Origin of the sequence: Algibacter pacificus, assembly GCF_008033385.1 — a bacterium.
Lineage (GTDB): Bacteria > Bacteroidota > Bacteroidia > Flavobacteriales > Flavobacteriaceae > Algibacter > Algibacter pacificus.
In genome coordinates this window covers 57672-288357 of the sequence record NZ_VOGY01000004.1, presented here as the reverse complement: position 1 = coordinate 288357, position 230686 = coordinate 57672, and the positions used below count along the sequence as shown (strand labels likewise).

Genomic DNA, 230686 nt, shown 5'->3' with positions numbered 1-230686 from the left:
GGGTTTCAATTTATGGAAGAGTATGGGAAAATTAAATCTCAACTCGGTAAAAAAACAGTAATATATATGGTGTCTTCATCTGTAGACCCAATAGATATTGAAAGAGCTAAAAGAATAAGTGATGTTTCCGATTATATTATAAAACCTATAGAACCAGGTAAGTTAAAAAGTGTTATGGAGAAATTAATTAATATTAATTAAAATGAGTAGATTGAGTTTCTAATGTAAAATAAATAGGCTCTATAATGGATGATATATGACCAAAGTCATTAAAAAAAATAACAGGCTAAGCTATATTTGATAATCTAAAACATAAAATATGACAGTAAATTTTGAATACGTAGGTGTAGATGCAAGTGATACTTTATCAACTTTCACAGAAGAAAAATTAGAAAAATTATTTAATCGATATGAATTTTTAATCAGTGCAACCATTAGGTTTAAGCAAGACGAAAAATCTCATGATACTGGGAAAATTTGTAATATTGAATTAAGTTTACCAGGACCAAGAATATTTGCAACATCAAATGAACGCAATTTCGAAGTCTCGGTGCGAGAAACGATTAGCGACTTAGAACGTCAATTAAAAAAACGAAAAGAAGTCTACAAAACACATTAAGTGATTTTTGCAGAGGCAAGACTAAAAAATGGCTAAAATTATATTTTAGCTATTTTTTTTTACAATAAACTAAAAACTAAAAACTAAAAACTAAAAACTGAGACTGAGACTGAGACTGAATACCCTTAACGGTGGTGATAAGGCTCATTGCGCAAAATAGTAAAACCACGGTATAATTGTTCAATAAAAAATAAACGAATCATTTGATGAGAAAAAGTCATTTTTGATAAAGATATTTTTCCTTTGGCTGTTTTGTAAATCTCGTCAGAAAAACCGTAAGGGCCGCCAATAACAAAAACCAATTGTTTAATGCCTGAATTCATGTGTTTCTGTAGATAGTTAGAAAAATCTACAGAATTAAACTGTTTTCCATTTTCATCTAGCAAAATTAAAACATCGGTGTTGGTAATTTTTTTTAAAATAAGTTCACCTTCCTTTTGTTTTTGTAAGTCTTCGCTTAAGTTTTTGGCATTTTTTATATCTGGAATAATTTCTATTGAAAATTTAATATAAAACCCTAAACGCTTCTGGTAGTCCGTCATTAACTGTAAAAGTTGCTTGTTGTCCGTCTTTCCAATGGCAATAAGTTTGATAGTCATATAAGCAAAATTGTTGATTAGTATTTATGAATAATGTATTTAAATAATAAAAAATCTTAAATTTCGTAAAAGTAAAATTTATTTTCGTAATTCAATTTCTTACATTTGTTGCAAACCAAAAAAATATGATTACACAGGAGCAATTTGATACAGAAGTAAAGATGATAATAGCCAATGCTATTCGTGAAGATGTTGGCGATGGAGATCATAGTTCTTTAGCTTGTATTCCTGACAATGCAAGAGGCAAAGCTAAACTTTTAGTAAAAGATAAAGGTATTATTGGTGGCGTTAATTTTGCGAAAAAAGTTTTTGCTTACGTTGATAAAAATTTAAAGTTAGATGTACGTATTGAAGATGGAACCGAAGTTACCTATGGTGATATTGTTATGTATGTTGAAGGATCCTCTCAATCTATTTTAAAAGCAGAACGTACGGTTTTAAATGCGATGCAACGTATGAGTGCTATAGCTACTAAAACAAGAATGTTTGTAGATTTGGTAGAAGGGACTAAAACAAAAATTTTAGATACTAGAAAAACAACCCCTGGAATTCGTGTGCTAGAAAAATGGGCTGTGAAAATTGGAGGAGGAGAAAATCATAGATTTGCACTTTATGATATGATTATGCTTAAAGATAATCATATTGACTTTGCTGGAGGTATTACCAAAGCCATTACAATGGCTAAAGAATATTTGCAGGAAACGGGTAGAGATTTGCAAATTATGGTAGAAGCGCGTGATTTAAGTGAAGTTAAAGAAATCTTAGAATCCGATGGGGTTTACCGTATTCTAATTGATAACTTCGATTATGAAGATACCAGAAAAGCAGTAGAACTTATAGGTAATACATGTTTAACAGAATCATCGGGTAATATAAACGAAGCCACTATTCGTCACTACGCAGAATGTGGTGTTAATTATATTTCTTGTGGCGCATTAACACACTCGGTACATAATATGGATTTAAGTTTAAAAGCCATGAAGTAAATTTAATTTTATAAAATATTTAAAAGAGACTGCCGGAAAAGGGAGTCTTTTTTTATACCTTGCTTTCAGTAAATACTTTGCTAACTTTGTATTTTATCTTAATTTTAGTAATTAATGACAAAACCCATAGAAGACAAGCTAGATAAAATTCCTGTAATTAATCTCTTGGTGCGGTTTTTAAAGAAAATAAAATTACCAGGACTCGAGGGACTTTCGTTTTACGACTTGTTAGAACTTTACGTTATTGGGATAGCCAAAGGCGCTTTAACTACAAGAGCTAGTGCCATTGCCTTTAGTTTTTTTATGGCCATATTTCCATTCTTATTGTTCGTTTTAATTATTATTCCGTACGTCCCTATAGACGATTTTAAAATAGAATTCTTAGTATTTCTAGAATCGTTTTTACCACCAAATACGTCCGATTTTTTCTTTCAAAATATTTTTGAAAATATAGATCAATCACAACGTGGTGGGTTGTTATCATCTGTGTTTGTACTGTCTATTGGTTTAATGGCGAACGGTGTAAACGCTGTGTTTTCTGGTTTTGAAAACTCTTATCACGAGCAACTTACACGTAATGTGTTTAAGCAATATTTATATGCCTTGGGTATTGCGCTAATATTGGCTTTTTTACTTATTATAACCATTGTTGTTTTAGGGTATTTTCAACTTTATGTAGTTCAAGGGTTATTCGATGCTTTAGAACATCGCGGTTATGAAGTTGCCAGTCAGGGTATTTTTTGGACCGATGTGGTTAAGTACTTATTTTTTGTAATAATGGTGTATTTAGCAACCGCAACCTTGTATTACTTTGGAACAAAAGAAGGAAAATATTCTAACTTTTTTTCTGTAGGAGCTCTATTTACCACCTTACTTATTATATTAACATCGTACTTATTTGGTATCTATATTGAAAATTTTGGGCAATACAATAAACTATATGGGTCTATTGGTGCGTTATTAATATTAATGTTCTACTTATGGCTAAATTCTAATATTTTATTATTAGGTTACGAGTTGAATGCCTCATTAAATAAACTTAGAAAAAGCTTTTAGTTATGAAAAATTACATATGGATAATTACAATTTTTATGATATCGTTTACAGTCCAATCTCAAGACATTTTTGGAAAATGGAAAACGGTGGACGATGAAACTGGTGCTAATAAATCTATTGTAGAAATTTATGAAAAAGAAGGAAAAGTCTTTGGTAAAGTAATAGAAATATTAGAACCATTTGATAAACACACCCTGTGTAAAGATTGCACGGGAGAAAAAAAAGACCAACCTATATTGAATATGGTTATTATTAATGATCTTGAAAAACACGGCGACCAATATAAAAACGGGACAATTTTTGATGCAGAAAACGGTAAAGAGTATAAGTGTAAATTAATGCTAGATAAAGCAACCGGAAAACTTCAGGTTCGCGGTTATATAGCCTTTTTTTATCTTACACAATATTGGATCCGACATAATTAATTATAAACCGTTCCATCTCGGTTATTTCATAAACAAGAAAACATTACCAATTTGTATTTTATAGACGTTATCATTCCTATTCCGCTTCAAAAGTTATTCACCTATAGTATAACGGCTTCGGAGTTTAATTTTTTAAAAGCAGGTATGCGAGTTGCTGTACCTTTTGGAAAAACAAAAATTTATACAGGTATTGTGTTTCGTGTTCATAATGATGCACCTATAGCTTACGAAGCAAAAGAAATTCAACAAATTTTAGATGAAACACCTGTTGTAAATGATAAGCAATTAAAATTATGGGAGTGGATTGCTAAATATTATATGTGTACGTTGGGGGACGTTATGAGAGCCTCACTTCCTAATGCTTTTATTTTAGAAAGTGAAACCGTAGTTTCGAAAAACATAAAAGCATCCATAGACGAATCTACTTTAAAAGATGATGAGTTTTTGATTTTTGATGCGCTCAACCATCAATCGTCCTTAAAAATACAAGATATATCTAATATTTTAGATAAAAAGAGTGTCCTTTCAGTAATTAAAAGATTAATTGAAAAGGAGGTTATTTCTGTTGAAGAAGAAGTTTATGAAAAGTACAAACCCAAATTAGTACGCTATGTTAAACTTCATACATTCTATTCTACAGAAAAGGAATTTCACGAGTTAATGAATGAATTAAGTCGGGCGCCAAAACAGCGCGAGGTGGTCATGACCTTATTTTCTATTTCTGCTAAAACACGAAAACCTGTAAAAGTATCCGATTTATCTGCCGAAAGTGGCGCTTCATCTTCCATTATAAAAACTTTAATTGATAAAGGAATTCTTGAAGAATATTTTATCCAGACTGATCGCGTTCAATATTCTGGAGAAGAAAATGAAGATACAAAAAAATTAAACGCTTATCAAGAAACAGCTTTAGCTGAAATAAAATCGACGTTTGAAAAACATCAAGTTACCTTATTACATGGGGTAACTTCTTCTGGAAAAACAGAGGTTTATGTAAAGTTGATAGAAGATGTTATCAGCTCTGGTAAGCAAGTATTGTATTTGTTACCAGAAATAGCTTTAACAACCCAGTTGGTAAATCGACTTCAAAATTATTTTGGAGATCAAGTAGCGGTATTTCATTCTAAATATTCGTCTCATGAGCGTGTTGAGGTTTGGAAGCAAGTTTTAGAATTTTCCGCGAAAGCGAAAATAGTACTTGGGGCGCGTTCATCGGTATTTTTACCTTTCGATAATTTAGGATTAATAATAGTGGATGAAGAGCATGAGCAATCGTTTAAACAATTCGATCCTGCACCACGTTATCATGCCCGAGATACGGCTGTGGTTTTGGCACATATCCATCATTCTAAAGTGCTTTTAGGGTCGGCAACCCCTAGTTTAGAGAGTTATTTTAATGCACAACAAAATAAATATGGGTTTGTGGAACTCATGCATCGATTTAATGATGTGCTGATGCCAGATATAGAATTGGTGGATATAAAAGAACAGCAGAAGAAAAAACGAATGAAAGGCCATTTTAGCGATAGACTTATTGCAGAAATGACAGAAACTTTGGCTGACGGGCATCAAATTATTTTGTTTCAAAACCGACGTGGGTATTCGCCTATTGTCGAGTGTAGTAGTTGTGGGGAATCGCCACAATGCCCAAATTGTGATGTGAGTTTAACTTATCATCGTTATCGAGATCAATTACGCTGTCATTATTGTGGTTACACTATTGCTATGCTTAAAAAATGCGCTGCTTGTGGGAGTCCAGAATTAGATAATAAAGGCTTTGGTACCGAGCAAATTGAAACCGAAGTAAAGCTGTTGTTTCCAGAGCATAAAGTCGCTAGAATGGATTTGGATACCACGCGTGGTAAATATGGTTATGAGAAAATTATAACAGCCTTGGAACAGCAGGAAATCGATATTTTGGTGGGTACACAAATGCTAACCAAAGGATTAGATTTTAGAAACGTAAAATTGGTGGGGATTATGAATGCTGATAGTATGTTAAATTTTCCCGATTTTAGGGCGCACGAACGGAGTTTTCAGCTCATGTTACAAGTATCGGGTAGGGCAGGGCGAACCGAAGAACGCGGGAAAGTGATTATACAAACGTATAATCCCTTTCATAATATTTTGCAGCAGGTTTCTACAAATAATTATATCGATATGTTTAAAGAACAAATGAATGAGCGGTATAATTTTAAATATCCACCTATTTATAAGCAAATAAAAATTACGCTAAAACATAAAGATTATAATCGTGTAGAAACTGGGGCAGATTGGTATGCAACATCGTTAAGACAAGTGTTTAAAGATCATGTATTGGGACCAGAGTTTCCACCGGTGTCAAGGATTAGAAATCAATACCACAAAAATATTTTGGTAAAAATTCCGAAGCAGCAGTCTTTAGGGAAAACAAAAGAAGCTATTATTAAAATTAACAATAGCTTCTTGAATATAAAAGATTTTCGTTCGATTCGGGTTATACTTAATGTGGATAATTATTAAAACATTTTTTAGAAAAAGGGAAATGTTTTAATGCAATAGTCGTTAGTATAAAAACCAGAACAATGTATTAAGACATGTTGCTTAAAGCCTCGGCAAGTAAGGTTTTTTTGTTTCTACTTAAAGGGATTTGGTTGTTGTCTATTTCAACATTTTTACTGTTAAACTTATCTATTTTGTCTAGATTAACAATATAAGATTTATGAATTCTTAAAAACTTACCTTCGGGTAATTCTTTTTCAAAAGCCTTCATAGTGGATAAAACAACTAAGCTACTGTCTTCGGTAATTAATTTAATATAATCGCCAAGAGCTTCTATCCATTTAATGCTTTTAATGTATACTTTTCGTTTCTTTAAATTGCTTTTTACAAAAATGTGTTCGGCATCTTCTTCATTAAAAGCTATCGTTAATTTATGTTGTTCAAGTGCTTTGTCTACAGATGTATTAAAACGTTCTTTGGTTATGGGTTTTTGTAAAAAATCGGTAGCATCATAATTAAATGCTTTAAATGCATATTCCGTTTTACCAGTAACAAATATAATTTGGGGCTTGTTGTTTAAAACATCCAAAAGTTCGAAACCATTTAAAACAGGCATTTCAATATCTAAAAAAATTAAATCTATTTGGTGGGTGTTTAAGCCATTTTTTGTTTCTAAAGCACTGCTGTATTCTGCTATCAAATTTAATGATGGATGATTTTCCACCAGTTTAATAATAGCTAGACGTTGTATGGCTGAATCATCAACTACTACACAGTTTAATATCATACTCAATAAAATTATGGTTAAGTGCGAACAATATTACGAAAACTTAAGCTAAAAACCTAAGGAGCAAGCCCGATTTAAATTTATTAAATTTTTGAGTATTTAAATAGGAAATGGATGATTAGTTTCATTTTATATTGAATTAAAGTTGTGTAGTATGTATAAATAGGTTAATTTTGCAGCCAATTTTTAACAATAAAATAGATTTTTATGAATCATTATGAAACTGTTTTCATCTTAAATCCCGTTTTATCTGAAGATCAGATAAAGGAAACAGTAAAGAAATACGAAGATTTTCTTGTTTCTAACGGCGCTAAGATGGTATCAAAAGAAAATTGGGGGCTTAAAAAATTAGCTTATCCAATTCAAAACAAAAAAAGTGGTTTTTATCACTTATTTGAGTATCAAGTAGCCGGAGAGGTTATCAACTCTTTAGAAATAGAGTTTAGACGTGACGAGCGTTTTATGCGTTATTTAACAGTAGCGTTAGATAAGCACGCTGTTGCTTGGGCAGAAAGAAGAAGAGAAAAACTTAAACAAAAAGCTTAATTATGTCATCAATAGAACAACAATCTAAAGGAAAAAAAGACGGCGAAATTAGATATTTAACGCCTCTAAATATTGAAACTAATAAGCAAAAGAAATATTGTCGTTTCAAAAAATCTGGTATCAAGTATGTTGATTATAAAGATGCAGACTGGTTATTAAGATTTGTAAACGAGCAAGGTAAAATTTTACCTCGTCGTTTAACAGGAACTTCTTTAAAGTATCAAAGAAAAGTGTCTGTTGCTGTAAAAAGAGCACGTCACTTAGCTTTAATGCCTTACGTAGCTGATTTATTAAAATAAAATACCGATAACAATGGAACTTATATTAAAACAAGACGTTGAAAATTTAGGATTTAAAGACGATGTTGTAACAGTTAAGAACGGTTATGGTAGAAACTTTTTAATTCCTCAAAAACAAGCCGTTTTAGCAACTGCTTCGGCTAAAAAAGTATTAGCTGAAAATTTAAAGCAACGTGCTTTTAAAGAAAAGAAAATCGTTGATGATGCTAACGTAATTGCTGAAACTTTAAAAACATTAGAAATTAAAATACCAGCAAAAGTTGGAACAGGAGACAAATTATTTGGATCTGTAAACAACATTGACTTAGCTGCTGCTTTAGAAAAAGAAGGTCAAGCAATTGATAAAAAATTCATCACAGTAACTACTGTTAAACGTTTAGGTAAGTATACTGCCGCTATACGTTTACACAGAGATGTAAATGTTGATTTAGAATTTGAAGTTATTGCTCAAGCTAACTAGTTTGTTAACATAAAGTTAATAAATCTTTAGAATATATTGAACCACTCCTTTGGAGTGGTTTTTTTTTGCTTTATTTTTACTTGCAGTTATGCGTGCATAACAAATCTAACTAAAAACTTTAACTCAATCCTCAACAAATGAAAAAGACTACATTTTTAATTTTCTTTTTATTTATGGGCGTGATGGCTTTAGCGCAAGTCACGACATCAAATATAAAAGGACTCGTTTTAGATCAAGGCTCGGTTCCGTTACCAGGCGCAAATGTTCTTGCAATCCATACCCCAACAGGCACTAAGTATGGCGCAGCAACCAATTTTGATGGTCGGTTTAACTTATTAAACTTAAGAGTTGGTGGGCCATATAAGGTTACCATTAGCTATATTGGTTACAAAGAACAAATTTTTGAAAATGTATATTTAACCTTAGGGAAAACACAAAATCTAGATGTTACTTTATCAGATGATGGAGAACAATTAGATGCTGTTGTAATTAAAGGTACCGGTGGTACTGGAACTTTTGGAAGTGATAGAACGGGCGCAGAAACTAGTGTTGGCAGTAGAGAATTAACCCGTTTACCAACGATTTCAAGATCTCAATCGGATTTTACAAGATTAGAACCAACAGCTAGCGGAGGTTCTTTTGGAGGTAGAAACGATCAGTTTAACAATTTCTCATTAGATGGAGCTATTTTTAATAATCCTTTTGGGTTAGATGCTGCAACGCCAGGTGGGCAAACAGGATCTCAACCGGTTTCTTTAGATGCTATTGAGCAAATTCAAGTTTCTACAGCACCTTATGATGTGACACAATCTGGGTTTACAGGAGCTTCTGTAAACGCAGTAACTAAAAGTGGTACAAACGATTTTCATGGAACTGTTTATGGATTTTACAGAGATGAAACCATGACCGGGAAGAAAATAAAAGGTGAAGATGTTGCACGACCAGATTTAAACCAAGCTCAATATGGAGTAAGTATTGGTGGCCCAATTATTAAAGATAAATTATTCTTTTTCGCTAATTTTGAAAAAGATGAGCGTGACGATTTAGGAACTAACGGCTGGACTCCAAATACAGGTACAGGTGGTATTACCGAATCTAGAGTTTTAGAAAGTGATTTAATCGCTGTGCAAACGGCTTTAAGAGCTCAAGGTTATGATCCTGGTGCTTACCAAGGTTTTACACATGCTTCAGAATCTACTAAGGGTATTTTTAAAATTGATTGGAATATTAATGATAATAACCGTTTGGCCGTTATTTATAATTTCTTAAATGCCTCTCAAGAAAAGCCTGCGCATCCTTCGGCTATTAATCTAAGAGGACCAGATGCTTCAACATTACAATTTCAAAATTCGGGTTACGAGATTAATAACAATTTAAAATCTATACAACTAGAATTAAATTCAACTTTATCAGAGACTTCAACCAATAAGTTACAAGTTGGTTATACACATTTTGATGATTTTAGAACGCCGTTCTCTACACCGTCACCGGTTATAAATATTTATAAAGATGGCTCTCCTTATATTATTGCAGGTCACGAACCTTTTTCAATTAATAATAAATTAGATCAGAAGGTATTTCAGTTTACCGATAATTTAAATTTCTTTCAAGGGGATCACACATTCACGATAGGAATATCTTTCGAGAAATTCGAGTTTGATAATTCTTTTAACTTAAAAGGTTATGGTTTTGATGTATTTGGGAGAGTCGATATTGCTAAATTTAATGCTGCTAATTACGATTTTTCAGGAGCGCAAGCTACGTTTGCTTCTAAAAACGGATTGCCTGATGGCGCAGATGGCGGTTGGTTATTAGCTGAAACTAATGTTGGACAGTTAGCATTTTATGCACAAGATGAATGGAATTTATCAGAAAATTTCAAATTAACATATGGTATCCGTTTTGATAAGCCATTGTTTTTTGATACGGCAGATAATGCTCAAAATTTTATTGATACAGATAATGGTGAAATTTATTTACCAGAAACAGAATATATTAATCCTAACACCGGAGAAGCATTGTTGATAGATTCTACGCAAATGCCAAGTACAGATTGGTTAGTATCACCTAGAGTTGGATTTAATTATGATGCTAATGGTGATAGTTCTTTTCAATTAAGAGGTGGTACGGGTTTATTTACCGGTCGTTTTCCTTTTGTTTGGGTAGGAAATCAAGTGAGTGGAGTTGATGTGTTTTTCTATCAGGCGGTAGATCCAGATTTTAAATTTCCACAAGTTTGGAGAACAAATTTAGGTCTAGATAGAAAACTTGAAAATGGCGTTATTTTAACAGCAGATGTATCTTATACCAAAGATGTAAATGGTGTTCACGTTCAAAATTGGGGATTAGACAAACCAACAGGTCAATTGCAAGGTGTAGATAATAGAGCAGTTTATGTAGCCGGAGATCATGCAACAGCAACATTACCGTGGGGTGAGGTTACTAATGCAAATGCTTTTGTTATGACAAACTCCAATAAAGGTCGTATTTGGAACGCGTCATTAAAAGCTCAAAAAACATTTGCTAACGGTATTTATTCTATGCTAGCTTATAGTTATTTAGATGCGAAAGATGTAAACTCTATTGAAGCAGAAATCACAGGAGATGCTTTTAATGGTAACCCAGCAAGGGGTGATGTAAATAACGATGTGCTTTCAAACTCTAAATATGGTGATAAGCACCGCTTTATTGGTGTAGCTAGTAAAAAATGGGATTATGGTAACGACAAATGGTCTACTACAATTTCTACATTTTTTGAATATGCACAAGGCGCTCGTTTTAACTATATTTATGGTGGAGATATTAATGGTGACGGATCTGGAATTAACGATTTAATTTATATTCCAACAGCTAGCGAAATTGGACAAATGCAATTTGCTGGTACAGGAGATGCTGCTGCTTTAGAGGCATACATTGTTCAAGACGATTACTTAAGTGATAATAGAGGTGATTATGCAGAGCGTTACGGAGCATTAGCGCCTTGGAGAGGTAAATGGGATGTTAAATTTTTACAAGATTATAGAATAAAAGTATCGGAAGATAAAACTAATACTATTCAATTTAGTCTCGATATTTTAAACTTTGGTAATTTACTAAATTCAGATTGGGGAATTATTCAGCAACCCAATAATGTGCAACCAATAGGGGTGACTTTTGATGATACTACTGGCACGCCTATTTATTCTTTTAACAGCAATCAAACAAAAACTTTTGGTTTCGATTCTAGTTTAGCTTCTAGATGGCAAGCTCAAGTAGGTTTACGTTATATTTTCTAAGATAATAACATATATATTCTTAAATTTGCGCTCCTTAACTAAGGGGCGCTTTTTTTATGTTTAATATGAAATATATAGTTATGCTTTGTCTTTTTTTAGCGAGTTTCTCGTGTAAAGAAAAGACTAAAAAAGAGGAGCAATCTTCAAAATCAATTTTACTTGAGCGATTCGCTTATCAGTCTAAGAGTACGCCTATTATTAGTGTGCACAGAGGTGGTAAGTCCATAGCGTATTACCCAGAAAATTGTTTGGAAACCATCATGTTTATAAACGATAGTATTCCCGCTGTTTATGAAATTGATATCGCTAAAACTAAAGATAATGTTTTGGTATTAATGCATGATAATACCTTAAATAGAACCTCTACAGGCGAAGGCGATATTACCAATTATACTTATAACGAATTATTACAATACAATTTGGAAGACGATTTTGGAAACGAAACCACTTTTAAAATTCCATTGTTTAAAGACGTGCTCCTTTGGGCAAAAACAAATAATGTGATATTAACTATTGATATAAAAAAGAGCGTTGCTGTAGACCAAGTTGTGGCTATGGTGGAAGAGGTTGGAGCAGAAGATGTTTCTGTAATTATTACTTATGATATGAAACAAGCCAGCGCGGCGTATAAAGCTTCGCCAAATTTATTATTATCCGTTTCGGCAAGAAATGAAGAAGAATTGGATTGGTTATTACACTCCGAAATTCCAACAGAAAACATGATTGCTTTTACTGGAACACGATTGTCATCGGAAGCATTTTATAAAAAATTGCACGATTTAGGAATGACCTGTATGTTAGGAACCCTAGGGAACTTAGATAAACAAGCCGAAGCTAAAGGAGATACCCTGTATCAAAAATGGGTAGATTTAGGTATCGATGTTATTGCAACCGATAGACCTTTTGCGGCGGCAGCAAGTTTAAATATTAAAAAATAAAAATAGAATTCTCGATTGTGCGAGAATAAAAAGATTATCATGAAATATTCAAGATTAACAAAAGAACAGTTCGAAGAATTACACCAAGAATTTATAAACTTTTTGGCAACACAATCTATAACTGCCGATGAGTGGACAAACTTAAAAGCGAATAAACCCGATTTAGCTGAAATGGAATTGGATGTGTTTAGTGATTTAATTTGGGAAGGCGCTTTAAATAAAGCAGAATATCTTGAGCATTTTGCACCACAACACATGTATTTATTTCATTTAAAAGAAGATAAAATGCATGCTATTGTTGTCAATCTAAAAAATGATGTTGATATCACCACACAAGAAGGTTACAACTGGCTTCGTGGTAATTTAATGGACGAAAATGTCGAGTTTTTACAAGCCGATAAAGCATACTCTGATGATAAAAACTTAGATAAATTTAAAATGATTGAGCAAGGCGCTTCTATAACTAAAGGCGAATTGTATAACTATTTTTATAAGTTGATAAATTAATTTTTGTCATTCCTGCGAAGGCAGGAATCTGTTTCAATTTAAACTATTATTTTTGTCATTCCTCATCATACAAATTACCTTAGTGGTGGTAAGATGCGGATTCTAATATTAAGCATTTAGTAATCATTAAAAAGATACCTGCTTTCGCAGGCATAAATATGGCTCAAAAACCAAGCATTCCAAAAGGAACCAGAGATTTTAACCCAGAACAAGTTGCAAAACGAAACTATATTTTTAATAGTATTCGTGGTGCGTTTCAAACCTTCGGGTTTCAACCTATAGAAACACCTAGTTTTGAAAATTCCGATACCTTAATGGGGAAATACGGCGAAGAAGGGGATCGATTGATTTTTAAAATTTTGAATTCTGGCGATTTTTTGAAGAAAGCTAATGACCAAGCTTACGCTGAAAAAAATTCGACGAAATTAACGTCAAGTATTTCAGAAAAAGCCCTCCGTTACGATTTAACCGTACCATTCGCGCGTTATGTAGTACAACACCAAAATGAGATAGAATTCCCTTTTAAACGCTATCAAATTCAGCCTGTTTGGCGTGCCGATAGACCACAAAAAGGACGTTTTAGAGAGTTTTTTCAGTGTGATGCCGATGTAGTCGGGTCTAAATCGCTTTGGCAAGAAGTGGAGTTTATTCAGCTTTACGATACGGTGTTTTCAGCTTTAAAATTAGAAGGTGTTACTATCAAAATTAATAACCGAAAAATACTGTCTGGTATTGCGGAAGTTATTGGAGCTAGTGATAAATTAATCGATTTTACAGTTGCATTAGATAAACTTGATAAAATAGGCGAGGAGAAGGTAAAGGAAGAAATGCGTTCTAAAGGTATTTCAGAAGAAGGGATCACTAAACTTCAACCTTTATTTACACTTTCAGGGGATTTCGAATCTCAAATTGAAAGTTTAAAATCTATTTTAGATACTTCCGAAGAAGGAAAAAAAGGGATTGAAGAATTGGCATTTATTAACCAAGCTATTTCAGAATTAGGTTTAAAAATCGCAGCCTTACAGCTCGATGTTACTTTAGCACGAGGTTTAAATTATTACACCGGAGCAATTTTTGAAGTGGCTGCACCAAAAACCGTAAGTATGGGTTCTATTGGTGGTGGTGGCCGTTATGACGATTTAACGGGCATTTTCGGAATGAAAGATGTCAGTGGTGTAGGGATTAGTTTTGGACTGGACCGTATTTATTTAGTACTTGAAGAATTAGGATTATTTCCAGAAACGGTAGCAAAAAACATCGAAGTGTTATTTATCAATTTTGGAGATAAAGAGGCTTTATTCAGTTTAAAAGCTATTAAAGCATTACGTGAAGCTGGTGTTAATGCCGAGCTTTACCCCGATGCTGCCAAGATGAAAAAACAAATGAATCACGCCAACAAACGTGCTATTCCTTTTGTAGTTTTAGTAGGCGATCAGGAAATGGAATCGAATACGTATACATTGAAAAATATGATTTCTGGTGAGCAAGATAAAGTCGCTTTAGAGATTTTAATAGCGAAAATTAAAAGTTAAATTGAATTATGAATTCCAGAGAAAATCAATTAAAAGCATTCGATAGATTACTAACCATTATGGACGAGTTGCGTGCGCAATGTCCGTGGGACAAAAAGCAAACTATGGAAACGCTAAGGCATTTAACCATAGAGGAAACTTACGAGTTGGGCGATGCTATTTTGGATAATGACCTGGAAGAAGTTAAAAAAGAATTGGGCGATGTGCTTTTGCATATTGTGTTTTACTCCAAAATAGGAAGCGAAACTAATGATTTTGATATTGCTGATGTTTGCAATGGCATTTGTGAAAAATTAATTCACAGGCACCCACATATTTATGGCGATGTTAAAGTTGAAAATGAAGCTGATGTTAAGCGTAATTGGGAAAATTTAAAGCTTAAAGAAGGTAAAACAAGTGTTTTGGAAGGGGTTCCAAAAAGTTTACCGGCTTTAGTGAAAGCAAATCGTATTCAGGAAAAAGTAGCTGGTGTTGGTTTCGATTGGGAAGAACCAAATCAAGTTTGGGAAAAAGTAGAAGAAGAAATCAACGAGTTTAAAGCAGAAGTGGAAGCCAATAATGAAGACGCTATGGAAAGTGAGTTTGGCGACGTGCTTTTTTCGTTAGTGAACTATGCCCGTTTTAAAAATATAAACCCAGAAAATGCTTTGGAACGCACAAATAAAAAGTTTTCTAAACGTTTTCAGTATTTGGAATCTAAAGCAAAAAGTTTGAATAAACCTTTATCAGAAATGACACTTGCAGAAATGGATGTGTTTTGGGAAGAAGCTAAACTATTGTAATTAATATTTTTATATATGAAACGGCCTGAAAGTAATATGCTTTTCAGGCCGTTTTTGTTTTATAAAGTTTAGAGTAAATCCTTCAACATGTTTACAGCACTTTCAGCTGTAATATCACGTTGAGGCGATCCAAACATTTCGTAACCTACCATAAACTTTTTAACGGTGGCACTACGTAATAATGGTGGATAGAAACTCATGTGCCAATGCCAATGTGTATTAGCTTCGCCGTCTGTTGGCGCTTGATGAATGCCACTAGAATATGGAAAAGAGGTGTTAAACAACTTATCGTAAGCTTTTGTTATTACCGAAATCGCTTCCGCGTAAAGCAAGGTGTCTTTTCCAGATAATTCTAAAATATTTTTTTGATGTTTTTTAGGAACAATCATGGTTTCGAATGGCCAAACGGCCCAAAATGGAATCAGCACAACAAAGGCATCGTTTTCAAAAATAATACGTTCTTGATTTTCTAATTCTTGAGCTAAATAATCGCCTAAAAGACTGCTTTTGTTTTTATTAAAGTAGTTTAATTGATGCGTGTTTTTCTTGTCAACTTCATTAGGTAAAGTGGTTTGACTCCAAATTTGTCCATGCGGATGCGGGTTGCTACAGCCCATAACTGCGCCTTTATTTTCAAAAATTTGAACATAATTTATTAAATCATATTCTGCAAGTGCTTTGTATTCTCTTTGCCAAGCTAGTACCACTTTTATAATGTCAACTGGTGCCATATCTGCTAAACTTTTAGAATGGTCTGGACTAAAACATATCACTTTACAAATGCCTTGTTCGCTTTGCGCTTTTAGTAGCCCGTCTTCAACTTTAAATGCTTTAGAATCGGTTTGTAAAGCGGCAAAATCGTTTGTAAATACAAAAACGTCTTTATAATCAGGATTTTTTTCACCATTAATTCTGGTGTTTCCTGCGCATAAATAGCAGTTTTCATCATGAGATGGACGGACTTCGTTATTTACCGTTTCGTTTTGGCCTTGCCAAGGTCGTTTAGCACGGTGTGGAGAAACTAAAACCCACTCGCCAGTTAATATATTGTAACGCTTATGAGAGTAATCTTGTAAATCGGTTGTCATTTTAATGTCTTTAAATATTGAATTATTTTATAAGATGCGTGCCATCGGAAAGTTCTACAGAATAAATAGAGCAGTCTTTACCAAACTCGTTTTTATAAGCTTTTGATACCGTAGTTTTAAAATCTTCAACAGCATCTTTGGCTATTAAATTTATGGTACAACCGCCAAAACCTCCACCCATCATGCGGGCACCTAAAATGGCTTTATTTTCTTTGGTACGGTCTACAAGGAAATCCAACTCATCACAACTTACTTTATATTGATGTTGTAACCCATTGTGTGAGCCATAAATTAGAGCACCTAATGTTTCTAAATCGCCATTTTCCATAGCTATAGAGGCTTGTTCTGCGCGCGTGTTTTCTTGTATTACGAATAGTGCTTTTTGATAATTCTCGGGAGTTACTTTATCTTTTACTTGCTGTAAATCACTCTCGGTAGCATCTCTCAAAGCTTTTATATTTAGCATTTCGGAAATACTTTCGCATACCGATCGGCGGTCGTTATAAGCACTATCGGATAGGCTATGCTTTACGTTGGTATTGATGAGCATCAGCTCGTAATTTTCGAAATTAATTTCGAAAGGTTTCGCTTCAATCGAACGACAGTCTAAAAGTAAAGCATGGTTTTTAATACCAAACATACTGGCGTATTGGTCCATAATTCCGCAATTAACACCAACATAATGATGTTCCGCTTTTTGCGATATTAATATCATTTCGGCTTTACTTAGCGCTAAGTTAAATAATTCATTTAGTCCAAAAACAACACTGTTTTCTAATGCAGCAGAAGAAGACATGCCAGAACCAGATGGAATATCGCCACCAAAAACCATATTAAAATTACCGATCGTTTTCCCTAGTTTCTGAATTTCAGCAATAACACCCAATACATAATTTCCCCAACTCTCTTTGGCCATTGGGGCTATGGTATCTACTGAAAACATAATGGTGTCATCTAAATCATTGGCACAAACTATTGATGTTTCTGCTGTGGTTTTATTAATAGCAGCAATAATTCCTTTGTTTACGGCGGCAGGAAATACAAAACCATCGTTGTAATCGGTGTGCTCTCCAATAATGTTGATTCTTCCGGGAGAAAATATCATTAAAGGATTTTGGTTGAATTTTTTTAGAAATTGTTGCTTTATTGTTTGTACTAATGTAGTATTCATAATATTGTAGTAGCGTTTTAGTTTAGTCTAAGGTTCCAGGTTACTTTATAAGTTTCATTAGGTTCCAGCGTTTTTAAGCCTATTTTATTATTAAAACTATCTGAAATACCGGTTGTAGGTTCTATAGCAATCACGTTATTAAGCGGTGGGGTATAGGCCTGTAAAAAGCTGTTTTTTTCAGTAGAATTGATACTCAAGTTGTAATTTGGTGTCGAGAAAAGAACTTCTGTCTGGTCTAATTCCCAACAATCATCCAGTTGTTTGTTTTCTATTTTCAGCTCAGAATCATCTGGATTATCAATGGTATCAATGGTAATCATTTGGTCGTTAAAAACCATTTTTTTAGAACTTTGAAAAGATAAGGTGCTTTGCGGTAAATCTTGACTTAAAAAATACGGATGCCAACCTAAGGTAAAAGGAAAATCTTTGGTGTCTGTATTGGTAACGGTAATTTTTAAATCCAAATTGATTGCCGTTAAAATATAATCCAGCGTAATTTTATATGTAAAAGGAAAACCTATAGAGGGTTGTTGTTCATCATAAACAAGTGTTACCGATGCGCTGTCTTTTGTAGCAACCTCGTTTGTAACTTTAAATGTTTTGTTAAAAATTAAACCGTGAATAGCATTGTTATTGGCTTCTTCATTAATTGGGAATTTGTAACGTGCGCCTTTATAATCATAAACGCCATTGTTTATTCTATTTGCGAAAGGGAATAAAATGGACGAGGCATAAGTGTTTTTGTATTCTAACGGACTTAGATCTTGTATTAATGAGTGGCCAGAAAGTTTTAATTCTTTTAGACTAGCACCATCTTCTAAACATACTTTAGCAAAAACGCTTTGGTTAGAATTAGTGAGTTCTAGAGTGCTTTTAGTGTGGTTTATTGTGTACAAAATGTTTAGTTTAAAATAATTTGTTTTACAAATATAGGAACTGAATTTTGAAAAACAGTTGTTTTATTGAAATTAAATGTATTTTTTACATTTAAAATAATCTCGTCACTTTTACATTTGGCGATTGGGAAGTCGATACGCGATATTGAAGGATAATAAAATAAAAAAGAAGCCCTATTTTACAAAATGTAAAAGCCATATCAATGACGTATTTAACCTCCTTTGATATGGCTTTTTTTGAAATAGTTTTTTTGTTTTCTTGAATTTAGTATTGCTACTAAGCCGATTTGAAGATACATCAAAATCTATTCAATTCCAATTTACTATTTCAATTGACATATTACTATAATTTTCAAAATGTATTGACCTATTATATTAATATATCAGGGTAACTGTTTTTCTCGATACTCATGGTTTTTCTATGCTTTCACATATATCTTACCAAGCGTAAAACTTTTAAAACGGACATAAATTTTCGTTTATGTGCCTTTTTATAAGCTGTCTATTGTTAAGCTATCTTGCTTTTAGCATTTTAGGCTTTCCAACGACTGTTTTTGTAACTCACGCATACACCTGAAGTCACAAAATCTTAAAAAACAATATCTATAAGAACCTGGTCTTATTTAGAATATCATGTAAATTCAGTTTTTAAGTGAAACCAACTAGTGTTGTCATTATTTCTATTGCTAATATACAACCACAATCTCTGTTTTTAAAACGCTTAAGGTTTTAGTTGTCAACAACTTACGAACTTAGGTTATTAACTTTTGTTAATAAAAAAAGCCTTAAGAGATATCTTAAGGCTTTTAACTTACTGTAAAACAGTGTTTTGTAATTAACGTCTACGCTCAGTAATTCTGGCTTTTTTACCAGTTAAACCTCTAAAGTAGAAGATTCTAGCTCTACGTACTTTACCACGTTTGTTAACTTCTATTTTTTGTAATGCCGGTAAATTAACAGGGAAAATACGTTCCACACCAATAGTACCAGACATTTTTCTAATTGTAAAAGTCTCAGTTGAACCTGAACCTCTTCTTTGAATTACTACACCTCTAAAAAACTGAGTACGTGTTTTAGCACCCTCTTTAATTTCGTAAAACACAGTAATTGTGTCTCCAGCTCCAAACTCTGGAAAATCCTTTTTTGTTACAAACTCGTCTTGAACAAATTTTATTAAAGATTGCATATCTTTATAGTTATTTAATTATTAATTCAGAACAACATTCACGATTTTCGCCAGAGGTTAACCCGAAATTGGCTGCAAATATACTCAATAATTTAATACATCCAATTAAAAATTTATTTTTTATGGTGTTCCCCTACGGGTCAGGCTATTCGCTATATCTTTTTGTGAAGTGTTTCGTTTGTTTTTCTGTGTTTAGAGATCGTTAAAAAGGTTTCTGTATTTATAAAAAGTTTTTTTTTAGCTTCACAAAAAGGATGCCGCTGCTATCCTTAACACAGCTATCTGCCAACATTTATCTACAGGAAAGGTGTAATACCATCTATATAGACATGACATCTATTCTTGTTCAAAAATAATATTTCTTTCGGTATTTTTCTTGTACTTGTTTTTAGGAATAATTGCTCCATTCTTAGAAGAACAATAGTTTTTATTATTTGGGTTTAGCATATATTCGAGTTGATGCTCAATCATTTTTTCAAAAGGAATAAGGAAGTTTTTCGTGTCGCATTGTTCTAAGTTACTTCCCTTAAGTAAATTTAATACCGTATAAACAGATTCAATCGTACTAAGGCAAAGCGACTCTGGCTGTTGTTTAATAATAAATTTCGATTTAATTTTATTATCAAAACTCACTCGTTTTAGTTGTTGCAAGTTCTTACTTAGTTTAAGCATTTTACGGGCGCAAGGCCATGTGCCATCGATAAGGAATATATGTGAATTGTTACCTATATAAGAATTGATTTCAGAATTTTTTCTTGTGGATAAGTTGAAATTATCCTTCCCGGGATAAAGTAAGAAAGAAGCACTGTTTTCTTTAGCTAGTATTTCATTTACACGATTATTATTGGTGAAATCGACACCAACTATAATTTCCGAATTTTCAAGTTGAAGATGAGTTATATGTCCCGTTCCGCTTTTTTCTTTTTTGTATTCCTTGGGGTGCATAAGAATAATAAAGCGTGTTTTAGTCTGTAAAGGACTAATGTGTTCACAAATACAAGTGCTGGAGGGTCGCATACATTTGTAACAGGTCGTTCTTGGGGTTTTCTTTGCAAGACCATCTGCTAATATTTTAACCGCTCCAATGTCAAGAATATCTTTTCCAATATTAGTTAAATCAGAATTTGAAATGGTTTCAACTAATGAATTTGATAATTCTTGATACGCTTCTTTTTCTTTGCTCAATTTTGTTTTTTTCTATTGTTAAGACAGCTTAAGGTGCATCTGCAATATTTTATTCATCCAATAAATCAGGACGTTTATCTTTAGTACGTTGGTAAGCCTGTTCTTCACGCCATTTTTCAATTTCGGGTAAATTTCCGCTAAACAGAAGTTCTGGAACCTTCCAGCCTTTATATTCTCTAGGTTTGGTGTAAATAGGTGGGGCTAATAAATTATCTTGAAATGAATCGGTTAAAGCCGATGTTTCATTTCCCAAAACACCAGGAATTAACCTAATAACAGCATCACAAAGTACGGCAGCTCCCAATTCTCCGCCAGATAGCACATAATCTCCAATAGAAATTTCACGAGTAATAAACTGGTCCCGCACCCGTTGATCCACACCTTTATAATGTCCGCACAAAATTATAATATTTTCGTGTAACGATAATTGGTTTGCGATACCTTGTTTTAAGGTTTCCCCATCGGGAGTCATGTAAATTACCTCGTCGTAATCACGTTGGGTTTTCAATGCCGAAATACATTTATCAATAGGTTCTATCATCATGACCATGCCAGCACCGCCACCAAATTGCGTATCGTCGATAGATTTGTAATTATCGGTGGTGTAATCGCGTAAATTATGAAAATGCACCTCTACCAAACCGGCTTCAATAGCACGTTTTAAAATGGAAGCTTCAAACGGACTTTTAAGTAATTCGGGTAAAACGGTAATAATATCTATGCGCATAACTTGTTTTTATCTGGCACAAAGATAAATGAATTGTTTGGTATTTTATGTGGGGATTTTTGGAAGGATTTTTAAAGTATTTCTTTAGTATAATGCAAAAAAAAACAGCAATTTTTAAATTGCCGCTTTTTAAAATATAATAGATGTAGCTTTTAAGCTTTTCTTTGCTTGTTAATTTCGTCTTGTAATTGGCGACGCACTTTTTGTTCGCGTTCTAAAGCTGTTTTTCGGTGTTCCTCAAATTCTTCTTCGGTGTCGGCTAAGTTTTTTCTTGCTTCTTTAGTAATGGCATTACTATTATTAAATTTGTAAATAAAGAAAAGTAATAGTACTAATAAGCCTCCAATAATAGACCACATAAGCACATTGTAATTCGATTTGCTCATTTGTAAACCAAATAAGGCCATATTGTTTTTTTCTATATTGGTTTGGTCTAAATCGGTTTGGGTATTCGTTAAATTTAGCTTTAAATCGGCTATTTCTTTTTCTTGATTTTTAACAACTATTTGTGTGTCGGCAAGTTCTTTATGTACGGCTTTTAAAGTGTCTAAAGTATGGGCTTTAAGCGTGTAAAGCCACGTCTTTTTTACAGTTTTATAATCTTGCCAGCTGTTCGAGCGTCGGATAACAAATTCAAATTGGTTATCTATAGAGCCACTGTTTAGTGATAATTTGTCTGTTTCTTCAGTACTATTGGTTTGGGAAAAAGAGGATAGCGTTAATAAAAACGTACAAGCAAGGAAAAACAGTTGTTTTGTAAAACTCATTTCTAAAAAAATATTTAATCGTTTGAATTCAAACTGCGAAGTTATGAAAATATGATTGTAATTAATTAAATAGCCGTATTAAAATTAGACTAACTTATATACGGAGCTGGTATTGTTTTAGATGTTTTACTTTTTTAATCAAGTGTGGTTTTTATGAAATGTTGGGCATCACAATTTAAAACAAATAAAAAAAACACCCTTTAAAGTATGAAACTAAATAGGGTGTTTACTAAAACAAATTTAAAAATTACTATTTGAAAAGCACTTCTTTTTTCTCTTTTCGGGTGTTTATGTATTCTAATTTTTTAATATGGTCTAAAACATCGTCACCATATGCTTCTTTAAATTTTGAAATATCAGAGATACTTTCAATTTTATTATCGTTGATTCCTGTGATAATATAGCCTTCAGAAATACCTAAATTTGAATACAACCAACGGTTTTCTGTTTTCTTAACCATGACACCATAGCTAATATCATACTTTTCTTTAAAAGAATCTGATAAATCCTGTAATTCCATTTTCATGAAATTAACAGTAAATATTTCTGTTTTAGTCAATGTCACCGAAACCGATTTTATATCATTATCTCTTAATAATTCTACAGTCACTGTATCATTTGGACGTTTAGTTTTTATGTATCCACTTAAATCTTCAAATTTTGATATTTCTATATTGTCCAATTTTTTAATAACATCCCCTTTTTTAATACCCGCTTTTTCGGCACCTGAGTTTTTAACAACATCAGCTACATAAACGCCTTCGGTATAATTTACGCCCATTTCTTCCGCAACAGCGCTATTAAAAGTACCACCTTGGATTCCTAAAACGCCATTTTGTACATTACCAAATTCCATAATATCTTCAATAACTTTTCGGGCAATATTACTTGGTACAGCAAAAGAGTACCCAACATAAGATCCGGTTTGAGAGGATATCGCGGTGTTAATTCCAATAAGTTCGCCATTGGTGTTTACTAAAGCGCCTCCCGAGTTTCCAGGGTTTACAGCAGCGTCGGTTTGTAAAAAGGACTGAGAACTTTGTCCTGTTAAATCTCTAGATTTTGCACTTATAATTCCAGCAGTTACCGTAGAGGTTAAGTTGAATGGATTACCAACGGCTAAAACCCATTCGCCAATTTTCACATTATCAGAATCTCCAAAAGTAATATAAGGTAAATCTTCATCGGCGTCAATTTTTAATAAAGCGATATCTGTTTTTGGGTCGGTTCCAACTACTTGAGCAGTATAGGTTTTGTTGTTATTTAAGGTTACCGAAAGTTCACTTGCATTTTGAATAACGTGGTTGTTGGTTACAATATAACCATCGGCGTTAACAATAACTCCAGAACCCGTGCCCATTTGAGCGCGTTGTGGGCTTCTTCCCGAAAAAAAATCTTGAAGAGTCATATGTCCGGAACTAATAGTTACGTTTTTTACGTGAACAACAGCATGCACGGCATTATCTGCAGCTGTAGTAAAATTGGTGTTTTCAGCAGCATTTAGCGCCATATTTAAGTTTGTTGTAGGTAGAAACGCAGGTTTTTCTGGGGTGGTTGTAACCATTACCGTGTTGTCTTTTTCTAAAAAGAGTTTGTATGCACCAAGTGTTACAACACCACCTAATACAGATACCATGACTAAGGTTAAAATCTTCTTCATATTATTTACTATTTTGAATATTAATTTTTTTGTTCCATTTATTGAACGATTAAAATTAAAAATTTATTGAATAGCAAATTTACTTTTAACGATTTTTAACGCGGGTTTTAACGCCTGTTTAACAAAGGGATAAACGATTATCTTTAATAAATATACATAAGAATAATTGGCGAGCTACATTTTTTTTAGACCATTAAAAAGTTATGGGAACTCTATAATTTTTCTGCTTAAATTTATGTTTTTCTAAATTATTTCATGAATTTGTGAGCAGAAAATAACATTCTTTATTCATATATTTGTCGTTTATTATGCAACAGACTTTTTATAAATATCAAGGAACAGGTAACGATTTTGTCATGGTTGATAACCGTGAGCAAACGTTCAACAAGAGAGACACAAAACGCATTGCTTTTTTATGCGATAGACGTTTTGGAATAGGAGCAGATGGACTTATTCTACTGGAAAATCATGATACATTAGATTTTAAAATGGTGTATTTTAATGCCGATGGAAATGAAAGTACCATGTGTGGAAACGGTGGGCGCTGTTTAGTGGCTTTTGCCAAACAATTGGGCGTTATTGAAGATAAAGCTGTTTTTGAAGCTATTGATGGTTTGCATCATGCTGAAATTGAAGGTGATGGCGATATTGTAAAGCTTCAGATGTTGGATGTTGATAAAGTTGAAAAGTTTGACGATCACGTATTTTTAAATACTGGATCGCCACACCATGTGCAATTTGAAGATGCTATCGAATATTTTGATATAAAAGAGAAAGGTGCTAAAATTAGAAATGGAGCACCTTATTTTAATGAAGGAACAAACGTTAATTTCGTTAAAAAAGTTACTGATGAAGTTTTTAGAATGCGAACCTACGAACGAGGAGTGGAAGATGAAACCTTATCTTGTGGAACAGGAGCAACGGCAGTGGCTATTGCTATGCATGCTATTAATGAAACCAACGCAACATTGATAAAATTAAATGTTCAAGGTGGAAAACTAAGAGTAAGTTTTGATGTCGATAATGGCGTTTACAAAAATGTTTGGCTTATAGGACCAGCAAAATTGGTGTTTAAAGGCAAAATATGATAACTTTAAAAGGCGAAAATATTTATTTACGTGCTTTAGAGCCAGAAGATTTGGAGTTTATTCATGCCATTGAAAATGATGAAGCTGTTTGGGAAATTAGCAACACACAAACACCATATTCTAGGTTTTTAATTAAACAATATTTAGAGGAAGCCCACCGAGATATTTACGATGTTAAACAACTCCGACTGGTGATTTCTAATTATCAAAAAGAAGCTATTGGGCTAATAGATTTGTTCGATTTCGATTTTAAAAGTAAACGCGCGGGTATTGGGATTTTGGTAAAAGATGAAGTTAATAGAGGGAAAGGAGCTGGTAAAGAAGCCTTGTCTTTATTAATAAATTATAGTTTTACGCATTTAGATTTACATCAACTTTATTGTAATATTTCCGAAGAAAATATTAGGAGTCTTAAACTGTTTAAAAATCAAGGTTTTAAACAGGTTGGACTTAAAAAAGACTGGAACTACGTGAATGGTTCATATAAAAACGAATATTTATTTCAGCTTATTAATAATTAAATGTACATAAAAAAAATACTTATCGCCATTGCCGTTATTGGGTTAATTGTAGCTGCTTTTTTTGCAAATTTTGTTTATAAAGCCATGCTGAAACCTAACACGGCTTTTAATAATGATGTCGCTTATGTATACATTCCATCTAGCGCAAGTTATGAAGAGGTGCGGAGTCAGTTAGAGCCGTTATTGAAAGATATTAATTCTTTTGATGATTTGGCCGAACAGAAAAAATACACCACAAATATTAAAGCTGGGAAATATGCTATTAAAAAAGGGATGACAAATAATGATATTATCAATTCAATCAGGATTGGTAATTTACCGATTAAAGTATCTTTTAATAACCAATCTTCTTTAGAAAAGTTGGCTGGCCGTATTTCTAGAGATATTGAAGCGGATAGTGTATCGTTATTAAAAGCAATGAAAGATTCGGAATTTTTAGCTAAAAATAATTTTAATCAAGCTACTGCTTTAGGGATGTATTTGCCAAATAGTTATGAGTTTTTCTGGAATACCGATGCTGAAGGTTTTAGAGCTAGAATGCTTAAAGAATACAAGCGGTTTTGGAATGCTGAAAGAACTAAAAAAGCAGAAGCCATAGGATTGTCTCCAAATGAAGTAATTGCCTTAGCGTCTATTGTATACGAAGAATCGAAAGAAGCCACCGAGCAACCAACAATAGCGGGTGTTTATATGAATAGATTGAGAATAGGCATGCCATTGCAGGCGGATCCTACTTTAAAATTTGCGGCTTATCAACTTCCAAAATATAAAAACACCATTATAAAGCGTGTTTTAAATGTCCATAAAGCTATTGAATCGCCTTATAATACTTATAAAAATCAGGGGTTACCACCAGGTTTAATTGCTATGCCAGATATTTCGGCTATCGATGCGGTTTTAAATTATGAAAAACATCAATATCTGTATTTTGCCGCGAATGCTAAAAAGTTCGGGTTTCATAAATTTGCAAAAACTTTATCGCAGCATAATGTAAATGCTCGCGAATATCAACGTTATCTTTCGGCCCAAGGGATTCATAAATAGTGGGGCTTTTTCGGTTGAAATATACGTTGTTTCTATTGTTAGTTTCATCATTAACTTTTTCGCAAACAGAATTCAATTCATTTTTTAAAGCTTCTGATTCTTTAAATAAATCCCGACGCAATACGGTTTTAATTTCTGAAGCCGCTATCGCTGGAATAACTTTAGTTGGTTTAAATCAGTTATGGTATGCCGATTATAAGCGTTCTAAATTCCATACTATAAACGATACTCATGAATGGTTGCAAATGGATAAATTTGGCCATGCTTTTTCTGCATATCAAATGGGGAAATATGGTGCACAGCTTTTAAATTGGAGTGGGGAAAGTAAAAAAAATCAACTCATTTATGGAGGTACTTTAGGATTAGGTTTTTTAACGGCTGTTGAAGTTTTAGATGGATTTTCTGATGAATGGGGCTTTTCTTGGGGGGATATTTTGGCAAATGCTTCTGGTTCGAGTTTATATATTGGACAAGAATTGTTGTGGAAAGAACAGCGAGTTTCGTTAAAATTCAGCTTTCATCAAACAAAATTTGCTAAACAAAACCCAGATAAGCTTGGTGATGGTTTGTTTGAAGAGATTTTAAAAGACTATAACGGACAAACCTATTGGTTAAATTTTAATTTACATTCCTTTTTTAAAGAAAGTAAAATTCCAAAATGGTTAGATTTTTCTATCGGATATGGTGGTGAAGCTATGTTGAATGGCGTGCAAAATCCTAATAATCAGTTGTTAAAATCTGATGATAGATACAGGCAGTATTATTTAAGTTTTGATGTTAATTTAAGTAAGATTAAAACAAAATCACCGGTTATAAACTCCGTTTTTGATATACTAAATATTATAAAAATTCCATTTCCTACCTTAGAAATCAATAAAAACAAGGTTATTCCTCATCTATTCTTCAATTAAAATATTTAATTAGTATATAAATTTTGTTGGTTTCATAAAAAGACGTACATTTGCACGCTCAAAATTTCAGGTGATTTTAAAATGTATTTTCACTGAAGAATTTAGAAGTTATGACAAAGAATATTGCAAGTTACTTAGTCTTGGTACTTATCACTGTAATTATGTTAAGTGTGTCGTTTTCATCAAATGATTCGACTGTAGATTTAAGTAAATATTCAACAGAAGGCTTAGAGTTAAATTATACTGTAAGTCTTGACGAGGGTGTCAATGAAGATGCCTTAGTGTCAAATGACGAGGATGCAATGTTTTCTCCATTTTTAGGGAAATCATTTGTAGGCTTTAGAGAAGCTATAGGTTTTAAAGAATCAAGAGGAAATTACAAATCTGTTAATACTTTTGGTTATTTAGGCAAATATCAGTTTGGGAAAGAAACTTTAAAAATGATTGGTATTAATAATCCAGCTCAATTTTTAAAAAGTCCTAAACTTCAGGAGAAAGCATTTATTGCTAATGCGGCTAGAAATAAATGGATATTGCGTCGCGACATTAAGAACTTTGTAGGACGTCGTATTAATGGGGTTTTGGTAACAGAATCTGGTATTTTGGCAGCTGCGCATTTGGCAGGACCAGGAAGTGTTAAAACCTATTTAAGAAGTTACGGTTTAGATAATTTTTCTGATGGTTTTGGAACGACAGTTCAATATTATATGAAACGTTTTTCTGGGTACGACACATCGTTTGTTAAGCCAAACAAAGAAGCAAAAGCCATTTAAATTAGCTTTTATGTATAATGAATAGCGTTGGTCTTTTATGAAGGTCAACGCTATTTTTTTTCCATGCTTGAGCACTTTTGGTTTTTATAAATTCTGTGTCCAAAGTAATATCACAAGCCACACAGATATCCGTGTTGTTTTCTAAAACGTTGCTTAAATCTTCAAGCATTTTATTATTTCTGTATGGTGTTTCAATAAAGAGTTGCGATTGGTCATGCTCAAAAGAAAGACGTTCCAAACGTTTTATTTCTGCTTTTCGTTCGCCTTTATCAATGGGTAAATAGCCATTAAAGGCAAAGCTTTGCCCGTTCATTCCGGAACTCATCATGGCCATTAAAATAGACGAGGGGCCAACCAAAGGAATAACTTTTATGTTTTGTTGATGGGCTATTTTTACAACATCGGCTCCGGGATCGGCTACTCCAGGACAGCCTGCTTCGGATAATAATCCCACATTAATACCAGCTAAACATGGTGCTAAAAAACTTGGAAGTTCACTGTTTTCAGTTCGTTTGTTTAGTGTGAATAATTTTAATGAGGGTTGTGGTTTTTCAGGACAAATCTTTTTTATGAATCGGCGAGCGGTTTTTTCATTTTCAACTATAAAAACATCAATTTTATCAATGGTGTTTTTTACGGTAATCGGTAAAACATCAAGCGGATTATTGTCACCTAAAGTGGTTGGTATTAAATAAAGTTGGCCTTTAGCTGATGTCATTTTGTTCTGAAGTTAAATTATTTGCAATAATGGTACATGCTTCGTTTAGCATGTTGTAGATGTTTTCAAAACCTTCGTTACCGCCATAATAGGGGTCTGGCACATCGAAATTTTCATTCGGGTAAACTTCGTTTAAAATAAAGTTTACTTTGGAAAGATCGTTTTCGTTTCTGGCAAGTTTGGTAACGTTTTGGTAATTGGAACTGTCCATGACATAAATACGATCAAACCTATCAAAATCCGAAACGGTAAATTGTCTGCCTTTTAAATTTGAAATATTTAAACCATATTTTTTTGCAACAGCAACAGACCGTTGGTCGGGAGCGCTTCCTGTATGGTAATTGGCTGTTCCAGCCGAGTCTACCATAAAGTTGCTAGATAATTTAGCTTTTAAAATACCTTCGGCAAGTGGAGAACGACAAATGTTTCCCAAACATACCATCAGAATTTTAGTCATTGTATTACAGTTTTAAACAGAAAGTTTTTTAGTAATATCTTCAACATATTTTTTAAATTGTTTATCTGTTGAAGATAGGTTATCTACCGTTTTGCAAGCGTGTAAAACCGTAGCATGATCGCGTTTCCCAATTTGAGAACCAATACTCGCTAAGGATGCTTTTGTAAGCTTTTTAGCAAAAAACATAGCGAGTTGTCTCGCTTGTACAATATGGCGTTTTCTTGTTTTAGATTGAAGGGTGTCGATATCCATTTGAAAATAATCCGACACTACTTTTTGAATATAATCTATTGAAACTTCCCGTTTTGTGTTTTTTACAAACTTCTCAACAATAGTTCTAGCTAAATCAATAGTGATTTCCTTTTTATTGAAAGACGATTGTGCAATTAATGAAATAATAGCACCTTCTAATTCGCGGACATTCGATTTGATGTTTTTGGCAACATAATTAATAATGTCTTCTGGCATTTCAACACCATCACGATATAATTTATTCTTTAAAATAGAAACACGTGTTTCAAAATCTGGATGTTGCAGCTCTGCTGAAAGGCCCCATTTAAAACGTGATAATAAACGTTGTTCGATATCTTGCATATCAACCGGTGCTTTATCACTAGTTAATATCACTTGTTTTCCATTTTGATGTAAATGATTAAAAATGTGAAAGAATACATCTTGTGTTCCTGTTTTTCCGGTTAGGAATTGCACATCATCAATAATTAAAACATCTATTATTTGATAGAAATGAATAAAATCATTTCTGTTATTTTTCTTAACAGAATCTATATATTGTTGCGTAAATTTTTCAGCTGAAATATATAAAACGGTTTTCTCTGGATATTTATCTTTAATATCAACACCAATAGCGTGCGCTAAATGGGTTTTACCTAAACCAACACCACCAAAAATTAATAAGGGATTAAAAGAAGTGCCACCTGGTTTTGCAGCGACAGCTAATCCTGCACTTCTGGCTAAACGATTTGAATCACCTTCCAGAAAGTTTTCAAAACTATAGTTGGGGTTTAATTGCGATTCAATTTTTACGTTTCTAATCCCTGGTATAACAAATGGATTGCGTAATTCTGGATTTTTATTTTTTAAAGGAATATCAACATCTTGAGATTTTAAACCACTTCTATTGGCACTCGGAATTTTTTCTGTAAAGGGTTGTTTATTGCCGTAAGTGTTTTCCATTTTAATAATGTAAACTAACTTGGCTTGTTCACCCAATTCTTTGGTTAAAGATACTTTTAAAATTTTAACGTAATGCTCTTCTAGCCATTCGTAAAAGAATTTACTAGGGACCTGAATACTTAAAGCGTTATCCGTTAGTTTAACTGCTATTATTGGTTCGAACCAGGTTTTGTAAGCTTGCGGCTGAATATTATCCTTTATAAAGTTTAGACAATTATTCCATACCGTTTGCGCAGTTATACTCATTTTTATGACTCTTGATGTTTGTTAAATTATAGGTAAAAAACGAAATCTTTATACCTCCTTTGTTTTGCGTTTGGCAAAGATGTGAACAAAATTCTTAAAAAAAAAATGATTTACTATTGATTAATTGGAATTTTTTTCTCAAGTTTAAACACTTGTCGAATCTACAAAAAAATATTTAAATATGAGCCCTAAATCCGATGAAATACAAATAAGAGTGAGGTATGGTGAAACCGATCAAATGGGCGTTGTTTATCATGGGAATTACGCGTTATATCTAGAGATGGGGCGTATTGAGTGGTTACGGAAACTTGGAGTTTCTTATAAATCCATGGAAGAAAACGGTGTGATGTTGCCGGTAGTGTCCTTACATGTAAATTATAAAAAATCAGCAGGTTATGATGACTTAATTAATGTTAAAACGCAACTCTCAAAATTACCTACAGTTAAGTTAGAATTTGAGTATGAAATTACTAATGAAAAAGGTGAACTTTTATCAACAGCGAATACTATTTTAGTGTTTGTAGATAAAAAAACAGGAAAACCTATTAAAGCACCTAAATATATTTTGGATCTTCTTGAAGCTTAAAAGTTAAGTGTTTATTTTTTTGATATCAATTTCAAATAGGTGATCAAAGGTTTCAAAAACCGAGTTAGCCTCTTTTTTTCGAACAGAAATGGTAATCTGGCAATCCAACTCCAGTTTTTGATTGGTTATATTTAGGTTTCTTTCCTTTATAACACGCATCACTTTGTTCATGTTTTTATAATCGAAAGTGATGAGATAGTCTATATTGATTGTTTTTTCTAATATATTACAGGCTTCAAGACTGAGTTGTGCGGTGGTTTTGTAAGCGTTTATTAAACCGCCAACACCTAATTTTACCCCTCCAAAATACCGAACAACTACAATAAGTATGTTGGTAACATCGAAAGATTGAATTTGGCCATAAATAGGCATACCTGCGCTGTTATTGGGTTCGCCATCGTCATTGGCTCTGTAACTTATAGTCTCTGTCCCTAATTGATAGGCATAGCACCAATGCCGTGCCGCGTGATGTTCTTTTTTTAATAATTCTAATTTTGCTTTTACTTCCTCTTCATTAAAAACAGGGTAGGCGTAGCCGTGAAATTTACTGTTTTTGTCTTTAAATAAAACAGGTTCAATAGCGCGATCTATAGTTTTGTATGTATCTTTTTCTACCAAGGAATTTAAAATAAGTTGTTTTGGGTTTCAAATAGGGTGCATACATCTTCCGTTTCGGGATTAATATGCCAAGTTTTGAAATTTAAAGTATTTGCCGTTTCAATATTATCTTTATTATCATCTATAAAAAGACATTCTTGGGCTTTTAAATTATTTTCATTTAAAACAAATTCAAAAATATCGGTATTTGGTTTTCTTAAATTAATCTCGTGAGATAGATAAAATTTATCAAAACAATTTTTGAATTCATCATAAAAAGAGATGCTTTCTCGTACGGAATTAATATGAAGTTCGTTGGTATTACTCAACAAAATTAATTTATATTTAGAAGAAGCTTTTAGTTCTTTTATAAATTCAAGCCGCTGTTTTGGAAAATGTTTTAGCATGTAATTCCAAACATAGATTAGTTCTTCTTTTGAAAGCTTCGGAAAGTTTTCAGCATAAAACTCTAAAAATTCATCGGTTGAAATTAAACCCTGCTCGTACAAACTATTAAAAGCAATCATTTCTTCCGAAAAGGAATCAATTTCTAAAGTTTCAAAAGCATATTTTGCAGCACCTTCAAGATCGAGGTTTATAAATACATTTCCGAAATCGAAAATTATAGTGTTAATCATTTTTGTAAATTTTTAAGATATCGGTTAAAATTTGTTCTTTTGAAATTAAAGTTGCTGAAAATTCCGGAGCTTTAATACCGGTTTTAAAGGGAGTTTCACCTGTAAAAACACGAGCTTCGTCCCAAAGATTTTCATCTATAAACGTTTGAAGTGTTTGTGCTCCACCTTCAATAATAACAGAATTAATATTGTGATTAAATAGAATTGTTGAGATTTGTTGGGCAATTTCAGATTTCGAAGCCCAATTTATAGTTTCATATTTAATATGATCGTGTTTCTTAGTTGGATGTTCAATAGTTTCACAAATCACGATCGTTTTAGCTTCAGTATTAAAAACAGCCAAATTATTCGGTAGTTTTCCTTGTCGGTCTAAAATAATTCTAGTCGGATTTAGGCCAACATAATCGCGAGTTGTTAAGGTCGGGTTATCTGCAATTACTGTAGAGGTACCCACTAAAATAGCTTGTTCTTCGGCGCGCCATTTATGAACTAATTGTCTAGAATAGGTGTTTGTAATCCAAACGGGTTTTTGCTCGTTTTTTGTTTTGGGTGCAATAAAACCATCTACCGATTCTGCCCATTTTAAAATAATATAAGGCCGTTTTTTATTGTGAAATGTGAAAAATCGTTTGTGGTGGGCGCGACATTCATGTTCTAGAACACCAACAATAACTTCGGCACCAGAGTCTCTTAATCTTTTTATGCCTTGGCCGGCTACTTTTTCAAAATCGTCCACACAACCAATAACAACTTTCGGGATGTTGTGTCTAATAATTAGGTCGCTACAAGGTGGTGTTTTACCGTAATGCGAGCAAGGTTCCAGCGTAACGTAAATGGTGGATGCTTTTAAAAGACTTTTATCTTTAACCGAATTAATAGCATTAACTTCTGCATGATTTCCGCCGTATGCGCTAGTAAATCCTTCGCCAATAATTTTATCGTTATGCACAATAACGCTGCCAACCATCGGGTTTGGTCGGGTAGTGCCTAAGCCATTTTTTCCAATGTCTAAGCAGCGTTTTATGTATGTTTCGTGAGTATTCAATTACTAAAATTTTATTTTAACATCTTCAGTTTCATCAATAGTGTAACTATGCGAAAAACCAAATACTTTATAATTAATATCTTCGGTATATTGCACTTTTACTTTTTTACTGAATAAACTCCCCAATAAACCGCTTAAGTTTTTATTGCTAAAAATACTGTCGGTTGGAATAATAGCTTTTAACGGGATTGTAAATTCTTTTTTTGCTGGAACATCGAAATTCTCGGCCGAGACATGACCCATTTCATTATTATTTACAAAAATTTTAATACCATCGGTTTGTAGTTCGCCGCCAATATCATTTGGGTTTAAGAATAAAGCGTCGGCCACAAAGGTGACGTTTTTAGAGCTGCGTTCCAAAACTTTAATGTTTTGAATTCCAAGAAAAGTGGGTTTTTCGGTTACGGTGCAACTCAAAAACGAGAGGAGTACTGTTGATAAAATTATGAGTTTCTTCATTAAGGATATTTATGTTTTACTGTATCTTCACCCATCTAAAAATGATGGATTATGTTGAACAAAGATACTATAGTTATTCGAGAAATTAAACCCGAAGATAATGCTGAAATGGAGCAAGTTATCCGTGGTTGCTTTCATGAATTTAAAATTCCTTTAGAGGGAACCGCCTACACAGATCCTGAAACCAAACAGATGTTTGAAGCTTACCAGAATGAAAATGATGCCTATTTTGTTATCGATGTTAATGGTGAAGTTCTTGGTGGCGGTGGTGTAAAACCTTTGCAGGATTTTGAAAGTTCGGTTTGCGAAATTCAAAAAATGTATTTTTCCCCAAAAGTTAGAGGCAAAGGTTATGGTAATTTGTTGTTTGAAAAATGTTTGGAAACAGCCAAAAAGTTAGGGTATAAACAATGTTATATAGAATCTGCAGAACAATTAAAAGCAGCGATTCATATTTATGAAAGTCACGGGTTTAAACATTTGGATAAAGCTCTAGGCGGTACGGGACATTTTTCTTGTAGTATTTGGATGTTGAAGGATTTGTAGTTTTATTAAACTGAGTATTTGTTATTAATAATTGGTGCAATAGTCGCTAAACATCTAAATTTGCTAAATGAAATTAAAAGAAATAAAAAACACCTTTCATCTTGAGTTAGATCCTTTATTTCCTTTGGAAGAAGTGAATCGTTTTTTTTATATATTGATTGAAGCCTATTATAATATTTCTAGGTTGAATTTAGCGATGGATTCGGATTTGGAAGTTGAAAATGAAGCACTTATTTTAGAAGCACTCGAAGCTTTAAAACAGCAAAAACCAATTCAGTATATTTTAGGAGAAACGGAGTTCTATGGACTAACGTTTAAGGTGAATGAAAACACATTAATTCCACGGCCAGAAACCGAAGAATTGGTGAGTTGGGTTTTAAAAAAGGCTGCTTTAAATGAAAAAATAAACATTTTAGATATTGGCACCGGAAGTGGTTGTATTGCCATTTCTATAGCGAAAAATTTACTAAAAGCTAAAGTTTATGCTTTGGATGTCAGTCAAGGCGCATTGAAAATGGCAACAGAAAATGCGAAATTAAACCAGGTTGAAATTTCTTTTATAAATGAAGATATTTTAGCGGTAAGTGATTCGGAATTAGATAAAAATATTAAATTCGATATTATTGTTTCCAATCCGCCTTATGTGCGTAACAAGGAAAAAAAGATGATGCAGGCTAACGTTTTAGAGAATGAACCGCATTTAGCTTTATTTGTAGACGATGAAAATCCGTTACAGTTTTACAAAGCCATTACCGTATTTGCAGTTAAAAATTTAAATAAAAATGGTGGTTTGTTTTTTGAAATTAATGAATATTTAGGTCGTGAAATGATTCAGCTTTTAAAAGAACATCATTTTGAAAACATTCAATTAAAACAAGATATTTTTAAAAAAGACAGAATGATAAAAGGGACTTTTAATTAAAAAATTAGAAGGTTTACTTTTTCAAATAAATAATAAATTCGAGTATAGAATACATAGAAAAATGAGCAATATTAAAGCGTATATAGAAAAATTAAGAGATGAATTACGAACGCATAATCATAATTATTATGTGCTCGATAATGCAACGATTTCCGATTATGACTTTGATATAAAACTGAAAGAACTTCAAGATTTAGAAGCTAAACATCCCGAGTTTTTTGATGCCAATTCACCATCGCAGCGTGTTGGTGGCGCGGTAACTAAAAACTTTGAAACCATTAAGCATGCTCAGCGTATGTACTCACTAGAGAATTCGTATTCCAAAGAAGATTTACTCGATTGGGAAACTCGCATTGAAAAGTTAATTGATGGCGATGTACAATTTACTTGCGAGTTAAAATATGATGGGGCGTCTATTAGTTTAACTTACGAGCAAGGGAAATTAGTTAAAGCGGTAACCCGCGGCGATGGTTTTCAAGGCGATAATGTCACGGCGAATGTAAAAACTATAAAATCTGTGCCTCTTCAATTAAAAGGCGATTTTCCTGAGGTCTTTGATATTCGTGGAGAAATAGTTTTGCCTTTTGATGGGTTTAATAAAATGAATGAAGACCGTATTGAAATAGGGGAAGAGCCTTATAGAAATCCAAGAAATACAGCGTCGGGAAGCTTAAAATTACAAGATAGTGCCGAGGTTGCTAAACGTCCGTTGGAATGTTTATTATATAATTTAACGGGAACAAATTTAGGTGTTAGTAGTCAGTTTGAAAGTCTAGAAAAAGCACGAGCATGGGGTTTTAAGGTTCCAACAGTTGCAAAACTAGCACATTCTATAGATGATGTATTGGAGTTTATAAATTATTGGGATATCCATCGTCACGATTTACCTTATGAAACCGATGGTGTTGTGGTAAAAGTAAATAGTTTACAACAACAAGAAGAGCTTGGTTTTACAGCTAAAGCGCCACGTTGGGCTATGGCTTATAAATTTAAAGCGGAGCAAGTTTCTACCCGATTAAATAGCATTACTTATCAAGTTGGGCGTACAGGAGCTATTACTCCGGTTGCTAATTTGGAACCTGTGGAGCTAGCCGGAACCACGGTAAAACGGGCGTCTTTACATAATGCCGATCAAATTGAAAAACTGGATATTCGAGTTGGAGATATGGTTTATGTGGAAAAAGGCGGCGAGATTATCCCGAAGATTTTGGGCGTCGATTTAAGTGAGCGACCAGGAAATTCTACTCCAACCCAGTATATTACACATTGCCCAGAATGTGGAACTATGTTAGAACGGAAAGAAGGCGAAGCACAGCATTATTGCCCGAATTATAATGGGTGTAATCCACAAATTATAGGTAGAATTCAACATTATATTTCCCGAAAAGCTATGGATATCGATGGTTTAGGCGGGGAAACGGTGGCGCTTTTAGTCAATCAAGGCTTAATTACTAATTATTCCGATTTGTATGAATTAACCAAGGAACAAGTGATTCCGTTGGAGCGCATGGCAGAAAAGAGTGCCGAGAAATTGATTCAAGGGATTGAGCAATCTAAAAATATTCCTTTCGAGCGTGTACTTTTTGCTTTGGGGATTCGATACGTTGGAGAAACTGTGGCTAAAAAGTTAGCGCGACATTATAAAAGTATTGAAGCCATTCGGGAAGCTACACAAGAACAGCTTGTAAATGTTGATGAAATTGGAGTTAAAATAGCCGAAAGTGTTTGTGCTTTTTTTACTTCCGAAGAAAATAATGATATTATAAATCGACTAAAATCTTTTGGTGTTCAGTTAGAAATGTCGGCAGAGGAATTGGAAGGGAAAACGATCTTGCTTCAAGGGCAATCTATTGTTGTCACTGGTGTTTTTGAAACCGTTTCTAGAAATGAGTTAAAAAAACTTATTGAAGATAATGGAGGGAAAGTGAGCAGTTCTATTTCTTCTAAAACCAGTTTTATTGTGGCTGGTGATAAAATGGGACCGAGTAAAAAAGAAAAAGCAGAAAAACTAAATATTGAGCTTATTAGCGAGGCGGAGTTCTTGCAAAAAGTGAAGGTTGAATAAATAGAAATAGCGGATTTTATTATCGAAATGATTTGATAATTAAATCCGCTATTTTTTTAATAAAGGTCTGTTTTTTATTTGCTGTTTGGTAGCATGCCATTAATTATTGTATTCCATTTTTCTATGGATGGTAACTCGCTCCCCAATTGGTAATTGATTTCAGAATTAAAAAATTCTAAGATGGCATCGGGTTGGCTTTTATCAATATAACTGAGTTTTAAATACAGACGATCTGTTTCTTTTCCTTTTTTGAAATTCACGATGTCGCAAGTTTTTATATTCGACAGATTAATAAAAGTTTTTGTAATGGTTTTTTCATTTTCAGACATGAATGAAACCGTTTTTTTAGAGTGGTCTATCCCGATGGCATAATAACTAAAAATTTCATGTTGAGATATTTCACTGTTATACTCTTTAGATAAATCTTGAAGCGTTTTTAGTGCTTTATTCTTTTTTTTCTTTTTATTAAAACTGGTTAAGACAAAAGGCATTGCACACAGTGCAACAAATATAATTCCTATAATAGTTGTTCCTAAATTCATTGTTATATTTTTAATTTTTGATATAATAATTCCTTTATGTTACGATACATCGTAACATATTTTTAATTTAATTTGTAACGACTAAAAGTGTCGTTTTTAATAAATATGGATTACCAAAAATTATGAAACGGAAAGATGAGATCGGACTTTCGTTGCCTAATCAGGAGGGTTTTTAAGTAGTTTTTGTACTGTTTGAATCGTGCATTAAACAGTAATTCCTCAGAATAGGTAATAATAGTCCAAAACCCTTCAATAGAAGAAAGGTCGAAATTAGAAAAAGAACATTCCGTAATATCCGAAATTGAATTTTCTAATTGTTGTGTATGCGGATAAAGAATTTTAGAGGCACTGTTTAAGTACTCCTTTTGTTCTTTATGTTGCTCAAAAGTTTGTGCACTAGAATTTAAGGCCGTCTTTGCAGGAACATAGACACCAAAGCAGTAAATGGAAACGAGTAGAAATACGCTTAATATTTTATGCCATTTTTTCATTCTAAGCTATTAACACATTTGTGTTGATTAAATAGATAATGTGATATGTTTTAGGTATTGAAAATTAATTCCAATGCTCGTCAAAGTCTAAATCTTCATAGTCGTCAATATCTAAATCGTCATCAAATTCACCATAGTCCTCGTCGTTATCAGCTTCAAAAACTCTATCGGGAGCTGTATCTGGAACTTGACCTTGCACAAACATTAAGTTAGGATAATCGGAACCTTCAGCTTCTTCTACAATTTCAGCTAATTCAACATAAAATGTCCACATGCTTAAAAAATCATAAACATAAATAAGCTTGGTTTGCATTTCGAAAGTTACATCGTTAATGGCTGTTTCGTTCATTAAACGTGCCGATCCATCATCACTTAAATCGAAAAGAGATATTTCTTCACCTTGATTCCATTGGTCGTCACTAATGTAAAAAGATGCCATTTCGCTGCCATCAAAACCAAAAGATTGGGTAATAATATTATGTAAATCTTCAAGTGTATCGTCTTCGCGAATTTCTAAATCGCGGAAAACATCTTCGTCATTGTTGTCGTTGTCAAGTATAACTCTAAATCTGTAAATCATTTTATGTCGTTTTATATAAAAAACTTTAGTATTTATTTTTATGCTTTTAAACGCATAATTTTAGTTGTTAAATCTTAAAATAAGCAGATTTAATTTTAAACGGCAAAAGTATACAATTAAAACTACCTACTGAAACGATGTAGGGTAAATGTCATACCTGTTAATAAGAAAAATGCACCGATTTGATGAGCAATACCTAATCCTAACGGAACTTGATAAATTAAGGTTAAAACACCCAATATAAACTGTAATAAAACGATAATTAGTAATGAATTAACACCTTGTTTTTGAAGTGTTGTTAATGTGAATTTTTTAGATTTCATCCAAATACTAACAATTAGAAACACTACAACATAGGCAAGTATTCTGTGTACAAATTGAATACCGCTTGGGTTTTCAATAAGGTTTTTATAAAACGGATCTAATACGTAAACCGTAAAGTGCATAAAGGCGCCTTCGTTCATTAAAGGCCAATGGTTGTGAAGTAAACCAGCTTTTAAACCAGCGATAAATGCACCGTATATAATTTGAATTATAATAACAAAATAGCTTATCAAAATTAAATTTTTCATCGGCTTGTTTGCAGGCTTTCTATTGGGGTAAATGAGATCTAAAGCCACCCAAAGCGTTGCTGCAAAAGTGATAAATGCGGTAATTAAGTGGGCTGCGAGCCTGTAATGACTCACATCGGGCATATCTACCAAGCCACTTTTAACCATATACCAACCTAAAAAACCTTGAAAAGCACCGAGAGAAAGTAACACGAGACATTTTTTTATAGTGCTTTTTGTGAGTTTTTTGCGTATTAAGAAATAGAAAAAGGGAATGATAAAAACCATTCCAATCGAACGTCCGATAACGCGGTGCAACCATTCCCAAAAGTAAATGCTTTTAAAATCTTCAATATTAAAATGATTGTTATACGCATTAAATTCGGGATGTTTTTTATAAAGGTCGAAAGCTTCTTGCCATTCTTGATCGCCAATTGGCGGAATGGTGCCTGTAATTAAGCGGTAGTTAGACATGGATAAACCAGAATCGGTTAACCTGGTAATACCACCAACAACAACCATTATAAAAATAAGGAAGCATCCTGTTAATAACCAGTATATTACTGCTTTGTTGTCCTTTTTCATTTTTTATGTATTGAATATTGTTATGTTTAGTATTAAAAGTGACGGTTATTTTTTTAAACCCAAAGCCTCTCCTTTTTTAAGCATGAGTTTGTAAGCTGCATCATATTCATTAGGAATTTCACCTTCTAAAATGGCTTCTTTTATAAAATCTTTTATAATTCCAATTTCGCGAGATGGTTTCATATTGAAAGCTTCCATAATTTCTTCACCAGAAATTGGCGGTTGAAAATTACGTACGTGATCGCGTTGTTCTACTTCGATAATTTTTTCCCTAACAATTTTAAAATTATTATGATATTTATTGAATTTTTTAGGGTTTTTAGTGGTAATATCTGCTTCGCAAAGTGTCATTAAATCTTCTACATAATCTCCGGCATCGAAAACCAAACGGCGAACCGCAGAGTCGGTAACATCTTGAGCAAGTACAATAGGGCGAGAACTCATAAACACCATTTTTTGAACAAATTTCATTTTGTCGTTCAGTGGCATTTTAAGTCTTTTAAATAAATGATAAACCATTTTGGAGCCTTCAAATTCGTGTCCATGAAAAGTCCACCCTACTTTTTTGCTAAAGCGTTTTGTAGGCGCTTTACCAATATCGTGTAAAAGGGCAGCCCAGCGTAACCAGAGGTTATCGGTGTGTTTTGCAATATTATCGACCACTTCCAAGGTGTGGTAAAAGTTATCTTTATGGCGTTGGCCTTCCACTTCATCAATCCCTTTTAAGGCAGTTATTTCTGGTAAAATATATTGTAATAACTTTGTTTTTTCTAAGAGTAAAAATCCAATAGATGGTGTTTCGCTTTCCAGAATTTTATTCAATTCGGTAACGATACGTTCTTTGGTAATTATTTTAATTCTATCGCAATTTTTTGTAATCGCTTCCAGTGATTTTTCTTCAATAGTAAAGTTTAATTGCGTTGCAAACCGGATAGCACGCATCATCCTTAAAGGATCGTCACTATAAGTAATATCGGGGTTTAATGGTGTGCGGATTATCTTTTTTTTCAAATCGGAAACACCTCCAAAAGGATCTAATAAATCGCCAAAATAGGTCTCGCTTAAATTTAAGGCTAGTGCATTTATTGTAAAATCTCTACGGTTTTGGTCGTCTTGTAATGAGCCATTTTCAACAGATGGATTTCTACTGTCTTCAGTATATGATTCCTTTCGAGCACCAACAAATTCAATTTCAATATCATCGTAGCGAAGCATGGCGGTACCGTATGTTTTAAACACCTGAACTTTGGGTTTGTTTGGTAAGTTTTTTGCCACTTGTTTGGCTAGTTTTATACCGTCGCCAATGGCAACCACATCGATATCTTTTGCTGTGCCACGTTTTAAAATAAAATCCCGTACAAAGCCACCTATGACGTAACTATCCAAATGTAATTCTTTGGCAGATTGTGCGATGATTTTGAAAATAGGGTTTGTTAATGCTTCTTTGTAATTCATACTGTATGTTGTGCCGCTAATTTTTATGACTTCAATGCTTTTCTTAATTTGAAAGACGTTGTTGTTTTTATAGCCACTAATTCACGAATTTTTATCCTCTACTACAGAAAACTTTTGAATAACTATCTTCGATAGTTCACTAATAAAAATGTTCTGTTTTTATTTAATATTACTTTTATTTTTATTGGTGAATTCGTGGCTAATTATATTTTCAGGCCACGAATACACGAATTTCTTTTACTGTATTATAAAAAAAACTTCTAATAATAATCTTTTATAGTTCACTAATAAAAAGCGTTCCGTTTTCTGTTTAATATTTTTTTATTTTTATTGGTGAATTCGTGGCTACTTTTATTTTATAACACGATTCTTTTATGTTGTAAATAGTTCTTTTGAAAATTAGCTAAAATGGCTAATTTATTTTTACTCACTTTTAAATAATTTATGCATTGAGCAATATGCTTATCATGTATGTTTTCTGCACATTTTATTTCTAAGATGATTTTGTCGTTTACGATAAAATCAGCGTAAAATTTGTGTGATAGAATGGTATCTTTATAAGCTACACTATATTCTTTTTCTCTTTCAAAAGGAATGTTTTTAGTTTTAAACTCATATTCAATAGCATCTTTATAAACTATTTCAGAAAAACCGGAACCCAAATTATTATAGACTTCAAAGAGCACCCCAACAATAGCAAAGCTTTCGTCTTTGTAAATAAGATTTGTCATAATGTTTTCCTTTATTATTCGTGAATTCATTGTAACTTTAATTTCCCGCCACGAATACACCAATTTTTTATACTCAGCTACTGAAAACTATCGAATAACTATCTTCGATAGTTTACTAATTAAAAGTGAGCTGTTTTTTATATTTAATATTATTTTTATTTTGATTCGTGAATTCATTGTAACTTTAATTTCCCGCCACGAATACACGAATTTTTTATACTCTGCTACTGAAAACTACCGAATAACTATCTTCGATAGTTCACTAATTAAAAGTGAGTTGTTTTTTATATTTAATATTATTTTTATTTTGATTCGTGAATTTGTGGCACTTGTTTTTATCGCCACGAATACACTAATTTTTTTTCACTACTACAGAAAACTTTTGAATAACTATCTCCGATAGTTCACTAATTATAGGTGTTCTGTTTTTATTTTGATTCGTGAATTCGTGGCTATTTATTTTCTACTACCACCAACTCACGATTCCTTTTACTAAAACGCCTTTAATAACAATATTTTAAATAGTTAATAATTATTTACGTATAATTTTTACAACACCACTATTACTTAATTTAATAATAGACGATGGATTTGCGCATATTTTTTCGCGTTGCAAATTTACAACATAGTCCACACCTTTTAAAATAGCAGGCGCTATTTCTTTAAAGGATTTAGGCGTTGGAGTACCACTAATATTTGCAGAGGTAGACACTAAGGCGCCATTTAATTTTCGGCTGAGTTGATAACAGAATTCATCATCAGGAATTCTAATAGCAATTGAGCCATCGTCAGCAATTAAATTAGATGCTAAATTTTGGGCATCGTCATAAATAATCGTTGTTGGTTTATCGGCTATATCAATAATGCTTAAAGCGGCTTCCGGAATATTTTTAACGTATTTTTTCAGCATTCTATCATCCGCAACTAAGCAAATTAAGGCTTTGCTGTCTTCGCGCTGCTTTAATTGATATACTTTTTTTACGGCTTCGGGATTTGTGGCATCGCAGCCTATTCCCCAAACGGTATCGGTAGGATAAAGTATGATACCGCCTTGTTTTAATACTTGTATGGCTTTATTTATTTCTGTGTGCACGACTTAATAAAATTGATTTTAAGAACTAAATTCGGTTTTTGCTTTTTGCAAAGCTGAAGCTATTATTTGATGCATATCGTAATATTTATACTCTGCTAATCGGCCCCCGAAAATAATATTCGATTCCTTTAGTGTCAGCGCTTTATATTGCTGATATTTTTTTTGATTATCGTCATTATTAATAGGGTAGTAGGCCTCTTTTTCTGGTGTCCAGTCTTCGGGGTATTCTTTAGTTATTACCGTATGCGGTTGTTTTCCAAACTCAAAATGCTTGTGTTCAATAATTCGGGTGTACGGCACGTTGCTATCATTATAATTAACAACGGCATTGCCTTGATGATTATCAGTTGCTAAGTTTTGGTGTTCAAAACGCAGCGATCGGTATTCTAAATTTCCAAATTTAAAATTGTAGAATTCGTCAATTTTACCCGTATAAACTACTTTTTTAGCCGAAGCTATTAATTCGTCTTTGTTTTCAAAAAAATCGACATTGGTTTTAACATCAATACCTTGCAACAACCCATCTATTATTTTATTATATCCGCCAATGGGAATACCTTGATATCTGTCGTTAAAATAGTTGTTATTGAAGGTGTATCGAACCGGAAGTCGTTTTATAATAAACGCCGGTAATTTAGTAGCTTTTGTTCCCCATTGCTTTTCTGTATATTCTTTAATTAGGGTTTCGTAGATATCTTTTCCGACTAAAGAAAGCGCTTGTTCTTCTAAGTTTTTAGGGGTTTTAACACCGTGCTCTTTAATTTGTTTATCAATTATATTTTTAGCTTCCGCGGGGGTTTTTGTACCCCAAAGTTGATAAAACGTATTCATGTTAAAAGGTAGGTTGTATAATTTACCTTTTGAAATGGAAAGGGGAGAATTTATATAGTTGTTAAACTCAGCAAATTGGTTAACATAATCCCAAATAGATTTATCGTTAGTATGAAAAATATGTGCACCATATTTATGAACATTAATGCCTTCTACGTTTTCGCAATACACATTTCCTCCAATATGATTTCTTTTATCTATTACCAGGCATTTTTTTCCTTTCTTTGTGGCTTCGTGCGCAAATACACAACCAAAAAGACCCGCACCAATAATTAAATAATCGTATTTTTGCATACAAAAAATTGTTTTTAATGCAATAATATAACTTTTTTAAGATTAAAAACAACAATTAAAAAAAATGTCTTGAATGTATTATATTTCTAAAAATTATAAATCTGTTTTTAATGCATCAGGCAAAGCAAAGACCGATTTTGAATACGCGTTGGATGTATCGGGTTTTAAAAATTTAGGCTTTAAACAATCTACCATTCCTAATTCTGCAATTGGTGCGATAAAGAATTTTTTAGGCATTACAATGGCTTTAATTAGATTGCCATTTAAGTCGGTTTTGTTTACACAGTATCCCGTAAATAAATATAGAAAATATATTGTGTTTATTGCTTCATTAAAGGGATGCAAGGTTTTTACAGTGGTACACGATGTGAGTTTTTTAAGAAAACGCACAAAAGATAAAGCAGCCGAATTAAGAAATATTTGCAGGTCCGATGCTGTGGTGGTACACAACCCAACTATGGTAAAATGGTTTTTAGATGCAGGTGTGGAAATTCCTGTAATAAATTTAGAGTTGTTTGATTATGTATCCGAAAAGCGACCATCGCAAAATGATATCATTGAAGAAAAAAAGCAGTATAATTTAGTTTACGCTGGCGGTTACGGAGGCGTAAAAAATAAGTATGTTTACGATATTGATAAATTGGGTGCCCGTAATTTTAAGTTAAAATTATATGGTCGAGGTTTTGAAGAAGAAAAACGTTTGGTGGCTAAGGAAAAATCGTCTGTATTATATGAAGGTGCTTTTCCAGCCGATGAGATACCTTTTAAAATTACAGGTGATTTTGGGTTGGTTTGGGATGGTGAATCTGCCGAAACCTGTAGCGGTCAATATGGCGAATATTTAAAATTTAATAACCCGCACAAAACATCGTTGTATATATTGTGTGGATTACCAATAGTTATTTGGAAAGAAGCAGCTTTGGCTCCTTTTATTCTAAATAACAATTTAGGAATAGCTATTTCTAGTTTGAAAGAGCTAGATGGTATATTAGAAAAATTGACTTTTGAAGATTATAAAATCATGAAAAAAAATGTTTTAGTTTTTCAGAAAAAAGTCATGTTAGCTAAGTTTGGACAAGCGGCCATTAGTGAAGCTTTAAAATCGACATCAATTTAAATGAAATATATTTTTACAGAACATTATAAGGTTTATAAGGAAGAGATAAAAAATTTTGTGTTGCATTTCAATACAGAGGGAAAGGACTTTATAGTAGGGCAAAGGAATAGTATTAAGTTATTTGATTTAAACGGCGAAAAACTCAATATTAAGGCTTTTAAAATTCCAAATATTATCAATCAAATTGCGTATAAATTTTTAAGAAAAAGTAAAGCTCAACGTTCTTTCGAGTATGGTAATAAACTTTTAGAATTAGGTATTGGAACTCCTAAACCCGTTGCTTATTTCGAATTTAGCACGCTCTTTTTATTCAAAAAAAGTTTTTATGTTAGTGAGCAATTGGAATGCGATTTAACATACCGAGAATTGATTCATGATTTTAATTATCCAGATTACGATACGATACTTCGTGCCTTTACAAGATTTACTTTTAGTTTACACGAAAAAGGCGTTCATTTTTTAGATCATTCGCCAGGAAATACATTAATAAAGAAAAATGGCGAGGGTTACGATTTTTATTTAGTCGATTTAAACCGTATGAATTTCGGTGAAATGGATTTTGGAACCCGAATGAAAAACTTCGCGCGACTAAGTCATTATAAAGAAATGGTGGAGGTAATGAGTGATGAATATGCTAAATGTATTGGTGAAGATTATGATAAAGTTTTTAATGCCATGTGGAAAGGCGTGGAAGGTTTTAGGACAAAACGTGCTAGAAAAAAAGAATTGAAAAAGAAGTTTAAATTATAATTTATTCCGAAGTTTTTTTAGCGTTTTGTATCTAAAATGGACGCCGTAAGCACTTAAATAACAAATTTGAAAACCTTCGATACCATCCAAAAATCCGAGTCTGAAAATATAGTTGGTAACAAACTTAATTACAGGGCGCAAATAAAAATGGTAGGCATTCGGTTTTTTCCCTTTATTAAAAAGTTCCAACGCTTTTAGTTTAGCATACTGTTCCATTTTAGATTTGTAATGTGCCGCGCTGTTAAAACAATAATGAAGCATATTGTTTTTTAGTAGTTTACTTGTACCATCAATTTCTGGCATTTCGTGCACTATTTTATCTTCAAGATATTTAACTTTTCCGTTTTTAAATAATCGATAGGTGGTATCCGTTTGAAAGCCGCTAAAACGAATTCTTTTTTGTTTAAAATAATACAGACGCTTCACCATAAACCCAGAGGTGCCGTCGGGATTTTTTGTTTCGTCTAAAATTTCATTTTTTAATTTTTCAGGAATACGCTCATCGGCATCAATAAATAAAATCCAATCTTTGGTAGCTTGCTGAATGGCAAAATTGCGTTGATCGGCAAAGTTTTTAAATTCTCGTTGTATCACTTTAACCTGCTTAAAAGCTTGAAGTTTTTCCAAAGTGCCATCAGAACTAAAGGAATCTACAACAATAATTTCATCTACAAAATCAATGTTTTTTATAACTTGATTTATGTGATTCACTTCGTTGTAAGTAATAAGTAATCCCGATATTTTATTGGACTGATTCAAATTCTGAATTTGGTTTTTAAAACGGTAAAAATAGGTATTCTTAATTATATAAGAAGTTTTATTTGAATAGAAATAATGGAGATTTCTTTAGTTTTCCGCGTTCTTTTCCTATTTTGCTCTCCTTTTAATATTCATCCTTTAAATATATTTTTATGACAGACATTTCTGTTATTATTAGTACTTATAATTCTGAAGCTTGGTTGGAAAACGTATTTTGGGGCTATAGCTGTCAAACGTTTAAAAACTTTGAAATTGTTATTGCCGATGATGGTTCTGGACCAAAAACCAAAGCCTTAATAGATAAATTTAGAGAAGAACAAGGTTTGGATATTAATCATGTTTGGCAAGAAGATGATGGGTTTCAGAAATCTATGATTTTAAATAAAAGTATAGTGGCTTGTAAAAGTGAGTATATTGTGATGAGTGATGGCGATTGTATTCCGCGACAGGACTTTTTAGAAGTTCATCAAAACAATAAGGAAACAGGCTGTTTTTTATCGGGTGGTTATTTTATGTTACCTATGGATATTTCTAAAGCCATTACTAAAGATGATATTCTAAAAGGTCATTGTTTTAATTTAAAATGGTTGCAACGTAACGGGTTAAAGTCTTCTTTTAAAAACAATAAACTTACGGCCTCGGGGTTTAAATCTAAATTGTTAAACAAGTTTACACCAACAACACCAAGTTGGAATGGACATAATGCTTCGGGGTGGAAAAAAGATATTGTGGCTATCAATGGTTTCGATGAGCGTATGCAATATGGCGGGCAAGATAGAGAGTTGGGTGAACGCTTAGTTAATTATGGTATAAAACCGAAACAAATAAGATACAGTGCTATTTGTGTGCACCTCGATCATAAACGTGGTTATAAAACTCCTGAATCTATGGCCAAGAATAGAGCGATTCGTGATGAAACGAAATCTGAAAATAAAAAGTGGACGGCTTCAGGAATTAAGAAAGGATAGTTAAAATAATTACTGGTTTCCTATAGCGTTATTAACCAAATTATAAAGCTTTTCGATTTGCTTTTGTTGATGGTAGTTTTCTTGAATGTGGGCTCTTCCTTTTAAACCTAATTCTTTTGCTTTTTCTGGGTTTTCACAAAGTTCAATGATAAATTTTGCCATATCATCTACATGCGTTTCTTCAACTAAAAAACCTGTTTTTTCGTGAATAACGGCATCTTTAATACCACCATGAAACGTACTGATAATAGGTAGAGCAGATGCTGCAGCTTCCATAATACTTACGGGAGTACCTTCCATATCTCCATTTGGAGCAGTGATAGAATGTTGCACAAACGCGAGCGATGTTTTCATTAAATCGGCAATTTTATCCTGTTCTAAAATACCCGTGAAAATTACTGAATTTTGCATTTTTAGTTCGCCAACTAAATTTTCGCAATCTTCAAAAAGGCCGTTTTTTTTACCAACCATAGTTAGGGTGGCATCAGGAAATTTTTGAAGTACTTGGTGGAATGCACGAATGGTATATAAAGGCCCTTTTTTAGGGGTGAAGCGCCCAACAGCAAGAAAGTTTTTCTTTTTAGAAACGTTAGTTTCAGGTTTAAATTTGGATGTATTTACACCACAAGGCACAACTTTGGTTTTATCAAGGGGTGCTCCATTTTTTACCAAGCCTTTTTTCATTTCTTCGGAAACTACAATAATAGACGATGCGTAATCAAATAATTTTTGATACTTATCGGCATACTTTACTAAATACTTTTTATCCGTAGCATCGTGACCATGAAAAATAGGTAGCAGCGGGATGTTCAAAGCTTTACAAACAGGAACCATATGGGAGCCAGAGGTTCCGTAATTGGACAGTACAACATCTATTTGGTTATCTTTTAGAAACTTTTTCATACCGTAATTACTGAAAAAATTGTTTCTGCCAACGAAGACTTTTACAATTTTATGTAAAAACCAAAAAGCTTTAGGACTAAGTAGTGTACCGTCTTCTTTTCTTTCTGGATAGCGTCCGCTATGAATAGTGTAAACTTCTGCAAGTTCTGAAAAACCAGAAATTTGATCTCGTATAAAGGTTTCTGAGTAAGCATATTTTTCAGAGCGTGTAATACAGATTCGCATGTGGATAGAGGTTTCTATTATTTTGATTTCAATATAAAATAAAAAACATCAAAAAAATGAATTTCAAACTAACTTATTGTAAAATAAACTAATAATTAGAATTCATTTTGATGATGTTCTTAAATAGCTATCAAGTATAGTATAATTACACTCGATTTATTATTTTAAACCGCTACACTATGCTCACGTAAAGCATCATTAAGCGATGTTTTTTTGTTGGTACTTTCTTTACGTTTTCCAATAATAAGAGCGCAAGGTACATTATAAGTTCCAGCAGGGAATTCTTTAGCATAACTACCAGGAATAACCACCGAACGTGCAGGTACTACACCTTTGTATTCTACAGGTTCGTCTCCAGTAACATCAATAATTTTAGTACTCATGGTTAATACCACACCAGCACCTAAAACAGCTTCAGTTTCTACACGAACACCTTCAACCACAATACAACGACTTCCTATAAAAGCGTTATCTTCAATAATAACAGGAGCAGCTTGTAAAGGCTCTAAAACGCCACCAATACCAACACCACCAGAAAGGTGTACATGTTTACCAATTTGAGCACAACTTCCAACAGTAGCCCAAGTATCAACCATAGTCCCTTCATCTACATAAGCTCCAATATTTACATAACTTGGCATTAAAATAGTACCAGCAGATAAGTAAGAACCTTGTCTTGCAGAAGCACCAGGAACTACACGAACGCCTTGTGCTTTATAGTTAGTTTTTAAAGGCATTTTATCGTGATATTCAAAAATACCAGCTTCTAAAGTTTCCATTTTTTGAATAGGGAAGTATAACACTACGGCTTTCTTTACCCATTCATTTACTTGCCAACCACCTTCAATAGGTTCAGCAACTCTTAATTTTCCTTTATCCAATAATTCGATAACTTGTCTAATAGCAGCAGTAGTTGCTTCATCATTTAAAAGATCTCTATTGTCCCAAGCTTTTTCAATGGTATTTTGTAATTCTGTCATTTTTGGTCTTTTATTTTTCGCAAATATAAAGGGTATTGATTAAAATAAGGCAAAGAATAAACTATAAATAGTTAAGAGAAGTTTAAAATCTTTAAAATTCTAAATAGTTAAGCAGCAATACACTATTTTTGCATAAATTTTATAGATGGCGCGTATTTTAGCAATAGATTTTGGAACAAAACGAACAGGAATTGCTGTAACCGATACTTTACAAATAATAGCTTCGGGGCTAACAACAGTGCCAACAAAAGAGCTTTTATTATTTTTAAAAGATTATCTTTCAAAAGAAGATGTCGAGTTGTTTTTGGTAGGGGAACCTAAACAAATGGACAATACGGCATCGGAAAGTGAGGCTTATATATTACCGTTTTTAAGCAAGTTAGAAAAACAGTTTCCTAATATTCCAATAAAGCGGGTCGATGAGCGTTTTACTTCTAAAATGGCGTTTCAAACCATGATAGATAGCGGTTTGAAAAAAAAACAGCGTAAAAACAAAGCGCTGGTCGATGAAATTAGTGCCACACTTATTTTGCAAAGTTATTTGTATGCTAAATAAAATTTCACTTAAAATTAAATCAATAAATTATTAAGTATTTTTGCAAATACTTACAAAACTTAACGCATGATATTACCAATTGTAGCTTACGGTGCACCCGTTTTAAAAAAGAAAGCAACAGATATTACTAAAGATTATCCAAAATTGGATGTCTTAATAGAAAACATGTTCGAAACCATGTACAATGCCTATGGTGTTGGGCTTGCTGCGCCACAAGTAGCCTTGCCAATTCGTATGTTTATAATTGACACAACACCTTTTTCCGACGATGAAGATTTAACCGAAGACGAACAAAAACAATTAGATGGTTTTAAGCGTGTGTTTATAAATGCACAAATTACTAATGAAGAAGGGGAAGAGTGGGCATTTAATGAAGGCTGTTTAAGTATTCCTGATGTTCGTGAGGATGTGTTTAGAAAACCAAAAATTACTATTGAATATTTGGATGAAAACTTTGAAGTACATACTGAAACTTTCGATGGTTTAGTGGCTAGAGTTATTCAGCATGAATACGATCATATCGAAGGCATTTTGTTCACCGATAAATTATCGAGTTTAAAAAAACGTATTATAAAAGGGCGACTTTCAAATATATCTAAAGGGAAGATAAAGGTTGATTATAAAATGCGTTTCCCAGACCAAAAAAAGAGACGATAATATTTGCAAGGCATTAATAAACATTTGATATTTGCCACTTTCAAAAAATAATTTATGAGTTTAGATAAAATTTTATCCATATCAGGAAAACCAGGTTTGTACAATTTAATTGCTCAAACCCGTGGAGGTTTTGTTGCAGAATCATTAATAGATAACAAACGTATAACCGTTAATGCACAACAAAATATAAGTGTATTAAGTGAAATAGCGATCTATACTTTAACTGAAGAAGTACCGTTAAAAGAAGTATTTTTAAGTATTAAAAATAAAGAAGGCGGAAAAGAAAGTTCTGTAAAACCTAAAGATAGCAAAGACAAGCTAGAAGAATATTTTTTTGATATTTTACCAGAATACGATGAAGAACGTGTTTATCCAAGCGATATAAAAAAAGTGCTACAATGGTATAATTTATTAGTAAAAAATAATTTACTTGATAATTTAGAGACTGAAATAACAGAAAGTAAAGCAGAAGCAAATAAAGAAGAATAGATAATAATTTACTATAATATGTTGAAAGCTCCCAATATTGGGAGCTTTTTTTGTTTATCTTGTAAGCGTTTCAGTGTGTTCACGTCTAAAAACATGCTAATTAAATCTCGATGTTATATGAATTCAATTTGGTTTTTCGATGATGTAAATCTGTTTAAAGTACTTTGTCCGCATAAGTTTAAAAATTACAAAAAAGAGCATACTTTCGATGCTTATAAAAAACAGGATTATATTTATTTTGAGCAGGATTTTGCGAACAAAGTTTATTTAATAGAAAAAGGAAAAGTTAAAATTGGGTATTTCAACGAGGATGGGGTAGAGGTTGTAAAGGCTATTTTAACCAAAGGCGAGCTATTTGGAGAAACCGCTATACTTGGTGATGATACTAGAGAAGAGTTTGCGCAATCTGTGGATAATACGACAAGTATTTGCCCTGTTGGTGTAGATACCATGCATAGTTTAATGCGAGATAATCAAACTTTTAGTTTTAAAGTATATAAAGTCATTGGCTTTAAATTGAAAAAATTGGAACGCCGTTTACAGCTGCTTCTTTTTAAAGATGCGAAAACACGACTTTTAGAGTTTTTACACGAGTTATGTACAGATTATGGTTACGATTGCGATAAAACAGGCGATCGGGTAGTAAATCATCCGTACACCCAAAAGGATATTGCATCACTTATTGGCACGTCTCGACCTACTTTAAACATTCTTTTAAATGAATTAAGAGAAGAACAAGTCTTGGAATTTAAGCGAAAAGAAATAAGAATCTATAAAAAAAGTGCCTAATGTTAGTTGGCTAACATTTTATATGTTTTTAGTAAAATAACTTTGTAACATAAACAATTACTAAAAACAAAATAAAATGATTAAGAACACAATTTTAGCAATGCTTGCCATAGGAGTTTTAACAACATCATGTGACAGCGACGATGACAGTACCCCAAAAACAGCAGATTTAACAGTGAACCTTACCGGCCTAGAAGAATTAGGTAACGATTATGTATACGAAGGATGGGTAATTGTTGATGGAGCACCAGTTTCAACAGGAACCTTTTCATCAGTAGTATTTCCTCAATCTTTCACAGTAGATGCAGATCAATTGGCTAGTGCAACAACATTTGTATTGTCTATAGAGCCAGCTGTAGATAGTGATCCAGCACCGGCAGCAACAAAAATTTTAGCAGGCGATTTTTCTGGAAATTCGGCAAGTGTAAACTCTAATAATATAGTAGGCGATTTAACGACATCTACAGGTAAATATATTTTAGCCACCCCTACAGATACAGATGATACAAATGAAGCAAGTGGTGTTTGGTTTTTAGATAATTCTGGAGATGCAGCTGTAAAAGGATTAGTGTTACCAACATTATCGGCAGGCTGGAAATATGAAGGTTGGGTTGTTTTCGATGGAACACCAATTAGTACCGGGACTTTTACAAATTCTGATGCCGCCGACGATAATGCTGCAACTTCAATATTTAAAGGTGATGCTGGAAATGGACCAGGGTATCCAGGTGAAGATTTTCTTCAAAATGCGCCTTCGGGATTAACGTTTCCAACAGATTTAAAAGGAAAAACTATTGTTATTTCAGTAGAGCCAAGTCCAGATAATAGTGCAGCCCCTTTTACTTTAAAGCCATTAGCGCATAGTGTTCCTGCAGATGCTATGAATCATACCGTAATTAATATGGGAGCAGGCCCAGTAATTTCTTTATCTGGTACAGTTACTAGGTAATATTTAAATACCAATAATTCTAAATTTAGAAGTCCTAATAATTAATTTTATTAGGGCTTTTTTTATGATTTTTAATTCAATAATAGTAGACATAAAATAAAACAGTATCGTCCCAATATGCATTTTAAATTATTTATTAAATTAAGCGAGCAGTAAGCATTAGTTTAGATTAGCCACAATTTTTGCTTAAACACAACTTTTGAGATTGATCCCCAATACAATGATGTTCTAAAACTATAAAACCTTGCTAATATTAAATTAGCAAGGTTTAAAATATTGGGTTGTTATCCAATTTGTGACCGGGCTGGGGCTCGAACCCAGGACCCTCTCCTTAAAAGGGAGATGCTCTACCAACTGAGCTACCAGGTCATTATTTCAAAATAAAAGCTAACAGTAGTTGTTAGCGGGTGCAAAGATAATATTTTAAAATTAAATAACAACTAAATTTTAAATTTAATTTTTATTTTAAAAATCATCATAAAAAAACCTACAAATTTCTCAATCTATAGGTTTTTTGTGACCGGGCTGGGGCTCGAACCCAGGACCCTCTCCTTAAAAGGGAGATGCTCTACCAACTGAGCTACCAGGTCATTATTTCAAAGTTGTTAACATTGCTGTTAGCGGGTGCAAATATAGAACCTTTCTTTAATAAAACAACACTTTTTATAAATAAATTTCGTTTTTTTGCATCTCTAAATCGTATGTTTTTAAAAATCAATTCATAACAAAAAAATGATAATAGTTTTAATGGGGTATATGGCTTCTGGAAAGTCTACAATAGGAAAAAGATTAGCAAAAAAGCTTGAATATAATTTTGTGGATTTGGATGATTTAATTGAAGCTAAAGAGCAAGCATCGGTTTCTGAAGTTTTTAAAGAGAAAGGTGAAATCTATTTTAGAAAGCAGGAGGCGATTTATTTGCGGGAGTTACTTCAAACTAAAGAAAATATTATTTTATCTGTTGGTGGAGGCACTCCTTGTTATAGTGGTAATATGGATGCTATTTTAAACGCAGCCAATACTAAAAGTATTTATTTGAAAGCATCTATCCCAACATTGATTGCAAAATTAATGAAGAAAAAAGCAACCCGTCCATTAATAGCTCATATTGAAACAGAAGAAGCTATGGGCGAATTTATTGGGAAACATTTGTTTGAGCGTGCTCAATATTATAACCAAGCCAATATTAAGATTGCTATTGATAATAAATCGAAAAAAGAAGTAGCCAAAGACGTTTTAGATTGTTTACTCTAAAACGACTTTAAAGTTTTTGCCTTCTAAAACAACATCGACATGCTCGTGTAGCGATGTAGATAGTGAAATACCTTTGTAGTCTGCTTTTACTGGATATTTTTTATGATTTCTATTGACTAAAACCGCTGTTTTAAATTGTTTTAAAGGCACATTTAAAAAATGTTTAACTCCATAAATTAATGTGGTTCCAGAGTTTAAAACATCGTCCACTAATACAATGGATTTGTTTTTATAATCTTCAGAGTCTATAGAGGTTTTTATGTCTTGCCAAGGATTTTTCTTATCAATACTTACTTTGCAAAGGGATACATTAATATCTGAAATTTTTTGAAGCACCGATTTCAATTTCTTTGCAAAAATATAGCCATTACTATCAATACCTGCTAAAATAACTTCGGTTTCATCTATATTGCTTTCATATATTTGAAAGGCAATACGACGTATTTTATCATTAATTTCGGTATGATTTAAAATAATGTTACTTGTGGTACTCATAGTAGCTAACTTTTTAAAGTATAAAATTAATTCTTTTATTTGTTTTGAAGCGGTTTAAGAACTACAAAATTCATAGTATAAAAATAGTTGTAAGTGTTTTGTATAGAAAAATAACTATTCTTCTTCATCAAAAAGAGGGTCTCCGGTATATCCATCAATATCACGACGGTCTTTTTTAGTAGGGCGACCAACGCCTTTTTTTCTATAATAATCTTTGGCGTATTTTAAAAGTTCTTGAGCTTCAAATTGCTCTTTTGGAGTTGTGTCCGTTCGGTAAAGGTCTACAAGTTTGGCGCCAACCCGGTTTGGAGGAATGTCGTTAACCTTTAATTGATAATTAATCTGATTTTTTCGTAACTCAATAATATCCTGCGGATACACCTCTCTACTTGGTTTTACCGAAACCTTATTTATCTTAACCTGTCCCTTTTTACACGCTGTAGTTGCTAAACTTCTTGTTTTATAATATCTAATACACCACAAATACTTATCAATCCGCATATAATTATTGTAAAAACTTCGTTAATGTTATAAAGCAAGATTATATATTCTTTATAAAATTGTATCTTGCGCGTCAAAAATACGCAATAATGAGTTTAAGAAAAATAAGTTTTTTAATATTAAGTTTAGTTTTAGTTTTTTCGGCCTGCAAGAAGGATGATGATGCAGACGATATAGTGACTGTAGAGTTAGAGGATAGAACAGAACAACAAGCAAAAGATAACGATTCGCTTGTAAAATATTTTAAAAACCATTATTTTAATGCAAGTGATTTTGGAGCAGAAAATGGTAATCCAAAAATTGGCGATTTAGTCATTACTGAACTTACAGAAAATGCTACTGTACCCGAAGGACATATTTTATTGAATGATTTATTAGAAGAAGACGATCCTGCTTTTGTTTTGGAAGCGAAATCGGTTGTTTATGCCGAAACAGATTACGTTGTTTATATTTTACATTTAAATGAAGGCGGCGGTGCAGAATCGCCTCACTTTTGCGATGATGTTAGAGTTAGATACGAGGGAACTTTACTAGATGGTTCTGTTTTTGATAGCGCTGTTACTCCTGTGAATTTCGATTTAACAACATTAATTCCGGCTTGGGGGAAAGTATTGCCAAGTTTTAATACAGCTGAAACTATTAGCGATAGTACAGATGGTACTATAGCATATACTAATCATGGGGCAGGTGTTATGTTTGTGCCTTCTGGTTTGGGGTATTTTGCTAATTTTGTTTCTGATATTCCATCATATTCCCCTATAGTTTTTAAATTCGATTTACTGCAAACCACGGTAAGCGATCATGATTTGGATGGTGTGCCTTCTTATATGGAAGATTTATATGGCGATGGTGAATTTACTGTGAATAATGACGATTTAGAAGATGATACAGACGATGACACCGATGGTGATGGCACTCCTGATTATTTGGATACAGACGATGACGGCGATGGTGTTTTTACAATATATGAAGATATTGATGAAGATGGAGATCCTACAAATGATATTGGAGCTAATGGTATAGCCAAATATTTAGACCCTACGGAAACAGAATCTAATAACTAAATTTAGATTTTATTATATAAAAAAAGGAGTAGCCAATCGCTACTCCTTTTTTTGTGGTTTCTTTTCTCCTTTTTTAGGCATCGGGCCTCGTAAATGAATCACTAATCCGTTAAGGAAGTTACGTAACACTTGATCGCCACATTCCATATATTTCGGATGATCGTCTCGTCTAAAAAACGCACCGAGTTCACTTTTAGAAATTCTGAAATCTACAAGTTCTAATATTTTTACAATTTCGTCGTCTCGAAGTTGTAATGCCACTCGTAGTTTTTTGAAAATATCGTTGTTTGTCATAACTATTATGGTAATTACTGTGTTTTGGGTTAAAAAATGGGTAAACAGGTTCTTTTTATTGCTAAATGTAAAATTAAGATATTAATATTTAAGATTACGTTGTATTTTAAATTGTATTGCTAGCTAAAACAAACATGAAATTGTTTTAAGCTTTTAATTTTTCAAGTTTATCTTGAGCGGCTTTAATATCGTCTCGTAATTTGGCAGCTACTAAAAAATCCAGGGCTTTTGCGGCTTCTTCCATAAGTTTGCGTTTTTCTCTTATTTTTTTCTCTAATTCACCTTTGGTTAAATATTCGCTTTCTGGTTCAGCTGCTTTTGCGGCTTCTAATTCGTAACTATAGGTGCTTACAGAATTTTGAGTCAATACATTGTCTAAACTTTTATTAAGTGCCGTTGGTGTAATATTGAATTTGGTATTGTAAGCAATTTGTTTTTCACGGCGATAATCGGTTTCGTCTATGGTTTTTTGCATGCTTTTAGTCATTTTATCTGCATACATAATCGCTTTTCCGTTTAGGTTTCTAGCGGCACGACCAACAGTTTGTGTTAACGATCTTGCCGAACGTAAAAAACCTTCTTTATCGGCATCTAAAATAGCAACCAGCGATACTTCTGGTAAATCTAAACCTTCACGCAGCAAGTTTACACCCACTAAAACATCAAATAAGCCTTTACGTAAATCTTGCATAATTTCTACACGTTCCAAAGTATCGACATCACTATGGATATAACGACAACGAATTTGAATGCGATCTAAATATTTGGTTAATTCTTCTGCCATACGTTTGGTAAGTGTGGTTACTAAAGTACGTTCGTCTTTTTCAACGCGCTGTTGTATTTCTTCAATTAAATCATCAATTTGATTTAAACTCGGTCGGATTTCAATAATAGGGTCCAATAATCCGGTAGGTCGAATGACTTGCTCTACATAAACACCATCTGTTTTTTGTAACTCGTAATCCGCCGGTGTGGCACTTACATAAATGACTTGGTTTTGGATGGCTTCAAACTCTTCAAATTTTAAAGGTCTATTATCCATAGCAGCAGGTAATCTAAAACCGTATTCAACTAAATTCTCTTTCCGACTTCTATCACCGCCATACATGGCATGAACTTGCGAAATGGTCACGTGACTTTCATCAACCACCATTAAATAATCATCTGGAAAATAATCCAGCAAACAGAAGGGGCGTGTACCCGGTTGTCTGCGATCTAAATACCGTGAATAGTTTTCAATACCTGAGCAATAGCCTAATTCTCGAATCATTTCTAAATCGAATTCCGTACGTTCTTTAAGGCGTTTGGCTTCTAAATGTTTGCCTATTTCTTTAAAATAATCGTGTTGTTTTACTAAATCGTCCTGAATTTCTTTAATGGCATTTTGTAAAATATCTGGCGATGTTACAAACATATTGGCCGGGTAAATGGTAATTTGTTCATATTTTTCAACAATTTCATTCGTTTGAATGTTGAATGATTCAATTTCTTCAATTTCATCACCAAAAAAGTGAATTCTAAAGGCATCATCGGCATAACTTGGAAAAATATCGACGGTATCTCCTTTTATTCTGAAGTTACCATGTTTAAAATCGGCTTCCGTTCTCGAATATAAACTTTGCACTAAATTATGAAGGAGTTTGGTTCGTGAAATTTCTTGATCTTGTTTTAACGAAATCACGTTTTTCTGAAATTCCACAGGATTCCCAATACCATAAATGCAAGAAACCGAAGCAATCACGATAACATCACGACGACCAGAAAGTAGGGCGGAAGTAGCGCTTAAACGCATTTTTTCTATTTCTTCATTTATAGATAAATCTTTTTCAATATAAACTCCGGAAACCGGAATATATGCTTCGGGTTGGTAATAGTCGTAGTAAGAAACAAAATACTCTACCGCATTATTCGGGAAAAATTGTTTGAATTCAGAATATAATTGAGCGGCTAAGGTTTTATTGTGTGCTAAAATTAAAGTTGGCCGTTGTACATTTTCAATAACATTAGCAACAGTAAAGGTTTTTCCGGAACCCGTAACCCCTAATAAAGTTTGATATTTTTCATCGGCATTTAAACCCGTTGTTAATTGCTTAATTGCATTGGGTTGGTCGCCGGTGGGCTTAAATTCAGATTCAATTTTAAACTTCATATTACAAAACTAAGCAAAATAAATGTGTTATTGTTTTAAAGCAATTTCAAATGGTTAATGGTTTAAAATATTCTTTTAATCGTATTAATTTTTGGTTCAGTTTTTGTGTGAATTAATCTGGAATTAAATTCTAAAATAACTTTTAAATAATCTCATTTTTATCTAAAAACTGAAAAGGTTTTTATTTGTAAATTTGGAGTTAAAATAATGACCTTTTGTAAAAAAAATAGATATTTTTATAAAACGGCATATTAATTGTTCGATTCATATTATGAAAAAACATACCACCTTAATTTTTATTGTGCTACCAGTTTTACTATTTGGGCAAGCCAATAAATATTTTAGACAAGCTTTAAAAACTGAGGATTTAACAGAAAGAATAGCACTTTTAAATCAGGTAATAGATTTAGATTCTGATAAATTAGATGCTTATTTTTATCGAGGTATAGCTAAAAATGACATCGGTGATTTTTCTGGAGCTATTGTAGATTATTCTAAAATAATCCTATCTGAACCCGATGCCGATACTTTTTTTAATAGAGGAAATGCGAGATATAGTATTGAGGATTTTGAAGGCGCCAAGGCCGATTATAAAGAAGCTATTAAATTGGACCCGCTATTTATAGATGCTATTTATAGTTTAGGATGTGCGAATTTCGATTTAGGTAATTATACCGAAGCTATAACTGTTTTTACGCAACTTTTAGAAATAGATGCTTATTATCCTAAAGCTTATACGTTACGTGGGATGAGTTATGAGCAGCTAGAAGAATATAAATTAGCGGCAAAAGATTATTCGTTAGCTGTGTTTACAAATCCTTCTGCAAATACCTATTATAATCGAGGGGTGTTTTTACTGGGGATAAATTATTATAAGAAAGCAAAAAATGATTTTGACAGAACTATAAGGCTAAATGATAAAAATAGTTTTGCTTATTTTTATCGCGGAGTAACCCATTTGCTTTTAGGGAAATATAAAAATGCCATTCCAGATTTTGAAACGGCATTAGAATTTGATGCTTTAGATTTTGATGCGATGCTTGGTATTTCAATGACGTATTATCGGCTAAATAATTTTGCACAGGCTAAAATATATTTTGAAAAAGCAAGTCATATCCTTAAAACGAATGAAAACACAGCAACAGGTGTTCAAGCGTATGAAAACACTTTTTGGTATAAAAATCAGTTGTATTTCTTTACGGAAATGTTAAAAAAACTGGAGCAATTATAAACTATCCGCGATATTTTAAAGGTAAATGCACTACTTTTTTTGTTTCGTAAAAATCCTCCTCAAAAAAGTCGGATAGATTGTAAATCGTAGTCGTTCTGTAATCTTTAAGCTCTTCTGTTAAATCGCCTCCTTTTAAATAGATAATCCCATTTTTAAGCTCGTGGTTTTGTTCTTTTGCAATTTTACCTTTTACCCAATGAACAAAAGTAGGCATGGCAGCAACAGCACGACTTACAATAAAATCGTAGGTTCCATTAGTCTCTTCAACACGGCTATGTGTGGTTTTTACGTTAGTTAAGCCTAAACCTTCAACCACTTCGTTTACTACTTTTAGTTTTTTAGCAATACTATCTACTAAATGAAATGAGCATTCGGGAAACATTATAGCTAAAGGAATTCCAGGAAATCCGCCACCTGTTCCAACGTCTAAAATTTTACTTCCATCTTTAAATTGAATCACTTTGGCTATTCCTAAGGAATGTAGTACATGGCGTAAATACAATTCATCAATATCTTTACGAGACACCACGTTTATTTTTAGATTCCAATCTTGATATAGGCTTTCTAAAAGCGTGAATTTTTCAATTTGATTCTCGGTTAAGTCGGGAAAGTATTTTAAAAGCAGTTTCATTTCTGTTAAATTTTCAACAAAAATATGCTTTTTAACTACATAATTTTACAAAAAATTGGGAATACTTAAATGGCTTTATTCATATATTTGCAGACAGGTATGATCAAAAATAATTATTTTAGAAATCATATTAAAATTAATAGCATGACAAAACAAACCGTATCCTTTTCGAGAAAGGATCCTGCAAAGTTTTTTAAAACGTTAAATAAACGGGTTAACGATTACTTTAAGGAAAATAACATAAAACGCACAGGAAACTGGAAATTATATATTAAAGCCATTATTATGTTTGCTTTATTAATTGTTCCGGCAGTCTTGATTTTAACCGTTCCAATGTCTGGATGGCTACAAGCTTTATGCATGGTAGTTGTAGGAATTGGTATGGCTGGCGTAGGCATGAATGTGATGCACGATGCCAACCACGGTTCTTTTTCTAGTAAAAAGTGGGTGAATAAATTAATGGGAAGCAGCATTTATATTTTAGCTGGTAACGATTACAATTGGAAAGTACAGCATAATGTGTTGCACCATACATACACGAATATTCAAGGACATGATGAGGATATTGATGCCGGACGAATTATTCGTTTTTCAAAACATGCCAAGTGGTTTAAAATTCACCAATACCAAAAGTATTACGCCTTCTTTTTATATGGACTTTTAACAGCAAACTGGGCAATTACAACCGATTTTATACAAACGTACCACTATTTAAAACGTAAATTAGCCTATGGTAAATTGCCACATCCAGCTACACAATGGACGAAGCTTATTATTGGTAAAATTGTGTATTATTCACTTTGGGTGGCCTTACCGTTAGTCGTTGGTTTTACTTGGTGGCAAGTTTTAATTGGTTTTATTATTATGCACTATACAGCCGGAATCATTTTAAGTGTTGTTTTTCAATTGGCACACGTAGTACCTAGTACAGATATGCCTTTACCAGACGAAGATGGCAATATGAAAAATACTTGGGCTATTCATCAATTATTTACAACTTGTAATTTTTCTCCTAGAAGCTGGTTGGCCGAGTTTTATACAGGTGGGTTAAATAGACAGGTAGAGCACCATTTATTTGCTAATATTAGCCATGTGCATTATAGTAAAATAGCAAAAATAGTTAAAGAAACCGCAAACGAATTCAGTTTACCATATAATGAATACAATACATTTTGGAAAGCTGTTTCAGAACATTATAATCAATTAAAAGTGCTAGGGAAAAATCCTAATTTAGCATAAACTACATATTTACTTATAAACAAATTTCATGCAATTACTATCTGATAGAATTTTAAACATGGCTACGTCTGCAACGTTAGCTATGGCAGCCAAAGCGCGCGAATTAAGAGGCGAAGGCAAAGACATAATTGGTTTAAGTCTTGGGGAACCAGATTTTAATACACCAGATTTTATTAAAGATGCAGCAATTCAGGCTGTAAATGATAACTACAATTCTTACACGCCAGTAGATGGTTATGTAGAATTAAAAGAAGCAGTTATTAAAAAATTTAAACGTGATAATAATTTAACTTATACGTTACCACAAATTGTTGTTTCTACGGGAGCTAAACAATGTTTGGCAAACATAGCAAGTGTGATGTTAAATGATGGTGATGAAGTTATTTTACCATGTCCTTACTGGGTAAGTTATTCTGATATTGTAAAATTAAACGGTGGTGTACCGGTAGAGGTTGCAACATCGATTGATACAGATTTTAAAATGACACCAGCACAATTGGAAGCGGCTATTACGCCAAAAACCAAAATGATGTGGTTTAGTTCGCCTTGTAACCCAAGTGGATCGGTTTATAGTAAAGAAGAATTAAGAGGTTTGGCCGATGTATTGGTTAAATATCCTAATATTTATGTGGTTTCTGATGAGATTTACGAGCATATTAACTACGGTTCTGGACACGCAAGTATTGCAGAATTTGACGATATGTATAATAACACGATTACCGTAAATGGTGTGTCTAAAGCATTTGCTATGACGGGATGGCGTATTGGATTTATTGGTGCTCCAGAAAAAATAGCTCGTGCATGTAACAAAATGCAAGGTCAAATTACTAGTGGTGCTAACTGTATTGCACAACGTGCTGTAATTACAGCTTTAAATGCAGAGCCAAGTGCTGTTAAATATATGATCGACGAGTTTAAAGTGCGTCGTGATTTAGTTTTAGATTTATTGAGCGATGTTGAAGGTTTTAACTCAAACACGCCAGAAGGTGCTTTTTATGTGTTTCCAGATGTCTCTTATTACTTCGGAAAAACGTTAAGAGGAACGAAAATAAATAATGCAACCGATTTTTCTTTATACTTATTAGAAGAAGCATTAGTAGCCACTGTAACAGGTGAAGCTTTTGGTAACCCTAATTGTATTCGTATTTCTTACGCAGCGTCTCAAGAGCAAATTATTGAAGCGATTAAGCGTATTAAGGAAGCGGTAAGCTAAATTTTTTAGAATATAGAAATTATAATCATAGATCCTTCAGGTTTTTTAATCTGAAGGATTTTTTTATACTGAAATTGGGTAGATTATACTGGTTTTAGCTTTAGAAAATACTATGGCAAATACCCGCGTTAGGGATTGATGCGGCATCCTTTTTTGTGTTGGATTTTATTTTATTGAAGGTAATAAAATTAGGGTTTTAGCGGGTTTTTGTTAAAAAGAAGGACTTTTATTGCGCAAAAAAGATATAGCGGAAAGCCCGACCCTTGGGTAACGCCCAAATCAAATACATTCTTAAATTAATTAATAGCAAAAGCGGCGCTTAATTTAAAGGTAGGGATGTTAACTTTAAATTGTGTTGTAGTGGTAAAATTTACCATATTATAATAGCCTTGCATGGCGCCAAAAGGGGAGGCGAGTAGACAGCCTGAGGTGTATGTGTGAGATTCTCCCGGGTTTAAAACTGGTTTTTCGCCAACAACGCCTTCGCCAACTACGGTTTCTGTGCTGTTTAGGGCATCGAGAATTTTCCAATAGCGCGCATAGAGTTGTACGACATCTTTACTTTGGTTTTCTATGGTTACGGTATATGCAAAGGCGTATTGCATTTTTAGGTTTCTATAAAATGAGCCTTCGTAGTTTGTTGCTACCGAAATTTTTATGCCAGATGTAACTTGTTGTACCATAAGTAAGCTATTTATAAGACTAAAATAATAAATGTTAAGTAGTTAGCGGTATAATTTAATAGGTTTGAAGGTGGAATTAATTGAATGGTATTTGAGCTCTTTTTTTTTATAAATTTAATAAAGTTTAGGGTTTAATTTGTGATATTCACAGAACTGGCTTCGCCTAAACCGATGATTCTGTCGTAACGGGCTCCTAATTCGCGGTAATATACAAGTACTTTATAGTTGTTTTCGGTTTGCCAGAAGTTACCGCTTATGGCGCCGTGGTCTATGCTACCGTTGTCGTTAACTACAATGTATTTATAGTTGTAAAATCCTTGTTTTAGGAGTAATGTATTTACAAAGCGGTTATTTTTTTCGTCAAAAATCATTCGGGTGCTGTTGTCTATGGCGTAATTATTAAAGTTTCCGTATATATGTACGTTTTTATTGGTTAAATGGTTGTTACCAAGTAAAGAAAAATGCATCCAAACATAATCGGCTTCAATACTGGGGTCGTCTGCGTCTACATTGGTAATAAGGTAGTTTCCATTAATATCGGGATTGTAAGTATAGGGTTTGCTGGCACGTTCGGTATTGGTAAACAAATAATTATGATATAAATCTTTTAAATCGATAAATTGAATGCCAGTATTGGCGGCACGAACATCTTTGTTTTCAAAAAACAGAAACTCGTTGTCGGCCCAAAAACTGGTTTCGCTATCGTATTTATAAATAAGTTCGCTACCGATAGTGTATTGAGGTTTTATGTTGGTTATGGCGTTTCGTAAATTGTTATTTTGAATAATAACTGTTTTTACGGTTTGTTTCGGATTGTTTAACTGAAAGTTTTTTGGGTTAATTGTAAGTTCTATGCGCTGTTTTTTATCTATAAATTCAATGTTTCTAGAACGTTTAACGTTTACGGCTACCGTAGTTTTATCTTCATAAATCATGAATTTTCTTGAGAAAACCAGTTCATCGTCATCGTTAAAAACAGAAATGATATAATTTCCGGAAACTTTTAATCCCTTTGTAAATTGATTTGGGATGGTTAGTTTGTAATGGGAATATATTTGATAGGTGTTAAATGAGTTTTCGTAATCTCGAATGCGTTGATTATCGAAGCCATTTAGAAATTCCGATTTTATTAAAGAAGACGGGGTCCAATCGAAATTAAAATAATTAATTTTATAGTAGAAATCTTCTTCGTCACCATTTAGGGCATCGAATTCTAAAACAATTTCAGATCCTAGGGATAAAATCGGTAATTGTGTTTCGGGGGTATTGCTTTTAAAGTTGATGGTTTTTATATAATCGGGAGGATTTATTTCTTCTATTTGAGAATGGCTTAGAAAAGGGAAAAGTAGAAGAATAAGCAATTTTAAGGCTTTAGAATGCATATTTAAGAAAATTTTATGTGTAAATATAAACAAAATTCATGCCTTATTAATTTTATCTATTTAGAATTAATATAAATAAAATATAAGCTCTTTTTTCAATGAAATTTATACGTAATTATTTGTATTTTTGCCCCGATTTTTAGACAACTAATTTCAATAAAAATAAATATGTCAAACGACATCCGTATTAAAAAAGGTCTGGACATTAAACTTATAGGTGAAGCTGATAAAACAGTTGAAAAAGCTGTTATTAGCAACTACTGCACCATAAGGCCAGAGGATTTTCACGGCGTAATTCCAAAACTTGTTGCAAAAGAAGGTACTACAGTAAAAGCTGGAGAGACTTTGTTTTATGATAAATCTCAGGAATCGGTAATGTTCGCATCACCAGTTTCAGGGAAAGTTATTGAGATACAACGTGGACCAAAAAGACGCATAGATGCTATTAAAATTGAAGCTGATAAATCGCAAGTTTTTGCAGATTCAGGAGTTTTTAATTTAAGTAATGCTACTGCGGAATCAGTAAAAGCCCATTTGTTAGCATCAGGATGCTGGCCGTTTGTAAAACAACGTCCGTATGATGTGATTGCAAATCCGGATAGGTCGCCAAAAGCGATATTTATTTCGGGTTATGCTAGTGCACCATTGGCGGCCGATTTAGATTTTACGCTTAAAGGTAAAGAAGCTGAATTGCAAGCAGCAGTAACGGCATTAGGGAAACTTACAGAAGGTGCTGTGCATATTTCGGTTGGTACATCTAGTTCTCCTTTTTCTGGTTTAGCGGGTGCTACTATTCATAACGTTTCTGGACCACACCCTTCTGGGAATGTGGGAACACTTATTAATAAAGTTAATCCGGTAAATAAAGGTGAAGTGGTTTGGACAGTAAATGCTCAAGACTTAGTTATTATTGGGGAGCTTTTATTAACAGGAAAGTTTAATGCGGAACGTACTGTAGCTTTAGTTGGATCTTCTGTTGAAAAACCAAGATATTTTAAAACCATAATCGGTAGCGAAATTTCTACTATAATTTATGATAAAGGTGTCTCGAAAGATGCGAATAGCCGTATAATTTCTGGAAATGTATTGTCTGGGAAACAAGTACAACCCGATGGGAATTTAGATTACTACAGCAATGTGGTATCTGTAATTCCTGAAGGTGATGATTATGAGTTTTTTGGATGGAATAAGCCTGTATTTAATAAAATTTCTACTTCTAGAGCTATGACATTCTCATGGTTAAGCAAAAACAAAAAATACGATTTAAACACCAATACAAATGGTGAGCATCGTGCTTTTGTTACTACAGGTGTTTACGAAGAAGTTTTTCCTTTAGATATTTATCCAATGCAAATTTTAAAAGCTTGCATGTATAAAGATTTAGATGAAATGGAAGCTTTAGGAATGTATGAAGTGGCACCAGAAGATTTTGCTTTAACCGAGTTTGTATGTGTATCTAAACAACCACATCAGAAAATTATTAGAGAAGGTTTAGACTTAATGCTTAAAGAGATAGGATAATGGGTTTAAAAAATAATTTACATAACTTAAAACAAAAGTATAAAGGAACTAAAATGGCGCCTGCATTTAATGCAATCCATACCTTTTTATACTTGCCAGATGAGACCACACATAATGGAACTCATATAAAAGCAGCCGACGATTTAAAACGTACTATGAATACAGTAATTATGGCTATGGTGCCATGTTTATTGTTTGGTATGTTTAATGCGGGTTACCAACATAACTTACAGGTTGGAGAAATTCAAGCAGTAACTTCAGGTTTTTTTAGTCCTGAATTTTGGACTTTAGATAACTTCATGATTGGATTCTGGAAAATTATTCCATTGGTCATTGTGTCTTACGGTGTTGGTTTAGCCATCGAATTTATTTTTGCTGTAATAAAAGGACACGAAGTTGAAGAGGGATATTTAGTTACAGGTATGCTAGTGCCTTTAATTGTACCTGTAGACATTCCATTATGGATGTTAGCCGTTGCCGTTATTTTTGGTGTTGTTATAGGAAAAGAAGTTTTTGGGGGAACAGGGATGAACATTCTTAATCCTGCATTAACTATTAGAGCCTTTTTATTCTTTGCATATCCTACTTGGATGTCTGGAGATAAAGTTTGGGTAGAAGGTGCTGTTGAAAGAACTAAAGAAATTGCTGCAGGAGCAAACTTAGACGCCATTTCTGGCGAAACAATCCTAGGTACTTTAGCACAAGGAAAAGAAATGACCCATTCGGTTGCCGATATGTTCTTAGGTTTTATTCCTGGCTCAGTTGGTGAAACGTCTACATTGCTTATAATTTTAGGAGGATTGTTTTTAGTTTTTTCTAAAATTGGAAGTTGGAGAATTATGTTATCATCATGTGTTGGTGCCTTAGTAATGGGCTTAATATTTAATGGTGTAGTTAGTTCTGGTTGGATTACAGAAACAAGTAAGTTTTATGGTTTAATGAGTACAGAATTTTGGCATCACTTATTAATTGGTGGGTTTGCTTTTGGTACTGTATTTATGGCTACAGATCCTGTTACTGCATCGCAAACCACGAAAGGAAAATGGATTTATGGATTCTTAGTAGGGTTTATTTCTATTATGATTCGTGTATTTAATCCTGCATATCCAGAAGGTGTTATGTTAGCTATTCTATTAATGAATGTGTTTGCTCCAACAATTGACCATTATGTGGTTCAAGGAAATGTAAAGAAAAGAATGAAACGTTTAAAAGCTAAAGTTGCATAACGATGGAAAATAGAACAGATAAAAATTCATATACTATAATTTTTGCCATTGTTATGGTGTTAATTGTAGGTTCATTATTGGCTTTTACGGCATCTTCTTTAAAACCAAATATAGCCGAAAATAAACGTCTAGAAAAGCAACAAAACATTTTGTATGCTATGGGCGTAAACGAAAATGACGAAACTAGTGCTAATTTTGTTTCAACAGATAAGGCGCCTGAGTTATTTAAAAAATACATAAAAAAGCAATTGGTTATTCAAGATGGTAAAGTAACCGAAGATGACGAAGCTTATTTAATTGATGTAAAAAAAGAACAAGCCAATGCTAAATCAGGAAAAGCACGACGTTTACCTTTATTAGAAGGAGAAAAGGATGGTAAAACATTTTATATAGCTCCTATTAGAGGAAAAGGGCTTTGGGATGCTATTTGGGCCTATGTAGCTATGGACGAAAATATGGTGATTCAAGGCGCATATTTCGATCATAAAGGAGAAACCCCTGGATTGGGTGCAAATATTAAGCAACGTTTCTTTATGGACGACTTTATTGGTGAACACTTATTAGATGCTTCAAATAACTTTAAAGGAATTGATGTTTCTAAAAGCAATGCCGATCCAAAAAACGAAGATAAAACAGATAACGAAGTCGATGCTATTGCAGGAGCAACCATTACTGGTAATGGTGTTGCTGCCATGATAAAAAGCGATTTAAAGCTTTACGTACCGTTCTTCAAAAATTTAAAAAATAATTAATTTATGGGACTTTTATCAAAAAAAGACGCCAAGTTAATCACCGATCCATTAGCGGATAATAATCCAATTACTATTCAGGTTCTTGGTATATGTTCTGCTTTAGCAATTACTGCAGAGTTAAAAGCATCTATTGTAATGGCTGTTTCAGTAATGGCTGTTTTAGCAATAGGGAACGTTGTTATCTCTTTAATGAGAAACATTATTCCTTCAAAAATTAGAATTATTGTACAATTAGTCGTTGTTGCTGCTCTAGTAATTATTGTAGATCAAGTATTAAAAGCGTTTGCTTACGAGTTAAGTAAAACCCTTTCTGTATTTGTAGGTTTAATTATTACAAACTGTATCATTATGGGCCGTTTTGAGGCTTTTGCTTTAGCTAACAAACCTTGGAGATCTTTTCTTGATGGTATTGGTAATGCTGCAGGTTACGGCTTAATTCTTATTATAGTAGGGTTCTTTAGAGAGCTTTTAGGTTCTGGAACTTTATTAGGATTTAAAGTTTTAGGAGACCCTATTGAAAAAACTGGATTATACGCTATAGGTTATGAAAATAATGGTTTTATGTTATTATCGCCAATGGCTTTAATTGTAGTCGGTATTATCATTTGGATTCAACGTACTAAAAACACAGCATTAATAGAGGATCATTAAAATTGAGTTATTGTTGGTGATTGCTTTTTTGGTAATCAAAATACATAACTAATAACTAAAGAAATATGGAACATATAGAGTTATTTTTTAAATCAATATTTATCGACAACATGGTATTTGCTACGTTCTTAGGAATGTGTTCTTACCTGGCGGTATCTAAAAAAGTAAGTACAGCTGTTGGTTTAGGTGCAGCTGTAATTTTTGTATTGGCAATAACAGTGCCTTTAAACTGGTTGTTGGATCAGTATTTATTACAGCCAGGAGCCTTATCTTGGTTAGGTGAAGAGTATGCAAGTTACGATTTAAGTTTCCTTTCGTTTATCATGTTTATTGCAACAATTGCGACCATGGTACAATTAGTAGAAATTGTGGTTGAAAAATTTTCACCATCATCATACAATTCCTTAGGTATATTTTTACCATTAATTGCTGTAAACTGTGCCATTTTAGGAGGGTCGTTATTTATGCAATCTCGTGAAATACCTACTTTAGGTTTAGCTACAACATACGGAATAGGCTCTGGTATTGGATGGTTTTTAGCCATTTTAGCCATTGCAGCTATTCGTGAAAAAATTAGATATTCAAATGTGCCACCAGCATTAAGAGGTTTAGGAATTACATTTATCATTACAGGACTTATGGCGATTGGGTTTATGAGTTTTGGCGGTATGTTAACAGGAGGTGACGAAGAAGCTCCTAAAGAAGAGAAAACTGCAAAAGTAGATTCCAAAAAAGACAACAAAGAAGTGTTAGCTAACAACATAAAAGTAAATGAGTAATATGATATTAGCCGCAAGTACAACAGGAACAATAGTAGTAACAGTAATTGCTTTTTTAATTATTACGCTTTTACTCGTTGGTTTATTATTAGTTGTAAAACAAAAATTATCACCATCGGGACCTGTAAAGATTACCATTAATGGTGAAAAAGAGATTGAAGTGGCCTCTGGAGGAAGTTTACTTTCTACATTAGGAAACGCTAAAATATTCTTACCATCTGCCTGTGGTGGTGGTGGAACTTGTATTCAATGTGAATGTCATGTAAATTCTGGAGGCGGGGAAGCTTTACCAACAGAAGTACCTCATTTTACAAGAAAAGAATTACAACATGGTGCACGTTTAGCTTGTCAAGTTAAAGTGAAGCAAGACATGGACATCACGATTCCAGAAGAAGTATTTGGAATTAAGAAATGGGAAGCTGTTGTGGTTCGTAACTACAACGTAGCTTCGTTTATTAAAGAGTTCGTTGTTGAAATTCCAGAGGATATGGGATACAAAGCAGGTGGATATATTCAAATTGAAATTCCACCATGTGAAGTTAAATATTCAGATATGGATATTACGGCGCACCCTGAAGAACACGAAACACCAGATAAATTTCAAGCAGAATGGGACAAGTTTAAACTTTGGCCTTTAGTGATGAAAAACACCGAAACTGTTGAAAGAGCTTATTCTATGGCTTCTTACCCAGCAGAAGGGCGTGAAATTATGTTAAACGTACGTGTGGCTTGTCCGCCGTTCGATCGCGCTAAAGGCGGATGGATGGATGTAAATCCAGGTATAGCTTCTTCTTATATTTTTAACCAAAAACCTGGAGATAAAGTAACTATTTCTGGACCTTACGGTGAATTCTTCATCAATGAGTCGGATAGCGAAATGCTTTATGTTGGCGGTGGTGCAGGTATGGCTCCAATGCGCTCTCATTTATATCACTTATTCAAAACCTTAAAAACAGGTCGTAAAGTAACTTATTGGTATGGTGGACGTTCTAAACGTGAGTTATTCTATTTAGAGCATTTTTATGAGTTAGAAAAAGAATTTCCAAACTTTAAGTTTTACCTAGCACTATCTGAACCTTTAGAGGAAGATAATTGGAAAGTAAAAAAGGATATCGATTCACCAGGTGATGGTTTTGTAGGATTTATTCATAATTGTGTTATCGATAACTATTTAAGTAAGCATGAATCTCCAGAAGATATAGAATTATACTTTTGTGGGCCTCCATTAATGAATAAAGCGGTTCAAAAAATGGGAGAAGATTTTGGAATCCCTGATGAACATATTAGATTTGATGATTTCGGAGGATAATCTAAATGTATTAAAATATAGTATTCCAAAGTAAATCTAGGAATCTTAATTATAACAACCCTATCTGGTAAAAAAACAGATAGGGTTTTTTTGTGCTCAATATTTAGTATGAGTTTTTATGTGTTTTGTTTGAGTAGTACGTTACAGCAATTCGATTTAAATGCGGTAATAATACTGAGTAGGTGCTTATATCATTAAAGAAAAAATTAAATATTGATCGCGGTCTTAAATTTTTTACTAAAAAGTAGGGTAACAATTTTAAAACCTTTTTGATATAAGTACGAGGAACAAATTTAAAACACTATTTATTATGAAAAATTTATTAAAACTAGTATGCATGTTATTTGTATTTGTGAATACATTTTCTGCACAGGCTCAAAATTTGCCATTAGAAACTAATTATTTACAAATAAGCCCAAGAGTGGGTTATGATTTTCCAAGCTATAATAACAATACGCCTTATATCGATTATAACGGCGGATTAGAGTTAGGATTATCGGTAGATTACTACTGGAATTGGTTTGGTATTGGTGCCGATTTCGATTACATCAACAATAAACCTGAAAGTGTTTATCCAACAGCAGATTTATTCGAATTTGATAAAACAACGGCTATTAATAGCTTCACATTATCCGAAGATAAAATTACGAGAATGTTTTATGGTATTGGACCCGATTTTCAATATCGAACGCCTTCCGGTAAGTTTACTGCGGAATTAAATACGCGGGTGGGACTGGCTTCCATTAAAGGCGGTCGTACGGAACTTATCGGTACTTCGACAGCATTTAATGTTTTTCCATTAAACTTTCATGCGGGATACAAAGATTCAGGCGTATTTTCTACAAAAGGACAAGTCCGTTTTACTTATTTCTTTAATAAGAATTTCGGTGTTAATGCTGGTGGTTATTATATGCGCCACTTTGATGTCGAGGAATTAAATGAATCTGGAAGATCTGCAAGTTATCAACCTGTTAGTGCTGCTTTAGTTAGCGCAGAAGAGCCTATTATGGCATTAGATGGTCACCCTTTATTAAGAGAAGAACCTTGCGATTGTGATATTTCATCTGTTGGAGCATTTGTAGGTATTACGTATAAATTCACAAAAAAAGAAAATGTTTGCCCAGTGTGTAAAGAAGATCATTTTCCACATTGTTGTGCAACTTGTGGTTGTGGTGTAACTGTAACCGCTAAAGATAAATTTACTGGAGATACCTTAGCCGATACCGATGTGGTATTAGCCGATATGAGTGGCAATATTGTAAAGACAGGAACTACTAATTCTTACGGTGTGGTTGTATTTAGTGATGTAGCCGAGAATAATTATATAATTCGTGGAAAGCTTTATGATGTAGCTTTAGAAGAAAGTAGTATCTCTGTAGATGAGTTTAAAGATTGCAAAAAAGATGGGGCAGGGATTCAAAAAGTAATTCTGTACGGCGATTTAAACTTCATATTAAAAGGAAATGTTGTAGAGTGTAATTCTGATACAGCGATTCAAGGTGTCGATGTGATGCTTAAAGATAAAGTAAATGTGGGACAGAAAAATACATTGTCTGATAACGACGGTAACTTTATATTTCATTTAAAACAAGCGTCAACTTTTGAAATTAGTGGTAAAAAGGATGGTTACTATTCAAATAAAGTAGAAGTTTCTACCAATGCTCTTAACCGAAATAACACCTTATTTATAGATTTTGAAATGTGTGTAGATCCATGTGGTAAAGCTATAAAACTTGATAATATTAATTTCGATTTAGATAAGGCTATCATATTGCCGGCATCTATTCCAGATTTACAACGCGTGGTTCGCTTAATGCAAGATAATCCGAATATTACAGTCGAAATGTCATCACATACCGATAGTCAAGGTAGCGATTCGTACAACCAAAGTTTATCTCAACGTCGTGCCGATGCTACTGTAAATTATATTATAAGTCAAGGGATTTCAAGAGATCGATTAATTGCCAGAGGTGCAGGTGAAAGTGAACTTAAAAACACCAAATGTGCTAATAATGTACCGTGTACAGACGATGAACACCGTGTTAATCGTAGAACAGAATTTAAAGTCGTGTGCTTTTAATATAATAATTGAGTTAGTTAATTGGTTGATTTAGTTAGTCAGAAAGTCAGGGCAGTAAAAAGCTGCCTTGACTTCATTAAAATTTAGAAATTATGAAAATATTAAATATAAACTTAGTAAAAGAAATTAAAAGATTGAATCCTTATTTTGGCATTTTGTTAGCCGTTTCCATGTTGAATGTATCATGTGATGGAGAAGAAGGCTGTGGCTATGGAGTTATTTTTGATTGTGAAGTATTACAGTTAAATTTTGAAGAAGCTTGCGATTCTAATGGCGATGGAGAACTGGATGGTAAAGTCAATGAATTCTGTGAATGTATTCCAGAACGAGAGGTCGCTACCTTTTATGAATGTCCAGGATTTATACAAAATGGAAGTTTTGAAACCCTTACCGGAGATCCAAATGCTTCTGTGGATCAAGATATCGATTTAGCAACGCATTGGAAGCCTTTGTGGCAAAATGGTAGTCTAGCCGATTTGTTTAACGATACCACAACATCTTACGGAGCAGGTTGCTTTAATGGACCTACACCATTATCTGGAGCTTATGCTGGTATGTGGATTGAGAATAGTACTAGTTTAACTCGTCCGGCTACTTATAGAGAAGGAATGTTTAATGAATTGGCAGGTACCATTTTTCAAAATACAGGAAGCTATACTTTAACTTTAGATTATGCGAACATGAGTATAAATTGTGGAGCCTCTAATGCTGTAAAAGTCGGTGTTTATGGGGTGTATCATCCAATAGCAGATCCACTTCCTGCCAATCCAACAGGTTTAAATACACCTTCAAATTTAGATTTGTTTGGTGCTGTAAATACGGTGTTTCTAGGTGAAATTACCATTACAGCAACAACTCCGGGTACTTGGACAACCACATCTTTTAGCATTGATTCTGGTGCCTTAACATTTCCAACAAACGGTATCAATCATATTATGATTACCAATTCTCATCAACCCTTTGATGATTATGGTAAAATGTTTTTAGGATTTGATAATTTTTGTTTAATAAATGAAACGGTTAAATAAGGGCTTTAAATCTATTCTGTTTGCAGTTTATAAAATCAAATGGACCATAAATCTACTGAAAACGACCATTCCGCTATTCGGTGTTATTCTTAATCCTAAATAGTGGAATATTTGTAAGGCTATTAATCAACAAAAAAGGCGATGGCGAAAATTTTCAAAATCGTCTTTTTACTATTGAGAGTTATTAAAATCGTACAACAGTTGGTTTTTCTTATATTTTCAGGCTGTAATATAACTGTTTAGAAATTCGAAATCATGACCAATTTTTAAATATTAATAGTATTAAAAAATGATTAGATCTTCTATAAACCAATATTCATTTTAAAAATAATATAATGATCAAATATCTTCAACTCATATTAGAACCAAATGAAAAATTACTTTGGAAAGGTAGGCCTGAGTTAAAAACGATTTTACTTTTCTCTTGTTTATTGATCATTATTTTTTTAGGGGTTTCCATGCTATTTTTTTTAAACTCAAATAATGCAGATTGTATTTTTAAAGGACTAAAAACCTATAATATAGCCTGTCTTCAATCCTTAAATATGTTGTGTTTGGGTTTTGCTCTCCTAGCATTTTTAACCCCATTTGCCACTTATGTATATTATGATATTACGGAATATGCCATTACAAGTAAGCGTATTTTAATAAAAACAGGGCTTATAGGTGCCAATGTACGTTCTATATATTTTAGTCAAATTAAGGACTCTTTTATACACGTTAGTGTTTTGGATAGATTAGCGGGATCCGGAACTATTTTAATAGATACAGGTCTTGTAAAATCAACTAAAAGAGAGGGTGGTAAAATAATATATAGTAGATTTCTATTTCTAAATGCACCACTTAAAGTGTATGGGGTAATGCAAGATTGTTTGCCTGCGTCTAAAGAAAGAGTACTTTTAGAACAACTGTATTACGAAAGCAACAAGGGAAACCGTAAGGGAATTTTCCAAAAAAAAGGTTCATAATTAGTAGGCTATTTTTAGAAAACAAATATTAAAAACTATATTTATAAACAGAATTAACTAAAATCGATTATTTATGAAAATTACAAAAATTGTATTACCAATAGTAACCATATTTTTAATGGTTAGTTTTAATGCTTGTAGCAAAATAGAGGAATATAAATATGAAAAACCAAAAGGACTTATTAGTAATAAAGTAGCAAATATTAAAGAAGAATTGTATAAAGCAGCAGTATATAATATTATAAAAGATACCTTATTGGATAGTAAGATACCTGTAAAATTAAACCGAGAAATATGGTTTGATATAGATGAATTAGAAAATTATATTCATTATGTTAGAGAAACATCTAAAAAACAAGGATATAGTAATTTAGGTTTACGAGTTTATTTAGGAGCGGTAAAGGAAAAAGGCAAGATTGAAACCACTATGTTTTTCGCTCCAACACATTCTGAAGAAATCACACGGTCTGCCGGATCAAGGAATAAAAATAGTTCAAATATTGAATGTTTAAATTATGGCACGGCGGGCGAGGAACCAGAAGAACTAGATTAACTATATGTTTACAACAACAAGAATTATATTATGGTCTTTTCAAGCGTTGGCTTTTATAGTTGCTGTTTTGTTATGGCATAAATATAAAAATACGCCTCAGCGCGGTTTTTTAGGATTCTTGGCTTTTGTGGTTTTTACAGAGGTTGCTGCCGTAGTTTGTGTGTCTATGTGCCATATTAAAAGTTACTGGGTGTATAATATGTTTACGGTAATTTCTGGTAGCTTTTATCTGTATTGGTTTTATCAAATTTTAAGTTATAAAAAACTAATATTAGCATTTGGGTTATTATTTTTTATTTCTATAGTTTTAGCTTTGTTTCAAGAGCGTTTTTTTTTAGGTCTTTGGCGAATTCCATTAACCACAATTACGGTTTTAGTTTTAATATGTTCAACGCTTTATTTTTCAGAATTACTAAATAGCAGTCGAGTTATTACCTTTAAAACCGAGCAGCAATTTTGGTTAGTTACAGGACTGTTAATATTCTATTTAGGATTTTTACCTTTACAATTATTAATGCCATATATTAAAATCAAGGGTGCCGATTATCTATTTGCAATTATGTTATTAAATATTATTATGTACGGGTTTTTTACAATTAGCTTTTTATGTTTAAGGAAGAAATAAACTCCATTTTTATCATTATTTTTTTCATTACGCTTTTAGTAGTGCTCGCCTTAGTATTTTTATTTGTGGTATTTACCAATAGAAAAAATAAGCTAATCAATGAAAATTTAGAATCGGCATTAGAGAATCAAAAAAAGCAACATGAGTTAGAGCTAAAAGCCTTGCGAGCACAAATGAATCCACATTTTGTACATAATTCATTGAATGCTATTCAATATTATATTCAGCAAAATGATGTTGAAACGTCGGAAGATTATTTAGCTAAGTTTTCAAAATTGATGCGGCAATTTTTCGAATTTTCAAGAAAACAATATATTAGAGTAAGTGAAGAAATTAGCCTTTTAGAAAATTATCTTCAAATAGAAAAGTTGCGTTTTGAAGAAGAGCTAGAATACCAAATCATTGTAGATTCTGAATTAGATCCCGATGATTTTCAAATACCAACGATGATTATTCAACCCTTAGTTGAAAATGCCATAAATCATGGATTGTTTAATAAAAAAGGGACTGGAAGCGTTATCATTCATTTTAATTATTTATCAGAAAGTAGTTTTGAAGTTTTGGTTATTGATGATGGGATAGGTATTAAACAAGCAAAGAAATTGAACCATAATATTTTAAAGGAAAACGAGTCGCATTCTTCAGCAGTATTAGCCGAACGCTTGCACTTTTTAAATCAAAGAGGCTTATGGCATGTGGATTACAAAATTGAAGATCGATCGCTAAGCGAAGAAAAATCAGGTACAAAAGTCACTTTAAAATTTAGTCAGAATATAAATGATGAAGATTAAAACCATACTGATAGACGATGAACGCAAAGCCTTAGCTATTTTAAAAAATAAGATAGAACGCTTGTGTCCCAATATAGAAATTATAGCCGAAACACAAAGTCCTGTAGAAGGTGTGGCGCTTATAAAAAAGCTAGAACCACAGCTCATTTTTTTAGATATTGCCATGCCAGATTTAAATGGGTTTGATGTTTTACAACAGTTTTCGGAACCCAATTTTGAAATTATTTTTGCCACAGCATTTAACGATTATGCCATAGACGCTATTAAACATTGTGCTATTGGTTACCTAGTAAAACCTATTGATAATGCCGATTTGGTAGCAGCAGTTAAAAATGCCTCAAAAAATATTGAAGAAAAAACAGCCCTCGCAAAAAACAAATTACTTATTGAAAATCTCGGGGTACAAACTTTTCAGAATAAAAAAATAGTTATACCATCGCAAGACGGGTTAGAATTTGTTAAAATGGTGGATATTATTTTTTGCGAAGGCGTCGAAGGCTATACCAAAATTCATTTTATAAATAGAAAGCCTATGTTAAGTTCTCATAGTATCGGGCATTTTAGTAAGTTACTTGATAATAGCGATTTTTATTTGGTACACAAATCTTATTTTGTAAACCTAAGTTATATTGAAAAATATTTAAATGAAGGTTATCTTATTTTATCTGAAAATCATAAAGTTCCAGTTTCAAGGAATAGGCGACAAGATTTTTTAAATAATTTGAAAAACTGATAAATAAAAACAAAATCAATTCCTTTTTTATGTGAAAATGTTGCAGGTATTTTTATATCGAATCAAAATAGTGCCCAACAGCAGTGAGCATACTATAAAAGCGAAAACAGTATGGTCGATTTTAAAGAAAACTGTACTATAATTTTAGTTTTTGTGTTGGTTTCGTTTTTTAAGAACGAAAAAAACAATTAGAATGACGAACGCGGCACAAACAAAATACCACCAATTTAGGTTTGAAGAAGAATTCAAATTAATAGGTGCGGTATCTCCAATTAAAATTAAACCAGCCCAGTATTCAGGTCTTACCGTTCTGCCTTCAGCTGATGAGATATAGTGTAATTTTGCTTGTTGCAATGCTTTGTTCTTTGGTAAACCTTGTTTAATATTTTTAAAAAATAATTCAATAATTTCGGCACTCGATTTTTTATCAATTTTCCAAAGGCTGGTTAGAATGCTTTCGCTGCCTGCATAGTTAAAAGCATGAGCTAACGATATCATACCTTCTCCTGCCTGATAGCTGGGTTTTCCGGTTTCGCAAGCGGTTAAAATTGCTAGATTGGCATTTAGGTTTTCATTGTAAATCTCATAGGTGTAAAGTGAATTGTCTTCTTCAGGACTATTTTTTGCAAAAATCAATCGCGATAATTCGGGCGATATATTATTAGATTCTGCGTGTGTGCCAATATGAATGATTTTATGTTCGTTGGCTTCATTTTTAAATATTTGTTTCGAGGCGTTTTCATTAATAAAGAACGTTCCATTAAATAATTGCGAATATTCTTTTGCCAAATTTCAACCCTGCTTTAGCGCCTATTTTTATATCTTGAGCATTCGCTGTGAAAATTACAGTTAAAATAGCAATGGTTATTACATGGACTTTTTTCATTTTGTTAGGTTTTAATTCGTGTGATTTTTTATTTTTTTTGAAAAGCTATAAGGTAAATTATAGCTGGATAGCGTAATTTTTGTTGCTTTTACATGATTTTGGTTTTATGGTTATTTACACTACATCGAAACAGTTTAAAAATGTCATCATTAATCAGAACATTTATTTTATTTTTGTATTATGAGTAAACCACTATCAAAACAAGAACTTCATAATTTGGCCATGAACCACGTTGGAAAAGACTTAGAACAACGCGGTTTTGAGTTTATTGCCATAAATAGTAAACTAAAAAAACACCCACAATTTGTTTGTATGGACAAAACCAAACAGTATTTTTTTGTTATTGTTAGGGCCGTTATTCTTCCAGAAAATCCTAACAATTACGACGTAGTTTGGATGGAAAGTTTTAAAAAACACGCCCGTGAAAACGATGCCAAAGTACTCTACGCAGGAGTTGGTATTGGGAGTTTAAATGGTGAAAATGAAAATTTATATTTAAATGAAGAGTACCTTATGGAGTATAACGGTATTCAGGTATTAGACACGAATTTAAACTAAATGAAAAACCTGTATTTTTTACTAGGTATCCTGTTGTTTGCTTCCTGTAAGCAAAATCAAACCTCTAAAACATTAACTGAAAAACAAAATACCTTATTACAAGGTTCTGTATTTGGAACGTTTTATCAAGTGACCTATAGTTCGGAAATTAATTACCAAAAAGAACTGGATAGCTTGTTTTTTATAATTAATAAATCGATGTCTACTTACCAAAAAGACTCCGATATTTCAAAATTAAATAGAAATGAATCTGTAGCGGTAGACGAGCATTTTAAAAAGGTATACCTAAATTCTAAAATTATTTTTAAAGCCACAAATGGTGCTTTCGACCCTACTATTGGCGCGGTAGTTAATGCATGGGATTTTGGTCCACAGGGGAAAATAGTAGATTTAGATAGCCTTAAAATTGAACATTTAATGCAATCTGTAGGTTTGGATCGAGTAAAGTTGGTTGGAGACAGTATTATTAAACCAGTAGGTACCTTTATCGATTTTAATGCCATAGCAAAAGGGTATGGGGTAGATGTTGTTGGGGAGTTTTTGGAACGAAAAAAAATAAAAAATTACCTTATCGATATTGGAGGAGAACTTCGGGCAAGAGGTTCGAATTTAGATAGTAAAAAGCCTTGGAGAGTAGGTGTAGAAAATCCTAATTTTAACGGCACACAATCTATAAATAAAGTTATTTTTCTAAACGATAAAGCCATGGCAACATCGGGAACTTATAGAAAATATAAAGTAGATGAAAAAGGAAACCGTTACGCACATATCATTGATACCAAAACTGGCTACCCGAGTAAAACCAATTTGTTAAGTATTTCTGTTATAGCCAATGATTGTATGACAGCCGACGCCTATGCTACGGCGTTTAAAGCCATGGGGATAGAAAACATCAAATTATTTTTAAAAAATCACCCAGAGCTTAAAGTGTTTTTAATTTTTGAAAATGAAAATTCAGAATTAGAAACTCTAGCATTGAATGGGTTTTTGGAGTAATACTTATTTATAGATTTCTATTTTAAAGGGCAATCAAAAGACGTTTTTCTTAATCGTAATTAATGTTAAATTTGCACCGGTACATCTCGAACTAGATATTTTAGCCGGTTTAGTTTATTTAGTAATTTTATAGATTTATATTCAAAAATATCACTTAAGGCAGGATCGGTATGTCGAAAGTTATAGGCTTGCTCAACCAAGGCTTTATAACGCTGGTTTAATCGATTTTCAGTGGTTCTAAGGCTGTCAATTCTGTTCATGGTGGTTGTAAAAAAGTTAGTAGTAATAAATATACACTTTTTTATTTAATTATTGTTTTTCTTACTTTAAAAACCGTTTGTCTTTAATTATTGCTTTTTTTTATTGTAATTTGAAAAAAAAAAATCCGAATACAACTTAAATTGCATTCGAATTTTATATTTCGTGTATAAATATTAGTCTTGTAAGGCAAAAACTTTTTGTAATAAAGCAGTCGATCTAGCGCCTACTTTGGTACGAATTTCAGCCTCTCCAACCGCAATCATAGCATATACACCCTTTAAAGCTTGTGCTGTTACATAATCTGTTAAATCTGGATTTACACTTTTTGTAAACGGAATGGTATTGTATTTCGTAATTAAATTATTCCAAACTTGATCGGCACCCACTTTACTAAAAGAACTTTTAATTACGGGGTTAAATTTATCGTAAAGTGCCGTTTGTGTTTTAGAAGTTAAATATTGAGTTGCAGCATCGTTGCTACCAAGTAATATGTTTTTTGCATCGGCAAAAGTGATTTCTTTTACAGCATTTACAAAAATAGGAGTGGCTTCTTTTACAGCATCTTCAGCAGCTCTATTTAATATTTTTAAACCTTCATCAGCAAGACTTCCTAAACCTATATCTCTAAGGGTTTTATCTACTTTTTGTAATTCGTCGGGTAACATAATTTTTGCCAAATCATTGTTTAAAAAACCATCTTTTTGTGTTAATTTAGTAACCTGTTTGTTAATTCCAAGTTCTAGAGCTTGGCGTAATCCAGAAGCAATATCAGCATTACTTAAAACACCGCTTGTTTGTGGTAATTGGTTAACAACTTGTTGAAGCTCGGCACAACCGGTAAGATTAAAAAGAAATAAGAAAACGAGAACTTTACGTATCATAATATATAGTTATAAATTATAAACAAAGATATATTTTAGGATTGAAAACCAATCTATTTTTTTAAAATACTATTTTAGCATAATAATTGTTATCTATGTTTAATAGATATTTAAAAGTAGATTCAAGCTTAAGATTAATTATAATGAAAATAAAAAAACAATTACTTTACTTACTCTTTGTGTTAATTCCCTCTCTCTTTTTTGGGCAAATACATATTTCTAATAAAATAAAAGAATCTTCAATTGCAACAACTGAAGATAATGCCCTGTATTTTATCGATTTTTGGGCCACTTGGTGCGGACCTTGTATCCATGTTTCAAAATATTTGGAATCGTTACAAAAACAGTTTCCAGAAAATTTTTATATCCTATCCTTAACCAAGGAAAATGAAGATGTTGTTAATCGTTTTATGGCCAAGAACACTATGGGGCTTGCGGTAGGAATAGATTTTGAAGGAGAAACCTTTGCTAAAAATAACATATCAACCTTGCCTTACGGTATTTTATTTAATGCTGAAGGTAAAAAACTTTGGGAAGGACATGCGGCTGAATTAAAATCATATGATATAGCTAGTTATTTGCGTGCAAATAAAACAACAATATCCATAGAAAACTTTTTTAAGTTAGAAGCATATAAGCAAGAGGTTGTTGTTGATAATGATGATAATAAACGTAAGTCTTTTAGTGTTTTAGAATTGGATGTAGATCCAGAAATAAATTCTGGTATCCAAATGGTAACCAAACATGGTTTTTTAGAAATTGAAGGGCGTTTACAGGATATTTTGGCTTATGCACTCCATTGCAATAAGGCGCAAATTAAAATTCCAACAGAGGTGAATAAATATTATAAAATGTCTTTTGAAGAAGGTTCTAAAGCCTTTGAAAACAAAGAAACTTATATTTCTAGAGCTTTAAAACTGAAAGAAAAAATATTTGAGAAAGAAGGTGAAGTATTCTTTTTAAATATTGATAATCCCAACTTTTGGGATACCAACCAGATAGAATGGGGGGTGGGTAATCCAAAATATTTAATTGGAGATTCTGATATTCAGGCCGATAATGTATCTTTTAACGATGTGTTTTATCAATTGTCTAACTTACTAGAAAGACCTATTATTGTGAATGAAAATTATGAAGCCGATAGCACATTACACGATTGGCAAATTCATTACAAATATTTTGAGTTTATGAGCACCAACCTTGAAGAGTACGGTGTTAAGATAGAAAAGAAAGTGGCAACATATCCAGAATACGTTTATAGAGCGCGATAGTTTGGTGGTATAGTTTGTTTTTTAATAAAAGTTGAATAACATATTGTTATATCAATTGAAATATTTGATGAAAACCTAGTGAATAGAGCATATCATTGATCATTTTGTAAAATTTGTATAAATAGGAAAAATAATTTAAAAAAAGGACTTGTTTGTGCTTTGACTAATAATATTGCAGATTTTAATGATCATTGTACCTTTTTTGATCTAGATAAATCTGAATTTGAAAAATATCAGAATAGGTTTAAGAATGAAATTAACGAGAACTATGCGACTAATAATTTTGAGAAGTTTTTTACAGAATCTTCATTTGTTAAACCAACCAACTCTAGAAATTCAAAATTTAAGTCAGTTGCCCAAACCCATAATTTAAATTTCAAAAATGATATCGCTTTTGATAAAGCAATTTTAATTCTAATGTGCCTAGCGGGGCTATATGTTTTCTTCGTAAATTATAGTGATATAATAAACGCAACTGTTAAAAATGAAATTTTAATTGGGTTTGCATTTATGTGTATATTTATGAGTGTTCTTGCCTATCGCGTATATTTTATGCAGCACAAAACCAAAATATCAATTACAAAAAACGGCATTGAATATCATGGAAATACGCTGTATTGGAATAATATTGTAGACTATGGTATATTAAGAGCGAATAGCACGAGTGTTAATGAACATAAAATAATTATAGGAACCATTACAAAAGGTATTGTTGAAATTGATTTAACCGCTTTAAATATAAGTCCCGAAGAATTTATAGATATAATAAGATTAAACACAAAAAAACGATTAATAGCGTAATTAACAATTAAGATAATTTAGTAATATGTTGAAGATTTTTTCTTTTGAAAATCCTTGCAAAAAATAACTGAAGTTGTTTTTATTTCAGATTCCTTGTTGTAGAAGATAGTTAAAAAAAGCCTTTTAATAACTTTAAGAAACAAAAAATGCTCCTCAAATATAGAGGAGCATTTTCCTTTAAACTATTACCAGTAGTTTAAAAGTATTAATAAATTTAGACTTATTGAATAATTCTAAATTCTGTACGTCTGTTCTTTTGGTGTTCAGTTTCAGAACATTCAACACCATTAGCACAACGGTTTACTAATCTTGTTTCACCATATCCACGAGCAGTTAATCTGTTTCTTGAAATACCTTTAGATACTAAATAGTTAACAACAGAGTTAGCACGTTGTTGAGATAAAGACATGTTGAAATCGTCGTTTCCTCTAGAATCTGTATGAGACATTAATTCAATACTAACAGGTTTACTGTTTAATAAAGGTAATAAGGTATCATCAATAATTTTTTTAGATGCAGGTGTAATTCGAGCGCTACCTAATTCGTAAAAAATTGGTAATACGTTTGCGTCTAATAATCCACAATCAACTTCTTCCCAAGTTGTAATTCCACCTTTTTTAGCTAATACTGTTCTTGTATACGTTTTATATTTAGCAGGTATAGTTACCGATCTTGTAGTTGCTTCAGTATCTACAATTTGACGCGTAATAGTACTATATTCTGCAGGAATTTCAACTTCATCCATTCTAGCAGGTGTTTTAATTACACGTTTTTTGTATGTTGTTCTAACTTCAGGAATAGATTTAGAACTTGTAGTAGCGTCTTTTGTTAAAGTGGTGTAAGTAATGTCGCTGTATTGTGCAGGATATTCAACAAAACAAGCTACAACACAATCCTCTTTGTTAGGAGAGTCACATACGGTTTCTTTATACTGCCATCCAGAAGTTGCAGGATAAGATTCGTAATTTTTAGAGTTAGATCCAAAAGTTGCAGGGTTAATAGATAAATCTGTTCTTGCAGCTTTTTGAACATAAGGAACTTCTACAGTTTCGTAAGTAGCAGGTACATAAACGAATTTTTTAGTCGCTTCTTTAATTAAAACACGTTCTTCAACAGTTTTGTAAGTTGCAGGAATAACTTCTAAAGTTGTATATGCTGGATATACTTCAATGGTTTCTTCTACAGTTTTAAACTCGTCTTTTGTAATACATTTTACGTAACATTTCCCAGGCGAAGGATTAGCGGGTAAATTTTGGGCTTGAGAGAATCCGAAACCTAGAACAAAAGCTAGGCATAAAAATAAATTTGTTTTCATAAAAAATTAAAATTTAGATAATGGTTAAAGTTTTCTATATCCTTTTAGACACAGAATAAAATAATCAGTCACAATTATTTTTTACAAAAATAGGGATAAAAAAGTTTTAAGATAAATTTAACAGTATTTTCTTTATTAAGAAAATATTACTGTTTTGTTATTAAACACCATAACCTTCCTGTTAGCGTGCAGTTTAATGGCATTTGCTAAAACTATTTTTTCTAAATCTCTTCCCTTAGAAATTAAGTCATTTATGGTGTAAGTGTGAGTAATTCGCGTTACATCTTGTTCAATAATAGGACCGGCGTCCAATTCTTCGGTAACATAATGGCTAGTAGCTCCAATAATTTTTACACCACGTTTATAGGCCGAGTGATAAGGTTTTGCTCCAACAAATGCAGGTAAAAACGAGTGGTGTATATTTATTATTTTGTTTGGATATTTATTTATTAAATTCCCAGAGACTATTTGCATATACCTCGCAAGCACAATAAAATCCACCTTATGAGCTTCTAATAATTCTAATTGTTTAGCCTCCGCCTCAGCTTTTGTTGCCTTAGTGACCGGAATATGGTAAAATGGAATATTAAAACTATCGGCAATATGTTTTAAATCGGTATGATTACTAATAATAAAAGGAATCTCTAAATTGAGTTCGCCAGAATTGTAACGTCCAAGAATATCATATAAACAATGGTCGTATTTAGAAACCAATATGGCCATTTTTGGTTTTTTTTCAGAAGAATAAATCCGCCATTTCATATTGAATTTTTCTGCTAATTGCTTTTTAAACAATGATTTGAAGTTTTCGGTAGAAAAATTTGGGTCTTGAAATTCACTTTCTAAACGCATAAAAAACTCGTTCTGTTCTCGATCTACATGCTGATCTAAGTAAACAACATTACCTTGTTCTTCGGTAATAAAATTGGTTACCGAAGCAATAATACCTGGTAAATCTTTACAGTGAATTAAAATGGTTATTTTGTTCATTAATATTTAGTTCTAAAATTGTGCGATAAAAATAGTTTAATTTTCTGTTAATATAGTTTAGTTAAATAATTTTGAATTATTTAGGGTAATTGATTGTTTTTTTTGAATATTCCTTAATTTTGTTTCCTTATAATCAAGATTTTTTTATAAATGAAACAAGTGCCTTCTTATAAGCCAAAGTACAAAGTAAGGATCGTTACCGCTGCATCTCTTTTTGATGGGCATGATGCTTCCATTAATATTATGCGCAGAATTATTCAGTCTACTGGTGTGGAAGTCATTCATTTAGGTCACGATAGAAGCGTGGAAGAAGTTGTAAATACAGCTATTCAAGAGGATGTAAATGCTATTTGTTTAACATCATACCAAGGTGGGCACAACGAATATTTTAAATATATGTTCGACTTACTAAAGGAGCGAGGTGCAGAACATATTAAAATTTTTGGCGGTGGTGGCGGTGTTATTTTGCCTTCGGAAATAAAAGCATTGATGGATTATGGTATTTGTAGAATTTATTCGCCCGATGATGGTCGTGAAATGGGATTGCAAGGCATGATTAATGATTTGGTTGAAAAGGCCGATTTTCCCATTGGAGACCAACTCGATGTGGATATAAAATCTTTAAAAAATAAAAACCCGAAAGCTATTGCACGCGTAATTTCTTCAGCAGAAAATTTTCCAGAGATTTCAAAAGCTATTTTAGAAGATATACATATTAAAAATAAAAACTCAAAAACACCTGTTTTAGGAATTACAGGAACTGGTGGTGCTGGAAAATCGAGTTTGGTGGACGAGCTTGTTCGTAGGTTTTTAATAGATTTTCCAGAGAAAACCGTTGGAATTGTTTCAGTAGATCCATCAAAAAGAAAAACAGGAGGTGCGCTTTTAGGCGATAGAATCCGTATGAACGCCATTAATAACTCGCGTGTTTATATGCGTAGTTTGGCAACACGACAATCCAATTTAGCGCTTTCAAAATATGTAAATGAAGCGGTTGAGGTTTTAAAAGCTGCGGAATTCGACCTTATTATACTAGAAACGTCGGGAATAGGGCAGAGCGATACGGAAATTATAGAACATTCTGATGTTTCCTTATATGTTATGACACCAGAATTTGGAGCAGCAACACAGCTTGAAAAAATTGATATGCTCGATTTTGCCGATTTGGTGGCCATTAATAAATTTGATAAACGAGGAGCTTTGGATGCATTACGCGATGTAAAAAAACAATACATGCGTAATAATAATTTGTGGGATAGCCATCAAGACGATTTACCGGTTTTTGGAACTATTGCTTCGCAGTTTAACGACCCTGGAATGAATACGCTTTACAAAGCCATTATGGATAATTTGGTTGAAAAAGCGGGTGCCGATTTAAAATCTACGTTCACTATTTCCAAAGAAATGAGTGAAAAAATTTTTGTAATTCCTCCTAATAGAACACGTTATTTATCTGAAATTGCTGAAAACAACCGCGCTTACGATAAAAAAGGATTGGAACAATTTGAGGTGGCTCAGAAGCTTTACGGCATTTATAAAACTATTTGTTCTGTAATGAATGTGTCATCACATGCAGTCGAGAAGTCGCTGATTGGAAAATTAGGGTTGCATGAAGATGAGATTCTCCAACAAGCTCAGAATGATAAAGGAGGAACGACAGAGGAGGAATCTCAAAAAAGTTTATTGAGGCTTCTTATAAAAGAATTCGACAGAGTAAAATTAAACCTCGATCCTTATAATTGGGAAATTATTACCACTTGGGACGAGAAAGTTAATACATATAAAAATCCGATCTATAGCTTTAAAGTTAGAGGTAAGGATATTAATATTGAAACCCATTCCGAATCCTTATCGCATTTACAGATTCCTAAAATTGCCTTACCAAAATATCAAGCTTGGGGCGATCTTTTACAATGGTGCCTGCAAGAAAATGTGCCTGGAGAATTTCCGTATACCTCGGGTTTATATCCTTTTAAAAGAACCGGAGAAGACCCAGCGAGAATGTTTGCTGGCGAAGGTGGACCAGAGCGTACCAATAAACGATTTCATTATGTAAGTGCTGGGTTACCAGCCAAACGTTTATCGACTGCTTTTGATAGTGTTACCCTTTACGGAAACGATCCCGATTTACGACCGGATATTTACGGTAAAATTGGGAATGCAGGCGTGTCTATTTGTTGTTTAGACGATGCTAAAAAACTCTATTCTGGTTTTAATTTAGCACACGTGATGACTTCGGTGAGTATGACGATTAACGGGCCTGCCCCCATGTTATTAGGCTTTTTTATGAATGCCGCTATCGATCAGCAATGCGAAATTTATATTAAAGAAAATAATTTAGAAGCTGAAGTAGAGGCTAAAATAACTGAAATTTATAAAGGTAAAGAACGTCCTAAATACAATGGCGAATTACCTGAAAGTAATAACGGTTTAGGTTTAATGCTTTTAGGGGTTACTGGCGATCAAGTATTGCCCGCAGACGTTTATGCGGATATTAAAAAGAATACCATAGCGCAAGTTCGCGGTACCGTACAAGCCGATATTTTAAAAGAAGATCAAGCGCAAAACACCTGTATTTTTTCAACAGAATTTGCCTTGCGACTTATGGGCGATGTGCAGGAATATTTCATCAATAATAATGTGCGTAATTTTTATTCAGTTTCCATTTCTGGATATCATATTGCCGAAGCAGGAGCAAACCCAATTACCCAATTGGCATTAACCTTATCTAATGGTTTCACTTACGTGGAATATTATTTAAGCCGTGGCATGGATATTAATAAATTTGGACCAAACTTATCCTTCTTTTTTTCCAACGGAATCGATCCGGAATATGCGGTTATTGGTCGTGTAGCTCGTAAAATTTGGGCAAAAGCCATGAAACATAAATATGGCGCCAATGCCAGAGCACAAATGCTTAAATATCATATTCAAACCTCGGGGCGAAGTTTACATGCTCAGGAAATCGATTTTAACGATATTCGTACTACACTTCAAGCACTTTATGCGATTTACGACAACTGTAATTCGCTACATACAAATGCCTATGATGAAGCGATTACAACGCCAACAGAGGAGTCTGTGCGTCGTGCTATGGCTATTCAACTTATCATTAATAAAGAGTTAGGGTTGAATAAAAATGAAAACCCAATTCAAGGTTCTTTTATTATTGAAGAATTAACCGATTTAGTAGAAGAAGCCGTGCTGTTAGAATTTGATAGAATTACAGAACGCGGCGGTGTTTTAGGTGCTATGGAAACCATGTACCAACGCAGTAAAATACAAGAAGAAAGTTTGTATTATGAAACGTTGAAACATAGCGGAGCCTTTCCAATCATAGGCGTAAATACTTTTTTAAGTAGTCAAGGCTCTCCAACGGTTTTACCTGCGGAAGTGATTCGTGCTACGGAAGAAGAAAAACAATTCCAAATTAAAACATTAGAAAATCTGCATAGCGCACATCAAACAGAAGCTTTATTGAAAGAACTTCAACATAAAGCCGTGAATAATGAAAATATATTCGAAGCCTTAATGGAGGTTTGTAAAGTGTGTTCTTTAGGTCAAATTACAAATGCTTTATTTGAAGTCGGCGGGCAGTATCGCCGAAATATGTAATGATAATTAATAAAGAATTTGGGCAAGCTGTGTGTTAGTTTTTAACGTTACAGCCCGCTTCGCCTTCTTTTTTAATTCCCAATTTCATTAAGATACTTTCTAATAAGCACCATTTTGTAAAGGCAGACTGTATTAAATTTACGCCTATAAATACCGTAAACCACATCCAGTTTTGATTAACATAAACGGTTAACACAACGCTTAAAAGCACCATAAAACCAACAATAACTCTAAAATATGTATTTAACATTTTTTTCTATTTTTTAAGTTTATATAAATTTTTCAATAGGGACCACAACCGCTTTAATAGGGTTGTTGGTTTCTAATTTTGAATTGAAATCTTTCAATAATTCGAATAAGCTATCAATATTTTCATCTTCTGCAAACGAGAAAAACAAACGGGATTCATTACCGAATTTCTCTCCAGGAAACCAACTTGAAGCCATTAAGACCGATGATCCATTTTTATGGCCATCAATATCCGAACTGCTAAAGTTTTTAATATTGGCGGTTCTGAATAATTTCAAAACATTTTTTTGAAACTCATCAACTGCTGTAACGATAACTAATTTCATATTTTCTGTTTTTTTATTTTCAGCAGATTTCGAAAATTCAAGCTGAAAGGATTATATAGTCAGCTTTTATCCACGAAATCCGCGGGATTATTATTTTACTATATTCAAACTCTATGGTTTAACCTCTAAAACTTTCGCCACGAATTCACGAATTAATTAGCACAACTCAGAGTTCATTTTCTAATCTCACGAAACAGCCATTTAAGTTGCAAACAAACGATATCGGCACCACGAGTAATGCTAATACTTTAGAAACAATAGTTCTACTCTTTAATGATATGCTAAATTCAATCAGCGTTTATCCGCATAATCCGCGGGATTCTTGTTATTTATAATTCTTCTTTTCAATCATATAATACACCAACGGCACCACTAATAAAGTAAACACTGTTGAAACTATAGTTCCACCCATTAACGATATGGCTAACCCTTGGAAAATAGGATCGAATAATATTACAAAGGCTCCAATAACAACCGTTCCAGCGGTTAATAGGATAGGAGTAGTACGCACTGCTCCAGCCTCAATGGCAGCTTGTTTAAGTGGTATACCTTCTGCTGTTCTCAGGTTTATAAAGTCAATCAGTAGTACCGAGTTTCTAACCATAATTCCCGCTAAAGCAATCATACCAATAAAAGATGTTGCAGTAAAGAAAGCTCCCATAATCCAGTGACCAAGAATAATTCCGATTAAAGATAAAGGTATAGCTACCATCATAACAATAGGGGCTTTAAAGTTTTGGAACCAGCCTACAATTAAGATATAAATCAAGATGATAGCACCTAAAAAGGCAATCCCTAAATCTCTAAAAACTTCTAGTGTAATTTGCCATTCTCCATCCCATTTTACGGTGTAATTATCTTCAAATTCTGGCTGACCTAAGTACATTTCGTTAATCTCGTAGCCTTTTGGTAGCGGAATTTCTTTTAGTTTTTCTTCCATTCCTAAAATGGCGTAGGCAGGACTTTCTAATTTTCCAGCCATATCGGCCATAACATAAACTACACGTTTTTGGTTTTTATGATAAATACTTTTTGCAGCTATATTTTCGGTGATTGTTACCAAATCAGCAATAGGCACCATATGGCCTTGTTTCGATTTTACTTTCAATTGAGAAATATCGGTAATGGTAGATTTTTCTTTTTCATCTAAAGCCAATACTAATCTAATTTGGTTAACCGCATCTTCATCATACAAATTTGTAATCGCTCTGTTGGACAAGGCCATATTCATTGTATACGCGATTTGCTGTGGCGCTACCCCGTATAGCATGGCTTTTTCTTTATTAATATCGAATTGATATTCCGTTTGATCGGCTTCTACCATCCAATCAATATCCACCACATCATCTGTATTTTTTAGTATGTTTTGAACATGGTTAGCAATTTTGGTTTGCTCGTTATAATCTGGTCCGTAAACTTCTGCAACTATAGTAGACATTACTGGTGGTCCTGGTGGAACTTCTACCAACTTCACATTCGCATTGTATTTTGATGCTATTTTCTGAATGTCCGGACGCAATAATTTAGCGATATCATGACTTTGCGCTGTACGTTCTTCCTTAGATAATAAATTTACTTGAATATCAGCCATGTTGCTTCCACCACGTAAATCGTAATGGCGAACCAAACCGTTAAACGTTATTGGAGCGGAAGTACCGACATAGTTTTGGTAATTCACCACTTCGGGTCTTCCCGATAAATATTGCGATATTTCTTGAGCTACAACACCCGTGCGTTCTAGGGTTGTACCTTCTGGCATATCAATCACAATTTGAAATTCATTTTTATTATCAAAAGGTAACATTTTAACAGCAACCGATTTGGTGAAAAACAGCACCATAGTAATCATTAATAAAGCAAATGTACCTCCTAAAAACAACCAACGTTTTGCTTTGCTTTCTAATAACGGACGTTCAAATTTGTTATAAATTCTATAAATTACGGTGTCTTCAACGGCTTTTTCTGGTTTTTCTTCTGCGCCTTTTTTATCTTTTTCTCTTAAGAAAATATAACCTAAATACGGGGTAATCGTTAAGGCAACAAATAAAGATAAAATCATGGCAATAGATGCTCCAATAGGCATTGGCGCCATATATGGTCCCATTAATCCAGATACAAAAGCCATAGGTAACACCGAAGCAATTACTGTAAATGTGGCTAAAATAGTAGGGTTTCCTACTTCATTTATGGCATACAAAGCCGCTTGTTTAAACGGTAAGCGTTTCATTTTAAAATGCCTGTGCATATTCTCGGCAATAATAATGGAGTCATCGACCACAATACCAGTTACAAAAACTAATGCGAAAAGTGTAATTCGGTTTAGCGTGTAATCCATCATATAGTAACTCAACAGCGTTAAAGCAAAGGTAATAGGCACGGATAAAAACACCACCAATCCACCACGCCAGCCCATGGCTAACATCACGACAATAGTAACGGCAAAGATAGAGCCTATAAGGTGCCACAGTAATTCGGATACTTTATGCGATGCGGTTTCACCGTAATTTCTAGTAATTTCCACATGCACATCGTCGGGAATTAAGTTACTGCGTAAATGTTCCACTTTATCAATAATCACTTCTGCTATTTTCATCGCATCTGCACCTTTTCGTTTAGCAACAGAAATGGTAACCGCAGGGTATTCCGATTTATAATCAGCAGATTTCACACTACCTTTTCCAAAACCTAAACTCACATAATTTTGAGGTACTTCGGGACCATCAATTATCTTAGCAACTTGCTTTAAATAGATGGGTTGGTTTTGCTGTACACCAACTACTAAATTTTCAACATCGGTAACGGATGCTAAAAAATCACCAGTATTTACAAGGAATTCTGTGTCGTTTTTATCAAAACTGCCAGAACTTAACTGGCTGTTATTTGCTTTAATCATTTCCGAAACAGACAAAAAGTCTAATCCGCTAGCAGCCAATTTATCTTTATCTAAAACTACTCGTAATTGGCGTGATCGACCTCCAATTTTATGGGTCGTTGCCACATCGTTTACCTTTTTTATTTCGGCTTCCAATTCCTGCGCCATTTGGCTTAATTGGTAATCATCATAATTTTCACTCCACAAGGTTAAACCTAGCATAGGCACGTCGTCAATCGCACGTGTTTTTACTAACGGAAACGTAACACCTGCCGGCATTTGATCCATGTGTTTGTTAATTTCATTGTATAATTTCACAAACGAACGTTCAATATCTTCACCCACATAAAACTGCACGATCACCATACCTTGTTCTTTCATCGATGTAGAATACACATATTCCACTCCTTTGATGTTCGAAATTAATTGCTCCAATGGCTTAATCACCCGAGATTCCACTTCCGTAGGACTTGCACCAGGATACCCAACAAAAATATCGGCCATAGGTACATCAATTTGTGGCTCTTCCTCACGTGGAATTAAAAACGAACTATACACGCCAACTACCATAAATACAATCATTAACAGCACGGTTAACTTCGATTGAATAAAGACTTTGGCAATTTTTCCTGCGATACCTTCTTTCATAATTGTTACTTTTTTTTATTACCTCGAAGGAGGTAATCCTATGTTTTTATTCCCACACTTATGCTGAATTTATTTCAGTCGAAGGAGGAAACCTCTATTTACTATATATTTTATTTTGGGCGTTACTTTTTACTCATACCTGCCAGGTTTTGGAAACCTTGCAGGATCGCAAAAAGTCAGGCTATCCATTACAATCTTTTTTTGCCATATGTGGCAGCAAAAAAAGGATTTCCACTTCTATCCTTAACGCGGGGTTTAGTTATTGAATTGAAATTTTTGCTCCATTATAAAGTTTACCTTCCGATGAAACAATGTAAGCTTCGTCTGAATTTAAACCCGATAATACTTCTACTTGGTCCCCAAATGTTCTTCCTAAACGCAACCAACGTAGCATCGCGGTATTACTTTGGCTAACCGTATATAAACCTGATAATTGGCCGTTAGTTATAATCGCTTCACTAGGAACTAAAACCATAGCCGATTTGGCTTTGCGTTCCACCGGAAATTGTACCGTAGTAAACATGCCCGATAAAATATTAGCATCTGTTTTGTCTAAATTAATTTTTACTAAATATTGTCCGCCAGTATTTTTAGCAGATGTGCTCACTTCAGTAACTTTTCCTTTTATCGTTTTATTAATCGATTTTACTAAAACATCAACCGTAGTGCCCTTTTTTATTTCAGAAATTTCAGATTCTGGAACCATGGCCATAACTTCAAAATCACCAGGCGTTTCAATACTAATTAACGGCATTCCAGGATTTGCCATATTGCCATCTTCAACATTTTTACTGGTTACAATACCACTAAATGGTGCTGTAATATTGCTATATGTAAATTGGGCGTTAACTTCATTCTTCATTTGGTTAGCCGATTCTAAACGGGCTTTTGCCATTTCAAAATTAGCCGTCATATCGTCCATCTCTTTTTGAGAGGCACTATTGTTTTCAAACAAACTTTTAAAGCGGTTATAATCTTTTTTAGCGTTATTAAAAGCTGCTGTTGCTTCTGTAATGCCAGCATTTACTTGGGCGCTTTTTGCTTGTAAATCTCCATTATTAATAGAGACTAATAATTGTCCTTTTCGAACTTTATCGCCAACGTTTACGTATACTTTATTAACGTAGCCCATCATTCTCGTGCTTAAATCGGCACTGTTAGTCGCCTGAATTTTTCCGCTTACACTTAAAAACGGACTGTTGCTATTCACTTCCACGGGATTAACTTTTACGTTTATGGCAGGCGAATAATCTACAGTAGCTTTTTTGTCTTCACTACCGCAACTCGCCAATAATAGCGCTAAAGAAAATGTTAGAATGGTATATGTTTTTTTCATTGGGTTTGTTTTTTTATTTATGGAAGAATACCGAGTTTTTTAATCTAGACTCTTTGTTCTTGATTCTTTGTTCTTACTTCTTTATTTTACTCTTTAGTTAAAAACTGTAAATAAGCCTGTGCATAATTGTATTCAAAAATGGTTTGGAAATATTCCAATTGTTTTTGAGCAAATTGAGTATCGGCGGTTAATAAATCCGATGTTTTTTCTAAGCCTTCTTTAAATCTATTGGTTCTAATTCTTAAAGCCTCTTCAGATTGTTCCATGGCCAAAGCGCTCAGGTTTAGTTTATTTTCAGCATCTAAAAAAGCACGTTTCGCTTTATTTAATTCTAAGTTACTTTGAGAGACATATTGGTTGTATTCTAATTTCGATTTTTCGAATTCAGCTTTACTTTTTTGAGCTTTCCCAAAACGTTTAGAGCCTTGAAAAAGATCCCAACTTAATTGAGCGCCAAATAAATACCCGCTAGCATCGGCTTGAAAAATTTGATCGTCGTATAATTCATAACTTCCAAAAGCATTTAAGCGCGGTAAAAAGGACATTTTATCAGCTTTATTCATCGATTTATAAGCGTCTGATGCTAATTGCATGGCTTTAATATCCGATCGGTTTTCAGAAACTGTTTTATCAGCGATGCTTAATGTAGAAACCGTTAGCTCATCTGTTGGTTTATAAATAACATAGCTGTCATCATTCATTAAAAACGATAAATAATTCGATGCATTTTGCACATTACTCTTAGCAGTTTGCAATTGGTTTTGTACTTCGGTAACGCGCACTTCAACATTTAGTACATCGGCACGTTGTAAATAGCCTTGTTTAAAACTATTATCAGCTAATTTTTTATTCGAATTGGCAGCTTCTAACGCTTTTTCTAAAACGTCAACTGCTTTGTAAGCGAGTTGCAATTGCATGTATGCTTTTTCAACTTCGAAGGCTAAATAATCCTGCGTACGTTCTGTTTTTAAAGACATGGCTTCCATTTTGGACTTAGCCGCTTTACGCTGATAAATACCATCGACATTAATTAATGGTTGCTGAATTTCAAATTTTGTAGCGTAGTTTTCAATCTGCGACGGATCGTTTAATAATGCTGGACTAAAATCATTTTGTGTTAAAATCTCCTGATTTAATTTAGAACCAAAAGCCATTAAAGGATTTGTAGTTGCCATGGCTGTATGACTCGCCGTAATATTTGGTAAGAAAATAGCATTGGTTTGTCGGTAATCTGCTCTAGCTTGTTTGAATTCTTCTTCCGAAATTTTAATCCTTCGGTTGTTTTCAGAAACTTTAGATAAAACGTCTGTTTTGGCAATAGGCACTATATCTTGGGCTTGTACCGAGAAGGTGAAACCTAGAAATAATAGCGGTATGTAGATATGTTTTTTCATCAATTAGTAATTTACAGTGCAAATATATCCTACATTCGAGTTGTAGTCTGTAACCAATGTTACTAACCCTTATTTTTTGTGTTAAAATAATACCTGGTAAATGAAGTACATCGCTTACTTTTGTAAATGTTATGGATTCATTAACACAAATAGTTTTAGGCGCCGCGGTAGGCGAGGCTGTTTTAGGTCGGAAAGTTGGAAATAAAGCTATGCTTTACGGTGCCATTGCTGGAACCATTCCAGATTTTGATGTGTTTGCATCGTACTTTACAGATACCGTTTCGGCACTTTCCATTCATCGTGGATTTACGCATTCTATTGTGTTTTCTGTGCTTTTTGCACCCATTTTTGGGTGGGTTGTATCCCGTTACGAGACTTATAAAAACTTTAAAAATTGGTCCTGGCTGTTCTTTTGGGCTTTTGTCACGCATCCTATTTTAGATGCGCATACCACTTGGGGTACGCAATTGTTTTGGCCTTTAGATTTACGGCTTGCATTTAAAACTATATTTGTTATCGATCCGCTATATACCTTGCCTTTTCTGGTGTTTTTAATACTTGCCATGTTGCAAAAGCGAACTACTGAAAAACGGCGGTTGTATAATAAAATCGGACTCATAGTTAGTTCTATGTATTTACTGCTTACTTTTTTTTTAAAATGGGTAGCATTTACTAAATTTGAATCTGCTTTAAAAGCACAGCATATCGATTATTTACAAATAGACACACGGCCTTCTCCTTTAAACACTATACTTTGGAGTGCGAATGTAGAAACGGAAAACGCGTATTTATTAGGAAATTATTCGTTTTTCGATTCGAAACCCATCGTTTTTGAAGTATACCCTAAAAATCATGAGTTTTTGGGCGATCTTATTGAGAATGAAAAAGTAAAACGCATGATGGCTATTTCTGAAGGTTGGTATATTATTTCTAAAGAAAAGCATCGATTATATTTTAACGACTTACGATTCGGGTTGTTAAGTTTAGCGCCAAAATCGGATAACTTCGTTTTTAAATATGAAATAAATACCGACCCATCTGGTAACGTTCAATTTATTGAGGCGCCAAAAGATTCGCGAGATGGAAAAAAGTTACTGTCCGAATTATGGATACGTTTAAAAGGAAATTAAATAAATAATTTATATTAATGAATTGAACCTATTCTTGAATTTACGTAATTAGAAAAGTATCAATTTTTAAATATCTTGACAAAAAAAATTAATGTTTATGAATATTACAGCCGCTTATACCGATCTTTATCAACTCACTATGGCTCAGGTGTATTTTAATACAAAACCCGACGGACGAGCTGTTTTCGATTATTATTATCGCAATAATCCTTTTAATAGTGGGTATTCTATTTTTGCAGGATTACAGGATGTGTTGGATATTTTGGAAACTTTAGAATTCTCAGATTCCGATATGTCTTACTTAAAACAGCATGGATTTGAAGATGCCTTTTTAGAGTATTTAAAGCATTTTAGATTTACGGGAACGATTTATTCAAGCAAGGAAGGCGATGTTGTTTTTCCTAATCGCCCTATTTTGCAGGTGGAAGCTAATATTATTGAAGCACAAATAATTGAAACCTTGTTGCTGAATATTCTTAATTTTCAAACCTTAATTGCAACCAAAGCAAGCAGAATTCGGTATAGCGCCAAAGAGGAAGTTTTATTAGATATGGGCTTACGCCGTGCGCATGCTACCGGTGGTTATTATGCCTCAAGAGCGGCTGCCATTGGTGGGTTCGATAGTACAAGTAATGTCGCTGCAGCGGAAGATTACAACATTCCATCTACAGGAACCATGGCGCATTCATTCATACAAAGTTATGAAGAAGAAATAGAGGCCTTTCGAGATTTTGCACGCATACGACCAAATGGTTGTGTCCTTTTAATAGATACCTATAATACTCTAAAAAGCGGACTTCCAAAAGCCATTACAGTAGCCAAAGAAATGGAAAGTAGGGGCGAAAAATTGTTAGGTGTACGTTTAGATAGTGGGGATTTGGCCTATTTGTCTAAAAAAACACGAGCTATTTTAGATGAAGCTAACTTGGAATATGTAAAAATTGTAGCATCAAATCAATTGGATGAATATGTAATAAAAAGTCTTAAAGAACAAGGCGCTCCGATTGATATTTATGGCGTTGGAACAAATTTAGTCACCGGAAAACCGGATGCCGCATTGGATGGCGTTTATAAATTATCGGAGTATAATGGTAGTCCTAGAATTAAGCTTTCAGAAAATATTATAAAGGTATCGCTTCCTCATAAAAAGCAAGTTTACAGAATGTTGGATAAAGACGGTTTGTTTTATGGAGCCGATGCTGTTGCCTTATACAAAGAAGGTGCTGTCGATCAAATGGAACACCCTTTCGATGCTACAAAGCGATTAAACTTGAATGCTTTTACCCATGAGCCTTTGCTTGAGAAAGTTATGGAACAGGGTGAAAAAACACAGCCATCTCGCTCTGTTTCCGAAATTACAGCATACTCACAATCGCGTTTAGCTTTGCTTCCAGATGAATACAAGCGTTTTCAAAATCCGCATATCTATAAAATTGGATTGAGTTTAGAATTAAAACAAGAACGAGATAAATTAGTTAAAGCGCATAAATTTTAAATAAAATCTATGAAAACACTTCTTGTAATTGATGTACAGAACGATTTTGTTCCTGGCGGTTCACTTCCTGTGCCTAATGGAGATAAAATTGTTCCCATAATTAATGCGATCCAACATAAGTTTGATTTGGTGGTTGCGACGCAAGATTGGCACCCCGAGGACCATGTTAGTTTTGCTTCAAATCACGAAGGCGCATCGTCTTTTGATGTTATTGAAATTCAAGGGAATCCCCAAACCTTATGGCCTAATCACTGTGTGCAAGGTACAAAAGGTGCAGCATTGCATCCCGATCTCGACACCCTAAAATGTGAAGCTATTTTTAGAAAAGGAACTGATAAAACGATTGATAGTTATAGTGCTTTTTATGATAATGGCCATATAAAGTCAACTGGTTTGGCAGGCTATTTAAAGGAAAAGGGCACCACCCAACTTTATCTTTGTGGCTTGGCTGCCGATATTTGTGTTTATTTTTCTATTCGCGATGCTGTTGACGCAGGTTTTGATTGTTTTTTTGTTGAAGATGCGTCTCAAGCATTGGATGTTGACGCGTTCGGTGACATTAAAAAGGAGATGATTTCTATGGGAATTCAGGTAGTTTCTTCGGGAGCTATTTAGGGATTGCTTTTGATTGAAAATGGGGGTAATTTAAAATGGTATTAACTTTATAATGGTGTTGACGTCTATAAAAAAAAACAGAAATCAAATTGAAAATTATAACTTGGAATTGTAACGGAGCATTAAGAAAAAAGTTTGAAAGTTTAATTGGCTTTAATGCTGATATACATATAATTCAAGAGTGTGAAAATCCTGCTGAAGCCAAACATAAAGAATATAATGAATGGGCAGAAAATTATTTATGGATTGGAGATAGCAAAAATAAAGGAATTGGGGTTTTTGCAAAGAAAAATATAAAACTGAAAAGACTTAATTGGTCGGATGATTTTAAGGGGCATAAAGTAAAATACTTTTTACCTTTTTCAGTAAATGGAGATTTTGACTTGTTAGCTGTTTGGAATCATAGCAATAAATCTCCGACTTTTGGATATATTGGACAACTATGGAAATATCTTCAAGTCAATAAAACAAATTTAAATAGGAGTTTAATTATTGGAGATTTTAATAGTAATAAAATTTGGGACAAATGGGACAGATGGTGGAATCACTCTGACGTTGTGACTGAATTAGAAGAAATTGGAATTGAAAGTCTATATCATAAATATTGGAAAGAAGAACAAGGAACTGAAACTCGACCGACTTTTTTTCTGCATCGAAAATTAGAAAAACCATATCATATTGATTATGTTTTTGGTAGTAAAGAATTTATAAAAGGACTAAAGAAAATGGAATTTGGGAAAGTTAGTGATTGGTTAAAAGTAAGCGATCATTTACCAATTATTTGTGAATTCGAAACTGATAAAAAATAATAAAACTCGAACAAGGTATAAAAACAATGGCTATTTAGCCTAATCAAAGTTTTTATCTTTTATTGCCGTCTACTTGTTCTAATAAAAAACCTACCAAACAAGCCCACAACAATTTGCAATATATTGCCCGTTATGTGACAAAAGTCACCTTTAAAGCTGCTTATTTAATATAAATTTGTCGCAATGAAAAAATGGATCGTCTTATTTTCTGTAGGGTTTAGTACACTTATTATGTTTAATACATGTCGAGTGTCCTATATGTTTATGAGTTATAAATTGGATCCCGTTAGTTTTATCGAGAATTACTGCATTAATAAAGATAAACCAGAACTGCATTGTAATGGCAAATGCCAATTAAAAAAGGTGACGCAATCTTCAGAAAACGAAAAAGAAGCCGTTAAATTTTTAAATTACGAGCTTTTATTATTTCATCAATTAATTGAAGATTATCAAATACATAGTACTGTTTTTACACCAAAAAACGAGTGCTTTTCATATTTAAATCTTTATAGTTTTAATTTTAAATTATCTTGTTTTCATCCGCCGCGCGTATAAGTTGAAATCTAAAATTCATCTGTTTTGATAATGCCGTTTCTATGCATTATCAACAGTCTACTTATACTAAAATTTAAAAATATTTTTAAAATGAAAACAATTTATAGTGCGCTGTTGTGCGCTTTAATTACGGTTGTGTCCTATGGGCAAACAACAAAAAAAGAACAAGACAGTACTAAACATAGACATATAAAATTAGACGAAGTTATCGTGTCTGGGGATATAAAAACAGATCCCATCCATACCACGGTAACTAACAACTATGACAAAAATATTGTGCAGCCTAAAAACGTTGCCGATTTATTTAACGATATCAACGGTTTTTCGGTTATTAAAAGAGGGAATTATGCTATCGATCCTAGCTTTAGAGCCAGTCAATACGAGCAATTAAATGTTCAATACGATGGAGGGACAAAAGCAATGCATGCTTGTCCAAACCGAATGGATCCTATTACCACACATGTTATTCCAGAGGAAATATCTAGAATTGAAATCATAAAAGGGCCATATACCGTGCGTTATGGGGCTACTTTTGGAGGGATTATAAATCTTGTCACCCAAAAGCCAAATGGTTTAGAAACAGGTTTACACGGAAAAGCTTCGGCTGGTTATGAAACCAACGGAAATTCTATGGTTAATATGTTTCAACTTCATTATATTGAAGATAAATATGATATTGTTGGGAATATAGGCTATCGGGACTTTGGAAGTTATGAAGATGGTGATGGCGTAGAAATTCCTTCGGCTTTTATGAGTACAGATTACGGTATTAAAATAGGTTACAATATTTCAGACAACCAACGTTTACAAGCACATTGGAGACAATCTTTTGGACGCGATGTGCAGCATGCCGCATTGCCAATGGATACAGATTATGATAATAGTAGTATTCTGTCTTTAGATTATAAAATTGTAGATTTAGGTGAAATGGTTAAAAGCTTTTCAGCGAAAGCGTACTACAGTTATGTAGATCATTTAATGACGAATTTTAATAGACCTTCATTTGCAACAACTGCGGCCGAATCATCTGTGGATGCCACAACAATGGGAGGTAAGCTTGAGCTAAATTGGGAACCATCGGAAAAAATAACCGTTTTTAGTGGTGTGGATGCCATGCATATTGATAGGGATGGAGCACGCGTTAGAACTGTAAAAAAGAATATGATGGGAGTGACTTTAGACACGCCATTAGTTTATAACGATAAGGTTTGGCAAGATTCTAATATTAATGATTTTGGGGTGTTTACCGAAGCAAAATGGGCAATTCACCCAACCGCAGTTTTAACAGCAGGTGTACGTTACGATTTAGTTAAAAGTGAAATAAACGATCCTGCCGATGATTTTGCAGCACGGTATAATTTGGAAGAAAAAACAGATAATAATATTAGTGCAACCGTGTCTATAAAAAAACAAATGACCGATGGTTTAACTTTAGAAGTTGCTTACGGACGTGGCGTACGATCTGCAAATATGATTGAGCGTTATATTAATCATTTTTCAATAGGGCAGGATCCTTACGAGTATTTAGGAAATCCCGATTTAAAACCCGAAGTGAACAATCAATTTGAAATTGGTTTCAAAGGAAAAAACAGTAATAATAGTTTTAAATATGCGTCTAGTTTTTATTATTCTCAATTCGAGAATTATATTGTAGGTGTTGTAGATCCAACAATTACGCGCAAATTTATGCCTACCGCAGACCCACAGTTTGTAAAAGTATTTAGAAACTTAGATCAGGCTTATAAAACCGGTTTTGAAGTTATGGGCGATCTTAGCTTGTTCAACGATTTTTATTTTAAAACCCAATTGGCTTATGTTTATGCTAAAAATGATGATTTAAATGAATCGTTGCCACTTACGCCTCCTTTTAACGCCTCCTTTATTTTTGGCTTAAAACGTGATAATTATTGGGCTAATGCGCAGTATAATGTCATTAGTAAACAAGATCATATTGCAGAAAGTTTTGGTGAAACGTCTACAGATGGTTACGAAACTTTGGATATTAAATTTGGGGTTATACCTTTTAAAGATTTTACGCTAGGAGTGGCTGTTTTAAATGCTTTTGATGAAACATATAACAATCATTTAAACTTCAGTTTTTCGAATCAAGAGAATTTTGGAAGAACACCAATTACAGATCCAGGGAGAAACTTTACCGCATTTGTACAGTATAAGTTTTAAGGTTTAGTTGAAAATATTTTAATAAAAGAAAGGGCGTTATAAAATGCCCTTTCTCTATTAAAAACCAACTAAAAACTAACAATCACATTAGTTTAACTTTAATATTACTGCTTATATGTTTTATGACATTGCACACAATAGGCTAATGTGTTAGATAAAGCAATAAGGGATTTATTTTTATCTCTACTTTTTAGAGTTTCACTCATTTTATCGGCACTTTTATGAAATTCTAACCCTAAACGTTCAAAATTTTTATCTCCAAAAGAAGCGCACATTAAACGCATTTCTGTGGTAGACCCTAATTTGGTATAGGCTAGTTTTGATGCTTCGTTATAATCTTCATTTGCAATCAAAACAGTAAGTTCTTGTACAGCTTCCAAATGGCTTCTCATATTAGCCAATTGATGGTTTTTCTGCATGTCATTCAAATTAAGCGATATACGTTTATCATCCATTTGCATGGTTGGTATAAACGTTGTGTCTGTTTTTTTTAGGACTTCTTTTTCGGTGTTATTTTTACAAGAAAAGAGGGCACTCAAACAAAAAACAACATAAATAATTTTTTTCATGCTATAATTAGCTTTTACTTTCTCTTGTGCCACCATGGCCACCCGCTACAATAACCATAATTTTTACACTTAAAATTATAAATTTAAAAAACTGAAGGAATGGATTGTTCATTCTAAATCGCATTCTAGGAGATATTCTTTTCATGCTTGTGCTATTTATTGTTCTTATTTTATAGTTTAGGAGTTGTCTTGAAATTTAAAAGATACCCATAAACGTTTTAGATAAATTATTTCCGTGTCACGGAAATTTATAGTTTACTATTTATTCCGGAATTAACCACCAGAAAGGTTTCATTTTAGCTTTGTAGATAAAGGCATAATGAAGCATTAGTTTAAGCCAATGTCCTGCCAATCCTACAGCACCAAATGTTTTTCCTAAATGTCTACCGTGAGAATCTGGATATTTTACAAAATCGGGAACAATAGGATATGTGGTTATACTAATACCACTTCCTTTCCAAAAACCAAATCCAGCCGATGCAATACAGGCGGCGCCCATATTTCCCATAGAACCTTTATGGTTTAGTGATTCTTTTCCAGATTTAATAGCATCAATAATATTTTCTGCTACCAATTTAGCCGTAATTCCCGAAGGCATTCCTGTTCTTGGCGGTGCAGGGAAAATATCGGTACCGTTTTTACTTTTTCTTGGTTTAGAAATGGTATGTGGCGGTGCAAATGCAATTCCAGGTACAAAAATATTTTTATAACTTGGGTTCTGATAGGTTTCTGGCCAATCTTGAACGGTCCATTGTTCGTAAGGTTTTGGTGTATAATCGGCATCAACAATCATAAACCCTTTAAAAAGTTTTTCTGTAATATCGTTTTTGTTTTTATCATAAGCTTTAAAACCATGACCAGAAAAAGCTGGGATAAGCATAGCAAAATCGTAATTTTCAGATTTTTGCTCGCCTTCCAAGTTTTCGTAATGCGCAATGCCATCCTCAATTTTATTAACGGCAGCACCAAGAATCCATTTAATATCGCGGTCTTCAAAAATCATTTCAACCAAGTCACTCGATTTCATAATCATATCGCCATAGCTCATGAGCACACCATCCATACCAAAATCGCCTAAACTATATTCGTTAGAAATCCAGGTAATTTCAGCCATATCGCGTACATTGTGTCGTACTAATTCTTTTTCTACATTTAAGATATATTCAAAAGCCGCGCCTTGGCAGGTAGATTTAGCATGTCCTGTACCAATTAAAATTTTAGCTTTTTTACCAGCTTTCATGTCTTGAATTACTTTTTCTAAGCCTTGCCAAGCATGATCGGCGTGGGTATAAGTACAAACAGAATAGGCTTTGTTTTTTCCAGGAATTAAACCTTCAGTTGCTGCAAAATTTAATTTAGGCCCCGTGGCATTGATTAAATAATCGTAAGTTATTTTTTCTTGTTGACCAGCATTTTCTCCCATCACGTATTCCGCCAAAACATAAGGTTTATCTTCGTTTTTATCACCTTCAGGAAAAAATGAAATGGCTTTGGCTTGTTTATATTTAATACCTTTCTTTTTGTATAAAGGTGCTAAAGGAAATATTATTTTTTCAGATTTCATTCTCCCTATACCAACCCAAATATTTGAAGGTACCCATTGGTAATTACTGTTAGGAGATACAACAACGACCTCGTGTTTTTTTGAAAGTTTTCTGCGCAGATGTGTTGCTGCCACATGGCCAGAAATTCCTGCTCCTAAAATGACGATTTTAGACATTTTTTATAATTTGATATTGTGAAATTAGTTTAAAAATTAAGGTTATGAAATGATATTTATCACTTTGGCGTAGTGCGTAGTGCATAGCCTTAATTAGACTGTAAAATTTGAATTTTTATAGGAATTGTACAGTAACTTATGTTACAGAGGTAAACAGGTGTTTTTTTTATTTTTTAAAGAGGCTGAATATATTATAGATTTAAACTTTTTAAACAGCCTCGTGTTTTATATTCGAAGTGACTTAGTAGAGTAAAGAAAGTGTTTAAAAGTGTTCGTGAATTAGATAGGTTGAAAAATAAAATTTGGCCTGTTTAGATTTTTAAAACCAAGTTATTAAATTAATATATGCTGAAATTGATATAGCATTCAGTGACATATTATAGAATTGAAATTTATTATGAATAAGAAACCTTAACTCGGCTTTTTCGCGTAAATCGACGCTTTCTGTAAAAAATAATACCTATTGCAATACATACCCCAATAGCAGCCATTGCAGCACCAACCCAATCGGCTGCGGTATAGCCATAACCCATAGCAATTGGTAATCCAGCAAAATAGGCACCAGCCGCATTTCCGACATTAAAAGCACTTTGGTTTAGTGAGGAACCTAGCGTTTTAGACCCTTTTGAAGCATTTATAATAGCCATAGAAATAGGTGTGGATAGACAGAAGGTTACCATACCAATAATAAAAGTCATTACTAAAACCATAACCTTATCGGTTGCTAAATAGGTATTTAATATTAAACAAATGGCCATAAAAATTAAGGTAATCATTACGGCAACAATAGGTTGTAGCTTTTCGGCAAGTTTGGCGCCAATAATATTCCCGATTACCATGCCTAAACCAGCTAAAATCATGGCGTATGAAACGACTTCTTTTTCGTGTCCCGCAACATCTGTAATGAGTGGTGCAATATAACTATACCAAGCAAAGAACCCTCCAGTGCCAATCGTGGTAAGTAAAATGATAAGCCAAAGCTCTAAGCGTTTAAATATTTTTAACTCTTTTGCAAAACTAATTTTGGAAGATTGATGTAAAACAGGCATCCAAAATTTTACCGATAAAACAGCCATAATACCAACAAGTCCAACCATTAAAAAAGATACATTCCAATTAAAATGTTTTCCTAAATAAGTCCCTAAGGGTACGCCAAGTAGATTAGCAAAAGTTAATCCGCTAAACATAATAGCAATACCTTGAGCTTCTTTTCCTTTTTTTGATAATTTCCCAGCAACAACAGCTCCAATACCAAAGAAAGCACCATGCGGTAAACCAGATAGAAAACGCAATACAATAAACGAGTTGTATCCTGTAGCAAAAGATGACAGCGTGTTAAATACCGTAAACCATAACATTAAAGCCAATAAAACTTTGTGCGCCGGCCATTTACCACCTAAGCCGGTAAGTACGGGAGCTCCAACAACAACGCCTAAAGCATAAGCCGAAATAAAATGTCCAGCCTTAGGAATACTAATATTGAAAGAGGTGGCTATATCGGGTAATATGCCCATAATTACAAATTCGGTAAGTCCAATGCCAAATCCACCAATGGCTAAAGAGAGTAGTGCTTTATTCATTATAGTTAGGGTTTAATTAATCGCAAAAATAGCAGGTTGGCCCGTTTGTAATCTCCGATTTATTATTAAAAAAAAGTTAATTGCTAAGTCGTTAAGATAATATATATAAAGCCATCAAATAAAAAAGAAACGGGTTCTACTTTTGCTTTATTCTTATATTTCTATATATTATGTTAATATGCTATCTTTAAAAAAATATAATGATTAGAAACTTTAGTTTTACTGCTAAAAATACGATATTTGCCTTTAGACTAATCAATAAATAAAGATTATGGCAATGAATAAAAATACGGTTTTAGCTTGGGCAACCGGTTTAATGATTATTATGGGAGTATTATTAATCTTAATGGGAGCATACAGATATACTGATGTTGCTGGTTGGGGGTTTGCGACCGTAGGGATTGGCTTTTTTGCAATTGCGTGGGTTTTTAACGCTTTAAAAGGTCGCGTTTAATTGACTGAACGACTTTAACGAATTACAACGTATTTATAATGAGTGACGATAAAAAAATAATATTTTCAATGTCTGGTTTAACCAAGACATTTCCTGGGGCAAATACGCCTGTATTAAAAAATATCTATTTAAGCTTTTTTTACGGAGCTAAAATTGGAATTTTAGGTCTTAACGGATCTGGTAAATCTACTTTATTAAAAATTATTGCAGGTGTCGATAAAAATTTTCAAGGTGATGTTACCTTTCTTCAAGATTATTCCGTTGGGTATTTGGAACAAGAGCCACAGTTGGATGAAGAGAAAACGGTAATAGAAGTGGTTCGCGAAGGTGCCGCCGAAACAGTTGCCATACTAGACGAGTACAACAAAATTAACGACCAATTTGGTTTAGAAGAGGTATACTCCGATGCCGATAAAATGGAGAAGTTAATGAACCGTCAAGCGGAACTTCAAGATCAAATTGATGCCGCAAATGCATGGGAATTAGATACCAAATTAGAAATAGCGATGGACGCGTTACGTACGCCAGATGCCGATAAGAAAATAGGAGTTTTATCTGGAGGTGAAAAACGTCGTGTGGCTTTATGTCGTTTGTTATTACAAGAACCAGATGTATTACTTTTAGATGAGCCTACCAACCACTTGGATGCAGAATCTGTACATTGGTTAGAGCATCATTTAGCTCAATATAAAGGGACTGTAATAGCCGTAACACACGATAGATATTTCTTAGATAACGTCGCAGGTTGGATTTTAGAACTAGATAGAGGAGAAGGTATTCCTTGGAAAGGGAATTACTCTTCTTGGTTAGATCAAAAATCGAAACGTATGGCACAAGAAAGCAAAACGGCTTCTAAACGTCAAAAAACCTTAGAGCGTGAGTTAGACTGGGTACGACAAGGGGCAAAAGGTCGTCAAACGAAGCAAAAAGCCCGTTTAAAAAATTACGATAAATTGATGAGTCAAGATCAAAAACAACTTGACGAAAAATTAGAAATATACATTCCTAACGGACCGCGTTTAGGTACTAATGTTATCGAAGCTTCTGGTGTTGCTAAGGGGTATGATGATAAGTTGTTGTATGATGATTTAAACTTCAACCTACCGCAAGCGGGAATTGTTGGTGTTATTGGGCCAAACGGTGCTGGTAAAACCACGATTTTTAGAATGATTATGGGTGAGGAAACACCAGATAAAGGCGAGTTTAAAGTTGGGGATACGGCTAAGTTAGCTTACGTCGATCAAAAACACGCTAATATAGATCCAGAAAAAACCATTTGGCAGAACTTTAGCGATGAGCAAGAGTTGGTGATGATGGGCGGAAAAGAAGTCAATTCTAGAGCTTATTTAAGTCGTTTTAATTTCTCTGGCGGCGAGCAAAACAAGAAAGTGAAATTACTTTCTGGTGGCGAGCGTAACCGTTTACATTTAGCCATGACACTTAAAGAGGAAGGAAATGTGTTGCTTCTCGATGAGCCTACCAATGATTTAGATGTAAATACATTAAGAGCCTTAGAAGAAGGTTTAGAAAACTTTGCAGGCTGTGCCGTAGTTATTAGTCACGACCGTTGGTTTTTAGATCGTATTTGTACGCATATTTTAGCCTTTGAAGGGGATTCTCAAGTGTATTTCTTTGAAGGAAGTTTCTCAGATTACGAAGAAAATAAGAAGAAACGTCTTGGAGGAGATTTAATGCCAAAACGAATTAAGTATAAAAAATTAGTAAGGTAATTTTGCTAAAACAACTATTGCAAATGCTCACTGAAAAGTGGGCGTTTTTTATTTAGATTAATAAGGCGACTCAAAAAAAATATAAAAGAGAATCATTGTAATTAAAATGTAGCTCTATTAAAAAAAATAGACCAATAGCGAGGCATCGTTATATTGAAATTTAAAAGAAAAATACTTTTAAAAGTCATATTTTTTAACGTAATTTAAATGGCTTTAATACGTGAAGACATTCAATAAAAATGGATTCCATTTTAAACGAAAATTAGAGGCGAAAAAAGAATCTATTTTAGAAAGAATCCCAAGGAGAAAAATCATTTAAAAATGACAGTGAAAACATCCAACAGAATAAAAAATATTAAAAGTAAATTACTTTCAGATAATTATTATATCCTAAAAAAGTTGAGTTTCGATTATTTAATGACTAATGGAAATTGGGTAAACCAAATGCGTGAAGTTTACGATCGAGGCGATGGTGCTGGAATTTTACTCTATAATATAGAAAAACAAACTGTGATTTTAACCAAACAATTTAGAATGCCAACCTTGCAAAATGATAGTGACGATGGCTTTTTGGTAGAAATTTGCGCAGGAATGCTCGATAAAGATAATCCTGAAGCATGTATTATACGTGAAACTGAAGAAGAAGTGGGCTATCGTATTAAAGATGTGAAAAAAGTATATGAAGCTTACACATCTCCAGGAGTTATGACTGAAAAAATGCACTTTTTTATTGCAGAATATACCGATGCGATGAAGGTTAATGATGGGGGAGGGCTTAAAACAGAATCTGAAACAGAAGATATAGAAGTGTTAGAATTACCTTTTAAAGATGCTATTAAAATGCTAAATTCTGGTGAAATTCAAGATATGCGTACTATTGTTTTATTGCAGTATGCTATTATTAATAAATTGGTTTCATAGGTATAGCCTTGCAATTAGAAAACGTATTAATGGGCGATTTTAAAACGTCAATTTATGTTTTAAAAATATATAAAATGATTAAAAATTATTGGAATAAAGGAAAAAAGCAAAAAGTAATAACTGTAATTGGCACCTTAATATTGCTAATTGTTTTAGTGGTATTTCGTGACGACTATCAGCCTGCCTTACTATTTGTTAGGAAATATATTTTTATTGTTTTATTAAGTATAGTGGTTTTGTTTTTAGGCTTAAGAAAGTTTAAAAACGCTAATAATACCATTGGAAAATTAGTCATGTTGGCCTTTTTAATAGTGTTTTTTAGCACACTATATATAGTTGGGTGGCAGTTAAAAATGTACGAATACATGAAAAGCTACACAGTATATTCAAACTTAAATCGTATTGAGATAAACCAGTTGCCTGTAACACAAAACGAACGTATTCAGCCCATGCGTAATATTTATTCTATGGCAAATGAAAGTGTCGACCAAACTAAGGATGTTTCGTTACCACATATTGTGCGGATTGGTAAAAATAATAAATGGACCATGGCCATACAGCCAACTGAAAAATACAAATGGCAAGGAATAACCGATAATATTGAAGAAATTTTTGCGGTGTCAAGCACCACCCCATTTCCTCGTTTTTCTGGTGAAAACCGTATTCCTGTAACCTTTTCCATTGGCGAATCGTTAAAATTTAGTAGAAACACCTATAATGCCGTAGTACAGCGTTTTAATGTTTTTCAACTATTTTCCTTAGAGCCTAGTGATACCTATTACATGAAAAACGATGAAGGTAAATGGGTAGAAGTAGTGAGCCTTATAAAATGGAAAGGCTTTTTCTTTCCATATCCAACCTTTGGAGGTGTTATGGTTATCGACAGCGGTGAACATAATTTTAACGATTATATAGAACGTATTTTGATAGGAAAAGGCACCTTTATAAGCCCAAACGAAATAAAAAATTATCCCTACTTAATAGGTCAAAATACCTTAGCAGAACATGTGTCTCGTTTACAAGCCGAATCCTTGAAATTTCTAGGAGGTTTTAGCGACCCATTGCCTTGGAATATGGAAACAGCAGTTAAAATTCCAGATTTAGAAGGGGATAAAAACAAACAACCTTTTGTAACCGATTTTAATTTTTCAGATACCAAAATAAACGCCTATAGTGGTCTATATCATTGGTTTGGTTTAGAGCCCGTAGCTAACCAACGTACGAGTTTAATGTACAGTGTTTTTATTCCTGCCGATGGTAGTAACGTGCTATATTATTACAATCACGCCTCAAAAAAACAAGGTTATGCTGGCGTTTCGGCTATGCCCTTAAAGGTTATAGAGTCTCGAAAGGAGATTGATTGGTCGGTAAATAAACCCGTAGAATTTCGTCCGTATATTAAAGATATTGCGGGGCGGCGGCGTATGTTTTTCTTAGGAACTATTTCCTCCGTACGCCAAGGCTCTAATACTTATGATGGTTCGGCAACTCCAGATTTAGCCTTAATAGATAGTGAATATCGCGATGTGGTTTGGATCGATGTAAAACACCCAAGCGAATGGGATGAAACAGTTTATAATCAACTTAACGAAGCTTGGCGATCTAGCGAAGGTATAGGTGAATTTTTTGTAGATCAAAGGCAAAAAACAAATAAAATGAAGGTGGATATAACCAAAGATTCTATAGAATCACCAACAACAAACGAAGCTTTAATAAAACTATTAGAGACACGTAAAAACACATTAGAAATTAAAAAATTGCAACGTCAAATAGATTCTTTAAAAGCAATTTCAAACGCATCTAAAACGGAATAAAATTATAATAACTCCCATACCACCATTTTAATAAAATTTTGGTCGTTACCCTTTATCCTGAAAAAAACAGGATAAAGGGTCGGGCTTTACGTTGCAAGTCCTCGCACCTCCTACGTCGGGCTGTGGGCTTTTTACTGCAATCCCTAACGCAAGTACTTGCTAAGTTTTATACTTTCATACAAATAAAACACCTACCGTTATAAGCTAGTAATTTTCAATTTTAAAACAAGATAATCCACAATTATTAGGTATGCTTTTGCATGAAAAAAATAGGTGATTATGATATGACTGACATATTTACCGATTTGTAATTACAGTCTACTATTATTGTTTAAACGCATAGATTAGTAGGCGTATTAACTACCAATAAAGGGCTACGGTGTATTTGTGTTTTAAGCAGCGGGACACATACTTATAAATTATTCAATTAAATTCTAATTTATAAGTTTTGGCTTGGTTTTAGCGGCTAGGATGGCAGTAAGTTTAAATTAAAATATTTGACGCGTAAAAATTATGCAAAAAAATATTTTTCAAAATTAAGTATTATATAGTATGAATCAAGTAAAAGAGAACAACACAGTAAAAGTAAATTATACCGGAAAATTATCAGACGGGCAAGTTTTTGATAGTTCTTTAGGTGAAGGTAGAGAGCCTATAGAATTTACTTTAGGACAAGGACAAATAATACCTGGTTTTGAAAAAGGGTTAATCGACATGAAGTTGAACGAGAAAAAAACCATCACTATTGCTAAAGAAGAAGCTTATGGAGACGTTAATCCTGGCTTAATTCAAGAAGTAGCTAAAAGTGAACTACCTCAAGATATGTCTCCAGAAGTTGGTATGGGGTTAGTTTCTAAAACGCCAGATGGACAAGAAATGAATCTAGTTGTTGTAGAAGTGAAAGATGACTCTGTGGTTATTGATGGTAACCATCCTTTAGCGGGAAAAGAACTTATTTTCGATGTTGAAGTATTGGATATTAAGTAAACGAGTTATCCAAAACTAAAGTATAGCCTTAGCTATTATAGTTAAAATCCGTATTGCGTGTTAACAAAAATAACACGCAATACGGATTTTTTATGGAGCAGAAAATAAAAGTTAGTTATTGGATAATTAACTTTTTAGTAAGGGTATTGCTGCTTGTATTTATTTTTAGAATATATACTCCAGTAACTTGGTTGTTTACAGGTAAGGTAATAAAATTACCATCTAAATTGGTGCGCCAAGTGTTAACCAGTTGCCCTAAATTATTATATAAATTGATCTCTTTTAAAGGGGTATGGTTGTTATTTCTAATCTCTATTTCCGACACTTTATTATTAACAAAGACCTGTAAATCTTCTTCTAAAATATTTTGGTCGGTATGTAAAGTTTCAGAAGGTGAAAATACTATTGAAAAACGGTCTAAATAGGTGCCTGCTGGTAATTCTATTTCAAACGGATCGTCATTTATTTGCTGTGTTTCACCAGATAAAGCATCTTTTAAATATATTTTTTTAGTAGAATCTATATTTTCTAAGGCTCCTATTTTAATAATTGCTAGGCCTGCAGTACCCATTTCTAAACCTAAAGGAATCTCTCTATTATCGTTAATATCGGGTATCGCTTGAATAACGTAATCATCGTCATTTAAATTCCAAAATAAATCATATTTACCAATCCCAAAGGACTTACCATCGTAGCCCCAATCTATTCCGTCTGTAGAATGTTCATCTACCGTTAGTAAAAGCTCTCTGTTAAACCCTATTCGAGAAACCTCAAAGTTTAATCTAATTTTTGGTCTTAGGTCTAAATATTTTTCATTTATAGTAGTCTTTTTTGAATTACTAGTTTTTAAAAATACAGAAGCAGGATTTCCGTTATCGAGGTCAGATTGTTTTACAAAAGCCCGTTGACTATTTTTAAACTTTATGATTCCATCAGTGTCATTCATACTTTGAACAAAAAAGCCTTGTCCAACAGGAATGTATTTTGCTGGTTCTTTTTTGTTATATTCAATTACAGCAGGGGTACCTTCATCAGTATTGGTTTGGGCCATTGTGCCTCCCGAAAGTGTTAATATAGCATAGTCTCCCTCATACTCTGCTAATACATGGCTAGTGCCTTTAAACTGTTGCCAAAAGTATAGCGTTCCAGTTGCTAAATTCCCAACGTTATCTTGGATAAATTGATAACCATCAATTGCAGAAGGGTATGGGTTTGCTACTAAATAATAATTGTAAGCAGATATATTTAAATTAATATCGCCATTATTAGGTTTTCCTTTAAAGGTGTAATTTTGAAGCGTATTAACATCTAAAGAAGTACTCGGGCCTTTCATGCTAAAGCCTTCACCAGGTTCAATTAAACCTGTACTTCCTACATGCTGCCAACTTGCATAATTACCATTTCCATTGGCGTATTTATTAATCCATTCTGTAGAAATTGTAAGCGGCGTTGTAGATCCATTTAAACCAGAGGTCCAATGTGCTTTTGTGTCTCCTTGGTATAAAACATCTTCTAAAGTATAACTGTATGCGTTTGTGTTTGTTATATTTGATGTGCCTACTGGAGACCCCCAATAATTATATGAATAAGTGTTTGCTGTACCCTGCTGGTCTATTTCAATAGAGCCCATACTATTTGAATTTAAAGTGCTGCCGTCAAGTTGTATCAATTGGGCTTCATTATTTAAATCGATTAGGCCATTTAAAAGTAATTCTCCAGCAATTTCTAAGTAATTACTTTCAATGGTTACAGTCGCTTCTGTAGCTATGGTGATATCTTTTGCAAAACCATTGGATCCTGTAGCAATAGTAGGGTAGTAGTGACCTGTTGCCACTTCTGGAATTAAAACATTGGTGTCAATTGTAGGCACTTCTCCACACGCCCAGTTTTCATTGGTATTCCAGTCTTCGCTTGTTGCTCCTGTCCATGCATAGGTGGCACAAGGGTCAATAATGTTTACATTAAAGTCTTCTACTTCACCTGTTTTATAGTTATAATCAGTAGCTGTAACGGAATTTGCATTACCATCCGCAAAACCAATTCTAATTCGTGTATTTCCACCAATGGCGTCTGCGGGAATATTAATATCTGATAAAGTGACCTCTATAGTTTTAGTGTTTGGTCCTGTCCAAAATGAATGCTTAACTGGTATTGAAAAATGTTCAACAGTACTGAAATAATAATTTTGATCAAAATCAATCCAAATATGTAAATAATTTGTGTTTGTATTCCATCCGTTTACAGTGACCTCTATTGTTCCCTCTAATGTATCTCCCAAAGAACCTAAATCGATAGAAGTGCCCTCTTCGGTGTGATCCACATAGGCACCAGTTGCACCATCAGCACTAGCTATATTAGGATTTCCTGCTAAAGACACATCTGATATATAAAGTATAGTAGAATTATATTCTTGATTAATTTCTATAGGGTCTTCATATTCCAATTTTACAACCACATTGTCAAAAGCAACACCGCTGTCGTTAGGTGGAGAGCTATAGTGGGTTGAAGCAAATACGACTCTAAATTGAATTTGAGAATGAATATCAGGAGTGGAGTTTCCTGTATTTCCGGTATCAAACCGAATGCTTCTAGTGAGCCAACCATTACTAGTGCCCGACCAACCATCACTTCCTAATGCGCCAATACTGCTCTTATAATCTAAATTATCATTCCAAGCTGTAGAGTTATCTCCTAAAACATTCCAATCACTACCATTGTAAGAGTACTGTATTTGCATCCCGTCATTATGATTACCGGTCTTATACCAAAGATCGAATTGAAAAATTAATTCTACTACGCCAGTAATGTCTATGATAGGGCTGGTAGTTGTAATGTACGTATTATTGTTATAACGGTTATTACTTGTATATTGTTTAGAAAACAAATAATTACCATCGGCTCCAGAGCTAGATCCTGCTCCGTTATCGTCCAAATTCCATGCGCCTATAGTAGCATCGTTACTTGAAAGCGTCCAATCTGATCCAGATTCAAAATCTTCAGAATAAATTATTTTTTGAGAAAAACCTATAGGTCCAATAAATAAGAAAAGTAAAAGTGCATTTACTTTTATGGTTTTGTTGAGAGATGCCATATTTCAGCTTTAGAAAAAAATTTCTGCAAATATAGCACTAAATACAGGGCATTAGAGCTGGTAGGACTGTTGTTTTAAAGGATTTATATATATAGCTTTAATTTTAGATAAACTGATTTATATGTAGTAAAAATCGTTTTTTTTTAAAGCGATTTGATATAAATTCAAATTTATTTTGTAAGTTTTTTCTTTTATATTTTCGTTTATTGTCGATATTTATGGTTAACTTGTTGTTGTTTAGCCCTGCTAATAGTGGCAAGTTATTCTAATTTTAACTTTAAATAGAGTTTATAAAGTAACTAGATAAGGTGTGTAGAGGTCTATAAAAAAGATTTAATTTGGCGCACGCAGACTGATTATAAGGTTGAATAATTATTTTAGAACAGCGCTATATTATATGTTTAAAGTATAAATTTACGACATGAAAAACCCCACGATGTTGCTTTAAAGCAAACTATTCGCAGGGGTTTTCGTACTAACCAACCAAAATTTTTATGATCGTCTTCGTGTGGTTGTCGATCTTGTATTTTTGTTAGAAGCATTTCTACTCGTTGTAGCTTTACTGTTGCTTGTTCGTGTGGTTTTAGTAACCGTAGCTAAACGTTTATTACTTCTTGAGTTATTGCTGTTTCTAGTATATGTACGGATGTTTATTGTTTTTGGATTTTTAGTAACTGTATTTATTTTTGTACGCGTTACAGATCTGTGATTCGAACTGTTGGCACTTGGTTTTGCTGTTCTTGTTGTTGTCGTTCTTGTTACCGTTCTACTCGGTGTTGCTTTCGTAACGCGGCTATTATTTTGAGCGTAGTTACGGTTTGTATTTGAGGATCTGTTAGGAATAGTTGTTCTCGTATTTGTGGTTGTTCTTGTAACAGTTCTATTTGGTGTTGTTTTTGTAGCACGACTATTATTTTTACTATAATTACGGTTTGTAATCGTATTGTTATTAGACGTTCTATTTGCTGTATTAGTGCTGTAACGACCCTTATTATTGGTAGCTACAGTACGTCTAGAGGGTGTTGTATTTCTGTTAATTTTTGTAACATTTCTAGAGCTTCTATTTACAGTAGCATAATTTCTATTTCTTACCACAGTATTTCCGCGACGGCTATAAATGGAACTAGAAGGACGGTGGTTATTGTAAAACGGACGGTTATAAACATACCGTACAGGTGCATAATATTTACGGTATGGACGATTGTATACCACACAGAAATTTAATGAAGGCGTGCGGTAATAATTGTGCCATGGGCGGTAAATATAGCCACGATTATATCGGTTTATATAGCCCGAATAATGGGTGTATCTATTATAACGATCGTAGTAAACGTGCAATCCTCCAACATTAGAAACATATCCATTGCTGTTGTAATTAATGTTTACATTTCCAGCTTGTGCAATACGACCGTAATAATCGTAATATATTGGTGTGTTTTCAATTTGAATAATAGCACCATATTCGTCATATTGAACATAAGCATTGTAATCGTATCCAGAATTGAAACTTAAGTTTAAATGTCTAGAGTGTAATGATACATTTACATTGGAAGTTTGACGTAGCAAGTTGAAATCGAATTGTCCATCGGGAAATACCGAAAATTCTATACCATTTTCAACAAATATGAAAGAGTTGCCATAACCTCTGTTATTATTAATTGTGGTATTGGTTTCGTTGGCTGTGGTTGTGTCTGCACTAGCGGTTACTCCTGCAAGAAGCAATCCGGCTAATAAGAATATATACTTTTTCATAATGATGTGTTTTAATGTTCTACATTTTGGTAGTTACAAACAGCGTGCCAAAAAACGAATAAGATATTTAGGATGTTGGTTATCAGTGGTTTATTTTGCTTTTGTTTTGTTGAAATGTATTTTTTAATTTTTCGATTAAATATTTTTCTATTTATTTTACAGAAATATGGCGCCAAATGAAACTAAAATAAGTGAAGATTAAATATGTTGAAAAATAGCACAATTAAGCACAAAGAAGTAGCGCTCCAATATAAATTAAGAAATAGGTTTGTTTTTGAGGATTAAGTTATTTAGAAACCTAATTACAAGAAAAAAGTATCGGTTTAAAAGTGTGCTGAAATTTTATCGAAAGTAATAGCGCTAAAATCTTCAATTTTTAAATTGGCGTTGCTGTAATCTTGATTTTTAGAGTGTTCGCTATCATAACCAACACAAAATATATTCGCGTCATTAGCAGCGCAAATTCCGTTGGTTGAATCTTCAATAACCATACATTCCGAAGGTTTAAAACCCGATGCTTCTGCCGCTTTTATAAAAATTTCCGGATGTGGTTTCGAGGCTTTTAAATCGGCACCACTTAGTTTAGCTTTAAAATATTTATTTAAATCGAAGCGTTTAAAAATACGCTCAATACTTGGCATAGACGCCGATGATGCCAAAACTAAGGTCAGTCCGTTGGCGTGGTAGTTTTTTATTAAATCTAAAACACCATCAATTAAATCGAAATCTTTATCATTTTCAAAAATGTACTCGTAATGTTTACGTTTTATGGCTACTAAAGTTTCAGGAGTTTCATCTAAATTAAAATGATCTTTAACTTGTTTACAAACATTTAAAGTCGATTGCCCGGTATAAGATTCGTATAGTTCACTAGAAACCTGTACGCCAACATCGCTAAACATGTTGTGGTAGGCAGCGTGGTGTAGTGGTTCGCTATTAATTATTACACCATCCATATCGAAAATTACAGCTTTTAACATCGTAAAATAAATTTATAGCGAAGATAAAATATTTCGTTTCAATATCTATTAAGAGATTAAATTTATTAAGTTTACAATTCAAAATTTTATAATAATTCCTATGGTTTTATCTTTAGTATTAAGTCTTGTTTTTTTTGTGCTCGCTGTTATCCATTTTAATTGGTTTTTTGGAGGGAAATTTGGTATCGATGTTTCTTTGCCAACCAATGAACATGGCAAACGTGTTTTAAATCCTAAAAAAATAGATAGCGCTATTGTAGGTTTAGCATTGTTGGCTTTTTGTTGTTTTTATTTTTATAAATCGGGAATTATTGCGCTTTATTTACCGCATTGGATTATGGAATATACCGGTTGGATTATTTCTATTATATTTTTTATTCGTGCTATTGGAGATTTTAAATATGTAGGCTTTTTTAAGAAGGTAAAACAGACTACTTTTGGTGAAATGGATACGACCTATTTTTCACCGTTGTGTTTAGTTATTAGTATTGTAGGTATCTTAATAGAAACTTTAAATTAGAAATTATCAAAACAACTCCAAACTTTCATCCAAAAAATAAGCATAAATTGGGTTACGATTTAGAGGCCTTAAGCAACGTGTTTCCAGAACTTGAACCCTTTGTTTTCGAAAACAGACACCAAACTATAACTATAGATTTTGCTAACCCAAAAGCGGTTAAAGCTCTTAATACGGCTTTATTACTTAAAGATTACGGCATTAAATTTTGGGAGTTTCCAGACGAAAATTTATGTCCGCCAATTCCCGGTCGTGTCGATTATTTGCACCATATAGCGCATTTAGTTAAAAAAACAAACACAGAAAACGGCGTTAAAATATTAGATATTGGTACAGGAGCAAGCTGTATTTATCCACTTTTAGGTCATGCCGAATACAACTGGGAATTTGTAGCTACAGATATAGATCAAAAGTCATTGAAAAATGCTCAAAGAATTATTGATAAAAATAAATTAGGTAATTTTATTAAGTTGCGCCATCAAGAAAATAGTGCCGAAATTTTTAATGGTATTTTAGATGAAGACGATGCTTTTTCGGTTTCTATATGTAATCCACCATTTTTTAATTCGGAAGAAGAAGCCAACGAAGCCACGACGAGAAAATTAAAAAACTTAGGAAAAAGCACCGATAAAATCGTGCGGAATTTTTCGGGAACAAATAGTGAACTCGCTTATAAAGGAGGCGAAAAAGCCTTTTTACACACCTATTTGTATGAAAGCTCACTACATAAAGCAAGTTGCGAATGGTTTACAACTTTAGTGTCTAAAAAGGATTTAGTAAAAGGGATGCAAAAGTCGCTTAAAAAACTTGGCGCCAAAGAAATTAAAGTTATCAGTATGGGGCAGGGGAATAAAGTGTCTCGTATTTTAGCTTGGACGTTTTAGAAAGCGCTAGCCGTATTTAATAATATTCACATTAATTTTGTCTAATTCAAATGAAACATTCGTGTTTGTTTGGATTAGGCGGCATTATAATTTTTCAATAAAAACAATAAACTTTTTTTAAACTAGCTGCTCCGCAAGAGTAAGCAAACATCGGTCACCTGTCACCCGTCATTTTATTTCCAACGAGCTGCTCCGCAAGAGTAAGCAAACATCGGTCACCAGTCATCCGTCATTTTTGTCCAACACGCTGCTCCGCAAGAGTAAACAAGCATCAGTCACCCGTCATCCGTCACTCGACTCGTTCACTCCCCTAAATCAAATAAGCCATTCCAACGCCTAAAATAATGGCAACAAACTTACTCATGTTAAATTTATGTCCGTCGCTACTTTCAAATAAAATAGTGGTCGAAATATGAAAAAAGATACCAATAACCACGGCATTAATACTAAGAGTCACCGTTTCGCTTAAATGCGTTGTATTCGATATTAATGTGCCCAAAGGCGTCATAAAAGCAAAAAGGATTAAAAAAATAGTAATTTTAGATTTACTAAAACTCGACTGAAACAAAAACATACTTATCAACGCAGCAATCGGAATTTTATGAATTAAAACCCCGTAAACCATGTCGTTATGCTCGTGTATAGGGAAACCTTCCAGTAAACTATGCAAACACAAACTCACAAATAGCATCCATGGAAAAGCTGTTTCCTGCTTATGGATATGTACATGCCCATGCTCGGCTCCTTTCGAGAAAAGCTCTAAAGTTATCTGTAGTAAAATACCGCACATTATAAGCAAACCTGTTTGTTTAGACGGTAAATACTCATAAACCTCCGGTAGTAATTCAAACAAGGTTAAAGCCAATAAAAACGCCCCACTAAAGGAAAGCATAAGCTTCATATTCCAAGATTTTTTACTCTTGGTAATAGTAGCAATAAGCACACCCAAAATAACGGCAACTATAGGTAAAATAAATTTATTCATTTAAATAAAAGCTCAAAAAAAAAGAAAAACAAAGTGTTTTCAATGCAATAAAAACAACGGTAAATATAAATGTCGATTGCAGCTCGACTATTTAAAAATCATCACTAAACGTTCTGAAGTATGCTTGTTAAATTTCCCCAATTTATAATCTCCAAAAACATCCAATAAATACACGCCGGCCTGTTCAAAAAGCGCTTCAAAATCGGCTAAAGTAAAGCCACGCACGCGCTCTTGGAATTTAAAAGCTTTCCCATCCGTATTAAATTCAATATCTTTAATAATATAGCCATCTTCTACATAACGCTTCAAATAAAAATCTATACCATCTACCGTTTTCACTTCTTCAGGCACTAAATTATCAATCACAAATTCCGAATTCATAAAATCGATAACACCAAAACCAAATTCATTTAAGTCTGCTTTTATCGCTTTTATCGTTCTTAAATTATCCGCGTCATCTTCAAAATACCCAAAACTAGTAAATAAATTAAAAACCGCGTCAAACGTTTTAGGGTAGGGGTTACACATATCATGCACCTCAAATTTCAACCTTTCATTTTCAAATCGCTTAGCGTAATTTATGCTGTTTTCACTTAAATCAGCACCAATAACATCGTACCCAATTTTATTTAAATATCTGGAATGTCTTCCTTTTCCGCAGGCCAAATCCAAAATTGTTCCCCCTTCAGGTAAATTTAAATAATCGGTTAAGGTCTCCATAAAAGCCTGCGCTTCCGTATCATTTCTGTCCTTGTATAAAATGTGGTAATACGCCGTATCAAACCACGATGCAAACCACGCTGTATCTTGTTTTTTCATATCTTTTTTTGGGGGTTACCACGCCTTGGGGCGCGGTCGGGCTTTCCGCTATATCTTTTTGCAAAACATCACATAATTTATACCCTATTTTGTGCTTCAATTATCATTTAGGTTTCCTTTAAAATATAGCTTTAAAGTTTTTGCAAAAAGGATGCCGCTGCAATCCCTAACCCATTATCTGCTAATATCTGTTGCGTTCTGCAAAATTAAGTTATTTTTGCAATCTATTAGACGTAGATTAAAAAACATGGAAGAAAATTTCAATATGGTGGCCAAAACCTTATTTGGTTTTGAAGATTTATTAGCAAACGAGCTTACGCAAATGGGGGCGCGTCAGATAAAAAAAGGTGTTCGAAATGTCTCTTTTATAGGCGATAAAGGGTTTATGTACAAATGTAACTTAGGCCTGCGTACTGCCGTGAAAATTTTAAAACCCATCCATAGTTTTACGGTTAATAGCGAAAAAGATCTTTATAATAAAATTTACGCCATGGATTGGGCTAAATACTTAAAACCCACAGGGACTTTGGCGGTCGATGCTACTATTCACTCCGATTTATTTACGCACTCGCTATACATAGCGCAAAAAACAAAAGACGCCGTGGTCGATAAATTTAGAGATACCGAAGGTGTGCGTCCTAATGTAGATTTAAAATTCCCCGATATTAAAATTAATGTCCATATCGATCGTAGAAAATGTACTATTTCTTTAGACTCTTCGGGAGATTCTTTGCATAAACGCGGTTATAAAACAGCAACCAATATTGCTCCTATAAACGAAGTTTTAGCAGCAGGATTAATAATGCTTTCTGGTTGGGACGGACAAACAGATTTTATGGATCCTATGTGTGGATCGGGAACCATGCTAATAGAAGCAGCCATGATTGCTTGTAATATACCACCAAACCTAATGCGTAAAGAATTTGCCTTCGAGCGTTGGCCAGATTGGGATGTGGAATTATTCGAAAAAATAGAAGAATCATTACTTAAAAAAACACGCGATTTCCATCATAAAATAATAGGTTACGATAAAGCGCCAAGTGCTGTAACCAAAGCCAAAGAAAACGTAATAAACGCTCAATTAGAAGATTTTATAGACATTAAACACGAAGATTTCTTTAAAACTCAAAAAGGTGGCGACGAAAAATTACACATGGTTTTTAATCCGCCGTATGGTGAACGATTAAATATCGATATGGAAGAGTTTTACGCCAATATAGGCGATACTTTAAAACAAAGTTACCCAGGAACCGATGCTTGGTTTATCACCTCAAACCTCGATGCTTTAAAGCATGTAGGCCTGCGTCCATCAAGAAAAATACATCTTTTTAATGCCAAATTAGAATCACGTTTAGTAAAATACGTCATGTATGAAGGTAGTAAAAAAGGAAAGTATATGAAATAGAGTATTTTGTTATTTGTTGATAGTTATTGGTTCAGTTTATTGCTTTTTGAGCAATTAAATTATAACATGTTAAATAATTTAAAAAAACAAGACTTGTCATTTCAACCTTAGGAGAAATCACATAAAAAAACTCAAACTTCGTATTTGTAAATAACTAAAGCAATACACTAAGCTCTCGCTTACAGTACTATAAAAAGCAAGTGTTAACTCAGTCCAAATCCTCTTTATTATTTGTACTTTTGCAACTGCGATAAAAAATAAATTTCTTATGGAATTATCTAAAAAAACAGTTTTAGAGAAAGCAAATTTAGCTTGTAAAAACACCTTAATGGAAACGTTAAATATTGAAATGGTCGATTTTGGTAAAGATTATTTAACGGCAAGAATGCCTGTAGATTCAAGGGTTTATCAGCCAGATGGTGTTTTACACGGTGGAGCAACAGCAGCTTTAGCAGAAAGTGTGGGGAGTTTTGCAACCCACGTATTTGTTAATACCGATAATCTTTTTGTTCGTGGTATAGAAATTACGGCAAATCATGTTAAAAGTGTAAAAAATGGTTATGTTTATGCAAAAGCAACCTTTTTACATAAAGGCCGCACGACACAATTATTGGATATAAAAGTAACCGACGATGATGATAATTTAATTTCTGTGTGTCGTTTATCTACTATTTCTTTACCTAAAAGATAAGCATGACTTTTAACGCATTTTTCAATCGTATTGAAAATCAGTATCAAGCAGAATTACCATTTGTTATTTACCGAAAACCAAATGAAAATAATATATTTGGCTTACTTCAAAATACAAACGATTTATTTTTTACAGAAGATTTTACCGAAAAAGGCTTCGTGTTTTCTCCTTTCGATAATACTGAAAAATCGGTTTTAATGCCTTTAGAGTTTTCAAAGTCGTTCAAAACTGTTCAGGAGATATCGAATAAAATTGAGACATCTAAAAAATGGGCAGGAATCAATTATGATTCCGAAAAGAACATCCATATCAATCTTGTAAAAAGTGGGATAGACGCTCTAGAAAACAACCAGTTTAAAAAAGTGGTTTTATCACGATCGGAAACGGTTTCGCTTTCAAATAAAAATCCGTTTTCTATTTTTAAAAACTTGTTAGAAAATTATGCTTCGGCATTTGTGTATTGTTGGTATCATCCAAAAATAGGGCTGTGGTTAGGTGCAACACCCGAAACTTTAGTGAAAATTGAAGGGCAACGCTTTTCTATTATGGCGTTGGCGGGTACACAAAATTACAACGGTAGCCTTAATGTTAAATGGCAAAAAAAAGAATTACAAGAGCAGCAATATGTCACCGATTTTATTTTAGATAATATAAAATCGACTATCGATAATATAAAAACATCTCCTGTAGAAACGGTTAAAGCGGGCAATTTACTACATTTAAAAACCAAAATTTGGGGTGTTTTAAAACGAAATACCATTAGTTTAAAAGATTTACTTTATAGTTTGCATCCTACGCCAGCAGTGTGCGGTGTCCCTAAAATAGAAGCAAAACAATTCATTTTAAAACATGAAAAGTATAATCGCGAATTCTACACAGGGTTTTTAGGCGAATTGAATTTAGAAGTCACCTCGGCACCACGTTCGGGCAAGCGCAACATCGAAAATAGGGCCTACGCTATAACCAAAAATAGCACCCAGTTATACGTTAATTTACGCTGTATGCAGCTTAAAGAAAACAATGCCATTATTTATGTGGGGGGCGGCATTACCGAAAGCTCGAATCCAGAAAGCGAATGGGAGGAAACCGTTGCTAAATCTTTAGTGATTAAAAAGGTGTTGTAAGCCCTTAATTTCTTGTAGTAATTCTTATTTTTGAGGATATTTTTAAATGTTATGATATATCCTAAAATTCCGCTTGCACAAACGGTTATTCAGTTATGTAAAGCCAAAGGAATTAAACATATAATATTATCGCCAGGCAGCAGAAATGCACCACTAACTATAGGGTTTAGCCACGATCCATTTTTTAAATGTTACAGTATTGTAGATGAGCGTTGTGCGGCATTTTTTGCTTTAGGAATTGCCCAGCAAAAGCAAGAGCCAACCGCTGTGGTTTGTACTTCAGGTAGTGCTTTGCTTAATTATTATCCAGCAGTTGCTGAGGCTTTTTTTAGTCATATTCCGCTAATCGTTTTATCGGCCGATAGACCAAAACATTTGGTTGGTATTGGGGACGGACAAACTATTAATCAGAAAAATGTATTTGAAAATCATATTTTATATTCAGCTAATTTAAAGTTAGATTTAAAGGATGAAAAAAATGTACCCAATGGCGAGGAGCTTCCTATATTTAAAAATTTGGAAGATAAATTTGAACGTTTGTTAGGACTTCAAAAGGGGATTCAATCTTTTAATGAAGAAGAAATAAATACGGCCATAAATATTTCAAAATTTAAAAAAGGCCCTGTTCATATTAATATTCCTTTTGATGAGCCGCTTTATGAGATGGTGGACACATTATCCGTTTCACCTAAAATAACGGAGATACCTTTTAAAGATGCAAAAATTGAAACACATATTTTAAGAACTTGTTTTGAAGATTGGGATGCGGCTGCAAAAAAAATGATATTGGTAGGTGTAAATCAACCCAATAGCATTGAGCAAAAATGGTTGGATGAACTAGCCGAGGATGATAGTGTTATCGTGTTAACCGAAAGCACGTCTAATTTACATCACCCTAGTTTTTTTAATAATATAGATCAATTAATTGCACCGTTGACCGACGAAGAGCAGAAGCAACTTCAACCCGATATCTTGGTTACATTTGGCGGCTTAATTGTTTCAAAAAAGGTTAAACAATTCCTGCGAAAGTATAAGCCTAAACACCATTGGCATATTGATGAAAAAGAGGCTAATGATACGTTTTTCTGTTTAGATAATCATATTGAAGCCTCGCCTAATGAATTCTTTTCGGAGTTTTTACCAAAATTAACGCATTATGTTAAAAGTAATTATAAAGGTATTTGGACTTCAGTAAAACAAACTAGAAAGGAAAAACATAAAGCTTATTTAAAGGATATTCCATTTTCAGATTTAACCGTATTTAGTAAAGTTTTAAAATCTATTCCCAATAATTCTATTTTACAAATAGGTAATAGTTCGGCCATTCGTTACACGCAGTTGTTTAGTATAAATAAAACATTAGAAGTGTTTTGTAATCGCGGTACCAGTGGTATAGATGGCAGTACAAGCACCGCTATTGGGGCAGCTGTGGCGAATGTAAAACCGACTGTTTTTATCACTGGAGATTTAAGTTTTTTATATGATAGCAATGCGCTTTGGAATAATTATATGCCTAAAAATTTCAGAATAATTGTGGTAAATAATCAGGGAGGCGGGATTTTTAGAATATTGCCAGGACATAAAAACACGGAAAACTTTGATACTTATTTTGAAACTCAACATAATTTAACAGCCGAACATTTGTGCAAAATGTATGGATTAAATTACAGCATAGCGTCTAATATAGAAGAATTAAAACGGCACTTAAATTTATTTTATGTAGAAAGTGAACAACCAAAACTTTTAGAAATATTTACGCCAAAATCTATCAATGATGAGATTTTATTAAATTATTTTAAGAGTCTAAAATAGGAAAGTGACTTATTTGTTTATTTTGTGTCTTAAAATTAGTTACCTTAAAACACTTATTTTATTAACCTTATTTAAACATTCTAAACATGAGTAAAAGAGACGAATTAATTGTAAAATATGTTGCAGATTTAAAAGAAAAATGCGGCGTAGAACCAGACATGGATTTGCTAACCAAAGTAACTATTGGTTGTGGTCCATCGATTTATAATAAAGACTCATCGACCGTTTCAGGGTCAGATGCATCAGAATTAGCAACTGTAAAGAATAATTTTTTAATTAAAAAATTAGGTTTAGCCGATGATGCAAGTTTAGATGCGGGTATCGAAGCTGTTTTAGAACAATACGGAAAATCGAATCGTACAAAATATAGAGCCGTTATCTATTATTTATTAACCAAACATTTCAATAAAGAATCGGTATATTAATTATCAATTTTTTTATAATATATGTGAAGCGTTGCCCTTGTGTAGCGCTTTTTTTGTTTCTTTTTCTTTATTCTATTTTTTAGGAAGTATAGATTCTTTTTTCTAATATCATTACCTTTGCCACATGATACATTTAGGACAAGTAAATACATTAGAAATTCTTCGCGAAAGTGAGCACGGTGCTTATTTAATAGATAATGAAGATAACCAAGTTTTGTTACCAAATAGATACGTTCCGAAGGAATTTAAAATTTGGGATAAATTAGAGGTTTTTGTGTATTTGGATAATGATGAACGTCCTGTTGCCACAACCGATATGCCGTATGTTATGCGCGATGGTTTTGCGCTTTTGCGTTGTAATGAAGTTAATGATTACGGCGCATTTTTAGATTGGGGTTTGGTAAAGGAATTGTTTTGTCCGTTTCAAGAGCAAGCCTTTAAAATGAAACCAGGAGGCTGGTATTTAATACATTGTTATTTAGACGAAAAAACCGAAAGGTTAGTGGCGTCTAGTAAAACCAACAGGTTTTTAGATAACACCGTATTAACAGTATCTCAATTTGATGAAGTCGATTTAATTGTATCACACCCATCGGATATAGGAATGAATGTTATTGTGAATAAAACACATATCGGGTTAATTTACAGAGATCAAATTTTTAGAGATTTAAGTATTGGTGACCGATTGAAAGGTATTGTTAAAAAAATTCGTCCAGGAAATAAACTAGATATTACTTTAGGGCAAATAGGTTACCGAAATATAGAGCCCAATGCAGAAAAAATTATGCATGAGTTACACGATAATAGTGGCTTTATAAACTTAACCGATAAATCGAGTCCAGAAGCTATTAAAAATCAGCTTCAAATGAGTAAAAAGAATTTTAAAAAGGCCGTTGGAACGTTATACAAACAGCGCCAAATTGAAATAAAACCAGACGGTATTTACTTAGTTTAAAATTGCTTTAAATTCATGATTAATCAAGACACCATTGTAGCTTTAGCCACACCATCTGGTGCGGGTGCTATTGCCGTAATTCGATTATCGGGAGTGGATGCTATTGCTATTACCGATAGCTGTTTTAAATCTGTTAAAAGTGAAAAGTCGCTTTTAGCTCAAAAAACACACACCATTCATTTAGGGCATATTATTGACGAAAACCGAACTATAGATGAGGTTTTAGTGTCTGTTTTTAAAAACCCGAATTCCTACACCGGTGAAAATGTGGTAGAAATATCCTGCCATGGATCAAATTATATTCAGCAAGAAATTATACAATTATGTCTTCGGAAAGGCTGCCGAATGGCATCGGCAGGAGAGTTTACATTACGTGCTTTTTTAAACGGAAAATTAGATTTAAGTCAGGCAGAAGCCGTGGCCGATTTAATTTCGAGTGACAATGAAGCCTCGCATCAAATAGCCATGCTGCAAATGCGTGGTGGTTTTTCTTCTGAAATTGCAAAACTTCGTGAAGAACTTTTAAATTTCGCTTCGTTAATAGAATTAGAATTGGACTTCGCAGAAGAAGATGTAGAGTTTGCCGATAGAACACAATTTAAAGATTTAACCCAGCGTATTTCTTTTGTTTTAAAACGATTAATAGACTCTTTTGCTGTTGGAAATGTTATTAAAAACGGTATCCCGGTTGCTATTGTGGGTGAACCAAATGTTGGAAAATCCACACTTTTAAATGCGCTTTTAAATGAAGAGCGCGCCATTGTTTCCGAAATAGCTGGAACTACTCGTGATACTATTGAAGATGAAATTTCTATTGGTGGTATTGGATTCCGATTTATTGATACCGCTGGAATTCGAGAAACGACCGATGTAGTGGAAAGCATCGGGATTAAGAAAACTTTTGAAAAAATAGACCAAGCTCAAGTGGTAGTTTTTCTTGCCGATAGCAGCAATTTTAAAGAAGTATCTTTCCTGAAATCTTTTAAAATTGAAGTTGAAAAAGTTAAAAATAAGTATCCGCTAAAACCTTTATTGGTTGTTGCTAATAAGGTTGATAAATTAGAAGACAAGGACATAGAACTTGTAAAAGCTGAAATTCCTAATATTCATTTATTATCCGCTAAAACAGGCCTGGGTGTTGAAGAACTTAAAGATAAACTACTTAGTTTTGTAAACACAGGAGCGCTTAGAAATAATGATACTATTGTAACCAATTCTAGGCATTACGATTCGCTTTTAAAAGCTTTTGAAGAAATAGATCATGTGAAAAATGGTTTAGAATCTGGTATTTCGGGCGATTTATTAGCTATTGATATTCGCCAAGCTTTATACTATTTTGGAGAAATTACAGGAGAAATTACTAACGATGATTTGTTGGGTAATATTTTTGCTAATTTTTGTATCGGGAAGTAATTATCTTTCTTTTATTTTCTAACTACTTGTTTTTATTGACTTTATAAGATTTTAGCATCTCTTTTTTGTTGCCCAATTGCTCTTTATTTCTTATATTTGTTGTTCAATTGTTGCCCTAATAGCTTATCTGTTGCCCAAATCATAAAGCAACAAATCAAAGCGAAATGATGCACCACCAAGCACCACCAAGCACCACCAAGCACCACCAAGCAACATTGAGCTACAAGTAGCACCAAATGAGCAGTACAATTAAAATACCGAAATTCTGTCAATTCTGTGGAATGGCTTTTGTTGCACAAAAGACCACCACTAAGTATTGCGGTCATACGTGTGCAAGTAGAGCCTACAAACAACGTAAGCGAGAAGAAAAAGTACAATCCACCCTATCCGAGCAAATAAATAATAGCAAGCCTACATCTTCCGAAAACTTGCAAACTCTGCAAACCTTACCTACACAAGCAGGAAATCATATCAATCTAAGAGATAAAGAATTTCTAAGTATTACTGAAGCTGCCAATTTATTAGGTGCAAGCAGATGGACTATTCAGCGGATGATAAAACGCAACCAATTGAGCATTGCAAAATTAGGTAGGCGCACTATTATAAAACGGACAGAAATCGATAATCTCTTTAAAATTTAGCCTTATGAAAGTAACATTAAGAAAACGCAAGAAAGGAAACAAAATCAGTTTGTATTTAGATTACTATGCCAATGGTAAGCGAGAATATGAATATTTAAAATTGTACCTCAAACCTGACCCAGAAAAAGGTTCACTTACTAAGGCAGAGAAAGACCAAAATAAAACGATACTACAATTAGCTGAAAGTATCAGAGCCAAAAGGCACTTAGAAATTCAGAATAATATTTATGATTTTCAAGACAAAGAGAAACTAAAAGGCAGTTTCTTATTATACTTTGATGCACTCACAGAAAAGAGAAAAGCCAGTTTAGGTAATTATGGCAATTGGGATAGTGTTGGTAAGCATCTAAGAAAATACAGTCCAAGAGATATTTCATTTGATAGAGTAAATCGTGATTGGGTACAAGGCTTTAAAGATTATTTAGACAATGAAGCTAAAACCAAAAGTGAAAACGAATTATCTCAAAATTCCAAATACTCCTACTTCAACAAACTAAAGGCAGCATTAAAACAAGCGGTTAGAGATGGTATTTTAAAATACAATCCTGCGGAGCAAGTCCAGGGATTTAAACAAGGCGAACCACAAAGAGAGTTTTTAACCTTAGAAGAAGTACAAGCATTAGTAAAAGCAGATTGCGAAAGCAAGCAGCTAAAAACTGCGTTTTTATTCGCTTGCCTTACTGGTTTAAGATGGTCAGATATAAATAAGTTAGTTTGGTCAGAGGTGCAACATTCTGATGAAATGGGCTACTATATACGTTTCAGACAACAAAAAACCAAAGGAGCGGAAACCCTACCAATATCCGAGCAAGCTCGTAATATGTTAGGAGAAGAAAAGGAAAAAACAGCGCGTGTTTTCAAAGGCTTAAAATATAGTGCTTGGCACAATGTTAAATTAGCTCAATGGGTGCTTCGTGCAGGTATTACTAAAAATATCACGTTCCATTGTGCAAGACACACCTATGCGACCCTACAACTTACAATGGGTACAGATATTTATACCGTATCAAAGCTATTAGGACATAGAGAATTAAAAACCACTCAGATATATGCCAAAGTAATAGATAACAAGAAGAAAGAAGCAGCTAATAAAATTCAACTCGATTTATAATATGGAACTAACTATTTTTAAAAGCATCATTTATGGCGACCTAAAACCTTGGGCAAGTGATGCAGTCAATGAAAAGTTTTACAGACAAAATTTGTCTGCAAAATTTATACAGCCAAAGCAGACTATAAACGAGTATTACAAGGCGTTAAAGGAAATCCAAAAAAACAAGCCTAATCTATTCAAAGAAGATGGTTTGGAAATCTACCTACTGCAAGCAGATACCGATATTAATCACGATATTCTGTATCCATTGGTTGAAACCCAGTTAGCTGAACCCACCACAGCAACACAAAGGTTTTATCATTATTTGCTTTTAAATGAAGCTACAAGACTATCAGACAGAGTTTTTAAATGTGTAAATAAGGACATTGGAGAAATTCAGAAAAAAGAGATAGTTCAAAATGTAGTGAAATCTTGCAAAGACTTATTATTAAGAATAGGAACAGACCAAGACAGTTTTAAGCAAACCGACTTGACAGCTTTTGTTATTCCGCAACTCATTGCTAATGTAATTCGTTTTCTAAAGGAAACCGAAAAATTATATCCTCAATTCCTTTCGGAATTACCGTCAAAAAAAAATGAGCTTTACGGAGAACTACTTCAACAACCTATTTCAGATATAGAGATTGACAAAACAACTCCTGAATTTCAAACAGTAAACAATATCCTTTTAGGTGTTGATGATTATAAGTTCGAAAAAGACAAACGTTTCTCATTTGGATTTACTGGAAATACAACAAAGCTAAAATCGGTACTCTCTTTACTCAATCGTGATATTGAATTATTGAATGAAGATAAAACCACAGTAGAGCAATTAGTAAGTGTATTAACAAGTAAAGATTTAAAGATTGGTGCTCCTCAAATTCATTTAGGTTGTGAGACAACACAATTCAGTTACATAGTTTCAAAAATGGAGCAACACTTTAGCAATTTCAATCCTACAACTATTGAACAATCAAACCTCTTTTATTCTAAAAAAGGAACGGATTTGAAACGTAATAATTTGTATAAAAACAAGAACAACTACCCTAAAGAACAAGGCACTATTGATGACATTCTCAGACAACTGTAAATAAAAACAGTAAGATGAGTAAGATATATTAGTAAGACGTTACCTTCTTGCTGATTACTAGCTTGTTACGATATAAGTTTGCAATAGAATTTATTGTAAAACTTTTAAAAATCGTAACACAATGAGTAACGAAAATTTAATTTTAGAAAAGCTCAACAGACTTGAGCAAAAGATAGAGGAACAAAACCTCTTAAAGAAAGAAGTACTAAACTTCAATGATGCCTGTAGCTATTTAGATATAAGTGCTTCGCATCTGTACAAACTTACCAGTCAGAAATCCGTTCCGCATTTCTGCCCACAAGGTAAAAAACTCTATTTCAATCGTACCGAGTTAGACGAATGGTTACAGCGTAACCGTCAATCTTCTACGGACGAAATCGAAAAAGCAGCAGCCAATTATCTAATTCAAAACAAACGCAGTTAGATATGGGCTTTTATCATCCTTTAGACGAAAAGTTAGAACAGATAGACGATAGACTATCAGAACTAACGCTTATGCTTAAAGACAAGCAAAGAAGCAATCCTGACCAAGTGTTTTTCGACACCCAAGAGTTTCTACAGATAATGAATGTAAGTAAGCGTACCGCTCAATATTGGCGAGATAGCGGACTCATAGGCTATTGCCAAATTGGGTACAAAATCTACTACCGCTTATCAGACATACTCGAATTGCTAGACAAAAATTTTAAAGCACCTATCAATGGAAAATAATCACATAAATACTTCTAAAATGGCATCATCAACTATATATAAAAATTTCAATCAACCCATAGAAAATAAAGCCTTACTACTTATAGTAAAGGACGTTATTGAGGGTAAATATAAAGAACCTATTGAAGCTATCCGTATGGCTATTGGAATGGGTAAACCAGAACGAGCAGACCAATTCAAAAAAGAATTAGTTGCCTTTACACCGTCAGCAACTTTTGAAGGCGGTCGTAAAATGGAATACTTTAAAATGTACAGCGGGTTTGTACACTTAGATTTTGATAAGTTAGAACCAGACGAGCTTCAAGAAGCAAAACAGAAAATACAATCCATTCCTTTCACTTTTGCTTGTTTCACAAGCCCAAGCGGTAATGGCCTAAAAGTTTTTATTGAAGTAGATTCTACTATGGAACAGCATAAAAACACTTATGCACAAGTGCAAGCGTTTTATGAAAAAGAAGTTGGTATTGAGGCAGACCCAAAATGCAAAGACATTACAAGGTTGTGTTTTGTGTCTTATGACCCTGATGGGTATAAGAACATACAAAACCAAAAGTTCAAGGTAAAAACCGAAACGGTTTTACAGCCTATCACACCAACAGCATCAAAAACAGTAGTAACCCAAAATCTTAGCAATAATGAAAACAGTAATAGTTCAGAAATCTTTACCGAGTGTATCACATTCACCGAAAACAAAGAAAGCTATGCAGACGGCAACCGAAACAATTTCATATATCAATTGGCTTGTAATTGCAACAGGAGAGGAATCGTGTATGATGATACTTTGCATCTTATTCTAAATACTTACGACCTAAACAAAGATGAAATAAAAGCATCCGTAAAATCAGCGTATGATAACAACGCTATGCAATTTGCGAGCTATCCAAGTCATAAGCAAATAGCACAACCAAATGAGATAGTAAGTGATGAAGATTACCTAAAAAACACACCAACTTTTGACGAGCAATTATTTGATAATCTACCAGAAGTTTTAAGAAAAGGTACAATGGCATTTACAGACCCAAGAGAACGAGATGTTTTCTTTACAGGTGCATTGTCTATTCTTAGCGGTTGTTTACCAAATGTATCAGGTGTATATGCTCAACAGACTGTATTTCCTAATCTGTTTTCGTTTATCATAGCTCCAGCAGCAAGCGGAAAAGGTGCTTTAAAATTCGCTAAAATATTGGCAGACCCATATCAAGAAAGTGTATTGGAACAAAGCAATCAAGATAAGTCCATTTATGAAGCCGAATTAGCTCAATACAAGGTAGAACAAAGAAACCGAAAGAAAGACGATACAGAAACTCCAGAAGAGCCTGTAAAACCACCTTTTAAAGTGGTATTCATTCCTGCCAATACATCTTATGCAGCCATTTTACAACACATACAACAAAATGAAGGTAAAGGAATTATTTGCGAAACAGAAGCTGATAGTATGGGAGCAGTTTTTAAGCAAGATTGGGGCGGATATTCTGATATGCTCAGAAAAGCGTTTCATTCTGAAACTATTTCTGTTTCAAGAAAAACAGACAATGAATATGTTATTATCAAGGAGCCTAAAATATCAGTTGCTTTATCTGGTACGCCTGGTCAAGTAGCCAATATTATTGCATCTGCAGAAGATGGTTTATTCAGTCGTTTTTTATTCTACACGTTTAAGGTAGAGCAACTTTGGAAAGATGTATCGCCTTTCGGCAATACCTTAAATTTAAATGACCATTTTGAAACCTTATCGCAGAATGTATTAGAAATGATTCACTTCTTAGAAGCAAATCCAACGCAAATACACTTATCTAAAGAACAATGGCAAACGGTTAATTATACAGGGCAACAATGGTTAACAGAAGTAACCACCTTTACAGCAGAAGAAGCTGGTAGCGTAGTAAAACGATTAGGCTTAATTCTGTATCGTATTTGTATGATATTATCCACGCTTCGCAAATTTGATAATGGCGATTGTACCGAAAATGTTACGTGTACGGATGAAGATTTTGAAATGGCGTTAATGATTGCAAATGTTTATCTCGAACACAGTTTGTTAATGTACAATAACCTACCAAAGAAAGAAGAAACAGGAGTTTTTAAAGGTGCTAACAATAAAAAGCAATTCTTTGAAGCCTTACCGCAAAACTTCAAACGTGAAGAAGCCATCATCATAGGCAAGAAATACCAACTAAAAGACCGTTCTATTGATAATTTGCTCAAATCCTTGTTAGGTTCACATCTCTCGCAACCCAGTTACGGATACTATCAGAAGATTACATCTTCTTTATAGTTTGCAACCTTTGCACTTTTTGAAATTCTTCTTGTGGTTTTTGTTCTTGTTTGTTTTGAATTTGTCTATATTTGACAAATGCGTTAGCATTCGTGAACTCCTAATTACGAGTTAATTAATGTTGCGTGAACAAATGTATTTAATACAAACAAATAAGCAATGAATAAATTCGGAGACTTAATACGGTCTAAAAGAGAAGAACAAGAAATGCTACTCAGGCACTTATCTGCCGAGTTAGACATTGATACCGCAATGCTTAGTAAAATAGAAAGAGGAGAAAAAACCGCTAAACGTGAACATATAGAACCATTAGCAAAACTTTTCAAACTTGACTATAACGAACTGTTTTCATTATGGTTAGCAGACCAAGTATTTCAATTGGTAGAAAATGAAGAACAGGCATTGCAAGCCTTAAATATTGCAGAAAAGGAACTCGTAAAACTTAAAAAATAACCAAGTGAGCGAATTAGTACCCAACAACAATAATTTTATTCTGTACACCGCTCCTAATGGAGAGGTAAAAGTTCAGGCTATTTTGAATGATGAAACCATTTGGTTGACTCAAAAAGCTATGGCAGAACTTTTTTCAGTAGGTGTTCCGGCTATAAGTAAGCATTTAAGTAACATTTTTGAAAGTGGCGAATTAGAAGAAAATTCAGTTATTTCCATTTTGGAAACAACTGCATCTGATGGCAAAAACTACAAGACCAAATATTACAATTTAGATGCCATTATTTCTGTGGGTTACAGGGTAAATTCTACCAAAGCAACCCAGTTTCGTATATGGGCTACAAAAACCTTAAAAGAATACATTATTAAAGGCTTTGTAATGGATGATGACCGTTTAAAACAAGGTACATCCGCTTTTGGTAAAGATTATTTCAAAGAGCTATTAGAGCGTGTTCGTTCCATACGTGCAAGCGAGCGTAGAATATACCAACAAATTACAGACATATTTGCTGAATGTAGTATAGATTACGACCCAAAATCAGACATTACCAAGAATTTTTACGCTACCGTACAAAACAAATTTCATTTTGCCATTACAGGTAAAACAGCAGCCGAAATTATCTACCTAAAGGCAAATAGTAAAACTGATAATATGGGTTTAACCACTTGGAAAAATGCTCCAGAGGGTAGAATTTTAAAACAAGACACCAAAGTAGCCAAGAACTACCTGCAAGAAAAAGAAATAAAACAATTAGAGCGTACCGTATCGGGGTATTTCGATTATATAGAAAACCTTATAGAACGTAGAAATACCTTTACTATGGAGCAGTTAGCTTTAAGCGTTAATAAGTTTTTAGCTTTCAACGAATACAAAGTGTTAGACGGTTTAGGCAAAAAATCTAAGAAACAGGCAGAAAATAAAGCCTTTTCAGAATATGATAAGTTTAACAAAACACAAAAAATAGAATCCGATTTTGATAAAATGGTGAAAGGGTTAAAGAAAGGGAAGAAATAATGAAAAGTACGTATAAAATCAATCACCAAACTCTAAATACTCAAAACAGTATTAAAAAACTTGTTGTCAAGAGGTTTAAACGTATTTCAATGTTAATAAGTATCACAATTTTGTTAAAAAGTTTGGTGAAATCATACGTTTATACGTATCTTTGCGGTAACAGTACCCATTCTGCTTCCCGTAAGAACAGCAAGTGGGTCTTCTTTTTTTTAGACCATTCCATAACACATAATACACCTCCTTTGCCTCTCTTTGATGCACACTTGGGAGGTCTTTTCTTTTTTTCTAAGCCTGTTTCATTAACTCAAAACACATTGCGTTAATGCCAAAACCAGCTAAAACCATACAAGAACAAATACAGTTGCTACAAGATAGAGATATGCTCTTTCATAATGTTGCAGATGCCCCACACTTTTTAGGCAATATTAGTTATTACCGCTTAAAAGGCTATTGGTGGGAAATGCAAATAGATAAAATAAATCACAAATTCGCTCCTAATAGTTACTTTGAAGATGTCATAGACTTTTACAACTTCGATAGGCATTTTAGATTAATCATATTCAATGCCATAGAGCGTATAGAAGTTGCATTGCGTACTAAGCTGATGTATCATATGTCTTTAAAATATGGTCCACATTGGCATTACGACCCAAAATTATTTCAAAACGCATACCATCACAATAAATTTATAGCAAAATTAGAAAAAGATGTCACAGATAGTAGCGAAGAATTTATCGTAAAACATTTTGAAAATCACCCAAAAGATACGCCTGAATGTTGGAAGTCTTTAGAGGTAATCACATTGGGTACTTTATCTAAATTATATAGAAATGTAAACCACCAATTGCCTGAAAAATCTACAATAGCCAATGAGTTTGGTTTAAATAATCAAAAGTATTTAGCCAGTTGGTTGTTAAGTGTTACCTACATAAGAAACATTGTTGCCCATCATAGTAGATTATGGAACAGGGTAATTATAAATAAGTACGATTGGCCTAAAAGTACAAAATATCCACTTTTAAGCTATGTACCAAATCAACATCAACGCAGAAAAATATTTCCATTGGTTTCTGCCATATTATATATGAATAACATAATAAGTCCAGGGCATCATTTAAAAGAAGAATTGTTTGATTTATTTCAAGAGTTCCCAAATACACCTTTGTATAAAATGGGGTTCCCTAAAAATTGGCAAAACGAACCATTATGGAAATAATAATAAAATAAAAAGACAGCTATATATAACTATGCAAACATCCGATACCTCAGAAAAAGGCTTAGAAACTATCATAGAAAAACATTTGATAGAAAATAATGGCTACCGTCAAAGTTATAGTGCAGATTACGACAGAGACCTTTGCATTAATAAAAAATTGCTCTTCGAGTTTATTAAGGAAACACAACCTCTTGCTTACGATACCATTCTAAAAAGAGGAGAAGAAAAGTTTGTTAAAAGATTGACAGACCAAATTCGTCAAAAAGGAATTATTGAGATTTTGCGTAACGGTATTAAAGATTTAGACCTTAGAGTACAACTCTACTATAAAAAACCAACATCACATTTAAACCAAACTGCACAAAAACAATATAAAGCAAATATCTTTTCAGTTACTCGTCAGTTATATTACAGTTTAGCCAATAGTAATTCATTAGATATGGTAGTCTCTATAAACGGATTACCAGTAAGTACTTTAGAATTAAAGAATCAATGGACAGGACAAAATGTAAAAAATGCCATTCGTCAATATCAAAACGATAGAGACCCAAAAGAAGCCCTATTTACATTTGGCAGATGTATGGTACACTTTGCAGTAGATGCAGACTTAGTGTATATGACAACCCATTTGAGTGGTACTAAAACATTCTTTTTACCATTCAATAAAGGAAATGATGATGGTGCTGGAAATCCATTAAACCCAAATGGACTAAAAACAGATTACCTCTGGAAAGACATATTAACCAAAGAAAGTTTTAGTAATATCATTGAAAACTATGCCCAAATAGTTGAGGAAAAAGATGAAGATACAGGCAAAATAAAACGCAAGTTAATTTTCCCAAGATACCACCAATTAAGAGCGGTTAAAACCATTTTAGGCCACGCTAAAGAAAACGGAGTAGGTCAAAAATACTTGATACAACATTCAGCAGGTTCAGGTAAATCAAATTCCATTACTTGGTTAGCTCATCAATTAGTAAGTCTGCATAATACAGAATATACAGAAGCTGTCTTTGATAGTGTCATAGTAGTTACCGATAGACGAGTTTTAGACAAACAAATTAGAGATAACATCAAGCAATTTGCTCAGGTAAATAGTGTTGTTGAAGCCATAGACAAAGGAAGTCGTCAACTCAAACAAGCTTTAGAAGATGGTAAGAAGATAATCGTAACCACCGTTCAAAAGTTCCCTTTCATCATAGATGAAATAGGAACTCTACAAGCTAAAAAGTTCGCCATACTTATTGATGAAGCACATAGTAGTCAAAGTGGAGAAACAGCCAGTAAAATGAACTGGGTATTATCTGAAAAAGAAACGCCTTACGGAGAAGAACAAGAGCCTCCAACATCTGAAGATGTTATCAATGAATTGATTGAAAACCGTAAAATGCTTAAAAACGGGAGTTATTTTGCTTTTACCGCAACACCTAAAAACAAAACTTTAGAAACCTTTGGTACACAAACAGCAGAAGGAAAATTTAAGGCATTTGATACCTATACAATGAAACAGGCTATTGAGGAAGAATTTATCCTTGATGTCCTTAAAAATTATACAACGTACCAATCTTACTACAAATTAGATAAAGCGGTAGAAGATAATCCAGAGTTTGAAACACGTCAAGCAAATAAGAAGTTAAGGGCGTATGTAGAAAGTCATCCGTTTTCTATTATGGAAAAATCTAAAGTAATGTTAGACCATTTTCATACAGATATTAGAAAGCAGATAAACGGTCAGGCAAAGGCTATGGTAGTTTGTAAAAGCATTAATAATGCAATTAAATACTTCCAGGCATTTAAAGAATACTTGAAGGAAATCAATTCGCCTTACAAAGCTATTGTTGCATTTTCAGGCACAAAAGAATTAGATGGTGAAGATGTAGATGAAGCGAAATTAAACGGTTTCCCAAGTAATGACATTCCAAATGAGTTTAAGAAAAAGGAGTACCGTTTCTTAATTGTAGCTAATAAATTTCAAACTGGTTTCGACCAACCTCTTTTACATACAATGTATGTAGATAAAAAATTGGCAGATGTTCAAGCAGTACAGACTTTATCTAGATTAAACAGAGCTTACAAACCGTATAAAGAAGATACGTTTGTAATGGATTTTTTCAACTCAACAGAAGATATTAAAAAAGCATTTGAACCCTTCTATACCACTACTATTTTAAGTGAAGAAACAGATGCTAATAAGCTAAACGACTTACAAGATGCTTTAGACAATGCACAAGTCTATGCACAGGACGATATTGTAAACTTTACGGAACTATATTTTAAAGAAGCAGACCGTCAAGAATTAGACCCAATTATCGATAAATGTGTAGCTGCGTTTAAATCTGAACTTGATGAAGATGCACAAATAGATTTTTATGTAAAAGCAAAATCATTCTTTAGAACTTATGCCTTTCTTTCTAAAATACTTTCATTCAGCAATGTCTATTGGGAACGTCTGTATTGGTTTTTAAAATTTTTAATACCTAAGATAAAGCCAGAAGAAATTGAAGATTTAGCCAAAGGTATTTTAGAAGCTATAGACTTAGATAGTTACCGTTTAACAAAAACCACACAAGAAAACATCAAATTAAAAGGAGATGAAGAATTAGACCCAACGCCACCTGTAATGAAAGGTAAAAAAGGAGAACTTGGTTTTGAAGAATTAGAAGCGATTATCAATGAATTTAATACAAGATTTGGTATAGATAATTGGTCTGATGATGATAAAGTAAAAAACTTCTTGTTTGAGCAATTACCAGCAGACTTTGCACGTGATGAAGTTACCGTTAATGCAGTTAAGAACAGCGATAAGCAAAACGCTAAAATAACTTCGGATAAAAAAGTGGAAGACTTAATGCAAGATGTGATTTTTCAATACACAGACTTATATAAAAAATTCACAGACGACCCAGACTTCAAACGTCAATATTTAGACTTTGTTTTTGATAAAATATGGAAGCAACAAAATGATAATCAACAGCAATTATAAGTGAAAAACCTTACAATAAATATCATCCCATTCAAACACCCTTCTATTCAGAAGGAGTTTGGATTTTATACTGAGAAAAAAGAAGGTTATTTCCCTATACACAGAACCGAGCTTCCCAATGAGTTATGGGATAACCAAAAAGAAGAAGTTGTAAGGCATAAATACTACTACACCAATTTTAAAGATACAGAAGATTGTATACTCAAAACCAAAGTAGATTTATACAGCAGTACAAAGTTTGCAAAGCACCTTTATACACGTTTGGTATATCATTATTTCATTGATATTGCAGATGCAATACAATTCAATTATGTAGGCGATATAGAAGTGTGGTTATTAGACGCTAAAGCATCAACAACCAAATACAACAGCTATAACAAATACACCCTAAAAATTGAATTTTCAGGCTTAACTAAAAGTCCTGCATTGCTTTTATCTTATGATAGCACTTCTAAAGTTGCTACCACAAGTATTGATGAAATCAACATTCCTACGGAATATTTCAAAACAGTAGTTTACAACAAAGAAATACAGCGTTTTAAATACCTTACAGAAGATGCTAAACAGCATTTAGGCCAAGTATATCCATTACTCAATATACCACTTAAAAACCATTTAGAAATACCGCATACAGTACCAAGAAAAGGCAATAGATACAAACCTTACTTTAATTATATAACCACTTTTTACAACAACTATCTAAATACAGATGAATTTAGAGCCATACTTCCATTAGATGAAAATGGCTTTTTTGATATTCCAGAAGATGAAGTATTGCAAACACATTATCACTCAAACAATTTAAGGTTTTATGATGGCGTAGGTATAGACCCAAAAGTAGGAATGAAAAATCCTGGTCCTTATAAAGCAAGTCCACACGATAATGTAAGGTTCTTTTTTATATACCATAAACCTGATAGAAAAGATTATGTAATTCCTTTGTACAATTATTTTGAGAAAGGTTATAAATCTTACTTCCCACCGCTAAAAAAACATATTCGTCAGCCATTTTATATGGATAACGATACCAGTTTAGCTTTTGACAGTCCAGATACTGCAATCAAAGAAATCAAACATCATCTAATCAATTTAGAGAAACAACCAAATACAAGGTATGTAGCGGTTTACGTAAGCCCTATTCATAAAGAGGATGAAGATAACAAACACTTGTATTATCAAGTCAAAGAAGAACTTTTAAAACACGAAATAACCTCACAAGTCATTTATAAAGAGAGTATCAATAACGCCTATTTTGGTGCATTCTTAGAGAATATCACACCTGCATTATTGGCTAAAATAGACGGTATTCCTTGGCGTTTAGATAGAGAACTCAAACAAGAATTGATTGTGGGCGTAGGTGCTTTTAAATCTATGGAAACCAATACTCGTTTTGTAGGTAGTGCATTTTGTTTTAATAACAAGGGAGAGTTTAAAGGCTTTGATTGTTTTAGAGATAATGAATTTGACTTAATAGCTGGAGCAATAGGAAAACAGATTTTAAAATTTGTTGTGGATAATGATAACAAAGCAGAAAGGCTAATCATTCACTACTATAAACCAATAAGCAAAGATGAAATAGACCCAATTCAAAAGACTTTAAGTCGATTAAAATTAGATATTCCAATAGTCATAGTAACCATCAACAAAACAGAATCAAGCGACTATGTAGCGTTTGATACCAATGATGATGCCTTAATGCCTTTAAGTGGTACAATCATAGAAATTGCACATCTAAAATATTTGTTATTCAACAATGCTAAGTATAGCGAAAATGATAAAGTCAGAGATTATCCATTCCCTGTAAAACTAAGTCTATATTGTACCAAGAAAGACTATTTTGAGGATATAGCAATTGTAAAAGAGTTGATAGACCAAGTATATCAATTCAGCAGAATGTATTGGAAATCCGTAAAACAACAAAACTTACCAGTAACCATAAAATACCCAGAAATGGTAGCTCAAATATTCCCTCATTTTGAAGGCGATAAACTACCTGACTTCGGTAAAAATAACCTTTGGTTTTTATAAATGAAAAATACACAATCTATAGCAGTCCTTCCTTTCGTCAATATGAGCAGTGATATTGATAACGATTATTTTTGTGATGGTATTACAGAAGAAATAATCAATGCATTAACAAAGGTTAATGGCTTAAAAGTTATAGCAAGAACTTCTTCTTTTGCTTTTAAAGGAAAGGATATTGATATTAGAGAAATTGGTAAGCAATTAAGTGTAAACACAATTCTTGAAGGGAGTATAAAAAAAGCACAAGATAAGGTTAGAATAACAGCACAGTTAATAGATGTTGTGGATGGAATACATTATTGGTCCAAAAAATACGATAGAGAACTGATTAACATTTTTGAATTAGAAGACGAAATTAGTTTAGCGATTGCAGAAGAGGTCAGAAACAATTTTGGGCATTTTGAAGTACAAGATCACCTCATTAAACAACCCACAAGCAATATTGAGGCTTACCAATTGTTTTTAAAAGGACGTTCATTACAATTAAAATGGACACCCGAAAGCATAAAAGAGGCTATTACATTTTACAACCAAGCCATTGCGCTCGATAAGAATTATGCAAAAGCTTACTATGCCAATTTGCAATGTTATGGCTTATTGGCAATGTGGGGCTATATGCCCTATCAAGAAGCGATGGATTTAGCAATAAGTAATTTGCTAATTGCTAAGGAAATAGATACCTCTTTACCAGAATATCCATTATCTTTTGTAGGTAAGTTTTTCTGGGAAGAATGGGATTTTAAAAATGCTTACCTACATATAAATAAAGTATTAGAGATAAACCCAAATCACATAGATGGTTTAGAAGCGATGGCAGAATTATGTATTGCTCTCGGTATTTTTGATGTTGCTTTACAATATGCCAACAAATTATTAGAGGTAGATCCGCTTTCGGCTAACAATCATTACACCTTAGCTCATATTTACTACTATCAACGTCAATTTGATAGAGCACTAAAAACAATAGACTACGCGTTAACGTTGAACCCTCAACTAGAATTGGCACATCATTTAAAATGTTTTTGTTTGATATGGTTGAATGACATTGAGCAGTTTAACTTGTTTATTCAGAATACCTCATTAATTGAAGAAAAAAACCTATTGTTTAACCTCATTAATAAAAAGGATTCGGAAATAATAAATGATGATATTTCAAAATGGTCAAAAGGAGACAATGAATTAACAATGTTAGTTCCTTACGATATATTTATTTTATGTAATTCAAACCATAAAGAAATTGGTTTTTCTCGCTTAAAAGAAATGGTTAATCATAGACGAGGTCAAGTCATCAACTTTAGGCAAGAACCTTTTTTGCATCAGCTACATAATCTTAATGGATTTTCTGAACTGCATCAATCAAATTTAGTTTTACAAGATGTTAAACCCCTTCAAATAGAGCAAGAAGAATCACACTCAATTCTTTTGGGTAAACAACAAATAGTTAGTTTAAAAGAAGAACTGCTCTCGTATTTTAAGAAAGACGAACCGTATTTAAATCCGCAATTAACACTAAAAAACGTTGCAGATGTTTTAGGGTTAAATACAAATAAAATGTCCTATTTAATTAACCAAGTGTTTGATGCTAATTTCAATGACTTTGTTAATTCATACCGTTTAAATTATTTTAAAACCATAGCCTTAGATCCTAAAAATTCACACCTCACCATTCTTGGATTAGCTTATGATAGCGGCTTTAATTCTAAAAGTGTGTTTAATACTTATTTCAAAAAAACGGAGGGCATTACCCCTAAGGTTTGGTTAAAAGCCAATTCGTAGCAAATCTTAATCAGTTCGTTTCAAATTATAATTCAGAACGATTGCTTTAGTTATCTGATGAATCTTTGCATCATCTTTTAATTAAAAATCAAAAAACGAACAGTTATGACAACTTTACACAAATTTTTAGTAGCACTTATGGTAACTACCATAATACTTTTTACATCTTGTTCAAAAGATGATGATAACAACACACCACCAAACAATTACACAACGGTTGAAAATTTACTAACTGAAATTGATTTTCAAGGGTATGCCATTGTAACTAAAAACGGAAACGATTTAGTGAGACAAGGATTTGGAATAGCAAACCAAACCACAGCGTTGGCACAAGATTACAATCTCGGTTATCGCATCGGGTCAGTGAGCAAAACATTAACCGCAGCTGGCATTGTCCAATTAAAACGTGATGGCTTAATCAATAGTTTTAATCAAACTTTAGATGAATTTGACCCTGAATTTCCAAACGGTAGTCAAATTAGTATTGCACAATTATTATCGCATCAATCGGGTATTCCAAATTATCAACTTATCGTAGAGGAAGCTCACGAACAAGGAGAAACTTTGGATGAAGAAGATATATATGAAGTAATTAAAGAATTAGTTACTGAAAATGGTCTCGATTTTACACCAGGTTCAAGTAAACAATACAGCAACTCAAACTTTCTTATTGCTGCTTTATTAATTCAAGAAACATCTCAAATGTCTTACCACGACTATATTCAACAAAAAATACTTACACCTTTACAAATGACGGCTACTTATAAGGGCACAAATATAGTAGATGAAAACACACACGCTCAAGGCTATTTAAATGGTAGTGCGAATAGCACCTACCCAATGCCAATCGCTTTTGGTGCAGGCGATTTTAGTAGTTCCCCAAAAGATATGGAAACTTGGGTAAATGCTGTAAAAACAAGTTGGTTTTCAGAGGCTGAAAAGGCCGAAATATTTACTCAAAACGTACCAACTGGTTATACAGATTTTGGCTTGGGTTGGTTTACCACCCAAGAAGGAAATACAACAATGTATTGGCACGGTGGTGATATTAATGGCTATTGGAGTATGATTGGTTTTATTCCGGAATTTGATGCTACAATTGTACTGTTAAGTAATCAACAAGACGATACAGGTACGCAACGTAACACCATTATAGAACAATTATTAACCTATGAATTTAATTAAATAGTAACCTAATAAATTAAAAACTATTAAGATATGAGAAAGTTAGTATCAATAATCGCACTATACACACTATTTGCCAATGTTGGATTTAGTCAAGAAATAACTGAGCCAGCAGTTGAATTTAAAGTAATTACAAGTGTAGAATCTATTGTTTCAAGTGGATTGGGGAGATCACGTTTAATTTCATCAAATGAAGAAAGAGATTATAAGCAATTCACTTCAAGCCAGAATGACAATAACAATACAAGAAACAAGTCTAAAAGAAAAGATATTAGAGTAAAAAACTTTGAAGAAACAAAACTATTGAACTTTTTTAATTTGGGTGGAATTCGATTTCAAAATATAGCGTCTAATGATGCTTTGATTTCTTCTAAATTGTCAACTATGATTTCTGAAGGTTGGGATTTGATGTTTGTTACAAGTGCCGTAGAAAGCGATGCAGGAAAAAATGATGACAACGGTATTTTTATCACGCGATATATTTTTAAAAGAAAGTTACACTAAACAAACAGCCTAATAATTTATTAATAATGAAACATACCAACATATTATTAGCGGGAGCTACAGGGTATTTGGGTAGTTATTTGTTGAAAGCATTAATCGAAAATCAAAATCAAGTTCTTGCCATTGTACGAAATCCAAATAAACTAAAAAATAATAACGAAAATTTTTTAGAGGTTAAACAAGCAGAGGTTACAAAACCTGACACCCTACGTGATATTTGCAAAGGTATAGATACAGTAATATCTACCATTGGTATTACCAGACAAAAGGACAGTTTAACCTATATGGATGTTGATTATCTGGCGAATATGAATTTACTTGAAGAAGCTAAAAAGGCAGGTGTAAAGCATTTTGTTTATGTTTCCGCAATCAACGGAGACAAATACCGACAACTGAAAATTTTTGAAGCCAAAGAAAAATTTGTTGATGCCTTAAAAGCTTCAGGATTAAACTATACCATAGTAAGACCCAACGGTTTTTTCTCGGATATGAAAGATTTTTTGCATTTGGCTAAATCTGGTCGTGTGTATTTGTTTGGATCGGGTCATCAAAAATTTAACCCAATTCACGGTAAAGATTTGGCAACATTTATTGTGGACAATGTAGAGGAAACCAATAAAGAATTAACCATAGGAGGTCCAGATGTGTTAAGTCTTAATGACAATAGTGAATTAGCTTTAAATGCATTGAACAAACCCATAAAAATCATTCATTTACCAGATTGGATGCGAAAACTAACTATTTGGAGTTTGAGAATCTTTACCAGTGTAAAAACCTATGGGCCAATTGAGTTTTTCTTAACCCTTATGGCAGAGGATAATATAGCACCAACCTACGGAGAGCACCATTTAAAGGATTTCTATAATGAAGAAGCCAAAAACTTTTTATAATATAAAAATGAAACTTTCCGATAAAATTGCATTTGGTATTGTTACAGGGTATTCAGTTTTTCACCTCTTAATTTTATTAGGTATTATACCTCAAAATATTGTTTGGGGTGGTAAAATAATAGAACCCAAAACGATTCTATATTTAGAATTTGCGGCACTTTTCATAATGCTTTTTCTAGGATTTTTAATTTTAGTTAAAACCAAAATTGTACAATGGAATTGGCAAGTTAAAACCATAAATAGATGGTTATTTGTGTTTTCAATATATTTTTTGTTAAATACATTTACTAATGTGTTGGCTGAAACTACTTTTGAAAAAGCACAAGCCATAATAACCATTATTTTGGCTATAAGTCTGTTTAACCTCTCAAAACGTAAATTATGAACATTCCTAATCCAGACCATCAATTTCCATTACCAGACTACAATAAGCTTTGTTTTCTTAAAAACATCATTAAGAACCCTAATATTATCGTGGGTGATTTTACCTATTACGATGATTTTGAAGAGGTGTCAAATTTTGAGAAAAACGTAAAATACCACTTTGATTTCATAGGAGACAAACTCATCATAGGTAAATTTTGTATGATTGCTTCTGAAGCTACGTTTATTATGAATGGTGGCAATCATTTAACCGAAGCCACATCAGCATATCCATTTGCCATTTTTGGTGGTGCGTGGCAAGATGCTATGAAAGGCAAAACCTATCCAACAAAAGGAGATACTATAATTGGTAATGATGTATGGATTGGTCACGATGCTACTATTATGCCTGGTGTTTATATTGGTGATGGTGCAATAATAGCATCAAAAGCAGTTGTAACAAAGAACGTAGCACCTTACACTATTGTTGGGGGTAATCCTGCGAAACCTATCAAAAAACGTTTTTCTGAAGCTGCCATTTCAAAACTATTACAGTTAAAATGGTGGGATTGGGATATTGAAAAAATTACTAAAAACGTGGAAAAACTTACCTCTCATCCTGAAGCTTTGCTTTAAGATAATACCCTAAGAACTAATAAAAGGCTTAACTCTAAAATGTTAAGCCTTTTTCTTTTAGTAAAAAATAAGTACTAAATAACAAAAAGGTTTCAAATTATAATTCAAAACGATTGCCCTTAAAATTCAGTGAATCTTTGCAACATCAAATTATAAATCAAAAAACGAACAATCAAAAAACGAACAATTAAAAAACATTAAAATGAAAAAACTAGTATTCATCTGCCTAACACTTTGTACACTAAATGTGTTTGCACAAAGTAACAACGTATCTTTGAAAAATAAGGATTCAGATTTCAAATACAGAGTCAGCTTTCCAGCCATTATCTTGGGCAATATTGGTAAAGGTGGCGAAAGGACCAACACGCAACATTATGAATTGCATATAAAAAAAGAATTAGACGCTAAAAATATTGTTGGTATTAAGTTAGCCACTTGGCGTTTATTTCAACCAATGGGTATTCAGTGGTGGGACGGTCTTTTAGATAAAATAGATTCTGAAACCGAATTTTATCCAGGTTATCTACGCGAAACAGGTATTGGAGTATCCTATCAACGTATGCTTTGGAAAGGCTTATTTGCATCAGTAGAAGTGTTACCACAATACAAAACCTATTTAGATCTTGACAACAAAAAAATAGCAAACGGTTTTAAGCTTTATAATTCGTTCCATCTTGGTTATCATTTTGCATTTGGTAAGAATAAACGATTTTTTATTGAGCCTCAGGTTCATTCTCAATTTTGGGTTTTTGACACCAATACACCTGATGCATTTAAACAATTAGATAATAGATGGAAAAACTATTTCCTTTTTGAGCCCAACCTTTATATAGGTATAAAATTTTAAAAAATTTAAATCAATCAAAAAACGAATAATTATGAAAACAATTAAAACACAAATCCGATTAAAAATAGCCTTTATGGCATTAATGCTAACCTCAATAGTAGGGTTTGCACAAAACAATTCAACTTTCGATACGACCTCAACACGCGATGGTTTTATCTTTGAGTTTAGTCTTGGAGGAGGCGTTATAAGTATTGAAGATAGCGAAGGTCTTCAAACCTTTGATAAATCCCAAGGAGCCATCAGTTTTCCTGAATTAAAATTTGGTTATATGCTCAACGATAAGTTAGCAGTAACGTTATCTATGCCAGGAAATATATACGAATTTCAGGATAATGACAGACATTTTGGCGGTTTTATTCCCTCAGTTCAATATTGGGTAAAAGACCGTTGGTGGATTCACGGTGGTATTGGTTTAGCTATAGATTCACCCGCACTTTACGACATTAAAGACAATGTTAATGACGATTGGAATTTTGGGTGTGCAGTTATGGCAAGTACAGGATATGAGTTTTACAAAAAGAAAAACTTTGCATTGAATGTGCAATCCAAAATAGTAATGGGTAGAACCTTTTTAGATGGTGATGTTCATAGAGATGCGGTAACATTCAATATAGGTTTAGGTTTCAGTTGGTTTTAATAATAAAGACTAACTTTATACAAAATAATAATTGATAAAATAACATATAGTTTTGAAAAACAATGTAATACTATTTTTATTACTTTTTATTTCGATGACCTCTTTTGGTCAGAAAATGATAAAAAAAGAGGTTGAGAAATTGTTTAAAGCCGAATTAGAAAACGAAGTAATAAAAAGTGCTTTTCTGCACATATATTCTGAATCTCGAGACATAAATATTCAGTTAGCCGAAAGTAAAGAAAATACAATTACAATTAATCATCCTTTTTATACAGCTAGTATTACCAAAATGTTTACGGCTACGTCCATTGGTATTTTAAAGGATCAAAAGAAATTAAACTTTCAAGATAGAATAGCTCAATATTTACCAGATACATTGATAAAGCATTTGCACGTTTTAGATTACAAAGAATATTCAAGAGATATTACTATTGCTCAGCTATTACAACATACTTCCGGGTTACCTGACTATTTTACTGATGAAACTATTGATGCCAGCCCAAATATTATCAATCAATTATTGGTCGATACGAATAAGATTTGGTTACCTCAAGAAATGATTGAGTTTACTAAAGAAAAAATGAAGCCTCATTTCAATCCTGGACAAGGTTATAATTATACAGATACGGAGTATGTGCTTTTAGCTTTGATTATAGAAAAAGTAAGCGGTCTATCATACAATGCGTTTTTAAATAAACATATTTTTCAACCTTTAGGGATGGATGGGTCTTATATCAATTTAAAATCTAAACCTCTAAAGAATCAATTACCTGTGGCAGAGTTCTATGTTGGTGATATGGTGCTGTCATCAATTCAAAGTTTAAGCGCAGATTGGGGCGGTGGCGGTTTGGTGTCAACTACCCAAGATTTAATACGTTTTTTTAAAGCGTTTAATGAAGATGAAATTGTAAAAAATAATACACGTCTAGCAATGCAAAGTTGGGTTTATGAAACCGAAAATATGCAATATGGATTTGGTATAAGACAAGTCACAATAAAAGATATTAAAGATGAAGGCAAAAATTTAATGCTTATTGGTCATACAGGTAGTACCGCATCCTTTTTGTGGTATTGCCCAGAACTAGATACTTATATAGCAGGTACTTTAAATCAGTTAGAAGCTTCAAAAAGTACAATGTCTTTAGTTCATGATGTACTTAAAATCATAGAAAACAACTAGTTATATGAACTCATTTCAAACAGGAATAATTTGTTTATCAATTTTTATTGTTTCGGTGTTTAATACATTATTCGCACAATCATTAGACAAAATTAATTGGAAAGATGATCTTGAAATTTATAAAACATCTTTAGAACAAAAACATATAGATATTTACCATTCAATTACTAAAGATGATTTTACAAATGAGTGGCAAAAGATTTACAACAATGTTGAGTCATTAAGTGATTTTGAAATCATTTTAAAATTAATGCGTTTAACAAGGCGTATTAATGATGGTCATACAGCGGTATCCCTAAGAAATATGTTAACTTATCGTTTTCCTTTTGAAATTGAATGGATTGAGGATAAATGGTATGTTGTAAAAACATTGAATAAGAACAAAAAAATTCTCAAAACTACATTAGAATCCATTAATGGTATTCCGAGTGATACAGTTACTCAAAAAATATCAGAAATAGCTCAATTTGTTGAAAATGAATATTCTATAAAAGATAGAACAGGTAGTTATGTCACAATTGCAGAATTACTTTTCAATCTTAATTTGATTAATTCTACCAATGAAGCCACATTTAGTTTTCGTAACAATAAAGAATTAATACAACTGAATTTAAACACAATTACTAATGATATTTGGGAGAATAGTAATCTTTCAATTGTAACATTAACTGTACCTGAAATAACCCAGCCTAATGGTGTCAATCGTGATTTATGGTTTGCATTAATTTCTAACACAAAAGCAGTATATATAAATTTTGAAAGTTATCCAACTTTTGAAGAGATGCAAGTGTTTGGTGAACAATTAGTCACTTACATTCAAGAAAACCAAATAAAAAAGGTAATTATTGATATGCGTAAAAATGGCGGTGGCGATTTGTATGTAGGTACAGTTTTAGCGTATGCCCTTAACCTTGCTGATTCTATTGATTGGAAAAATGGCGTGTTTGTCTTAACAAGTAATAAAACCTTTTCAGCGGCAACAAGCAATGCAGCCCTCTTTAAGCAATTATTAAATGCAAAAGTCATTGGTCAACCAACAGGTTCAAATCCAAACGGTTATCAAGATATGGATAGCTTTATTTTACCAAATTCAAAACTTGTAATAACTTATTCTAAAAGATTATTTCGATTATCTAATCAATTAAATACAGCACTTCAGCCTGATATAATTATAAACCAAAAAAAGAGTGATTTGTTGCAAAATATTGATACTGTGTTGAGGGTTTTAGTAAATAGATTTATAGTGCTTAATTAGGTGTGCCACAGGCACGACTTTAATAACGGTTGGTTCCGTAGGTTTCTTTCCCCAGCCTAGTTTACCTTTGTTTACAAAACGTACGTAATCATTACTCTTGTGTAGAGTGACAGAATTCAATAGAAATTCATGTGATAATAATCTTCATTTGAGTCCATCACAGGCAAATTTAGAAACTACTAAGGTGTTGCGTAAAACTATAGAAGGGAGTAATCATTAGTTCAACTAATAAAGAGGAGTTATTTTATCTGCTGATATTACACCTTAAAAGGTATAAAAATTACACAAAAATATAATGTACACCCTTAAAGGTATAATGTGAGTATATTTTATTATATTGTACCCATAAAGGTATATTATGAATAACTGGGATAGAGAGAACGGTATTGCCCAATTTGTAAGGGATAGACGTAAAAAAGCAAAACTAACACAAGTAGAGTTATCAGACTTTACAGGAGTCGGATTGCGTTTTGTGCGCGAACTTGAACAAGGAAAACCAAATCTAATGTCAGATAAAGTAAATCAAGTACTTTTATTTTTCGGACACACATTAACTCCAACACCTATAAGCGATGAGACAAGGCGAAATATGGGTAAATAATACACTGGCAGGGATCTTAACTGAAGATGACTATGATTATAGTTTTGAGTATGTAAAAACATATTTAGAAGACGAAAATGCTATACAGATTAGTGTAACACTACCATTACAAAAAGAAGCTTTTAAATCTGAGCAATTATTTCCTTTCTTCGATGGTTTATAAAAACATTAATAGGAAACAGAGCTAATCAAATAGATTTTAAAGCACACAAATAAAGTCATTTTGTCATTTAAACAAGAGTCTTACGCCATTTAGGTCTAGTGCAACATAGCACATTTCCAAGAGAGCAGAAATACTGCTAGTTATGTCCTCATGGCCAGGTACCTCAAAATTGATGGTTTTTCTTGTTCTGTTACCATGGGGTTCAGAGTTTACCCCGGGGAAGCTTTTAATGTGCTTTTTTATCGTCTTTAATTTCTTTTTTTCTTTCATCAGCTGTTTATTTTTGGTTCTAATTATAAACGAGAACCGTAGTACAACTAAATGGGCAAATATTTTATCTGCCGATATTACAGCCGTAAGTCTTAATTGCACAGATGAAAAAATAAAGTTTCATGTATTAAAACAAAATTTAAAAGAACACAGTAAACTTCAACTTTAGTTAATCTATAATTATAGTTTTATATAATTATGGGTTTCCATAAATATATATCAAGGGAATTAGTTATTTTTAAAAAAAATTAAGATTAATGAAATGGACTGAAGCTTTACGACTGTTAAAGAGTAATATTACCTTAAACTTACACTTAACACCTGAAAAAAACTTCAAAATAGTAAGAGACATTCCGCCTTATAAGTGTAAAAACTATAATAATTCAGAAGGATTTAGAGTTCAAGTAGGTACAAATACTTCTGTAAATATTCCTCTACACATGTTAGAAACAATTTTCGAAGCTACTAAACTGAATAACAACACCTACAATAGAACCATTTTTGAGACAAATTTTCCAAGAGAACTCAATGCAAAACCATGCAATGTACATTCAGTTGGTAAATTATTTGAACATGCAGGTATTATGCAAATGGTAGATAAACGTAATTATCAAATTCTTTAATAAAAAGAGACTATACAAAGTACTTCATAAAATATGAGTAAAGAAAAACTAACTTTATCACAATTAGAACAATATTTATCTAAAGCCGCTTGGATTCTTAAAGGACCAGTTGATGCTTCAGATTTTAAAATATATATATTTCCACTGCTGTTTTTTAAACGTCTATCCGATGTTTATGATGAAGAATATCAACAAGCCTTAGAAGAATCAGAAGGCGATATCGAATACGCTTCTCTACCAGAATTTCATAGATTCGAAATTCCAGAAGGTTGTCATTGGAAAGACGTTAGAGAAACAACCACTAATGTAGGACTAGCTATTGAAAAGGCGCTTCGAGGCATAGAGCAAGCCAATCAAGAACTGTTATATGGCATTTTTGGTGATGCACAATGGAGCAATAAGAACAAATTATCAGATCGTTTATTAATCGATTTAATTGAGCATTTCTCTCAATACAGTTTATCAAACTCTTTAGTAGAACCTGATATTCTTGGTAATGCTTACGAGTATTTAATAAAACACTTTGCAGATTTAACCAATAAAAAAGCAGGGGAGTTTTATACACCACGTTCTGTAGTGCATTTGTTAGGTAAAATATTAGATCCTCACGAAGGAGAAACCATTTACGATCTTGCTTGTGGTACTGGTGGTATGTTGTTAGAATGTGTAGATCATTTAAAAGAAAACAACTAAGATTATAGAACACTTAAATTATTCGGACAAGAAAAAAACTTAACCTCTAGTTCTATTGCAAGAATGAACATGTTTTTACATGGTATTGAAGATTTTCAAATATCTAGAGGCGATACATTAAGACAACCCGCATTTTTTGCGGCCGATCGTTTAAAAACCTTCGATTGCGTGATTGCAAATCCGCCATTTTCATTAAAAGAATGGGGAGCAGAAAATTGGGCAAATGATCCATTTGGAAGAAATATTGCAGGCGTACCACCAAAAGGGAATGGCGATATGGCTTGGGTACAACACATGATAAAATCTATGAATAGTACTGGTCGTATGACGGTTGTTTTACCTCATGGTGCATTATTCAGAAAAGGAGCCGAAGGTAAAATCCGTAAAAAATTGTTGGAAGACGATTTGTTAGAAGCCGTTATCGGCTTAGGGCCAAATATATTTTACGGCACACAATTAGCAGCCTGTGCTATGGTGTTTAAACAAAATAAAGATTTAGATAAAAAAGATAAAGTTTTATTTATTGATGGCTCCGATCAAGTGCGTGTTGGTCGTGCTCAAAATTATTTAGAGACTGAACATATTAATCAATTATTCGATTGGTATAATGAGAATAAGGATGTTGAAAACTATGTAAAAGTGGCTTCAATGACCGATATTGAAGAAAACGACTTTAACTTAAATATTCCTTTATACGTTGAAAAAATAATAGAGGATAATTTACCTAGTGTAGAAGAAGCATTATCCAATTTAAAAACCGCTTGGGCTGAAAGCCAGAAAGCAGAAAAGAAGTTTAAAACAATATTGAAAGATTTTATATGATGAATAATAAAATGCCTTCAAGTTCGGCGCAGGACAGACAGGTTTCAATCTGGTTTCAAAAAATTCAAAATGGAGAGATTAAATTACCTAGATTTCAACGTCATCAAGCTTGGGATAGAAATAGAATAGCTAGTTTATTAGACACCGTTATTTTAAATTTACCATTAGGTGTAACCTTATTACTTAATGTAGATAAAGAACATTTTGTATCAAGATACATTGCAACTGCTCCTGAAACTGGAGCCAGAGTAACAGAGCATCTTTTAGATGGTCAGCAACGATTAACCTCTTTATGGAGAACCTTACACAACAATTATGAAGATGTAAAATTCTTTTTATATATCAGTAAATACGATCGTTATTTTGAAAAAACAGAAGAAGCATTAGAAGTTAATGTATTTTATAAAACTAGATATCAAAATAAAAAAGGAAATCTAATGCCTTTATGGGCAGATAATCCAAATGATACTTTTCAGCGAGGATTAATTCCAATGGAATTATTTAGACCTGGCGATATTTCTTCAGAATATGAAAAATGGGTGGACGATGCATTGTTACCTATGAAACCTGCTTCTGGTGATGAAAATTATGAAGAAAATCTGTTTTCTTGGATGAATTTTAAAAATGAAATTTTAAAAATTATTCGAGATTATAGAGAAACCATTTCTCATTTTAATTTGCCGTATTTAGCATTGCCAAGTCAAACTGGTAAAGATACTGCTTTACAAGTTTTTATCAACATGAATACCAATAGTAAACCTCTATCTCAGTATGATATTATTAGAGCTGAAATTGAGGGCGTTAAAGGGGTGTCGTTAGATGATTATCAAAATAAATTAGATGCAGATTATCCTAACATACATTACTATTTCGAACTTCCTTTCTTAATATTAGCAACATCTGCTTTAATACAAGATAAACTCCCAAATCAGCGTGGTATGTGGGATATGCAAAAAGATACTTTAGTAGAAAATTGGGATCTTATGTGTAGCGGACTCGCTAAAATGGCAACTTTTATGGAATCGCAAGGCATTCATGATAAAAACAGATTACCTACCAATGCAGTACTTTCTGTTATAGCTGCTCTTTACACTGTTATTCCAGAAAATTTAGATGCCAGAGGACAAGCAGAAATCTTATTAAAAAAGTATTTATGGTCTAGTTTCTTTACCGACAGATATGAAAATTCAGCAGCTTCAAATGCTTATGCAGATTTTATGGCGTTGAAATCTATTATTCTGAAAAAAGAAAAAACTCCTGATGTTTATTTTACTGAAAAAGATGTTCCTGTATTAAATAGAGAAAAATATACATTAACAACTATTGATGAATTGGTAAAAGTAGGTTGGCCAAAACGTGAAAATATTAGAGCGAGAGGAATTATGGCTGTTTTTACAAAGTTAGGTGCTATTGATTTTGCAGATGGTTCTACATTAAACAGACAGCAGTTAATTGATGGTAGAAGACATTACCATCATGTTTTTCCTGATGCACTTTTAAAAGAAGCAGAAGTAGAAAGTTATTTAGCATTAAATTGTTCATTAATAACTGATAAAACCAATCTAAATATTAGTAATAAAGAACCTTTTAAATATTTAAAGGAACGTTACGATTGGACTAGTGAAGATATTGTGAACACGCGTTTAAAATCACATTTAATTCCTATTGAAGAATTAAAAAATGGAGGCTATGAAAATTTATCACCAGAGGATAAAAAAGAAAAAGTAACCACAGATTTTGAAGCTTTTATTAAAAAACGTGGACAGTATGTTATTCAAGCTATTTCTCAATTGACTTCAGGTAAAGATATTAGTGCCAATGAAATTATGAACGCTGTTGAACAACAAAGTATAGAAGAATAACCATGACCCAACAAAACCTAGAAAAATACCTTTGGGGAGCAGCAACCGCATTGCGCGGTACCATAGATGCAGGAGATTATAAACAATACATATTTCCGTTATTGTTTTTTAAACGTATTTGCGATGTGTACGATGAAGAGTTTGAAAAAGCTCTAGAAGAAGGAGAAGGCGATTTAGAATACGCAGCATTTGCCGAAAATCATCATTTTATAGTACCAGAAAACGCACATTGGAACACCGTACGCGAAACCACAACTAATGTTGGTATTGCCATACAAGATGCCATGCGTGCTATAGAAAAAGCAAACCCAGAAACGCTTTACGGTATTTTTGGTGATGCCTCTTGGACTAATAAAAACAGGTTAAGTGATGAAACGCTTACCAACCTTATAGAACATTACTCGCAACACAAACTTAATTTAGAAAACGTACCAGACGACCAATTAGGAAATGCTTACGAATACTTAATTAAAGAGTTTGCAGACGATAGCGGCCATACAGCAGCCGAGTTTTACACCAACCGTACCGTTGTAAAACTTATGACCATGATTATGGACCCACAACCAGGAGAATCTGTTTACGACCCAACCTGTGGCTCAGGAGGTTTACTATTAAACTGCGCGTTGCATTTACGTGATGAAGGCAAAGAATACCGAACCTTAAAATTATACGGACAAGAAATAAACCTGATTACTTCTGCCATAGCACGTATGAATATGTTTATGCACGGTATAGAGGAGTTTAGCATTGTACGTGGCGATACCCTGGCGCAACCTGCCTTTTTAGAAAACGACACACTAAAAACCTTTAATGTCATACTAGCCAACCCACCATACTCTATTAAAGCTTGGGACCAAAAAGCGTTTACCAACGACCCATTTGGGCGTAACCTTTGGGGAACACCTCCACAAGGTTGTGCAGATTATGCCTTTCAGCAACACATACAAAAAAGTTTAGATGTTGAAAACGGACGTTCTATTTCGTTATGGCCACACGGTATTTTATTTAGAGATTCTGAAGCCGAAATGCGTAGTAAAATGATTGAAGAAGATTTGGTAGAATGTGTTATTGGTTTAGGGCCAAACTTATTTTATAACTCGCCAATGGAAGCTTGTTTGTTAATTACCAAAACCAATAAGACAAAAGATAAAAAAGGCAAAGTTTTAATTATTAATGCTTTAAAAGAAGTAAAACAAGAAAAGAACATCGCTTTTTTAGAGCAAAAACATATTGATACTATTTTTAATGCATACAAAGACTTTAAGAATATTGATGACTTTGCTAAAATTGTTTCTATTGAAGAAATATTATAAAACAAAGGAAGCTTAAATATTGCGCAGTTTTTAAGTAATGTGGATACTAGTAAGCCAGTTTTATCTGTTAACGATGCAATTTCTGATTGGAAAAAACAATCTAAAACACTTGAAAAAAGTATGAATGAATTATTTGAAATCTTAGATTAAATGGAAACTATGACACAAAAAATAGATTTGAATAATTTAGACAAATCCACTTGGAAAACTTTTAAGTTTGAAGATATTGCTCAAAAAATATCTAAAACAGTAAAACCAGACGAAGCTGAAGTTGATATTTATGTTGGTTTAGAACATATAGATGCAAACGATATTCACATTCGTAGAAAAGGAGTGCCATCTGATGTTAAAGGTGGTAAATTAAGATGTTATCCTGGTGATGTTATTTTTGGAAAACGACGTGCTTACCAACGTAAAGCAGCTATTGTAGATTTTGATGGTATTTGTTCTGCTCACGCTTTTGTGTTTAGAGCAAACGAAGAAATCATAGAACCAAAACCTATTTCCTTTCTTTTTACATTCCGACCAATTTATGCACAGAATGGTAGATATTTCTGTTGGAGGTTTATCACCAACCATAAATTGGGGAGATTTAAAACAACAAGAATTCCTGCTACCACCAAAAGATCAACAAGCTAAACTTGCTGAATTACTTTGGGCTATGGATGAGGTTGTTGAGAGGGAGAATGAGGTTTTGGATAAAATGAAAGGTTTCAAAGATGTAAGAATGATTAATTTGTTAAATGGATATAACTTATCTCAAAATAAAGAAGTTATTCCTAAGGGATGGAAGTTGTTAAAAATAAAAGAACTTGGTGTAATCAATACTAGCGGAGTAAATAAGAAAATAAAAGAGGATGAAAAAGAGATAAATCTTTTGAATTATATGGATGTTTATTCGAGCATAGATAAAAATATAGACTCTAGAATTGACTTTATGAAAGTAACAGCAAATAGTAATCAATTGATAAAAAATCAAATTTCCATTGGAGATGTTTTATTTACGCCTAGCTCCGAAACGGCAGATGATATTGGGCATTCAGCGGTAGTTACTGAAGATTTACCGAATACACTTCATAGCTATCATCTAGTTAGGTTAAAATTTAAAAAAAAAATGGATTTAAATTTTAAAAGATTTGTTTTCAATAACCCTAAAATATTATATAGTTTTAGTAGGAAAGCAAAAGGAGTAACAAGAATGACTTTGAGTTTAGATGATTTTAATGAAACTGAAATTCGAGTACCGCCAATTGAAACTCAAAAAAATATTGCTAATGAATTATCTCTTATAGTTGATAATATTTTGACTACAGAATCCAAAATCCAAAGTTCCAAAGCCTTACAAAAGAGTTTAATTAATCAGGTGTTTTAGGGTATGAAAAATGAAGATAATTCTTGGTTAATAATAGCTGTTCTAGGTTTACTTATTGCATGGTTGTTTAACGATAAGTATGAACGTGCTATAAAAACAGACCGTATTATAAAGAGATTACGAAAGGATAATTACGAAACGAAAAAAGCTTATTTGGGTCTATTTGAAAAATATCTTAAAACTCAGCAAAATGTAGATGTTGGTATTATTGCTGAGCTAGAAAAGCTAAAAACATCTGTAGATACTTTAGATTTTACAGTTCATATTGAGTTGGAAACGGTAATTTCTAATTTAAGCGACGGAAAAACGACAGAAGCAGTTAGAGTATTAGCTAAAGTGGTAGAAAATAAATTAAAAGATAAAGCAACAAAAGATGAGTCGTTTAAAGGTAAACCAATGTTGCATAACCTATTAACCTATGCTAAAAAATGTAGTTGGATTACCGCAATGCAATTTGAAAATGCTTTGCTTTTAAAAGATTTACGAAACAAAGAAAGTCATGAGCTAGATGTATTTTCTGATACTAGGACCATTGGACTTAGTATTTTTTCTGGTATTGATTTAATTTATTCACTGAAATAGTAATTATGGAGTTATCAAGTTTAATTAATCAGGTGTTTTAAAGTATTAGGCCATGAAAACAAAAAAGGAAATAATTGATTATATAAGTGCAACAAAAAGAGCTTATTTAAATAGTAGTAATACCAGCTATTCTAAAATAAATAAATCTAAAGCCGTATGGTGGTTCAATGTAGGTACCAATAAATTTAAGGATGATGTGCATTTATTGCTTAATAATGAGACTAAAGTAATATGGATAACATTACCAAAAGGTTTTGTAGGCAACTTACACAGTTCGTTTAAAGTTCGAGATGATAAAGATGCCGTAGATTTAGAAATTTCAGCAGATGGACAGTTTAAATATTTACAAGATGTAAAATCTGGTGGTACTGGGTTTGATTTTAGTGGGTTTGTGAGGGAAGATATTCGTTTTTAAAAGTGAAATTGGAAAAAAAGTTATGAATGAAAAACAAAATCAAGAAGTAAATAAAATTGACGTCGATGATGTTGATGCTATAATTAGAAATAATAATTATAAATTAACAGCAGATAAAATACGTGAAAAATTAAGTAAAGTATTAAATGACCCATCACAGTCTTCTAAACGTTGGATATGGGAATTAATGCAGAATGCAAAAGATTTAAAAAATAAATTTGAGAAGGTTTCTGTAGAAATTGAACTTTCAACAGATAAACTTGTGTTTAGACACAATGGTAACCCTTTTAAAGTATCTAATATAACAGGATTAATACAGCAGGTTAGTTCAAAAGATTCTGGGAACTCAGATGAATCCGTAACAGGTAAATTTGGAACAGGTTTTATTGCCACACATTTGTTGTCAGAGATAATTACAGTAAAAGGTATTGTAAATCATAAAAATCATTATAAAGATTTTGAAGTTGTATTAGACAGAAGTGGGAGAACTTCTGAAGAATTGTTACCTAAAATTGAGTCTGCACTTGAGAAGATTAGAAAAATAGAAACAGATCCTATTTTTTCAGTCAAAGAAGATTATGAAGTTAATAGAGTTGAAGCAGACTTTGATACATCATTTGAATACCCTCTTGTAAATAAAGAAAAATTGGATGCAGCTAAGGATGGATTGAGTGATTTAAAAAACACACTGCCCTTAACATTAGTCAATATTCCAAAAATTAAAAATGTTAGGATTATAGATCATATTTCTTCCACAAAAAATATCTATAAGAGTGAAGAAGTTTTTAATGACGGAAAAATCAGAAAAACGAAAATAAAATTAAGTCAAGACGATACTCGCTTCTTTATAACGTATTACACTAAAGAACTTTCACTATCTGTGGAAGTTAACAACTTTGAAGACCTTAAATTAATTGAAAACTTTGGTAAAACTCCAAATTTATACAGGGATTTCCCTTTAATAGGCTCAGATAAATTCTATTTTCCATTTATTTTTAATGGATTTAAATTACACCCAACAGAAGATAGAGATGGTATTCCAATTCATAGTGAAAGCGCACCAGATCATATTGAAAATAGAGCGTTAGTTGAGAAAGGGGTTGAAGCTGCTAAAAACTTCACAGATTACCTGATTGAAATTAAAGCTAAAAATTTATTCGTTTGTGCCTTTTCAAGGTTACCCGATGAAAAATGGCAAACTTTTTCTAAGAGCTGGTTTGAAAAATTACAGAAAAATTATAGAGCATTTATTAATGAAAAAGATATTATTGAAACAGATAAACCCAGTTGTGTAAAATTAAATACCGCCTTTATTCCAAACTATGGAGAAACGGATACAGATAAATTATCCTTTTATGAAATTGTGAAGCCTTTTATTGGTGTTGAAAAACTACCTAAAAAAGATGTTTTAATTAGTTGGATAAAAGCTACTGGTCCTAAAGATGAACTTAAAAATTGGGATAGGGAGTTACGATATACACTTGAAATATTATTATCTGAATTAGAGGTAGTTGGTAGTTTAAAATCCCTTTCGATTAAATTAAATGAAAAAGAAGAACCTTTAACTTGGCTTAATAAGTTTTATAGTTTTTTAATTGATTTTAAGGAAACAGATTCATTTTCTACTTATGCAATAATACCCAACCAAAACGGTGATTTTAAAAAATTAAGTCCAAATACACTTCATTTAGAAGATAAGGAAGCAAATATTCCAGATGAATTTCTTGATATTTTATTTGATTTAGGGGATAATTGGAGAACTAAACTAATTCATAGGGAAGTAAAATTACCTGGTCAGAATATTGAGAAAAAAGGATTGCCATTGGCTTCAAATAAGATTAATGAATTAATTATAAAAGATGGTTTTAGGAGAAACTCAAATTGTTTTAAGATAGTAAAGGATATATTAAGAAATGTTACATCCATAGAAAATATTGAGAATTTTCGATGTGAAGTATATTTAAAAGGTAAAGAATTGTTTTCATTTGATGAAGATATTCGAGTAGTTTCAAATATCAAAGATTTTAGATTTAAAAATGCGTTAGATATTTTTATAGAAACTATTAATTCTAAAATTGAAAAATGTAAAGATATCAATGGTTTATCAGAACAATTAAATTGCGATAGGTTTGTAACTATAAAATGGCTTAACACTTATTTAAATAAGATAAAAAGTGCAAAAGACTTCTCTAGTCAAATTTTTTATGGAAATATTGTACCTAATAGAAATGAAGTATTTTGTGCATTTGAAAGTTTAAATAATTTTGGAACTGTTGAGACTCCACTAAATGATGAATTAATAGATATTCTATTTAAATTAGATAAAACTAAAAATTGGAAAAATGAATTAGTTCTAGATGGAATTGAAATTAAATGTACTCCAAAAACATTTGATGAGTTAGGTGGTGCTGTTGATAGTGCAATTAGAGAAATTGAAAAAGAGGAGGCAGTAAATTTGGGATATATCAACAGTTATAAAGAAACAATAATTGAGTTAATTAACTGGTGTAATCTTAATAATTCATTATCAAAGTACTTAGCTCATTTCTTGCAGCGTAAAAATGATTTATGGGTTAAATTTTCTATGACGGACAAAATGTTTTCTTTATTAAGAAATGAAGAGGCCCTTGAAATGTTGGAAGTTATTCAAGATTCAGGAATATCTAAAGAAAATTTAAACCAGCTTATAGCACTTTTTCCAGAAGGTATTCCTCCAAACGTAATGGAATTTGCAAAAGAAGATGCAAGGAAAAAGAAAGAGTTTAGCAATTTATTAAAGGTTGGTTCTAAAGTAGAACAGCTTTTTGTAAAAACTTTAGAAGCCTATGAAATATCTAGTAAAAGGGAAGAAATAATTCATGCTGGTGGTGGCGCATATGATATTCGAATTTATAATCCCGACACAAAGAAATCTTTCCTTATAGAATTAAAATCTTGTCGTTATCAAAATACAGATCCAATAAATATTGCTGTATCTCAAGCTAAGAGAGCTGTTAAAGAATTAGAAAATGAAAGTTTTTCAATTGTAATCATTGAGCGTTCTCGTGATAATATGATGGATGAAGATTATATAAAGTTGAATACTAAATATTTTAAAAATCCAGGAAATCATTTAGAATCAATTGGAAGCAACTATGATCTAGTGATGGAAAACGTTAATACAGATGATAAAGTAGATTTAAGAATGGACCAAACCGAATTTAAAGGTTCTCTAGAGTATGTTTGGGTTTTAAATGAAATTGGAGATTCTGGTTTTAATGAATTGTTAGTTGATATTAATAAAGTATTAAATTAAATATTCCATATTCCGATACGGAATATTTATTGTTAAACATTTGATAATTAAACAAAAAATAAGTAATATAGCATATTCGAATATGGAATATTATGCAAAGTAAACAACAAATAATGAGCCCGCACGATATTGTTATTTTATTAAAAATAGCAAGTTATGGTAGTGAACAGTGGTTTCAAAAGCCTTTGGCTGAAGATTTAGGAATCAGCCAGTCTGAAATAAGTAAATCTTTAAACCGCTCTAAATACGCAGGGTTAATCGATTCTAAAGGAAAAAAAGTAATGCGTCTTGCATTATTAGAGTTTTTGCAGTTTGGTATTACTTATGTGTTTCCTCAAAAACCAGGAGCTATTGTACGTGGCATTGCAACTGCACATTCTGCAGCTCCTTTAAATAATATTATAGTAAGTGAAGAACATTATGTTTGGCCATCTGGTAAAGGTAAATTAAGAGGTCAAGCTATAATACCATTATATCCATCTGTAGTGGATGCAGTACAAAAAGATGAAAAACTATATGAACTCTTAGCGCTTGTAGATGCCATAAGAGTAGGGAGAGCACGAGAAAAAGAAATAGCCATCAAAGAATTAAAAATTAGAATCCTAGAAAATGATTCAGATCTAGATAGAAGGTTATTCCTCTTAAAAAATAAATAAAGTAAGCTATGGAAAATAGGATTATTAACATTGCTACAGTAGCAGAAGTTGCATTAGCGTTACAAGAGCTAAAAGACCAAATGGTGTTTATTGGTGGCGCAGTAGTGAGTGTTTATACGGATGATCCATCAGCAGATTAAATAAGACCAACAGCAGATGTAGATTTAACTATTAATTTATTGAATTATGCAGATTGGGCCCAAATGCAAGAACGATTAGCAGGACTTGGGTTTAGTCCAGATCCAGAAGGCCATGCTATTTGTAGTTATTTATATAAAGGGATATCTATAGATATAATGCCAGCAGAAGATGGTCCAATAGGTCCAGCTAACCGATGGTGTAAAGTGGGATTTGAACATTTATGGACTACAAAAGTTAAAGAACAAGAAATTAGAATTCTATCTGCGCCTTGTTTCCTGGCAACAAAATTTGAGGCCTTTAAAGATCGTGGTACAGATTATAGAACAAGTCACGATTTTGAAGATATTATTTATGTACTGGATAATAGAACCACTATAGTAACAGAAATAAATGAGGATCATCCAAAGGTTAAAGAATTTATAAAAGAGGAATTAATCAAAATATATACTAGCAGGACGTTTACTGAAATAGTGTCTTGTCATATTCATCCACTTATTGTAGAAGATAGATTGCCAATATTAATAGAAAAGATAGAAAAAATAATCACTAGTTAACTATGAGCTTCAACGAACTAAACAGTGTAGAAAACTATATTATTAAAGAGCTAACAGGTGTTAATCTAAACACGAATGAAATATCTGAAGACCATAAATTGTATGGTGGTTTTTGGCAATATAAATCGCCACAAGATTTACAACGTAGTGTAAACGAGGTTTTAATAGAACAAGATTTAAAAGCAGCTTTAATTAAATTAAATCCTGAGATTACTCAAAATCCAGATTTAGCAGATGAAGTGATCTATAAGCTCCGTGCTATTTTAATTTCTGTACATCAAGTGGGTTTAGTTCGTGCCAATGAAGAATTTTTTAAATGGTTACAAGGAGATAAAACCATGCCTTTTGGAGAAAACAATAGGCATGTTCCGGTTCGTTTAATAGATTTCGATGTGTTACAGAATAATAGTTTTGTTGCAACCACACAGTTTCGTATTCGTTATAGAGAAACCAAAATACCAGATGTGGTGTTGTTTATAAATGGTATCCCAGTAGTTATTGGAGAAGCCAAAACACCTATTCGTCCTGCAATAGATTGGGGAGATGGCGCACATGAGATACATGATATTTATGAAAATGCGGTTTCACAATTATTTGTGCCTAACATATTATCTTTTGCTACAGAAGGTAAAGAACTCTATTATGGTGCAATTAGAACACCTTTAGGTTTTTGGGCACCTTGGCGTTTAGAAAATGATGAAGATGCTATTGCAAAACGTTTAGGCTTGGGGGAAGTAGGTAAGGAGTTGAATGATTTATTACATCCACAACGTTTACTTGATATTCTACAAAATTTCTCGTTATTTACTACCAATAAAAAGAAACAACGCATAAAAGTCATTCCAAGATTTCAGCAATACGAAGGCGCCAATAAAATTGTAGAGCGTGTTAAAGCAGGAAAAATTAAAAAAGGATTAATCTGGCATTTTCAAGGATCGGGTAAATCTTTACTAATGGTTTTTGCCGCTCAGAAATTAAGAAGAGAAAAGGATTTAAAGAGTCCTACGGTTATTGTGTTGGTAGATAGGACCGATTTAGATACTCAAATAACAGGTACTTTTAATGCTGCCGATATTTCCAATGTTCAAACTACAGATAGTATAACGGAATTACAAACATTATTAGAACGAGATACGCGAAAGATTATCATTTCAACTATTTTCAAGTTTCGCGATGCGAAACCGAATATGAATACTAGAGATAATATTATTGTTTTAGTAGATGAAGCGCATAGAACCCAAGAAGGTGATTTAGGACGACAAATGCGAGCAGCTTTACCAAATGCATTTCTTTTTGGATTAACAGGAACACCAGTAAACAAAGCAGATAAAAACACGTTTTGGGCCTTTGGAGCTGAAGAAGACCAAGGTGGTTATATGTCTCGTTATACATTTCATGATTCTATTAGAGATAATGCAACATTACCATTACATTTTGAGCCACGTTTAGTAGATGTCCATGTAGATAAAGAAACTATTGATAAAGCATTTGAAGAGTTTAAAGAAAATAGTGCTTTAACAGATGAAGAAGCAGATGCTTTAAATAAAAAGTCAGCTAAAATGTCGGCTTTCTTAAAATCTCCAGAAAGGGTTGCCAAAATAGTTGAAGATATAGCAAAACATTTTAAAGAAAAAGTTGCTCCTCATGGCTTTAAAGCTATGATTGTTACACCAGATCGCTATGCCTGTGTACAATATAAAGAAGAGTTAGATAAATACTTTCCGGAAGAAGCCAGTCATGTGGTGATTTCAACTTCCGCTAATGATGAATTGGAATTTAAACAAAAATGGGGCGTTGATAAAAGTCAACAAGAAAAAATAGTTGATGAGTTTAACGATGCACAATCGGATTTACAATTTATAATAGTTACAGCAAAACTATTAACAGGATTTGATGCGCCTATTTTGCAAACCATGTATTTAGACAAATCTATAAAAGATCATACCTTATTACAAGCTATTTGTAGAACCAATAGGTTGTTTCCTAATAAGTCTTTTGGTAGAATTGTAGATTATTTTGGGGTTTTTGATGATGCAGCAAAGGCATTACAGTTTGATGAAGAAAGCATAAAAACGGTAATTTCTAATTTAACAGAACTTAGAGATAAACTACCCGAAGCCATGGAAGAGGCCTTGTCTCATTTTGAAGGTATTGATAGAACTATAGAGGGATTTGAAGGTTTAGAGGTTGCACAAAATGCGATTGGTAATAATGATAAAAAAGATGCTTTTGCAAAAGATTACAAATATTTATCAAAGATATGGGAGTCGTTATCTCCTGACCCTATTTTAAATGACTATCAAGAAGATTATAAATGGTTATCTCAAGTATTTGAGTCTGTAAGACCAGCAGCAGATAATATTGGAAAATTATTATGGTTTTCATTAGGAGCAGAAACGACAAAATTGATGCATGAAAACACGCATGTTGGAGAAGTTCATCATTTAGAGGAATTCATACTAGATGCCGATGTTATAGAAAATATTTTTAATAATCCAGATCCTAAAAATGCAAAGAAACTTGAAAAGCTATTAATAAAACGGTTTAAAAAACATGCTGGCGACCCGAAATTTAAATCATTAAGTGAGCGTTTAGAGGCGTTAAGAGATAAAGCGGAGTTGGGATTAATTACTTCTATAGAGTTTGTAAAAGAACTGTGTAAACTAGCTAAAGAAACGGTTGAAGCGGAAAAGGAATTAGAAGAATTAATAATTGAAAAAACACCAAAAGCCGCCCTGACAGAATTGTTCATCGAATTAAAAAATGATGAAACACCTGCTGTGGTAGAACGGATTGTAGAAAGTATAGATGCTATTGTAAGAGTAGTTCGTTTTCCTGGTTGGCAAAAAACAAGTTCAGGGGAACGTGAGGTGCAAAAATCACTACGAAAGGCATTATTGAAATATAAATTGCATAAGGATCAAATGTTGTTTGAAAGAGCTTATGGGTATATTAAGGAGTATTATTAAATGGGGCTATTTTGAGTTTTTAGGATATGGGATGTAGAAAATTTAATTTTTCACAAACTTTAACCTAGGGAGTACAACTTTAAACTCTTTTTCTTCTTTAGAATCGTACCAGTAAACTAGATATTCAACGAGACCTGATGAAAGGTCATATCCGTCTTTAATGAACGTGTTGTATTTGTTTTCCATAAAATGCCTAGAAAATAAAAGAACATTGCCCTTATACTTATTTGCTAGTCCTAATGCGGAATTATCAGCAAATTGTACGGTATCTTTTAATAGCTCGTCTCCGGAGTTAAGACCTTTTATTCTATAGCTCGTTTTGGAATATTTTTGAGATCCTAAATTAATGTCTTTATGCCCGAGTATAAGTTCAAAATGATCGGGTTGAGTTGTTTTGCCATCAAATTCTGTTATTTTTAATTTGTTCGTTTTGAATGTGTCAAAAAAAGGTGAGTTACAATGTATTTGTAAACTCTTTTTAGCTCTAGAACAACCAACATACAGAACGCGTTGAGATTCAGAATCGTTAAAATCATAATTTTCTAGTAATAAGTAAACATGGTCAAACTCTTTACCTTTTGCTTTATGCATAGTCGCTATTATGATAGCGTTAGAGTCTGCATTAACGGCATCTTCCATTTTAATTTCACGAATATACTCGTACCAATCAATTATATATTTTTGTTTTTCATAGTGGCATTCAAATTTTTTAATAATATTTAAGCAAATATCGAAATGTAAACTATTTTGATGTTTTGATTTAAAAAGGGTTTTGGCTGTGTTCCATTCGTTATTGAAAATCAAACCAGCATCATTTTTATTTTTCTTTAAGGCTTCTGTAAAGGTTCTTAGTTCGGATAAATCATCTAGTCTAAATCCTTCTAAGCCTGTTATTAATTTTGTTTTTTGTCCTACATCTTTTAAAAATGTACTTAGCATTAAGGCTTGTTTATTTGTTCTAACAAGTATAGCTCGTGTACCTGAATAATTATCTTTTATAACGTAGTCGGTAAGTGATTTTTCTAGATAAGAGCCGTTATATTTTACCAATTGAATAAAAGGCGAAGTTTGTTTTTTTACAGGTTCAAGAACTTGGTGTTTTAATCTTTTGGGTATTCTTTTTAGCAATTCATTGTTGAATTCAACAATGTTTGAACTACTTCTGTAATTTTTTATGAGAGAATAAGAAGTAGCATTATATTTATTTTTAAACGCTAACATGTTTTCATTGGATGCACCTCTAAAACCATAAATATTTTGATCATCATCACCAACAGCAATAACTCTAATACCTTTAGATTTTTTTATTATTACTTGAATAAGTTCCCATTCTGCTTTATTAACATCTTGAAACTCGTCTAGTAGTAAAACACTTTTATTAATAATAGAAGAAATGTCAATATCTTCATTTTTAATGGCTTCTAAGCAGTCTTGTATGACGTTTTCAGATTTCTTCAAATCTCCTAATTGGCCCATTAGTTGAAAACAGAATCCGTGAAAAGTGGTTATTTTTATTAAACCTGAATATTCAGGAACTAGTTTTCTAGTTCTATTTTTAAATTCTAAAGAAGCAGCTTTAGAAAATGTAAGCATCAAAAACTGTTCGGGTTTTATATCTTCTAGCAATAGGAGACTTGCTATTTTATGAACTAAGACCTTTGTTTTACCACTGCCAGGCCCAGCTAGCACAAGAATATTGTCAGATTTACCGTCGTTTACAATTTTAGTTTGATCGGTATCCAAATCACCTATAACTTCTTTTAGTCGATTAGGTGTTAAAGGAGTACCTATTTCTTTTTTTCGTCTAGGGAAATATTTTGCTAGAAACTCTTCGTAGGGTTGGCTAAAATAATCGTTAACATAGGACAGTGCTGACTCGTAATTTTGGATTCTCCGCTTTGCATATTCACCAACAATATGGATTTGTTCTGTTTTATGGTGGTAATGGTCGTTCATTTTTTTGAAGTTATCAATGGTAAGCCTAGGAATAGAAGCGTCAATTTCTTCTATATTTAACCTATTGTAAGAGACCATGAAACCGCCTTCTAATTTTATTGACTTTATTTGATTTAGAAATAGAAGTGTTTTCTCATAACGTTTTATATCTTCTTCTTTTATTTGTCCTAAAAATTGATTAGAGTTTTTTAATTCTAACATAGAAAAAGAAACAGGTAAATCTCTTTTTTCTTGTGAAACTTGCTTCTCTTTTTGTTCTCGTTGAAATTTTTCTAAAAGTTCATAAGTATCTATGGCTAGTTCATGTCTCCATTTTATATCTTCTTCTAATTCAGCATTGTATTTTATATCAATTTGATATAAATCATTTTCTCTGTCAACACGTTTTTTCTGAATAAAATTTCTAATCTCCCAATAATTAAGAATGTTTTTAATAGCATCTATGGAAGTCTTTTCAATACCATCATCAATCAAGTTTTGATTTAGTTGGCGCATTGATATTTTAATGTTTTTTGTAAGATGCTGTTGTAAGGCTGTTTCAATAATTCGATACCTTTCAATAATTTTTTTTGAGCTGTTGGAGGACTGAGTTATGTTTATGAAAGCGGTTAAATCTTTAGCGTCTCCTAATATTTTAAGGTCTCTTAAAATATCTATAATATCTCGAATCTCATTGAGTTTTAAGCCTGTTCTATCAGCTAGATAGTCAATTCTACACTCATCATCCTTTACTATACGTTGTAGAACTCTAGAACAGTTCTGTATTTGGGTTTCTGTTAAGTGTTTTTGTTTATGAATTATTTTTAAGGCATTATCGATTTTAGGAACCATTAAGCTATCTGCAAAAACACTAGGTGAGTTTTGTTTTCTTTTCAAAAAGCCTTGATCTTCTAGTGCGGCAATTGATGTTTTTACTTTAGTTTCTAATTCTAGAATTTCTGTATCCCATCCTGCTTTTTGAGCGATTTCCAATGCTGAATTACTGATTTTTTTATTTTTTCTATACTTGGATAGAAACTTAAGGCCTTGCCAAATTTGTTGAATTTCTTTTTGGTTAATTTTTGTCTGTTGTAATAAACTGAAATGTTTGTTTAGATCATATTCATTAAACAATATGTAACATTTGGCTTGTATTTTTTCATCTCTCCCAGCTCTTCCTGCTTCTTGAACATAGTTTTCTAAAGAATCGGATATATTGTAATGTATTACAGATTTAACATCGTCTTTATCTACACCCATACCAAATGCAGAGGTAGCAACAATAATATCCTTCTCGCTATTCATAAAGGCATCCATGCTACTCTTTTTTATATCTTTATCGAGTTTACCATGAAAGTAAGTGGCATTAAAACCAGCTTTCTCAATGGATTGATGCAACTCTTTAACTTTTTTGGTTCTAGAAGCGTATATAATAACGGGCTTTTCACAGCGTTCCAAAATAGTTAATAAAGTATTTGTTTTGCGAGAGGGATCATCAATTTCTATAACTTCATATCTTAGATTTGTTCTACTGGCTCTAGTTATGTACTCGTCTAATTCTAGGTTTAATTTTGTTTTAAAATATTCTTTTATATCTATTATTACCTGGGGTTTTGCTGTTGCGGTAAAACAAGAGACAGGAATTTTTCCAAAGCCTCTTGGGGACTCAAGGGTTTTTATAAAATCGGCTATGTATAAGTAATCTACTCTAAAATCTTGACCCCATGATGAAAAGCAGTGTGCTTCATCTATTACAAACCTAGCAATTGATCTTTGTTTTAGTATTCTTAATATCGTTGGTGATCTTAAAGATTCTGGGGATAAATAAAGTAATTGTACGTCACCACTTTCTACTCGTTCAATAGCCTCTTGCCTTTCTAAAGGAGATAATAAACCATTTATAGCTGCTGCTTTGGTGATGTCAAACCGTTTCTCAAGATTTTCTACTTGATCTTTCATTAATGAAACTAGCGGAGAAATAATAACGGTTAGTTGCCGTGTAAGAGAGCCTTTCATTAAAGCAGGAAGCTGAAATGTTAGTGATTTTCCTCCTCCTGTAGGGAATACAGCAACAAATGATTTTGTACTTAAACCTGCTCTTACAGTTTTTTCTTGTAAACTTATGTCTTCATCTAAGTCAAAACTTCTAAAATCGTTGTACCCAAAATAGGTTTGTAAGGCCTTTTTAGGGTTTAAATTTGTGTTGCAATAGGAGCAAGTTTCATCATTACAATTATTAAATCGAAGATTATCTAGTATTTTTTGAGTTACAGGTAATGTGTTACTAATCCAATAGGCTAAAATAGATTTATCTTCGGTTGTACAAATTAGTGCGTAAGCGTAGGCAAATTCAATAGGATACTTCTTCGCGATTTTATCAATGCTTGTATTTTTGCATATTTTATTTTTAAAAAGGCTATTTAAGTGATAACCTATATCAAGCGTTTGCGTTTTGAAATTTATTAATTCTAAAAAGCCGGAATAATTTTTTGATTGATAAAGTAGGTTTGCATATACCTGTTGAGCATTTGAGTCTAATTCATTGAATCTATTTAATTCGTCGCTCAATAATTCTTTGGTAAGTTTACAAACGGATAGCGGATTGTTATAGTTACTATCATTCACTATTTTATACCCTTTAACAAGCTTGTGATATGGATTATTACTAAAGAGAATAGGAGACCACAATAGGGTGTCTATTATTTTTTTATTTCTAAAAGTATCCTCTCCAAGAACGCTTTCAATCAAAGGAATGTCATGAGCTATAATGTTATGACCACAAACATATTCAGCCTGATTTATCCAGTTTTTAAGTTTTGTTAGTTCTTTTTCGTGTAATTCATATCCATTGAAAAGTGCACCAATATCGTTTATTTTACCGTTTTTAGCGGTCTCAATATCTATGTAGAGAATTTTGTTAATCATTTTTAGGTATTCTGATCTAATCTAGATTTAACCATACAAAATGAAAAACCGCTCTTGTTTTGATTATGGATACAAATCTAATATCACTGAGGGAGTGCTTTGATTAAAACAAAGTAATAATCAAATATAGTAAAAACATATATAAAATATTATATTTTTAGGGGTTTAGTGTAGTCTGTTTTGTTTTGGTGGAACTGTAATGAGAAAATAATGTAAACAATCTTTTTGTAATAATTTGTGCATAGTAATTAACAAATAAGAGTAAAAAACTAACTAACTGATTATTAGTTAGTTTTTTTGCTGTTTCTTATTAATTGAGTTTCTTTTTTACACCATTATTTTTTAATAAATAGAATGAATATCCAAACTGGAGTCTCGAGAAATTGTTATTAATATTATCCAATTCGTGAGTTAGTTTATATCGTAAAAATAGTCTTCCTGTACCAGAAACATCTACATTAAAATCAATATTAAAACTATTTAACCACCTGTTTTTTGATGTCAATAGATTATCCTCAATAGATTTTAAATTAATGTTCGAATCAAAGGTTTCAAACCACGAAAGTCTGTCAGATATAGAAAAGCTAACCCTTTTTTCTGGTAAAATATGAAATTGATACTCAAAAGGAATTTCCAAATTATTTGTATGAAAACCTTCAAGATCATCAATACTGTTCTTTAAACTTGTTCTTCCAAATAAAAATCCAGCGTTTATATACATATTTAATTTAGCGTTTTGATTTTCCATGGTAACCAAATTTAAAATACCTCCAATTGCAAAGTTTCTTCGTCGCATTAATGAAATAGGAGAGTAGAAGTCTTCTGTTTTATCTATTGTTCCATCATCTTTTAGAAATGTAAAAGTATCAGGTGTTACAAATTTACTATCAGATTCTATTTTTGAGAATTGAAAACTAGCATCTAAATATTGAAAAGTACCGATTCCTTCTGAAATAAGAGGTAAAAAAAGTAATTTATGATACCATTTAGTATCCGTTCTTTTAGTATTAATATTAAAGCGCTTGTTTACTTCGGTTTGAACAATTCCATTGGGATTATCCTCGTCAAAAAGACCTAAGAAATCTGTGTAAACTACAGCTTCAAAAAGTTTTGAAGTTTCTTCTTTATGTAGTTCACTTTCTGTTTGATTTTTATCTAAAATTAAAAGTTGCGGAACAGGGCTAACATCATTTGCGTTAACATCAACTTTTTTTACATAGCGTATTATATCAGAAACATTAACTCTTAGTCTGTTATCTTCATTAGAATATTCTTGGGTTTCTTTTGTAATATTAACACTATCTTTTTTAGACATGTTATTTATTTCGGTATCGCTAAAAGTGTTATCTGAAAATAGTCTGTATGTATCTAATTCTTGTATGTTTTTTGTTGAACTGATACCAATTGAGTATTTATTATTAAAGGTTAGGGGTACCTCGTTAATAGTGCCTTGTAACTGGATTTTTTCAATAAATCCTCCATAAAATGAAATTTCGACAGATACTTTTTTAATTGTATTTAGAAAAGTGTCTTTAGCTTTTTCAAATAGTTTTTTTTGTTTTCTATAATATATAGGGATTTCAGAAGATTTTAAATAAATTTTAGCTACCACAGGTTTCGCTTCTTCGGTATTATGATATGTTATAATTTCTGCGAATACATAACGAATATTTTTACTAATTGTTTCGGGGTTAGGTTCTTCTGTCTCTAAGGGTTCTCCATCAATCTCTGTTGTCGTAATAACATCTTTTATTGCTTGTTTAAGTTTTATTTCAAAATTTGGATATGTTAGTGGTCTTAATTTAAATGATTTGGTGTTGTCTTTCGATTCTACAATGGTTTCGTAAAAATTGTCATCACCTAATTTAGTTTTAATCACCATATCAAGACTTGTATTTTTGTCTTTCATAAAAGTTTTAACTAAATCAACAGGCAAAGTATACTGCTGTGCAAAAGAACTTGTTAAAATAAGTAATGAACAAATAAATAATACTTTTTTCATGTTTTCAATTTTTGGTTGGTTAGTTTTTTTGAATTTTTTATTGTTTAGTGGTCATGGTAAATCATGACCTAATGTTTGTATTTGAGTCTTTGGTAAAAAAAACTCGTTTACAATACTTAGTGTTAATTACTAAAATTAAATTTTGCTTATAATTATGAAAATAAATAAGGGAGAGTGTAATAAGCTTGCTTATGGCTTATTGAAAGCTAAATATAAATAAAAAAATTAAACCCCACAGGATTTGCAGTCTTTTTATTAAAATATACATAATCTAATCGTATGATTTTCAATACTATTATGAATATGAGTTTAGTAATTCTGAAAGTTTCTAACTATCCAATAGTTTCTTTTAAATTAATGGGAGTGAAGAATGAATTTCTCTGTTATATATTTAATTTATAGCTCAAAGGAAACTGTATTTTAAAAGTCCTTTTTTATAATGAGCCGATTAATAAAACTAATCGGCTCATTATTTTGTGTGTTTTTAAGCCAATTAAATGCTAGGCAATTAAAGGCGGTTAAACGTATGCTTAAAGAAGGACCAAATGGATTTGAAGGCGGTATGACTGCTAAAAAGTATATGCGGATTAATCAAACCTCTAAACCAACTGCTACAAGAGATTTACAAAAAATGGTGGAGTTAAACATATTTAAAATGGAAGGTGATGGACGAAGTACTTCTTATCAAATTAATTTTTGAAATCTCTTTATCTGTTTCTCAATTCTAATTTTATACGACATGGGTTATATAAATATTAAATTTTTTAGTCATTTTAATCATAGAAGTAGCACTAATTATTACCTTTGAAATCGGGGTGCTAATTTCCGGTGACTTTCCGAGTCGTTTTGTACCTCATTTTATGTTAAGTCCCGTTAATAAAGAAAAATTAAATACTGTATTGGGAAGTAAAATCAGTTAAATTTTAGAACAAGTAGTTTTGCACCATAGTTTAGAATATTCGCAATGATAAAAGACTTTAAAATTATTTGATACAAAGAATCTGTAAAAGCAATTTTAAACAAAACAATGCCGTCTAGCTATGAGTGTAATGATACGTAACAGGATCTCGCAAAGATTTCAACTAATAAATAAAAGGACTATATTATCGAGTTACGGTTAACTATCTTTGTTTATCTATAGTTAATCCTTAGGGTATGCTCAGGGTTTTTAAACCTATCTAGTATTAAAGAGTCTATTTAACAAACGTCTATAAACTGGATTTTTCGTTTAAATTTTATTGTTTAAATACCCCTCAAATAAGGATTTTAGTTTCGTTTAAAATAATTATTTCTTAAATTACGCAGCTAAAATTATTTCTTTTTTTGCCTGTTTATAACAAATATCCAGATCAGCTACTGCTAGATTGTCTTAAAAATGATGATCAGCAGGCTTACACGGTAATTTATAATAGATATTGTAAACTTTTAATAAATCATGCCTATAAAATTTTGCAAAGTCAAGATGAAGCAAACGATATTGTTCAGGAGGTGTTTTTGGCTATATGGAACAAGCGGAAGGAATTAAATATTAAAGGCACTCTATCTTCATATTTGTATAAGGCAACTAAAAACAGAATACTAAATCATATTGCTCATGAAAAGGTTGTATCGCGTTACGCAAAGTCAATATCAGACTTTACAGAAAATAATTACGCCTTTGCAGATGCCAATCAAAGAGAAGAGGAGTTACGCCTTATTATTAATAAAGAAATAGAATCTCTTCCTGATAAAATGCGTGAAATTTTCGTTTTGAGAAAAATTGATCATTTATCTTATGACGAAATCTCCAATCAATTAAATATTTCTGATAAAACAGCTAAACAACAAGTCTATAACGCATTAAAAAAAATTAAGGCTAAAATAAATCCATTTTTAATTGTTTTAATGTTTAAAATGTAATTGTTTGATTAACTGTTGTTTTATGCTTTCCTTTCCCGTTTAAACCTTCAATATTCTGAAGGTTATTTAACAATAAGATAATAATTTTTTAATTTTTTTTTGATTTTGTCTATGACAAATCCATGTTTTAGTTGTCTTAATTATATAAACACCGATAAAACTGTATTTTATTATGACGGAAGCGGAAATTTTAACCTTATTAAAAAATTACAGAAACGGCACCTTGTCTGATGCTGAAAAGGATAAGCTAGAGGCATGGTATTTATTTGAAGCTTCAAAGAATAAAAAGAGTTTAAACAAATACCAGTTAGAAAATAGTTTTAAATATATAAAATCTAAAATTCCTATAAAACAACCAAAGGTGGTTAATTTAAGGAAACGTTTGGCGGTAGCAGCATCAATAGCTTTAATGCTGGCTTCTGGATTGTATTATTTTACAAGAACCATAGCGCCTCAAGTTCAATTAGCAAAAGAAATAAATATAATTCACCCAGGAGGAAATAAAGGCGTATTAACTCTATCTAGTGGGAAACAAATTGTTTTAACTAACTTAGTGAATAAAGATACAATTGTAAGTGAAGGAGCGCAAGAAGAGGTCACCATTAAAATGAATCCTAACGGACTTGTTTCGTATGCAGTAAATCCAGGTGCAGATAATAATGATAACCCAAATACTTTTAACACCTTATCAACCCCAATAGGAGGGCAATATAGTCTTATTCTTTCAGACGGCACCAAGGTGTATTTAAATGCTACTTCTTTATTAAAATACCCAACACATTTTAAGGGAGATAAAAGGGAGGTTGAGCTAGAGGGAGAAGCTTATTTTGAAGTAGCAAAAGATAAGACTAAACCATTTTTTGTGAAAATAAGAAATCAAACCATTCAAGTTTTAGGAACGCATTTTAATGTGCAGGCCTATAACAATGAACCTTTTACTGAAACAACTTTATTGGAAGGAAGTGTTGCTGTTACTTATAAAGATAAAAAAAACATTTTAAGACCAGGACAACAGGCTAAAATAAACCAAGATTCCAGTTCTATTTTAATTAGAGACGTCGATGTAACATCGGCCGTGGCTTGGAAAGATGGAAGATTTAGGTTTGATAATGCCGACTTAAAAATGGTAATGAAACAGTTGGAACGATGGTACGACATTCGGGTGGTATATAAAGGAGAAATACCTGATTTGAAATTTAATGGCGGAACTTTTATGAATAAAAATTTATCTGAAGTATTAAAAGTACTTGAGCTTAGTAATATAAAATTTGAGGTTAAAAGAGATACCATTATTGTATATCCCTAAAATCTGAGGTTTGCCCTTTTATACTAGTTATCAATGAAAAAACCAGAAGCAGTTGCATTGCCTCTGGTTACTAAATGAGTGTCGCTAGTATGTTTTTTCACAAATGTCTAACTAAAAACACAAGTAAATGTATGAAAATTAATTCAGAATGTAAAACACCTAAACTAAATCTTGGAAAGAATATTTCTAAGATAATTGAATCTCGATACTTAAAAGGTTTTACCTTTTCTCTTATACTGTTTTTGGGCGTTTTAGTTCATGCCCAAAGTGTAACAGTTAATTTTAAGGGCGTTTCTCTAGAAAAAGCTTTAAAAGAATTAGCAAAACAAGCTGATTATGAAGTTTTTTATACTCAAAAATTGCTTAAAGATTCTAAACCACTAACTATTAATCTTAAAAATGTCGACTTAAAAGCGGCTTTAGATGAAGTTTTTAAAAATCAAAATTTAAAATACACTATTACCAACACAACCATTGTTGTTACGTCATCCAAAACTGAAAATTTATCTACACAGTTAATTAATGTAACTGGTAAAATTTTAAATACGAATAACGTGCCCTTCCCAGGGGTTACGGTCCACGTGTTAGAAACAAATAAGTTTAGTATAAGCGATTTTGATGGTAATTTTTCAATTGAAAATGTACCTGCCAATGGGGTAATTGAATGTTCAGGTTTAACTGTAGCCAAAGCCACTTTTCCAATAGAGGGCAAAATTCAACTAACCCTTGTTGTTGAAGAGAAAATTACAGAAATGGATGAAGTGGTTGTTACAGGATACAAAAGCATAAGCAGAAAGCATTTAACAGGTGCGGTATCTAAAATAAATCAAAAAACTTTAAACCAAAATGTTAATTCAGATTTGTTAACAGCGCTTGAAGGTCGTGTTGCAGGATTATTATATCAAAAAAATCCATTTGGAGCATCTGCAGATAGGCCTATTCTGCGCGGTATAGGTACTTTTTCTTCAGTAGAGGTTGGCTATAGCCCACTTATTGTGATTGATGGTTTACCTACAGAACTAACGCTAGAAGAAATTAATCCTTATGATATAGAGAGTATAAACGTACTTAAGGACGCTGCAGCAGCATCCATTTATGGCTCGAGAGCTGCCAATGGTATTATTGTATTAACAACCAAAAAGGGAAATGGGAAATTAAAGGTTAATGTTAATGCAGATTATTTTGTTTCAACAAAACCTAATCTTAAAGATTTAAATTATGCTTCTACAAGTGATATAATAGATTTTGAACAGGCGGTTTACAATAGAGAGCGTAATAGATTTGGTGATATTGCCACAATGTTTGATAATTATGGAGAAATTGGTAGTAGTAGAATTTTATATTACAGTCCTTTATATCAGTTAAATAGGGATTTAGAAGTTGGTAATATCTCTCAATTAGATTTTGATGGTACAATCTCTCAGTGGAGAAATAACGATTATATCAATGATTATAGAGATAATGTATGGCAAGATGAATTCAGGAAACGTTACAATATTTCTTTTTCTGGAGGTTCTGGGAGGCAAAACACCTATGTTTCCTTTAATTATGACCATACAGACAATCGTATAAAGTATAATTCCGATCAATCTTTTAATCTTTATGCAAAAAGCAGTTATAAAGTAAACAACAGTTTAGATGTTACTGTTGGGCTTAACGGAACTGTTAGAAATGCGGATATCACGGATTCTAGCTATGGGGATTTTAATATTCAAAAGCGATATGAAAGAATTACCGATGAAAATGGTAATCTTGTTACATCACCATTTGTGCGTATTACCGACGGTTTTACATCAAGTAGTGAAATTAATCCAATTGTTGCCTCTCAAATAGCCGATTTAAATGGGTTTAATCCAGTAACATTTAATGTTTTACAAGCGCTTCAAGAAGGAGTAACACAAAGTAAATCTTTAAACTTAAGAGCCTTTGCCAAATTAAGATTAAAATTATGGAAAGGTCTTAGCCTTAGCTCTCAATATCAGCATGAAACTGTAAGAACAGATAGTGATCAATATTACGAGCAAGATGCCTATAAAATGCGCTATGCTATAAATACTTTAACTGGCTATGATTCTAGTAATGATACATACAGTTATTTGGATGGTTTTTCTGAAGGCGGGCGTTATAGACAATCTACAAGACAAGCAAGAAATTACTCCTTTAGAAATCAACTAGATTATAGTCAGGAGTTTGGTGAAGGTAAGCACTTTCTTAGTGCAATAGCTGGTTTTGAAATGCGTGAAACTTTTGTTCCAAGAAGTGTTGAAAGTTTGAGTTATGGGTATAATCCTGTAACCTTAACATTTAACACGTTAAACACCCAAGATCTTAGTGAATCAGGCGTGCCAAGTTATATATACGGACGTAATAAAACATTATCAGCACTGTCTACTGTGCAACAAGAAATATTACATCGCTATTTTTCAGTTTACAGCTCTGTTAACTATACCTTGTTGTCTAAATACAATTTAACTGGTAGTTACCGTGTTGATCGCGCAGATTTATTTGGGGTAGATTCAAAATATAAAAATCGCCCATTGTGGTCTGTTGGTTTAGGTTGGAATATTACTAGCGAGAATTTTATGAAACATATCACTTGGGTTAACTCACTAAAACTAAGAGCAACTCATGGGTATACTGGTGTTGTAGATCAGTCAACAACTCCAAATGTTATTGCTAGGTGGAGAAATGATAGACTATATAGATCATTAGAATATATAGATATTACAACGCAACCAAATCCAAAATTAAGATGGGAAAAAACTGAAACTACAAATTTAGGATTAGATTTTAGTGTGCTGCAAAGTAAATTACGCGGAAGCATAGATGTTTATCGTAAGTATAGTTCAGACTTATTGACAACCACAGATTTAGACCCTACCGTTGGAGCTTTAACAAGAAGAGTTAATGCGGGTGCTTTACTTAACAAAGGAATAGAATTAAGTATAGGTTCGGATTGGTACCATAACGGAGATTTTAAAATGTCATCCAACTTAGTGTTTGGTTTTAACAAAACAACTGTAGATAAAGTGACTAGAGAACCATCTGATGCGTTTGTTTATGTAAGTTCTCCATTAGATTATTTTATCGAAGGAGAAACCTATAATAGTTTGTATGCTTATAAGCATGGCGGTATTACTAATGGATATCCTTATGCACTTGATGAAAATGGCGAACCTTCAATCCTTTTTGATGATGATGGAAACCCTTTATCTGATAGTATCAAAACAATAACAAACCCAGATGCCCTTGTAAACATGGGAAGCTTATTACCAAAATATACCGGATCTTTTTCACAAAGATTTTCTTATAAACAATTAGAATTAAATCTATTGTTTGTTTTCTCTGGAGGTAACGTTATGCGTAAGGACGTTTTAGCCCTAAATTCTGATGAACTTAATGACAGAAGAATAGTGGATCGCTATACAGATACCCAACAAAATAACAATACCCGATTATTTGTAGATTTTGATGAAAGCATAAGAAATAATGCAAGTACTATTAGTAACCAATGGATAAATTCTGATGTCAATGTAGTAAACGGTGATTATGTAAAGCTAAGAAATATCTCGTTAGCATATAATCTTCCAGAGTATCTTACAAAAAAAATTAAGTTATCATCTGCTAAAATGACTTTTCAAATTAATAACCTTTGGTATTGGAGTGCAGCAGGAAATGGTATTGATCCAGAGGTATACTCGCCTAATACCGGTACCAGAAGTATATCACTACCTAAAACCTTTTTATTTGGACTTAACCTTAATATTTAATAGCTATGAAATATATATATATAATTATTTTTCCACTACTAATGTTAGTAGTAACTTCTTGTGAAGATTATACTGATATTACGCCAAAAGGAGCGTTGGTTATCGAAAACGCTTCAGATTTTCATGAAATGGTATCCCTGCCCAACAGAGCATATCCGGTTAATAACTTTCAATATCTATCAGATGATCAATGGATGAGAGAATCTTATGTAATAGGGCAAACACCAAACATTGATATCATTAATTTTACTTTTGATGAAACTACAGATAGGGTGGCATTACTTAAAAATTCAAGCTTTTACAATCAAGCATATTCATATATCAATAGATGGAATACAATTATTTCTTTGGTTGATGATAGTGAAGGTGATGACCATACCAAACAATTAGCAAAAGCCGAAGCCAAAATTTACCGAGCCTTCGATCATTTTTTACTAGTAAACACCTACGCAAAAGCCTTTGACCCTGAAACCGCTGAGACAGATGGAGGAATTTGTATTATGGATAAATTTGATTTGGAAGCAAAACCTAAAAAATCAACTGTAGCAGAAGTTTATAATTTTATACAAAGAGATATTGAAGAAGCGCTGCCATACTTAGAAGAAGTTCCCCTAGATGTTTATCACCCGTCTTTAGCTTTTGCTTATGCCTTTAAAAGTAAGGTGCATTTGTTTAAAAGAGAGGTAGCAGAAGCAAAACAAGCTGCTGAAGAGTCTCTTAGTTATAACAATCAAATTTTTGATTTAGTAGCTTATAATGAACAGGGCGGGCCAAATGCGGTTTCCGTACCTGCAGAAGATAATGTAGAAGTATTAAGTTATATGTACATGTCTGGATATACCGAGATGAATTTTGCGTTCATTTCTATTATTAGTCCCGAATTAGTTAATCTTTTTGGAGATAACGATGCGCGTTTTAACTTGTTTTTTAATTCAACATCAACTTCATTTTTAGATCAAGGATCTAATACCGCATATTGGAATGTACGTTACAAAAAATACTTCAACCCCACGGTAGGCATGAAAACTACCGAAGTATATTTAATGCTTGCAGAATGTTATGCTAGAGAGAATAAATTGAGTGAGGCCATTGATATATTGAACACTTTAAGAGCCAAACGAATACTTTTAGAAACAACAGATTTGCAAGTGCCTTCAACTAGAAAGGAGACCATGGAACTTATTATAAACGAACGTAGAAAAGAGTTACTTTTTGGGTTTCATCGTTTTTTCGATCTTAAACGATTCAATAACGAACCCGAGTATGCTAAAACCATAACCCGTGTATTTCCTATTGTAAATCAAACCGTTCCGCAGGAAACCTACGTTTTAAAACCAGATTCTAGATTGTATATTATCCCATTTCCTTTGTCTGCGTTAACTAAAAACCCAAATCTTACTTTAAATACAAACGAAAAAGTACCATTTTAACTATGATCAACAAGCTAGTATATCTAATACTAATCCTGTTTATTTCAGGACAACAGTGTTTAACGGCTCAAACTAATCAAAACAAAAAGCCCGATAGTACACAACAAAAAGGTATTAAACCTTATAGTAAAATAATTAGTAACGATTCCTTGACCAAAGTGGGGTTGTTTTCTGTTAGTAAGGTGGACGAAAAATTATACTTTCAAATACCAGATAGTTTATTTAATCGGTATATGTTGGTCGTAACAAGGTATCTGTCAACCCCAGAAGGTATGGGGCGTTTTGGAGGAGAAAAAGCTAATGAACAAACTATTTATTTTGAAAAAGGGAATAATAACAATGTTTTTTTAAGAGCTTTGCACTACAAACAAGATGTACGCTCTGAAGATGCTATGCTAGCTAAAGCATTGGCTGGAAGTAACGAAAATCCAATAGTTGAATCCTTTCCAATAAAAACAATTAACCCAATAACAGGTAACACAGTTATTGAGGTAACCAATGCTTTTAAAAAGGATAATCCAGTGTTTTCATTATCAGACAAGGAGAAGACCGATCATAAATTATCATCGCAAGCAAACGATAGATCTTTTATTGAAGATATAAATGTTTATGCTATTAATGTTGAGGTTAAAACCATTAAAACTTTTAAAAAATCGTTATCTTCTGTAGGAAGTATTACGCTTAAATTGAATACTTCTATAGTGTTGTTACCAAAAATACCAATGCGTAAACGTTTTTTTGACGAGCGCGTTGGGTATTTTGCTAACAAATATGTTTTGTTTTCCGATGAACAGCAGCGAGCCGAATCAAAACAAATCGTTCAACGTTACCGTCTAGAACCAAAGGAAGAGGATATAGAAAAGTATCTTAAAGGCGAGCTAGTAGAGCCAAAAAAACAAATAGTTTATTATATAGATCCTGCGACACCAAAAAAATGGAGACCCTATTTAATAGCGGGAATCAATGATTGGCAGGTAGCTTTTGAAGCTGCGGGATTTAAAAACGCCATTATTGGAAAAGAATGGCCTGAAGACGATGCTACAATGAGTCTAGAAGATGCACGCTATTCGGTAGTTCGATATTACGCTTCTGAAACTCCAAATGCTTACGGACCAAGAATAAGCGATCCAAGGAGTGGAGAAATTATTGAAAGTCATGTGGGTTGGTATCACAATGTAATGAAACTCGTTCAACAATGGTATATGGTACAGGCTGGACCTATAGATCCTAGAGCAAGAAAAATGCATTTGGATGATGAGGTTATGGGACAACTAATTCGGTTTGTGTCTTCGCACGAAATTGGTCATACTATAGGTTTGCGCCATAATATGGGGGCTAGTATTGCAACACCTGTGGAAAAGCTTAGAGATAAGCAATGGGTTGAAGCTAATGGACATACCGTATCAATAATGGATTACGCACGTTTTAACTACGTGGCTCAACCTGAAGATAGTATTAGCCCTGTAGGCATATATCCTAGAATAGGAATTTATGATAAATGGGCCGTTAAATGGGGCTATAGCTTTTATCCAAACGCTAAAGATGAGTTTCAGGAAGAAGGCCTGTTATTAAAAATGACCACAGATTCTTTAACTAATAACCCTAAATTATGGTTTGGAGGTGAAGGAAAAGATAGAAACCCGCTAAGTCAGAGGGAAGACCTTGGCGACGATGCTGTATTGGCAAGTGATTATGGGATTAAAAACCTTAAGCGTGTTGCTGAGAATTTAATAAATTGGACCTACGAACCCAATGATGCATATAATAACCTGTCTGATATGCACAAAGTAGTAGTAAAACAATACCGAAGATATTTGTATCACGTTTTAAAATACATTGGAAACGATTACATTACAAAGAAAACAGTAGATCAAAGTGGTGCCGTATATCAGGGTATACCTAAAGAAAAAGTTAAAAAAGCCATTGATTACTTAGGAAGACAACTATTTGAGGCGCCTTTATGGATGTACCCAAAGGAAATTGATCAATTAATTTCTTTAAAAGCAAGTGAACAAATCTCCGAGGAACAAAATCAGGTTTTATTAATGCTGTTGAGCTCGGGTATGCTTTATAATTTAAGTCAGAAATCGATTCAATACGAAGATGCTTGCACGGTTCCAGAATTTTTAAATAATTTAAAAGAAACAGTATGGGTTAAATTTAAAGGTGATGAAAAATTTGATTTTTATCGACGAAGCCTTCAACGTAGCTATCTTGAAAAAATGGAAACTTTACTCATACCAACTCCTGGGAAATTATTAACTACAGCGCAGCGAAGTGATGTTGTTTTATATGGAAGAGAGCATTTGATAGAACTAAAAAAAACAGTTAATAGATTAATTAAAGGAGAAAAGGGTATCAACAAGTCTCATTTAGAGTTTATTTTAATAGAGATGGAAAAAATCAATAAAAAAATCAATAAAACAATATGAAAAATTTATTAATAGCTTTAGCTTTAGGTATATGCAGTTACTCACAAGCTCAATTATCCTCTAGTCAGGAAGTTTCTAAAGATTTGGTTGAAAAACGAGAAGTGCTTAAACGGGAAATTACAGATAATTATTTGAAAATAAAGGAAGATTTATTACAATCTGATAGTAAAGGAGCAATATCTCATGCTATAGAATTTAAAAATTCTATAGATCTGTTTAAATTCAAAAAGTTAACTTTAGACCAAATGAGTACGGCAACAAAAACACGAACAGAACTTATAGAATTAGCGTCTCAGTTAGCCGAAACTACAAACATAAATGATCAGCGTATATTTTTTGAAAGTCTTTCTGTAAAATTTTGGGAAATTGCCGAAAAACTAAAAGCCGATCATGTGGCACTGCATCAGCAAATATGCCCAATGACTGGCGTTACTTGGGTTAGCGATAGTAAAGAAATAAAAAATCCATACTACCCCAAAAACATGTTGACTTGTGGGAAAGTTAAGGCAACTATACAATAGTAAATGGCTTAGCAAAATGTTGTCAAGTAAATTATAAAAGTTGAATTAGTCTTTAAACCGGCGGCAGTTTGGTCGTCGGTTTTCTTTAGATATTACCGTAAATAGCTTTATGTTAAATTTTATAATGCGCTCTAAAAGCCTCCTACCATATTTTCTATTAAACAAAATTAATAGTTGTAAATTTTAGACCTTTCCAATTAATATGAACCAAGTATTATATAAAATAATGTCCTTATTAATGGCTTTTGTAGTGTTATTCTCTACAATGTCGTTCACCATTGATATGCATTATTGTGGAGATACTTTAGTAGAAACTGCTATGTTCCATAAAGCCAAAGGTTGCGGAATGGAAATGGAAAAACCTTCTACAGATGGTTGTTCAATAACCAAGAAAAGTTGTTGCGATGATGAGCAAATAGTTGTTAATGGACAAGACGAACTGCAATTACAAGCAGGTAAAATTTCATTCGAACAGCAGGTGGTCATTGCTTTATTTGTTTACACATATATTAATCTTTTTGAAAATCTAGATAAAAGCGTATCTTCTTTCAAAGATTATAAACCGCCACTCGTCGTCAGGCAAATCTTCAAGATTGACGAGACTTATTTAATTTGATTTTTAAACAATAGACTGTGTTACCCTATGGCTTTATGCCATAAGGATAATTTGCTGTACCCGGTGTTGTCATAACACCTTTGTCTAACTGTTTAATTATCAAAAAATATGCTTAATAAAGCAATCAAATTTCTTATCGAGAATAAACTCGTTTCAGTTTTAATACTAGTCCTATTTATAGGTTGGGGAACAATCAATGCTCCTTTCAATTGGGATACAGGATTTTTACCAAGTAACCCTGTTGCTGTAGATGCTATTCCAGATATAGGCGAAAATCAACAAATCGTTTTTACCAAATGGGAGGGGCGTTCACCTCAAGATATAGAAGATCAAATTACCTATCCATTAACCACTTCTTTATTGGGGATTCCTAGCGTAAAAACCATTCGGAGTTCTTCTATGTTTGGGGTTTCAAGTATCTATATTATTTTTGAAGAAGACATAGAATTTTACTGGAGTAGAAGTCGTATTCTCGAAAAACTCAATTCTTTACCAAGTAGTTTATTGCCCGAAGGTGTTAATCCCGCTTTGGGGCCAGACGCTACAGGATTAGGACAAATATTTTGGTACACTTTAGAAGGTCGTGACGAAAACGGTAACGTAACTGGTGGTTGGGATTTACACGAACTACGCAGCATTCAAGATTACTATGTAAAGTATGCTTTATCATCTGCAAGAGGTGTTTCGGAAGTGGCTTCTATTGGTGGTTATGTTCGGGAATATCAAGTAGATGTGAATCCAGAAGTAATGCGTCAATACAATATTGGGTTAAACCAAGTGGTAAAAGCAGTTAAGGAAAGTAATAAAGATATTGGTGCACAAACATTAGAAATCAATCAAGCCGAATATTTGGTTCGCGGATTGGGGTATGTAAAATCCATTTCAGACATCGAAAATGCAGTAGTCACTTCAGAAGATTATACATCTATACGAATTAAAGATATAGGTAAAGTGTCATTAGGTCCTGCAACAAGACGTGGTATTCTAGATAAAGAAGGAGCTGAAGTTGTGGGAGCCGTTGTAGTAGCACGTTATGGTGCAAACCCAATGGAAGTTATCAATAATGTTAAAGAGAAGATTAAAGAATTAAGTACTGGACTACCTTCAAAAGTATTAGCAGATGGAAGAACGTCTCAAGTAACCATAGTACCGTTTTATGATAGAACAGAACTGATACAAGAAACATTAGGTACACTCAATGAAGCCTTAACGCTGGAAATATTGATTACCATTTTAGTAATAATTATTATGGTGTTTAATCTTCGAGCTTCAGTACTAATTTCTGGACTATTGCCTGTTGCAGTTTTAATGGTTTTTATTGCTATGAAACTCTTTGGTGTAGATGCCAACATTGTCGCTTTATCAGGTATTGCTATTGCTATTGGTACTATGGTGGATGTTGGGGTCATACTATCAGAAAACATTATTCGTCATCTTGATGAAAATGATAATATCATTCCTACAGAGCGAGGAATGAGCAACGAGGAATTTCATAAAAAGTTACCCATAAACACAGTAGTCTATAACGCAACAGCAGAAGTATCTGGAGCCATTGTAACTGCAGTTATGACAACTATTATTAGTTTCATCCCTGTTTTTACAATGATTGGAGCAGAAGGAAAACTGTTTAGACCCCTAGCGTTCACAAAAACTTTTGCTTTAACAGCATCCATTATTGTAGCGTTGTTTTTAATTCCACCATTTGCAGCATATTTATTCAGAAAGAAAAGCGTTAAATCACACTTTAAATATATTTTAAATGGCGTTTTAATTCTATTAGGAATAGCTGCAATTATCTACGGATATTGGTTAGGATTAATATTAATAGCCTTTGGTGCGATTGCTTTGTTAAGTCTGATTTTAGAAAAAAACAAATTTCACTTTTCACCTTTCACCTTTCACTTTTCACTTTCAATAAATTTTATTAATATCATTATTTCGGCATCAGCAATAGTATTATTGTTAGCCGAATATTGGAGACCATTAGGTGCTGATAAAAGCATTTTTTGGAATCTCATTTTTGTAAGTGTTATATGTTTTGGTTTATTAGGTTTTTTCTCATTATTTATAAAATACTACACACGTATTTTAACGTGGTGTTTAGATCATAAATTATTGTTTTTATCTGTACCAACTGCTATTGTTATTGGAGGGTTTTTCATTATGAAGAATACAGACAAAGAGTTTATGCCATCATTAAATGAAGGTTCATTTTTACTAATGCCAACATCGATGCCTCATTCTGGTGTAGAAGAAAATAAAAGAGTTTTACAGCAATTGGATATGGCAGTAGCCAGTATTCCAGAAATTGAAACCGTAGTTGGTAAAGCAGGCAGAACGGCATCTGCTTTAGACCCGGCACCTTTATCAATGTATGAAAATATCATTCAGTACAAAACAGAGTATATGCTCAATGAGAACGGACAACGACAACGCTATAAAGTGAATGATGATGGTGAATTTATATTAAAAAACGGAAGGTCATTGCATGCAGAACATAAAGCGTGGCAATCTATTAACAGAAAGGAACAGCTCATTCCCGACAAGGATGGCAAATACTACCGCAATTGGCGACCAGAAATTCAATCACCAGACGATATTTGGAATGAAATTGTAAAGGTTACCAAACTTCCCGGTGTCACTTCTGCACCAAAGCTACAGCCTATTGAAACCCGATTAGTGATGCTTCAAACAGGCATGCGTGCACCAATGGGAATTAAAGTGAAAGGTCAAGATTTAAAGCAAATAGAAGCGTTTGGTGTCCAATTGGAAAACATTTTAAAACAAACTGAAGGAGTTAAAAAAGAAGCTGTTTTTGCAGATCGAATTGTAGGAAAACCATATTTACTTATTAATATTGATAGAGAGAAAATAGCACGTTATGGCCTAACTATAGAAGAAGTACAAAATGTATTAAAAGTAGCTGTTGGCGGAATGGTATTAACACAAACGGTTGAAGGTCGGGAACGCTATGGTGTTCGTGTGCGGTATCCAAGAGAATTACGTTCAAATCCAACGGATTTACAACAGATTTATATACCTGTGGGAAAAGGAAGTTCTGTGCCTTTAAGCGAACTAGCAACTATAGGATACGAACAAGGGCCACAAGTTATTAAAAGTGAAGACACCTTTTTGGTAGGCTATGTATTGTTTGATAAATTAGATGATTTTGCAGAAGTAAGCGTTGTTGAAAATGCGCAAGCACTAATCCTAGAAAAGATAGATTCTGGTGAGTTGATAGTTCCGAAAGGAATCAACTATGCATTCACAGGAACTTACGAAAATCAGTTACGTGCAGAAAAAACCTTATCGGTTGTTGTTCCGTTAGCATTGGCAATTATTTTTTTAATTCTGTATTTCCAATTTCGTTCGGTAGCAACCTCTCTAATGGTATTTATAGGTATTGCAGTAGCTTTTGCAGGAGGGTTTGTAATGATATGGCTTTATGGTCAAGATTGGTTTTTTAACTTCAATGTCTTTGGTGAAAATATGCGAGGCTTATTCCAAATGCACCCTATTAATTTAAGTGTAGCAGTTTGGGTTGGGTTTATTGCGCTTTTTGGCATTGCAACCGATGATGGGGTAGTTATGGCAACTTATTTAACGCAAACATTCGATAGAAATACACCAGATAATAAAAAAGAAATTAGAGCATCCATAGTAGAAGCAGGAGAAAAACGTATCAGACCCTGTTTAATGACTACAGCTACAACCATTTTAGCATTATTACCAATATTAACATCAACAGGCAGAGGAAGCGATATAATGATTCCTATGGCTATACCAAGTTTTGGAGGAATGCTTATTGCTTTAATCACTTTGTTTGTTGTACCAGTTTTGTTTAGCTGGAAAGCAGAGTTTTTTTTAATAAGAAAAGAGAAAAAAAGAGAATAGATTTTAGACTAAAAAAGAATCACAATGAAAAACTATATTAATCAAATCATACTAAAACCAGGCTTTGTTCTTTGTTCTATTTTCTTTTCTTTTCAAGGAAGTGCTCAACAATTAGAAACCTTAATTAATGAGGCCGTAGCGAACAATCCAGAAATTCAAAAGTTCGAGCTACAATACAAAAGGGCTTCGGAAAAAGTAAACGAAGTTAATACCATTCCAAATACCGAGTTTGGTTTAGGCTATTTTGTGAGTGAGCCTGAAACACGAACAGGTGCACAACGTTTTAAAGTATCGGCTAAACAAATGTTACCGTGGTTTGGTACAATTACTTCACGAGAAAATTATATGGGTTCATTAGCTAATGTAAAATATGAAGACATTGTTATCGCAAAGCTAAAATTAATGGCTTCGGTATCACAGAGTTATTACAATCTATATGCTAACAAAGCCAAACAAGAGGTGCTAAACGGAAATATAAAATTATTAGAAACCTACGAAACATTGGCATTAACATCGGTTGAGGTTGCTAAAGCCTCCGCAGTAGATGTGTTGCGATTACAAATGCGACAGAACGAGTTACATCAATTAAAAGCGGTATTAAAACAACAATTTTTAGCAGAACAAACTAAATTTAATAACCTATTGAATAGGGAAAATGATGTTGCGGTCAATGTGGTCGATAGTTTAATGATACCTTCAGAAGATTTTGAAATCACTACTAAAAATTTAGCTTTACACCCAGAATTACTAAAATACGATAAACGCTATCAATCCATAGAACAATCAGAATTATTGAATCAAAAAGAAAGCAGTCCTATAATTGGTTTCGGTTTAGATTATATCAATATTGTTGAAAGACCAAATATGGAATTCGGCGATAATGGAAAGGATATAGTAATGCCAATAGTTTCCGTATCTATCCCAATTTTTAATAAGAAATATAAGTCGAAAACCAAGCAGAATGCGTTGCAACAGCAAGAAATTACAGCTCAAAAAAAGGAACGTTTAAATTCATTAAAAACACTTTTAGACAAGGCAATTAATGCGCGTATTTCAGCAAGAATAAGTTATGCTACCCAAACCAAAAACCTAAAGCGAGCCAAAGATGCAGAAGGTATTTTATTAAAAAGTTACGAAACAGGTACCATTAATTTTAATGATGTTTTGGATATTCAAGAATTGCAACTAAAATTTCAAATGAACCAAATAGAATCTATAAAGAGTTATTATGTTCAAACAATAATAATAAATTATTTAAGCAATTAAACTATGAAAAAATATATAATTTATACTGGAATATTAACTGTGGGGCTTCTATTAGGCAGGCTACTCTTTAGTAATTCATCAAAAGAAGAAACAAGTCATCACCACGATGAAGTAGAGGTGACCAAAAAAATGTGGACCTGTTCTATGCATCCACAAATTATGCAACCAGAACCAGGCGATTGCCCTATTTGTGGAATGGATTTAATTCCTGCAGAAAGCGGAAGCGATGGTTTGTTGGCAGATCAATTTAAGTTATCAGAAAATGCAATGGCTTTAGCTAATATCCAAACAACTATTGTGGGTAAAGGCAATGCAGAAGGCAACACCATAAAACTATCTGGTAAAATTACTGAAAACGAAGAAGCTAATGCCGTTCAGGTCAGTTACTTTTCAGGTAGAATTGAACGTTTGAATATTAGTTTCACAGGAGAAGAAGTGCGTAAGGGACAATTATTAGCAACTATTTATTCACCCGAATTGTATGCAGCACAACAAGAACTCATTATAGCAGCTTCATTAAAAGAATCGCAACCTGCTTTATACAAAGCAGTACGCAATAAATTAAAACTTTGGAAACTCTCTGAAAATCAAATTAATCAGATTGAAGAAACCGGTAAAGTCAAAGAAAACATTCCTGTGTATGCAACCATTTCAGGAACTGTTACCGAAAAATTGGTGGAACAAGGCGATTACATCAAACAAGGTCAGCCTTTATTAAAACTAGCCAATCTCAGTACAGTTTGGGGAAACTTTGATGTTTATGAAAACCAGATTGATCGCTTTAAAAAAGGGCAGCAAGTTATGATAACAAGCAATGCTTATCCTAATAAAGAGTTTAAAGGTAAAGTCGATTTTATAGATCCTGTTTTAAACACTAAAACAAGAACCGTAACCCTGCGTGTTGTTTTAAGTAATGAAGATGATGTATTTAAACCTGGAATGTTTGTAACCGCAAATGTTGAAGGTGCTTCAGCAAACAACAATGACGCATTAACAATTCCTAAATCTGCTGTGTTATGGACAGGAGAGCGTTCTGTAGTATACCTTAAAACAAGTCCAGACCAACCCGTTTTTGAAATGCGTGAAATTAAATTAGGCAATCAAATGGGTAATGAATATGAAGTTTTAGAAGGAATATTTGCTGGGAATGAAATAGTAACTAACGGAACATTTACGGTTGATGCCGCAGCACAATTACAAGGAAAAAAATCTATGATGAATAAAGGAAGTGCTAAAGTATTGACTGGACACGAAGGTCATTTAGGCATGGATAACCATTCACTTAACAAAGAAGAGAACCACACTAATATGAATAAGCGTTTGGATGTATCAGCGAAATTTCAACAACAGTTAAATAGTGTTTACAATGCGTATATCAATTTAAAAAATGCATTAGTAAGCGAAGATTCAAAAAATACTTCAGCAAGCGCCTCAACTTTACTAAACAATTTAACCAAAGTAGATATGAAATTGTTATCAAATAATAAGGCGCATAACCATTGGATGTCATTAGAAGGCGACATAAAATCTTCTGCAACTTCAATTTCTGAAACGCACGATATAAAATCACAAAGAGATCATTTCAAGCATTTGTCATCACGCCTAATTAATGCTGTTCAACTATTTGGTGTCAATCAAAAGGCCTATGTAGAATTTTGCCCTATGGCAGATAACAATAAAGGTGCATATTGGTTGAGTAAAGAGGAAAAAGTAATCAATCCATATTTTGGCAGTGCCATGCTAACCTGTGGTGAAGTAAAACAAGTAATAGAATAATAACAATTAAATTTTTAAAAATGAAGAGACTAATTTTAAGTATTGCTGTAATAGCAGCATTAGGTGTAACAAGTTGTAAAAACGAAACCAAAAAAGAAACAGAAACCACAACTACAGAAGGGGTAAAAGAGATGGCAATGACACAGCTGTCTTTTGGGGTTAGAGGTAATTGCGGAATGTGCAAGAGTACTATCGAAAAAGCAGTTAATCGTGTTGATGGTGTTGTAACTGCGAATTGGGATGTCGATAAAAAGAAAATTGATGTGACCTTTGATGATTCAAAAACTGATGCACTGGCAATTCATAAAGCAATCGCAGCTTCAGGTTACGATACAGAAAAGGTAGCAGGTGATGAAGAAGCATATGATGGTTTACCTGGGTGTTGCAAATACGACCACGGAATGGTAATGAATCAATCTATTGAAACAAAAGACGTTAATCATTAAAATCAGGGGACAATAACTCAAAAATCAAAGAGTCTTTTTGGGAAGGCTCTTTTTTATTCTCCACAACTCAAACTCAGTTTTTCACTTGTCTTGGCTCAAACTATTTTGGTAGGGCTTTCCGGTGCGCAAGGAAAGGAAATTGATGTAAAAACATAGATTACAAAATTATTATTAACAGTTTGTAGTCTATAAATAATTAAATCTGGGTGTTTTTTTATTAGAAATTTCATGAAAAATAGTGATCAATTTTATAAAGTTCAATATTGAGTGGTGCACGAAATATAAAGTTGCCTTTTTTTATCGAATTTTCATTCGTGCGTTGCTTGTAACTAACAAAGCATAAGATTACTTTTGCGCCATGCAATTATCCAACTACACTAAAGAATTTAAATACAATTGGCAATTAGCCGCACCTGTAATGCTCGGTATGCTTGGCCATACTTTTGTGAGCTTTATGGATAATGTTATGGTTGGGCAATTAGGAACCGCCGAACTTGCTGCGGTGTCGCTTGGTAATAGTTTTATGTTTATTGCTATGTCGCTGGGTATTGGGTTTTCAACGGCCATAACGCCATTAATTGCAGAAGCCGATGCCGAGAAAAACTTTATAAAAGGAAAATCGGCGTTTAAACACGGTTTGTTTTTATGCACAGTTTTAGGGATTTTGTTGTTTTTGTTAGTGTTTTTCGCAAAACCATTAATGTATTTAATGCAGCAGCCTGTTGAGGTTGTAGAATTGGCTATTCCATATTTAGATTTAGTGGCGTTTTCACTTATTCCTCTAATTGTTTTTCAAGGATTTAAACAGTTTAGCGACGGGTTATCCTTAACTAAATTTCCCATGTATGCTACCATTTTAGGTAACGTGATTAATGTTGTTTTGAATTATTTGCTAATCTTCGGGAAATTCGGTTTTCCAGAAATGGGTATAATTGGTGCGGCTTATGGTACCTTAGTTTCTAGATTTGTAATGGTGTGGTATCTCTGGTTTTTATTAAAAGGAAAAAAGAAATCTAAGCGCTTTGTTACAAATATTAAGTTTTTTGTACTGGATAAATTAATGCTTAAAAAAATCATCAATTTAGGAACACCAAGTGCTATGCAGATGCTTTTCGAAGTTGGTATTTTTACATCGGCAGTTTGGCTAAGTGGTTTATTAGGTAAAAATCCGCAGGCCGCAAATCAAATTGCTTTAAACTTATCGTCTATGACCTTTATGGTTGCCATGGGGTTAAGCGTAGCTTGTATGATACGTGTTGGAAACCAGAAAGGGTTAAAAAACTATATCGATTTAAGACGAATTGCATTTTCTATCTTTTTATTAGGTGTTATTATTGCGTTTGGTTTTGCCTTGATGTTTTTTGTATTACACGATTATTTACCAAGATTATATGTGGATTTAGATGATCTTAAAAATTTAGCCGATAATTCGGAAGTAATAAGTATCGCTTCTAAGTTAATGGTTGCAGCAGCTATTTTCCAAATAAGCGATAGTATTCAAGTCGTGTTTTTAGGGGCTTTAAGAGGATTACAAGATGTAAAAATCCCGATGATTTTAGTTTTTATAGCCTATTGGATTGTGGGATTCCCAATTAGTTGGTTTTTTGGAAAAGAAGAAGCTTACGGAAGTTTTGGAATTTGGCTTGGCTTATTAGCCGGTTTAACAACTGCTTCTATTTTATTGTTTTTAAGGTTCAATTATTTATCAAAAAGGTTAATTTTGTCCAACAAGTAACAACAGAACATAACATGACACTACCAAAATTTATATTAGGCGATAATACGGAATATCCGAATGCTATTTTTGTAATTCATACCGAATTTCCTAGGTTTATTATTAACCTTGAAGATGATGAGGTAGAATGGTTTGAGGATTTTGATGCTGAAGACCAAGCCGAATTAGAAATGGAAACTGAAAATGCCATTAAAGAAGCGACTGCTTTTTATGATGCAGAAATTGCTAAATACGACGAATAATTGAGGTAGAAATAGTAAAACCCTAACCGTCGTGGTAACGCCAAAATAAATTATAATGATAGATCAACTTTTACATTACGATACTGAATTATTTGTTTTCTTAAACAATTTAGGGTCTGAGACCTGGGATGGATTATGGTTAACGATTACCGATAAGCTCACTTTTATTCCCTTATATGCCGTGTTGTTATATTTATTGTATAAGAAATTTGGACTAAAATCGATGTTGGTTTTTGTTATTGTTATCGCATTAATGGTTACGTTTACAGATCAAATTACCAATGTGTTTAAACGAGGATTTCAACGTCCGAGACCTTGTGGAGCGGAAGATTTAGTAGATCGTGTGCGCTTTATAGCAGTGCGTTGTGGTAAGTATGGTTTCTTTTCTGGGCATGCCTCTAATACTATGGGAGCAGCTGTTTTTGCAGGCTTAACGTTAAAACCTTTTTATAAAAATTTAATTTATTTTATGGTTTTTTGGAGTTTGGTGGTTGCCTTTAGTCGCATTTATGTTGGCGTGCATTATCCGTTAGATATTTTGTGTGGCTTAACTTTTGGAGCCTTTTCTGGGTTTATTTTCTACAAACAGGCAAAATACTTATTGAAACGGTTTGTTAAAACCGAGTAAATAATTGGCTACGTACATGCCGAGGATTTCAAGTACGTTTAAATTTATTTTAGCGGAACAGAAATTTTAATCACATCCCAAGCCATAGTTAAAAATAGATTATCCGTAGAATTATCAAAAGCAATGGTGAATTGTTCAACCGGTTTGTTTAAATTCTGTACAGGAACTTCTATGTTTAATGCATCGTAATTAGGATCCCACATAGGTTTCATTTCAGAATCGACACCCCAAGAGTATTGTTTCGAGTTAAAAATTACGGTCCAAACCGAATCTTTTGGAACGGTCCATAAGGTGTATTTTCCTGCGGGTAAAGGCATGCCGGCTACTTCAAGTGCTTTGTTGGTTTCAAAAGTAGTGGCCTCATTTGCTCCAGTTCTCCAAACTTGATTGTAAGGAACCAAACCTCCAAAAATTTTTCTATTCTTTTTAAATGGACGATTGTAAAACACTTTTAGTTCTAAATCGTTTAATTCGAATTTAACGGTGTCTTTAGGGCTTAAGCGCTTCGCGAAAATGTTTTCAACAAAAGTGGAATATAAAAATAAACCTAAAGCAATAGCAAAAAGGATAAGTATTAAACGTTTCAAAAAGTTGTTCATTTAAAGAGTAATTAATTACAGTATCAAAGATACTTTAAAAGTAATAATTACAAACGTACATTTATTTGGTTTTGGTATATTTTATAAAATATTTAATACTTTTTGTTAACTTGAATTTATTATATAAAAAAAGCGCCTTAAAAAAAGACGCTTAAATAATGAAATTTATTTTTTTAAAATTGATAACGAACCCCTAGGGCAATATCGAAAAGAGTATTATCTGTAAAATCGTTACTTCCAAATTCTGGACGAAAATCAAGAGATAGTTGTAGAGGGAAATCAAAAGCATATTCTAAACCTATATCTCCAGCTATAAAAATACCAGTGTTATTGGTGCCTTTTAGTCCATTTTTTCCAGAAAAAGAAGTTAGTCCTCCACCAGCACCAACGTACCAGTTAAGCGCCTCGTCTATAGGCATAACCCATTGGTATAAACCTGTAATTTTAAAGGCATTGTAGCTATCGTTGTTTCGCCACCCTAAATCACCTTCAATTCTGTTGCTATCACTTAAAGCATGTTGGTATGAAATTTCAGCGCCTAAACCATCGCTACTTCCAAAACGTAAACCTAATGCGTGATCGGCAATGTCTTGTGCATTGGATACAAAGGTAAAACCTAATATAGTAATGGATAATAAAAATAATTTTTTCATAGTTTAATGTATTTCATGTTTATGTTAAAGAAATGTTTTAATAGACTTTAAATTTGGAATAGGCAAAAATAACGCCAAAAATGTATTTATATTTATAGAATGAACTATTTTTTATGTACAAATCTTTAATTGCTTTAAAATCAGTGTTATCGGGTCAATTACTTTTCGATAATTTAATAAAATCTATTTACGCTACCGACGCATCGGTTTATAGAATGTTACCCTTGGCGGTGGCTTACCCAAAAAACCGAGCAGATATTATCCACTTAATTAATTACGCTAAGATTAACAAAGTGTCTTTAATCCCGCGAACGGCGGGTACATCGCTGGCAGGGCAATGTGTAGGTAAAGGCATTGTGGTGGATGTTTCTAAATATTTTACTGAAATTTTAGATTTTGACGAAAAAGCACAAACTATTACCGTACAACCTGGGGTAGTGCGCGATGCTTTAAATAATTACTTAAAACCGTTCGGACTTTTTTTTGGTCCTAACACGTCTACCTCAAATCGGTGTATGATTGGTGGTATGGTTGGTAATAATTCCTCCGGAACGACCTCGATTCAATATGGAGTAACACGCGATAAGGTTTTGGAAATGCACACCATTTTAAGTGATGGTAGCGAAGCTGTTTTTGGAGAATTATCTTCGGAAGATTTTCTGAAGAAAACAAAAGCATCCTCTTTAGAAGGCCGAATTTATAAAACACTTTATGAGGAGTTGGCATCAGATACGGTTCAAAATGAAATAAAAACAAACTTTCCAAAACCAGAAATTCACCGAAGAAATACAGGATATGCTATTGATGAATTGATAAAATCCGATGTGTTCTCCAATAGTTTAGAGCCTTTTAATATGTGTAAACTTTTGTCGGGAAGTGAAGGAACTTTGGCTTTTACAACTCAAATAACCTTAAAACTCGATAAGTTACCACCAAAGGAATCTATTATGGTTGCGGCGCATTTTACCAGTATTGAAAATTGCTTAAATGCGGTGGAATTAACCATGCAACACAATTTGTACACCTGCGAAATGATGGATAAAACCATTTTAGATTGTACAAAACAGAATAAAACACAAGAGGAAAATAGACAATTTATTGTGGGCGATCCCAAAGCTATTTTGATGTGTGAGATAAAAGCGGATACTTTAGCTGATGCTGAAATATTAGCAAGTCATTTAGTTGAAGCCATTGCTGAAACGGGATTAAGTTATGCATTGCCCTTATTAAAAGGCGATGAAATAGATAAAGCCAACCAGTTGCGAAGTGCCGGTTTAGGGTTGCTTGGAAATATTATTGGCGATAAAAAATCGGCAGCCTGTATTGAAGATACCGCAGTAGCTTTACCCGATTTGGCTAATTATATTTCCGAATTTTCAGCCTTAATGAAAGGGTATAAGCAAGAGGCTATTTATTATGCGCATGCTGGGGCAGGTGAATTGCATTTACGGCCTATTTTGAATTTAAAGACAAGTGAGGATGTGCTGTTATTTAGAAAAATAACCACCGATGTTGCCCATTTAGTAAAAAAATATAAGGGGTCTATGAGTGGCGAACATGGCGATGGTATTGTTCGAGCCGAGTTTATTCCTTTAATGATTGGTGAAAATAATTACCAATTAATAAAGCGTGTAAAATCACTTTTTGATCCCAATAATATTTTTAATGAAGGTAAAATTGTGGATGCTTTTCCTATGGATAAAGCGTTGCGCTATGAAGTAGATCGGGTAGAGCCTGAAATAAAAACAATGCTCGATTTTTCGGAATCGCAAGGCATTTTGCGTGCCGCCGAAAAATGTAATGGATCGGGCGATTGCCGGAAACTTCCAGAGTTTGGAGGCACTATGTGCCCAAGTTACCGTGCCACAAGAAATGAAAAAGATACCACTAGAGCGCGAGCGAATGCCTTGCGTGAATTTTTAACAAATTCAGATAAAAAAAATAAGTTCAATCATGAAGAACTCAAATCGGTTTTCGATTTATGCTTAAGCTGTAAAGCCTGCTCCAGCGAATGCCCTAGTAGTGTAGATGTGGCGAGTTTAAAAGCGGAGTTTTTGTATCAGTATCAAAAAGAAAATGGCACATCATTACGGACCAAGTTATTTGCTTTTAATAATAAATTGAATGGTTATGGAAGCGTGTTTCCTGGGCTTACAAATTTTGTATTTTCTAATAGATTGACATCGTCACTACTTAAAAAATCTTTTGGAGTGGCTAAAGAACGGAACTTGCCTTTAATTTCACGAAAAAGTTTAAATAAAGTTTATACAGATTTTAAAGAACAATTAGTAGAAGAAAATTATATTAAAAAAATCTACCTGTTTAATGATGAATTTACCAATCATTTAGATACCGAAATAGGTGAAGATGCCATCGCCCTTTTAACAGCGTTAAATTATAAGGTTGAGATGGTTAAAAGTGCAGAATCTGGACGAACGTTTTTATCAAAAGGTTTTTTGGAACAAGCCAAATCGGTGGCTAATAAAAATGTAGCTATTTATAAAAATATCATTATCAATGAGACGCCTTTAGTGGGCATTGAACCTTCGGCGATTTTAACGTTTAAAGATGAATATTTAAAATTAGCAGACGATAAATCTTCCGCGAAAGCGATAGCAAAACACACGTTTTTAATAGAGGAATTTCTTCAAAAAGAAATAGAATTGGGGCATATCACCGCAGCACAATTTACATTAGAATCAAAAGTGATTAAGTTTCATGGGCATTGCCACCAAAAAGCACAGAGCAATCAGCTATCTAGTTTTTCTGTATTGAATCTTCCTAAAAATTATAAAGTTACTATTATTCCAAGTGGTTGCTGCGGTATGGCAGGAAGTTTTGGTTACGAGGAAGAACATTATGAGGTGAGTATGAATATTGGAAATCAAACCTTATTTCCTGCGGTTTTAAAAGCACCCGAAAGCACGATAATAGCGGCAAACGGCACCAGTTGCAGACATCAAATAAAGGATGGAACAAAACGTAGGGCGAAACACCCCGTTAGTATTTTACGAGAAGCTTTACTTTAACAGTTTAGAAATAAGGATGCTTTTGAAGCCGAACTATTTAATACGTTTAGCTTGTGTGGTGAAGGATAAACCCTGTTGCCCGACGGTAGAATTCATGATACCTTCAAAAAGCGGTTCTGGGCAATTTATAGGAGTTTTCCATTCGAAAATAAAATTAGAACCCGTGCCGCCCGTGTTGTCTATTTCGTCGATAATAATTTCGCAGGTTTCCATAGGCGCCAAGAAAATAGGATGACCTTTAAAATAAGAGCGTACTAACTTCCCGTGGGTGTCAAAATATTTGGCTTTTAGTATGTAAATTGTGTCGGTGTCGCTCGTGTTTCTTAAACTTACCATAGACGTTAAGTTATGGGTTTTATGTTCCGACATGCTGTAAATTTGCGAATAAATCGATAGGTACGATTTTCCGTATTCTAGCGAGTCGTTTGCATTAAGTTTTGCTTCGCGTTTAGTCCAGTTTTCAGTGTTTATAGAGCTGATTTCCTTTGTTCTATCGCAGCTAAAAACACTTATGAAACTTATCAATAAGATTAGATATTTGCTTTTAATTACTAGTTGTTTTGCCGACATATAAAAGGGTGTTTTAATAAGTGTTTAAAATAAACTTTTTTTCTTGAAAGAAGGTGTTTGGTTTATTATTTTTTATTGAAAAAATGAAAATTTATTTGTTTTAAAATTCAGAAAATAATTTAACTCATTAAGGTGAAAAGATACTCGTAGATAATTCCGATAAGTACCGCTAAACCAAAGCTTAATAAGGTGCCAATAAGAATGTATTCTGTAAGTTTACGATCTTTTGCTTTTGATAAATCACTAAAACGAAGCACCGATTTTGCAGCTATTAAAAAGCCAATGCCTTCCCAATGGTGCGAGATAATTAAAACAAAAACAAAAAGGCGTTCGAGAATGCCGATAAAAGCGCCAGCATTTTGTAAAGATAGGTTGCTGTTATCTTCTTTAAAGTACCATTTTGAAATTACAATTTTCATAATAATAGTTGACACCACGGTAACGCCTAAGATAGAAGTAATTAAGAGTAAGAATTTGGGGTTATATAACGAGTTGATGTTTAAAGCATAGGGTTTATAAATACTCACTACAATGGCGATAATTATGAAATGGGCCAATTGGTCTAATCCAAATAATAATCTGGCGTTCGATTTTGTGTTTAGTTTGAGTTTGATAAGGTCGATAATGTAATGTGATACTACTATAATGAGAAACCCAAGTCCGTATTTAAAATTGAATTGTAAAACAATGAGTAACGCAGCAAAATGCACCAATACATGAAAGTACAAGTATTTAGACTTGTGTTTGTAGGTTTCTTTATGAGTTACCCATTTTTGTGGTTGTAAAAGGAAATCTCCTATAAAATGAGCGAGTATCAGTTTTATGAAAAGTATAATCATAGCATGTTTACTTGAGCGTTGTAATGGTGTAATAATTTTGAAATCTCGTCGAAACCACCGCGTTTTAGGCCTTTGCTAATGTTGCTTTGCGTCGTTTCAAAGTGATTAGCGAGTTCTACTTGAGTGAATTCGGGGTGTTCTAAAGCTGTTTTTATAAGTTTGGCAGAGGTTGGTGTCCAATTATTTATGGTCAATAAAGCTAATTCAAACATCAGATTAATTTGTGTGTCGAAAGCATTAAAAGGTGTTTTTATAGCAAGTGTTGTTTTCTTTAAAGCATCAAAACATTCGCCAGAATTTATAAAAGCAGTACCGTTAGATTCTGTTATTTTATGGGATGAATATGTTTTTTCTCCAAGTCCTATAGCAATTCTAACATCCATATTTTTGAATTGTTTTATACTCGATTTTATTAAAATAGCAGCTTTTAATGCCGCTTCTGGTTTTGTTTCTAATTGAAAACTATCCCCTCTAAAAATGTCCCATTGCGTAGGTTGGCTTCCGTATTGGGTTAACACGGCTTTTAGCGTATTTAGCCATTTTTTTGGTTCGCTAGATTTCGAGTTTATAATATCTCCGGTTATTATACTAATCATTGTAATTTTATACTGCTTTATCAAATGTATTACTTTTCTTCTTTATAACAAAATATATTCCTTTAAAATAGAATATTTAATTTTATTCCTTTAAAAGGTAATATTTAAAAATATTTATCTATTAGGTTATAATTTGAAAGATATGTGCGTTATCCATTATATTAAGAGCTTTAATTTTGAAAGTGCAGAAAATTAAAATTTCAAACTAATATATTTGTAAATAATACAAATGAGATATGAAGTTATTTAAAGAATTTAAAGAGTTTGCCGTAAAAGGTAATATGATGGATATGGCAGTCGGGATTATTATAGGTGCTGCCTTTAATAAAGTTATCGATGTTTTGGCAAAAAAAGTCATTTTACCGCCATTAACCTTATTAACTAGTGGTGTTAATTTTCAAGATCAACGCCTAATACTCAAAGAAGCAGTTTTAGATCCTTCGGGAAAAATAATAACCGATCAAGTCGCTATTGGATATGGTGCTTTAGGCGAGGCTTTATTCGATTTTTTAATTATAGGTTTTACTATTTTTATTGTGGTAAAATTTATGAATAGATTACGTAATAAAGCACAAGATTCTGAGGATAAAACAGTAACAACGCCTAAAGATATCGAGCTTTTAACAAAGCTGACCAATTTAATGGAAGAGCAAAATAAATTATTAAAATCTAAGTAGAATTATGGCGAAAACAGGACGCGATAAAAATACCAAAAATAAGGCTAAACATTCTAGATTAATGGAGCAAAAGAAGAATAAGAAAAAAGCCGAAGTAGCTTTAAGAAAACAGAGGTTAAAAGCTATTATTAAACGGTCTAAAGAAGAAAAGAGCTAATTTATACCGTCTTCTTTTTCAAAAACAAATGCATTACGTTCATTATATTTCACGTTTTCTTTTATAAGAATATCGATAGGTAAAAACGTTTTAGGGTTTGGTATTTTATTTTGAGTTAAATAATCGGTTAGCATTCGAACCGATTCATAACCTTGGTCGAAAGGTTTTTGAGAAATTAAAAAAGCTACCGAATCGTTTAATAAACAAGCAATGTTTTGTGGGGTATTATCAAACCCAATTAATTCTAGATTTTTTAGTGTTTTGGCTTCAATACAATCGACAATAATATAAATTCGACTCGAAGGAACAAAAATGCCTTTAATTTCAGGGTTGTCTATTAAATAGCTGTTTATTTTTTCTTTTGTTTCCAAAGAATTATCTAAGCTATCAAGTTTTAGGGTTTGTGTTTTAGAGGCTATGTTGTTTTTTAAAAAATAATCATTAAACCCTTTAATTCTATTAGAAACCGCGTTGTTTTTAGTAATGTTATGGCGGGCTTGAATAATTAAAAAAGGCCCCGTTTGGTTTTTAGAATGAATTAATTTGCCTGCAATATATCCAGCAGTGTATGAATCTTGCCCAACAAAAGCCATATTATTAAATCCATCAATATCAATATTCAAAAATAAATAAGGAATATTTTTGCTTTCTAAAAGTGATACAATTTGTTTTGTTTCTTTAGAAAAATTGGGAACCATAATCACGGCAGTTGGTTTCGATTTTAACAGGGTTTTAAAACTTTCAAAATAGGAGTGTGGGTCGCATTGATTAAAAGAAAAATGATTGACTAGTATGCCTGATGTTTTTACATCGTTTGCAGCTTTTAAAACGCCTAAATAAGGCGATTTCCAAAAAATATCGTCAGCGTTGTGTGTAGGCATTAAGGTGGCAATTACATACTTGTTTTTCATGGCCAATGCACTAGCAATAGGGTTTACACTAAAATTATGACGTTCGAGAATAGTCCTTATTTTTGCTTCTGTTTTTTTAGATACTCCACCGCGGTTGTGAATAACACGATCTACTGTGCCTTCCGAAACTTGGGCTTCTTTAGCAATATCTTTTATAGTAATCATTAATTAAATTTAAGTTTATGTGAAGCATTCTAGCTATTAAGATCAAGCAATTTAGTAATAATTATTTAGTTTTTGTGTGCGCACACTATTTTTTTTCGTTATATTTGTGTGTGCGTACACGAAAGCGCAAAAATAAAGAAAAAATCAACAATCAAAACTTATGAGTAAAGTAATTGTTTTAACAGGAGCAGGAGGCGTTATTTGTGGCGCATTAGCAAAAGCATTAGCAAAAGAAGGCCATAAAATAGCCGTTCTCGATTTGCGTAAAGAAGCCGCAGATATTATTGCTAAAGAAATTATTGATAACGGAGGGATAGCAGTAGGTGTTGCAGCCAACGTTTTGGAAAAAGAATCTTTAGAAGCTGCCAAGAGCGAAGTACATGCTAAACTAGGAGCTTGCGATATTTTAATAAATGGAGCTGGAGGAAACCATCCTTTAGGAACAACCTCTAACCCACATTTTTCTGAAGCCGATTTAGAAAATAAAACAGAAGGTTTTAAGTCTTTTTTCGATTTAGATCCAACAGGAATTAAATTTGTATTCGATTTAAATTTTCTAGGAACCTTATTACCAACTCAAGTTTTTGCCAAAGATATGGTAGGTAAAGAAGGCTGTAGTATTTTAAATATTTCATCTATGAATGCCTTTACACCATTAACAAAAATACCTGCATATAGTGGAGCCAAAGCAGCGGTATCTAACTTTACGCAATGGTTAGCTGTTCACTTTTCTAAAGTGGGCATTCGTGTAAATGCCCTAGCACCCGGTTTCTTTTTAACCGATCAAAATAGAAGTTTACTTACCGAAAGCGATGGTAGTTTAACCCCTCGTGGTAATCAAATTATAGAACAAACGCCAATGGGGAAATTTGGTGAGCCAGAAGATTTAGTTGGTACAACGTTGTGGTTATGTGGTGAAGGTGCATCATTTGTAACAGGGGTTGTTATTCCTATTGATGGTGGATTTAGTGCTTATAGTGGTGTTTAAAATAAAACAACAAGCAGCGGAGACTTTAAAAATCTAGTTGTTTAAAAAAATATAAAATTATGGAACAAACATGGCGTTGGTACGGACCAAATGATCCCGTATCTTTAACCGATATTAAACAAGCAGGAGCAACAGGAATTGTTTCGGCATTACATCACATTCCAAATGGACAAGTTTGGACAGTAGATGAAATTGAAAAAAGAAAATCTATCATTGAAAAAACGGGGTTAACTTGGAGTGTTGTAGAAAGTATTCCTGTACACGAAACCATTAAAACACGAACAGGGAATTTTCAAGAATATATTGAAAATTATAAAACCAGTATTAAAAACTTAGCTAGTTGTGGGATACATATTGTATGTTACAATTTTATGCCTGTGTTAGATTGGACACGTACAGATTTAGCCTTTGAAGTAGAAGATGGTTCTAAAGCCCTTCGTTTTGATGTAGTTGCTTTTGCAGCTTTCGAATTGTTTTTATTAAAGCGTCCAGGTGCAGAACAAGATTATTCTTCAGAATTACAAGCCGAAGCTAAAGTTTACGCCGATAAACTTTCCGAAGAAGAAAAAACACAATTAATTAATAATATTATTGCAGGATTGCCAGGTGCTGAAGAAGGGTATACCCTAGAGCAATTTCAAACCATATTGGATACTTATGCCGATATTGATGCGCAAAAATTAAGAGAAAATTTAGCTGCATTTTTAAAAGAAATTATTCCTGTAGCTTCACAAAACGAGGTGCTAATGTGTATTCATCCAGATGATCCGCCTTATCCAATTTTAGGATTGCCAAGAGTGGTGAGTACCGAGGAAGATTATGCTTATTTATTTGAACAAGTGCCAGATAGAGCTAATGGAATTACTTTTTGCACGGGATCTTTAGGCGTGCGTGCCGATAATAATTTGGTGCAAATATTCGAGCGTTTTGCCGATCGAGTTCATTTTTTACACTTTAGAAGTACCCAACGTGATGCGAAAGGGAATTTTTATGAAGCAAACCATTTAGAAGGCGATGTGGATATGTATAGCGTAGTAAAAGCGGTTGTTTTAGAAGAAAGACGCCGGAAAGCTGCGGGTATGAAAGATGCCTTAATTCCAGTACGACCAGATCACGGACATCAAATGTTAGACGATTTACATAAGAAAACAAATCCGGGGTATTCTGGAATTGGAAGATTACGTGGTTTGGCTGAGTTGAGAGGTTTAGAGTTTGGTATATCTAAAAGTATATAATTATGAGTACAATAAATTCAAAAAATTTAATAACAGATCATTTTTTATTGAATTCTGAAGTTGCTGAAACCTTATATCATCAGTACGCTAAAGATTTACCTATAATAGATTATCACAATCATTTATCAGCTAAACAAATTGCCGAAAATAAACCTGTAAAAAATATAACAGAAGTTTGGTTAAAAGGCGATCATTATAAATGGCGAGGTATGCGAGCTAATGGTATTCAAGAATTTAATATCACTGGAGCAGCATCTTCAAAAGATAAATTTTTGAGCTGGGCAGAAACCGTGCCTTATACTTTAAGAAACCCTTTGTTTCATTGGACGCAACTAGAGTTAAAACGTTATTTTGATATCGATGATATTCTGCAACCTAGTACGGCAGAAGCTATTTATGAAAAAGCAAATAGCATTTTAGAGCACAAAACACCGGCACAGCTTTTAGAAGATATGAAAGTGGAGGTGGTTTGTACAACTGATGATCCTGCCGATGATTTAATATATCACAAAGAAATTTCAGAGCGCGGTTTTTATACTAAAGTATTGCCAACATTTAGATCCGATAATTTATTTTGGATAGGTAAACCAAGCTTTTCTAATTATTTAATTCGTTTAGGAAATGCATCAGAAATTACAATTGATTCTTTTGATAGTTTCTTAAAAGCTATAGACCAACGTATAGTTTATTTTGATAGTTTAGGTTGTCGTTTATCAGATTTTGGATTGGGCGAATATCTAGAAATAGTAGATTATACTTATGAAGATGTAGCCTTTATTTTTAATAAAAAATTAAAAGGAGAAACACTATTTCCAAATGAAATAACAGTATATCGCTCATTTTTATTTGTGTATTTAGGAAAAAAATATCACGAATTTGATTGGGCGCAACAATATCATTTAGGGTCACTTCGAAATAATAATACCAGATTAGAAGCCCAAATTGGGTTAGATGCAGGGTGCGATTCTATTGGCGATTTTCCTGCAGCAGAATTTATGTCGGCTTTATTTAAGACCTTAGAGTCTACAAATCAATTAGCAAAAACTATTACCTATAATTTAAATCCGTCGCAAAATGAAGTATTTGCCACCATGATGGGGAATTTTCAAAGTGCCGATACTCCAGGAAAAATGCAATGGGGATCAGGTTGGTGGTTCTTAGACCAAAAAGATGGTATGGAAAAACAACTCAATACACTCTCAAACATGGGGCTATTAAGTCGTTTTGTGGGTATGCTAACCGATAGTAGAAGTTTTTTATCTTTTCCAAGACATGAATATTTTAGACGAATTTTATGCGATTTAATGGCAGAAGATGTTAAAAAAGGATTAATTCCAAATGATTTAGAATTTATAGGAAAAATAATTCAAAACATTTGTTATTTTAACGCTGTTAATTATTTTAACTTTAAAAAATAGACTAAAAACCACTAAACTAAATAGGAATGATGAATAAAATAATATGTGCCTTTTTAATTTTGTTCGTTTTGCAGGGATGCAAGAAAAACGAAGAAGTTAAATTGATGTACTTGGCACATACATTACCGCAAACACACCCTGTTCATAAAGGAATTTTGGAATTTCAAAAAGCTTTAAATGAAAAATCGGGAGGAAAAATAAAAATTAAAATTTTTCCCGATGGCCAATTAGGCTCCGAACGTGAAGTTTTAGAATTGCTTCAAATAGGAAGTGTGGCTGTAACTAAAGTAAGTGCCGCAACCTTGTCTAATTTTGTGCCAGAATATCACATTTTAGGAATCCCTTATTTGTTTAGAGATAAACAACATCAATTTGAGGTGCTAGAAGGAGAAGTGGGAAAAGCTATTTTGCAAAAAGGTAGTAAGTTTTGGTTAAGAGGATTGTGTTATTATGATGCAGGAAGCCGCAGTTTTTATACGTCTAATAAAGCTATTCGTACCCCTAAAGATTTAAAAGGTTTAAAAATTAGGGTGATGAATAATCAAATGGCTATTAATATGGTTGAAGCTTTAGGAGGTTCGCCAACACCAATGGCTTATGGTGAATTGTATACGGCTATACAACAAGGTGTGGTAGATGGTGCTGAAAATAATCCACCATCATTTGTGTCGTCAAATCATTACGAGGTGAGTAAATATTACACTTTGGATCAGCACTCATCCGTTCCAGATGTACTGTTAATTGGTACAAAATTTTGGGATAAATTAAACGATCAAGAAAAACAATGGGTGCAAGAAGCTGCAGATGAATCGTCTCAGGCAGAAAAAGTGTTTTGGCAACAATCTGTAGACGCATCTATGGCTAAAGCTAAAGAAGCTGGGGTAGAAATTATTATTCCAGAAAAATCGTTGTTTCAAGAGCAATCAAAATCGGTGTTAGAAGGTTTCCTAAAAGAACACCCAGAAATGAGCGAAATGATTAACAAAATTAAAAATCAATAAGTATGAAAAAAGCAGATATTCTTTTTAATAAAGTGTGTCGGATCATGGAAGTTATTTTAGTTTTCATATTCGGTTTATTGGTTATAGATGTATTAAGTCAGGTGTTTTCAAGATATTTATTTAATACCTCGTTTGCATTTACCGAAGAGTTAGCACGATTTTCATTAATATGGTTATCCATTCTTGGAGCAGCTTATCTTAGTGGAAAACGAGAACATTTGTCTATGGATTTTTTGTATCAAAAATTTTCGTCCAAGACTAAGAAAAAAGCACTCCTTTTTATAGAGGTTTGTATTTTTTTATTCGCATTAATAATTATGGTTATTGGTGGTTTTAATTTGGTTTACACCACGTTGCACTTAGGTCAATTATCTGGGACATTGCGTATTCCGCTAGGATATATATATGCCATTTTACCTATTAGTGGCCTTTTCATGATGTGTTTTTCCGTGTATCACTTAGGGAAAATAAATGCTAACAAAATAACCGAATAAACAAAATAACCGAATAATTATGAGTATTGAAGTAATAAGTATTATCGTTTTATTTGCGAGTTTTTTTACACTATTAATGTTGAAAGTACCCGTAGCTTATAGTATTGGCATTTCTACAACACTAAGTTTATTGTTAAATATTGATAAAATGCCTGGGTTAACCACCATTGCACAACGAATGACAACCGGTATTGATAGTTTTGCCCTTTTGGCCATTCCATTTTTTGTATTGGCTGGTGAAATTATGAAACGTGGTGGTATAGCCAACCGATTAATAAACTTTGCAAAATCACTAGTGGCGAGTTTACCAGGAGGTTTGGCCTATGTAAATGTATTAGCATCTATGTTATTTGGTGCTATTTCGGGGTCGGCTATTGCTGCAACTTCTGCTATTGGGAGTATTATGACGGATAGAATGGAAGAGGAAGGTTACCCTAGACAATTTAGTGCTTCTGTAAATATTACATCGTCAACCACAGGTTTATTGATTCCACCAAGTAATATTCTTATTGTATATGCATTAGCAAGTGGCGGTACAGCATCGGTAGCAGCGTTATTTATAGCGGGGTATTTACCAGGTATTTTGTTGGGGATTGCTATTATGGGGTATATCGCGTTTGTGTCTATTACCAAAAAGTTTTCTAAAGGAGAGCGCGTACCATTAGCTTTAATTTGGACCTATTTTAGACAAGCCTTTTTTAGTTTGTTATTATTGGTTATTGTTGTTGGAGGTATTGTTGCCGGGGTTTTTACTGCAACCGAAGCATCGGCTATAGCAGTGCTTTATGCAGCTGTTTTAGCTTTAATTTATGGGGATGTTAAACCTAAAGATTTTCCAGATATTTTATTAGCTAGTGCTAAAACAACAGCGGTAGTTATGTTTTTAATTTGTACATCAATGGCTATGTCATGGTTGTTTTCTTTTGAAGGTATTCCGGAATTAATTAGTAGTTTTTTATTGGAGCAATTCAGTAATAAAATAGTAATCTTTTTGGTGATTAATTTAGTATTATTAATTATTGGAACGTTTATGGATATCACGCCAGCAGTTTTAATTTTTACACCAATATTTTTACCGGTTGTAGTAGCATTAGGTATGGATCCTGTGCATTTCGGGATTGTATTAGTACTTAATCTATGTATTGGTTTATGTACACCACCAGTGGGAACCATACTCTTTGTGGGTAGTGGTGTGGCCAATGTGTCGGTTTCGCAAGTTATAAAACCATTAATTCCATTTTTATTAATTATGGTTTTAGTACTTCTTTTAATTACTTATATCCCAGCCATTTCAATGTATTTACCACGATTGTTAGGGTTATAGCAAGAAGATAAATTATAAAATAAATAAGGTTGAATTCCTATAATGAGGGAGTTCAACCTTTTTTGTTAGGAGTGTTCTGTCTATGTGATTACTTTTTTATAAAAATAGGGTTTATGCGAACATAGGTTTTATCCTTAAATGAAATATGATAATCACTGTTAAAAAATGAGCTTGGTAAATAATAATCGGTAGTTATAATTTGCGCGCCAGATTTTTTAGCATCCTTAAAATGAGTATAATCATTTGCTCGAGCTTCTTTTGTTCCGGCATCGGCACGGGTTCTAATAATATAGCCTTTAGAGACTAAACCCTTTATGGTTTCATCTTCAGGATTATTTCTAATTAAGGTTGCGGCTTCGGGTGTTCCTGGTTCTGCATTTACAAATAAAACACGACCTTTTAATGAAGGATGATTTTTTATATATAGGCTACGTTTGCTTTTCGAATCATCTAAAATAAATAAAAATTTTCCCCGAGCATTTTTTAGTGTTGGCCAGTTGTTGTTTAAAATGGCTTCTTCTAAAGTGTTATAATTACCTCGAACACTATCTGGAGTTATAAGTTTATCTGCTCCTAAACCATTAATTAATGCGTTGTCTAAATTTACAAAAAATTCATCAGTAACTTGGTCTGCCGTTGTTCCGTATTTGTTTTCACCTCCGTCTTTAGCTTCTAAAGTAATAAAAACAGGTTCATGAGTTGGGTGTGCATCCGACCATTTTTTTATAGCATTTAAGCAAGATTTTAACGTGTAATAATGTGTTCTAAAATCAATATCTGGAATGTGTAAAACTTTAAATCCAGGTTTTAGCATTTCTCCGTTAGGATCGTAATTTTCCTTGGGTTCAACAAATTGTAAGCCCTTTGGTTTGGCAAATTTACCTCCCTTAATATCGCTATAAACATCAATTTCTAAATTTCGTAATCCTAATTCCAGTTGTTCCGGAATCGATATATGGTCGTATTGTAACGATTGCATTTTATCACTTTGTGTTTCTAAAAAAGTATACAAATCTGCTTCAATAGCTTTTTTATAACTGTTGTGGGAACCTATAACCTGTAGCTTATTAATGGGGATACTGTCGGGCTGAGAAAATAGATTCAAACTAAAAAATAGAACAAGTAAAATAGAATAGGTTTTCATAAATAGCATCAGTTTTTAAGACCTCAAAAATAGAAGGTGAGTTTTAAATTTGTGTTAATAAATTAAAAATAAAACATAAATATTTTTGTGACTATTTATCTTTTAATTAAGTTTTAATGTATTGATTTTTTATGTTTTAAGGTTATTTGGTTAAATTTTGTAATTCTATTTTATTTAATAATGACATAACAGTAAGGTAAAACATAACGGTTTAATATTTCATTTTTTTGCAATCTCTAAGTTCATAAATAAATGTTAAATGTTAAAACTTCAATTTTATGTAATAACTAAAAAGCAACCTAATTTATAAATAAAAACCGCAGTTGCTCGAACAACTACGGTTAAATTATTAAGCATTGTAAAATCAATAACTTAAAAAAATGTACACTAAAAATAATTTATTTACTCTAAAAAACATAGCTTTTTTAGTTTTATCTATATTGGTATATCAAGTTGGATATGCAAATAATATATATTCTAAAAATTTAAATGTTTCAAAAAATAATATTCAACAAGCAATAACGGGAGTTGTTTTAGACGAATTAGGAGTGCCTTTACCTGGCGCAACTATTGTTTTAAAAGGAACATCTACCGGAGCCTCAACAAATTTTGATGGCGAATTTTCTATTCAAGCAATAATGGGGCAAACGCTTCAAGTATCTTTTGTGGGTTATGAAACTTTAGATGTTGTAATTACATCTGAAACTTTAAAAATAACTTTAAAACCGTTAAATGCCATGTTAGACGAAGTTCTAATTGTTGGATACGGAGAGCAAACAAAAAAGGATTTAACAGGAGCGGTGAGCCAGTTGTCTAGCGATGATTTTAAAAAAGGTGTTAACGTATCTCCCGATAACCTTATACAAGGTAAAGTGGCAGGTGTAAGGGTTGTGCAAACAAATGGAGAGCCTGGTGCAGGGGTTAATGTTTCTATACGTGGTGTTGGATCTATTCGAAGTGGGAGTTCGCCACTATTTGTGGTAGATGGAATTCCTTTAAGTAATGAGAATGTTAGTGCTGCTAGCCCTAATGTAGGTTTGGGGAGTTCTAGCGCAAAAAATCCGTTAAACTTTTTAAACACGAGCGATATTGCTTCTATTACCGTATTAAAAGATGCATCAGCAGCAGCCATTTATGGGGCTAGAGGTTCCAACGGGGTGGTTATTATTACTACTAAAAAAGGAAGAACTGGCGATGCAACCATTACAGTAGATTCTTATTTAAGTGTGGCTTCTGTAATTAAAAAAACGAATGTGTTATCGGCTAGTGAATATAGAAATGCTATTACAGATGCTTCTTATGATCATGGAGGAAATACCGATTGGCAAGACGAATTATTGCGTAATGCCGTAACAAGTAATAACAATTTCTCTTTCGCTAAAAAAACAGAAAGCGGAAATTATTATACCTCTTTATCTTTTATGGATCAAGAAGGGATTGTTGAAACTAGTGATTTTAAAAGAACTACGGCGCGTTTAAATGCTGAAGAATCTTTTTTAGATAACAAACGTTTAAAAGTAAAAGTGAATTTAACAGCGAGTCAAATTAACGAATCTGGTGTGCCTAATGGGGCTAATGCAGGTTCAGATGGCCAGTTAATTATTCACGCTTTAATGGCAAATCCAACTCAACCTGTTTTTACTGAAGATGGCGATTATACCAACTTCAACTTAAACCAGAATTACAACCCGATGTATTTGCTGCATATTTATAACGATCATACGAAAACATTACGTGTTTTAGGAAATCTAGAAACTACTTTTAGAATTATTGATGGCTTAGATTATAAATTTAATTATGGTATAGATCGATCGGTTTCCGAACGAAATTCTACAATATATCCTAATGCTACAGATAGAACACCAGACGGTGCTTATGTTCAAAATAACTTAGATTCGGAAAGCGTTCTCATGGAACATTATTTAACATACCGTTTTGGTTTCGATAAAAGTAAGTTTGAAATTTTAGGCGGTTTTTCTTATCAGCAATTCGATTTTTCAGGAACTACATTTGCTTTATCTGGTATCGATGAACAAGGTACAGGTGTTGCTCCAGAATACAATCCAGGGTATTCCGGTGAGCAATCTGGTGTAAGTGGTTATGCTCAAAAAAATGAATTACAATCTTATTTTGGTAGAGTAAACTATAATTTTGACGATAAATATTTGCTTACAGCATCGTTAAGAGCTGATGGGTCTACACGTTTTGGTGAAAATAATAAATATGGTTATTTTCCTTCATTTGCCTTAGGATGGAATTTAGATAATGAAGATTTTATTACTCAAGTGGATGATATTGACCAATTAAAATTAAGAATGAGTTGGGGACAAACTGGTAACCAAGAGGTGCAAAATAAAATTACACAAGCAAGTTATTCGCAGTCTGCCTCTGGTGGGTATTATTTGTATAATGACTATAATTTAATCAATGGTATTGTCGTAAACCGTACGGCAAACCCAGATTTAAAATGGGAAGTGGTAACACAACTTAATATTGGTGTCGATTTTAGTTTATGGAACAATAAACTATATGGTTCTTTAGATTATTACAATAAAACAACCACAGATGCTATTTTAAATATACCATCGGAACCTTTAAGTCCAACCACAACCGTTTGGAAAAATATAGCCGGAAAAATTGTAAACAAAGGGTTTGAGTTTTCTTTAGGAACTAACCTAGTAAAAACCGATGATTTTTCATGGAATCTCGATGTTAACGGGGCAACTCTTAATAATGAAATTCAAGATTTACCTGTATCAGAATTATACTCAGGAAGTGTTGCAGGACCTGGTTTATCTGGGGTTTTTGCTAATATCTATAAAAGCGGATACGAGGCAGGTTCATTCTTCATGTTAAAACACTTAGGTTTTGATGCTGATGGAAACGATATTTTTGAAGATTTTAATGAAGATACGGTAATCAATAGTGACGATCGTCAAATATTTGAAGGTGCGCTTCCAAACTTCACCTTTGGTTTAAATACTAACTTAAATTATAAACGTTGGGATTTAAGTCTTGCTTTTATTGGTCAAACAGGAGGCTTACTGGTTAATAATACTAATCTAGCATTAAATATTAACAATATTGTTTCGGATAGAAACGTATTGTCGGAGTTTTATAACGATGGTGCTAGTTTTACTAACCAACCACAACTGTCAACATTATATCTGGAAAAATCAGATTTTATTCGTTTAAATAATGCAAGAATAGGGTATTCTGTAGATACCGAAGCGCTTAAAATTAACTGGTTACAAGGTTTAAATATTTATGTTAGCGGACAAAACATTTTTACAATCACCAATTATTCAGGGTTCGATCCTTTAATTAATAGTCCAAGAGCTTCCGGAGGAAATCAATCTATTGGTATTGATTACACGACTTACCCATCTTCAAGATCGTTTTTACTTGGTGCAACTTTAAAACTTTAATTTATGAAAATTTCAAATAAAATATTAAAAGTAGCTTCCGTTTTCATGTTTAGTACACTTGTTTTTAGTTGTACAGATTTAAATGAAGAAGTGATAGACGAAGTGATTGGAGGGGAAAGCTCCAATCCAGAAAGTGCCATGGCAGCAGCTTATGGGCAATTAGCAAATGGAACATTTACCGATCACGGTAACGTATTTGGTTTACAAGAATATCCAACCGATGAATGTATGTTACCAACCCGCGGTAGCGATTGGGGCGATGGCGGAAAATGGCGCGCTTTAACAGAGTTTACTTGGGGAACTAATAATGCTACAGTAGCAGGAACTTGGAATAGTTTAACAAGTGGAATTACTAAAACTTTAACAGCCATAGAGTCTATAGAAGAAAATCCAGAGTACGCTAATTACGATTTGTTTTTAGCAGAAGCTCGTGGCTTATTAGCTCTCTATGTTTATAATACGCTAGATTTATTTAATCAGGCACCATACAGGGATCCGTTTACTAAAGGTGCTGCTTTAGAAATTCTTCAAGCTGAAACAGAAATTGATAACTTGATTTCTGAAGTGGAAAGTATAATTCCTAACTTGCTTAATTTAGGCGATCAACAAACCTATAATGGTCGGTTTACAAAACAGGCAGCTTATGCTTTATTGGCCGATATGTATTTAAATAGAGCAGTTTTTAAAGATCGTTATAACAAAACTTCTAGTTTTAATTTTACTGAAGCCGCGCTTGATAATAATGGTAGTGATATGGATAAGGTGATTTATTATACCTCACTTCTTATCGATGGTGGCTTTAGTTTAGAGAGCAACTACTTTGATAATTTCGCAATAGATAACACCAACGGTACCGAAATTATTTTTGCAGTAGCTCAAGAAAATGATAATACAAGACGCAGTGATAACGATTTTGCATACATGTCTACCGGACGTGCACAAAAGCAAACTCCAGACAATCGTGGTACAAATGGATCTTGTGTAGAACCAGAGTTTTACTATACTTGGGATGGTAATCACGATGATCCACGTTTTCACCGTTACTACCAATATAGCGATGGTACTTGGTTTATGAACGACGGGACTACAGGAAGTGTGCCAGCAGAGGATACAAGAACCGATACAGGTAAATTGCGTGTGCATTTTAACAGAGGTTTGCAAGTTGGACAGCAATACGGACCAACATTAGATGGAAAAGGTGGTTTTAACATGACCGATGATGGACGCATTGCAATTAGCAAACTTTACATGGAAAAAAATACCACAACACCTATGGATTATACACCAGATTTAAACTTTAATAATCCTGTAGAAGCGGTGTTTTCACAGGATCAAATTAATCGTGGTGTTCGTAACTTTAAATGGGAATTTGATCCAAATTATGGAAACGGAAATTCTGCGGTCGATGTGCCATTATACCGTTTAGGAGGAATGTATTGTATGCGTGCCGAGGCGTATTTCCGCAAAGGAGAAACAGCTTTAGCGCTTGCCGACATTAATATGTTAAGAACCAGTAGAACTCGTGAAGCACTTTTTGAAAATGCACCAGGTAAACCTATTTTAGCTTTAGATGAAACCACGCTATACAACGAAATTGGTTTCGAAATGTACTGGGAAATGTACCGAAGAAAACAAATGATACGTTTTGGAACTTTTGATGACGCTTATACGGCTAAATCGGCTACAGAACCTTATTTAAGAGTTTTTGCTATTCCACAAGCTACTATTGATGTTACTGAAGAAATTAACCAAAATTTCGGATATATTAAATAAGCATCAATTTTTATATATTGATAATGATAAAAATCTCAGACTTTGGTCTGAGATTTTTTTATGCCCTAAATATCCTATAAAGAGCATTAAATAATACCAGTTATTAATTGAAATTACTGTAAAAGTTACCGCTTGAAAATGAATTTTACTTGCCGCTTTATTTAATAGTTTCGAAATATTTATTTCAACTTATATCAAAAACTTATAACACCACTTTACGAGTTACAAGTACCACTTTATTATCTTCTAAATCTGTAGTAAAAAACAAATACAGTTCGCCACCATCCTTTATATTGAATTTTTTTCTAATATTTTGTACCGTTTCCGGGAAGTTACGCGTGGTAATATTGGCTTTTGTAATTCGATGTTTCTTGAGCTCTTTTTTATTGTATGGAATCTTATTTTCTATTTGAAAAGCGCGTCCAGGGAAGTTTATAAGTGCGTCACTAGTGTATAAATGAGAATGTTTATGAAGTTTAGATACTTGTAATTGATTAGAAATAGAATCGAAAGCTCCAGATTTTAAAATAGCCACATTAGGCTCATACAAATAGTTTAATGGTTTACTGTAAAAGGAATTGGCTGTTTTTTCTTCATTTAAAATGAAATTAAACGACTCTGTGTTTTCTTTTTTTAAGTTAGAAGTTTCAATGCTAATTTGGCCATTAAAACCAGCTTCTAAAATCCAAAGCAATTCTTTTACTTCATTGTTTACAGCAATAACATGAATGGTTTTTACCTGTTTTAATTCACCAATACCCACCGAAAAATCGAGTAGAGGGGAGGTTTTTATCATAATGTTTTTACTGTGTGAAAAAAGTAAATCTAAATGTTCGGGCACATTGGGTAAACAGTCGTTTAAAAAAAACACTTTGCCTTTGCTGTCGTGGCGACGGGATGGGTCGATATAAATCCAATCGAAATTTGAATCAGTATTTTTTAAAAAGTCAATGCCGTCAACTTGCTGTGTTTTAATATTTTCAACTTCAAGTTGTTTGTAATTATGACTAACTATTTGTGATAATTTTGGATTTATTTCGCAATGGGTAACTTGTTTAAAACGTTTTGAAAAGTAGAAACAATCAACTCCAAAGCCACCAGTTACATCAATTATGGTGTCACCATTCATTAATCCAGCTTTGTGCTTTGCGGTAATTTCCGAAGAGGTTTGCTCGATATTTAGCTTGTTTGGGAAATAGATGTTTTTACATTGATACCAAGTTGGTAGCTTAGTTTTACTTCGTTTTTTGGCTTCAATTTGTTCTATAATTTCGGTGGTTTCAACATCGGTAAATGCGGTACCTTTTAATAAAATCGATGTAATATCCGATGCTAAATGCGCATCAATATAAGCTTGGATTTCGGTATTTAAAACAGCGGTATTCAAACTAAAATTATAAGCCTTTAGTGAGTTTTTTTACAATTTTATTTTCAGCTAAAAATGTTTTTAAAATCACTTTTATAACGGTATATGCAGGCACGGCTAGTATTAAACCAATAACGCCAAACAGGATTCCGGTAATTAAAATGACCAAAAATATTTCTAAGGGATGCGATTTGACACTTTTTGAAAATATAATCGGTTGGCTGCCAAAATTATCAACCAATTGGCCAATCATAAACACGACAAACACCCACAATGTTTTTGGTAAAATAACGTCGCTAAAGCTTTCGTCTAAATTGCTCGTCATAGTTAATGTCAGCATTAAAACCGCTCCAATTAAAGGACCAACGTAAGGAATTAAATTAAGTAAAGCGCATAAAAAAGCGATTACAATAGGGTTTTCTACGCCAATGATGAGTAAGCCAATGGTGTAAATAATAAATAGAATAAGGATTTGAAAAATAAGTCCAACGAAATAGCGAGAGAGTAAATCTTTAATTTTAGTTGAAGAATTTTGCCAACGCGATTCTTTGTCGTCTGGAATAAAAGTAAGGATTCCATTTTCGAACAAGCGGCTATCTTTTAAAAAGAAAAAGGAAATAAATAGCACCGAGAATAAACCAATGCTAAAGCTTCCTAAACCACTTATGATAGCGTTTAAAAAATCGGGAATCATAGCGAAATTAATTTTTGAAAGCAGGTCGGAATCTTTTAAAGATTGCTCAACATCAATTTGATGTAAATTAAAATAGGTGATAATTTCTCCGTACAAATGTTCGATATTACCTTGTAATTGATTAATATCCAAAAGTGCTAAATTTTGCCCCTGTTTAATAACTAAAGGAATAAAAAGACCAGCCAAACCTACAAATAAGCCAAGTAAAACGACCATGGTGACAATGACAGCCATGGTGTTTTTAAATTTTAATTTGCGTTCTAAAAATAAAACAATTGGACGGCCAATAAGGGATATAACGGCGGCAATAGCAATATAACCTATAACCGATTGTATTTTATATAGAAAATATAAAACCAAAGCAAAGCCTAAAACAATGGCAATGGCTTTTAAAATACCTTTTGAAATAGTGCTTGAATTCATGTAGTAAATATAATAATATTTTGGGCTAAATTATTCAACCTTCTTAGCTTTTAAAACAGTTGTTTGGTAATTTCATAAACAGCAATATTAGTCGCTTGTACCACATTCATACTACTGTTTTGTCCAAACATATCAATATGAATCACTCGGTCCGAAAGCTTTAAAATGGCTTCGGAAACACCAAAATTTTCATCACCGATAATTAAAACTATAGGTTTTTCTGTTGAAAATTTAACCCTGTGAATGGGTTCACTTTTATCGGTTATTTCCAAAGAAATAATATGATGATTGTTTTCTTTTAATTGTTTAACAACTTCAATTGCCGAATTACAAATGTCGTAATTCACGACTTTTTCTGTGGCTCGCGATGTTTTTGATGTTTTACGTCCCAACTGAATATTTTCGCCACAAAGCACAAGCTTTTCAATTCCAAAAGCATCGGCAATTCTAAATAAACTACCAATATTTGGTGCGTTGGTAACATGATCGCAAACCAGTGTTATTGGGAATGTACGTTTTTCGAAATTGGTGGTATAGTGGGTGAGTTGCAATGTGGAGTATGTTTGTTTAATTGTTTAAGTGTGTATGCGTTTGGCTGAAAGTTACCTTTTTTATTTTTCTCTATTCTTAAAAGATTAATTTTCAAAAACATATTTTACAATATTAGCACCCATTTTCAAGGCTTTTTCTCTAACATCGGCCGGATCGTTATGGACTTCGGGATCTTCCCAGCCATCGCCTAAATCACTTTCATAAGTAAATAATAAAATGAGTCTGTCTTTTTCAAAAAGTCCAAAAGCTTGTGGACGTTTACCGTTATGTTCGTGTATTTTAGGAAGTCCTTTTGGAAAGCTAAAAGCAGTGCTGAAAATAGGATGACTTGCCGGTAATTCAATTAATTCTTTATTCGGAAACACTTTTTTTAGTTCCTTAACGAGGTAAGGTTGCATGCCGTAATTATCATCGATATGTAAAAAACCGCCTGAAATTAAATAGTTTCTTAGGTTTTCAATATCGGTATCGCTAAAAAACACATTGCCGTGCCCCGTCATGTGTATAAAAGGGTATTGAAAAATATCGGGACTGCTAACTTCAACCGTCTCAATTTTAGGGTTTATTTTGGTATCAATATTTTCGTTACAAAAACTAATTAAATTAGGTAAAGCCGTCGGGTTGCCGTACCAATCGCCGCCACCTTGATATTTTAAAATGGCCAAGTCTTGCGAAAAACTTATTAGAGTGTATAGACAAAATAAACAAGTAGAAAGGATTTTCATATAACGCTTAGTTTCATTAAATTTCATTGGTAAACGCTACGGAATGGCAGGCCACAATAGCCGCTGTTTCTGTGCGTAAACGTGTTTCTCCCAAAGTTACAGGAATAAATTTGTTCTGTAAGGCTAATTCAATTTCTTTCACAGAAAAATCACCTTCCGGACCAATTAAAATCGTGATATTTTGTTTTGGTTGCAATTCGTTTTTAAGTGATTTTTTATCGGTTTCTTCGCAATGTGCAATATAAACACTTCCTTTAAAGTCTTGTTTTATAAAGGATTTAAAGGAAACGGCCTCGTTTAATTTCGGTAAATAACAGGATAGGGATTGTTTGGCAGCCGATTGAATAATGCGCTCGAAACGTTCGGGTTTAATTATTTTACGTTCGCTATGGTCGCAAATAATAGGGGTAATGCTATCGATACCTATTTCGGTGGCTTTTTCTAAAAACCACTCGTAACGGTCGTTCATTTTTGTTGGCGCCACAGCTAAATGTAAGTTGTATTTGCGTTTGGATTGTAGGGTTTTAGAAACAATTTCTGCCGTACATTTGTTAATGTTTGGTATAGAAATTTCGGCTAAAAATAACCAACCATCCCCATTTGTTATGTGTAAAGTGTCGCCAACTTGTTTACGTAATACTTTTACAATATGCCTGCTTTCTTCTTTTTCGAAAGAGAATTGCGTGGTATTTTCGTTTATATTGGCGTTGTAAAATAACTGCATGTTTGTTATATTTTTAATCGTGCCGATGCTACAACATCTTGTAGGGCAAAATCACCTTCTAAATATTTTAAATAGCCCACAATAGCAATCATGGCGGCATTATCTGTGGTGAATTCAAATTTAGGCACATAAGTGGTCCAATCAAATTTTTGCTCACCATCTTTTAAAGCTTGGCGTATTCCTGAATTTGCCGATACACCACCGCCAATGGCAATATGCGTAATTCCGGTTTCTTTAGTGGCCAGTTTCAATTTATCTATTAAAATTCCAATAATGGTGTATTGAATCGAGGCGCAAATATCGTTTAAGTTTTCGGCTATAAAGTTTGGATTGGCTTTAACTTCGCGTTGAATAAAATAGAGAACGGCTGTTTTAAACCCCGAAAAACTAAAGTTTAATCCGTCAACTTTCGGTTTGGTGAATTTAAAGGCTTTTGGGTTTCCTAATTTAGCCCGTCTATCAATTTCTGGACCGGCAGGATAACCTAACCCTAAAATTTTCCCACTTTTATCAAAGGCTTCACCTACGGCATCATCAATAGTTTCACCAATAACTGTCATTTTAAAATAAGAATCGACACGAACAATTTGCGTATGTCCGCCCGAAATAGTCATGGCTAAAAATGGAAAAGGCGGTTTTTTAAAGCCGTCTTCATCTATAAAATGAGCCAAAATATGGGCTTGCATGTGGTTGACATCAATTAATGGAATATCTAATCCATAGGCCAAAGATTTTGCAAAAGAAGTCCCTACCAATAAGCTCCCCATTAATCCGGGACCACGTGTAAAGGCAATGGCATGAAGCTGTTCTTTAGAAATGTTAGCTTTTTTTAGAGCTTGGTGAACAACAGGAACTATGTTTTGTTGGTGGGCTCGCGATGCCAATTCTGGCACAACACCACCGAACGCTTCGTGTATTTTTTGAGTGGCGACAACATTACTTAAAATTTTACCGTTGTGTATTACGGAAGCCGCAGTATCATCGCAAGATGATTCAATTCCGAGGATATAAATATTTTGTTCCTTCATTAGTGAATATTAGGCACAATAATTGTTAATTTTGAATTCGAATAAACGAATTAAAAGATTCTATTTGTATGTTATTGCAAAAATAGTTTATTCTAAATAAAGTTATAAGTTTACAGCTATCAAAAAAATTCTAAAAATACTATTTAAAATAGCAAGTGTTTTACTGCTGTTGTTCATCATTTTGGTGTTGTTTTTGTCTATTCCTGCCATACAAACAGGACTTGGGAATTACGTAACTAAGCGCATTAACAACGATTTTAAAACCAATATAAATGTTGATAAAGTCAGCTTGCATTTTAATGGCGATGTAGCGCTTAAACATATTTACATAGAAGATTATAAACAAGATACTTTAATTAGTATTGCAGAACTAAACACGTCTATTTTAGGGGTGAGGAATTTAGTTAACGGACAACTTGTTTTTGGTGATATCGATATTGAGAATCTCAATTTTAATATTACAACCTATAAAGGTGAGTCGGAAACAAACTTAGATGTATTTGTAGCTCGGTTTGATAGCGATAACCCAAGAACCAAAAAAAGTAATTTCTTGTTATCCAGTAGCGATGTATCTATTTATAATAGTGTTTTTAGGCTTGTAGACGAAAATAAAGAGACTGCTAAAGTACTTCATTTTGAAGATTTAAATATTAATGCCACCAATTTTTTAATTAATGGTAGTAATGTAAATGCCAGGATAAATACATTAAGTTTTGAAGATAGTAGAGGGGTTGTTGTTAAAAATATGATGACAGATTTTAGTTATACCCTTACGGATATGACATTTGCTAATCTTAATATTAAAACACCAAAGTCCGAATTAAAAGGCGATTTAAAGTTTTCCTATAATCGTGCCGATTTTAAATATTTCACAGATAAAGTTTTAGTAGATGCCGTGTTTAAAGATTCTAAAGTGCAGTTAGATGAATTGAATACGTTTTATAATGAGTTTGGAGTAAACCAAACGGCTAATTTTAGTACGGAAGTTTCAGGAACGTTGAACGATTTAACAACGTCTAATTTAAAATTAAATACCAATAGAAATACGCGGATTTACGGGGATATCAATTTTAAAAATCTTTTTAATAAAGAAGAAGGAAACTTCTCAATGAATGGGAAATTCAGTAATCTTTCATCCACTTATAAAGATTTAACAAGGCTATTGCCTAATGTTTTGGGCGCAGCCATACCAACGTCTTTTGATAGATTAGGGTATTTTACAGTGGTTGGAAATTCGCAAATAACAGCCTCGACCGTAGTTGCAGATATTAAAATAGATACCGAATTGGGATTTGTAGATTCTAACTTAAAAATTAATAAAGTTAACGATATCGATAATGCTACGTACAAGGGAAATATTATTTTTAGTGAATTCGATTTTGGAACGTTTTTAAATGCGCCAGATGTTGGTAGAGCCTCTTTAAATTTTGATGTCGATGGCAAAGGTTTTGTAACTAAAACCGTTAACACACAAGTTAAAGGCGAGGTGTTTGAGGTTGAATATAATAATTATAAGTATCAACGCGTAAAGGTAGCTGGGAATGTGAAAAATAACATTTTTGATGGGAACTTAATTGCGAACGATAGAAATTTAAAATTAAACTTTAACGGACTGGTTGATTTTTCGGAAACCGTAAATAAATACGATTTCGAAGCCCAAGTAGATTATGCCAATTTAAACGCCCTAAACTTTATAAAACGAGATAGCATTTCCATTTTTGAAAGTACCGTAAAAATGAATATGAATGCAAGTAATTATGATGATGCTTACGGTAAAATTTCATTTAGAAAAACCAAATATAAAAATGAAAATGACACTTATTATTTTGATGCTTTTGATATTTCATCAAGTTTTAGTGGGGATTTACGTTCTATAGAAATTAACTCGCCAGACATTATTGAAGGTGACTTAAAAGGAAAATTTAAATTTAAGGAACTTAAGAAATTATTCGAGAATTCTATAGGGTATATTTATACCAATTACATTCCTAGTAAAGTAGAAAAAAATCAAAGTGTCGATTTTAATTTCACCATTTATAATAAAATTGTGGAAGTGCTTTTCCCCGAGCTAGAATTAGCAAAAAACACCTTTATTCGAGGGCAAGTTGAAAGTGATGAAAGTCAGTTTAAACTCACCTTTAAATCTCCAGAAATAAAGCTGTCTAATTACTTCGCAAGTAATATAGAATTGCAGGTAGATAATGGTAATCCCGTTTTTAATACGTTTGTAGAAATAGATAGTTTAAACACCAAACTTTACAATGTTTCCAATTTTAGTTTAATTAATGTTACCGTAAATGATACCTTGTTTATGAGGTCGGAATTTACGGGAGGTAAACGAAACAGGGATAAATACAACTTAAGTTTTTATCATACTATAAATGAAGAAAACGAGTCGGTTATAGGGTTTAAGCAATCGGATATTACTCTAAAAGATAATGTTTGGAACATTAATGAGCTGCAAGATAAATTTCATAAAATATCATTTGATAAAAAACTCACGAAATTCACAATCGATAAATTTAGGATTAATCATAATAATGAAGAAATTAAACTATCTGGATTTTTAAGAGATTCCACCGAAAAGGATTTTAAGCTTAATTTTCACAATGTCGATTTAGCTAAAATTACACCAGATATAGATAGTTTATCGCTGTCCGGAAATGTTAACGGAAAACTAGATGTATTGCAACAAAATGGAAGTTATCTACCAAATTCTAGCATCATAGTTGATAATTTTAGAGTAAACAACTTTCTGCTCGGTTCCTTCGACGCAAACATTATAGGAAATGAATCGTTAACAAATTATACAGTAAATGCCACTATTAAAAACTCTCAAGCTAACTCATTTACTGCAAAGGGCGATATTTCTGTGGCAGGAAAACAATCTAAAATAGATGTCGGCTTAAATTTTGACAATTTCGATTTATACCCTTTGAATCCATTATTAAGAGACGTTTTAAGCAATATAAGAGGTAAGGCTACTGGAAATGTTAATGTGGTGGGCGAGTTAAACAAACCAAGTTTTAATGGTGAACTAGAATTAAAAAGTGGCGGACTAGGGATTCCTTTCTTAAATGTAGATTACGCTTTCGCGGAAAAATCGCTGGTGAGCTTAAAAAATCAAAGTTTTATATTTAATAATATAAAACTTACAGATACAAAGTATAATACGAAAGGCGTATTGAAAGGCGATTTAAGTCATGTTAATTTTTCCAAATGGAGTTTAGGGCTTGAAATATCTACTAAAAACTTATTGGTTTTAGATACTAAAGAAACCGAAGATGCTCTATATTATGGCACTGGCTATATAGGAGGTGTAGCTAGTATTTCTGGGCCAACCGACGAGCTTCGAATTAACGTCATTGGAGAAACTAAACCTGGAACGGTGTTTAAAATTCCTTTAAACGATTCCGAATCTTTTGGTGATAATTCCTTTATTCATTTTATTACAAAAGAAGAAAAAGAAGCAAGAAACAAAGGCGTAGAGCTTGTTTTTGATGAAATAAAGGGATTAGAACTCGATTTCGATTTAGATATTACAGAAGATGCCGAAGTAGAAATTATTATTGATAAAACTACAGGCCATTCTTTAAAAGGAAAAGGGCGTGGGGGGCTTTTGGTTGAAATAAACACCAACGGTAAGTTTGATATGTGGGGCGATTTTATTGTATTCGAGGGAGTTTATAATTTTGCTTACGGCGGTTTTATACAAAAGCAATTTACAGTAAAACCAGGTGGATCCCTAGCTTGGGAAGGCGATCCGCTAGATGCACTTATTAATATGAATGCGGTGTATAAAACACAAGCCAATCCTTCGCCGTTGTTAGATAATCCTATTAATAGAACCATTCCGGTAGAATTAAATATTGCTTTAACAGGTAATTTAGAAAAACTTAACCCTGAATTTTCCTTTGAGTTCCCTAATGTAAATTCAACCATAAAATCCGAGTTAAATTATCGTTTAGAATCCGATAGCGATCGCCAAGATCAAGCCTTGTATTTGGTGTCTACAGGATCTTTTTCCGGAGGAATAGATGAGCTTAATTTTTCGGGCACTATTGCAGAACGTTTAAATGGGATTATTAATAGTGTTTTTTCTAATGGAGATGGGAAGCTTAATTTGGGCTTGAATTATGAAGCCGGACAAAACACACCAGACTACCAAACCGATGACAGGGTTGGGGTAACCCTTCAAACACAAATAAGCGACCGGGTGCTTATTAATGGTAAAGTAGGGGTACCTGTTGGTGGAGCAAGCGATACTGTTATTGCAGGTGATGTCGAGGTGTCTTTTCTGTTAAATGAAGATGGAAGTTTAACGGCTAAAGTGTTTAATAGAGAAAATAGTATTCGAAATTTTGGTGAAGATATTGGGTATACTCAGGGTATTGGCCTCTCGTATAATGTAGATTTCGATACGTTTAAAGAATTGCTCCGTAAAATATTTAAAAAAGAAACTGAAGCGCAAAACGATGTTTTGGAGCAATCCGTAAAAGAAGAAGAAAGTGCTTTACCCAATTATATTTCAGTAAAATCTACTTCAAAAAACTAAAGCTTTTCGTTATTTCGCAATTTAATGACGTTAAATTATTTTTAATGAAATTTTATAAGCATTAAATACCACATTATTTACTTATTTTTACTAAAACGTTATAGTGTAAAACTATGAATAAAACATTGCAAATGCTATGATTATATTCTTTTTGTTTATTAAATTTACGTTTTAATTAAATGAAATACATGCCTGAAAAAATAAAAAAAATTGGTGTTTTTACTTCTGGAGGAGATGCTCCAGGTATGAATGCAGCTATACGTTCGGTAGTTAGAGCATGTGCTTACTATAATATTGAATGTGTTGGAATATATAGAGGTTACGAAGGGTTAATGGAAGGCGATTTTAAGCCTATGGATGCCCGTAGCGTAAGAGGAATTATTAATAAAGGAGGAACGATACTTAAATCGGCAAGATCCAAAGAATTCCGTACTAAAGAAGGCCGTCAAAAAGCTTTCGAAAAATTAAACGAAGCCGGTGTTGATGCTTTAGTAGCCATTGGTGGCGATGGCACATTTACAGGGGCACTAGTTTTTAATGAAGAATATGGTTTTCCTGTTATGGGAATTCCTGGTACCATTGATAATGATATTGTTGGTACATCTCATACTTTAGGGTTTGATACAGCCCAAAATACCGTGGTGGAAGCAA

206 protein-coding genes, 2 tRNA genes and 2 pseudogenes (2 of these 210 only partly in view) are annotated in these 230686 nt (G+C 33.0%); 138 read left to right on the top strand and 72 right to left on the bottom strand.

Features of this window, described 5'->3' with window-relative positions:
• Positions 1–201 carry the 3' end of a response regulator gene (locus FQU21_RS08450; RefSeq protein ID WP_147677559.1) on the top strand. It extends 213 nt beyond the left edge of the window, so the window shows 201 of its 414 coding nt (coding positions 214–414); the start codon falls outside the window, past its left edge; its stop codon occupies positions 199–201.
• A 118-nt stretch (positions 202–319) separates the two neighbouring features.
• Positions 320–619: an HPF/RaiA family ribosome-associated protein gene (locus FQU21_RS08445; RefSeq protein ID WP_147677558.1), complete on the top strand. Its 300-nt coding sequence runs from the start codon at positions 320–322 to the stop codon at positions 617–619.
• 125 nt (positions 620–744) lie between these two features.
• Here the strand turns inward: FQU21_RS08445 and rlmH are convergent, their stop codons facing one another.
• Complete coding sequence (gene rlmH / locus FQU21_RS08440; protein WP_147677557.1) at positions 745–1218, bottom strand: 23S rRNA (pseudouridine(1915)-N(3))-methyltransferase RlmH; 474 nt, start codon at positions 1216–1218, stop codon at positions 745–747.
• Between the two features lie 125 nt (positions 1219–1343).
• Here rlmH and nadC point away from each other — a divergent pair, with 125 nt between their 5' ends.
• From nadC to priA, 4 genes are all read left to right on the top strand, one after another.
• Positions 1344–2204, top strand: a complete 861-nt coding sequence (nadC, locus tag FQU21_RS08435; protein WP_147677556.1) for a carboxylating nicotinate-nucleotide diphosphorylase — start codon at positions 1344–1346, stop codon at positions 2202–2204.
• A gap of 114 nt (positions 2205–2318) precedes the next feature.
• A complete protein-coding gene (locus tag FQU21_RS08430) occupies positions 2319–3260 on the top strand; it encodes a YihY/virulence factor BrkB family protein (protein WP_147677555.1) in 942 nt (313 codons plus the stop codon).
• A 2-nt stretch (positions 3261–3262) separates the two neighbouring features.
• On the top strand, positions 3263–3685 hold the full coding sequence (locus FQU21_RS08425; RefSeq protein ID WP_147677554.1) for a DUF2147 domain-containing protein: 423 nt from the start codon (positions 3263–3265) through the stop codon (positions 3683–3685).
• A 51-nt stretch (positions 3686–3736) separates the two neighbouring features.
• On the top strand, positions 3737–6187 hold the full coding sequence (gene priA / locus FQU21_RS08420) for a replication restart helicase PriA (RefSeq protein WP_147677553.1): 2451 nt from the start codon (positions 3737–3739) through the stop codon (positions 6185–6187).
• Between the two features lie 67 nt (positions 6188–6254).
• On the opposite strand, the gene FQU21_RS08415 is transcribed toward priA, so the two are convergent.
• A complete protein-coding gene (locus FQU21_RS08415; RefSeq protein WP_147677552.1) occupies positions 6255–6953 on the bottom strand; it encodes a LytR/AlgR family response regulator transcription factor in 699 nt (232 codons plus the stop codon).
• 207 nt (positions 6954–7160) lie between these two features.
• On the opposite strand from FQU21_RS08415, the gene rpsF reads away from it, so the two are divergent.
• From rpsF to mazG, 8 genes are all read left to right on the top strand, one after another.
• Positions 7161–7499: a 30S ribosomal protein S6 gene (rpsF, locus tag FQU21_RS08410; protein WP_147677551.1), complete on the top strand. Its 339-nt coding sequence runs from the start codon at positions 7161–7163 to the stop codon at positions 7497–7499.
• 2 nt (positions 7500–7501) lie between these two features.
• Positions 7502–7798, top strand: a complete 297-nt coding sequence (rpsR, locus tag FQU21_RS08405; RefSeq protein WP_042498218.1) for a 30S ribosomal protein S18 — start codon at positions 7502–7504, stop codon at positions 7796–7798.
• Between the two features lie 13 nt (positions 7799–7811).
• Complete coding sequence (rplI, locus tag FQU21_RS08400; protein WP_147677550.1) at positions 7812–8258, top strand: 50S ribosomal protein L9; 447 nt, start codon at positions 7812–7814, stop codon at positions 8256–8258.
• Positions 8259–8395: 137 nt separating this feature from the next.
• Positions 8396–11533 (top strand): TonB-dependent receptor, encoded by a 3138-nt coding sequence (locus tag FQU21_RS08395; protein ID WP_147677549.1) that lies wholly within the window; start codon positions 8396–8398, stop codon positions 11531–11533.
• A 65-nt stretch (positions 11534–11598) separates the two neighbouring features.
• Positions 11599–12471, top strand: a complete 873-nt coding sequence (locus tag FQU21_RS08390) for a glycerophosphodiester phosphodiesterase family protein (protein WP_246124800.1) — start codon at positions 11599–11601, stop codon at positions 12469–12471.
• Positions 12472–12510: 39 nt separating this feature from the next.
• Positions 12511–12978: a DUF6495 family protein gene (locus tag FQU21_RS08385; protein WP_147677547.1), complete on the top strand. Its 468-nt coding sequence runs from the start codon at positions 12511–12513 to the stop codon at positions 12976–12978.
• A gap of 158 nt (positions 12979–13136) precedes the next feature.
• Positions 13137–14510: a histidine--tRNA ligase gene (hisS, locus tag FQU21_RS08380; protein ID WP_147677546.1), complete on the top strand. Its 1374-nt coding sequence runs from the start codon at positions 13137–13139 to the stop codon at positions 14508–14510.
• A gap of 8 nt (positions 14511–14518) precedes the next feature.
• Positions 14519–15292 carry a nucleoside triphosphate pyrophosphohydrolase gene (gene mazG / locus FQU21_RS08375; protein WP_147677545.1) on the top strand — a complete coding sequence of 258 codons (774 nt, stop codon included), beginning with the start codon at positions 14519–14521 and terminating at the stop codon, positions 15290–15292.
• A 68-nt stretch (positions 15293–15360) separates the two neighbouring features.
• Here mazG and FQU21_RS08370 read toward each other — a convergent pair whose 3' ends face one another.
• The 8 genes from FQU21_RS08370 to FQU21_RS08335 form a co-directional block, all read right to left on the bottom strand.
• Positions 15361–16380 carry a UDP-glucose--hexose-1-phosphate uridylyltransferase gene (locus FQU21_RS08370; protein ID WP_147677544.1) on the bottom strand — a complete coding sequence of 340 codons (1020 nt, stop codon included), beginning with the start codon at positions 16378–16380 and terminating at the stop codon, positions 15361–15363.
• A gap of 22 nt (positions 16381–16402) precedes the next feature.
• Positions 16403–17551: a galactokinase gene (gene galK / locus FQU21_RS08365; protein WP_147677543.1), complete on the bottom strand. Its 1149-nt coding sequence runs from the start codon at positions 17549–17551 to the stop codon at positions 16403–16405.
• Between the two features lie 17 nt (positions 17552–17568).
• A complete protein-coding gene (locus FQU21_RS08360) occupies positions 17569–18447 on the bottom strand; it encodes an aldose 1-epimerase (protein ID WP_187269349.1) in 879 nt (292 codons plus the stop codon).
• 835 nt (positions 18448–19282) lie between these two features.
• Complete coding sequence (gene rplS / locus FQU21_RS08355; protein WP_147677541.1) at positions 19283–19633, bottom strand: 50S ribosomal protein L19; 351 nt, start codon at positions 19631–19633, stop codon at positions 19283–19285.
• A gap of 336 nt (positions 19634–19969) precedes the next feature.
• The gene (locus FQU21_RS08350; RefSeq protein WP_246124799.1) at positions 19970–20818 is read right to left on the bottom strand and encodes a tRNA-uridine aminocarboxypropyltransferase; all 849 of its coding nucleotides are present in this window, start codon (positions 20816–20818) and stop codon (positions 19970–19972) included.
• 49 nt (positions 20819–20867) lie between these two features.
• Positions 20868–21545, bottom strand: coding sequence for a tRNA (guanosine(37)-N1)-methyltransferase TrmD (gene trmD / locus FQU21_RS08345; protein WP_147677540.1), 678 nt, complete (start codon positions 21543–21545; stop codon positions 20868–20870).
• Positions 21546–21697: 152 nt separating this feature from the next.
• Positions 21698–22312, bottom strand: a complete 615-nt coding sequence (locus FQU21_RS08340) for a tRNA (guanine-N1)-methyltransferase (protein WP_147677539.1) — start codon at positions 22310–22312, stop codon at positions 21698–21700.
• 250 nt (positions 22313–22562) lie between these two features.
• Entirely contained in the window at positions 22563–23972 is a 1410-nt protein-coding gene (locus FQU21_RS08335) for a Do family serine endopeptidase (RefSeq protein WP_147677538.1), read from the bottom strand.
• 308 nt (positions 23973–24280) lie between these two features.
• On the opposite strand from FQU21_RS08335, the gene dapF reads away from it, so the two are divergent.
• From dapF to FQU21_RS08310, 5 genes are all read left to right on the top strand, one after another.
• Complete coding sequence (gene dapF / locus FQU21_RS08330) at positions 24281–25060, top strand: diaminopimelate epimerase (RefSeq protein WP_147677537.1); 780 nt, start codon at positions 24281–24283, stop codon at positions 25058–25060.
• On the top strand, positions 25057–25581 hold the full coding sequence (locus FQU21_RS08325; protein WP_147677536.1) for a GNAT family N-acetyltransferase: 525 nt from the start codon (positions 25057–25059) through the stop codon (positions 25579–25581). Before dapF ends, FQU21_RS08325 begins: the two co-directional genes overlap by 4 nt.
• Complete coding sequence (gene mltG, locus FQU21_RS08320; RefSeq protein ID WP_147677535.1) at positions 25582–26625, top strand: endolytic transglycosylase MltG; 1044 nt, start codon at positions 25582–25584, stop codon at positions 26623–26625.
• A 35-nt stretch (positions 26626–26660) separates the two neighbouring features.
• Positions 26661–27536, top strand: coding sequence for a DUF2279 domain-containing protein (locus tag FQU21_RS08315; RefSeq protein WP_246124798.1), 876 nt, complete (start codon positions 26661–26663; stop codon positions 27534–27536).
• Positions 27537–27646: 110 nt separating this feature from the next.
• Positions 27647–28309, top strand: a complete 663-nt coding sequence (locus tag FQU21_RS08310; protein WP_147677534.1) for a peptidoglycan-binding protein LysM — start codon at positions 27647–27649, stop codon at positions 28307–28309.
• Between the two features lies 1 nt (position 28310).
• Here the strand turns inward: FQU21_RS08310 and FQU21_RS08305 are convergent, their stop codons facing one another.
• From FQU21_RS08305 to dnaA, 3 genes are read right to left on the bottom strand one after another with little or no spacing between them, the layout of a single operon-like run.
• Positions 28311–29027 carry an SAM-dependent methyltransferase gene (locus FQU21_RS08305; protein WP_147677533.1) on the bottom strand — a complete coding sequence of 239 codons (717 nt, stop codon included), beginning with the start codon at positions 29025–29027 and terminating at the stop codon, positions 28311–28313.
• Positions 29014–29484 (bottom strand): low molecular weight protein-tyrosine-phosphatase, encoded by a 471-nt coding sequence (locus tag FQU21_RS08300; RefSeq protein ID WP_246124797.1) that lies wholly within the window; start codon positions 29482–29484, stop codon positions 29014–29016. The genes FQU21_RS08305 and FQU21_RS08300 overlap by 14 nt, the downstream gene beginning before the upstream one ends.
• A gap of 12 nt (positions 29485–29496) precedes the next feature.
• Complete coding sequence (dnaA, locus tag FQU21_RS08295) at positions 29497–30924, bottom strand: chromosomal replication initiator protein DnaA (RefSeq protein WP_147677532.1); 1428 nt, start codon at positions 30922–30924, stop codon at positions 29497–29499.
• Between the two features lie 181 nt (positions 30925–31105).
• Between dnaA and FQU21_RS08290 the strand changes: the two genes are divergently transcribed.
• Positions 31106–31510, top strand: a complete 405-nt coding sequence (locus FQU21_RS08290) for an acyl-CoA thioesterase (protein WP_147677531.1) — start codon at positions 31106–31108, stop codon at positions 31508–31510.
• 3 nt (positions 31511–31513) lie between these two features.
• Here the strand turns inward: FQU21_RS08290 and FQU21_RS08285 are convergent, their stop codons facing one another.
• The 4 genes from FQU21_RS08285 to FQU21_RS08270 are packed head-to-tail and all read right to left on the bottom strand — an operon-like array spanning position 31514 to position 34249.
• On the bottom strand, positions 31514–32128 hold the full coding sequence (locus FQU21_RS08285; protein ID WP_147677530.1) for an IMPACT family protein: 615 nt from the start codon (positions 32126–32128) through the stop codon (positions 31514–31516).
• A 5-nt stretch (positions 32129–32133) separates the two neighbouring features.
• Positions 32134–32745 carry an HAD family hydrolase gene (locus tag FQU21_RS08280; protein ID WP_147677529.1) on the bottom strand — a complete coding sequence of 204 codons (612 nt, stop codon included), beginning with the start codon at positions 32743–32745 and terminating at the stop codon, positions 32134–32136.
• Entirely contained in the window at positions 32738–33790 is a 1053-nt protein-coding gene (ribD, locus tag FQU21_RS08275) for a bifunctional diaminohydroxyphosphoribosylaminopyrimidine deaminase/5-amino-6-(5-phosphoribosylamino)uracil reductase RibD (protein WP_147677528.1), read from the bottom strand. The genes FQU21_RS08280 and ribD overlap by 8 nt, the downstream gene beginning before the upstream one ends.
• Before the next feature lie 3 nt (positions 33791–33793).
• On the bottom strand, positions 33794–34249 hold the full coding sequence (locus tag FQU21_RS08270) for a hypothetical protein (protein WP_147677527.1): 456 nt from the start codon (positions 34247–34249) through the stop codon (positions 33794–33796).
• 51 nt (positions 34250–34300) lie between these two features.
• Here FQU21_RS08270 and FQU21_RS08265 point away from each other — a divergent pair, with 51 nt between their 5' ends.
• The 3 genes from FQU21_RS08265 (at position 34301) to ligA (ending at position 37782) form a co-directional block, all read left to right on the top strand.
• The gene (locus tag FQU21_RS08265) at positions 34301–34795 is read left to right on the top strand and encodes a GNAT family N-acetyltransferase (RefSeq protein ID WP_246124796.1); all 495 of its coding nucleotides are present in this window, start codon (positions 34301–34303) and stop codon (positions 34793–34795) included.
• Between the two features lie 67 nt (positions 34796–34862).
• On the top strand, positions 34863–35717 hold the full coding sequence (prmC, locus tag FQU21_RS08260) for a peptide chain release factor N(5)-glutamine methyltransferase (protein WP_147677526.1): 855 nt from the start codon (positions 34863–34865) through the stop codon (positions 35715–35717).
• Positions 35718–35778: 61 nt separating this feature from the next.
• Positions 35779–37782: an NAD-dependent DNA ligase LigA gene (gene ligA, locus FQU21_RS08255; protein ID WP_147677525.1), complete on the top strand. Its 2004-nt coding sequence runs from the start codon at positions 35779–35781 to the stop codon at positions 37780–37782.
• A gap of 74 nt (positions 37783–37856) precedes the next feature.
• Here ligA and FQU21_RS08250 read toward each other — a convergent pair whose 3' ends face one another.
• The 8 genes from FQU21_RS08250 to glf all read right to left on the bottom strand — a co-directional run bounded on the left by FQU21_RS08250 (position 37857) and on the right by glf (position 44935).
• Complete coding sequence (locus FQU21_RS08250) at positions 37857–38324, bottom strand: hypothetical protein (protein WP_147677524.1); 468 nt, start codon at positions 38322–38324, stop codon at positions 37857–37859.
• 110 nt (positions 38325–38434) lie between these two features.
• Complete coding sequence (locus FQU21_RS08245) at positions 38435–38815, bottom strand: hypothetical protein (RefSeq protein ID WP_147677523.1); 381 nt, start codon at positions 38813–38815, stop codon at positions 38435–38437.
• Between the two features lie 64 nt (positions 38816–38879).
• Complete coding sequence (locus FQU21_RS08240) at positions 38880–39395, bottom strand: IS1096 element passenger TnpR family protein (RefSeq protein ID WP_147677522.1); 516 nt, start codon at positions 39393–39395, stop codon at positions 38880–38882.
• Between the two features lie 122 nt (positions 39396–39517).
• Positions 39518–40531 (bottom strand): COX15/CtaA family protein, encoded by a 1014-nt coding sequence (locus FQU21_RS08235; RefSeq protein ID WP_147677521.1) that lies wholly within the window; start codon positions 40529–40531, stop codon positions 39518–39520.
• Between the two features lie 45 nt (positions 40532–40576).
• Positions 40577–41986, bottom strand: a complete 1410-nt coding sequence (locus tag FQU21_RS08230; protein ID WP_147677520.1) for a CCA tRNA nucleotidyltransferase — start codon at positions 41984–41986, stop codon at positions 40577–40579.
• Between the two features lie 356 nt (positions 41987–42342).
• Positions 42343–42717, bottom strand: coding sequence for a GxxExxY protein (locus FQU21_RS08225; protein ID WP_147677519.1), 375 nt, complete (start codon positions 42715–42717; stop codon positions 42343–42345).
• Positions 42718–43249: 532 nt separating this feature from the next.
• The gene (locus FQU21_RS08220) at positions 43250–43810 is read right to left on the bottom strand and encodes an L-threonylcarbamoyladenylate synthase (protein ID WP_147677518.1); all 561 of its coding nucleotides are present in this window, start codon (positions 43808–43810) and stop codon (positions 43250–43252) included.
• An 18-nt stretch (positions 43811–43828) separates the two neighbouring features.
• Positions 43829–44935 (bottom strand): UDP-galactopyranose mutase, encoded by a 1107-nt coding sequence (gene glf, locus FQU21_RS08215; RefSeq protein WP_147677517.1) that lies wholly within the window; start codon positions 44933–44935, stop codon positions 43829–43831.
• Between the two features lie 73 nt (positions 44936–45008).
• Here glf and FQU21_RS08210 point away from each other — a divergent pair, with 73 nt between their 5' ends.
• Both FQU21_RS08210 and FQU21_RS08205 read left to right on the top strand, forming a co-directional pair.
• Entirely contained in the window at positions 45009–46052 is a 1044-nt protein-coding gene (locus FQU21_RS08210; RefSeq protein ID WP_147677516.1) for a glycosyltransferase, read from the top strand.
• Positions 46053–46802 (top strand): lipopolysaccharide kinase InaA family protein, encoded by a 750-nt coding sequence (locus FQU21_RS08205; RefSeq protein WP_147677515.1) that lies wholly within the window; start codon positions 46053–46055, stop codon positions 46800–46802.
• On the opposite strand, the gene FQU21_RS08200 is transcribed toward FQU21_RS08205, so the two are convergent.
• On the bottom strand, positions 46797–47561 hold the full coding sequence (locus FQU21_RS08200; protein WP_246124795.1) for a glycosyltransferase family 2 protein: 765 nt from the start codon (positions 47559–47561) through the stop codon (positions 46797–46799). The two genes, FQU21_RS08205 and FQU21_RS08200, sit on opposite strands and share 6 nt — an antisense overlap.
• A 152-nt stretch (positions 47562–47713) precedes the next feature.
• On the opposite strand from FQU21_RS08200, the gene FQU21_RS08195 reads away from it, so the two are divergent.
• Positions 47714–48529 (top strand): glycosyltransferase family 2 protein, encoded by an 816-nt coding sequence (locus FQU21_RS08195; RefSeq protein ID WP_147677513.1) that lies wholly within the window; start codon positions 47714–47716, stop codon positions 48527–48529.
• 9 nt (positions 48530–48538) lie between these two features.
• Here the strand turns inward: FQU21_RS08195 and FQU21_RS08190 are convergent, their stop codons facing one another.
• Positions 48539–49657, bottom strand: coding sequence for a glycosyltransferase family 4 protein (locus FQU21_RS08190; RefSeq protein ID WP_147677512.1), 1119 nt, complete (start codon positions 49655–49657; stop codon positions 48539–48541).
• Positions 49658–49821: 164 nt separating this feature from the next.
• Positions 49822–50637, bottom strand: coding sequence for a 2,3,4,5-tetrahydropyridine-2,6-dicarboxylate N-succinyltransferase (locus FQU21_RS08185; protein ID WP_147677511.1), 816 nt, complete (start codon positions 50635–50637; stop codon positions 49822–49824).
• Between the two features lie 145 nt (positions 50638–50782).
• Here FQU21_RS08185 and ruvX point away from each other — a divergent pair, with 145 nt between their 5' ends.
• The 5 genes from ruvX (at position 50783) to FQU21_RS08160 (ending at position 54077) form a co-directional block, all read left to right on the top strand.
• A complete protein-coding gene (gene ruvX, locus FQU21_RS08180; RefSeq protein WP_147677510.1) occupies positions 50783–51193 on the top strand; it encodes a Holliday junction resolvase RuvX in 411 nt (136 codons plus the stop codon).
• Positions 51194–51259: 66 nt separating this feature from the next.
• Positions 51260–51850 (top strand): peptide deformylase, encoded by a 591-nt coding sequence (gene def, locus FQU21_RS08175; RefSeq protein WP_147677509.1) that lies wholly within the window; start codon positions 51260–51262, stop codon positions 51848–51850.
• A gap of 54 nt (positions 51851–51904) precedes the next feature.
• Complete coding sequence (locus tag FQU21_RS08170) at positions 51905–52339, top strand: DUF5606 family protein (protein ID WP_147677508.1); 435 nt, start codon at positions 51905–51907, stop codon at positions 52337–52339.
• Positions 52340–52456: 117 nt separating this feature from the next.
• Positions 52457–53128, top strand: a complete 672-nt coding sequence (locus FQU21_RS08165; protein ID WP_147677507.1) for a Crp/Fnr family transcriptional regulator — start codon at positions 52457–52459, stop codon at positions 53126–53128.
• 76 nt (positions 53129–53204) lie between these two features.
• Positions 53205–54077, top strand: coding sequence for an anti-sigma factor (locus FQU21_RS08160; RefSeq protein ID WP_147677506.1), 873 nt, complete (start codon positions 53205–53207; stop codon positions 54075–54077).
• Positions 54078–54373: 296 nt separating this feature from the next.
• Here FQU21_RS08160 and FQU21_RS08155 read toward each other — a convergent pair.
• A tRNA-Lys gene (locus FQU21_RS08155) sits at positions 54374–54446 on the bottom strand.
• A 148-nt stretch (positions 54447–54594) separates the two neighbouring features.
• Positions 54595–54667 (bottom strand) — tRNA-Lys (locus FQU21_RS08150).
• Between the two features lie 142 nt (positions 54668–54809).
• Between FQU21_RS08150 and FQU21_RS08145 the strand changes: the two genes are divergently transcribed.
• Positions 54810–55331, top strand: coding sequence for a shikimate kinase (locus FQU21_RS08145; protein ID WP_147677505.1), 522 nt, complete (start codon positions 54810–54812; stop codon positions 55329–55331).
• On the opposite strand, the gene FQU21_RS08140 is transcribed toward FQU21_RS08145, so the two are convergent.
• Complete coding sequence (locus FQU21_RS08140; RefSeq protein WP_147677504.1) at positions 55323–55826, bottom strand: phosphoribosyltransferase domain-containing protein; 504 nt, start codon at positions 55824–55826, stop codon at positions 55323–55325. The two genes, FQU21_RS08145 and FQU21_RS08140, sit on opposite strands and share 9 nt — an antisense overlap.
• 114 nt (positions 55827–55940) lie before the next feature.
• Positions 55941–56327 (bottom strand): RNA-binding S4 domain-containing protein, encoded by a 387-nt coding sequence (locus FQU21_RS08135; protein ID WP_147677503.1) that lies wholly within the window; start codon positions 56325–56327, stop codon positions 55941–55943.
• Positions 56328–56416: 89 nt separating this feature from the next.
• Here FQU21_RS08135 and FQU21_RS08130 point away from each other — a divergent pair, with 89 nt between their 5' ends.
• Positions 56417–57391: an FKBP-type peptidyl-prolyl cis-trans isomerase gene (locus tag FQU21_RS08130; protein WP_147677502.1), complete on the top strand. Its 975-nt coding sequence runs from the start codon at positions 56417–56419 to the stop codon at positions 57389–57391.
• 39 nt (positions 57392–57430) lie between these two features.
• On the opposite strand, the gene FQU21_RS08125 is transcribed toward FQU21_RS08130, so the two are convergent.
• Together FQU21_RS08125 and uvrB are read right to left on the bottom strand one after the other, a co-directional pair.
• Entirely contained in the window at positions 57431–57685 is a 255-nt protein-coding gene (locus FQU21_RS08125) for a DUF1456 family protein (RefSeq protein ID WP_147677501.1), read from the bottom strand.
• A 145-nt stretch (positions 57686–57830) separates the two neighbouring features.
• Entirely contained in the window at positions 57831–59834 is a 2004-nt protein-coding gene (gene uvrB / locus FQU21_RS08120; protein ID WP_147677500.1) for an excinuclease ABC subunit UvrB, read from the bottom strand.
• Positions 59835–60105: 271 nt separating this feature from the next.
• Here uvrB and FQU21_RS08115 point away from each other — a divergent pair, with 271 nt between their 5' ends.
• A complete protein-coding gene (locus FQU21_RS08115; RefSeq protein WP_147677499.1) occupies positions 60106–61065 on the top strand; it encodes a tetratricopeptide repeat protein in 960 nt (319 codons plus the stop codon).
• 1 nt (position 61066) lies between these two features.
• Here the strand turns inward: FQU21_RS08115 and rsmG are convergent, their stop codons facing one another.
• Positions 61067–61696 (bottom strand): 16S rRNA (guanine(527)-N(7))-methyltransferase RsmG, encoded by a 630-nt coding sequence (gene rsmG, locus FQU21_RS08110; RefSeq protein WP_147677498.1) that lies wholly within the window; start codon positions 61694–61696, stop codon positions 61067–61069.
• 144 nt (positions 61697–61840) lie between these two features.
• On the opposite strand from rsmG, the gene FQU21_RS08105 reads away from it, so the two are divergent.
• Both FQU21_RS08105 and FQU21_RS08100 read left to right on the top strand, forming a co-directional pair.
• Positions 61841–62935 carry a fatty acid desaturase family protein gene (locus FQU21_RS08105; RefSeq protein WP_147677497.1) on the top strand — a complete coding sequence of 365 codons (1095 nt, stop codon included), beginning with the start codon at positions 61841–61843 and terminating at the stop codon, positions 62933–62935.
• A 28-nt stretch (positions 62936–62963) separates the two neighbouring features.
• The gene (locus tag FQU21_RS08100) at positions 62964–64148 is read left to right on the top strand and encodes a pyridoxal phosphate-dependent aminotransferase (RefSeq protein ID WP_147677496.1); all 1185 of its coding nucleotides are present in this window, start codon (positions 62964–62966) and stop codon (positions 64146–64148) included.
• A gap of 296 nt (positions 64149–64444) precedes the next feature.
• Here the strand turns inward: FQU21_RS08100 and apaG are convergent, their stop codons facing one another.
• Together apaG and FQU21_RS08090 are read right to left on the bottom strand one after the other, a co-directional pair.
• On the bottom strand, positions 64445–64831 hold the full coding sequence (apaG, locus tag FQU21_RS08095; protein ID WP_147677495.1) for a Co2+/Mg2+ efflux protein ApaG: 387 nt from the start codon (positions 64829–64831) through the stop codon (positions 64445–64447).
• Positions 64832–64962: 131 nt separating this feature from the next.
• Positions 64963–66213, bottom strand: coding sequence for a type IX secretion system plug protein (locus FQU21_RS08090; RefSeq protein ID WP_147677494.1), 1251 nt, complete (start codon positions 66211–66213; stop codon positions 64963–64965).
• 168 nt (positions 66214–66381) lie between these two features.
• Between FQU21_RS08090 and FQU21_RS08085 the strand changes: the two genes are divergently transcribed.
• The 13 genes from FQU21_RS08085 to FQU21_RS08025 all read left to right on the top strand — a co-directional run bounded on the left by FQU21_RS08085 (position 66382) and on the right by FQU21_RS08025 (position 79229).
• Positions 66382–67734, top strand: a complete 1353-nt coding sequence (locus tag FQU21_RS08085; protein WP_147677493.1) for a Na(+)-translocating NADH-quinone reductase subunit A — start codon at positions 66382–66384, stop codon at positions 67732–67734.
• The gene (locus tag FQU21_RS08080; RefSeq protein ID WP_147677492.1) at positions 67734–68960 is read left to right on the top strand and encodes an NADH:ubiquinone reductase (Na(+)-transporting) subunit B; all 1227 of its coding nucleotides are present in this window, start codon (positions 67734–67736) and stop codon (positions 68958–68960) included. The genes FQU21_RS08085 and FQU21_RS08080 overlap by 1 nt, the downstream gene beginning before the upstream one ends.
• Positions 68961–68962: 2 nt before the next feature.
• On the top strand, positions 68963–69712 hold the full coding sequence (locus FQU21_RS08075; RefSeq protein ID WP_147677491.1) for a Na(+)-translocating NADH-quinone reductase subunit C: 750 nt from the start codon (positions 68963–68965) through the stop codon (positions 69710–69712).
• Positions 69713–69715: 3 nt separating this feature from the next.
• Positions 69716–70363 (top strand): NADH:ubiquinone reductase (Na(+)-transporting) subunit D, encoded by a 648-nt coding sequence (locus FQU21_RS08070; RefSeq protein WP_147677490.1) that lies wholly within the window; start codon positions 69716–69718, stop codon positions 70361–70363.
• A gap of 65 nt (positions 70364–70428) precedes the next feature.
• Positions 70429–71142 carry an NADH:ubiquinone reductase (Na(+)-transporting) subunit E gene (nqrE, locus tag FQU21_RS08065; RefSeq protein ID WP_147677489.1) on the top strand — a complete coding sequence of 238 codons (714 nt, stop codon included), beginning with the start codon at positions 70429–70431 and terminating at the stop codon, positions 71140–71142.
• Between the two features lies 1 nt (position 71143).
• Positions 71144–72451 (top strand): NADH:ubiquinone reductase (Na(+)-transporting) subunit F, encoded by a 1308-nt coding sequence (gene nqrF / locus FQU21_RS08060; protein WP_147677632.1) that lies wholly within the window; start codon positions 71144–71146, stop codon positions 72449–72451.
• A gap of 310 nt (positions 72452–72761) precedes the next feature.
• Positions 72762–74531, top strand: coding sequence for an OmpA family protein (locus tag FQU21_RS08055; protein WP_147677488.1), 1770 nt, complete (start codon positions 72762–72764; stop codon positions 74529–74531).
• A 92-nt stretch (positions 74532–74623) separates the two neighbouring features.
• Positions 74624–75559, top strand: coding sequence for a hypothetical protein (locus tag FQU21_RS08050; RefSeq protein WP_147677487.1), 936 nt, complete (start codon positions 74624–74626; stop codon positions 75557–75559).
• 335 nt (positions 75560–75894) lie between these two features.
• Positions 75895–76527: a PH domain-containing protein gene (locus FQU21_RS08045; RefSeq protein WP_147677486.1), complete on the top strand. Its 633-nt coding sequence runs from the start codon at positions 75895–75897 to the stop codon at positions 76525–76527.
• Positions 76528–76600: 73 nt separating this feature from the next.
• On the top strand, positions 76601–77080 hold the full coding sequence (locus tag FQU21_RS08040) for a hypothetical protein (RefSeq protein WP_147677485.1): 480 nt from the start codon (positions 76601–76603) through the stop codon (positions 77078–77080).
• A 4-nt stretch (positions 77081–77084) separates the two neighbouring features.
• Positions 77085–77705 carry a hypothetical protein gene (locus tag FQU21_RS08035; RefSeq protein ID WP_147677484.1) on the top strand — a complete coding sequence of 207 codons (621 nt, stop codon included), beginning with the start codon at positions 77085–77087 and terminating at the stop codon, positions 77703–77705.
• On the top strand, positions 77687–78496 hold the full coding sequence (locus tag FQU21_RS08030; RefSeq protein ID WP_147677483.1) for a sensor histidine kinase: 810 nt from the start codon (positions 77687–77689) through the stop codon (positions 78494–78496). The genes FQU21_RS08035 and FQU21_RS08030 overlap by 19 nt, the downstream gene beginning before the upstream one ends.
• Complete coding sequence (locus FQU21_RS08025; RefSeq protein ID WP_246124794.1) at positions 78483–79229, top strand: LytR/AlgR family response regulator transcription factor; 747 nt, start codon at positions 78483–78485, stop codon at positions 79227–79229. The genes FQU21_RS08030 and FQU21_RS08025 overlap by 14 nt, the downstream gene beginning before the upstream one ends.
• 144 nt (positions 79230–79373) lie before the next feature.
• Here the strand turns inward: FQU21_RS08025 and FQU21_RS08020 are convergent, their stop codons facing one another.
• Positions 79374–80018 (bottom strand): CHAT domain-containing protein, encoded by a 645-nt coding sequence (locus FQU21_RS08020; RefSeq protein ID WP_147677482.1) that lies wholly within the window; start codon positions 80016–80018, stop codon positions 79374–79376.
• Positions 79990–80115, bottom strand: coding sequence for a hypothetical protein (locus FQU21_RS17785; RefSeq protein ID WP_262712750.1), 126 nt, complete (start codon positions 80113–80115; stop codon positions 79990–79992). Before FQU21_RS17785 ends, FQU21_RS08020 begins: the two co-directional genes overlap by 29 nt.
• A 180-nt stretch (positions 80116–80295) precedes the next feature.
• Here FQU21_RS17785 and FQU21_RS08015 point away from each other — a divergent pair, with 180 nt between their 5' ends.
• Together FQU21_RS08015 and FQU21_RS08010 are read left to right on the top strand one after the other, a co-directional pair.
• The gene (locus FQU21_RS08015) at positions 80296–80673 is read left to right on the top strand and encodes a Na(+)-translocating NADH-quinone reductase subunit F (RefSeq protein ID WP_147677481.1); all 378 of its coding nucleotides are present in this window, start codon (positions 80296–80298) and stop codon (positions 80671–80673) included.
• The gene (locus FQU21_RS08010; RefSeq protein ID WP_147677480.1) at positions 80674–81669 is read left to right on the top strand and encodes an FAD:protein FMN transferase; all 996 of its coding nucleotides are present in this window, start codon (positions 80674–80676) and stop codon (positions 81667–81669) included.
• A gap of 65 nt (positions 81670–81734) precedes the next feature.
• Here FQU21_RS08010 and FQU21_RS08005 read toward each other — a convergent pair whose 3' ends face one another.
• On the bottom strand, positions 81735–81929 hold the full coding sequence (locus FQU21_RS08005) for a Lacal_2735 family protein (protein WP_147677479.1): 195 nt from the start codon (positions 81927–81929) through the stop codon (positions 81735–81737).
• A 174-nt stretch (positions 81930–82103) separates the two neighbouring features.
• Entirely contained in the window at positions 82104–82811 is a 708-nt protein-coding gene (locus FQU21_RS08000) for a DUF4197 domain-containing protein (RefSeq protein ID WP_147677478.1), read from the bottom strand.
• Between the two features lie 143 nt (positions 82812–82954).
• Between FQU21_RS08000 and FQU21_RS07995 the strand changes: the two genes are divergently transcribed.
• Both FQU21_RS07995 and FQU21_RS07990 read left to right on the top strand, forming a co-directional pair.
• Positions 82955–84082 carry a TlpA family protein disulfide reductase gene (locus tag FQU21_RS07995; RefSeq protein ID WP_187269348.1) on the top strand — a complete coding sequence of 376 codons (1128 nt, stop codon included), beginning with the start codon at positions 82955–82957 and terminating at the stop codon, positions 84080–84082.
• 159 nt (positions 84083–84241) lie between these two features.
• Positions 84242–84883 carry a hypothetical protein gene (locus tag FQU21_RS07990; protein WP_147677476.1) on the top strand — a complete coding sequence of 214 codons (642 nt, stop codon included), beginning with the start codon at positions 84242–84244 and terminating at the stop codon, positions 84881–84883.
• A gap of 220 nt (positions 84884–85103) precedes the next feature.
• Here the strand turns inward: FQU21_RS07990 and FQU21_RS07985 are convergent, their stop codons facing one another.
• A complete protein-coding gene (locus tag FQU21_RS07985) occupies positions 85104–86198 on the bottom strand; it encodes an OmpA family protein (protein ID WP_147677475.1) in 1095 nt (364 codons plus the stop codon).
• A gap of 135 nt (positions 86199–86333) precedes the next feature.
• Positions 86334–87188 (bottom strand): formyltetrahydrofolate deformylase, encoded by an 855-nt coding sequence (gene purU / locus FQU21_RS07980; RefSeq protein ID WP_147677474.1) that lies wholly within the window; start codon positions 87186–87188, stop codon positions 86334–86336.
• Positions 87189–87338: 150 nt separating this feature from the next.
• Here purU and FQU21_RS07975 point away from each other — a divergent pair, with 150 nt between their 5' ends.
• On the top strand, positions 87339–90803 hold the full coding sequence (locus FQU21_RS07975; protein ID WP_147677473.1) for a methylmalonyl-CoA mutase family protein: 3465 nt from the start codon (positions 87339–87341) through the stop codon (positions 90801–90803).
• Positions 90804–90837: 34 nt separating this feature from the next.
• Here FQU21_RS07975 and FQU21_RS07970 read toward each other — a convergent pair whose 3' ends face one another.
• The 5 genes from FQU21_RS07970 to FQU21_RS07950 form a co-directional block, all read right to left on the bottom strand.
• A complete protein-coding gene (locus FQU21_RS07970) occupies positions 90838–91053 on the bottom strand; it encodes a YgaP family membrane protein (protein ID WP_147677472.1) in 216 nt (71 codons plus the stop codon).
• Positions 91054–91072: 19 nt separating this feature from the next.
• Positions 91073–91378 (bottom strand): hypothetical protein, encoded by a 306-nt coding sequence (locus tag FQU21_RS07965; protein ID WP_147677471.1) that lies wholly within the window; start codon positions 91376–91378, stop codon positions 91073–91075.
• A 325-nt stretch (positions 91379–91703) separates the two neighbouring features.
• A complete protein-coding gene (locus tag FQU21_RS07960) occupies positions 91704–94898 on the bottom strand; it encodes an efflux RND transporter permease subunit (RefSeq protein WP_147677470.1) in 3195 nt (1064 codons plus the stop codon).
• A 259-nt stretch (positions 94899–95157) separates the two neighbouring features.
• Entirely contained in the window at positions 95158–96234 is a 1077-nt protein-coding gene (locus FQU21_RS07955) for an efflux RND transporter periplasmic adaptor subunit (protein ID WP_147677469.1), read from the bottom strand.
• An 86-nt stretch (positions 96235–96320) separates the two neighbouring features.
• Positions 96321–97628 carry a TolC family protein gene (locus FQU21_RS07950; protein ID WP_147677468.1) on the bottom strand — a complete coding sequence of 436 codons (1308 nt, stop codon included), beginning with the start codon at positions 97626–97628 and terminating at the stop codon, positions 96321–96323.
• Between the two features lie 131 nt (positions 97629–97759).
• Here FQU21_RS07950 and FQU21_RS07945 point away from each other — a divergent pair, with 131 nt between their 5' ends.
• From FQU21_RS07945 to FQU21_RS07920, 6 genes are all read left to right on the top strand, one after another.
• Positions 97760–98758: a metal-dependent hydrolase gene (locus FQU21_RS07945; RefSeq protein ID WP_147677467.1), complete on the top strand. Its 999-nt coding sequence runs from the start codon at positions 97760–97762 to the stop codon at positions 98756–98758.
• A 97-nt stretch (positions 98759–98855) separates the two neighbouring features.
• Positions 98856–100253, top strand: a complete 1398-nt coding sequence (locus FQU21_RS07940) for a nicotinate phosphoribosyltransferase (protein ID WP_147677466.1) — start codon at positions 98856–98858, stop codon at positions 100251–100253.
• Positions 100254–100262: 9 nt separating this feature from the next.
• The gene (pncA, locus tag FQU21_RS07935; RefSeq protein WP_147677465.1) at positions 100263–100868 is read left to right on the top strand and encodes a bifunctional nicotinamidase/pyrazinamidase; all 606 of its coding nucleotides are present in this window, start codon (positions 100263–100265) and stop codon (positions 100866–100868) included.
• An 89-nt stretch (positions 100869–100957) separates the two neighbouring features.
• On the top strand, positions 100958–101677 hold the full coding sequence (locus tag FQU21_RS07930; protein WP_147677464.1) for an endonuclease/exonuclease/phosphatase family protein: 720 nt from the start codon (positions 100958–100960) through the stop codon (positions 101675–101677).
• 183 nt (positions 101678–101860) lie between these two features.
• Positions 101861–102232 carry a hypothetical protein gene (locus tag FQU21_RS07925; protein WP_147677463.1) on the top strand — a complete coding sequence of 124 codons (372 nt, stop codon included), beginning with the start codon at positions 101861–101863 and terminating at the stop codon, positions 102230–102232.
• Positions 102233–102322: 90 nt separating this feature from the next.
• Positions 102323–104413 carry a TonB-dependent receptor gene (locus tag FQU21_RS07920; protein ID WP_147677462.1) on the top strand — a complete coding sequence of 697 codons (2091 nt, stop codon included), beginning with the start codon at positions 102323–102325 and terminating at the stop codon, positions 104411–104413.
• Between the two features lie 104 nt (positions 104414–104517).
• Here FQU21_RS07920 and FQU21_RS07915 read toward each other — a convergent pair whose 3' ends face one another.
• From FQU21_RS07915 to FQU21_RS07905, 4 genes are all read right to left on the bottom strand, one after another.
• Positions 104518–104982, bottom strand: a complete 465-nt coding sequence (locus FQU21_RS07915; protein ID WP_147677461.1) for a cytochrome C — start codon at positions 104980–104982, stop codon at positions 104518–104520.
• A 7-nt stretch (positions 104983–104989) separates the two neighbouring features.
• Positions 104990–105127 (bottom strand): hypothetical protein, encoded by a 138-nt coding sequence (locus tag FQU21_RS17425; protein ID WP_187269353.1) that lies wholly within the window; start codon positions 105125–105127, stop codon positions 104990–104992.
• A 117-nt stretch (positions 105128–105244) separates the two neighbouring features.
• Positions 105245–106702 (bottom strand): NAD(P)/FAD-dependent oxidoreductase, encoded by a 1458-nt coding sequence (locus tag FQU21_RS07910; protein ID WP_147677460.1) that lies wholly within the window; start codon positions 106700–106702, stop codon positions 105245–105247.
• Positions 106703–107097: 395 nt separating this feature from the next.
• Positions 107098–108282, bottom strand: coding sequence for an MFS transporter (locus FQU21_RS07905; protein ID WP_147677459.1), 1185 nt, complete (start codon positions 108280–108282; stop codon positions 107098–107100).
• Positions 108283–108553: 271 nt separating this feature from the next.
• On the opposite strand from FQU21_RS07905, the gene FQU21_RS07900 reads away from it, so the two are divergent.
• The 5 genes from FQU21_RS07900 to FQU21_RS07880 all read left to right on the top strand — a co-directional run bounded on the left by FQU21_RS07900 (position 108554) and on the right by FQU21_RS07880 (position 114188).
• Entirely contained in the window at positions 108554–108736 is a 183-nt protein-coding gene (locus FQU21_RS07900; RefSeq protein ID WP_147677458.1) for a CAL67264 family membrane protein, read from the top strand.
• A gap of 38 nt (positions 108737–108774) precedes the next feature.
• On the top strand, positions 108775–110466 hold the full coding sequence (gene ettA / locus FQU21_RS07895) for an energy-dependent translational throttle protein EttA (protein WP_147677457.1): 1692 nt from the start codon (positions 108775–108777) through the stop codon (positions 110464–110466).
• A 321-nt stretch (positions 110467–110787) separates the two neighbouring features.
• Positions 110788–111387 carry an NUDIX domain-containing protein gene (locus FQU21_RS07890; RefSeq protein WP_147677456.1) on the top strand — a complete coding sequence of 200 codons (600 nt, stop codon included), beginning with the start codon at positions 110788–110790 and terminating at the stop codon, positions 111385–111387.
• A 74-nt stretch (positions 111388–111461) separates the two neighbouring features.
• Positions 111462–113201, top strand: coding sequence for a hypothetical protein (locus FQU21_RS07885; protein ID WP_147677455.1), 1740 nt, complete (start codon positions 111462–111464; stop codon positions 113199–113201).
• 552 nt (positions 113202–113753) lie between these two features.
• Positions 113754–114188: an FKBP-type peptidyl-prolyl cis-trans isomerase gene (locus FQU21_RS07880; protein ID WP_147677454.1), complete on the top strand. Its 435-nt coding sequence runs from the start codon at positions 113754–113756 to the stop codon at positions 114186–114188.
• 115 nt (positions 114189–114303) lie between these two features.
• Here the strand turns inward: FQU21_RS07880 and FQU21_RS07875 are convergent, their stop codons facing one another.
• From FQU21_RS07875 to FQU21_RS07865, 3 genes are all read right to left on the bottom strand, one after another.
• A complete protein-coding gene (locus FQU21_RS07875) occupies positions 114304–117279 on the bottom strand; it encodes a T9SS type A sorting domain-containing protein (RefSeq protein WP_147677453.1) in 2976 nt (991 codons plus the stop codon).
• A 492-nt stretch (positions 117280–117771) separates the two neighbouring features.
• Positions 117772–119031 (bottom strand): hypothetical protein, encoded by a 1260-nt coding sequence (locus FQU21_RS07870; RefSeq protein ID WP_147677452.1) that lies wholly within the window; start codon positions 119029–119031, stop codon positions 117772–117774.
• 323 nt (positions 119032–119354) lie between these two features.
• Positions 119355–120011, bottom strand: a complete 657-nt coding sequence (locus FQU21_RS07865; protein WP_147677451.1) for an HAD family hydrolase — start codon at positions 120009–120011, stop codon at positions 119355–119357.
• A 100-nt stretch (positions 120012–120111) separates the two neighbouring features.
• Here FQU21_RS07865 and FQU21_RS07860 point away from each other — a divergent pair, with 100 nt between their 5' ends.
• Both FQU21_RS07860 and rlmF read left to right on the top strand, forming a co-directional pair.
• Positions 120112–120531: a DUF3995 domain-containing protein gene (locus FQU21_RS07860; RefSeq protein ID WP_147677450.1), complete on the top strand. Its 420-nt coding sequence runs from the start codon at positions 120112–120114 to the stop codon at positions 120529–120531.
• Positions 120532–120536: 5 nt separating this feature from the next.
• The gene (rlmF, locus tag FQU21_RS07855) at positions 120537–121412 is read left to right on the top strand and encodes a 23S rRNA (adenine(1618)-N(6))-methyltransferase RlmF (protein ID WP_147677449.1); all 876 of its coding nucleotides are present in this window, start codon (positions 120537–120539) and stop codon (positions 121410–121412) included.
• A 310-nt stretch (positions 121413–121722) separates the two neighbouring features.
• Here rlmF and FQU21_RS07850 read toward each other — a convergent pair whose 3' ends face one another.
• Together FQU21_RS07850 and FQU21_RS07845 are read right to left on the bottom strand one after the other, a co-directional pair.
• A complete protein-coding gene (locus tag FQU21_RS07850; RefSeq protein WP_147677448.1) occupies positions 121723–122397 on the bottom strand; it encodes a ZIP family metal transporter in 675 nt (224 codons plus the stop codon).
• An 87-nt stretch (positions 122398–122484) separates the two neighbouring features.
• Positions 122485–123216: a class I SAM-dependent methyltransferase gene (locus FQU21_RS07845; protein WP_147677447.1), complete on the bottom strand. Its 732-nt coding sequence runs from the start codon at positions 123214–123216 to the stop codon at positions 122485–122487.
• Positions 123217–123463: 247 nt separating this feature from the next.
• On the opposite strand from FQU21_RS07845, the gene FQU21_RS07840 reads away from it, so the two are divergent.
• The 43 genes and pseudogenes from FQU21_RS07840 to FQU21_RS07635 all read left to right on the top strand — a co-directional run bounded on the left by FQU21_RS07840 (position 123464) and on the right by FQU21_RS07635 (position 170144).
• Positions 123464–124621 carry a THUMP domain-containing class I SAM-dependent RNA methyltransferase gene (locus FQU21_RS07840; RefSeq protein WP_147677446.1) on the top strand — a complete coding sequence of 386 codons (1158 nt, stop codon included), beginning with the start codon at positions 123464–123466 and terminating at the stop codon, positions 124619–124621.
• Between the two features lie 268 nt (positions 124622–124889).
• On the top strand, positions 124890–125312 hold the full coding sequence (locus tag FQU21_RS07835) for a PaaI family thioesterase (protein ID WP_147677445.1): 423 nt from the start codon (positions 124890–124892) through the stop codon (positions 125310–125312).
• A 2-nt stretch (positions 125313–125314) separates the two neighbouring features.
• Positions 125315–126436 carry a chorismate-binding protein gene (locus FQU21_RS07830; protein ID WP_147677444.1) on the top strand — a complete coding sequence of 374 codons (1122 nt, stop codon included), beginning with the start codon at positions 125315–125317 and terminating at the stop codon, positions 126434–126436.
• Positions 126437–126487: 51 nt separating this feature from the next.
• On the top strand, positions 126488–128248 hold the full coding sequence (gene menD, locus FQU21_RS07825) for a 2-succinyl-5-enolpyruvyl-6-hydroxy-3-cyclohexene-1-carboxylate synthase (RefSeq protein WP_147677443.1): 1761 nt from the start codon (positions 126488–126490) through the stop codon (positions 128246–128248).
• 86 nt (positions 128249–128334) lie between these two features.
• Positions 128335–128673 carry a DUF2853 family protein gene (locus FQU21_RS07820; RefSeq protein ID WP_147677442.1) on the top strand — a complete coding sequence of 113 codons (339 nt, stop codon included), beginning with the start codon at positions 128335–128337 and terminating at the stop codon, positions 128671–128673.
• Between the two features lie 124 nt (positions 128674–128797).
• On the top strand, positions 128798–129628 hold the full coding sequence (locus FQU21_RS07815; protein ID WP_147677441.1) for a CvfB family protein: 831 nt from the start codon (positions 128798–128800) through the stop codon (positions 129626–129628).
• Positions 129629–129643: 15 nt separating this feature from the next.
• Entirely contained in the window at positions 129644–131041 is a 1398-nt protein-coding gene (gene mnmE / locus FQU21_RS07810; RefSeq protein WP_147677440.1) for a tRNA uridine-5-carboxymethylaminomethyl(34) synthesis GTPase MnmE, read from the top strand.
• Between the two features lie 236 nt (positions 131042–131277).
• Positions 131278–131682 (top strand): helix-turn-helix domain-containing protein, encoded by a 405-nt coding sequence (locus FQU21_RS07805; protein WP_147677439.1) that lies wholly within the window; start codon positions 131278–131280, stop codon positions 131680–131682.
• Positions 131683–131686: 4 nt separating this feature from the next.
• Positions 131687–132793 carry a site-specific integrase gene (locus FQU21_RS07800; protein ID WP_147677438.1) on the top strand — a complete coding sequence of 369 codons (1107 nt, stop codon included), beginning with the start codon at positions 131687–131689 and terminating at the stop codon, positions 132791–132793.
• Between the two features lies 1 nt (position 132794).
• Entirely contained in the window at positions 132795–133865 is a 1071-nt protein-coding gene (locus tag FQU21_RS07795) for a DUF6617 family protein (RefSeq protein ID WP_147677437.1), read from the top strand.
• 121 nt (positions 133866–133986) lie between these two features.
• Positions 133987–134289, top strand: a complete 303-nt coding sequence (locus FQU21_RS07790) for a helix-turn-helix domain-containing protein (protein ID WP_042292012.1) — start codon at positions 133987–133989, stop codon at positions 134287–134289.
• A 2-nt stretch (positions 134290–134291) separates the two neighbouring features.
• Positions 134292–134576, top strand: a complete 285-nt coding sequence (locus FQU21_RS07785; RefSeq protein ID WP_147677436.1) for a helix-turn-helix domain-containing protein — start codon at positions 134292–134294, stop codon at positions 134574–134576.
• Positions 134566–136851: a DUF3987 domain-containing protein gene (locus FQU21_RS07780; protein ID WP_147677435.1), complete on the top strand. Its 2286-nt coding sequence runs from the start codon at positions 134566–134568 to the stop codon at positions 136849–136851. The genes FQU21_RS07785 and FQU21_RS07780 overlap by 11 nt, the downstream gene beginning before the upstream one ends.
• Positions 136852–137010: 159 nt before the next feature.
• The gene (locus tag FQU21_RS07775) at positions 137011–137304 is read left to right on the top strand and encodes a helix-turn-helix domain-containing protein (RefSeq protein ID WP_147677434.1); all 294 of its coding nucleotides are present in this window, start codon (positions 137011–137013) and stop codon (positions 137302–137304) included.
• A gap of 4 nt (positions 137305–137308) precedes the next feature.
• On the top strand, positions 137309–138316 hold the full coding sequence (locus tag FQU21_RS07770; RefSeq protein WP_246124792.1) for a virulence RhuM family protein: 1008 nt from the start codon (positions 137309–137311) through the stop codon (positions 138314–138316).
• A gap of 322 nt (positions 138317–138638) precedes the next feature.
• Positions 138639–139532, top strand: coding sequence for an Abi family protein (locus FQU21_RS07765; RefSeq protein WP_147677433.1), 894 nt, complete (start codon positions 138639–138641; stop codon positions 139530–139532).
• A gap of 31 nt (positions 139533–139563) precedes the next feature.
• Positions 139564–142515 carry a type I restriction endonuclease subunit R gene (locus FQU21_RS07760; protein WP_147677432.1) on the top strand — a complete coding sequence of 984 codons (2952 nt, stop codon included), beginning with the start codon at positions 139564–139566 and terminating at the stop codon, positions 142513–142515.
• Entirely contained in the window at positions 142516–144543 is a 2028-nt protein-coding gene (locus FQU21_RS07755) for a Piwi domain-containing protein (protein WP_147677431.1), read from the top strand. It abuts the gene before it with no gap.
• Positions 144544–146316 carry a helix-turn-helix domain-containing protein gene (locus FQU21_RS07750; protein WP_147677430.1) on the top strand — a complete coding sequence of 591 codons (1773 nt, stop codon included), beginning with the start codon at positions 144544–144546 and terminating at the stop codon, positions 146314–146316.
• Between the two features lie 105 nt (positions 146317–146421).
• Complete coding sequence (locus FQU21_RS07745) at positions 146422–147501, top strand: serine hydrolase domain-containing protein (protein WP_147677429.1); 1080 nt, start codon at positions 146422–146424, stop codon at positions 147499–147501.
• A gap of 33 nt (positions 147502–147534) precedes the next feature.
• Complete coding sequence (locus tag FQU21_RS07740) at positions 147535–148005, top strand: hypothetical protein (RefSeq protein ID WP_147677428.1); 471 nt, start codon at positions 147535–147537, stop codon at positions 148003–148005.
• A 26-nt stretch (positions 148006–148031) separates the two neighbouring features.
• Positions 148032–148895 carry an SDR family oxidoreductase gene (locus FQU21_RS07735; RefSeq protein ID WP_147677427.1) on the top strand — a complete coding sequence of 288 codons (864 nt, stop codon included), beginning with the start codon at positions 148032–148034 and terminating at the stop codon, positions 148893–148895.
• Positions 148870–149280 (top strand): hypothetical protein, encoded by a 411-nt coding sequence (locus FQU21_RS07730; protein WP_147677426.1) that lies wholly within the window; start codon positions 148870–148872, stop codon positions 149278–149280. The genes FQU21_RS07735 and FQU21_RS07730 overlap by 26 nt, the downstream gene beginning before the upstream one ends.
• Positions 149277–149894: a CatB-related O-acetyltransferase gene (locus FQU21_RS07725; protein ID WP_147677425.1), complete on the top strand. Its 618-nt coding sequence runs from the start codon at positions 149277–149279 to the stop codon at positions 149892–149894. The genes FQU21_RS07730 and FQU21_RS07725 overlap by 4 nt, the downstream gene beginning before the upstream one ends.
• Positions 149895–150096: 202 nt before the next feature.
• Positions 150097–150741 carry a hypothetical protein gene (locus FQU21_RS07720; protein ID WP_147677424.1) on the top strand — a complete coding sequence of 215 codons (645 nt, stop codon included), beginning with the start codon at positions 150097–150099 and terminating at the stop codon, positions 150739–150741.
• 31 nt (positions 150742–150772) lie between these two features.
• Positions 150773–151378 (top strand): hypothetical protein, encoded by a 606-nt coding sequence (locus FQU21_RS07715; RefSeq protein WP_147677423.1) that lies wholly within the window; start codon positions 150773–150775, stop codon positions 151376–151378.
• A 115-nt stretch (positions 151379–151493) separates the two neighbouring features.
• Entirely contained in the window at positions 151494–152558 is a 1065-nt protein-coding gene (locus tag FQU21_RS07710) for a serine hydrolase domain-containing protein (RefSeq protein ID WP_246124791.1), read from the top strand.
• A 4-nt stretch (positions 152559–152562) separates the two neighbouring features.
• Positions 152563–153813, top strand: coding sequence for a S41 family peptidase (locus FQU21_RS07705; RefSeq protein WP_147677422.1), 1251 nt, complete (start codon positions 152563–152565; stop codon positions 153811–153813).
• 358 nt (positions 153814–154171) lie between these two features.
• Positions 154172–154414, top strand: coding sequence for a helix-turn-helix transcriptional regulator (locus FQU21_RS07700; RefSeq protein WP_103191856.1), 243 nt, complete (start codon positions 154172–154174; stop codon positions 154412–154414).
• Positions 154386–154577 carry a HipA N-terminal domain-containing protein gene (locus FQU21_RS07695; RefSeq protein ID WP_147677421.1) on the top strand — a complete coding sequence of 64 codons (192 nt, stop codon included), beginning with the start codon at positions 154386–154388 and terminating at the stop codon, positions 154575–154577. The genes FQU21_RS07700 and FQU21_RS07695 overlap by 29 nt, the downstream gene beginning before the upstream one ends.
• A 527-nt stretch (positions 154578–155104) precedes the next feature.
• Positions 155105–155470 (top strand): hypothetical protein, encoded by a 366-nt coding sequence (locus tag FQU21_RS07690; RefSeq protein ID WP_147677420.1) that lies wholly within the window; start codon positions 155105–155107, stop codon positions 155468–155470.
• 33 nt (positions 155471–155503) lie between these two features.
• Positions 155504–156985: pseudogene (locus FQU21_RS17695) on the top strand (N-6 DNA methylase).
• On the top strand, positions 156982–158847 hold the full coding sequence (locus FQU21_RS07680; RefSeq protein WP_222708001.1) for a DUF262 domain-containing protein: 1866 nt from the start codon (positions 156982–156984) through the stop codon (positions 158845–158847). The pseudogene FQU21_RS17695 and the gene FQU21_RS07680 overlap by 4 nt, the downstream one beginning before the upstream one ends.
• 2 nt (positions 158848–158849) lie before the next feature.
• Complete coding sequence (locus FQU21_RS07675; protein WP_222708000.1) at positions 158850–160160, top strand: type I restriction-modification system subunit M; 1311 nt, start codon at positions 158850–158852, stop codon at positions 160158–160160.
• A gap of 159 nt (positions 160161–160319) precedes the next feature.
• Entirely contained in the window at positions 160320–160799 is a 480-nt protein-coding gene (locus tag FQU21_RS07670; protein ID WP_147677419.1) for a hypothetical protein, read from the top strand.
• Entirely contained in the window at positions 160702–161532 is an 831-nt protein-coding gene (locus FQU21_RS07665; protein WP_187269347.1) for a restriction endonuclease subunit S, read from the top strand. Before FQU21_RS07670 ends, FQU21_RS07665 begins: the two co-directional genes overlap by 98 nt.
• Positions 161533–161535: 3 nt before the next feature.
• Positions 161536–162114 (top strand): hypothetical protein, encoded by a 579-nt coding sequence (locus tag FQU21_RS07660; RefSeq protein WP_147677417.1) that lies wholly within the window; start codon positions 161536–161538, stop codon positions 162112–162114.
• A gap of 52 nt (positions 162115–162166) precedes the next feature.
• Positions 162167–162529 carry a hypothetical protein gene (locus FQU21_RS07655; RefSeq protein WP_147677416.1) on the top strand — a complete coding sequence of 121 codons (363 nt, stop codon included), beginning with the start codon at positions 162167–162169 and terminating at the stop codon, positions 162527–162529.
• Between the two features lie 22 nt (positions 162530–162551).
• Positions 162552–165824 carry a sacsin N-terminal ATP-binding-like domain-containing protein gene (locus FQU21_RS07650; RefSeq protein ID WP_147677415.1) on the top strand — a complete coding sequence of 1091 codons (3273 nt, stop codon included), beginning with the start codon at positions 162552–162554 and terminating at the stop codon, positions 165822–165824.
• A gap of 113 nt (positions 165825–165937) precedes the next feature.
• Complete coding sequence (locus FQU21_RS07645; RefSeq protein ID WP_246124790.1) at positions 165938–166480, top strand: hypothetical protein; 543 nt, start codon at positions 165938–165940, stop codon at positions 166478–166480.
• Positions 166481–166488: 8 nt separating this feature from the next.
• Entirely contained in the window at positions 166489–166620 is a 132-nt protein-coding gene (locus FQU21_RS17780; protein ID WP_262712749.1) for a hypothetical protein, read from the top strand.
• Positions 166621–166659: 39 nt separating this feature from the next.
• Positions 166660–167175, top strand: a complete 516-nt coding sequence (locus FQU21_RS07640) for a hypothetical protein (protein WP_147677413.1) — start codon at positions 166660–166662, stop codon at positions 167173–167175.
• 2 nt (positions 167176–167177) lie between these two features.
• Positions 167178–170144, top strand: a complete 2967-nt coding sequence (locus tag FQU21_RS07635; RefSeq protein ID WP_147677412.1) for a type I restriction endonuclease subunit R — start codon at positions 167178–167180, stop codon at positions 170142–170144.
• 42 nt (positions 170145–170186) lie between these two features.
• Here FQU21_RS07635 and FQU21_RS07630 read toward each other — a convergent pair whose 3' ends face one another.
• Both FQU21_RS07630 and FQU21_RS07625 read right to left on the bottom strand, forming a co-directional pair.
• Entirely contained in the window at positions 170187–175004 is a 4818-nt protein-coding gene (locus FQU21_RS07630) for a RecQ family ATP-dependent DNA helicase (RefSeq protein WP_246124789.1), read from the bottom strand.
• 310 nt (positions 175005–175314) lie between these two features.
• Positions 175315–177006 carry a hypothetical protein gene (locus tag FQU21_RS07625; RefSeq protein ID WP_147677411.1) on the bottom strand — a complete coding sequence of 564 codons (1692 nt, stop codon included), beginning with the start codon at positions 177004–177006 and terminating at the stop codon, positions 175315–175317.
• A 439-nt stretch (positions 177007–177445) separates the two neighbouring features.
• On the opposite strand from FQU21_RS07625, the gene FQU21_RS07620 reads away from it, so the two are divergent.
• The 15 genes from FQU21_RS07620 (at position 177446) to FQU21_RS07550 (ending at position 198967) form a co-directional block, all read left to right on the top strand.
• A complete protein-coding gene (locus FQU21_RS07620) occupies positions 177446–177706 on the top strand; it encodes a Fic family protein (RefSeq protein ID WP_147677410.1) in 261 nt (86 codons plus the stop codon).
• A 623-nt stretch (positions 177707–178329) separates the two neighbouring features.
• Entirely contained in the window at positions 178330–178905 is a 576-nt protein-coding gene (locus tag FQU21_RS07615; RefSeq protein WP_147677409.1) for an RNA polymerase sigma factor, read from the top strand.
• Between the two features lie 172 nt (positions 178906–179077).
• A complete protein-coding gene (locus FQU21_RS07610) occupies positions 179078–180211 on the top strand; it encodes a FecR family protein (protein WP_147677408.1) in 1134 nt (377 codons plus the stop codon).
• A gap of 131 nt (positions 180212–180342) precedes the next feature.
• On the top strand, positions 180343–183981 hold the full coding sequence (locus FQU21_RS07605; protein ID WP_147677407.1) for a SusC/RagA family TonB-linked outer membrane protein: 3639 nt from the start codon (positions 180343–180345) through the stop codon (positions 183979–183981).
• A gap of 5 nt (positions 183982–183986) precedes the next feature.
• Positions 183987–185411 (top strand): RagB/SusD family nutrient uptake outer membrane protein, encoded by a 1425-nt coding sequence (locus FQU21_RS07600; protein WP_147677406.1) that lies wholly within the window; start codon positions 183987–183989, stop codon positions 185409–185411.
• A 2-nt stretch (positions 185412–185413) separates the two neighbouring features.
• Entirely contained in the window at positions 185414–187843 is a 2430-nt protein-coding gene (locus tag FQU21_RS07595) for a zinc-dependent metalloprotease (protein ID WP_147677405.1), read from the top strand.
• Complete coding sequence (locus tag FQU21_RS07590; RefSeq protein WP_147677404.1) at positions 187840–188364, top strand: DUF3347 domain-containing protein; 525 nt, start codon at positions 187840–187842, stop codon at positions 188362–188364. The genes FQU21_RS07595 and FQU21_RS07590 overlap by 4 nt, the downstream gene beginning before the upstream one ends.
• A gap of 202 nt (positions 188365–188566) precedes the next feature.
• On the top strand, positions 188567–188980 hold the full coding sequence (locus FQU21_RS07585) for an HYC_CC_PP family protein (RefSeq protein ID WP_147677403.1): 414 nt from the start codon (positions 188567–188569) through the stop codon (positions 188978–188980).
• A 108-nt stretch (positions 188981–189088) separates the two neighbouring features.
• Positions 189089–192874, top strand: a complete 3786-nt coding sequence (locus FQU21_RS07580) for an efflux RND transporter permease subunit (protein WP_147677402.1) — start codon at positions 189089–189091, stop codon at positions 192872–192874.
• 24 nt (positions 192875–192898) lie between these two features.
• Positions 192899–194140 carry a TolC family protein gene (locus FQU21_RS07575; RefSeq protein ID WP_147677401.1) on the top strand — a complete coding sequence of 414 codons (1242 nt, stop codon included), beginning with the start codon at positions 192899–192901 and terminating at the stop codon, positions 194138–194140.
• Positions 194141–194143: 3 nt separating this feature from the next.
• Positions 194144–195916 (top strand): efflux RND transporter periplasmic adaptor subunit, encoded by a 1773-nt coding sequence (locus FQU21_RS07570; RefSeq protein ID WP_147677400.1) that lies wholly within the window; start codon positions 194144–194146, stop codon positions 195914–195916.
• A 20-nt stretch (positions 195917–195936) separates the two neighbouring features.
• A complete protein-coding gene (locus FQU21_RS07565) occupies positions 195937–196362 on the top strand; it encodes a heavy-metal-associated domain-containing protein (RefSeq protein ID WP_147677399.1) in 426 nt (141 codons plus the stop codon).
• Positions 196363–196720: 358 nt separating this feature from the next.
• Positions 196721–198097 (top strand): MATE family efflux transporter, encoded by a 1377-nt coding sequence (locus FQU21_RS07560; RefSeq protein ID WP_147677398.1) that lies wholly within the window; start codon positions 196721–196723, stop codon positions 198095–198097.
• Positions 198098–198111: 14 nt separating this feature from the next.
• Positions 198112–198339 (top strand): hypothetical protein, encoded by a 228-nt coding sequence (locus FQU21_RS07555; protein ID WP_147677397.1) that lies wholly within the window; start codon positions 198112–198114, stop codon positions 198337–198339.
• A 55-nt stretch (positions 198340–198394) separates the two neighbouring features.
• Entirely contained in the window at positions 198395–198967 is a 573-nt protein-coding gene (locus FQU21_RS07550) for a phosphatase PAP2 family protein (RefSeq protein WP_147677396.1), read from the top strand.
• A 44-nt stretch (positions 198968–199011) separates the two neighbouring features.
• Here the strand turns inward: FQU21_RS07550 and FQU21_RS07545 are convergent, their stop codons facing one another.
• Complete coding sequence (locus tag FQU21_RS07545; RefSeq protein WP_317130648.1) at positions 199012–199554, bottom strand: DUF2911 domain-containing protein; 543 nt, start codon at positions 199552–199554, stop codon at positions 199012–199014.
• Positions 199555–199739: 185 nt separating this feature from the next.
• Complete coding sequence (locus tag FQU21_RS07540) at positions 199740–200219, bottom strand: outer membrane beta-barrel protein (protein ID WP_147677394.1); 480 nt, start codon at positions 200217–200219, stop codon at positions 199740–199742.
• Positions 200220–200332: 113 nt separating this feature from the next.
• On the opposite strand from FQU21_RS07540, the gene FQU21_RS07535 reads away from it, so the two are divergent.
• Complete coding sequence (locus FQU21_RS07535) at positions 200333–203248, top strand: FAD-binding and (Fe-S)-binding domain-containing protein (protein WP_147677393.1); 2916 nt, start codon at positions 200333–200335, stop codon at positions 203246–203248.
• 33 nt (positions 203249–203281) lie between these two features.
• Here the strand turns inward: FQU21_RS07535 and FQU21_RS07530 are convergent, their stop codons facing one another.
• The 3 genes from FQU21_RS07530 to FQU21_RS07520 all read right to left on the bottom strand — a co-directional run bounded on the left by FQU21_RS07530 (position 203282) and on the right by FQU21_RS07520 (position 205253).
• Positions 203282–203818, bottom strand: a complete 537-nt coding sequence (locus FQU21_RS07530; RefSeq protein WP_147677392.1) for a DUF3124 domain-containing protein — start codon at positions 203816–203818, stop codon at positions 203282–203284.
• Between the two features lie 119 nt (positions 203819–203937).
• Positions 203938–204657, bottom strand: a complete 720-nt coding sequence (locus tag FQU21_RS07525) for a DUF3307 domain-containing protein (protein WP_147677391.1) — start codon at positions 204655–204657, stop codon at positions 203938–203940.
• Positions 204654–205253, bottom strand: coding sequence for a SatD family protein (locus tag FQU21_RS07520; protein ID WP_147677390.1), 600 nt, complete (start codon positions 205251–205253; stop codon positions 204654–204656). The genes FQU21_RS07525 and FQU21_RS07520 overlap by 4 nt, the downstream gene beginning before the upstream one ends.
• A 236-nt stretch (positions 205254–205489) precedes the next feature.
• Between FQU21_RS07520 and mscL the strand changes: the two genes are divergently transcribed.
• Together mscL and FQU21_RS17420 are read left to right on the top strand one after the other, a co-directional pair.
• A complete protein-coding gene (gene mscL, locus FQU21_RS07515) occupies positions 205490–205930 on the top strand; it encodes a large conductance mechanosensitive channel protein MscL (protein WP_147677389.1) in 441 nt (146 codons plus the stop codon).
• Positions 205931–205934: 4 nt separating this feature from the next.
• A complete protein-coding gene (locus FQU21_RS17420) occupies positions 205935–206087 on the top strand; it encodes a hypothetical protein (RefSeq protein ID WP_187269346.1) in 153 nt (50 codons plus the stop codon).
• On the opposite strand, the gene FQU21_RS07510 is transcribed toward FQU21_RS17420, so the two are convergent.
• Positions 206084–207163 (bottom strand): substrate-binding domain-containing protein, encoded by a 1080-nt coding sequence (locus FQU21_RS07510; RefSeq protein WP_147677388.1) that lies wholly within the window; start codon positions 207161–207163, stop codon positions 206084–206086. The two genes, FQU21_RS17420 and FQU21_RS07510, sit on opposite strands and share 4 nt — an antisense overlap.
• Positions 207164–207320: 157 nt before the next feature.
• Here FQU21_RS07510 and FQU21_RS07505 point away from each other — a divergent pair.
• From FQU21_RS07505 to FQU21_RS07480, 6 genes and pseudogenes are all read left to right on the top strand, one after another.
• Positions 207321–208151: pseudogene (locus FQU21_RS07505) on the top strand (SDR family oxidoreductase); the annotation flags it as partial.
• 59 nt (positions 208152–208210) lie between these two features.
• A complete protein-coding gene (gene uxuA / locus FQU21_RS07500) occupies positions 208211–209386 on the top strand; it encodes a mannonate dehydratase (protein ID WP_147677386.1) in 1176 nt (391 codons plus the stop codon).
• A 2-nt stretch (positions 209387–209388) separates the two neighbouring features.
• The gene (gene uxaC, locus FQU21_RS07495; RefSeq protein ID WP_187269345.1) at positions 209389–210804 is read left to right on the top strand and encodes a glucuronate isomerase; all 1416 of its coding nucleotides are present in this window, start codon (positions 209389–209391) and stop codon (positions 210802–210804) included.
• Positions 210805–210908: 104 nt separating this feature from the next.
• Entirely contained in the window at positions 210909–211805 is an 897-nt protein-coding gene (locus FQU21_RS07490) for a TRAP transporter substrate-binding protein (protein ID WP_246124804.1), read from the top strand.
• 2 nt (positions 211806–211807) lie between these two features.
• The gene (locus tag FQU21_RS07485) at positions 211808–212299 is read left to right on the top strand and encodes a TRAP transporter small permease (protein ID WP_147677383.1); all 492 of its coding nucleotides are present in this window, start codon (positions 211808–211810) and stop codon (positions 212297–212299) included.
• A gap of 19 nt (positions 212300–212318) precedes the next feature.
• A complete protein-coding gene (locus FQU21_RS07480) occupies positions 212319–213623 on the top strand; it encodes a TRAP transporter large permease (RefSeq protein WP_187269344.1) in 1305 nt (434 codons plus the stop codon).
• A gap of 88 nt (positions 213624–213711) precedes the next feature.
• On the opposite strand, the gene FQU21_RS07475 is transcribed toward FQU21_RS07480, so the two are convergent.
• Positions 213712–214767: a phosphatidylinositol-specific phospholipase C1-like protein gene (locus FQU21_RS07475; protein ID WP_147677382.1), complete on the bottom strand. Its 1056-nt coding sequence runs from the start codon at positions 214765–214767 to the stop codon at positions 213712–213714.
• Between the two features lie 380 nt (positions 214768–215147).
• On the opposite strand from FQU21_RS07475, the gene FQU21_RS07470 reads away from it, so the two are divergent.
• The gene (locus tag FQU21_RS07470; protein WP_147677381.1) at positions 215148–218195 is read left to right on the top strand and encodes a SusC/RagA family TonB-linked outer membrane protein; all 3048 of its coding nucleotides are present in this window, start codon (positions 215148–215150) and stop codon (positions 218193–218195) included.
• A gap of 3 nt (positions 218196–218198) precedes the next feature.
• Positions 218199–219968, top strand: coding sequence for a RagB/SusD family nutrient uptake outer membrane protein (locus FQU21_RS07465; RefSeq protein WP_147677380.1), 1770 nt, complete (start codon positions 218199–218201; stop codon positions 219966–219968).
• 202 nt (positions 219969–220170) lie between these two features.
• Here FQU21_RS07465 and FQU21_RS07460 read toward each other — a convergent pair whose 3' ends face one another.
• From FQU21_RS07460 to tsaD, 6 genes are all read right to left on the bottom strand, one after another.
• Positions 220171–221355 carry a class I SAM-dependent methyltransferase gene (locus FQU21_RS07460; RefSeq protein WP_147677379.1) on the bottom strand — a complete coding sequence of 395 codons (1185 nt, stop codon included), beginning with the start codon at positions 221353–221355 and terminating at the stop codon, positions 220171–220173.
• A gap of 7 nt (positions 221356–221362) precedes the next feature.
• Positions 221363–222451 (bottom strand): AI-2E family transporter, encoded by a 1089-nt coding sequence (locus FQU21_RS07455; RefSeq protein ID WP_147677378.1) that lies wholly within the window; start codon positions 222449–222451, stop codon positions 221363–221365.
• Positions 222452–222501: 50 nt separating this feature from the next.
• On the bottom strand, positions 222502–223002 hold the full coding sequence (locus FQU21_RS07450) for a TrmH family RNA methyltransferase (RefSeq protein ID WP_147677377.1): 501 nt from the start codon (positions 223000–223002) through the stop codon (positions 222502–222504).
• Between the two features lie 84 nt (positions 223003–223086).
• Complete coding sequence (locus tag FQU21_RS07445) at positions 223087–223728, bottom strand: DUF4159 domain-containing protein (RefSeq protein WP_147677376.1); 642 nt, start codon at positions 223726–223728, stop codon at positions 223087–223089.
• Between the two features lie 16 nt (positions 223729–223744).
• The gene (locus tag FQU21_RS07440; protein ID WP_147677375.1) at positions 223745–224452 is read right to left on the bottom strand and encodes a 16S rRNA (uracil(1498)-N(3))-methyltransferase; all 708 of its coding nucleotides are present in this window, start codon (positions 224450–224452) and stop codon (positions 223745–223747) included.
• 5 nt (positions 224453–224457) lie between these two features.
• Positions 224458–225480, bottom strand: coding sequence for a tRNA (adenosine(37)-N6)-threonylcarbamoyltransferase complex transferase subunit TsaD (tsaD, locus tag FQU21_RS07435; RefSeq protein ID WP_147677374.1), 1023 nt, complete (start codon positions 225478–225480; stop codon positions 224458–224460).
• 169 nt (positions 225481–225649) lie between these two features.
• Between tsaD and FQU21_RS07430 the strand changes: the two genes are divergently transcribed.
• Together FQU21_RS07430 and pfkA are read left to right on the top strand one after the other, a co-directional pair.
• The gene (locus tag FQU21_RS07430; RefSeq protein ID WP_246124788.1) at positions 225650–230035 is read left to right on the top strand and encodes a translocation/assembly module TamB domain-containing protein; all 4386 of its coding nucleotides are present in this window, start codon (positions 225650–225652) and stop codon (positions 230033–230035) included.
• 188 nt (positions 230036–230223) lie between these two features.
• A protein-coding gene (pfkA, locus tag FQU21_RS07425; RefSeq protein ID WP_147677372.1) for a 6-phosphofructokinase crosses the window boundary here: on the top strand, positions 230224–230686 show its start. The gene runs 524 nt beyond the window's last position; only the first 463 of its 987 coding nucleotides appear in the window; it begins with the start codon at positions 230224–230226; the stop codon falls past the right edge of the window.

Bases quoted from the DNA above. Each gene is read 5' to 3' on its own strand.
- FQU21_RS08445 (WP_147677558.1), top strand. From the start codon at position 320: ATGACAGTAAATTTTGAATACGTAGGTGTAGATGCAAGTGATACTTTA.
- rlmH (WP_147677557.1), bottom strand. From the start codon at position 1,218: ATGACTATCAAACTTATTGCCATTGGAAAGACGGACAACAAGCAACTT.
- nadC (WP_147677556.1), top strand. From the start codon at position 1,344: ATGATTACACAGGAGCAATTTGATACAGAAGTAAAGATGATAATAGCC.
- FQU21_RS08430 (WP_147677555.1), top strand. From the start codon at position 2,319: ATGACAAAACCCATAGAAGACAAGCTAGATAAAATTCCTGTAATTAAT.
- FQU21_RS08425 (WP_147677554.1), top strand. From the start codon at position 3,263: ATGAAAAATTACATATGGATAATTACAATTTTTATGATATCGTTTACA.
- FQU21_RS08415 (WP_147677552.1), bottom strand. From the start codon at position 6,953: ATGATATTAAACTGTGTAGTAGTTGATGATTCAGCCATACAACGTCTA.
- rpsF (WP_147677551.1), top strand. From the start codon at position 7,161: ATGAATCATTATGAAACTGTTTTCATCTTAAATCCCGTTTTATCTGAA.
- rpsR (WP_042498218.1), top strand. From the start codon at position 7,502: ATGTCATCAATAGAACAACAATCTAAAGGAAAAAAAGACGGCGAAATT.
- rplI (WP_147677550.1), top strand. From the start codon at position 7,812: ATGGAACTTATATTAAAACAAGACGTTGAAAATTTAGGATTTAAAGAC.
- FQU21_RS08395 (WP_147677549.1), top strand. From the start codon at position 8,396: ATGAAAAAGACTACATTTTTAATTTTCTTTTTATTTATGGGCGTGATG.
- FQU21_RS08390 (WP_246124800.1), top strand. From the start codon at position 11,599: ATGAAATATATAGTTATGCTTTGTCTTTTTTTAGCGAGTTTCTCGTGT.
- FQU21_RS08385 (WP_147677547.1), top strand. From the start codon at position 12,511: ATGAAATATTCAAGATTAACAAAAGAACAGTTCGAAGAATTACACCAA.
- hisS (WP_147677546.1), top strand. From the start codon at position 13,137: ATGGCTCAAAAACCAAGCATTCCAAAAGGAACCAGAGATTTTAACCCA.
- mazG (WP_147677545.1), top strand. From the start codon at position 14,519: ATGAATTCCAGAGAAAATCAATTAAAAGCATTCGATAGATTACTAACC.
- FQU21_RS08370 (WP_147677544.1), bottom strand. From the start codon at position 16,380: ATGACAACCGATTTACAAGATTACTCTCATAAGCGTTACAATATATTA.
- galK (WP_147677543.1), bottom strand. From the start codon at position 17,551: ATGAATACTACATTAGTACAAACAATAAAGCAACAATTTCTAAAAAAA.
- rplS (WP_147677541.1), bottom strand. From the start codon at position 19,633: ATGCAATCTTTAATAAAATTTGTTCAAGACGAGTTTGTAACAAAAAAG.
- trmD (WP_147677540.1), bottom strand. From the start codon at position 21,545: ATGCGCATAGATATTATTACCGTTTTACCCGAATTACTTAAAAGTCCG.
- FQU21_RS08340 (WP_147677539.1), bottom strand. From the start codon at position 22,312: ATGAGTTTTACAAAACAACTGTTTTTCCTTGCTTGTACGTTTTTATTA.
- FQU21_RS08335 (WP_147677538.1), bottom strand. From the start codon at position 23,972: ATGAAGAAGATTTTAACCTTAGTCATGGTATCTGTATTAGGTGGTGTT.
- dapF (WP_147677537.1), top strand. From the start codon at position 24,281: ATGCAACAGACTTTTTATAAATATCAAGGAACAGGTAACGATTTTGTC.
- FQU21_RS08325 (WP_147677536.1), top strand. From the start codon at position 25,057: ATGATAACTTTAAAAGGCGAAAATATTTATTTACGTGCTTTAGAGCCA.
- mltG (WP_147677535.1), top strand. From the start codon at position 25,582: ATGTACATAAAAAAAATACTTATCGCCATTGCCGTTATTGGGTTAATT.
- FQU21_RS08310 (WP_147677534.1), top strand. From the start codon at position 27,647: ATGACAAAGAATATTGCAAGTTACTTAGTCTTGGTACTTATCACTGTA.
- FQU21_RS08305 (WP_147677533.1), bottom strand. From the start codon at position 29,027: ATGACATCAGCTAAAGGCCAACTTTATTTAATACCAACCACTTTAGGT.
- FQU21_RS08300 (WP_246124797.1), bottom strand. From the start codon at position 29,484: ATGACTAAAATTCTGATGGTATGTTTGGGAAACATTTGTCGTTCTCCA.
- dnaA (WP_147677532.1), bottom strand. From the start codon at position 30,924: ATGAGTATAACTGCGCAAACGGTATGGAATAATTGTCTAAACTTTATA.
- FQU21_RS08290 (WP_147677531.1), top strand. From the start codon at position 31,106: ATGAGCCCTAAATCCGATGAAATACAAATAAGAGTGAGGTATGGTGAA.
- FQU21_RS08280 (WP_147677529.1), bottom strand. From the start codon at position 32,745: ATGATTAACACTATAATTTTCGATTTCGGAAATGTATTTATAAACCTC.
- FQU21_RS08270 (WP_147677527.1), bottom strand. From the start codon at position 34,249: ATGAAGAAACTCATAATTTTATCAACAGTACTCCTCTCGTTTTTGAGT.
- FQU21_RS08265 (WP_246124796.1), top strand. From the start codon at position 34,301: ATGTTGAACAAAGATACTATAGTTATTCGAGAAATTAAACCCGAAGAT.
- prmC (WP_147677526.1), top strand. From the start codon at position 34,863: ATGAAATTAAAAGAAATAAAAAACACCTTTCATCTTGAGTTAGATCCT.
- ligA (WP_147677525.1), top strand. From the start codon at position 35,779: ATGAGCAATATTAAAGCGTATATAGAAAAATTAAGAGATGAATTACGA.
- FQU21_RS08250 (WP_147677524.1), bottom strand. From the start codon at position 38,324: ATGAATTTAGGAACAACTATTATAGGAATTATATTTGTTGCACTGTGT.
- FQU21_RS08245 (WP_147677523.1), bottom strand. From the start codon at position 38,815: ATGAAAAAATGGCATAAAATATTAAGCGTATTTCTACTCGTTTCCATT.
- FQU21_RS08240 (WP_147677522.1), bottom strand. From the start codon at position 39,395: ATGATTTACAGATTTAGAGTTATACTTGACAACGACAACAATGACGAA.
- FQU21_RS08235 (WP_147677521.1), bottom strand. From the start codon at position 40,531: ATGAAAAAGGACAACAAAGCAGTAATATACTGGTTATTAACAGGATGC.
- FQU21_RS08230 (WP_147677520.1), bottom strand. From the start codon at position 41,986: ATGAATTACAAAGAAGCATTAACAAACCCTATTTTCAAAATCATCGCA.
- FQU21_RS08225 (WP_147677519.1), bottom strand. From the start codon at position 42,717: ATGACAAATCTTATTTACAAAGACGAAAGCTTTGCTATTGTTGGGGTG.
- glf (WP_147677517.1), bottom strand. From the start codon at position 44,935: ATGCAAAAATACGATTATTTAATTATTGGTGCGGGTCTTTTTGGTTGT.
- FQU21_RS08210 (WP_147677516.1), top strand. From the start codon at position 45,009: ATGTATTATATTTCTAAAAATTATAAATCTGTTTTTAATGCATCAGGC.
- FQU21_RS08205 (WP_147677515.1), top strand. From the start codon at position 46,053: ATGAAATATATTTTTACAGAACATTATAAGGTTTATAAGGAAGAGATA.
- FQU21_RS08195 (WP_147677513.1), top strand. From the start codon at position 47,714: ATGACAGACATTTCTGTTATTATTAGTACTTATAATTCTGAAGCTTGG.
- FQU21_RS08190 (WP_147677512.1), bottom strand. From the start codon at position 49,657: ATGCGAATCTGTATTACACGCTCTGAAAAATATGCTTACTCAGAAACC.
- FQU21_RS08185 (WP_147677511.1), bottom strand. From the start codon at position 50,637: ATGACAGAATTACAAAATACCATTGAAAAAGCTTGGGACAATAGAGAT.
- ruvX (WP_147677510.1), top strand. From the start codon at position 50,783: ATGGCGCGTATTTTAGCAATAGATTTTGGAACAAAACGAACAGGAATT.
- def (WP_147677509.1), top strand. From the start codon at position 51,260: ATGATATTACCAATTGTAGCTTACGGTGCACCCGTTTTAAAAAAGAAA.
- FQU21_RS08170 (WP_147677508.1), top strand. From the start codon at position 51,905: ATGAGTTTAGATAAAATTTTATCCATATCAGGAAAACCAGGTTTGTAC.
- FQU21_RS08165 (WP_147677507.1), top strand. From the start codon at position 52,457: ATGAATTCAATTTGGTTTTTCGATGATGTAAATCTGTTTAAAGTACTT.
- FQU21_RS08160 (WP_147677506.1), top strand. From the start codon at position 53,205: ATGATTAAGAACACAATTTTAGCAATGCTTGCCATAGGAGTTTTAACA.
- FQU21_RS08145 (WP_147677505.1), top strand. From the start codon at position 54,810: ATGATAATAGTTTTAATGGGGTATATGGCTTCTGGAAAGTCTACAATA.
- FQU21_RS08140 (WP_147677504.1), bottom strand. From the start codon at position 55,826: ATGAGTACCACAAGTAACATTATTTTAAATCATACCGAAATTAATGAT.
- FQU21_RS08135 (WP_147677503.1), bottom strand. From the start codon at position 56,327: ATGCGGATTGATAAGTATTTGTGGTGTATTAGATATTATAAAACAAGA.
- FQU21_RS08130 (WP_147677502.1), top strand. From the start codon at position 56,417: ATGAGTTTAAGAAAAATAAGTTTTTTAATATTAAGTTTAGTTTTAGTT.
- FQU21_RS08125 (WP_147677501.1), bottom strand. From the start codon at position 57,685: ATGACAAACAACGATATTTTCAAAAAACTACGAGTGGCATTACAACTT.
- uvrB (WP_147677500.1), bottom strand. From the start codon at position 59,834: ATGAAGTTTAAAATTGAATCTGAATTTAAGCCCACCGGCGACCAACCC.
- FQU21_RS08115 (WP_147677499.1), top strand. From the start codon at position 60,106: ATGAAAAAACATACCACCTTAATTTTTATTGTGCTACCAGTTTTACTA.
- rsmG (WP_147677498.1), bottom strand. From the start codon at position 61,696: ATGAAACTGCTTTTAAAATACTTTCCCGACTTAACCGAGAATCAAATT.
- FQU21_RS08105 (WP_147677497.1), top strand. From the start codon at position 61,841: ATGACAAAACAAACCGTATCCTTTTCGAGAAAGGATCCTGCAAAGTTT.
- FQU21_RS08100 (WP_147677496.1), top strand. From the start codon at position 62,964: ATGCAATTACTATCTGATAGAATTTTAAACATGGCTACGTCTGCAACG.
- apaG (WP_147677495.1), bottom strand. From the start codon at position 64,831: ATGGTACAACAAGTTACATCTGGCATAAAAATTTCGGTAGCAACAAAC.
- FQU21_RS08090 (WP_147677494.1), bottom strand. From the start codon at position 66,213: ATGCATTCTAAAGCCTTAAAATTGCTTATTCTTCTACTTTTCCCTTTT.
- FQU21_RS08085 (WP_147677493.1), top strand. From the start codon at position 66,382: ATGTCAAACGACATCCGTATTAAAAAAGGTCTGGACATTAAACTTATA.
- FQU21_RS08080 (WP_147677492.1), top strand. From the start codon at position 67,734: ATGGGTTTAAAAAATAATTTACATAACTTAAAACAAAAGTATAAAGGA.
- FQU21_RS08075 (WP_147677491.1), top strand. From the start codon at position 68,963: ATGGAAAATAGAACAGATAAAAATTCATATACTATAATTTTTGCCATT.
- FQU21_RS08070 (WP_147677490.1), top strand. From the start codon at position 69,716: ATGGGACTTTTATCAAAAAAAGACGCCAAGTTAATCACCGATCCATTA.
- nqrE (WP_147677489.1), top strand. From the start codon at position 70,429: ATGGAACATATAGAGTTATTTTTTAAATCAATATTTATCGACAACATG.
- nqrF (WP_147677632.1), top strand. From the start codon at position 71,144: ATGATATTAGCCGCAAGTACAACAGGAACAATAGTAGTAACAGTAATT.
- FQU21_RS08055 (WP_147677488.1), top strand. From the start codon at position 72,762: ATGAAAAATTTATTAAAACTAGTATGCATGTTATTTGTATTTGTGAAT.
- FQU21_RS08050 (WP_147677487.1), top strand. From the start codon at position 74,624: ATGAAAATATTAAATATAAACTTAGTAAAAGAAATTAAAAGATTGAAT.
- FQU21_RS08045 (WP_147677486.1), top strand. From the start codon at position 75,895: ATGATCAAATATCTTCAACTCATATTAGAACCAAATGAAAAATTACTT.
- FQU21_RS08040 (WP_147677485.1), top strand. From the start codon at position 76,601: ATGAAAATTACAAAAATTGTATTACCAATAGTAACCATATTTTTAATG.
- FQU21_RS08035 (WP_147677484.1), top strand. From the start codon at position 77,085: ATGTTTACAACAACAAGAATTATATTATGGTCTTTTCAAGCGTTGGCT.
- FQU21_RS08030 (WP_147677483.1), top strand. From the start codon at position 77,687: ATGTTTAAGGAAGAAATAAACTCCATTTTTATCATTATTTTTTTCATT.
- FQU21_RS08025 (WP_246124794.1), top strand. From the start codon at position 78,483: ATGATGAAGATTAAAACCATACTGATAGACGATGAACGCAAAGCCTTA.
- FQU21_RS17785 (WP_262712750.1), bottom strand. From the start codon at position 80,115: ATGAAAAAAGTCCATGTAATAACCATTGCTATTTTAACTGTAATTTTC.
- FQU21_RS08015 (WP_147677481.1), top strand. From the start codon at position 80,296: ATGAGTAAACCACTATCAAAACAAGAACTTCATAATTTGGCCATGAAC.
- FQU21_RS08010 (WP_147677480.1), top strand. From the start codon at position 80,674: ATGAAAAACCTGTATTTTTTACTAGGTATCCTGTTGTTTGCTTCCTGT.
- FQU21_RS08005 (WP_147677479.1), bottom strand. From the start codon at position 81,929: ATGAACAGAATTGACAGCCTTAGAACCACTGAAAATCGATTAAACCAG.
- FQU21_RS08000 (WP_147677478.1), bottom strand. From the start codon at position 82,811: ATGATACGTAAAGTTCTCGTTTTCTTATTTCTTTTTAATCTTACCGGT.
- FQU21_RS07995 (WP_187269348.1), top strand. From the start codon at position 82,955: ATGAAAATAAAAAAACAATTACTTTACTTACTCTTTGTGTTAATTCCC.
- FQU21_RS07985 (WP_147677475.1), bottom strand. From the start codon at position 86,198: ATGAAAACAAATTTATTTTTATGCCTAGCTTTTGTTCTAGGTTTCGGA.
- purU (WP_147677474.1), bottom strand. From the start codon at position 87,188: ATGAACAAAATAACCATTTTAATTCACTGTAAAGATTTACCAGGTATT.
- FQU21_RS07975 (WP_147677473.1), top strand. From the start codon at position 87,339: ATGAAACAAGTGCCTTCTTATAAGCCAAAGTACAAAGTAAGGATCGTT.
- FQU21_RS07970 (WP_147677472.1), bottom strand. From the start codon at position 91,053: ATGTTAAATACATATTTTAGAGTTATTGTTGGTTTTATGGTGCTTTTA.
- FQU21_RS07965 (WP_147677471.1), bottom strand. From the start codon at position 91,378: ATGAAATTAGTTATCGTTACAGCAGTTGATGAGTTTCAAAAAAATGTT.
- FQU21_RS07960 (WP_147677470.1), bottom strand. From the start codon at position 94,898: ATGAAAGAAGGTATCGCAGGAAAAATTGCCAAAGTCTTTATTCAATCG.
- FQU21_RS07955 (WP_147677469.1), bottom strand. From the start codon at position 96,234: ATGAAAAAAACATATACCATTCTAACATTTTCTTTAGCGCTATTATTG.
- FQU21_RS07950 (WP_147677468.1), bottom strand. From the start codon at position 97,628: ATGAAAAAACATATCTACATACCGCTATTATTTCTAGGTTTCACCTTC.
- FQU21_RS07945 (WP_147677467.1), top strand. From the start codon at position 97,760: ATGGATTCATTAACACAAATAGTTTTAGGCGCCGCGGTAGGCGAGGCT.
- FQU21_RS07940 (WP_147677466.1), top strand. From the start codon at position 98,856: ATGAATATTACAGCCGCTTATACCGATCTTTATCAACTCACTATGGCT.
- pncA (WP_147677465.1), top strand. From the start codon at position 100,263: ATGAAAACACTTCTTGTAATTGATGTACAGAACGATTTTGTTCCTGGC.
- FQU21_RS07925 (WP_147677463.1), top strand. From the start codon at position 101,861: ATGAAAAAATGGATCGTCTTATTTTCTGTAGGGTTTAGTACACTTATT.
- FQU21_RS07920 (WP_147677462.1), top strand. From the start codon at position 102,323: ATGAAAACAATTTATAGTGCGCTGTTGTGCGCTTTAATTACGGTTGTG.
- FQU21_RS07915 (WP_147677461.1), bottom strand. From the start codon at position 104,982: ATGAAAAAAATTATTTATGTTGTTTTTTGTTTGAGTGCCCTCTTTTCT.
- FQU21_RS17425 (WP_187269353.1), bottom strand. From the start codon at position 105,127: ATGAAAAGAATATCTCCTAGAATGCGATTTAGAATGAACAATCCATTC.
- FQU21_RS07910 (WP_147677460.1), bottom strand. From the start codon at position 106,702: ATGTCTAAAATCGTCATTTTAGGAGCAGGAATTTCTGGCCATGTGGCA.
- FQU21_RS07905 (WP_147677459.1), bottom strand. From the start codon at position 108,282: ATGAATAAAGCACTACTCTCTTTAGCCATTGGTGGATTTGGCATTGGA.
- FQU21_RS07900 (WP_147677458.1), top strand. From the start codon at position 108,554: ATGGCAATGAATAAAAATACGGTTTTAGCTTGGGCAACCGGTTTAATG.
- ettA (WP_147677457.1), top strand. From the start codon at position 108,775: ATGAGTGACGATAAAAAAATAATATTTTCAATGTCTGGTTTAACCAAG.
- FQU21_RS07890 (WP_147677456.1), top strand. From the start codon at position 110,788: ATGACAGTGAAAACATCCAACAGAATAAAAAATATTAAAAGTAAATTA.
- FQU21_RS07885 (WP_147677455.1), top strand. From the start codon at position 111,462: ATGATTAAAAATTATTGGAATAAAGGAAAAAAGCAAAAAGTAATAACT.
- FQU21_RS07880 (WP_147677454.1), top strand. From the start codon at position 113,754: ATGAATCAAGTAAAAGAGAACAACACAGTAAAAGTAAATTATACCGGA.
- FQU21_RS07875 (WP_147677453.1), bottom strand. From the start codon at position 117,279: ATGGCATCTCTCAACAAAACCATAAAAGTAAATGCACTTTTACTTTTC.
- FQU21_RS07870 (WP_147677452.1), bottom strand. From the start codon at position 119,031: ATGAAAAAGTATATATTCTTATTAGCCGGATTGCTTCTTGCAGGAGTA.
- FQU21_RS07865 (WP_147677451.1), bottom strand. From the start codon at position 120,011: ATGTTAAAAGCTGTAATTTTCGATATGGATGGTGTAATAATTAATAGC.
- FQU21_RS07860 (WP_147677450.1), top strand. From the start codon at position 120,112: ATGGTTTTATCTTTAGTATTAAGTCTTGTTTTTTTTGTGCTCGCTGTT.
- FQU21_RS07850 (WP_147677448.1), bottom strand. From the start codon at position 122,397: ATGAATAAATTTATTTTACCTATAGTTGCCGTTATTTTGGGTGTGCTT.
- FQU21_RS07845 (WP_147677447.1), bottom strand. From the start codon at position 123,216: ATGAAAAAACAAGATACAGCGTGGTTTGCATCGTGGTTTGATACGGCG.
- FQU21_RS07840 (WP_147677446.1), top strand. From the start codon at position 123,464: ATGGAAGAAAATTTCAATATGGTGGCCAAAACCTTATTTGGTTTTGAA.
- FQU21_RS07835 (WP_147677445.1), top strand. From the start codon at position 124,890: ATGGAATTATCTAAAAAAACAGTTTTAGAGAAAGCAAATTTAGCTTGT.
- FQU21_RS07830 (WP_147677444.1), top strand. From the start codon at position 125,315: ATGACTTTTAACGCATTTTTCAATCGTATTGAAAATCAGTATCAAGCA.
- menD (WP_147677443.1), top strand. From the start codon at position 126,488: ATGATATATCCTAAAATTCCGCTTGCACAAACGGTTATTCAGTTATGT.
- FQU21_RS07820 (WP_147677442.1), top strand. From the start codon at position 128,335: ATGAGTAAAAGAGACGAATTAATTGTAAAATATGTTGCAGATTTAAAA.
- FQU21_RS07815 (WP_147677441.1), top strand. From the start codon at position 128,798: ATGATACATTTAGGACAAGTAAATACATTAGAAATTCTTCGCGAAAGT.
- mnmE (WP_147677440.1), top strand. From the start codon at position 129,644: ATGATTAATCAAGACACCATTGTAGCTTTAGCCACACCATCTGGTGCG.
- FQU21_RS07805 (WP_147677439.1), top strand. From the start codon at position 131,278: ATGAGCAGTACAATTAAAATACCGAAATTCTGTCAATTCTGTGGAATG.
- FQU21_RS07800 (WP_147677438.1), top strand. From the start codon at position 131,687: ATGAAAGTAACATTAAGAAAACGCAAGAAAGGAAACAAAATCAGTTTG.
- FQU21_RS07795 (WP_147677437.1), top strand. From the start codon at position 132,795: ATGGAACTAACTATTTTTAAAAGCATCATTTATGGCGACCTAAAACCT.
- FQU21_RS07790 (WP_042292012.1), top strand. From the start codon at position 133,987: ATGAGTAACGAAAATTTAATTTTAGAAAAGCTCAACAGACTTGAGCAA.
- FQU21_RS07785 (WP_147677436.1), top strand. From the start codon at position 134,292: ATGGGCTTTTATCATCCTTTAGACGAAAAGTTAGAACAGATAGACGAT.
- FQU21_RS07780 (WP_147677435.1), top strand. From the start codon at position 134,566: ATGGAAAATAATCACATAAATACTTCTAAAATGGCATCATCAACTATA.
- FQU21_RS07775 (WP_147677434.1), top strand. From the start codon at position 137,011: ATGAATAAATTCGGAGACTTAATACGGTCTAAAAGAGAAGAACAAGAA.
- FQU21_RS07765 (WP_147677433.1), top strand. From the start codon at position 138,639: ATGCCAAAACCAGCTAAAACCATACAAGAACAAATACAGTTGCTACAA.
- FQU21_RS07760 (WP_147677432.1), top strand. From the start codon at position 139,564: ATGCAAACATCCGATACCTCAGAAAAAGGCTTAGAAACTATCATAGAA.
- FQU21_RS07750 (WP_147677430.1), top strand. From the start codon at position 144,544: ATGAAAAATACACAATCTATAGCAGTCCTTCCTTTCGTCAATATGAGC.
- FQU21_RS07745 (WP_147677429.1), top strand. From the start codon at position 146,422: ATGACAACTTTACACAAATTTTTAGTAGCACTTATGGTAACTACCATA.
- FQU21_RS07740 (WP_147677428.1), top strand. From the start codon at position 147,535: ATGAGAAAGTTAGTATCAATAATCGCACTATACACACTATTTGCCAAT.
- FQU21_RS07735 (WP_147677427.1), top strand. From the start codon at position 148,032: ATGAAACATACCAACATATTATTAGCGGGAGCTACAGGGTATTTGGGT.
- FQU21_RS07730 (WP_147677426.1), top strand. From the start codon at position 148,870: ATGAAGAAGCCAAAAACTTTTTATAATATAAAAATGAAACTTTCCGAT.
- FQU21_RS07725 (WP_147677425.1), top strand. From the start codon at position 149,277: ATGAACATTCCTAATCCAGACCATCAATTTCCATTACCAGACTACAAT.
- FQU21_RS07720 (WP_147677424.1), top strand. From the start codon at position 150,097: ATGAAAAAACTAGTATTCATCTGCCTAACACTTTGTACACTAAATGTG.
- FQU21_RS07715 (WP_147677423.1), top strand. From the start codon at position 150,773: ATGAAAACAATTAAAACACAAATCCGATTAAAAATAGCCTTTATGGCA.
- FQU21_RS07710 (WP_246124791.1), top strand. From the start codon at position 151,494: ATGATAAAAAAAGAGGTTGAGAAATTGTTTAAAGCCGAATTAGAAAAC.
- FQU21_RS07705 (WP_147677422.1), top strand. From the start codon at position 152,563: ATGAACTCATTTCAAACAGGAATAATTTGTTTATCAATTTTTATTGTT.
- FQU21_RS07700 (WP_103191856.1), top strand. From the start codon at position 154,172: ATGAATAACTGGGATAGAGAGAACGGTATTGCCCAATTTGTAAGGGAT.
- FQU21_RS07695 (WP_147677421.1), top strand. From the start codon at position 154,386: ATGAGACAAGGCGAAATATGGGTAAATAATACACTGGCAGGGATCTTA.
- FQU21_RS07690 (WP_147677420.1), top strand. From the start codon at position 155,105: ATGAAATGGACTGAAGCTTTACGACTGTTAAAGAGTAATATTACCTTA.
- FQU21_RS07680 (WP_222708001.1), top strand. From the start codon at position 156,982: ATGATGAATAATAAAATGCCTTCAAGTTCGGCGCAGGACAGACAGGTT.
- FQU21_RS07675 (WP_222708000.1), top strand. From the start codon at position 158,850: ATGACCCAACAAAACCTAGAAAAATACCTTTGGGGAGCAGCAACCGCA.
- FQU21_RS07670 (WP_147677419.1), top strand. From the start codon at position 160,320: ATGACACAAAAAATAGATTTGAATAATTTAGACAAATCCACTTGGAAA.
- FQU21_RS07665 (WP_187269347.1), top strand. From the start codon at position 160,702: ATGGTAGATATTTCTGTTGGAGGTTTATCACCAACCATAAATTGGGGA.
- FQU21_RS07660 (WP_147677417.1), top strand. From the start codon at position 161,536: ATGAAAAATGAAGATAATTCTTGGTTAATAATAGCTGTTCTAGGTTTA.
- FQU21_RS07655 (WP_147677416.1), top strand. From the start codon at position 162,167: ATGAAAACAAAAAAGGAAATAATTGATTATATAAGTGCAACAAAAAGA.
- FQU21_RS07650 (WP_147677415.1), top strand. From the start codon at position 162,552: ATGAATGAAAAACAAAATCAAGAAGTAAATAAAATTGACGTCGATGAT.
- FQU21_RS07645 (WP_246124790.1), top strand. From the start codon at position 165,938: ATGAGCCCGCACGATATTGTTATTTTATTAAAAATAGCAAGTTATGGT.
- FQU21_RS17780 (WP_262712749.1), top strand. From the start codon at position 166,489: ATGGAAAATAGGATTATTAACATTGCTACAGTAGCAGAAGTTGCATTA.
- FQU21_RS07635 (WP_147677412.1), top strand. From the start codon at position 167,178: ATGAGCTTCAACGAACTAAACAGTGTAGAAAACTATATTATTAAAGAG.
- FQU21_RS07630 (WP_246124789.1), bottom strand. From the start codon at position 175,004: ATGATTAACAAAATTCTCTACATAGATATTGAGACCGCTAAAAACGGT.
- FQU21_RS07625 (WP_147677411.1), bottom strand. From the start codon at position 177,006: ATGAAAAAAGTATTATTTATTTGTTCATTACTTATTTTAACAAGTTCT.
- FQU21_RS07620 (WP_147677410.1), top strand. From the start codon at position 177,446: ATGAGCCGATTAATAAAACTAATCGGCTCATTATTTTGTGTGTTTTTA.
- FQU21_RS07610 (WP_147677408.1), top strand. From the start codon at position 179,078: ATGACGGAAGCGGAAATTTTAACCTTATTAAAAAATTACAGAAACGGC.
- FQU21_RS07605 (WP_147677407.1), top strand. From the start codon at position 180,343: ATGAAAATTAATTCAGAATGTAAAACACCTAAACTAAATCTTGGAAAG.
- FQU21_RS07600 (WP_147677406.1), top strand. From the start codon at position 183,987: ATGAAATATATATATATAATTATTTTTCCACTACTAATGTTAGTAGTA.
- FQU21_RS07595 (WP_147677405.1), top strand. From the start codon at position 185,414: ATGATCAACAAGCTAGTATATCTAATACTAATCCTGTTTATTTCAGGA.
- FQU21_RS07590 (WP_147677404.1), top strand. From the start codon at position 187,840: ATGAAAAATTTATTAATAGCTTTAGCTTTAGGTATATGCAGTTACTCA.
- FQU21_RS07585 (WP_147677403.1), top strand. From the start codon at position 188,567: ATGAACCAAGTATTATATAAAATAATGTCCTTATTAATGGCTTTTGTA.
- FQU21_RS07580 (WP_147677402.1), top strand. From the start codon at position 189,089: ATGCTTAATAAAGCAATCAAATTTCTTATCGAGAATAAACTCGTTTCA.
- FQU21_RS07575 (WP_147677401.1), top strand. From the start codon at position 192,899: ATGAAAAACTATATTAATCAAATCATACTAAAACCAGGCTTTGTTCTT.
- FQU21_RS07570 (WP_147677400.1), top strand. From the start codon at position 194,144: ATGAAAAAATATATAATTTATACTGGAATATTAACTGTGGGGCTTCTA.
- FQU21_RS07565 (WP_147677399.1), top strand. From the start codon at position 195,937: ATGAAGAGACTAATTTTAAGTATTGCTGTAATAGCAGCATTAGGTGTA.
- FQU21_RS07560 (WP_147677398.1), top strand. From the start codon at position 196,721: ATGCAATTATCCAACTACACTAAAGAATTTAAATACAATTGGCAATTA.
- FQU21_RS07555 (WP_147677397.1), top strand. From the start codon at position 198,112: ATGACACTACCAAAATTTATATTAGGCGATAATACGGAATATCCGAAT.
- FQU21_RS07550 (WP_147677396.1), top strand. From the start codon at position 198,395: ATGATAGATCAACTTTTACATTACGATACTGAATTATTTGTTTTCTTA.
- FQU21_RS07540 (WP_147677394.1), bottom strand. From the start codon at position 200,219: ATGAAAAAATTATTTTTATTATCCATTACTATATTAGGTTTTACCTTT.
- FQU21_RS07535 (WP_147677393.1), top strand. From the start codon at position 200,333: ATGTACAAATCTTTAATTGCTTTAAAATCAGTGTTATCGGGTCAATTA.
- FQU21_RS07530 (WP_147677392.1), bottom strand. From the start codon at position 203,818: ATGTCGGCAAAACAACTAGTAATTAAAAGCAAATATCTAATCTTATTG.
- FQU21_RS07525 (WP_147677391.1), bottom strand. From the start codon at position 204,657: ATGATTATACTTTTCATAAAACTGATACTCGCTCATTTTATAGGAGAT.
- FQU21_RS07520 (WP_147677390.1), bottom strand. From the start codon at position 205,253: ATGATTAGTATAATAACCGGAGATATTATAAACTCGAAATCTAGCGAA.
- mscL (WP_147677389.1), top strand. From the start codon at position 205,490: ATGAAGTTATTTAAAGAATTTAAAGAGTTTGCCGTAAAAGGTAATATG.
- FQU21_RS17420 (WP_187269346.1), top strand. From the start codon at position 205,935: ATGGCGAAAACAGGACGCGATAAAAATACCAAAAATAAGGCTAAACAT.
- FQU21_RS07510 (WP_147677388.1), bottom strand. From the start codon at position 207,163: ATGATTACTATAAAAGATATTGCTAAAGAAGCCCAAGTTTCGGAAGGC.
- uxuA (WP_147677386.1), top strand. From the start codon at position 208,211: ATGGAACAAACATGGCGTTGGTACGGACCAAATGATCCCGTATCTTTA.
- uxaC (WP_187269345.1), top strand. From the start codon at position 209,389: ATGAGTACAATAAATTCAAAAAATTTAATAACAGATCATTTTTTATTG.
- FQU21_RS07490 (WP_246124804.1), top strand. From the start codon at position 210,909: ATGTACTTGGCACATACATTACCGCAAACACACCCTGTTCATAAAGGA.
- FQU21_RS07485 (WP_147677383.1), top strand. From the start codon at position 211,808: ATGAAAAAAGCAGATATTCTTTTTAATAAAGTGTGTCGGATCATGGAA.
- FQU21_RS07480 (WP_187269344.1), top strand. From the start codon at position 212,319: ATGAGTATTGAAGTAATAAGTATTATCGTTTTATTTGCGAGTTTTTTT.
- FQU21_RS07475 (WP_147677382.1), bottom strand. From the start codon at position 214,767: ATGAAAACCTATTCTATTTTACTTGTTCTATTTTTTAGTTTGAATCTA.
- FQU21_RS07470 (WP_147677381.1), top strand. From the start codon at position 215,148: ATGTACACTAAAAATAATTTATTTACTCTAAAAAACATAGCTTTTTTA.
- FQU21_RS07465 (WP_147677380.1), top strand. From the start codon at position 218,199: ATGAAAATTTCAAATAAAATATTAAAAGTAGCTTCCGTTTTCATGTTT.
- FQU21_RS07455 (WP_147677378.1), bottom strand. From the start codon at position 222,451: ATGAATTCAAGCACTATTTCAAAAGGTATTTTAAAAGCCATTGCCATT.
- FQU21_RS07445 (WP_147677376.1), bottom strand. From the start codon at position 223,728: ATGAAAATCCTTTCTACTTGTTTATTTTGTCTATACACTCTAATAAGT.
- FQU21_RS07440 (WP_147677375.1), bottom strand. From the start codon at position 224,452: ATGCAGTTATTTTACAACGCCAATATAAACGAAAATACCACGCAATTC.
- tsaD (WP_147677374.1), bottom strand. From the start codon at position 225,480: ATGAAGGAACAAAATATTTATATCCTCGGAATTGAATCATCTTGCGAT.